Consider the following 230,686-nt stretch of genomic DNA (forward strand, 5'->3'; position numbering starts at 1 on the left):
TTTTTCTCCATATACCAATGGCTTACTGGCACCTTCGTACGTGTGTCCTTCATTTTGTATGTCGTCTCGGATTTATTGCAACTGAGAGGCGACCGCAAACGTATTTGGAAAATCATCGGACCAGCGTTCTTCTTCATGTCCTTGTCGTTATTTCTAATGGAAGATCATATTTTCCTGAAACTTAAAGGGGACTATTTCTTAATTGCTACGTTCATCTTCCTGCTCTTGCTGACGTTATTTCTAACAATCTCTGCATTACTCAAAAGAAGTGCGGCAAAAGAAATGTAAAACTTAAACAGAAGATGGTGAAGTGCAATGCAATCGTCTGATCACGAGATGGACATCACATCTTTACGGGCGTTATTTCAGAAGTCTGCAGACGTTCAGTTTCAAAGTTATACGTTCAATGGCCATGCCGTCACGTTTGTCACATGCGATGCGATGATTGACCAACAACTGTTGAATGAAGTCATCGTGCCCCGTGTCCGACATTTCATCGGCACTTTGGAGAACGAGCCACTGGAAACGGCGATTGAATCGCAATTGCACATCCCGGATTTGAAAGCGGGAAATGATTTGGAAACAGTCATTCACCTCGTCTATTCCGGGCATGTCTTATTGTTTTTTGAGGATTCCGGATTTATTTACACGAGCAATATCACTAAAAAACCGAATCGAAACCCCGAGGAAACACGGTTAGAGGTGCCTGTGAAAGGACCTCGTGACAACTTCATCGAAGACGTGTCCGTTAATATCGCATTGATTCGCAAAAGGCTGCCGACAAACTCATTATGCGTCGAGAAATTCGAATTAGGGAAACGCTCCAAAACGACTGTAGCTCTATTGTATTTCGATGACATTGCGAGCAAAAAGATACTGGACGGCATTAGAAGACAACTGAATGAAACAGATACCGACATCGTTTTCAACCCTACCCTTCTGATGGAAAGTGCGAATAAAAGCTCAAAGCTTTTTCCGAGGGTCGATTACACGGGACGACCTGATACCGCCATCCAGTCGCTTGTAAGAGGCCGATTCCTCATTTTTGTTGATGGGGCGGCGTATTGTGTCATCTTGCCTGTCAACTTGTTTCTGCTCGTAAAGACAGGGGAGGATAATGATACACCCGTCATTTACGGCTCAATCGAGCGTTTGCTGCGCGTCTTCGGATTGTCCATCGGCTTGACGCTGCCCGCATTTTGGCTTGCATTGACGACCTATCACCAAGATCAGCTGCCGGTCCATTTATTAGCGACCGTTGTCCAAGCGAATACTGGTCTTCCATTCCCTTCAGTCATTGAGATGCTGCTTATGCTGCTCATGTTTGAACTGTTTCGCGAAGCCGGCTTGCGACTGCCTACTGCTCTAGGCGGGACAATCGGCGTTGTCGGCGGATTGATCATCGGAGATGCAGCCATTCGGGCAGGGATTACAAGTCCCGCAATGATTGTCGTCATCGCTATTTCTACAATCGCGACATTCACATTGGTCAACCAATCGGTAGTGACCGCAATTAGTGTATTGCGTGTTTGTTTCATCCTCCTTACAGCAATTTTAGGGTTGTTCGGTCTTCTCATGTCCGTCTTCATTACACTTGTTTACTTATCCAGCATCCGGACGTTCGGCGTTCCTTACATGAACATTGCAACTGACTTAAGCTTTAAGACAGTCATGCAATCGCTCTTCCGGCTTCCTCATAAATCATACAAAGAGCGGCCGAATATGTTGAATCCGACAGACCCAACACGCACGAAGGAGAGAGATCAGGATGAATAAAAAGATGGTCGCCCTCCTGCTGCTATTGCTTGCGACGCTCCCCTTATCAGGCTGCTGGGATAATAATGAACCTGAGAGGATGTTATATCTCAATGGAATCGGCATCGACTACAAGGATGGCCGATATGAACTGTACGCCCAAATCATCAATTTCGCCAACACCGCAAAATCCGAACAGCCTACAAGCGATGAAACTTCACAAGCAGAAGTCGGTCATGCCTCGGGGATGTCGCTAGATGAAGCTGTCTTCGAGTTATACCATTCCGTCGATCAAAAAGTGAATTGGGGCCATTTATCATACTTGGTCTTCTCAGAAGAAGCACTGCAACAGGTGAAGTTAAGCCCGGTCCTCGATATTTTCATCCGTTACAGGGAAACGCGTTATCAAATTTGGTTATACGCCACAAAAGACCCAGTTGAGGAAGTGCTCTTAATAAGGCCCGTTGTTAATAAAGCCATTATCTTGTCAAAGCTAGGGGATCCACGCAACTCCTTCGAACAAGAATCATTCATTAAACCGGCAAGCATTCGTGAAGTTTTGATCAATATGAATGAACCAAATCATGAAACGCTGATCCCGTTCATAACAATTGCGGAAAACTGGAAATCAATAAAAGAAACGATCAAAGCCCCCGTCATTTCCGGTGCAGCCATCGTTTCCCCGGATGATTTCAAAGGGTTCATCACTGGAGAGAAAGCAGGGGGAATCCGATGGATGACGAACGACACGAAGAGGTCCAATCTAACAGTCCGAACGGAAAATGGCAATTTCATCTCCGTCGTCTTGGAAAATATCAAAGTGAAAATCAATCCTGTCATGATCAAAGGAGAAGCAAAGTTCGACATTGACATATACGCAGACGGGATAATTGACATCATCACCGAAACGATAAAACCGGCAGAAATTGAGAAGTTAGTGAAAGAAATTGTGAAAGAACAAATTGCCACTACCTATGAGGAAGCATTAAAAATGGATGCCGACATCTACCGGCTTTCCGAGCAACTGTATCGAAAGAACGTAAAAGAATGGAAACGACTGCAAAAAGACGGCAAAATCGAATTGGCCGAGGACTCCATTCGAAACATCAACATCACCATCGGCAAACTCTCCTCCAACAAAAAAACATTCGAACGAACAGTAGAATAACTGGATGTGTTCGTTCAGCCGGTGCCTCTAGCCGGTGCCTGTGCATGATACATTTATGACAATTCAATCAGATTTATATAAATACAACGGGAAGCTATTCAAATGTCTATTTGATCAGCTTCCCCTTTTACATTTATGCAATTGTAGTGAGTAAACTGAATTGTTCCGGTGCCTGTGCAAGGTGCATTTATGACAATTCAACTAAATTTATAAATATACAAAAATTAATTACTAAACACTAATTTTATTAGCTTTTCATTTTTCTTTTAATCAATTGTAGTGAATAAACTGAATTGAATGCTGCACAGGCACCAATTCTCCCCCAGGGAACATGAACTGGCAACGTGCTGAAGATAAGTGTAGAATAGAAAAAAATGCATAAAAAGAGGAACAACATATGCCTAAAACTCAACAAAAAACACCTGTATGGAAATTGTTTGCTCGCGGCGCCATGGTTATGCTCGGTGCCCTCATTGCCGCATACGGATTAGAATCTGTACTCATTCCGAACAAGGTATCTGATGGAGGCGTGACAGGTCTAAGTATCGTCGGGTCGGAATTATTCGGCTTTCCACTAGGACTTCTCATAGCGATTTTGAATATCCCTTTTGTCTTTTTAGGCTATAAACAAATCGGGAAAAGCTTTGCCATCTATTCTGTACTCGGAATTGCTACACTGGCGGTCAGCACGAGCCTAATGCATCATGTGCCAATAATCATTCACGGAGATACGTTATTAATAACAGTTGTGGGCGGAATTATCCTCGGTTTCGGAATGGGATTAGCGTTGCGGAACGGCGGCGCTCTTGACGGAATTGATATGTTAGCCGTCTTGCTTTCCCGGAGGATGCCGTTCGGAACAAGTGATTTGATCCTGTTTTTGAACGTCTTCGTTTTCGCCGTCGTTTCGATTGTTTTCGGACTTCAAGGAGCTTTCTTATCCGCAATTGCTTACTACATCGCCACTAAAGTGATCAGCATTGTTGAAGAAGGACTTAGCGGTTCTAAAATGTATAAGATTATTACGAGCGAACCTGAAGGTATGGTCGAAACGATTCGTGATCGTTTAGGCCGCAGTTCGACTTATAGTATCGTTCAAGGCGCGTATTCCAATGAAGAATTCAGGGAAATTACATGCATTATCAACCGGCTCGAAGATAGCAAGATGAAGGAAATTATCCTTGAAATTGATCCGTCAGCGTTTGTCACTGTTTACGAAGTCGCCGAAGTCCGAGGCGGAAGTTTCACAAAGCGGAATATCCATTAACAAATTGTGTGAGAATTGTGCGGGTGCCTGTGCATGGTGCATTTATGACAATTCAAAGAGATTCATATAAATTCAAAGGGAAGCTGATCAAAGATTGAACTGATCAGCTTCCCTTAATTTGTTTATGCAATTGTAGTTAATAAACTGAATAGTGTGCTGCACAGGCACCGAAAAAAGGCATTAACAAAGCACAATCACTTTTTGTGGAGTTGTTTGGGCGGGAATGCTGCGGGTTGTAGTGCTATAAATGACAATCAGCTCTCGATTTGCTGGACTGCCCGCAAATGACTGGCCATTTTCAAGTAAAATCGGCGTGTTTCGATTTAGGTTCAATTTCAAACTTCCGTCGCTGCTCACTAAATTCCGATCAAAGAAATCCACTTTCACAAACTGGCCGGATCTCTCCTTCGCCATGACAATCGTCCGATATTGCGGTGGATAAATAAAAGGGGTCGGTGCATTCGCATCATAAAAACCCGTTACAATATCTCCGACCTCCACTAAAACGTGATCGACAAAATAAGTGCCCGGCTCGATGACAAAATTGACGATGGAGCCTTCCCGATCAGCGACCATAAATAGTTTATAGCAACCAGATCCTTGATCATCTTGCTGTATCGAAAAATCACTAATCTCCATTACTCTGCCCGTAAAGAATCTGAAATTCATTCGCATACCTCCATTGGATCACGCTCGTCATATAGACTATGCAACGAGTGAATTGGGTGTTCAGCTTTTCACAAGCCAACCGTTTCCATAGGACTAGGCACAGCGGTTTGCTATACTTACACGTGTCAACGTATAAAGAAGGGAGATCTTACTATGCAAACCATAACTGGAAAGAACGCAATCATTACGGGAGCTGGACGCGGTATTGGCCGGGCGACGGCAATCGCCTTTGCGAAGGAAGGAATCAATGTAGGGCTCATCGGGAAAACTGAGGCGAATCTTGAAAAGGTTGCCGAGGAAATTCGCAACTATGGTGTCAACGTTTCAATCGCCGCTGCGGACGTGGCCGATAACGAATCTGTAACTGCCGCCGTCGAGCATGTCAAATCTGAACTAGGTCCGATCGACATCCTCATTAACAACGCCGGTATCGGCAAATTCGGCAAGTTCCTTGAGCTCTCTCCGGAGGAATTCAAGAACATTATCGATGTCAACCTCATGGGCATTTATTACGTCACACGCGCAGTGCTGCCGGAAATGATTGAACGTCAAACAGGTGATATCATCAATATCTCTTCAACTGCCGGCCAAAAGGGTGCCCCTGTCACGAGTGCATACAGTGCATCTAAATTCGGTGTGTTGGGTCTGACGGAATCACTTATGTTGGAAGTGAGAAAGCACAACATCCGCGTCACTGCATTAACGCCGAGCACAGTGGCAACCGACTTGGCGTTCGAAGAGAATCTCACTGACGGCAATCCGGATAAAGTGCTGCAGCCTGAAGACCTTGCAGAATTGATGGTCGCACAGCTTAAACTGCACCCGCGCGTCCTCTTAAAATCGGCTGGCCTATGGTCGACAAATCCTTAATTGTTTGAGAATTGTGTCGGTGCCTGTGCAAGGCACATTTATGACAATTTAATATAATGCATATAAATACAACGGGAAACCTATCAAACACCGACTTGATAGGTTTCCCGTTTTCAAATTATACAATTGTAGTGCATTGTCTGAATAGTGTGCTGCACAGGCACCGCTTTCCCCTTAAAGATTACCCAATTCATCCAAAAATGCGGGGCGGTTTTTGTATGTCTGTTTCAGTTCTTCCGCCAAACTCATTTCAGCTTCGTGTCCTGCAACTTTCCGGAAGCGTTTTAACGCTTGGCAAACTTCCTTATATTCCTCTCGATTAAACGCATTTCCAGCAGTCTCTTTCACATGATATTCGAACAGCCGGATTGCCTCTTCTGCGTGGGAGTCAATCAAGCAGTTCAAATACTGTTCAATTAATGAAGGATTTCTACGGACATATTCAAGGATGGCCTCGACGTCATTCTCAGCTTCAATGAGCCTAACAAACATCCGATTATTTTTCACAGCCAATTCCTGCTTCACTTCTTCATAAAAAGCTGGCGCATCCGCAGAAAGATCCTTTAATTCCCAATAAAACTCAAATTCGCCATCCAATAGCAGTTCACGGCCTATTTTCATCTGCTCATCAAATGCTATCAACTGTCTATACGCCTTGTAACGCCATTTCTTCCACCGCGCCACTAAACCACGATAACCCTTGTCCAAGCTTTCTCCCTCAATCGCCAACGCCAACACGTTTTCATAGTTTCCTTCCTTCATTTCATATTGCATCAACCGTTTCCGAAATGATGGGTAATTTATATTCTCCAGTAAAAACTGCGTAACTCTCTCTGTCGTTCCGTAGGTTTCTATAATGTCATACATCAAGTTGAGAATTCGTTCATTTGCATAACGGCCATAATCATTTGCAGACGAATTCTTTAGCACCAATTCCAATTCATTCAGCAACGTTAATCGCATCTGTTCATTACCTGCAAACTCCAAACAGATGCCTAGTACGTCAATCCGAAAATCATCCCATCCATCAAACATGTCGGACTTCGATAGATGAATCAGCTTATCCAACAACTCTACCTGCTCTTTCACCTCGAATGTTTCATGCGCAATCAAAGACATTTTTTTGATCGTTTCATCTAATAAACTGCCGATCGTACCATTCGAATCATCCGTATATTGAAAGGCCTTCATCACTTCATTCAACAGCAGTCCGGCAATTTCAACAGCAATCAACGGATCTTTTAAAGCTTCAATTTTATTCAACACGCTGGACAATTCATCCGCAAAACTGTCTACATGGTCATATGTAATAAACCCTTCCCTGCCGACATATTTCCCAACAATTGAATCAATCAACCGCCTACAACGATCAATCTCCTGCCGTTCATCATCATAGATTACATAGTTGAAAAGCAACTCATTATGTAAAGCCGGGTCATCGTCCGCCAAATCAATCAGAATATCAATCAATTTTTCTTTGGAAAGATTTTTCAGGGTCTCGTTCAAATCTGGCGGAGGCGCTATTGCAGCCTCAGGAAAATCATTATCCTTCAGTCTGTCAATCAATTCATAGTAAACGGCAACCTCATGCTTACATACCGGTCCCATAGTAAATGGACAGTCACAGTAAGATGACAGAATATCGCCATCTTCATCAAGCCAAACGGCAATCTCATATACGTCCGCCCCCTTAACGACCGCCGTATATCTGCCCCCACCCTCACGAACGAGGTCAGCAACGAATCCCGCTTTATAATATTCATAACCGTGTTCCACAATAGTGGAGCTTACTGCCTCCTCAAAAAGAAAAAGATTCATCGCACTTCCCCCTCTCCTAATTCCACGCGCCTACTCCTACCTACTATAACTAATACGACACACACCCAGAAAGTCCTTTTAAATGGTGTCTGTACCAATTGTGTCGGTGCCTGTGCATGGTGCATTTATGACAATTCAGTAGTAGGTATATATATACGAAGGGATGCTGTTCAAATGTTGTCACGATAATATTTCCTATTTAGTATTATACATTTGTAGTTAATAAACTGAATAGTGTGCTGCACAGGCACCTGTTTAACGGACACCGATTTTTGCTTCTGTTTGAATACTAGTAATTTGTGCTATAGTCTAATAGATAATGACATGGTGGTGAATGGACAGATGAAGAAGGTTTTATGCACAAGTATTTTATCCCTGGTTATGATGCTTTCGTTTGCGAACCCGAGTGCTTTTGCAAATGAAAGTGATCGGTTCTTAGTTGAATTGCTCAATGATGAAAATGAGCCGGTTATTGAAAGTATACATAGAGACGAAATGGAAGAATTGACGGACGCGAAGGTGCTGCAGCCTGACTATATCCGTAGGATTGCGCTGCAGACGGGGACGGGGCAAGCGAAATCGTGGGGTCCGACTCGGATTGGAGCGGATAGGTTAATTGAACGGACGCAGGACTTGGAAGGCATCGTCATTGTGGCGGTCATTGACACTGGCGTCGACACGAACCACCCCTTCCTTCGTAATCGTCTAGTTGCGGGATATGACGTATTGGACAAGGATTCGGATCCGATGGATGAGCAGTTCCACGGAACGCATATGGCGGGCATTATTGTTGATACGGCGCCGGCCAACGTGAAAATCATGCCGATTCGGGCAGTGGACAAGGAAGGGAGAGGCTACGACAATCATATCGCTGAAGGTATTCATTATGCAGTCGACCATGGTGCCGATGTCATCAACATGAGTTTCGTTGGCGAGGAGTATTCGGCTTATTTGGCCGAGGCAATCAATTATGCGCTTGACCATGACGTCGTTGTCGTCGTTGCTTCCGGGAATGAAAGCATGGATACGACCGAACTTTATCCGGCAGGTGAACAGAAGGTAATCGTTGTAGGGGCAGTTGACCGTAATGACCGGATTGCGGACTTCAGCAACACAGGTGCCTCCATCGATATTGCAGCGCCTGGAGTCGACATCTTATCAAGCGTCCCGGGAGGTTCTTTTAAAAGCTATAGCGGCACTTCAACCGCAACACCATTCGTGAGCGCGGCTGCTGCCATGCTCAAGCTGGAAGATCCGACGAGAACAGTACAAGACGTAGAGCGCTTGCTGAAGAAATACACCAACGATCAAGGGTCGGCGGGTTGGGACTCTCAATTCGGCGCAGGAATTCTCAACCTTTCAAACTACGTTGAAAGTGTAATCCAAGAGAATTCGGCACCACCGCGGGATGTTGCGTCGAACGTCAAATCATTTCCGCCACACCAAACCGTCCCGTTGAATAAAAGTTGGAAAATCACATTTGATCGAGCATTGACAGAAGGGGATAAAGTTGATATTCGTATCAACCGTTCAGGCAAAGATATCCCCATCGCGACAGAAACGGTAGCAAACGAAATCATCGTTACCCCGATTCGTAAACTGTTTCCACATACGAATTACCAATTACTCCTGTTTGTCGAAAACGGTGGGCAGTATGAAATGAAATTCCGGACAGGAAATTGACGTAACTTGTGTAAATTGTGTCGGTGCCTGTGCACGGTGCATTTATGACAATTCAGGCGCAGGTATATAAATACGAAGGGAAGCAGGTCAAATGTTGATATGACCTGCTTCCCTTTTTCAGTTTATACAATTGTATTTAATAAACTGAATTGTTTTGGTGCCTGTGCAAGAAACTTTTATGACAATTCAACCGAAAGTATATAAATACGAAAAGAAGCCCAGTAAGTGTATATTTAATGGGCTTCCCGTATGTTCATTATACAATTGTAGTTAATAAACTGAATGGTGTGCTGCACAGGCACCCGTTTCTCATTTTTCACACGCTATCCCGTCTTTATCACGGTCCATATGAGTGTGCATCTTATAAATTTCAGCTGAAACGAAAGGCTTGAACTTTGTTTTGCCGCCTACATTTTTGACTTTAGCATCTTTAGCGACGCCGCCTGGATACGTTTTATTCAATTCGGTACAGTTTTTGAACTTCGCAGGTGCTGCGTTAGCTGAGTGGATCGGCATTGCAACCATAAGGACTGCAAGGGACATTGCGCTAAGTCCAGTTAAAATCTTCTTCACTTTCATCTCTCCAATTACAATTATTTGTAAATAATTGTAACATGAAATCCCAATTATGCTATTAGAATTTTCTCCAATCAACTATACTATCAATAATTTTCTACCAATGTACCCGCATTTTAAAAAACAAGTGCTCACATAAGCCCATTGCCTCCACCCTCCAACATGAGGGATAATAAAAAGATTACACCATAAGAGAGGTTTACAAATGAAAGGAAGTTCACATGCACTTATCGGCGTTACTGCCGGAGCAATTGCAGGGTATCAAATGCAACCCGATCTCTATACAGTCGGAGTTGCCTCTGCGATAGGCGGCGTGTCGGCGCTCGTTCCCGACTTGGACACAAACGGATTAGCGAGCAACCGCATCACCATTTCAAAACAGATTACTCAATGGCTGATGCAGCTTGTCGGTGCAGGCATTCTCGTCGCAATTGTCTACCAGTATTTCACAAAAGGCTTCACCCCCTCCATTCTGCTATACGCTGGAATCGGTTTGCTCTTTTTCATCGTATCGCGTTTCATTACGCAAAGAAGAATGTTAACGCTCACGGGCGTCATGGTGATGTGGCTCGGAATTGTGATGCATCAATCGATCGGCATTTTATTAGTGGGAAGCTATATCGTCATCGCGTCCTTCCTATCACACCGCTCCTACACTCACTCACTCCTCGGGCTCGCTTATTATGCGTTCATTTTGAATCAACTACAAAAGGAATGGCAGATTGACGTTCTGCTCATTGCAGGGATAGCGGGGTACGCCAGCCACCTCATCGCCGACATGAAGATCTTTCCAATGAACCGCCGAGGCGTGAAATGGTTCGCACCGATTTGGAATAAAGAATGGTAGATGAATTACAAAGGGAAGTCGACCGAAAACCAATTCGGTGGACTTCCCTTTTATTTGAATAGCATGCTGCTCAGGTACCTATTTAATTAGAAACGATAAATTCCCACAATACCTCATAATGCAACCTTCTATTTCCTTCTTTTAGAATGAAATGGGAATGATTTGGGAAGAATAAATGTTAATAAAATATGTACTAGGAGAGTTTTCCATGGCAAAGAAGCCTTGGCCCAAAAAAATAATGTTACTTGCTCTTATCATATCAATAGTAATATCCGTATTCCTTGTACTCAGACTTGGAACCTCCCCAGTTGAAAAAGTACAGGCAGAAAAAAACATCGGCTTCACCTCAGACGTAATGCAATTCGAGGACATGGCGTTTCAGCTTACCGGTTCGTCACATGGTAAAACTGAGCAAATTTTTAATTTCACAATTGAAAACATTCATAACGCTGCCATTTCAACTCAAAGCTTGTCCTTTAAAATCAAAAACATAGGCAATGTCTACTCAAGTTGGAGCGTCAATATTGAAGAAAGCCAATTGAATCCAGGAATGAGTACAACTGCAATTGTCACTTTTAAAATGAAAGACACCTATTTGATGGAAGGGACACCAGTAATGGAAATTCAGAGGGGTATATTTTTCCCTACAATTATGCAGTTTGAGTTGGAGAAAGAGCGCTAATCCAGTAATCTAAAACCTTCACTTCCTAAATTCTTTTTCTATTAACAACATTAAACAGCACACAAACCATCCAAAACGATTTGCGTGCTGTTTTCTTTGTTCACCAACTTCACTCGACCCTCTCTCCCTGCACGACGAGCCTGTATTCATTGGAATACGCGGGGTAGCAGGTGATGAGGGATATGAGCGCAATTCCTTCCTTCGGCTCAAGCACCTCGACTTCGTGCGGCTTGACGATTTTGATGTCGAAAACCTCAAATACTATCTCTTCGTCATCCGTTTGAAACGTGAACTCCGTGCCGACTTCCATTTCATGCAGCCGGTTGAAATACTTGCCGAAGACTTGGGCCTGGTGCCCGGCGATGGCGTAGCTGCCGTTCATCTCGCCGGGCAGGTCCATGTTTTCGATGGCGCCGAGGGATTCATTGAGCGTTTCCGCATCTGCCCCGTATAGGACCGGCGCTTCCAAGTCGATTGCCGGAATTGACAGGATGCCTTCGATTCCGGCCACGCTGTCAGAATCGGCCGCTTTTTCAGCAGCAGCAGGAATGACAGTCGTCCCCTCCGTAGCTTGTACAGAACGGAATGCATCGATCATTTCTTGCTGATGGTCATCACTTTTCGCGTTCCCGTTCATTAGCCAAGCAAACAACACGATACCAGAAACAATGAGCAGCATCCCAAGCCTGTTCAATGTACGCTTCATCAGCCGTCCACCACTTTCACGCCGCCGATATCGTCGACTTTCCCAATCGTCTCATTGCAAACCCCATCAACATGAGGAGCAAAGCTAGAAATGCTAACCGTTTGCCATCCCAAAATCCGCCCGTTTTTGGCAGTGAAGAACGAGGATCCGCATTGTTCATAGCAAAGCCGTTCATTACACCGGATTTACCTTTCGCAAAAGCTGCTGATGCATTCGCATTTCCGCTAAGTTCCCCTGTTCTGGAGCCAGAATCGGCGTCAACATCACCGGACATACCATTCCCAGCTGCAGACTCTTGTTCAGGGTCTTCGACTACATCGTCCGCGCTCGTCCCGGTCTCCATCGTTCCGTCTTCCTCATTGCTGAAACCGTCTCCGGAATCTCCCTCATTTGCAGGTGGCGTACTTGTTCCTTGACCCTCTTCATTCCCTTCTGAAGTAGCATCATCGGTACTTTCCGGAGCATCCGGCATATCACTTTCTTCCTCAGGAGCAGTTACGCTTTCTTCCGCTCCATCACCTGTCGATGGAGGCACTACGACACTCGGTGGTTCATCGATTGCAATCGTGAACTGTCTTTGCCTCTTCAACACATCGGCGGAAACATCTTCCGTTCCCAGCAATCCAAGATCCAAGCTCACACCGCTGCTTTCCACCAATCCTCCGTCCTCAGTCGTTCTCATCTTCCGAATGAGCACACCGACAGACGTATCTTCAAGCAAACCGTCATTCAGATCTGTTTGAATCAAACCTGCGGAAATGGATTTTCCCTCCTCATCCGCTTTCACATGCCTATCCAACACACCTACGTGAACTTCACCTAACAACGGCGCATTTTCACCGTTCACTTCGACAAGTCCGCCGTCGAAAGAGTTTGCCGTTCTATCGCCTGAAGCCACGTCCACATTCAAATCATCCGTCACCGGGGTTTCCAATTCGACAGAAGCAAGTGATGTTCTCATCCCAGCTTCTGATCGCTCACGCTTCAACACAGACACGCCGAGATCATCCAAAATCCCTTCGTCATCGTCGACAGAAACATCAACGACAGCCGACATTTCACGTTTATCCGACCCGCCTTCCGAATTCCCCACTCCCAATAAGTCGACAGAAGCATCATCAAGAAGGCCATTATCGACATCCGTTTGAATCAAACCCGCGGAAACGGATTTTCCATCTTCGTCGGCAGTCACATGTTTATCCAACACACCGACATGCGTCCCGCCAAGCACCGGCAGATCTTCCGCATTCACTTCGACCACTCCGCCATCGAACGAACCTGTCGTCTTTTCACCTGAAACAACGTCAACCGACACATCATCCGTCAATGTCGACTCAAATTCGACCGTCGCCAACGACGCCTTTGATTCAGTTTTCTCCAGCACTGACACATCCAGATCATCCACAACGCCGTCACTTACCTTTACAGTAGCCAATGCTTCTGAAGCCTCTGTCTCCGGATTGGATGGAATATTCACATTGACATCGCCAACAATCGGCACGTCCAAAACTTCCACATCAAGCACCGATGATTTTCCTTCCTTTTCACTCAACACGTTCACATTAATAATCGAATCATCTTCGGCTGCAGAGACATTCGAATGCGACAAACCGAACGCAACACATAGACCAAACGTTAAAACCCCAATGCTTTTAACCTTGTTTTTCATTTTGCTTCCTCTCCTTTTTTACTTTATTTCTTGTAAAAAAGGATTGGTTTGGGGCGGTTGGCCGGGTGGCGCATGAACCCATTGGATTCTCATAAATTCGTCGGAATGAACCCACTGCCTACTCGACAAATAGCGGAGCATCGAAAATCCATCAACGATTCCTGTCACGAAATCGGCATTTCCGTTATGAGCAACAACAGGAGAAACGACTGACGTATTTCCCGTAGTAATCGCAATCGGAATTCCATCCCGCTGCGTACTTGATTGGATAGGAACCGCAGGCGTTTCCTGCTTAGCTGGTGTTTCTTTTTTGATCTTCGCAACGTTAACAACTTGTTTCACAGGACCCGCAACAGTTTGTAAAGGATCTTCATTTGAAATAAAAGTCGTCTCTTCAACTACTATCTGTACAGTGGATTCCGCGTTTTCCGGGAAATCAATCTCAGAAACCTGGTCGTCATTCTCCACTTCTTGACGGGTATCAATAACCGGTTGTTCACTCACTTTGTCTGTCTGCGAATCTCTTGAAGGCGTATCAACTACTTGCGGAAGTACTGGAGTTTCATTCTCAGTTACTTTTCCAAGTGAATCTGCCGTCTCTTCAACTTCCGCGACTTCAAAAGTATCATTCATCGTCTCTGTCGTCTTATTTACAACTTTTCCAACTTCATCAAACACCGGAGTAGCAACAGGGACTTCAGGCAACTCCTCCACAATCCCAGTAACTCCCGATGTCACAGTTTGAACCGTCTCTGTCGCATCTTCAACAACAGGCACAACATTGTCAACCGTTTCTTCAACAAATTCAATAGTATGATTCACAATCTCAGAAACCGGTTGTTTAGTAGAAGGATCGACTAGGGTTTCAACCGTACCTTTTGTGAACGTCACAGCATCCCGCACCGTCTGATCCGTCCCCTCCACCGCCGACCCGACAACATCACCCACCGACTCAGTCGTTTCAGTCACCGTCGATTCAACCTTCTCCAATACTCCAGACAAAATACCAGTTCTATAATCGCCTACCCCTTCAGCATATACAACAGATTCCGAAGAAATAAACATACAAATAAAGAGACTACTATAGAGAACCACCCATCTCACATAAGTCACCTCCTTCGTTCACATCCGTAAATTCCAAATTACTCCATCTCCTACTCACGTACCCGGCTGACAGAGAGATAAACAAATTGCGCCGGTGCCTGTGCAAGGTGCATTTATGACAATTCAATCCGGAGAATGAAAATACAGAAAAAAGTCAGCTGAAAAGCTAAACAACTGACTTCTCATTTCCACAATATACAATTGTAGCTAATAAACTGAATTGTTGCGGTGCCTGTGCATGATACATTTATGACAATTCATCTAACTGCATGTAAATGCAAAGAAAATCCGATCAAACGTCAATATGATCGGATTTTCTTTTCTAGTTTATGCAATTGTAGTTAATAAACTGAATAGTACGCCGCACAGGCACCGCTTTTATTCCGCCCGATATTCCGCCAAGAATTCTTTGACTTTCGCCGGGTCTGCCACGAGCTCGTTGCCTGTGTCGACTAATGGGCTAACTGTGGAGTAGGCTTTCTTCTTATTCCCTTGGTAGAAATTCAAGAATTCATCTTGGTTGATGGAATAGAGAACGGCTTTCCGCAGGTTTTCGCTTTTGGCAACTTCCCGGTCAGCTCCGTTAAATAGCAAGTATGTGACCGCATTGCTGTCGTTCTTTTGCAATACTAACTTATCATCGTTCTCAACAAGCTCATACTTCGTTTCCGGCACTCCGTTGAAGAGATGAATCTCGCCATTACGCAATGCAGACAACGAACTGTCCGCGTCTTCAATAAAACGCACTGTGACTTCAGAAATTTTCGGTTCAAATTCGCTGCCCGCACGGTATGCCGGGTTTTTCACGAAGTCCGCTTGGTAGTCGTTTTTCTTCACCAAAATATATGGACCGCTCGCATACAGATGGTTGTCATACGTTGCACCTTCCGTCACAGTCCGTTGGTCGCCGTACGGAATATCTTTATTCACATCAAACGCCGCCACGTCGTACGTATTAATGCTTTCAACTTGCTGCTTTGATACGATCCCAGCAGATTGGTGAGCCAAATAATTCAGCACTTGCGGGAAAGCCTCTTTTGTCGTCACTTTAACAACTTGATATTTCCCTGCACTGCTGTCAGCAGCTGTTTTATCATCCACAAGTTCCGAGATTTCAGATTCAAGCCCTGCCCCAAGCGCCTCAAGGACAGACCCTTCGCCGCCGGAAACTTTCGCCTCTTCCAACTCCGCGATATCCGTCACGATTTCGACTTCCTTCATGCTTTCATGCAAGCTGTACGTCCGGTGATCCGGCACAGAATCCTTGTCTTTCGCGCGGTTCAATGAAAATACGACATCATCCGCACCAACGCGATCCCCTGTATCGACCGCTTTTCCGTCCGCCACTTTTGCAAAATTGATGTCATCACGGAGAATGAAGTAGTAATCCGTATTTCCATCGCCAATCGCATAGTTATACGAAAGCGATCCGTCCGAAACAACTTGATCGTCATCCGTCAAATTGACGAGGCGCACATACATATTCGTATTCAACGTATTGATCGAGCCGTCGTTCCCTTTAATCGGGTCAAGAGATGTCAACGATCCAATTGCCTGCTGAGTGATCAACGCCGCCGCATCGCGCTTCGCTGCATCATTGAAATCGATCGTCTCCCATGCGATCGCTCTCGATTTTGCAAGACGGACCGTATCCGGGTTCAACACATCATTATTGATCCCTTGCGCTTTAAATGAAATATAAAGTGGCGCAATATACGCCTTCACGCCTACAATCCTCTGTTCAAGCTGCTTATACGTCTCCTTGAATTCATCAGGCGTTTCCGTGCTCGCCTTCTCAATCAAACCATCCACTTCCGAATCATTAATATTGCTGTTATCACCATCCGATTTGAATAAAGAACGGACCGCATAATCAGGATTCCCCGTCACAGTCGTCCAGCTGGACAACGCAATATCATAATTCCCCGCATCACGCTGCGCCTTGAAGCTGCCGTAATCAGGCTGGATATTCAATTTCACGTCAAAGCCATTTTTAATGAGCTGGTCACGGACGATATTCATGTCCTCCTCGCCAGCACTCGTTCCAAGCAACTCAATCGTCACTTTGCCGGAACCCCCGCCGCCTTTAGTCTCTCCGCTTTCCTTTTCACCGGACACATCCGATTTCGTTTTCACACAGCCCGCCAACACAACGATAAGCGCGAGCATCATGATCAATAATCTTTTTCCCATAATCAATTCTCCTGTTCTAAATGTATTTATTCAACCGCCACTAACAATCCGTTAAAACCGTCAATCAAGCCGCGGGTCAAGCGCATCTCTCAGTCCATCCCCCAAAAAGTTGAAGGACAGCACGAGCAGAATGATGGCGAGTCCCGGGAAAACCGCCAAATACGAATGGGATTCCAAATACGTACTTCCGACCCGCAGAATATTCCCCCACTCCGGAATATGCGGCTCAACGCCGAGCCCTAAATAACTCAAACTGCTCGTCGCAATGACCGCCCCGCCAATCGTCAACGTCGACTTCACAATCATCGGCGCCATTGAATTCGGCACAACCTGTTTGAAGATGATCGACATATCCGAAGTTCCCAAAGCACGGGCAGAATCGACAAAATCATAATTCGACACCATCAACACATTCGCCCGCATCGTCCGCGCATATGTCGGAATCGAGCCGACGCTGAGCGCGATGATCAAGTTCATCGTATTGGCGCCAAATGCTGCGATAATTGCAATTGCAAGGAGGATTCCGGGAATCGCGTACAAAATATCCAGTAAACGCATGATTACATTATCTGTCCGCGTACTGTAGTAGCCCGCAATCCCCCCCAGGAATCCGCCAATGACCGCCGGAATGACAGTCGAGGCAAAGCCGACGATCAAGGAAATCCTTGCACCAAACACAATCCTTGAAAACACATCGCGGCCGAAGTTATCCGTGCCAAACGGATAGGCCAGGCTTGGTTGCTGCAAAATATTGCCGTAATCATTTGCGACCGCGAGATCATAATCGAACGTGAACCGGCTTACAACCGAAATTGTCAGCATGAGGATAATGAAAAACATCCCCATAGCAGCCATGGAATTCCGCGTAATCTTTTCCCACATCACATTCCATTTCATGATGCGCGAACGGTCGTTGCTCATTGATTTCAACAACAGGCTCCATCCGAGCAGCAATGCGAAAATATTGCCCGTTACAGCAGTGAGAAGAACGATGACCGCCACAACTCCCAATGATCGCGGCGCCTCCACTTCCTTCACTGACTTCGCCACGATAATCAAAACCGCAACATGGAACAACGCGATGCCTAGCAAAACAGCCATTGCTACTGGAAATGTGTCCGTAACATACGGCTTGAAGATATTCATTGCCGAAATCGCAATGACGAACAGTTGCGTCAGGAACATATACACGGCGAAAGTGTATTCCGGCGTCTTTCGTTTATTGATGATATTGAACGCGAATGCAGCAGCAAACACATTCCCAGTCGCTAAACTGATGAGCTGCACATACCCGAGCCGCCTGGTCCCTTTCCGGATTTCTCCATGGCCAAGCAGATCGTGCTTCATTCGCCACGCAATGAAAAACTGAAATAGCGCCGTTGTTAAATAAGCGATAAAAAATGCGAACAGAACCATATTCATGTCCCCGGTCTTAAACGAGAAACTGTTCCCTAAGAAGATCAATGAGAGGATCAACGAAATGATCCATGTGAAATTCGCTTGCGGGTATTCCCTTGATACAGCCAATGCATGCCGATTTTTCAGCTTCTCTTCCATCTTTTCACCTGCTTTACGATTGTTTCATCTTCGAACGGATACGCGGGTCGAGGAATGCGTACAAAATATCAATCAGCAAATTCACGAGCGATATCGTAATCGCGATATAGACGACGCCGCCCATAATGGCTGGGATATCTGGAATAAATTGCTTATCCACGATATAACTGCCGATCCCTTTAATATTGAACACTTTCTCTGTCACCGCAGCACCTCCGAGCATGCCGCCAAACATCAGACCGATGACCGTAATAACCGGAATCATCGCATTCCCGACCGCATGCTTCCAAAGCATCTGACTTTTCGACAGCCCTTTAGCGCGCGCTGTAATGATGTAGTCCTCATGGATGATTTCCAGCAATGAAGAACGCATCATCCTTGCAATCGAAGCGGTGAGCCCTGTTCCAAGCACAATAACGGGCATGATCATCGACCAGACATTTCCCGGGCTATAAGTCGCAGGCAACCAATTCAGCTTAATCGAGAAATTAAGGATGAAAATAAGACCTTGCCAGAAATTCGGAATCGATAAACCGATCAAAGCGATGAACATGAATGTCGTATCCAGAAACGAGTTCGGCCGTGTCGCCGACAAGATGCCGACCGGGATGGCAATGACAATGGCCATGACGACGGAAAACATCGCAATCGTAAACGTGACCGGGAATTTATTCTTGATGCTCGACGCAACATCCTCACTTCCCGCAAATGATGAACCGAGATCGAACGTCACAATTCCCCTTAATGCATTCCATAACTGGTGCAAATATGGAAGATCCAGCCCATGGATGCGATTGAATGCGGCAATTTGCTCCTTCGTCGCCGACTCACCAAGGATGTTGGAAGCGGGATCGAAAGGTGAAATATAAAGAATGGAAAAAACGAGTATCCCTACCCCGATAATGACGAACACGCTTTGGACGAGCCGCTCCATAATGTACTTCAAAAACGGGTTGCTCATTAAAAACAGCCAACAATACATGACAATCCCTGGCAAAATCGATGCAACGAGGAATAACGGCCGGTCAAGGAGAGACAGGAAATATGCGGCATATGTCTCTTTCCGCACACCGTTTTGCGTCAGCCTTTCATCAGCCCGTCGCGCAGCCTCTTCCTTCAGCCGTGCTTCCGCCAGCTTTACCGCCTCTCTATGAATCTCTTCGCGGCTTCTCTTCTCCTCGAAAAATTCCGCTTTTCGAAGCAATTGCCCCTCGTATTCTTTTACATAATTGATCCTGTCATCTGCTAGCTCCCACTCGACTTCTGCCATCATTGCTGCATATGTACGGTCTTTTCTCTTCAATAAATAAAAGAGATAAACAAGTAAATGGAGAGGCAGCCCTGTTAAATAGAGCAGGAATCGATACATCGCCCTTCCATGCGCCTCTAGGAATGTTCTTTTGAGCAAGGCAGATACGCCAAGTTTCATCCGTAGTCTCCTCCTTCCCTATATTGTATAATCCCTATCGGTATACTATACTATATTCAAAGACTAAGTTGTTGTCAATTTAAGAATTTTCATTTTGATGACCGATAGGGGGATTTTTGATGTCGGATACAGTGTTGCGCGTGTCGGATCTGCATGTTTCATTCGCCGGAAGGGAAGAAGATTTCAATGCAGTCCGCGGAGTGAACTTTGAAGTGAAGAGAGGGGAAACATTAGGCATCGTCGGCGAATCGGGCAGCGGAAAGAGCGTCACTGCACGTTCCATCATGCGGCTGCTCCCTTCCCCTCCATCGTATATGAAGCAAGGGAAAATTGAGTTCCAAGGGGAAGACCTCTCTTTGAAGACGGAAAAAGAGATGGAAAGCATCCGAGGAAAAGAGATCGGCATGATTTTCCAAGATCCGATGACTTCTCTTAATCCGACTATACGAGTAGGAAAACAAATTGCTGAAAGCCTAGTGAAGCATAGGGGTTTATCGAAGGCCGAAGCGAAGATAGAAGCGATCGAACTGCTGAAGCTTGTCGGAATAAAAAACAGTGAGAAGCGCTTTAACCAGTACCCTCACGAATTTTCAGGAGGCATGCGACAAAGAGTGATGATCGCCATCGCGCTTGCTTGCAGACCCTCCCTCTTAATTGCAGATGAACCGACAACGGCACTCGACGTGACAATTCAAGCGCAAATATTGGATTTAATGAAGAGCATTCAGCAACGTTTCGACACGTCCATCATTTTGATTACGCATGACTTCGGCGTCGTTGCCGGGATGTGCGACCGTGTAGCAGTCATGAAAGACGGGGAAATTGTCGAAACAGGGACGACAATTGAGATTTTCGAAAATCCGCAGCACCCATATACGAAAAAACTATTGAACGCATTGCCCCGACTTGATGAAAAAAAGAAACCGAAACGTCCTCCTCATATTAAAGCGGGCGTGGACAAAACGATTCCGCTCGTTCAGGTCGATTCATTACGGCAACATTTCGACAGCGGAAAAGGCGAATTGACGAAAGCGGTCGATGATATAAGCTTTCACATCCGTCCCGGGGAAACGTTAGGACTCGTCGGCGAATCAGGCTCGGGAAAATCGACGACAGGCCGCGCCATTTTGCGGCTCGACGAACCGACGGCAGGCGACATCCTCTACCAAGGGATCGCCGTCAACCGGTTGTCGAAAAATGAAATGAAAACAATGCGCCGCCATATGCAGATGATCTTCCAAGATCCGTATTCGTCTTTGAACCCGCGATTTAAAGTACTTGATATTATCGGGCAGGCACTCGATATCCATAAACTGAGCAAATCGAAGGCGGAACGGAAAAAGAGAGTGGAAGAGCTGCTCGAAATGGTCGGCCTCGAACCGGCGCACGCCATGCGATACCCCCATGAATTCTCAGGGGGCCAGCGCCAACGAATCGGCATCGCCCGCGCCCTGGCCGTCGAACCGGACTTCATCGTCTGCGACGAACCATTATCCGCACTCGACGTCTCCATCCAAACCCAAATCGTCGAGCTCTTAGAGGATCTGCAACACCGGCTCGGACTCACCTATCTTTTCATCGCCCACGACCTGTCGATGGTGAAGCATATTAGCGACCGGGTCGCCGTCATGTACGCCGGCAAAATCGTAGAACTGGCCGAAAGCGAGGAACTGTACAGCAACCCATTGCACCCATACACAAAATCCTTGCTCTCCGCCATCCCGATCCCCGACCCACGGATCGAAGCAACCAAAAAGCGCCACATCCCTGAAGAAAGCCCGGCATCGGACCGCTACAACTTACGCAACGCTCAATTAGTGGAAGTATCAAAAGGCCACTGGGTCGCGCTTTAAACGGTGCCTGTGCATGGTGCAATTATGACAATTCACCATTTTGAATAAAAACCCAAGAGGAAGCCAATGATGTGTTGACCACATTGGCTTCCTCCTTTTTATATGCAATTGTAGTGAATAAACTGAATTGATCCGGTGCCTGTGTAAGATGCATTTATGACTATTCATTGTTTTGGATTAAAATGCAAAAGGAATCCAATGACATGCTGTGCTCATTGGATTCCTCTTTTTATATATGCAATTGTAGTGCATAGTCTGAATAGTGTGCTGCACAGGCACCTATATCTGGCGCATATATCTTAGTGCTGCACAGGCACCTACATCTAATACATGCCGTCTTTTCAAAAGCTCGATAGTTGGGGAGTCTGTTACCAATACCTTTATCTCTTCATTTGAAATCAACGACTTATTTGGTCCATTGTAAATCTCACGAACTTTTTCATGGGGAACCACACCATATAAGCTCGTACAAGCAACAATATAATCAAGAATCAGGTCTTAAAAAATGGAAATTCCACCTGCTCCACTTGCTTTGGACCACGATACTTATCTGATTTCACTTTATAGTTTTCATGATCAATTCGATCCCACTCGGTTTTCTGGTACTTCATGTATTTTAGCGATTCGTTGATGGCGTCTATATCAAAAGGCTTGTAATATTGTCTATCCGCCCATTCATGGGTTGCGAAATAATCGGGATGAGATGGATCGTGATATACATTCAAAAAATGGTCATATCCTGCTGGACCCCCAACATCTTCGGGAGGTGCTGTGCCCTCTCCCGCAAGAACGGTCGGGAAACCGAAATAATAATCCTCTACAATCTCCTCAAGATCCACAATGATCCGCCAATCATCCCCCGAATCATATTTATACAAGAATTGGACATTCGCTTCCAAGTACTTATCTATTTTCAAATGCGAAGGACGTTTTAGCGTCAAACCATTAAGTTTTTTCCCATACTCTTCATGAATCAAAGGATTATTTGTAATGAAAAGCCCACCCACCTCTATATCGAAGTAATGATAAGGCTCATCGATATACCTGCTTTGAAAGTTCGTGACATTTTGAATCATTTCATGCAGTCGGTTAAACGTTGCCCCAGTCGGCAGAATAACCCTTCTCCAAATCGGTGGACTGATATCTTCAAATGTCAGTTTCAAAATATACGCTTTCATGGAAACACCTCAACTCTCCCAAAATTCGATATACCAGTTAGTATTAAGTCTAAATCTCCTTCCTTAAAATAGCCAGTTTGTATTGTGCACGCACTTTAACCGGCGCTTTTTATACGGTGCCTGTGCATGGTACATTTATGACTATTCGCATCTTTAAATAAACATACAAAAAAGAAACCAATGACATGTTGCCATCATTGGTTTCCTCTTTCCTATTATACAATTGTAGTGAATAACCAGAATAGTGTGCTGCACAGGCACCGTTTCGGGCACCGTTTCGACCGCCCCTAAAACACCATCTGCAACAAATAAATCACCAACGGCCCCAACATCACGATAAACATCGCCGGAAAAATGAAAAACAACATTGGAAACACCATCTTAACCGGCGCTTTCATTGCTTGTTCCCGCGCCATTTGTGTACGTTGTTCGCGGATCCGGTGGGTCAATGAGCGCAACGCCTTCGCCATGCCTACGCCCAATATATCCGCTTGGATCAACGACGTAATGATGCTTTGGAATTGATGCACGGGGACGCGGCTCCTCAAGTCGGCGAACGCTTCCCTTCTTGATTTGCCAAGTTCCATATCCCGCATCGTTTGCAAAAATTCGTCGGACAAAGGTCCTTTCATCTGCCGGCATATTTTCATGATTGACGCATCGAGCCCCATTCCCGCCTCAATTGACAAGTTGACCATGTCGAAGAAATCCGGCATCATTTTCTGGATCGCTAGCCGCCGCCGCTTGATAAGCGCACTTACATAGAAAGACATATAATACATCGCGAGAATGGCCATGACAGAAGATAAAAGCACTATGGAAATAACCGGAATCCCCATCTTCAACAACAGCAGGACGAAGCAAAGGAAGACGGTCGCCCCGACAAGAAGTTGAAGGAGCCGGAAATCGGTCGGCGTCAAACCCATCGGATAGCCGGCCTCGCGCAGCCGCTCCTCCAACGCCTTCTTTTTCGCAGGCTTCGTGCGATGATCGATCCACATTTTCAGCCCGCGATTGGTTCTCTCTAAAATGCCCCAATTAAAAGCCTTCCTCCCGGGATCTTTTTCAAGCCGATCAACTCCATCGTCCGAACCGAAATAGTCAACCAATCTACCATAGATGACAATTTCCCGCCTGAACAGTTGACTGAGGGCCGCTCCAATGATTAACGTAAAAAACAGTGCTCCGAATACGATGAACAATACGGAAGCCACTTGCTACACCTCGATATGGACAATTTTTTTAATAAACAACCAGCCGACAATGATGCTGAAAGCTCCATAAATGACCATCGCCCAACCGACCGGGTGGGAAAACAGTGTCTGGAAATATTCGGGGTTCACCAATCGGATATAGACAGCGAGAGCAATCGGAAGAATCGTGATGATGACAGACGAAAATCGCCCTTGTGCGGTCAACGTCCGGATTTCTCCTTTAATCCGAGCCCGATCAAAAATGACGTTTTGCATCGTTTCCAATAAATACGCCATATTCCCGCCCGTTTTCCGTTGGACAATCAACGTATTCAAGACGATCTCCAGCTCTTTTTCCGGCAGCCTCTCCTGCAAATTTTGAAAAGCCTCTTCGTACGATAACCCATAGTTGATTTCCTGGATCGCTTTCAGGAATTCAGGGCCAAGCGGGTCATCCATCTCTTCCGCCACCATTTTGAGCGCCTGCATGAAGCTGAAGCCCGCACGCATGGCATTCGCGATGATGCCGAGCGCCTCCCCTAGTTGGTTGGACGCCAATAGGAGGCGAATTCGTCTTCTCCTCTTAACGTAAGCAATCGGCAAATAAAATCCAATGACACTTATGATGGCAACAAAGAGAAAATGCATTTCATAATAATTCCCCATCAACAGAATGAGAATGACAATGATCACGCGGCTAATAAACAACTCCCCTAACGAGAGCTTCACCCCCGATTGGACGAGGAGATATTCATTCTTCGACAAGTTCAAGGCGGCTTCAATCGCCTTCGCTAGCGACTTGATCGGGGAGTTACGCTTCTCCTCTTCCCGCCTTTCACGTTTTTTCACGACTTCCCATTCAATATAATGTTTCAGCCTTTTCTCGTACTTCCCTTTTTCCACGACCAGTACAATGAAAAGCCGAAAAAGCAAAGTCCCGATGATAAATGCCAGGGAAGTGATCAGAAGCATTTTCATTCCCACTCCCCCTTCCACAAGAACTGATTGCCGGACATCAATAATCGTTCATAACAGTAAGGACGAATGCCGGTCGATGCAAACTTTCCGATAACTCTCCCCAACGTGTCTTTACTCGTTTGATAGACAAAAATATCCTGCAGGATGATATTGTCGCCTTCCATCCCTAGAACTTCTGTGATCTTCGTTATTTTCCGAGACCCATCCCTCATCCGATCCTGTTGCACAATCAAGTCCAATGCCCCTGCTATCTGTTCACGGATCGCACGCACCGGCAAGTCGAACCCGGCCATGAGCACCATCGTCTCAAGCCTTGCCACTAAATCTCTCGGCGAGTTGGCGTGCCCCGTCCCCAAACTGCCCTCATGCCCCGTATTCATCGCCTGAAGCATATCCAACGTCTCCGCGCCGCGCACCTCACCGACGATGATGCGGTCCGGGCGCATCCGTAAGGAGTTTCGGACTAAATCGCGAATCGTGACCTCGCCTTGACCTTCAATGTTCCGCGGACGAGATTCAAGCGACACGACGTGCTCCTGGGAAAGCTGCAACTCGGCCGCATCCTCGATTGTCACTATCCGCTCCTTCGTGGAAATGAAAGAAGATAAGACGTTCAATGTACTCGTCTTCCCCGTTCCTGTTCCTCCGCTAATGAAAATATTGAGCTTCGATTCTACAGCCGCTTTCAAAAAGGCAGCCATATCTTCATTTAATGTATGTTTGCGCAATAAATCATGAATTGTAAACGGCACTTCGGAAAATTTCCGGATCGTGAGCGTCGGACCTTTCAAGGCGAGAGGCGGAATAATTGCATTCACACGCGAGCCGTCGGGCAACCTCGCATCGACCATCGGGACACTTTCATCGATCCGCCGTCCGAGCGGTGCAACTATCTTCTCGATGACACGCAATATGTGAAGGTCATCCCGGAATGAAATGTTCACCCTTTCAATAACGCCGCCGATTTCCACATAGATCAAATTCGGCCCATTCACCATCACCTCTGTGACGGAAGGATCTGCAAGCAACGGTGAAATCGGGCCATACCCAGTCAGTTCATGCGTCACATCCTGCTTCAACTGCTTCTTTTCCTCAAACGATAGATGGTTCGCTTCACTCAGAAAAAACGCATCCGCAAGCTGATGGATGAGAGGCTCCAGCTCCTTGTCCTGATGGGCAGGTTTTTTCAGCTCATCGACAAGATGATTATGGAGACGAACCCATAGATCGCTGGACGACTTGTTCAATTCAATCGGCTGCAGTCCCTTTGCCGAATGACGATTCGGTTCCTGCTGATTTCCGCCGAGCCGCGAAAGCAATGACATTACGCATGCCCCCCTGCATGGCCGAGCACTTCCGCCGGTTTATTGTTGGAGAGGTTCGGACGGACAATTACGACAGCCATTTTCGTTATATTCCGTGCAAATCCCGACCGCGGATGGGACATTTGTACAGGAACCCCTTCATTCGCAGCTGTCGTCATCAACTTCTCCTTCGCAGGCAACGTTGCAAACAGCCTCTTGCCGACGACTTGTTCCACCATGTCCATTGAAATCCCTTTCACTTTGAAATGACGATTCAACACAACTTTCACACGGTCTTCCAGTCCCAATAAAGCCAACGTCTCAATTAGCAGCTTGCTATTTTTCAATGTTGGCAAATCCATATACGTCATGACGAGAATTTCATCCGAGCTTTCAAGCGCCACGATAGTATTTTCATTCATATGGCCCGACACATCAATCAGGACGACATCGAACCGCTGCTTCAATGCATGGATCGCTTTCCGCACATCATTTCCAGTAATGACCTCGGCAAATTCCGGACGTTGAGGTGCCGCCAAAATGAAAATGCTCTGTTTGGAAAGTGTCAAGTAGTCCTCGATCCGTTTCGCATCCAAGTCTTCTTTCACCCAATCGTAAATTGTCCGCTTCGGCCGGGCGTCCAAATACATCGACACATCGCCGAACTGCAAATCCAAATCGAGGATGGCAACCCGTTTTGACTGCCTTGAAAGCTCAGCAGCCAAATTGACGGTGACCGTCGTTTTTCCGACCCCACCTTTCGTACTCGCAACCGTTATCACTTTCGCATTTTTCCGGAGCTCAGGCTGTTTACGCTCTAACGAAACCCTCTTCTCCATCGCATGGCGAAGAGTTTCTTGGATTTTTTCAAGAGGCTCATCAAGGAAAATGACATCATCCACACCTGCCCGCAACGCCCGCTTCATATTGAATTCATCTTCCGATTCGAACACGAACAAGATCGGTGTCGTCATGAAGGACTGGGAGATCTTTGAACAAAGACTATAAATATCGGAAAAATTGAGATTCGGCAACAGGACGACACAATATCCGACCATAGCCTTCAATTGCTCAAACAGCATTGATTCATTTTCGGCCCAAAACATCTCCATATCACTGCTCGCTGCAATTTCTTCCATCCGGGACACCCATTCCCCGTTTCCGGTCAAGGTGATCAATTTACTCATATCGGCCTGAACACCCCTTTATGCAAATCATCTTCATGGACATGCGTGCGCTCCGGCTCAATCTCATGATCCCCCTCTTCCCGCAACAGCAAGTGAAGATCATACTTTGTCGCAAAGCTCAACGTCAGCCCCTCGACCGGCGTCACTTCGATCGTCACCATCTGATAACGGTTCATCGTTTCCTCGTCATCGGCTGCATGGCCAATCGCCAACACCTTCACGTCCTGCAACAATAGCGTCGCCGCATCATGCTGCGTCTCCTTCTGCTCTTCAGGCACAACCAAAATCGCGACAATATCGACATGTGCCCCCGGCTCAATGAACCCAGCCACTCCTTGCACATCGGTCACGGCAATCGTTATCGCACGTTTGCCTTCAGGAATCGGCAGCATTTCATTCTTCTGCACTACCACTGGTTGCTGCTCGGTAGGTTCCTGCTTGGCAGGTTGTTTAGCTTCAGTCTCCTCGATAACGACAGGAGCTGCCGGTTTACTTGTTTCATAATTCTTAACGACGACATACAACATGCCGGCAGCCAGGAATCCAAACACGATTGCCACTAACCAGATTCTCTTCGGATTCACCTTTTCACCTGCTTAATTGTTTTTTGTTATTTCACAAGCTTCACTCTATAAAGATTGGTCTCCGTTCCATTGTCATCAAAGATGCCTCCGGTTACGAAGTCCATGAAGCGGCCGGTTATTACATGATTGTTTTGGGTACCGACTTTTTCTAACCAGACTGCAGCAAATCCGCTAATTTTTACAATGTCTTTCCCTTTTGCGTCTTTGTAGGTTTCAATTAACGGAATAATAACAACCCGATTACAATCAAAATCAGCTGTTTCAAAGACTTTACAGTGCTGTTTATTCGCGTCCTGATCAATTCGATATTGAAAAGCTGGACGAGCAATTCCCCAGCTTAATCCCGGCTCGGTGAGTACTTCATCTCCAATTTTATATGTGGATTTACTACCATTTTTTATCGTTTCACCCATAGCCGACCCATTTCCTTCTAGAGCTAAAAAACCGTAATTACCCTTATTGCCATTGCCAGAACTAAAGTTCAAGTTATACTGATCGCCTGCTTGATAATCGCCTAATAAAGGGCCAACAGGAACAATCCCATCCTTCTTCACCAATGCCGAATGTACCAACTCAGCACGTGCAACGGCATAGATATCTGTATCTTCTATCCCAAGAATTCGTGCAAACGTCATTTTCTTATTGACCGTTTTCTCAATTTCGATCGCTTTGGCCTCTGTCTCCAATTCCGTATCTGCTATTGTAAATCCGTTTTTAGATGCAATATGCTTTGCGGTTACTTTTGCTTCATCCTGAGACACTAACAAACGCTGTGCCCCACCAAGTACAGCTGCATCCAATGCTTTTTGAAGCCGGCTTTTTTCGAAATAGATGGCACCTGCATCGACGACGAAGGCGGCGAAGCCGAGCAATGCAACAATGCTGAAGGCGACAAGTATTTTCGCGATGCCGCGCTCTTCTTTCACTGGAAACAGCAACGACTGTATTATTTTCTTCATTTATTCCACCCTCATTACTGTTTTGTTTTCCAGCTTAATTGGTCCAATCATAGTACTGATAAGCGGCGTCAATAGATCAATAGAATATGTCAACGTAATGGTGACTTCAATTCCGCTCGTACGACTCTCTTTAGATTTCGGGTCAATGTCTTTTTTCAATTTGCCTTGATTCAAGCTGCTCGTTGCCAGTTCAATCTTTTCATTGATTTTGCCATCCTCCGCCCCGACCGCCGCAACTCTGGCGGCTTCCCTACCGGCATGGTCGAGTGTCAAATACGCATGAAATACGCGCCCCAAATCGGTTATGCCGAATAATAAGATCAGCAATATGGGGAGGATGAGTGCGGTTTCGACTAACGCCTGCCCCCGTTGTGATTTCACATGTACGCCTCCATTACGAACGCCAATATTGCACCGATTGCGAGCGGGACTGCATAAGGAATGTATAGCGACTTGTACGATTGACCGAGTTTCTGAATGTCTTTGTTATTGTTGAATACGAGAGAGGAAGAAAGTGTATGTTGAATTGTAGAGCGGAGCCTTCTATTTTTCAGTAAAATGAAGAAAGAGATGATTCCTCCGATGGCTGCCCCGAAAAGGGTCGTGTACAATACGAAAACCGCCCCCTTCCATACGCCGACTGCGGCCAGCAATTTGACATCCCCTGCCCCGATCCCCCCCTTGATGAACGGGATGATCAACAGCCCAAGCCCGACCAGAAATCCAAGCCCACTCATGAGTAACCCGTCGAAACCGGATGTCACACCATGAAAAAGGAAACCTAATAAAATAGCAGGCAAAGTAACAACATTCAATATCTTTCGTTGACGTACATCGGTGACTACTGAAATAAGAAGGACAATTGCAATCATAATATTGGCCAAACGGAATTCTCCTTTCATGTGGAAAATAGCCCAACTGCAGTCGGGCTATTCTCTGAATTATCTTCAACCACCAGGAGGCGGTGTAGCTCCTATGTTATTTATTTCATCTAAAATTTGTTGGAATAGATCAGCCAATGCTGGACCTAAAAATACTAGCACCGCAATGACCGCAATCGCAATCAACCCCACCAATAACCCATACTCCGTCATCGCCTGACCGTCTTCCTCTTTCCAGAGTCTTTTGAACCAGTTCACGATTTTCCTCCTTCAATTTTCCTATTTCTTTTTTCCGTTCCACGTATCATATTAGGATTGAACATGCCCATGAAGGGCGAATGACCTAGCAACATTTTATTTATTGCTGAATCTTTACAATCCCCAAGGAATAAGCTAATTAAAAAGGAGGCTTGATTGTTATTTCCAAGACCGTTTTACTGCCATTCCAAATCATACGTGCGGATACTGTTTGGAAGAGATCTTTAGGACTTTTAAGTCACAAAGGGCCGCTAATTGATAAAGGACTTCTCCTTACACCTTGCAATTCCATCCATATGTTCTTTGTACGGCATCCGATTGATGTCGTTTTTCTCAACAAATCAAACCGCGTCATAAAAACAATATCCTACCTTAGACCATGGCGAGTCGTACCTCCTGTGAAAAACGCCCACTCCACACTCGAACTACCCCTCGGCACAGTAAAAGCAGAAAAAATCCGCGTCGGCGACACAATTCAAATGAACTTTTTAAACTAATTGTGCGAATTGTGTCGGTGCCTGTGCAAGGAGCATTTATGACAATTCAATAATCAGCATATATATGCAAAAAGAAGTCGAACAAAGGTTGATATGTTCGACTTCTTCTCTTTCAGATATGCAATTGTAGCGAATTTACTGATTAGTTTGTTGCACAGGCACCTCAATTGGCACCTCAATTTATGCACCCAACTTCTCATTCACTCTCTTAAAGGTCGCGATAAATTCACGTCTGAATTCCTCAACGTCAATGCCCAAGCATACATGCACATGTCCATCTTCGTTATAATGCGTAATCGTACACCCCGATGCCTCACCTTCCGTTACGACATTAACGGTTGCCCGTTTAGTTGTAAATAGTTCCGGTCTCGTCAAATAAATAATGGTGCACAAATCATGAATCGTAATATCGTTCTCGGTCGATGATGGACTGTCGTAGTGAGCTAGCAATTGGCTGACCATCTCTCCCACTTTACCGTAGCCCTCTATTTCCTTTATATCGTCTGTTGAAATACGTGTTTGCAGCGTCGCATCCAAACCACACATGACAATTTTAATTTGCTCATCAAAAACAATCTTCGCCGCATGAGGATCCACGAACATATTAAATTCAGCAACTGGCGTCCTGTTGCCACCTTTAACCGCTCCGCCCATGAGGACAATCTCTTTAATATTGTTTTTTACTTCGGGATACATTTTAAATAACAATGCAATATTCGTTAGAGGCCCAATCGGCACAAGCGTGATCGGTTCGTTTGAATTAAGAATGGCATCCCTTAACTCCTCAACTGCATGTTTACTTGAAAGCAGCGCACAATTCTCTTTTACTTCGAATTGGTAGCCGCCGACTCCACTTTCACCATGAACTTTAGCGGCAGATACTAATTTATTCAGCAACGGTTGATCCGCGCCTTTCGCAACCGGTGTATCTATCCCTAAGAAATTTACCAAGTTCACAGCATTAGTTGTCGTATTTTCAATTCCAACATTGCCCCCGACCGTCGTAATTAATTTCACATCGAGTTCCTCTGCAAATAATGCTGCAGTAATCGCAATCACGTCATCTATTCCCGGATCAGTATCGATAATAATAGGTGTTTTCATAAGATCATTCCTCATTTCTGTAATTTGAACAAATAAATTGTACTTTCATTATAAGAGAAGGTTGAAAAAACATCACAATTCGCGAGCGGGTTTTTGTGTTGAAAACTGATTTTGTTTCATTGCGATGGGGTTTCGTTTTGATTCGAGTAGATTTGGTTGTGTTGCAAGTCTGCATTGTTGTGATGCGAATGTATTTGGTTTTGTTGTGAACTTGGTTCGTCGTCACACGAGCGGTATAATGGTTAGAAGATAAGATGAATTCTAGAAGGAAGTGCCAAACAATGAACTTAGAATCAGTCATGCAACAACTCGAATCGCTCGGCAAAGAACGAACAAAGAAAATATACATCTCGAACGGCGCGCATGAACCGCTTTTCGGCGTCGCAACGGGTGCGATGAAGCCGATCGCTAAAAAAATCGGCATAGACCAAGCTTTAGCGGAAGAGCTTTACGCGACTGGGAACTACGACGCCATGTACTTCGCAGGCATCATTGCAGATCCGAAAGCAATGACTGCGGCGGATTTTGACCGGTGGATGGATTCTGCGTATTTTTATATGCTTTCCGATTATGTCGTGGCCGTCACATTGGCCGAAGCGGATATTGCACAGGAAGTTGCCGATAAGTGGATCGCAAGCGGTGAGGAATTGAGGATGTCTGCGGGCTGGAGCTGTTATTGCTGGCTTTTAGGGAACCGCCCGGACGTTGAATTTTCCGAGGACAAGCTTGCCGGTATGCTGGAAACCGTGAAAAACACAATTCACACTGCACCGGAACGCACAAAGTCCGCTATGAACACCTTCATGTACACTATCGGCTACTCCTATTTGCCGCTCCATGAACTAGCGGTCGAAACAGCTAAAGCAGTTGGCCCAGTCGAAATGAAACGGGATAATAAAAAACCCGCCATCCTCAACGCTTATGAAAACATCCAAAAAGAAATAGAAAGAGGAAGAATCGGTTTCAAACGCAAATATGTAAGATGTTAATTGTAGGGATCAATGTGGGTGCAAGGTGTATCTAGGAACACTCAAACCAACGCGTGAAAAAGGGAAGCCGGTTAACTACTTGACCAACTTCCCCCACCCCAACATCTTCACCACTCAAACTCTTCAGGATAGCTCCCGGGATATTCAATAGTGCTTAAAGATACCCCTTCTTGCATGGCCAACATCTCTATCCGCCCCTTGATTTTCACGTACTTGGAGTCTCTATTGGCCACTCGTTTGGCAGCAATGCTAACATGAGCCAGCCGCTTATCTTTATCCATTTTCAAAAATTCAATGTTAAGGTAATCAATGTATTGAGTGACATAATTCTCGTAATATCCAATGTAATTAGGAGTCAAAGACCCCTTTAATAACCGAAATTTATGTTCGCCGACTGTATTCTCAAGGCATTCACCAATTACTGATTGAAATTGGCGGATTCGTGCAGGTGTGGAGTCCCAGAAATGCTGCCTGTGCTTCGCTGACAGCTCAATGAAATCATTCAACACAAACCCTAGAAACAGCAAATCCGGCCAGGTTACGCGGACTTGGAAGTACACATTATTCCTCGTAGAATCGACTGGGAGTACACTCATATTTCCCCGTTCCTGAAAAATCGGCACAAGAATCACTTCTCTATCTCCCATTGCCGCTTTATACAATTCATCACACAGACCCAGGATACGAAGTCGCACATGCTCATAACCTGGATATTCCCCCTCTTCCCCGACAACCAGATTGATCGCTTCATTCAAAGAAGCAAGATCGTTTTGATCACCTGAAAGATAGACCCCTGCGTAATTCGGTGTATTCTCCAACCATATCATCTACAATTCTCCCCTTAGCACTCTAAGTTGTAGATATATAGTACCATTCCCGGCAATGCAGGTCTATAAACTATCTCTCCGCGATGCCTGTGCAAGGCACCGTTTATTCTGTTGCAAGCCGTCTTGATTGTGTTGCAAAACGGTTGTTGTGTTGCATGCTGACTGATTGTGTTGCGAAACGACTTCGTTGCGTTGCATGCAGTTTGATGTGCTAGGCCATTGATCCAATATGGATGAATGCCTTTTTGTTGTAGTTGCCTATAGGTTGACCAACCAAGGGCTTTCCCTATTACGACATATAGTATAGGTGAAGCCGTAGGGAGGTTATCGTATGAGTTCACAGTATTGTGGTTGTTGTCGGAAGAGTGGCAGCCGCCACTTCAGTGTCAGATTGGCCGGTTTGCAAGACGGGCTTCTTTACAGGCTCCACCAATTGTTATGGGATGAAGCGCAATTCAAGCTGATGGACGGCACTGAAGTGAAAGGGACAATCGTCTCAGTCGGGGCAAATTTTGTTGAAGTTCTCCTAGTAGACACCATTTCTAAGGAATACGAGACAACCCTCGCCTTAGATCAGGGCATCTTAGTGGAGTCGGCAACCGAAGAGCGGGAGCATCCAATCGGACGATCTTGGATTTTTTCCATCGACAAAATCGCGCACGTGGAGGCTTCCGGTGAGAAGTCGCCCTGTCCTAGCCAATAACGACCCAATTAGAAAGAAGTCAGCTAACGTAGAACAAGCTGACTTCTGTTTTTATTAACTACACATGAATAAGACAGATTCGACTCATCGGGATTTCGATTTCCTTTTCATCCACGTTTAGACAGATCGTTTCCTTGTTTACCTGCAGTAACCCCCCAAAAAACGTTGAATCTAACGTCACGACTTGAAGTGAACGTGATTCCAGTGTCAATAAATAGACATCAAGCCGCATTCTAAAAAACAGATGGATCAATTCAGGTGACGAAGCTACCTTCTCGCCGAATCGATAGGTCAGTTCCTGCTGACAACCCGGGGAGGCGTCCTTTAGTTTGGGATCGGGAAGAGGTTCGGCATATCGACCGGCGGGCTTGATCTTTTCGATTTGTACATACGGTAAAATGAAAGTACCTTCCTTTGCTTGGAGTACGACAAAATCGAACCCGGCGAGTGTCACCCTTCCTACGACAGGCTTTCCAGCTCGAATCGGAATTTCAACGGATAGGCCAATTAATCCATCAAACATTTTTTGATACGTTTCATTCGCTGATCGATCATCCGATAGAGCCAAATCGAGTAATAAGTTATTGGCGTCATAGATTTTTTCAAGAAGCTCAGGAGGCAGGTTATCCGTCGGGGAAGGCAGTTGAGGGTTCAAGGGAGTTTCCGGACATCGCTTCCGATCATCTTCATTTTTCATGTTGCATACCTCCTTTCTATGTAGAAAAAGAGAAGAGAAAATCGTTCTCCTCTCCCTATTGCTCCAAAGGCCGCAGTTCAGCAATCGGTTTATCGTGGACCCGCAAAATGCCCCACATGCCTTGTTCGATATCCCATCGGATATTCCCGGATCGGTACAAATAGTCCCCCGGGAACTTCCCATAGGCCCCTGCTCCCCCAAGCAACTCCAAGTTCTTCACCGCTCCCGCGACATGAAATCCGACAAAGGCTTCCGTCCGCGACTCGATGTCTTTCGTATCAAATCGCCAACGATGTCCATGCAAATGGAAAGAATGCGCTCTTCTTCTTTCAGCCGGCGTCACGAGCCGGATGGTTACGGGATCGCCTGCATAACTTTCAAAAACGGGAGTCGCCGGATCCCCGAACACTTTGGAACTGAATAACTCATGCAGCTTCGGATGTTTCCGATAACGATTGATTAATCGTTCGCTTCGATAATTTATCCCCCGTGAACCTTGGTCGTACGTATCAAGTAAATCTTCGTCCATCTCTGGCGGCGGGACGAGAATTCCGTCAACCGGGTCAAAGATGACCTGCCCTTGCTTATCGTACAACCGCACCCCATCATGCATAATGACGACAAACTCCCGCATATCGGCCAAGAAAGGGTTCCGGAGCACAACATTCGCTCCCGATGCAACGGGTTGCAACGTATACGGATCAACATACTCCGTTCCTCTCGGCTCTGCGATGAATGCACCAAACGCTCCGTGTGATTTATGGTTCCGGATATCCGCCATATCCCATAGCCCACAAGCGCCCACTTGGGTATCCACCACCCAACGATACGTCCGTTTCTCCCCTAGTCCTACCGTTTGGTCGCCATTGAATCCGACGGTTTCCCCGGCAGACGTTTTGACATCGTATTGAATCAATTGAGGATGCAGGGAAATGCGTAAAGACGGCGGGTAATACGCTTGTTCTTTAACAACAGGATATGGATAGATCCCATCTAGAAACGGAAACTTCTCCGACTCCAACTCGCTCGTCAATGTCACTTCCACGGTATCCCCTACATTCGCCCGGATAATGAGAGGCTCCGGCTTTTTCGTACCATTTACAATGGCCTCTTGATCTTCTCGTAAGGCGAAAATGATGCCATGCGGATCATGGTCCCCAAAGTCGTTATATGTCAGCTTCGTATGGAAAGCGACGACGTCAAAATAGCGGACCGGCCCCTCCACAGGGAGGATAGTTGGATCTTCTGCTTGCGGCGGCTTGTCACCCGTGAATTCCGGCAACGGTTTGGAACGCTTTAATGGCTCGGGCCGGTCGGATAATGATATTAAATCCGGCACTTTCTCATCATATGCCCGGATCAGCCCCCAAAGCCCGTTCCATAAATCCTCCTCCGTTTCAAACGCCCATAAATAGTCGCCCGCTCTTTCGATATACGTCTCCATCGTAAACGATTCCGAGATTCCGATATGCTGCTGTTCTTTCAACGACGAGTTCAGACTGCCCCGCTCTTTATGCCATCTCAGTCCGTGCACGTTGAAGCTATGGGACTCTTCTTGCGAGCCTTGCAACAGCCGGATCCGGATTGGATCCCCTTCATACGCCCTCAAAATAGGGGTAACGGGGTCTTCATTTGTATAAGAGCTGAACGTATAAGCGGGATCGCAATCTTTCCCTAACCTGAATTGCAACGGTTCGTTCTTATAATTCACGCCGAATAAACCCGGATCGTCATCGGAACTCGGAAACTTTGGCGGTTGCAGCGGTTTTCCGTTTTTATCAAACAATAAAGTGAAATCCTGTACAAATAATGCAAAGTCCCGGTAATCCGGAATCAATGGATTCTTTGACGTAATTTGTGTTCCATGCACGACAGGCTCTCCTGTCCGCGAGTCGAGGAATTCCGTAAAGCGGGGGTGGACGACGCCAGAGCCGAATACACCATGCTGTTGATGGGCATTCGGATAGAGGTGATCATGGAAAAACCACGCTTTCAATTCGGACTCGGCATAATAGCAGTACTGGATCGTCTCACCCGGCAATACGGAGGAATCATAGTTCCAGCCTACGTTCGCCCCATCGTTCACTAACACATCGAATTTGACAAAATGGATATGAAAACCCGTTTCATATGCCCGGGTGACAAATTGAAAGGCATCCCCGTCCAAAATATGCGGCAAACGGTTTGTATAATTGATTGTAAAAGCCGTATGGGCAGGCGTATGAATGACGAGCGGCTCCGGCTCTTTCCTCCCTGCACAAATATCTTCCAAGTCTTCATCCAGCACATATATTCTTCCTTTAGGATCATGCCATCCTTGCTTATTGTACGTAATGGGCAGCTCGATCAACGAGATGTTAAATTCCCGGATGGGTGCGTCTTCGGGGCAAGGATCCGTAAAGACGGCTCCAGGTCTTGGTTTCACGATCGCAGCATGCCGCTCCAACTCTGTCAACCCCCGCCCCCCTACAATGCCAAGCGGTGGACGGGGTGCTTTATAGCCCACCTTGCCGGGAATGAAATTCGGAAACCCCGGTCTTTCGGCTGTCGGCTTAGGCGGCGCTTTCCGGTCTGGCAACGGGTGCAGCGGCTTGATCGGAACGCCATTCGGATAGCACTGGCTTCCATCTTGAAGCGTATTAAAAACCCGGTTCAGTCCCCACATGCCCGCCGCAAAATGCGGGTATAAGTGGCAATGGATAACCGAATCACCGAAAGAACCCTGCAAGCTGCCTAATCCATAAAGCGGTTCCACTGTATAATGGGTTTGCGGACTGATCGATTGAGCATCAATAATCTCTGATTCCAGATCATCGGGATCGCTCAGCCATTGATGCACATGGTAATGAAAAACATGCGTTTCCTTGAGCCCCCCGTGAACGACCCGGACTTTTGCGGGATCTCCGACATAGCCGCGTAAAATTGGGGTCGAAGGGTCTCCGTACACCCATGAATCATGGTGGACTTCCTCCCCTTCACAATTGGGGCAGACGACCCCTTCGGCAATCAACTGCTGCCGTCTGTTAATCGGTTCAAACCGATAATTGGCACCGTGGAACGAACTTTCTTCTTGGTTCGTCAAATGATGGATCGGCCGATTCCCGGTCAGATCATCCACTTCCATTTCATCATGGAAGACCCATGCATACTCGCGGAACGACGGCAAAATAGGATGATGGATATCCGCGAACACCCCGCTATTCATCGGCTTCCCCGTCTCTGGATCCGTCCACCACGAAAAACGCCGTTCAACAAACAGAGCCCCGAATAATCCATTTCCATTCGAGCCGTTCTCGCTGCTGGAAGGATGGCCCAGATCCGAAAAGAAATAGATTCCCTCTTTCACAACGTTTATCCGATACACATATGATCCGCCAGGCGGCACCGTACTATCTTCATTCAACCCGACGTTTGCGCCATCCGCAGTCCGGACATCATACTCTGCTTGCTGGAAATGAAGCCCTGCATGGAACGGCAATTTATTCTCAAGCAGGATTTCCACCGTATCCCCTTCATTCGCCCGAATGATGAGAGGCTGTACGAGATGTACCGGCATGAACGGATTTTCCTTCACCGACTGCTTCACTTTTTCTTCGTTCTCTTTCAACACATACATCATTCCGTTCGGATTATGGTCGCCGAACGTGTTCAAGACGATCCGAATCGGAATAGCGACTACGTGATACTTTCTAAGCATTGACAACCCCCTCTTTTCTAGCTGTCTTTCAGATGAGGAATCTTGGCACCAATCCCTGTTTCAATATAAAAGACTTCAATGGAATGGATATGCACCGACCATTCCTTTCCCTCCAATGCGGGGACGGATGTCGTCTCCACATCCAAAACGACCATGTCTTCAACAAGCGACTTGATTTTCCCAATGAACATAAAAGGAAACGCCTCGGTTAACATAAATGCTCGGCGCCCGATATTCTTCCGGAAATAATGGATAATCCCTTCCTCTTTTTTGTCATTGAATGATTGAACCAAATATCATCCCTCCTCGCTCATGTTAGTGGAAATGCCATATCACTCGGCACATCGGTTGAATACGAGACGATCTGCTCAAGGGGAATGCTTAACGGAAAAGGAAACCGATAAAACGGCGCATTCACCATTTTTATAATGACGGGTGTTAACGTTATATGGCCCAGTTGGACATCTGACACCGTCCCAGAAAAAATGGGCCGGAACACTTGACCTAATAAATTCAATTGTGTCGCTTTCGTAATGACGAGCAGCTCTTCCCCTTTTAACATTTCTAACTTCCCATGCAAGTCTTCTTCTTTCAGTCCCATCCACTACGCCCTCCATCCCTTTATTCTATGGCTACAGGCAGTGAAGACTTGTTTCCCGAACCGTTTCCATAGAGAAACGGACCCGATCGTTGTTATGAATCGAATTTCACTTAACGGGATTTGGTGTTCACTGCTCATTCGTTGTAAAACGCATTCCGTTTTGGAAGCGCCTTTCAATTTCCCGAAGAATGAACATTCTACTGTGTTGACCTCTATCCAGACACCATTCCAAGTCGAAAGATTCGTATGGAGCGTTTCCTCAAAAAATTGGCGAACCAATGCATCTTTTGCAGCTACAGTCTCCCCGAAACGCAATACAAGCTTTTGCTGAAGTTGATTGTCATAGATATGGTGTTGATGCGGGGTTGAATAGGTAGGAAATCCAAAGGGGATGGTAGCGGAGTCGATGGCTTCGTACGGAATCCAAGTCCTCTTTTTCAAATCGGTCACCATAACAAAATCTCTGCCGATTGTGGCAACATTCCCCACGGTAGTGATCGTTTCATTTTGATTGATCGATGAAATAATGCTAACTTGCTGATGCCGTTTCATTTTAAAAAACTGTTTTAACAGAAGGGTTTTCCGTCGGGATTCGTCTCGGCGAATGACATGGAATAGATTTTTCTGTTGGATATATTCTGTGAGAATCCGGGTTTCCTCCGCTGAAACAGCGCTCGTTGGTGATGAATACGGTGGAAAGCGTGGCTTGTTGGACTCCGGATGCTCGCCTGTCGCCAACTCACTGAACTCTTTGGACATGCTGGATACCCCCTTCCCTTATTTGATGAACTGCTCCAATTGGTCGGCAATTTCCTCGACATTCACCCGTTTCGTTCCAACGGCCATGTTATGAAGCGATCGGATACGGTCCTCTGGATCGACGATATACATCGAAGTGGAATGGGTGACAAACCCTTCGGCATTTTTCGTATATGTGAAATGAAAGCTTTGCGTAAATTGCTTCGTCTCTTCTTCCGTACCTCTTATAAACAACCAATTGGGGCCCGTTATCCCCATATTTTCTGCATACTGACGTATTCGTTCCTCCGTATCAAATTCCGGGTCCAGCGTAACGGCCACGATGATGTACTCATCGTCCGCAATTCCTTTTTTCTGCATCTCCCCCTGGAGTTCTTGTAATTCAATAAAAGTCATCGGGCAGACATCCGGACAATTGGTAAAGAAAAAGGTCACGAGCTTCGGCTTATCTTGCTGTGACACCTCTTTTCCATTCACCTCGGTAAATGGCCATTCTTCCACAGTTCCGATTTGCGGGAGTTCAAGCGCGCGGGGCCAAAACAAGTAGAACGCAGCCAATCCAAGAGTGAGGACAACGATACCCCATACGATTTTCAGCAACTTCATCCCTTCCTATTTTGTCAGCGATTTGCGTATGAAATGATGGACAAGCGTATGGAGCGCGGCGCAAAAAAGGACGAGGCTCACTAGATTAGAGGTAAAGGATGCTTCCGTAATCGGGATATTGCAAATCGCCGGGTTTTGAAGGACAGCGCCAAACATCATGCCCATTATGCCACCGAGAGCGCCGTTATACATTCCGTTCAAAGAGGCAGGGGCTTTCATGAATGAACCGAATTTCCACCCAATCCAAAGTCCTGCACAGGAAGGAAGAAAATACGTAACGGGGTGAAGCGGGAGAAGCAATTGCAGATAAAGGGCGATGACGAAGGAAGAAATCGAGGACAGCGCCATGCACATTGTCTTCGTGTACCGATCGTCAAAAAGGGTTTGCTTCTTCCGGAATACCCTGTAAATATAAACCATCTCGCCGACATTCCACAGAAGTAAAACGAGTATGAGCAACAAGTAGCCTCACGACCTTATAACAGAACTCAAAATCATAACCATGCTCATAGCGAATAAAATGTGGAGGCCCAAAACGAATCTCCCGGGCATCTCGACAACAGTCCCGATCATCGGTGCCATTAATCCGACAACGGCCCCATTTGTCAGGCCCGCCACAAACGTCTCATGATCAAAAAGTTTGCCGAATACGGCCCCTGATCCCATTCCAATCAAGGCGGAGAGCATTGTAATATACGTGAAATGGAAAGGAAATTGAAGAATGAACAGAACACCCGAAAGCATTGCAATCATTCCACCCATCACCATGCTTATATTCATCCCCAATTGAAAACCGATCCGCTTTTTGATTTTCCGTACATACAAATAAAAGATGAGAAACAAGCAACTATCCACATAGATGAACAGCCAAATGGGTATATCCAAGACCTCACCTCTGCTTACGTTATGACAATTTGTTTCCAAATGAAACTAGTCCTAGTGAAATGACCCTATAAAAGAAGGCGCACTGATTCAATTGTCCCACCTCTGCAAAAGTCTTGGGCATATAGTAGATTCAGGGGATGTGGTTTCCCTTAGTTATCATTTTATTAGGAGAGATGTTATGAGACTTGGCCCCATCAATCCGTTTGATGGTTTTCCAATTTGGTATAAGGATGAAAATGGCTTGCGCCTCCAATTGAACGTCGACCCGACTGATCCATTCTCCGGCATTGCATCTGCTGATCTACCAGCCCCTACACAACCTGTATCTTTTCCCGACAACTATCCGGATGAAGCTTTTTATCTACAGGCAGAAGCGGAAATGACAACCGGCACGGGAGAAAGGGCGAGACTCGTATTGGCGCTGGAGGCTGCATTTGTGAATGAAGTGCCAAGGATGAATGAACAAATCGTATTTGCGAGAGTCCGTGTGCGTGTTGACGGTTTACAAGCGAATGCACAATACACCGTCACGCACCCGTATGGAGTTGACACGTTTATAGCGGAGGCGGATCCACGTAATCCAACAGTCGGAGAGATCAATTTCACGGAAGACTTTGGGGGAATGAACGGCGGAGATTTTGACGTTGTATTGAATAGCCGTGTCCAACCTTTTATACAATGGGATCCGGCTGTCGCACCAGCCGCCCCTGCAGGATACATCGGTGATCCGAACGTACTTCACCCCATTATCGGAAGTCCTTTTGTCGATCCGACCGGCCATCCACAAAACTATTTCCGCATTGAAGGTCCCGGCATCGGCATCGGCTCGCCAGATCGTACCACCACACCAGGGTTTGATCCGGACCACTGCATTGAGACGAGAAATTTCAGTCTGTTAGGTAAAATCTCCACAATTTCCGGTGTCGATGTCCCAAGGGCAACGTACACCCAAAACGCTGATGATGTTGGAGTTGTTGATGTGTTTGCTACTTCCGACGATACGGATCAATCGATACAAGTGACGGGCACAGGGCTTGACCCTACCGTATTAGCAGGAAGCAATGGACAGTATTTTGCCCGAGTCCAATTTACAGGAAACCGTCCACCTAGTTTGATTACCGTTACAAATGTGAGCGATGAGCCGGACAGTCGTAAAGATGTGGCACCCGTCGACTTCATTACAGCTTCTGCAAACTTCGATATCGATTCGCAGAACCTGACGATCGAAGCAGTTTCCAGTGACGTAGTCGGAACGCCGACATTATCCGCAGCAGACTTTGGACACGGCGAGCTCGTCATTCCATCGACCGGGCTTTCAATGAACCTTCCATCTCCCCCCGCCACTGTGAAAATTCACTCTACCGCTGGTGGAAGTCGAACAATCCCGGTAACCGTGAATGGTACCCCGTCTCCTCCAGCCCCAATTGCAGCAAACGCCGGGGATGATGCGACTGTGCTATTCGGCGCAACGGTGACACTGAACGGTACCGGATCGACCGGAACAATCATTTCATTTCATTGGACCCAACTGGCAGGTACACCCGTTGCATTACGAGACGAAGATACGTTAACCCCCTCTTTCATAGCTCCTAACACAACAGAAACGCTGACCTTTCAATTAGCCGTCACTGGTGAAGAAGGTACCTCTACCGATGAAGTACACATCCATGTGATCGATTCCACCCCGACACCTACAGGTACTATAACGGTCACCCGGGCAGAATTCCGGACACGGGATGCAGAATGGCGCCTGACCGGGACATCGGATGTGCTGGGCAGTGGCGCTGCCATTTCAATCTTCATCGGAAATGAAGCAGCAGGTATCCTTCTTGCTCAAGTGCCAGTCGACGCACTTGGCGAATGGGAATATCGCGTCGAAGGGTCTACCATACCACCTGATGAAACAAGGGCAATCTCCATCTATTCCAGCTCGGGGAGCACACTTCTATCTGCACCAATTACCATCCGCAGATGAATGCCCTATAAGAAACATACCAGTGAAAAGGAGGAAAATTAATGGAGCGGTGTCCAAAATGTAATGAAGATTTCTTCTGTAAATGTGGTAGTGAAAACAGAGGACGAAGAGGTCCGCGGGGCTATCAAGGACCACAAGGGGAACCGGGGCGCCCCGGACCCAAAGGGGAACAAGGTCCACCTGGGCCAAAAGGAGATCGGGGACCCCGGGGTTATCAAGGACCGGATGGCCAGAAAGGAGAACGGGGTGAACGAGGCGAAACAGGACCTCAAGGACCACAAGGGGAACGCGGGCCTGCCGGGACGTTTGATACGACATACGGATATGCCTATACAACAACGAAAAGCTCGGCGTCAGGGACTGTCAATTTCCAAATTGCCGGACCGTTACAAGACATTAAAGTCGTTCGCAACGGATTACAAGCTTTAAAGGATGGAATTTACCAAATTAGCTACACCGTCGTTCTGGAATCGAAAGTCATCAGCTGCACCCCTTCAGCATTTCGGATGAAAATAAATGACAACATCCATGTCCATTCATCCGTAACGGAATCCTTGATTTCCACAACATTGACAAACACCCAACTAGTCTCCTTACAGGAAGGCGACATCGTCCAACTGATCGCCGAATTACAAGAACATTGCAGCTATAAAATGGCCAGTCTGCAACTTATGCGGATTGGATAGGTACACAAAGGAAGAGGTGCCTATGCAAGGCACATTTATGACAATTCAACTAAAAGTATAAATAAACAGATAAAAGCCGGTCATTTCCCTGAATGACCGGCTTCCCAAGTTAACAATATACAATTGTAGTGAATAAACTGAATAGTATGCTGCACAGGCACCCGTTTGAGCACCGGTTTGAAGCAACTTCACTTCGCAAAATTATGCATGACCAGTGCCATGAACTTTATGCCTTCGAAATAGTCATCGACATAAATGCTTTCATTGGGTGCATGATTTTTGGAGTTTGCATGGCCTACTCCGAAGCCTGCGGAAGGGATGCCGAACTTCTGGCAAAAATTATACATCGGTCCGGTGCCTGCCTGGGAGCGCAGCAATTGTGGTTCTTTTCCGTAAAACTCCTTCGCACTGTTCTTGATTGTTTCCACAAGAGGATCTTCAATGTCTGTCGTGGCGGCCCGGGTGCCTTTCAGTGGTACTACTCTAATGTCATCAAACCCATGTTTCAGCAAATGAATCTGCAATAACTCCAGAATTTCATCGGGATCCTGTTCCGAAACGAGACGGAAATCCAGCTTTACTTTGGCAACGGAAGGGAGTACCGTTTTCGAGCCGGGTCCAGTGTACCCTGATTCGATTCCGCAAATCGTGCACGTCGGCTGGAAGATCAATTTCTCTTTCAAGTCAAACCCTGACAATCCGTTGATATATTGAGACAAGCCCAGTTGCTCGAGCTCCTCCTCTTCGTTGTACTCCATCCCTTCCGTCAACTTGCGTTCCGCTTCTGTCAAAGGAAGGACCTTATCATAGAAGCCCTCGATCAGGATTTCATCTTTTTCATTCTTCAATGAAGCAAGCGCCCAAACTAATCGCCAAGCAGGATTTTCAACAATTGCGGCCCTTCCGGAATGCAAGTCGGTATTAGCGCCCATTGCATGCAGTTCAACGTAGAGCATGCCTTTACAGCCAAGACTTACTTGCAGATTCCCTTCCACGTCCTTGAAGCCATTTTCCCATATATTCGCATCCGCACGTATCATATCAATATACTTATCAGCAAATGCCTCCAAATTAGGACTGCCGATTTCCTCCTCGCCTTCCACGATGAACTTCAAGTTCACAGGCAAGTCCCCATACACTTGCTTATATGCGTGAACTGCACAAATTCTCGCCATAAGTGTTCCCTTGTTGTCCGCAACACCTCTTGCAAATAGTTTCCCATCTCTTATTTCAGGCGAAAAGGGTGGACTTTCCCATAATTCAATCGGATCTTCCGGTTGAACATCATAATGATTATACAGAGATAGCGTCCTCTTACTCTCGGACTTCAATTCTCCAAAAACAATCGGATTCCCATCCGTTACAATCACTTTCACGTCCGCATGCAAATCCTCTAAGTGCTTCTGCACGAGCAAGACCGTTTCAACGATTCCGCGATTTTGAGCAGCGACGCTGGGCATCTTGCAAATTTCCATTAACCATTCAAGGTACATTTCCTTATTGTCATCAATGAATTGATACACTTTTTCCATAAGTTAACCTTTTGCTATTTCCGCTTGACGTTTCGCAAGCAATGGTTCAATCGTTTCCCCGCAACCAAGAAGACCAACAACTGTCAGCAGGATTTTTTGCGCGCCGATATGAGCGTCTGTCGGGTTAAAGTATTCGTTCAGTGTATGGAATCCTCCCGCGTCCCCTCCGCCGCCTAGCGTAACGGCCGGAATGCCGAGATTGATTGGCACATTGGAATCTGTACTCGATGCATCTTCCAAAACCGGTTCAAATCCTAATTCACTTGCTGCCGCCATCGATGTTTGTACAATGTCCGCCTCATGGCTTTGGCTGCCCGCCGGTCGATTTCCAACCAATTCGATGTCCACTGTCACTTCGCCAGGCTTCCCTCTGAATGAATTCTCATCAGCCGTAGCCTGCTGTACTATTTCAAGCACCTTCGACTCAAGTTTCGCCAACTCTTCCTCTGAGTTGGAACGCAGATCAAGGATCATCTTACCCGACTCCGATATCGTGTTGACCGAAGTTCCGCCCCTAATGACACCGACATTATACGTTGTCTTAGGATTAGTAGGCGTCTCCAATACGGAAATTCCAGCAATCGCTCTTCCAAGCGCGTGAATTGGATTCGCTTTCCCAAAACTGCCGAAACTATGTCCCCCAGGCCCTTTGTATGTAACGGCATACCGTTTACTGCCCGTTCCCAAATAGGTGATCCTCTCAGGCGACCCAGGTTCGACGGAAATGAATCCATCAATATCATCACGTGTTGCAAATAGATGCTTCACCCCACGTAAATCTCCGAGCCCTTCCTCCCCGACTGTCGCCCCGACAATCAAATCGCCTTTCATCTCAACATCCGCATGATTCAGCGCACGAAGAATTGTTAGGACAACTGCCAACCCACGGCCATCATCCGCAATTCCCGGTGCATACACCTTTCCGTCAATCCACTTTGCCTGAACATCGGTACCTGCTGGAAAAACGGTATCGAGATGTGCACTAAGTACGAGCGAAGGTCCATCCCCGGTTCCTTTTCGGATGCCGAACACATTCCCCACTTCATCCACCTGGATATCCTGAACACCCAATTGCTGAAGTTTTTCCTTATATGCCTTCCCGCGGATCCATTCATTGAATGTCGGGGCTTCAATTCCTGTTAGCTCGATTTGCTCGTTCGTCGTCGCGTCATTATCCGACTTCAAAAACGCGAGTGCTTTTTTCACTCTTTCATCATTTGCAAGCGCTTTGACTGTCTTAACGACTTCCGGCTTCATTGCATTCATAGTGACAAGTCCCCCACTTTCGAAGTATTTAGATGACGATCAAAAAACTCAACTGTCTTCGTATGCAACGCAATATGATTCCCAATCTTCTCTGTCTGATGGCCCTCATCTTCGAAGACAACCAATTCGACTTCCCGCTCTAATGTCTTTAAATCGGCAACGAGCTGCTCCGCTTCGCTTACTGGCACACGCGTATCATTCCTGCCGTGGAAAACGAGCAACGGCGCTGTAATTTTATGCGTTAAATTCATAGGAGCAGTTTCATCGAAGTACTCGCTGTACTTCTCAAGGGAGCCGTATTCACACTCACGCAAATACCTCCGCCACTCCCCTGTATTCGTCAAGAAGGTCTTCAAATTGGACATCCCGACGATATCGATGCCGGCAGCCCATAGATCCGGGTAGTGCGTCAATGCGGACAACACCATGAACCCGCCATAGCTTCTGCCCATAATGCCGATCCTACCGTGATCAACAGTATGGGATGCAGCTAGATCTTTTGCCAAACTTGCCAAGTCCGCCACTGCGTCCATCCTTTTATCCGCGTCATCCAGCTTCAAATAGTTCCTGCCGTACCCGTTGCTCCCCCGGATATTCGGGACCGCTACCGCGAAACCTTTGTACACAAGATACTGCAGAACAGGATTGTACTCCGCCTTCGACTGTCCTTCAGGTCCTCCATGCACGTAGATGACAGCAGGCTTCTGTCCTTCCTCGTCTTTATTATAAAAGAAATACGGAATCTCCAAGCCGTCAAAAGATTGATAGGTGTGCAGTTCGGGTTCTATCCAACACTTGCCTACGGACTTCGATCGCCCTAAGAATGTCAGTCGCTCCACTTTCTTCGCAGTCAAATCATATTTCCAAATATCTCCCGGATCCGTAGGGGTTTTAAGTGTAAATAAAAATGATTGATTCGATAGCCATGACATTGACCCGATAACGCCTTCCGGAAGCGAATCAATTACTTCACAAGTCTGTTGACCTGGGTAATAAACACCTAATCTAGTAATGCCGCCTTCATTCAATGTAAATGAAAGCTTTTCTCCATCCGGCGAAAGTGCAATCTCTTCCATATCCCATTTCTCCCAATGGAGAAGCTTTTCAAGGCTGCCGGGATCTCGTAATGAAAACCTGCATAAATGCAACGTATCCTCATTTGCATCCGTAAGGACGAACCCTTCGTCTTTCCTGATTACCGGGGACAGTATACGGGCAAGTGCCCCGTCCGGACCAAGACGCACCTTTTCCTTCGTTCGGATATTAACGATATAAACGGAACTATCGATATTCGTTTCCTTGATGCTAATAAAAATCGATTCGTCATCCAGCCAACCGAGCGGAACACAATTCCTGTCGCACGTAAAAACCTGCTCCACTTCTTTCGTATCCACGTCGATAATGAACACATCGAAATAACCGGGATGACGACGGTTGCTGGAATAGGATAGATGCCGGCCGTCTTTTGACCAGCCACCGACATAATGGAAATGATCAGTTGATTCCATGAGAACTTCAGGATTGCTTCCGGTCACGTCAACGATATACAGTTGCTGCTTTTCATTCCCCTTGCTATCCACCCCGATGACTGTCCGGTCTCCTGCAGGTGAATGATGAACGCTCATTACGCGGTCATGCATGTCTATGAATTGGAACGGCTCGCCAGTTGCGTCGAGCTTCCATACTTGAGGGATTCCTGTCATCTTCGAAAGGAAAGTGAATGTTTCTGTCCCCTGTACAACCTTCGCTTCGTATGCAGAGTTCACTGTTAAAAAATCCAATAATAGTTTCTCTTCATCAGTCATCAATGGCCCTCCTTAGTCATATAAATGGCAAGCGACAAAATGATCCTGCCCAACTTCCTTATTGAGCGGTTGAACCGTTTTGCACTTATCCATTACGAACGGACAGCGAGTATGAAATACGCAGCCCGACGGCGGATTCAGCGGGGACGGGATTTCGCCTTTTAGCGTAATCCGTTCTCGCTTGATGCGTGGATTCGGCATCGGCACCGCGGATAAAAGAGCTTGCGTATATGGATGCAATGGCTTTCCGATAAGGTTATCCGTCGGCGCAGTCTCCACCATTTTTCCAAGATACATTACACCGATCCGATCGGAGATATGTCGCACGACACTAATGTCATGTGCAATGAACAAATACGTTAAGTTGAATTCCTTTTGCATTCTCTGTAATAGATTCACGATTTGGGATTGGATAGATACATCCAATGCGGAAACCGGTTCATCACAAATGATTAATTTCGGATTGGCGATCAATGCACGCGCCAGCCCGATCCGTTGCCGTTGCCCACCGGAAAACTCGTGCGGAAAACGATAAAAGTGGTCAAGCTGCAGGCCGACTTTCTGCATAATATCCATTACACGTTCCGTATGGTCTTTCCGCTGTCCAAGTTTATGGACGATCAACGGCTCTTGGAGTGTACTCCCGATCCTTTTACGCGGGTTTAATGAAGAATACGGATCCTGGAACACCATTTGGATTTCTTCACGCGTCTTCCTAAGCTGTTTACCGGATTGTCCGAAGATGTCCACATTCCGATACACTGCCTTTCCCTCGGTCGGCTCGGTCAACCGCATGATCGTCCTTCCAGTTGTGCTTTTCCCGCAGCCCGATTCACCGACAAGCCCAAACGTCTCCCCTTCATATAACGTAAAACTTACATCATCAACCGCTTTCACATACTGTTGGGTCCCGCCGAACATCCCCAGGCCTTTCACTGGAAAGTATTTTTTCAACCCCTGCACTTCAAGCAGTACCTTCTTTTCGGTTTCAGCTTGTAACATACACTGGCGCCTCCTCTTGCTCTGCTATTTTCTCCGCATGCCAGCATCGGACCTTCTGACCTTCTCCTACCACCCTGAGATCAGGCATTTTCGATTGGCAAAGTTCATCAGCAAATTGGCATCTCTCCGCGAATCGGCAACCGACCGGTACATTTTCGAGGGACGGCACTGTTCCTGAAATGACATGTAATTCCTCTTTCCTGTCGCCATCCATATGCGGGATCGATTTAATAAGGCCTTTCGTATACGGGTGCATCGGATTTTCAAATAAATTCAGGATATCCGCCTCTTCGACGATTTGGCCCAAGTACATAACGACGACCCGATCACAAAGGCCTGCGACAACCCCTAAATCATGCGTAATGAAGATGACCCCCATATCAAAGCGCTTATTAATGTCTTCAATCAGGTCCAATATCTGGGATTGAATCGTGACATCCAATGCAGTTGTCGGTTCGTCTGCAATGAGCAGTCTCGGTTTGCATGCAAGTGACATGGCAATCATGACACGCTGCCTCATTCCGCCGGATAATTGGTGCGGATAATCATGCACCCGTTTTTCAGGGGATGGAATGCCTGTCAGCTTCAGCATTTCAATTGCCTGCTCAAATGCAGCCTCTTTTGTGATTTTCTCATGCAGCATAAGAGCTTCAGCGATTTGAAAACCGATTGTCAATACTGGATTCAATGAACTAAGCGGGTCTTGAAAGATCATGGAAATTTCATTGCCGCGAGCATGTCTCATTTCGGATTTGGATAACTTCAATAAATCTATATCACCTTTGAATAAGACTTCGCCTTCATATTTCACTAAATATTTTTCGTCAAATAGCCGAAGAATGGACTGGGATGTCACACTTTTCCCGCATCCCGATTCCCCTACAATCCCCAATATTTCACCTTTATCAACATGAAAAGAGACATCATCGACTGCGGTCACTCGGCCGTTTTCCGTATTAAAGTGCGTCTTCAGATTTTTCACTTCAAGTAATTTTTCCCGACTCATTCTAGCACCCTCCTTTTTCACTTAAATCCAGTGTCATTTGCTTGTATGAGGATCGATATAATCCCGGATGCCATCACCTAATAAATTCAAACCGAAAACCGATAGCACAATTAGAATCCCTGGGAAAACAGTCATCCACCAAGCATTAAATATGAATACTTTTCCGTCATGCAAGATGTTGCCCCAGCTTGGATCCGGAGCCGGTATCCCTGCTCCAAGGAAACTCAAAGCCGCTTCGGTAATAATGGCATCTGCAAAAATGAAAGAAGCCTGGACGATCAATGGAGCAACTGTATTCGGCGCAATATGCAACACGATGATCCGCCACGTTTTTGCCCCTTGTGCACGAATGGCTTCTATATACGTTTCTTCACGTATTACAATTGCTGCTGAACGGACGACACGAGCGACGTTCGGTACGAATACAATCGTCAATGCGAGGATGACGTTTTCCATTTTAGGGCCAAGAGCCGCCACCAAAGCGATTGCAAGCAAAACTCCTGGAATCGCCATCAACCCGTCGCATATTCTCATCAATACGTTATCGAGCGCTTTGAAATAGCTCGCCAGCAAACCGATCAGCATTCCAAAGAAACAAGCGAGGAGGGAGACTGACAATCCGACGCTAAGGGACACGCGTGCACCATACGCCATGCGGGTGAGCAAATCCCGTCCAAAGTTGTCAGTACCAAGAAAATGTTGGGCACCAGGAGCCATTAATCGATCCGTCACAACCATTTCGTACGGGTCGTACGGAACAAATATCGGACCGAAAACCGCAAGCAATGTCAATAACACCATGATGATTCCGCCAAACAGAATGCCCCGATTGCGTATCAGTCTTCGAAACAGGAGTTTTTTCTGATGGCGTTTTAATCGTTTCTTCGCAAGAATGAATTCATCTTTCAACAGTTTGTCTTGTTCCTGAGCTACATGCACATGATTCCCTCCCCCATCATTTCTTGTTCAATCTGACCCGCGGATCAATGACACCATATAGTAAGTCGACGATTAGATTGATCAGCACATAGGTGCATGTGACGAATAGAACTACGCCTTGAATAACCGCATAATCTCTCCGTTCAACTGAATTGATGATCAATTGTCCGATTCCAGGGATGTTGAAAATCGTTTCCGTCACGACAGCCCCTGCAATCAGCGAGCCGAATGTCTGTCCGATGACTGTGAGGATGGGTAGAAACGCATTTCGCAACGTATGGCGCGTAATGATCAAATATTCGTGGACCCCTTTTGAACGGGCTGTCTTTATGTAATTCATGTTCAAAACTTCAAGCAAGCTTGAACGGGTCATTCTTGCAATAAGCGCCGCATGCATGGAACCAAGTGCAATGGATGGCAAGATCAGATATTTGATATGTCCAAAAAACCCATCGGTAATAGGCTGATAGCCGGCTACAGGGAGCCAGCGCAGCTTGACGCCAAAAAGCAGGATTAGAAACAAGCCAAGCAGAAAACTTGGAACGCTCATTCCAATCAATGAAATTCCCATAACAGTTCTGTCTGTATTCGTGCCTCTGCGTGTCGCCGCCAAAATACCGATAGGAATCGAAATGAGCAGCGAGATGGTTCCTGCAATGATCGCCACTGAAATGGTTGGAGCTAAATGGCTTACAATCGCTTCCGTCACAGGTTGCCGCATGAAATATGAAGTGCCTAGATCCCCTTGGAGGGCATTTCCAATCCAATGAAAGTACTGTGTCAAAATCGGGAGATCGAGTCCCATATCGGCGCGCATAGCTTGAATCTGTTCTTCCGTCGCTTCTTCACCAAGCACCAATGAAGCTGGATCGCCCGGTGTTAAATGGATGATCATGAAAATGACGATTGAAACGATGAACAGGACCGGGATGAGCGATAGCAACCGTTTGAGAAAATACATCTTCATAAGCAGTTCCTCCTTTTCATTTCAGATAAGAGATCGGCCCTTATTCATAAGGGCCGACTTTTTCCTTTATCAATTATTTAGTTTTCTTCACTTCCCAGAGGAGCGCTGTATTGAATATTGTCAAATCCTCCAACTTATCTGTTGCCGATATAACTGAAGCATAATGACCGAACTGCGTGTGGGGAACATATTCATTCCACATATAGGATTGCAGATCGCTCCATTTCTCCTTTGCTTCTTCCTTAGTTGCAGCTACACGGATTTCATCTAATGTAGTCGAAATCTTTTCATCATTTGTCCATCCCGGCCAATCGGGGTTGACAGCGAGTAATTGCGATGGCGTAGTTACATAACTGATTCCCGCAACCATCAAATCCCAGTTTTCAGGACCATTCCGCTTATCCAGCAATGTTGGCCAGTCATAGATTTCAAGTTTTGCGTTGACACCCATTTTTGAAAGTTGTTCTTTCAACACGACGGCTGAATTGTAATGGTGATCATAATCCCCAGTCGCATAAAGGATAACTTCTTCGTTGTTATAGCCGGCTTCTTTCAATAATTGCTTCGCCTTTTCAACATCGCCCAAGTTATAGACCTCTTTGCCCGCATCCGTTGCCCAGTCGGCATTTTCCGGACTCATGAAGTTCGGGCTCAACTTGAATAATTTCTCATTTCCAACTGCCGCAAGCATGACGGAATGTGAGTCAATACCGGCATTAATCGCTTTGCGAAGGTCCGGATTTGTCATGATTCCTGATTTTTTATTGTAAACGAGACTGATTGCCCCTTTGTCAAATGGCGAAAACGTTTGCAAATTGCTTGTAGTCACTAATTGCTCATAGCTGTCGAATGGCATATTCAGAGCAATATCGTATTCCCCCGTTTGGACTCCCGCCATTCTAGTCGATGAATCTGTGACAATATGGAATTCCACATCATCGACGTAAACTGTCTTGCTGCCAACCAATCCGTCCGGCTCACCTTCAGCAGGCGAGTAGTCATCGAATTTTGTCAAATGAATGAAACGGTCTTGCTTCCAATCGGTGAATTTGAATGGACCCGTACCGATATACTCGGAGACACCGTCAGTGCCTGCAGATGCAAGTACTTCAGCGGGCATGATAGCTGGAAACTGCCCTCTTCCTGCCATGACGTCAAGCACATCTGTAACAGCGTTCTGCAGCTTTAGCACAACCGTATAGTCATCCTCTTTTTCAAAAGTTGAACCGGCCAGTAACACCTTTGCCCTTGACGACTTTTCCACCCATCTGTTCATGGAAGCGACGACGTCATCTGCGGTCATTTCCTTGCCATTATGGAATTTTATGCCTTTCCGTAGTTTGAATGTATATGTTAGGCCGTCATCACTTTTTTCAACAGTTTCTGCAAGAACCGGCTCAGCCTGCTGCTTACTGTTTTGGGCTACAAGTGTTTCGTAAATGTTCAGCGAAACATCGATCGCATCAGAAGATGTTGTCAAATGGACATCTAATGTCGGCGGCTGTGCACTCATCGCAACTTTTAATGTACCCCCATATTCCGCTTCTGCAGAACCCTCGCCATCCTTTGGCTCATCCTTACTGCAACCAACAAGTGCAAAAACAAATAATGCCACAATCAAAAGGACAAACTTCTTCATCATTCCATTCCTCCCATTTTCACTTTTATAGGAAAGCGCTTTCTTTTCATTCATACATACACCCCTTTCTTCAACAGTACCTTTCCAACCCCCTCCTCTATGTGAATCTCAGTACCGTATGGTGCCGATAATTCTGACAGTCGCTCCAAAACAGCTGTATTATCACTAAGGACTGGCCATCCGCGCTCAAACCTTTTCTTTCCAAACCCAAGTTCCAGCGGATGCAGATTCAATTCTGTAAGCTCCCCATTCTCCATCTTCCAAATCGGCAAGACGGACTCCCATATTTTCGGATTAACGCCCAGGCCGATCGAGTTGTCTTTGCTTCTGACATCCAAAGCATCCGCAACAGTATTCGTATGTGATAGATCATAAGCCTGGTAAAAATCGGCTGGCAGGTGGGTTACTGTGTCATTTTGGAAAATGAAGTTTCCGAGACTATAAAAAATTGGCCTATTCTTATAAACTTCGATGCCACGTACTAGATGAGGGCCGTGACCGACGACTGCATGCGCCCCTTCGTCAATGCATGCCCTCGCAAAAGTCTCCAGGAACTGTGCAGGTTGTTCTTTATCATCCGCTAGCATTTCATGTGCATGGATGCTGACAAGTACATAGTTCGCTTGCCTTTTCGCTTCACGGATCGCCTGTAAAATCCGGTTCATATCGTTCGGAATAGGCGATGTCGTCTTCCCCTCTTGCTTCTCTTCCTTGAACAGATGCCCGCCAAATTCGAATAGACCATCTTTCCGTTCAACCTTGAATCCCTCTTTAATGCTCATATCACGGACTGCGTTGATCTTCGTTGAACTAGCAATCTTTTTTAAGTGTGCGAGCTGCTCTTGCGTAACATGATAAATAGTTTGATAGCGAAGAGGATTGATGCCTGGCCTTCCGATCATATCGGGCCGTTGGTCACCAGCCACCCAAGACTCGTGGAATGTCGACGTAGCTGCAATCATGGCTACACGACCAGCTTCCGTCTCCAAATACCTCGGTTCACTTGCACTTGCAAGGTTCAATCCAGCTCCGCCATGAACAAACTCATACGTATCCAAATTCCGTTCTGTAGCCTTCAAACCTTCAATGGAATAATCCAACGTATGGTTATTCACCCAACCGACCAAGTTAAAACCGTAATCTTTGATGTCTTGCAAAGCAGCCGGCTTGGTTTTCGCCCAAGTCCCTCCACTCACCGCCCCAGGGATTCCTTCACCATCATGCACAGTAATTTCCAAATTGGTGAAACGCACATCAGCCTTTTTCAGTAAACCGGATAACTCCAAAAAGCTTTTATCCTTGCCCGGCAACCTCCTTGTAATGAATGTGTCTCCAGTAGCTGTAAAGATCATCTCTCCCATTCTTCTTCCCTCCACACCAATTAAGGAATTGTCCCTTATTGTTCCGTTAATAATAATGAATATAGAATAGTTTGTCAATAGTATATTTTCTTGGTTTTCAATTAAGTAAAAAAATACTAACTTTGGCGTAGTGTCATAAATACTGACACTACGCCAAAGTTAGTATGCTAATTGAATAGAAGAATCTATTTATTTTTCTATGAATAGTAATTTAAATACTTTGCGGGGCCTGCCTTTTTGCCCCGATTGTTCTTCTCCGGAAATTTCAGCCATTCCGGCACTCTCCAATTCAGTCAGAATCCTTCTGGCATTCCGCTCCGTGCTGTTCATCCAGACTGCTAATTCTTTTGCAGTGATTTGCGTTTTCTTATAATGCAGAGCAAGCGACAGTAGCCGATTGACAGTAGCCGGACTAATCGTTGCTTGCGCCATTTTTTCACTCCATTTTGCATTGTAGTTGCGGTTATCATATGAAATGAAATTCTGTTGATCTTCGAACTCTGTTATCCGCTTGTTCTCATCTACAATAATAATGCTTTGACGTTGCTTCACCCGTGCATACTGTGTTGCCAGCCTTGCATTCTGCTCGGCTTCGAGTGATGTAATCCCATATCCGAGACCGATCCGGATCGTGAATTTACTCTGCACGCTCGCTTCCATGATTAAATCAAATAACGAATCCTTTTCCAACTGAAATTCCACTTCACCACGTGTTGTATAGATAAAATACCGGCCATCTCCTATTTCAACATATGAGCCGTTAATCTTCTCTGCAAAGTTGAGGAGCAGTTTTTTCAGTTCCAATTCTTTGTGCTTCATCTTATACGTAAAATGGCTTTCCAAATCAGATGGGGATATTTCAATCTCTAAAATGGCGATTTGCGCTTTCCGATACCATTGCGTCACCCCGCGCTGCTTCAAATATTGGATAATCAAACGGATGGCCATCATATCCGGAGTGACACGATAACAAGGTATACCGCTCTGGCGCAGCGAATTATACACACTGTTTATGCACGTTACAGCTATATCCACTTTGCCTTGTTCATAGAGTTTCGTATGGAACTCTATGAGCTCGGAATTCGGTACATACCCGGTATATGACAAGGAATGGATAGTGATCGAGCGCAAGGAAGTCTCCATCAATTCATCCGTCGACTGAATCGTATCCAAACTGATGTTTTTAAAAATCTTTTTTTCCTCCAACTGCGCTTCAAGCAACGTCCTATATACACTATTGCTATTTTTAGGGACAAAACTTCCCTCTTCACTAGTAATTAGCTTGTGATGCAATGCAAAATTATAAGGAGCCTGACCCGAAAAAAACCACTGATCTACAAACTCTTTATTTTGTGGAATGATCGTTTCGATGTCCTCCATTTTTTCATAGGGGAAAATCATTAATGTTACCTCATCAAACTCTTTAACAGCCTTCTTAACAATCTCAACCGAGTCATGAGGGCCAATAGCACCCAATCGAATCTTCAAATTCCTCCAACCCCCAAAATAATTCCCACTTTCATGCTAGTGTACCATTTACAGATATTGTGTGAAAAGAATTGTTCGGGAATTGTGTCGGTGCCTGTGCAAGGCATGTGTCGGTGCCCATGTGTCGGTGCCTGTGCAAGGCACATTTATGACAATTCAATAAAATACATTAATATACACGCAAGAAGCCAGTCAATTACGAATCGACTGGCTTTTCCTTTCAACAATATACAATTGTAGTTAATAAACTGAATAGTGTGGTGCACAGGCACTTCACTGCCAGCACCTTACCGGTTTTTTGAAATTAAAATTAAAGGAGGCAGTTATGGGGAGATTAGTTCATTTCGAACTACATGTGGATGACATGGAGAGGGCAAAGACGTTTAATGGGGAAGTTTTGTCACGCGCGCACAGATGGCATCATTCGTCGTACGTTCCGAAGATTTGGTGAAAGTCGCCAATTTCGCTGAAGAAACCAAAGCAAAAATCCGTGCCATCGTCCAAGAAAACAGCGTAATCGAAAAAGACGGAAAAAAAGTGTCACAAGCCTCTTATTATTCCAAGACGGACACACTAACGATGACTGCCTATAATCGCAACGATGGATTAAAAGCGATCCAGGGCCTCGGCTTCTTCTCTGACAAGATTTTGGCGCTCGGCGTTTCCCATATCCGCATCGCGGCCAGCCCCCTGATCAATGTCGTCGACAATCGCACCGCCGCCAAAGAGCAGCTCCATGACACCATGGTTGAACTGCTCAGAGCACCGAGCGAAACAACAAACGGAGACTTGATCGCTAACAATATTAAAGTCACGCTTTACGGCCAAAGCGAAGGCGTTCAGTTTTGGGAGTATTTTAAATGTGAATTTGCGGGTGTTTACCGGGGAGTGATGGATTTATCGGAAAAGACACCATACTCATCCAAGGAGCATGGTGTCCTCTTTTTATTTTTTAATACTTACTATATTAACTTCCCCCATTTCTTAGTATTTACTTACACTCAATTTTTTTTAGTGCAAAGCCAGCCAGTAAGAGTACAACGAGGGCTTTATAAGTGCGAATCCCACCGTATAGCCACCTTACCTTTGTTCACTAATAACAAAAAGTTTATCCTCTTTCAAGATGCTGTTTGACTTTTTATAACTACGTTGTCCCGCCTGAACTTCAGACACGACCTGGTCGATGCCTGAAGCGATCTCTTTTGCACTTAACTGGTAGCATACATCGAATTTTTGCAACAACTCCACTTTGACAAGCTCCGGCGGAGTGACGACTATCCATTGGAATTTCAATTCTTCTGCGACAGCCAGAATTGGATCGACAATGTGGTCACTAACAGCAACACTGAAAGGATTGTCCGTTATTAACAGTTTCCAGTTGCTGTTGTCTTCATTTGTACGCTTGAAGGACGTCAACATCATCATTATTAATGTCCTAGCGCTGAATAATTGGCCGCCGCTTCCGGATGGGTCAGTCTTGGAAGATTCGTTTATCGTTTCCCACTCTGTATAAAATTCCTCTTTGGATGGTTCATAAAGAAAGCTATTCTCTTCATGCAACCGGTATAGCCACAATGTCGGGTAATGGTAATTCAGCGCAGCAAATATGATATTTTTGGTGCTTATTTTCTCCTTGAATACCTTATGCGGGATATCCTTCATGTCTTGATAATCAGAAAATATTTCAGTGATTACTTTATCAAATAAATCACTGATTGCTCCTTCAATCTGCTCTGTATCCCGCGGGAGCATATTATCCCTTTTTAATTTGACTAGAGGGAAATCGAATCCATTTCTATTTCTGATCCGCATTGCCCGAATCATCTTCCGCAAATGTTCCACAATTTGAAGGGCATATTTACAAGCATGATCCACCCATTCCTGTTTTGCCTCTTCCGCCGTATTCCTTTCTTCTTCCGCTTCTGTAATTTCATTGTTTGCAAGTAAGTTCAAGCCAACAATAGATTCCATAGCTTCATCTGCGTCCTCAAAGTCCATGTCGCTATAAACTTTCAAGGCAACGTCTTTAATTTCGGCTGCCCAATTACTGCTTTCAAAAATCTTTCTCTTTTTTCGAAGAGTTGATTGGACCTCCTGCTTGCCTCGTTCCATATTAGTTTTCATGGACTTGAATGCCCGCACCCACTCCTCACTCACTCTGTCTGGTTCCTTTTTCACGCGTTTCTGCCAGTAAGAGTCCCGCATCCTTTCGTAGGCACTATTCAGCATATCTAATCTCGGTTCCACATCTTTATTGGCGCTAGCCAACTTTTCTAGTTTCTTCCCAAGTTCCACTATAATCAGATTTGAATCCTGAATATCCTTCCTAGTCTCTTCCAAGGCTTGCCTGAACTCAACTTTCATTTTTTCAAAATCACCTTCTTGCCATATTTCAGGCTTTCGCCTATACTCCCTATCATTTGTTGCTCTCAGCTCTTTTAATTCATGACCCAATCTGTCACTGTGCTTAACTTCATTTTCGATGGTTGTTTCTAAACGAAGAATGGTATCTTCAATCTCCTTCGTATGCCTCTTTGCCGTCATTAAACTTGCCTCCAATACCGAGATAAGCTCTCTAGGCACACGAAGCGTTCTCCACTCTTCAGCTAAGCTTGTAAGCTCCTCTTCCTTTTCATTGAGATATCGTTGTTTCTCTTGCAAGGTCGCGTCCAATCTAGCTAGTTCAATATCCAATTCCTGCATCTTTTGCTGTACGGTTTTCCATTTATAAATGTCGGCCATCAATTCTTCATCACCCATAGAGAAATCAGGCGGAGAATCCAGGAGATCTTCTGTATTTATTATGTCAATAGAACTTCTTGGAAGGACTTCTTTAACAGCATTCATCAATCCATTCTTCTTACTCTCCCAATCCTGCCGAGCTACATTAAAAGCGTCCCACTCTTGATCCAAAAGCTGCAACCCATCAATGTTATTGTTTATTTCAGTATCCAACCTGCTAATTACAAGCGCTAAATCCGATTGTCTCTGCTTTCTTTTCTCGTAGTCTTTGCTATTTTCCAACCAATGTTCCAATCTTGCTATCTCAACTTTCAAATTTTGAAGCAGTTGACCTAATTCTTCTATTTTATCCGACCCTGTTGCCAGTTCTTCTGACAGGGCTTTTTCACGTTGTTCAAATTCCTCTCTATTTTTTATTTTGAGGTTCCTTTCTGTCTCCAGATTCCTATATTGCTTTTCCAAAAGAACAGAGGACGCGCTTCGATCAAATGCTTCTAATTCAGCAATGATGGATCTTAGTTCCTCTACATAGCTATTCGCATAATCAATTCCCTCACGAATTTCCTCACTCTTTTCATGGAGTGCATGTTTGTGCGCTGTTAACTTTTCATCATGAACAGACAATTCTCTTGCTCGTCCGTCTAATAACAGGAACTGCATGTCACTTTCCATCTCCAAACGGTTGACCGAAAAAATCGGGACCGGGGAATGCAAGAATGTTTTATCGAGCTTTTTAATTTCATTCATGTACGGATGCTCTTGATGGAGCACAAGCAGACCATATTTAAGAAGAGGATGTTTCCTATTGAGTTCTTCTCGCTTTTCCGGCTCGTGTCGCTTTATATATTCATCTCCAAAGAGTACTGGAATGCCTCGCTCTTCAAGCAAGGACTTGACTTTGTATACTTCTTCATTCGGAATCAAAAAACGTTTTTCTTTTTGACTTGCCTGGAAGGCAATCTCATACCATTCGAGGCTTAACTGATTCAGATTCATTTCCCATTCTTTTTTCTTGCTGGTAAAAATCGGAATCTTCTCATCCATCCATCCCTGGAAATCCTTACATTCACTTGAAACAGTCCTTAGTGCCTTCCATCCTTTATGCAATAACAAATCTTCTTTTTCTTTTTGACCATTCCATTTCTTCTGCACCCGCTTCGCTTCTTTGTCGACCGACTGAATTTCCGCATTAAGAGTAGCTTGCTTATTCAGCAAGCGAACTCTATCTTCCGTCCTTTTCTTTTGAACTTCCATCAATTCAGTAATCTTTTTTGCTTCCTGCTCGTATAACTTAGTTCTCTCCGAATGAATTTCATCGATTCTAAAGTAGAAATACTCACCGTAAACTTTCTTCTCATTTTCTAAGTCCGACTCGAACTTCTTCACGAATTCTTCATGAACGCCATGCTCGATCTCATACTTATTTTGCTTCTTCTTTAAGGATTCCACTTTGTCATTTCCAGACTTCCGAGCTTCGCCAAGGTAGTTCCGATAAGCCGTGCTTTCCATAGCTATTCTGCAAATTTCTAGACATACAGCACTCCACTTGCGATCTATTTCATCCTCTAGTAAATCTTGGGCTTTTTTTGATTGACGGAATTCTTCAGCTTCCTTAATCGTCTCAATTTTCCTTCGAAAAACCTCGGCTTCCTGATGGAGCTCATCCCATTTCTTGATTCGCAAATGAAGTTCCGCCAGTTCCCTTTCCACAATATATTGTTCCTTCTTCTGTCCGCTTTCAGCTAATTGTTCTTTATAAGAATGGAGTGTTTCCATGCTATCCTGAAGTTCATAATGTTTAACGACATACTGAAGGTTCTGCTGCTTCCATTGCAGATTTTGCTTATGGTCAATCAATTTATCTAATTGATCTTGATGGTCGGTTCTGTCTTTTTCCAATTCGCTCATTTCATGCGAAATTGCCGTTAGGAGAGAATGCCCTCTCTCCACATGACGCTTGAATTTTTTCTTTTCTTTAATCAATTCCACCAAGCTTGAAGCCAGCTCATCATTGTGGCTCTTGATTTCCGCATAAGAAGCTGCATTCTTTTTCAGCTCAGGAAGATTCTTCGTAATAGAAGCGATGTTTTTGAATAAAGTGATAAGATCATTTTCTTCTCCACTTTCACTCAATCTGGCTTCAATTGCCGGGATGATCATTTTGGAGAAGAGCCCATGATTCGTCGTAGCATTTTTGTCGTTAAAATAGTACGTTACTCCGCCCTCGTATTGGTTAATATCAACCAATTGCTCCCAATCTTTTTTTATAATCCCGTAACTTTCAATAGTACTGTAGAACTTGGATTTCGTATTATCATTAAAGGTGAGGAATACTTTTTTGTTTTCCCTCAGATAGGCCAAAAACTCTTCATATGGCGTTGGAGCATCTTCCTCTTTGTCGTAAATGGGAAGATGTTCTATGGAAAACGGATCAAACAAACTACGGCCATATTCCCTGACAAACAGTGTATATAAAGGTTCTGAATCTCCTTTCCTATCCCACCGTGATGTCATTACGATTCCTGCCAATAAGCTCCTGTCCGCGTCAAGATGGAATTCAATGCAGCTATAGAACGTATACGGTTTAAATTTTCTATTCTTACCATAGAAAAAATGTTCTACTTTGTTTTTCCCTTGACTCCACGCTGTCTTTGGCAAAATAGGCTGGAATAATAGCTGAAGGAGAACCCCTTTCCCGAATGAGTTCCTCGCTGTGATGATGGTATTTTGTGGGCTTTCTTCATTGCTGAACTGAAAAGTCTTATCCTTATAAATTCTCGTTTGTTGCTTGTAACGCAAACCGACGATTCGAAACTTGTTTATGGCTGTCATTCATTTCCACCTCTTTCCTGCTTCTAGCTTCCAAAAGTGCATTCCGCAGCATCGTATACCGCTCATAGTTATGGAAAAGCCCTTCAATCCGTTCGAACAGCTCCTGGTACGCATAGACAGTCGGTTCCTCTCCCTCCACTATGACGGTGAGTAGACTTTCACTCTCAAGCAGACTGAGCGCCTTCTTCATAATGCTGAATTTATTTCTCATCGAGGCGGTCAGTTTATTGCCTTCATCCTTCAGATCCTTGCTCAACCAAAGCTCTATTTCCTCTCGAATGTTGACAGCCCATCTCTTCTCAAAGTCTTGATCAATCTCCAGCTGTTCTTTCCAAAAACTAAATACATTCGTTACGAGTTCTTCGAGCCGATATAAGGATAAGCCTTGTAATTCATAGCGGGAGCGAAGGGACAATTCACCGTCGATTTCACTGAGATAAATCATTAAAATATGACAAAGCAGATAAAATTCTTTTTTATTTTCAATGTCGCTATACTTCTCCTTCAGATGGGTGAACGATGTAGCAAAAACTGACTCTGTTCCATCGGCTATTAATTGAAGCTTATCCCGCCCTTCCAAAATGATTGTCCCGAAGCTATTTGCGATTTGATGCACAATGTCATACACATGCATGTCATCATAGTAAAACCGCAGGATACTTTCCTTCCGGCTGACCATTTTATGCCTCATCAGATAAGCGTAAATATCGGTTGCCATCTTGATCTTTTCACCAGCCATCATTCATCCTCCCCTTCTATAGCGCAGGACGTACGAAGACATCTGAATAGCATCCGTCTCGATCTTCTCCCCTGCTTCATATGCAGCGTAAAGCACCTTTCCCTCGAAGAAACGCAACTCTTTATCCATTTGCAGCAGCTTCTGCAGCAAGGTGAACCGCTCGTCGTTATACTGCCTGTCTGCTTGTATGTCCCCTATCTTCAACTCCGTTTGAGCAAATAGCGGCCAGAAGTCAATGGCATCACGGCTCCAATCGTCGAAAGAATGAATACTTGCCGCCCGGCATTCTCCCGTCTCTAATAACTCTTTAAATAGCGGATACCAACAAGTTAATACGACGTCCCAATCAATTTCATGGACATATTTATTCAATGGGTCCATCCCCTTGCCATCCAATTTGGTTTCTTCGAGTTTTTGCGCATCAATCAGTTCTTGTTCCTGCCACATCCATTCCATCGGGAATATAACGCCTTGTCTAGGTGCAAACAAGGGACCTATCAACAAATCATATAGTTCCTCATCTGGAATCCCATGCTTGTAAATATGCTTTTCCCATAGTTCTTCATGGAAGTTGGCAGTTTTCCGATAGACTAGAGAAAGCGGGTTGTTTTTTCGAATATCCAGTTCAAGGGCAATATTTTTATAGACCTCATCGGACAGACTCAAATGCAGCTTCGACGTCGAGAAAATCTTGCTCTCCAGCTCGATATGTTCCAAACGTGATAATTCATCGCCCTTCTCTATGATCTTTAAAGTCGATAACATTTTCCTGTATAATTCCTGAGCTTCCTCCGACTGATTCCGGACATCTTCTTTCGATTTTCGCCTTGCTTCCCTATTCGTTAGCAAAACTTTCGGGTTCCTTTCCAGCTCATGCGTATAATCCTTTTCTTTTGCCAATAAACGCTTTATCCGTAGCGTCAATGCATCCAATACGCCAACAGCCTGATGCACCCTACCGGCTCTAATCAGTTGCAGTGTGTATAACTGTTCAACACTCATATCCATCTCTTCTTCGAATTCCCGGGACATCAAGATCATCCGGATGCTCTCATCGGTCAGTTTATAAACGACTGTCCCTCTTTTTAATTTCGTATATTCCCTATCCTGAACCAAGTAAGTAAAACGCTGTTCCTCAAACTTCTGTTTTTCATTATTAAAATAAAGTCCTTTAAAGGAGTCCATCCGTTTACTGTCACCATAATAAAAAAGACCATTACCAATCCGCAACACATCGTCATCTATATAATTTAGTTCAAAGGTTTCAATTACTTTACGTATCACTTCATAGATATCATCCTTGGTTCGGGCTTCATCATCCCGCAACTCACGGTAGTATACTTCCAATAAAACACATAGCAAAATATCGCGGACATAACGGTTTAACGTCTCTCCAAGCTGCATGCCTGTCCCAAACAGGAAAATCGGGTTTAAAGACCGTTTCCTTTTCTCTATCCCGATCCAGATATCATCATTCAGCATATTGACCTTCCCCTTTTAGCAGAAAATCGATCGGCAATACTTCTTGCGGGATTCTTCTATTTTCATCCCACATTTGCTTAGCGATCGCAATAAAATCAGGCTGGTCATTCCCCATTTCTTCAAGGAAGTAGTTAAAATGATGAGTGTCTTTCCGCTGTTCTTTCTTTATTGCAATCGGATGCGGACATTGTTCAACCATCTTGCAGTAAATAGGTTTAGCTAAAGTGATGTCGAAATCCGGATTTTTCATTTTCAAGCGGGCATAGATTGAATAGCCTGCTGGATCCATATCCCCAACGTAAAAAATCTTGAATCCTTCATGGTCGACGATGTCTGTAATATACTTAATACTGAGTTCAATATGTGTACCCTCCGCATATATAATCATTTCAAAGTCCATGCCGATAATTGGCATATTTCTTTTAAACATCCTTCTGCTGGCGTGGAAAAAGGATAAGTTCTCAATGATTAAAACATGTTTAATCTCAGCAAAACCTCTTACTTTCGGGTGTACAAAATAGGAAAACGGCTCCCCATAGTTTCTTATCTTTAGTTCGGTTTCAGCTAGATTTAGCCTTTTCAAAAGATAGCGGCCCTCATTCTCCAGGAACTTCTCATCTTTGAATAATTGAAAACACCTACTAGCCTTTGATTCCCATTCCCATTCGTCTTTTGCCTTCAAAAACTGATAGATGCTTAAAACATGTTGCCATGTGGCCTCGCTCTGTTGCTCGGGATGTCTAATAAAATAACTTACATCCAACCGATCTGACACCAAAAAGATTTGTTGAGGTGTCCATGTAGGGATTGCCGGTGTCCTCAAGATTCTCCATTTGATAGGCAAAGGTGTCTTTCGCCCGTTTGTAGTTTTGCTAACTGACTTTACTGGTTCAATCTGAAAAGAGGAGTGTAGATCTTGGATAATAGAATAAAATGCCTTATAACCTCCCGCATCTATATAATCATTCAGACTATCATGTCTATCGATAACATAATCCTCCAAGTCAGAAATGCTGAAACCTACTCTTTTTCGTTGTTGTAGATAATTTATTACCAATGCTTTCATTCTTTCATTCTTATACAACCTTCATTCACCTTCTTTCTATACTTCTGTTTGACATTACAGCTGTGATAAAGGACATTTAATTATTTGTACTGATGACCGTCTTTTACCACTAATAGCTTGATCTCGCTCGAAGTGCATCGATGCACTCACTCCACCATTCCGTCTATTTGCGTTTTTATGAATTATCAATTAATTATATCAACTTATTAACTAGTTATCTAGCGGTTGGTATGCCACATCCCATAAGGAACATGATTTAAATGCAAAAAGGACCTATCCATTGAGGTCCTTTTCGTTCTACAATTATCGTCCACTAAACCCTACCAGCTACAACCTCTCCATTAATCAAAGCCCCCGGCCGCTCACCCGTCAACGCCGCAATCAGGTCTCGGCAAGCCATCTTCTCCATATTCGCACGAGTCTCCGCGGTCGCAGATCCGATATGTGGGAGGGTGACGAGATTCGTTATGTCTAGGAACGGATGATTCTTGGCGATAGGCTCCTGTACGTACACATCCAATCCAGCAGCAAGGATTTCACCGTCCTTCAATGCAGCCTCCAAATCGTCCTCGTTCACTAAGCCGCCTCTTGATCCGTTTATGAAAATAGCGCTTTTCTTCATTAATTCAAACTCGCGGCGGCTCATCATTCCGATGGTTTCCGGAGTTTGCGGTGCCATCAAGCAGACAAAATCAGCTTGGCGTAATAGGTCGTCCATTTCCAAGTAGGTTGCATCAAACTCTTTTTCCGCCTCTACATTCCTAGAGCGATTATGATAGAGTATGTCCATCTGGAACCCGAAGCTCGCACGCCTCGCAATCGCCTGCCCGATTTTCCCCATCCCGATGATACCGAGCTTTTTCCCGTGAACATCCACTCCGAACAGAGAAGGATGTAGTCGTGAATTCCAATGTCCTTCTTTCACAAACTTATCGAGTTCGGGAATTCTTCTAGCTGTCGCAATCAACAGGCCGAAAATGGCATCAGCGGTTGTTTCGGTCAGGACGTCTGGTGTGTTGGTTGCCATAATTCCCCGCTTTGTCAGTTCCTCAACATCTAGATTGTCATACCCTACCGAGATGTTTGAGACGACTTTTAGTAAAGGTGCTCGTTCGAGAAGTCGGGCATCTACTTCCAGCCCTCTACCGATCAACCCTGTCGCTGTTAATAGCTTACTCGTGAATTCCGGACTATCCGGCCTGGCTGTCACAACAGTGAAGTGCCCGGCCAGTTCCCCTATTCGTTCTTCCGGAAGCGGACTGTAAATCAACACTTTTTCATTCAATTAAAATCACTCCTCACTCATAAACGCATTAGTTTCCGATCGTCACTTTACCTGATTTCAATCTGCCGATGATCTGCCCGGTTACCTCAGCTGTACTATGCTTTCCGCCAATGTCCGGGGTCAGGAACCCATCGTTCGTGACGGCCTCAATCGTATTCAACAGTTGCTGGCCAAGTTCCTCTTCTCCGAAATGATCCAACATCATTTTAGCGGTCCAGATTTGCCCGATCGGATTCGAAATCCCTTTCCCTACGATGTCAGGAGCAGAACCATGGACCGGTTCGAACATTGAAGGATATTTTCCGTTCACATTGATATTTGCTGCAGGCGCTATACCGATGCTACCCATGATGGCAGCACCCACGTCTGTCAAGATATCCCCAAAAAGGTTGCTGGCAACGACGACATCAAATTTGTCCGGATGCGTAATGAAGAATGCAGAGAGTGCGTCGATATGCTGTGAATCCGTTCGGATCTCTGGATATTCCTTTGATACTTCCTTGAATATTTCATCCCAGAATGGCATGGAATGAAAAATCCCATTCGATTTTGTCGCACTCGTTACATGGTTCCTTCTCTTGGCCGCGAGTTCAAACGCAAATCGCATCGCCCTCTCTGTCCCCCTCTTGGAGAAGATGGCATTTTGGATCGCAATTTCGTCATCGCCTTGAAAGATCCTTCCACCGACCGAGCTATATTCCCCTTCGCTATTTTCGCGCACGACCATGATGTCGAAATCTTTTGGATTGACTAACGGAGAACGGACGCCTTTGACGAGTTTTGCCGGGCGAAGATTAATGACTTGCTCAAATTCGCGTCTGATTTTGATTAATAGTCCCCAAAGCGAGATATGATCAGAAACAAGCGATGCATCTCCAACGGCTCCTAGGAAAATCGCGTCAAAGTTTTTCAATTTATCAAGACCGTCCGCATCCATCATGACCTCATGCTCTAAATAATAATTGCAGCTGTATGGAAACTCTTCAAACTCAAATTTCAATCCCCCATGGACATCCGCAATTGTGTGAAGCACATCAATTGCCGCCGGTACGACTTCCTGACCAATTCCATCTCCCGGAATTGAAGCGATTTTATAACTTTTCATTTCCATTACTCCCTTTCTGAATGTAGAAAAATATAATTCAATCATATTTACCGACTATTCCGGTAACTAACTAGCCAATGATAGGACATTAGTGGATTTTCCTCAGATTTTGGACGCGCAGCAGCTCGCTTCGGACGCGTAACGGCTCACTTTGGACGCGCGGCAACCCGCTTTGGACGCGCGACGGCTCACTTTGGACGCGCGACGGCTCACTTTGGACGCGCGGCACCCCGCTTTGGACGCGCGGCAACTCGCTTTGGACGCGCGGCAACTCGCTTTGGACGCGCGGCAACTCGCTTTGGACGCGCGGCAACTCGCTTTGGACGCGCGGCAACCCGCTTTGGACGCGCGGCAGCTCACTTTGGACGCGCGGCACCCCGCTTTGGACGCGCGGCACCCCGCTTTGGACGCGCAGCGGCTCGCTTTGGACGCGCGGCAGCTCACTTTGGACGCGCGGCACCCCGCTTTGGACGCGTAACTGCTCGCTTTGGACGCGCGGCACCCCGCTTTGGACGCGCAGCAGCTCACTTTGGACGCGCGGCAACCCGCTTTGGACGCGCGACGGCTCACTTTGGACGCGCAGCGGCTCGCTTTGGACGCGCAGCGGCTCACTTTGGACGCGCAGCAGCCCGCTTTGGACGCGCAACGGCTTGCTTTGGACGCGCGGCACCCCACTTTAGACGCGTGACGGCTCACTTTGGACGCGCAACGGCTCACTTTGGACGCGCGGCAACTTGCTTTGGACGCGATTAAAACAACCCAATCCATCTCCACCACGTGGAGGCGACAACTACAGTTGCAAGTATTGTTATGAGGGTCGCATAAAAACCAGGTTTCAAGAAGTCATTCTGTGACACCATTCCAGTACTATGCGCCAATACATTCGGCATGGATTCTACAACTAACATGAAGCCATAAAGACATGTCAGCCCAGTCGTGAATCCGATAAGTAAGGGATCCACCCCTGCATTTGCCGCCACGCTAATCATGACGGGCACCAATGTGACAACTGCAGTAGAAACATTCGATATCATTTTATGAAACAGCTGAGCCATCAGAATAACGATAATGATCGCTAGTAATGGGTTTTGTAAAAGATTCACAAACCAGGTCACACGTAAATAATTACTGATTATATGCGTAGCGCCCGACTCGACAAATGTATAGCCCATCGATAACGTTAAACTTATAATCAGCACCGTATTATAATCGATTTTCACGATTTTCTCCCAAGTGGCAACACCGACTATAGGCAATGTCATCAGAACTACCCCTATTAGAGCGGGGGTGCTCGGGTGCATACCATGCATGGGTTCGGTTAGCCAGAGTCCTACAATGAAAGACAAAATGAGCAAACAGCGGATCTCTCGTTTATTCACAGGGCCAATTTCCTGTAATCTCGCTTCCATCTCTTCTTTAATTAATGGAAAGAATCGTTGGTCCTTTTTCAATGGAAATACTTTCAGCAGCATATACCAGATTGACGGGATTAAGATAAGCCACAATGGAAATGTATAGGTAAACCATTGAAAGTACGTTATCTTTATGCCGGCAAAACGATTTAACAGCTCTACCGTTAAAATGTTTCCAATTGCCGCGGTCATAACGGCGGTACCGCTAATGTTTCCGCCAAAAGCAACCCCTAGCATAATCATCTTCCGTAGATTGCTTCCGGGTTTGGCATCTATCGTTTCGATGATCATTGTAGAAACAGGGAGCATCAATGCTGAACGGACTGCCGTTGCCGGGATGAAAAAGGCTTGGATCTGCTGGACAATAATAATGCTTCCTAGCAATCCTCTTGAACTGCTCCCCCATCTTCTCAACACCATATAGGTCATTCTCTTAATAAGAGTGGTCTCATTTACAGCAGCCGCCAGCATCATACCCGCTACGATTAAGAAAGTGGCGGGGGATGCGAAGCCGCTTAAGATGACTGATGAGTCTGCCACATTAAAAATTAACATGAATAACAGCAAAATTAAGGCAGTGAGTCCTAACGGTATCGGTTCCAATGACCATAAAACAATCCCAAAGGTGATAATGCTCGTCATAAGTTTTGCAGAAGTGGAAAATGTATCGGGCAATAAGAAATACATCCCCAAGAAACATAAAATCGCTACTGCAATATACAACATCGGAGTTGCGTCCCCAGCCTTAGGCATTTTCAAAGCCCTCAACCTTTCCTGTACCATCTAACTTTATGCGGCGTAACAGATCCAACCCGCAAAATGGTTCGTTCTAAAAAAGTTTGCGATTTTTACGAAACCAGCCTCCTCAAGCAATCTACGAATTTCCGACTCTGGAATAGACGATTCCGTCAACGTCCCCTTCATGAGCTCGTCCACTTTCTCTTCCGGTAAGTTGGTCGTATCCAGCCAATAATCTCTCCACAAGGAAACGAGCATCTTAAACTCCGGATCATTCAAATCGCCACATTTGCTAACAAGCACAAACGGGGAGCCAGGCTTCAAATGTGACCTCACTTTTTCCAATAACGCCAGTTTTTCCTCTACGTCCGCAATGAAATGAAGAACTAATAGACATGTTGCACCATCAAAAGAAGAATCCCCCGGTACATCGGCTACCGTCCCATTGATAAATTCCACACGTTCAGCGATTCCCAGTTCCTCACATTTGAACTTTGCAACTTCCAGCATGGATTCAGAAGGATCCACAGCTGTAAATGTCCACCCTGGATTTGTTGGCCCAAAAGCTTTCAGTTCATTTCCCCCGCCGCCCCCGACAATAAGGAGAGAAGCTTCTTCTTTAAGATTCGTGCGTAAAAATGTCTGTGACAGTCGCATCATCGGATCATACGTAGGTAGTGTCCGTCGAACCCCTTTGTCATACTCTGCCGCAATCTTCGAATCGAACTCCATCTTTTCAGGCACCTTACAACCCCCGTCTTTGTGTCGTATGAAACTCTAATCTCGGTTGTTTTTCATCATATTGATTAAATTATCTCGAGTTCTCAATATATGTTTTTCAGTCACTTTTCTAAGTTCCTCGCCATTACCATGCCTTGCATATTCCAACATCAGATAATGTTCTTTCCGGCCTTCATCTATCGTATTTGCAAGCAAGCTCGGCGTATAGGAAGGTATGCCTTTCCAAAGCGTCTCAATGAATCCTTTGATCCTTCTCCATGAACAGCCTCCCATTAATACTCTATGGAATTTTTCATTGAGATCCATATATTCCTCAATGTCATTGTCATCCCCGTGTAATCTTGACATTTTCGTATATAATTCTTCCAAGTCCTCAAAGTCTTCTTCCGTTAAAAATCGAAAAGACTGTTCTACAGCTTCACCTTCCAATAATGCCCGCAACCGGTAAATTTCCTCGATGTCCTCTATTGAAATAGGTGTTACGATTGCTCCCCTTCTCGGCTCAATATGAACCAGCCCCTCCATTTCCAACTGGCGCAGCGCTTCCCTGAGTGGCATCCTACTCACACCTAATTTTTTGGCCCATTCCTCTTGCATCAATCGTTCCCCCATCTTAAATTCACCTTTTAAAATGAGTTCACGTAGTCTCGTTGTCACTTTGAATTGCAGCGTCATTCGATCATAATCAGGCAGTTTGTAAGTATTCATCCTCTTCCTCGTTTCTGTTAGCTGTTATCCAATCGTCAAAAGCAATTCATACAGATCAGATTTCGCTTCAAATCCGATGCCAGGAATTTCAGGCATTTTTACATACCCATCTTCAACGGCGTAATTATCTGCGAACCCTCCAAATGGTTCAAATACTCCAGGGTATGATTCGTTTCCATGAAGCGCAAGTCCAGCTGCTATATTCAGCGACATTTGGTGTCCTCCATGAGGTATGCATCGTCTGGATGACCAACCAAACTCTTTCAGCATCTCAAGAATCCGTAAATACTCGACCAGTCCATAGCTCAATGCACAGTCAAACTGAAGGAAGTCCTTTTCAGGATTCAATCCCCCATAACGAATCAAGTTCGTAGCATCTTGCAGCGAGAAGATATTTTCGCCTGTTGCAATTGCATGCGGATAACGCTTGGATAGTTCAGCCTGCAAATAGTAATCTAGCGGATCTCCTGCTTCCTCATACCAAATGAGTTCATAGTCTTTGATGTTCTCGCCAAATTCGATCGCATACTTCAAGTCGAATCGCCCGTTCGCATCGACCATTAGCCCGCTTCCTTTAGGCAGGATATCGAGAACCGCCTCAATACGCTGCATATCCTCTTTCAAGGAAGCACCGCCGACCTTCATTTTGACATCGCGATACCCTAAAGCTAAATAGCGTTTCATCTCGTCTTGAAGTTCAGTTAACCCTTTTTCAGGATAGTAGTAGCCGCCTGCTGCATAGACGTACACTTTTTCATCCACTTCACCATTTCCGTATTCTTCGGCAAGCAGTCGATACAATGGTTTCCCTTCTATTTTTGCAACTGCGTCCCAAATAGCCATATCAAGGACACCAACTGCGACCGTCCGTTCACCATGACCGCCCGGTTTTTCATTCGCCATGACGATTGCATGGATTTTATGGGGATCAAAATTAGTTCCAGCTTCATTCACAATATCTTTAGGATCCGCTTCCATTAATCTTGGGATGAAGCGCTCTTTCAATAAGGAAGTTGGTGCATAACGTCCATTGGAATTAAACCCGTAGCCGACTACCGGCTTCCCGTCCTTGATCACGTCTGTTGTAATGGCGATTGCGGAAGCGGTCATTTTACTAAAATCAATATACGCATTACGAATCGGACTGCTGATTGGAACTGTCTTTACATCAATATTTGTGATTTTCATATCCTCTACCCCTTTTTAGTAGTGATCCACCTCATGAAGAAATAACGTTCACGGTATCCTGAACGCCTTTAATCTCAACTTCATACTTCTCTTCAATATGCTTGACGATCAATGTATGATCGGAGCCCACTTTCTTCTGTTCCAATGCTTTTTTCCATACTTGAAGATTCGCATTCGCGATATCCAATGACACGTTTTCGGTCTCCGCTATGTGATTTGCAATCGTTAAATCCTTCACCATCAAGTCAAGGGTGAATCCAGAATCAAACTTCCGGTTCAAAATTTGACCGGGAAACTTCACTTCACTGGAAGCACTCCTACCCGTGCTCGTATTAATGACAGAAAGCATTTTGGTTGGATCTAAGCCGAGCTTGACTCCGAGTGCGATGGCCTCTCCTGTAACAGCAAGGGTTGTTGCTGAGATCATGTTATTCAACGCTTTTATCGTATGCCCCGCTCCGATCGCTCCCACGTGTATGACATTTTCGCCGATCTTACTTAATAGCGGTTGGACTTCCTCATAATCCTCTTCTTCGCCGCCTGCCATGATCGTCAATGAGCCATTCCTCGCTTTGCTGACACCCCCACTAACAGGTGCATCGATCATTCGGAAGCCTTTGCTCGTTAAGATGGCATTCAGTTCTTTCGTTGAAGAGGGCTCGGACGTTGACATCTCGATAAATAGACTCGTTGATGACATTCCATGCACAAGCCCATCATCCCCCAAGACAATCTCCTTCACGATACTCGCATTTGGCAATAGGGTAGTAACATATGGATAGTTGCTTGCTAATTGCGCAGGCGTCCGTTCAATGTCAGCTCCTACCGCAGCCATTTCGTTCATTGCTTGTTCATTACTATCGTATACGCCAACTTCAACTCCGGCTTCCAGAAATCGTTGGGTAATCCTGCTCCCCATATTGCCTAAACCTATAATTCCTATTTTCAATAGATTCACCCCTTGCGTGGAATCGCTACTTGTCTTGTCTAAATTTGGCTACGCTGTCAATGTAGACATCTCCGCCATATATATCGTTAATTACGACGACAGGAAAATTCTCAATCTCCAATTTACGGATCGCTTCCGTACCTAAATCTTCATAGGCAATGACTCGTGAAGCCTTGATGGAACGCGAAATCAAAGCCGCAGCCCCTCCAACAGCACCGAAATAAACAGCCTCATTGTCAATCATTGATTGCTTGACCACTTCGCTTCGGTGCCCTTTTCCGATCATTCCTTTTAGACCTTTTTCCAATAAAGCCGGGGTATATAAGTCCATCCGTTCACTTGTAGTCGGACCTGCAGAACCGATCACTTCCCCGGGTCTGGCAGGAGTGGGGCCAACGTAATAGATGACTTGGCCGGTCAACTCCACAGGCAGCGGCTTACCTTCCCTGATCGACTCCGCCATCCTCTTATGCGCCGCGTCTCTCGCGGTATATACAGTGCCGGATAATAAAACCCGGTCGCCGGCCCGTAATGTTCTCACATGCTCTTCCGTCAATGGTAGTTGTATATTTATCGGCATACCTACGCCCCCTAACCCATTTGAACCGTCTGATGCCGGCTAGCATGGCAATTCAAGTTTACCGCTACCGGAAGCGCAGCAATATGGCATGCCTCCGATTCGATCTTCACATCCAACGCCGTCGTACTGCCGCCCATTCCTTGAGGACCGATTCCCAAGCGATTAATCTGTTGAATGAGTTCTTCCTCCAGATCAGCAATCTCTTTACTCGAATGGCGGACACCAATTGGTCTGAATAAAGACTTCTTCGCTAAATAGGCGCACCTCTCAAAATTCCCGCCGATGCCAACGCCGACAACTAGAGGCGGGCATGCATTCGGCCCTGCTACCTTCACGACATCGAGCACATAATCTTTGATCCCTTGTACGCCATCTGAAGGTTTCAGCATCTTCAAGCTGCTCATATTTTCCGCACCGCCGCCTTTCGCAGTCATATGAAGCGTCAACTGACTCCCTTCCACTAACTCAATGTGGATGACGGCCGGGGTGTTGTTTCCTGTATTTTTACGATTGAGAGGATCATAGATCATCGAGCTTCTCAAATAACCGGCGCTATATCCTTTTGCAACCCCTTCATTAATCGCATCGATCAGACTTCCGCCGGTAATTCTGCAATCTTGGCCCAGCTCGACAATGAAGACTGCCGTTCCGGTATCTTGGCACATCGGGACTTGGTCGCGTTTGGCGATATCGGCGTTTTCAACTAATTGGGAGAGTATTTCTTTTCCTGTATCGGATTTCTCCGTCTGTAAAGCCTTTTTGAAAGCGGAATAAACATCTTCTCCTAAATCAAAATTCGCCTTCTGACACATAAATTCGACTTGATGGACAATCTCTGCAAAACTGATTTCTTTCATTTGTATCCCCCTATCCGCCGCCATCCTCAACCGGCGACGTAAAACGTACCTAGCGCTTTCGCAACAAGTTCACCTTCGGAATCCTCAATGGTGCATTCGGCTACAATAGTCGTCCTGCCCCATCTTAAAATCGTTGGGATAGCTATCAAATGAGCCCCTGCCCCTTTTTTGATGAAATTCATTTTCATTTCCAAAGTGAATACTTTTTGGTCGTCCTCAAGTCTCTTCAAAATCATGAACCCGATCGCGACATCGGCTAATGTGTAGAGAGAGCCTCCTTGAGCCACGCCATACGTATTGACATTATGCGGCCCGAGGTTCATTTCAACTTTGTCTTCTTCCAATTGCCTGAGACCTGTCAATCTTCCATAGAGATGCATAGATGCCCTATCATGCTGTGGCTCTTCAATCAAATCCTTAAATGTCGATAGTAAGTAATCCACTTCCTCCAATTGCTTGATGGATAGTCCATCCAGTTTGGATGCAATGGAATCCTTCATTTTGAATCGTTCTTTGTTGTTAGGTTTCTCAGTTTCCATTCTTAACTCTCTTTCTATATATATTGGACATTCAGCTCGTTCATCAGATCAGCGACATTATCGATTGTTTCAATCCCTAAAACGCGATCAGCAAAAACTTGACGATTCTCCTCCGTCAAATTAGTTGCAAGTTTGATGAACTTGGCGCGTAGATCCTCTGCCGTGACTGGATTTTCCGGGTCCCCTTTAGGGAAATCAGTCTGTTTACGAATCGTTTTCCCGCTCTTTAGAACGACAGTTACTTTAGCTCCCCACTCTTTCGGATAGGCAGCATTAATAGCTGGATCCAATTCTAAATGCACTTTATCCATCACGTCCCGAATGGCATTGCCCCACAGATTCTCCCCGCCAAAATCGTCCAATCCCGCGCTCCTCTTGACCAATGCAAGAGCAGTGCAATATTGAACGCTGAATTTCGAGGCGTACTCCGTTTTCGGATCGTTGTTATCTGTTATATCGAGTGTTGCTTGATACGCCCCGATTTCGACATAGTCAATCTCATCAAGCTCAAAATCGTTTCCGTTTGCAATGTCGATCGCCAAGTCAATGACCGCATGGGTATGCCGGCAGGAAGCGTGCACTTTGAATGAATTCTCAAGAATTTTGAATTCATTTCCTAGATTCCTAGTGATTTTTTCTGCATCATGGACGTCGCTCATCGCATTGAAATAGCCTCTGTTTCCTTCTAATATCTTTTTGGCGCCTGTAAATCCCTTCTCTGCCAGCAGACTCGCCAGCAATCCATTCATGGCAGCTTTCCCAGTGTGAAGCTGCTTCGTCATGGCTCCATCTTCAATGAATTCCCATAGGCCGGCCGCCTGGGATCCCGCATTTCCGAGGGCATTTATAAATGCTTCTTCATCTAAATTAAGTAATTTCGCTGCAGCAACAGCAGAACCGAATGTTCCACAAGTCGCTGTATTATGCCAATAATGATAATGGGAAGGAGACACCGCTTCGCCAATTCTAAAGCTGAATTCGTAGCCGAGGACGATCGCCAAAATAAGATCCTTGCCGCTCAGCTCCTTCCATTCCGCCACTGCTAACGCCGCCGGTATGACGACGGTCGCAGCATGGATAATGGAGGACTTGTGGATATCATCCAATTCCACAACATGGCTCGAAGCCCCGTTCACGAGGGCTGCATTCAAGACAGATGACTTGCCCCCTGTCACAAGCGTCGCCTGGGGATTTCCACCAAACTCCGCAACTGCTTCGCTGATCATTTGAATCGGAGCTTTGGATATTCCTGCAAGAGCTGAACCGAAGTAGTCTAATATACAAAGCTTTGTAAAAGAAATAACGTCTTCCGGTAAATCTTCGTAGGTCAGTTGTGAATAAACCTTCGCCATCTGTTCACTCAAATTCACTAGTTATCCCTCCCCCTGTAAGTTCTCGTTCCTGCGCTAAGAGTTCTCGTTTTTCCACGATAAGTTCTCGTTCCTACGCAAAGAGTTCTCGTTTACCCCGAAAAGTTCTCATTCCTGCGCAAAAATTGCTCATTAAGCCCCGAAAAGTTCTCAAACCGTTAAAACGACCTCGGCATCCCCAACACATGCTGCCCTACAAAACTGACAACCAGATTGTTAGAGATCGGCGCAATCATGAACAAGCGGGCTTCCCTGAATTTCCTCTCAATATGGTACTCTGTCGCAAAACCGTATCCGCCGTAGGCATCCATTGCAGCATTGGCGGCTTTCCAAGCAGCCTCGGATGCCAAATATTTCGACATATTCGCTTCGGCTCCGCCTTTTTCACCCGCGTCAAACATTTCAGCAGCCTTATCCCTCATCAACTTCGCGGCTTCGATGTCCATGTATGCTTTGGCAATCGGGAATTGTACCCCTTGGTTCTGGCCGATCGGGCGATCAAACACGACACGTTCATTGGAATATTGAACGGCCTTATCCACAAAGTAATAGCCATCTCCAATGCTTTCCGACGCAATCAATATACGCTCCGCATTCATCCCGCTTAATACATATCGGAAGCCCTTGCCTTCTTCACCGATCAAGTTCTCAACCGGAATTTCAACGTTTTCCAGGAACACTTCGGTCGTCGCATGGTTGATCATCGTATCGATTTCACGAATCGTAATATTGTCCTTCTGATCGTTCATATCCAACAGGAACAAGCTCAGTCCATCTGTCTTTTTCGCCACTTCCTCTTTCGGCGTCGTCCTGGCCAAAAGCAACATCAAATCCGAATACATCGTCCGGGAGATCCAGATTTTCTGTCCGTTCACAATATACTTATCACCTTTACGGACCGCCGTCGTCTCAATACTTGTTGTATCACTGCCTGCCGTAGGTTCCGTGACACCGAATGCTTGAAGACGCAATTCACCGGTTGCAATTTTGGGCAGGAACCGTGATTTCTGTTCCTCGCTTCCATGGTTAAGCAGCGCGCCCATCGTATACATTTGAGCATGGCCCGCTCCCGCATTTCCGCCCGATCGGTTGATCTCCTCCAGAATGACACTCGCTTCCATCATACCGAGGCCGGCACCGCCATATTCTTCGGGAATCAATACCGAAAGCCATCCTTCATCCGTCAACGCTTTAATGAATTCCTCAGGATACTCCTTGTTTTTATCAAGTTTTGCCCAGTAATCTTCCGGGAACTTGCTGCATAATGCGCGTATGCTTTTTCGTATTAATTCAATTTCATCAGCAGAGCTTTTCGTAGTACTGACCATATAAAACACACTCTCCTCATTTAGGTCTTATTAGATTCCTCTCCAGTTCGGGGAACGTTTTTCATTGAAGGCTAACACGCCCTCTTTTCGATCTTCTGAGTTGGCGCACTTATAATATTGGTCCAATTCAATGGATAGCGCTGAATGGAGATCGGTTTGAAGACCCCTGTCAATCGACTTTTTGATTGCCTGAAGGGATAAAGGAGCATTTTTAGCGATTTCACGAGCAGCCGAGATTGTCTCTTCCATTAATCTGTCGCTTGAAAACACATCATTCACGAGGCCCACTTCCGCTGCTCTTTTGGCAGGTATGTGACTCCCTTTGAATAAAAACTCTTTTGCTAACGCTACAGGTATGGCTCTAGGCAGAAGCTGAGTGCCTCCGACTCCTGGAATAATTCCTAACGTCACTTCCGGCAACCCCATTTTCGCTTGTTCAGCCATATACCTGAGATCGCAGCTCAACGCCATCTCCATGCCACCGCCAAGGGCAAAACCGTTAATGGCTGCAATGACCGGGAACGGAAAATTCCGCAAGCCGTCATAGGCGTCCTCAAAAATATCGTGTTGCTTTTTCCACTGCTCATTGTCCATTGTTTTTCGTTCTCTCAAATCTGCTCCGGCGCAAAAACTCTTCTCTCCAGCTCCGGTTAGAACGAGTACTCTCAAATCCTTTTTATCTTTCAACATTGATAGGCATTCAATCATCTCGATTGCCATGAGTGTATTCAAGGCGTTCATCGCTTCAGGCCTATTCAGTTCAAGAATATATACATGGTCTTCCGCATGTTTTTCATCCAGACGGATTGTTTCCCATTTACTAGCTGTTACCTGCATGTTGATCCTCCTGACTATTGTTCTGGGCTAATTTGAAACTGGCACCGGGTATTTCCGATTATATGGCCCTGCTTTAAGGAGATAGCTGCTATTCTGATGTCCGATCATGTTCTCGAGTAGTGCAGATGCTTTCAGCAGTCCCTCTAACCGGATATCCGTCTGGATTCCCATACTATGCAACATATGGACAACGTCCTCCGTACAAACATTTCCGGTTGCACCTGGAGCAAAAGGACAGCCCCCCAGGCCACCTAGAGCCGTATCGAAACCTGTCACGCCCGCCTGTAGTCCAGCCAATATGTTGGCCAAGCCCATCCCTCTCGTATTATGAAAATGCAAATTGAACGTTTGCTCCGGAAATGAATTCTTCACTTCTTTCAGCAACTCGTACACTTGCTTCGGATTCGCCATCCCGGTCGTATCTGCTAACGTAATGTCGCCAATCGTCAAGCCAACCAATTGCTCAATAGTAGCGAGTATACGTTTCTTTGAGATATCTCCCTCGAACGGGCAACCGAATGAAGTTGCAATCGTTACAGTGAGCACCATTTCATTACGCTCACAAAACTCATTTATCTTTTTCAGTTCTTCAATCGATTCAGCAGTCGTTTTTTGGACGTTTTGCATATTGTGCGTATCACTCGCAGAAAAAACGAAGTTAATCCGATCCACTCCGAATTCCTTCGCTCGTTCAGCCCCCTTCAAATTAGGGACAAGTCCAATCAGATCCATATCTTCGCGAGCAATCTTTTCGAACAATTCCCCACTGTTCGCCATTTGCGGAACGAGCTTTGGATGGACGAAAGAGCCTAACTCGAATGACTTCACTCCTGCTTCCTGTAAGGAGGAGAATAAAATCTTTTTCTCTTCGACACTCAGTAACTTTTTTTCTAGCTGCAGTCCATCACGTAAAACCATCTCATTAATTGTTACTTTTTCAGGGAATTCCATTGTTAGCCCCCTCTACATGTAATGCTTAGTTGTTTGACTCTTCCTCTTCAAACACTGCAGTTGCAACACGGAAACTGTCGATTGCAGCCGGTACGCCACAGTAAATTGCAGTCTGCAAGAGAACTTCTTTAATCTCGTCCTTCGTCACGCCATTATTCAGCGCACCTCTCACATGCAGTTTCAGCTCATGCGGTCGGTTTAACGCCGTGATCATCGCAAGATTCAGCATACTTCTAGTCTTTTTCGGAAGCCCGGGCCTCGCCCATACTTCCCCCCAGCAATATTCGGTGACCAATTGCTGCATATCCATATTGAACTCGGTTGCATTTGCAATCGATTTGTCCACATACTCCGCTCCAAGGACGCTTCGTCTGATCTCTAACCCTCTTTCAAATTTTTCACTTGTCATGTTTTCGCCACCCTATCTTTTGTAGTTTGTATGACTCCTTTGGATAAAAGTTCATCAATCGTCTCCTGCGAAATACCACTATCTTGTAGTATCGAAATTGTATCTTCCCCTAATAGAGGCGGTGCTTTCCGAATGCCTACAGGTGAACCCGATAATCGGATCGGCAAGCGGGCAAGTTTCATTTCATCGATGAGAGGATGCTCCACACGCTCTAACATTTGAGTGCTCTCCACCTGTGGATGATCCATCATCGATGGGATGTTTCGGATAATCGAACTTGGAACGCCGGCTGCAGCAATCCGCTCGATCCAAGAGGAAGCATCTCGGCTGCTAAGGACCTGTTCAATCTCACGAGATAGTTGATTTCGATGTTGAACTCTATCTACATTTCTCTTAAATCTCGGATCTTCAATCCATTCTTCTTTTTCCAGCGCTTTGCATAGTTTTGCAAACAGCGAGTCATTGGAGATGCCGATCATAATTTCATCGGTGTTTGTTTTAAACGCACCATATGGAGCAAATGAGGCATGGCCCGTACCCATCTTCACCGGGGCAACGCCTGTAGCCATATACGAAAGTAAATGATAACCCGTCCAGAAGACCCCAGTTTCAAACAATGAAGTCTCCACTTTTTGGCCGATGCCTGTCCGCTCTCTATGTAATAATGCAGAGAGAATTCCGATTGCCCCCCACATGCCACTTCCTTGGTCAAGAATGGAGACTGCAGCCCTGGCCGACTCCCCGCCAGTGGGTCCGTTGATGCTCATGATGCCCGTCTCGGCTTGCACGATTGCATCATATCCAGGTTTCTTGCTATCCGGTCCTTCTTGTCCGTAGGCTGTCAGTGAACAATAGATCAAACCCGGGTTAAGCGCTTTCAATTTTTCATAGCCAAAACCGATTTCCTCGGCCTTTCCGAGCCGGAAGTTCTCAACGAAGACATCACCTTCTTTGACGAACTTATACAGCAGTTCTTTCCCTTCCTCGGTCTTCAGATCGATTACAATGGAACGTTTATTTCGATTGATTTGGAGATGATAGACTCCTTCGCCTTCCCATAGCGGCCCCATGCCCCGTGAATCATCCCCTATGAAAGGACGTTCTATCTTAATGATTTCAGCGCCTAAATCCCCCAAAATCATCGTTAAACTAGGTCCCGAAATATTTGTTGTAATATCAATTACTTTTATCCCTTTTAATGGACCTTCCATGGCCAACCCCTCCTTGTCATCAAACACTTTTTGGATTTTGTATCCAAAATAAAGGAAGCTAGTTCCCGCCCCTAGCCAATTCCTTGACTGACGTCACACTTTCCAAATTCAAAAAGCTATCTATATATCCATCCCGCACTGACTCATATGACCAACCGCTTGCCAAACCTTTGAACTTACTAATGATGTCTTCAAGTGTCATCGGGTTGCCCAGACTTCCTTTTGCATGCTGCACCTTATATACGATGCTTGTCCCATCATGCAAGACAGCTTTCGCCAGCACCTCTTCTTCCTTCATCTCGTCATCGACAACAACACGGATCTTCTTCATCATATTGTTAATGGTATGATCTTTTACATTTTCATCGGTATACTGTTTTTCGCTTGCCTCTCCCTTCAAGAAAGAGACAGCCGCCGTGAAATAGATACTGAACTTCCCTTCCAGTCCTGTTTGAGGATTTTGTTTTCCGGTCAATTCAAGTACATAGGGGTTCACTTTTAATTCGATGTATTCGAGGTCTTCTTCATTCACTTCCTGTTTCAAGTGGATGCATGCATCAATCGAAGGATGTAGGACAATGCCACACGCATACGGTTTGAAACTATTTTTCGCCAGCTCCCACTCAACACCCCAATCACTGTTAACTTTTGATAAGTCATGTTCCGGAGCAAGCACATTGGCAAAGCCCCTTTTGGCTTCCAGGATTTCGTTGGAACTTGTGAATCCTCTCTTCGCAAGCAATGCGGCCAACAACCCATTTTGCGCAGCTTTTCCAGGATGAAACGGCTTCGTCATTGTTCCAAACACTTCCCGGAGTCCAGATGATTGAGTTCCTGCAATTCCTAACGCCCAAGACAACCTCTCTTCATCCAACTTAAGTAAAATGCCGGCAGCTATTGCTGCACCAAATACACCTGTTGTACTTGTAATATGCCATCCCAGTTGATAGTGGCTCGGATAGACAGCATTGGCAATCCGGAGTTCAGCCTCACAACCTAAAATGAATGCATGAAGTATTTCCTCACCGCTCAGATCCAGATGCTCCCCTAAAGCCAAGACAACCGGGGCAACAGGACCACTAGGATGATGGATCGTGTCTAAATGAGTATCATCATAATCAAAAATATGGGAGGCCGTCCCGTTAATCAAAACACCCATCAGCAAGTCCACTTTTTCCTCCCTTCCGTACAATGAAACTTGTTCGGCGGATTGCAACTCCTTCGATAAATCTACTAACATATCAATTGAGCTATCACGGGCTGCTCCTATCGTCACCCCAAGCCAATTCAATAGACTTAATTTACCGTGGATCTTAACTTCATCAGGTATTTGATCAAATGAAGTTGTCAAACAATTCGAAACCAACTCTTTTGTAACCATTTCTCCATCCCCTATATAGAAGTGATTGAAAAGTTGCCCATACTATGTTCAACTTTTCAATCCTTTACGTCCATCCTATTACTTTTTAGAGATTTCTAAAGCTGCATCCAGCACGTCTGCACCGATTACATCTCGGTACTCTTCATAGATTGGTGCTAGAACCTTACGGAATTCTTCCACTTGTTCAGGAGTAAGTTCCAGAATTTCGATACTGCCGCTTTCTTTAATCTTGTCAAACGCCTGGTCATTTAGAGATTTGGCTTCTTCCCTTGCAACCTTGGTTCCTTCCGCAATTCCCGCTTCAACAATCTTCCGGGTAGCATCATTCATGCTTTCCCAGAACTTTGTATTTGTGAAGATTGCATAATCGACTCTCGTATGATTCATGACAGTCATATACTTTTGAACTTCATGGAACTTCTTTGATTCAATGTTGCTGAAAGTATTTTCCTGGCCATCAACGACGCCTTGATCCAACGCTGTGTATAATTCTCCGAATGGAATGGATTCTGACCCTGCCCCTAACGTCTTATAGATTGTCTCCAATAATTGACCGCCTTGCGTCCGGAATTTCAATCCTTTCAAGTCAGCAGGTTCCTTAATCGGTTTAACATCATTTGTCAAATGCTTCCCGCCGTTAGGCCACATGGAAAGACCTAACACCCCATCGCCAGTTAAACTGCTTAGAATTTCCTGTCCTTTTTCCCCATCCCAGAATTCAATCGCTTGTTCATCGTTTTTAAAAAGGAATGGCACGGATGGCATGTTGAATTGCGGATTATTTCCAACGAATTTTGATAGATCCGGTGCGATAAATTGGATATTATTCGCTACTAGGTTTTGATATTCATCCTGATCTCCGAATAACGAGCTATTTGGATAGATCTCCACCTTAATCTTTCCGTCGGACTCCTTTTCAATATATTCCTTCATCGCAAGAGCACCTCTATGTTTTGGAGTGTTCTCAGCAACTACGTGTGAAAACTTCACAGTCATTTTCGTGACGCCATCATCACTTCCCGCTTCCCCGCTCGCCTTTTCGCTATCGTTACACGCGGACAAAACCAATACCAACATCAATAGAAACACGAAAAAAGAATACTTCTTCCCCATTTAAATCCCCCTCCCATAATGTTTGAACTGCAATGCTGAATTTTCCCGTTACATTCCCGTAAGGTTCCCCTCCTTTATTTCACGGGCTTTTGGATACAATTCACGAATAATTTAACATATTGAAAATAGAATGTAAAGAACAATCGGACAAATTACACTAGAATAAATATTTAGTATTGATATTCTACTTTCCGTATACTATTATGTAGTTTAAGAATCTGTATCCAAAATACATTTCAGATTAGGAGGCGTTGTACCGGTAACTTTTCCAGCATTACATATCCAATAAAAGATTAGGGGGTAAATAAAGTATGCAAATTCTAGCTAAAATTGAAAACGCTTTCACTTGGATATTCTTCTCAGCCGGCGTCGGAATCAGTTTATACTCTGTTTTTATGCGCTATGTAATGGGCCATTCCCAGAGCTGGGCGACTGAGATCTATACGATGCTATTGGTTTGGGCAATCTTTATCGGCTTTTCAACTGCCTTGAGGGATGACAAGCATATTGCAATTGATATGGTATATGATCGCGCAGGCCCTCTATACAAAAAGATCGCCAATGCGGTTACTCTACTAATTGGACTCTCTTTCAGCATCTTCATCATATGGGCTGGCACTGAAATGGTTTTAGCTGCTTATTCACAAGGGATTAAAACGATTGATGTTGGTTTCCCAATTTGGATCAACTATTTAATCATGCCAATCGCAGGCACGCTCCTTGCTATCCGTTTCATTGAAAAGGCTCATCGATTTTTCATAAGAAAAGAAGACGCAATAAGTGAGGTGGATCATAAATGGCAGCAATAGTAGTAATCCTCTTACTTTTCGTCTTAGCCTTTTTAAGGGTCCCCGTAGCTATCAGTTTGGCTGTTTCAAGCATTGTCGGTCTTCTTATGGTCGATTTTTCAGTGAGTACCGTTATTCAAAAAATGTTCACGGGGGTTAACAGTACAACATTGATGGCCATCCCCGGATTCGTCTTTGCCGGTTTAATCATGGCTCAAGGCGGAATTTCAAAATACCTCATAGAATGCATTCAGTCATGGATCGGGCATACAAGAGGCGGACTATCAGTTGTTACCGTTGTTACCTGTATGGTTTTCGCGGCAATTTCAGGTTCCAGCCCTGCGACAGCCGCCGCGATCGGAAGCATTATGATCCCAATGATGGTTAGAGCCGGTTATGAAAAGAGATATACAATGGGGCTGGTCGCAGCTGCCGGTACTCTAGGCATCCTGATTCCACCTTCCATTCCTTTGATCCTCTATGGATCCGTCTCTGAACAGTCCACAGGGAAGTTGTTCTCAGCCGGAATTCTACCGGGAATATTACTCGGAGTGGCGCTAATTATTTATGCTGTAATTGTTGCTTATCGAAAGGGCTACGGTGGTCTGGAGAAAGTTCCTCTTAGCAAGCGCTGGATGCCGACTTTAAAAGCAACCTGGGGATTGATCATGCCAATACTCATCTTAGGAGCCATCTACACCGGTATCATCACCCCTACCGAGGCATCCTTTCTAGCTTGTCTATATGCGCTAATTGTATCGATTTTCATATACAGGGAATTGACATGGTCAAAAATGAAGGGAATCCTTATGGAGTCCGTGAACACTACTTCGATGATTTTCTTGATCATCGCATCTGCCCTTGTACTTGGAATGTTCCTCACAACTGAGCAGATCCCACAAGAATTCGCTGCCTGGGTGAGCAATAGCGGCTTTAATAAATGGACATTCCTTATTGTAGTCAGCTTGCTTTTCTTTGTTCTTGGCATGTTCCTAGAGCCGACAGCTATCATACTAATCACTTTACCTATATTCCTGCCAATTATCGTTGCACTCGACATTGACGTCATCCACTTTGCAATCATTATGGTTGTGAATATGGAATTAGGAATGATAACCCCACCTGTAGGACTGAACTTATTCGTCGTCAGCGGGATAACCGGGGAGAAGGTGGAGAAAGTCATCAAGGGAGTAGTGCCTTTTTACGCTATCTTCGTTGTTGTTTTAATTATCATCATCCTTTTCCCGCAGATTTCACTGGCACTAATTAAATAACTTGAAAGAGATGAGTACATTGATTACATCTTATCTTTTTGTTCCGGGGAATCGTCCAGATCGTATAGAAAAGGCAATGCTCGCCGGACAAGCCCATGCCATCATCATCGATCTGGAAGATGCCATCCCTTTCAACGAGAAAGTGAAAGTACGTGAACTGGTGAATGGGTTCCTATCAGATATAGAAGTACCATCGACAGTAGAACTGTATGTACGAATCAATGATTCCTCTACTTCCTTCTATAAAGAAGATGTAGATATGGTTTCAACTTTCCCCGACATCGGGATCATGTTGCCGAAAACCGAATCGCCTCTTGATATCCGTTATTTAATAGAAGGGATTGCAACAGACCAATCAATCATTCCATTAATTGAAACAGCTAAGGGAGTTCTATGTGCGTATGACATCGCCTCTTGCAGCAATCAAATTTCGAGAATGGCATTTGGCGCTGTCGATTATTGCCTGGACATAAATACGTCAATCTCAGACCATGGCCAAGAACTCATTTATCCAAGATCAGCTCTCGTACTTGCTTCACGGGCTGCCCGATTGCAAGCGCCCATCGACACAGTATTTCTGGATCTATCTGACGAAGAAGGCCTCATCGAGGAAATCCACCGGGCAAAAAACCTCGGAATGTATGCGAAACTATGCATCCATCCGAAACAACTCGACCACGTCAATACATTATTTGCACCTTCTGAAGCAGATATCGCCTGGGCAAATAAAGTTGTAAAATCATTTGAACAAGCGCTATCCAACGGCCTTTCAGCCATTCAACTGGATAACAAAATGATTGACCTGCCAGTCTACAAACAAGCACTAGTCACTCTAAGTAGAGTAGGCGAATAAAATTTAATGCGGTGCCTGTGCATGGTGCATTTATGACAATTCACCTTAGGACATAAATATTCAACAAAAAGTCAGCCGTTTGTTCAACGGCTGACTTTTTGTTTCCCGATTATACAATTGTAGTGAATAGACTGAATTGTGTTGGTGCCTGTGCAAGAAACATTTATGATAATTCTATATAAAGTATAAAAATGCATAGGAATGCGAGTCGTTTACCTTCATTGCTAACTTTCCCTCTCAACAATATACAATTGTAGTGAATAAACTAAATAGTGTGCTGCACAGGCACCTCTTCGGCATGCCTTTTAATTGCACAGAAGGGCATTTACACTTTGATCTATTAGGTGGTATTATTAATTTGATGAGTCGGAATCTTCAAAAATAGAATCAAAGGAGGCAGTTATGGGGAGATTAGTTCATTTCGAAATACATGTGGACGACATGGACCGGGCAAAGAAGTTTTATGGGGAAGTATTTGATTGGTCGTTCCAAGATTGGACCGATTTTGCAGGAATGCCTTACTTCGGAGCGGTGACGGGCGATGATAGTGAACCTGGCATCAACGGCGCTTTGATGCAGCGGCAAAGTGCACCACCTGAAATGGGACAGGCTATGAATGGATTCTCTTGTACAATGGGCGTCGAGAATTATGATGCAACCGAAGAGAAAATCTTGGCGAATGGTGGTACGGTAGCCATGCCTAAATACGCCCTGCCCGGTATGGCGTGGCAAGGATATTATATCGATACAGAAGGCAATGTTTTTGGAATCCATCAACCTGATGAAAATGCCAAATAAAATTTAATAAAGAAACTACCTTAAATTTAGGGCTGTCATGGAAAGTCGGTATTCAACGATTTTCTGGACAGCCCTTCTCTACAGTCAATGCCCTCAAATGCTTCCTCCAATCGAAATTACCGCCCTCTTCCCCAATCTACGAATCTCATATGATATAGTTAATTCAAATATTCCTTTTAATCAAAATAAAATATACGGAAATTCGGGGGAAATATAATGAAGAAACTAGCGAGAAAGACTTTTCTATATAGATTACTCATATTGTTCGCAGTTGGAGCAGCCGTCGTTGCCGCTCCTGTTTCGGCCGCTGCATCAGCCACTTCTTTCAAAGATGTACCGAAAAGCTTAGATCACCATGATGCGATAGTGAACTTGGCAGAGAGAGGCGTAATCCAAGGATATGAGGATGGCACTTTCCGACCGGACGGTACATTGACACGCGCGCACGCTTCGAAAATCCTTGCGCTGTCCCTCAAATTGGAGACAAAAAGCGTAAAAGACCCTGGCTTTAAAGATGTGAATAAAAACCAATGGTACTATGGCTATGTCGCAGCACTTGCGAATTCCGGGTATATCTCCGGCTTCGAAGACGGCACTTTCCGGCCGAATGCGCCGATGACACGCGCACAAGCATCGAAAATTATCGACTTGAGCTATAAACTTCCAGCGGAAGCGAAAACGGACAATCCGTTCAAGGATGTCAGCAATTCCGCGTGGTATACAAGTCACATTCGAACGCTCGTTGAAAACAAAATAACAAAAGGCAAAACGGCGACTACATTCGAGCCGAACGCAAACGTCACTCGCGCCCAAATGGCTTCATTCGTCGTACGAGCTGAAAACTTGGTGACAGCCGCCATGATCGCCGAAGAGACAAAAGCGAAAATCCGCGCGATCGTCCTGGAAAACAGCGCCATCGAAAAAGACGGCAAAAAATTATCACAAGCCTCCTATGATTCAAGTACCGACACATTGACAATAACCGCCTATAATCCCAGAGATGGCATAAAAGCTGTCAATGGCCTAAGCTTCTTCTCCGACAAGCTTTTAGCGCTAGGCGTTTCTCATATCCGCATCGCGGACGGCCCCCTCATCAACGTCGTCGAAAACCGGGATGCAGCCAAACAGCAACTCCAAAACTCTATGGTCGATATGCTTAAAACATCGACCGATAAAACAAATGGAGACTTGGTGGTGAATAATATTAAAGTTACTTTATACGGCCAAAGTGAAGGAATCCAGCTATGGGAATATTTTAATGTGAATTTGCGTGTGTTTACAGGTGAGTAATGGATTATAGAAAACTCCTCTGCAGTTATAGCTGGCAAGGAGTTTTTTCAGTGATTCATGTTTTTACAAGCTGTTTTCTTTGCGGCACCCGCCCACTAAACACAAAAAAGGACTAGGCAATTACACCCAGTCCTCCAGAATCCACTACTCCTGTATAAACACAGTTTTCACGGAAGTATAAAATTCAATCGCAGCTTGCCCCTGCTCCCGTGAATGGGAACTTGATTCCTTCATGCCACCGAATGGAACTTGATATTCGACACCTGCGGTTTCTGAATTCACACGGACAAGTCCTACTTCAATATCACGTACGAATTGCAAGATGTTTCCGATGTTTTTTGTAAAGACGGAAGCACTTAATCCGAATGAGGTATCATTTGCATATTCAATCGCTTCTTCATAATTCGATACTTTCATTAGTGCAATGACAGGACCGAAAATTTCTTCCCGAGCAATTGTCATCTTCGAATCCACATTTTCGAAAACTGCTGGCTCAACGTAAAAACCTGATGCAAACTCACCATGATCGATTCGATTTCCACCGAAAATCAGGTCAGCCCCTTCGCTTTTACCTTTTTCGATATATGATAAGACGGTTTTCATTTGCCTTTCACTCGCACATGGCCCAAGCCAGCTATCAGAATCCAACCCATTGCCCACTTGTAATGTCTTCACTTTTTCGAGAAGCTTTATTTTAAACTCATTATAGATTCCCTCATGAACAATCACTTTGCTCGTTGCTGTACATTTCTGCCCTGTGGATTTCATTCCGCCACTTAATGTTGCATCTACAGCAAGGTCCAAATCTGCATCTTCTAAAATGATGATAGGGTTTTTACCACCCATCTCCAACTGAAACTTGATGCCATTTTCAAATGCGGATTTGCCAATCGATTTACCAACTGCATTGGAACCTGTAAATGAAATTCCGTTTATCCCTTTGCTTTCAGTTAAAATGGGACCAACTACACTGCCTTTTCCGTGAACTAAATTAATGACACCTTTTGGCAGGCCAGCAGCCTCCATGCATTCAACTAATTTGGTTGCCGTAAGGGGGGCTTCCTGCGCGGGCTTGAATACTACCGTATTTCCGTAGATCAAAGCCGGTGCGATTTTCCATGCTGGTATAGCTATCGGAAAGTTCCATGGAGTAATGACTGCAACCGTGCCGATCGGTGTCCTTGTTGTATATAGCAAAGCGTTTTTTGCTGTTGAAGGCACTACATCCCCGACACTGCGTACTCCCTCTCCCGCGTAATATTTAAAAATATCAATAGCACGTTGAACTTCCCCTACTGTTTCCGGGTACGTTTTCCCCATTTCCAATGTTGCAGATTCTGCAATTTCTTCTTTTCTTTCCTCAAGCTTTGAAGCAATGGCGTATAGGAACTTACCACGTTCTGCACCTGTGAGCCCGTTCCATTCTTTCCTAGCCTCTTCCGCGGAAAGAACTGCAGCTTTAACGTCCTCTGATGTGGAACTTTGTATCTTACAAACCAACTCACCCGTTGCTGGGTTAATATTTTCAATTAAATCACCTTCCGGCGAGCTCACCCATTCTCCCCCGATATAATTCGTACATACACTGCTTTCGCTTTTTAAAATAGTCATTATTTCCCCTCCTCATTTTATTGCTCACAGACCTAATTGATTTAACAATGAAATGAACACGATTCCGGATATGAACATTGTAATTGCATATGCACCATTCCATACTATGCCAGTCACAACGCTCCTTTTTTGAACAGAATTTGAAATAATTATGGATATTGCATTTAATGGACTTGTAATTTGGGAAACAACCCATGCCAATATCAAAACAAAAGCCAAAACAACTGGACTTACTCCGATTGCAGTCGGATCCAATTGCATCGCTATAAGCGGCACAGTGACTATCTGATGGATACCAATGAAAGACAACACCATAACAATCAAAATTATACAGACGACAAAGAGATGAAATGAAGCTGAAACTAAGTATTCAGAAGCACCTTTGATCAATTCGGAAGCGCTTGACGAAGCTAACGCTTTTCCAAATAGGCCGGCGCTCAAAAAAAGCACAATCTCAGTATTCACAGCCCCTCCGAGTTGACTTGAATAGGCTGCTAGGCTTTTCTTCACATAGCTCCATCTGTTACTGAACATCCCCCATAAAAAAGGAGTCACAATCGAGACGATGCTCACAATCATCATCATTGGCAATAAAGTGATTTTCTCCAGCAGAATGATGATTACTATGAAGAAAGCAATTGTAGATAAAATTTTCAGTATCATAGTTTTGTTTGTAGCCATTGGTTTACTTACAGAAGTAGAAGTCCCCTCTAGCTCTTGATGCCTCCCCACCTGAAAATAAAACAGCGCACTCCCTATGGCGATTTGAAATATTGCAAAAGTTATTCCTATTAAGATATATTTACTGAAATCAACGTTTAAATAAAACAACACAAGTGCTACTGAACCGAAGTAGGGCGACCATAAAGCGGCAGATGAGAAGCCTATGAAATAGGATTTCGCCATGAGCGGTTTGTGTAAATTATTGTCCTTAATTATCTCGTGGACCACTTTAATTGCACCTAAATTTAGTATAGGCGTTATAATTGCCACAAAAAAAGTGAGTGATGTGAATGATCGTATTGGCGTTGACTGTTTGGCAACTATACCATTCAGCTGGTTGATGAGTTGCCCTGATTTAAGAGGGATGGCCAATAAAGGCACTGTTAAAATCAATAGCAATAAAGGCAAGTTGTTCTGTAGTCCAAGTAGACTTCGGATAAAACTCTTACCGTTGATAATGACTTCAATATAAAAACCTATCATCAGTAAAATTGAGCCGACTACCATCGGTATGAAACTAACTTGCCTTAATGAACTAGCAAACAGAATTAGAAGAGCAATGGATATTAGCGTAGCAATCACATAATTGTCTAAAGCAAAATTAACAAAATATAAAACGCACACAAGAAGTATGAGTGAATTTTTCAAGTTGTTCACGCTCCAAAACCCACCCCCTTACTTCCTTACAAATAACTTTTAGACAGCCGGCTGCTTTTTTGCTCCGCTGATCTCTTTGTACAATGTGTAGATGAATAAAACCAACGCGATTAAGAGAAAAATCGCTGATACTGGTCTAGTGAAAAATTCCATTACACTTCCGGAAGACATTAATGCCCGTCTTAAATATTGCTCACATAAAGGACCTAATACGAACCCTAAAATCAGTGGGGCAATTGGATAGTCGTTTTTCATCATAATGTATCCGATGACTCCAAAGAGCAGCATTACCCAAATATCAAAAATTGAATAGTTGGTTGAGTATGCACCTACGACTGTCATTACCAACAAGAAACTATACAAAAACTTTGGCGGAATTCGTAAAATATGCGGAAACAGCTTCATCCCAAACATCATGACGAAAAATGTGATTAGCATCGCCAAGGCAAATCCAATATAGACAATATAAATAATGTCTGGATTTGTTTTGAATAATAGTGGGCCAGGTTGTATTCCATGAATCATAAAGCCACCTAAAAGGATTGCTGTGACAGTGTCTCCGGGAATCCCAAGAGTAATGAGCGGGATTAGCGCCCCACCAACACTCGCATTATTTGCTGTTTCTGCTGCCCAGATTCCTTCAGGTGTCCCTTTTCCGAATTTCTCCGGAGTTTTGGATGCCTGCTTAGCCTGTGCATATGCAACAATATTTGAAGCTCCGCTACCCATTCCAGGCAAAATTCCAAAGCCTATTCCAATTAATGAGGAACGAATGATATTCCATCCATTTGCAATGATTTCTTTTATACTTACTCCAAGGCCTCTAACTTTAAAGAGAATCGATTCCTTCTTTGTTTCAGACTGTACTTCAATCAAGATTTGGGAGATTGCAAAAAGCCCCATGATTAATGGCAATAAATCTATACCAGATTTAAGGTTAATATTACCGAAAGTGAATCTTGCTGTTCCGTCTATCGGAGCAAATCCTATTAGCGAAAGTGCTATTCCGATTACACCTGCACTAATGCCCTTGATCATATTCCCTTTTGACAATATCGAAATTAGCATTAATGCAAAGAAGGTTAGTGAGAAGTATTCTGCTGGACCCATCTTTACCGCCATTTTCGAAATTACGGGTGCAATTGTGACGAGCACAACAAAACTCAGTACTCCACCTATTAAAGATGCAATGATTCCGATTCCCAATGCTCTCGCTGGCTCACCGTTCTTCGACATAGGAAAAGCATCGAATGTTGTAGCGATAGAGGATGGTGTCCCGGGAATGCCTAACAGCGTAGCAGCGACAAGTCCTCCTGAAATGCCTCCGACGTAAACACCAAGCAATAAAAACAATCCAGAAGCGGGATCTAAACTGAATGTGACAGGTATAAATAGTGCTACACCCATCGTTGCCGTTAAGCCAGGAATAGACCCAAAAATCAGTCCGACGATAACGCCAAAAAACAACAGGATAAAGGTCATAGCGGAAAAACTATTCATCACTGTTGATAGTACGTCTCCCATAAACTCATCCTTTCTCAGCCAAGAAACCTTGGTAGTAGTATTCCAAGCGCTTCTACGAATATTAAGTAGATGGACATCGTAACGACAATTGAAACAAGCCCGCTTTTTACAATAGTCATCTTATTTCTAACTTCACTTAGAATCCAAATAACAAATGCAAGGAAAACAAAGGTGCTGATAATGAAACCGAGCCAATTCAGCAAAATAACGTAACAAATTAGCGAAGCGCCGATAATTGCCATGAGAATCGTGCCCTTTTTATTCTTTTCAGTTGTCACTTCCTCAGAATCCACTCGTTTTTTCGGCCAGGCAAGCAAGCCTATTCCACATAGAACTAAAAGGATTGCGATAACCTGCGGCATTAATTTTGGTCCCGGATCATCTAGAAAAACCGGGTAATCTAATATGTACGTTTGAAACAGCATCAACGCACCTATCGCTACAATGACAAGTCCAATAATTCGATCATTTTTCGTCATAGCTACAGCTACCTCCATAATGGAATAGGGGGCATTACACCCCCTCTAGATTAATAACCTAGGTCTTTCGCTAGCTTCTGAATATAGTCAAATTCCGATTGTACAAACTCCGTAGCTTCTGCTGAGTTCTTTTTAACAGGTGATTGTTGGATTCCTTTCAATGCCTCTAGGAATTTCTCATCCTTATGCAACTTCTCCATTGCCTCGTCCCAAGCTTTAATGACATCTTCAGGAAGATCTGCCGGACCGAACGCTGTATTGATAACAGAGAAAACTAAATCGTAACCTTGTTCTTTAGCTGTAGGAAAATCTGGTGCCAACGGGTCTCTATCTTCCGTCAACACGGCTAATGCTTTGTAATCTCCTGATTCCACATACTTTGATGCACTTCCTACACTCGTTACGACCATGTCCACATGTCCGCCAAGGAGAGCTGATAACCGTTCCGCCTCTGCTCCGACATCGACCATTTTAATATCAATGCCAGCCACATCAGCCAACATTCCACCCATGAAATGTGTTGTTCCTCCGATATCCGCTCCAAATTTCAGAGCTCCCGGATTGGCCTTTGCTTCATTCACAAAATCCTCTAGCGAATCCCAAGGAGCGTCAGCACTGACAACATACGCTTGTGTAATGTCAGTAAGTGTACCTAAAGCGGTCATCTCAGTCGCTTTAGTTTCCAATTGTCCAATGGCATGTCCCGTATGCATAGCTTGATGCCCAATGAAAATTGTATAGCCATCTTTTTTAGCCCGATTCACTGTATCCAATGCAACAGCACCGCCACCTGATGCTTGGTTGATAACAACTAACTCTTCCCCAAAGTACGTTTTCAAGTTATCGGCAACAACCCTTGCTGCTAAATCCGTCAATCCGCCTGGATTATAAGGCACATAAACTTCAATTGTTCGTTGAGGATATGTTGAATCTCCCCCGTCATTTGCTTTCCCCGAGCTACATGCTGCCAATACGACTACAGTTAAAGCGATTAGAACCAAATTCACCCACTTTTTAGCCATTCCTATCCCTCTCCCATTCCTATGTGTTTTCCTAGCTCAATACTTCTTCCGACCGTTGCAGTCCCCACTGTTTTATAAGCTGACCGATTGCCTCTTTATCCTCGGCATTTAACGCTGCGACAGGTTCCCTTGTAACTCCTGCTCTCAGACCAACCAATTCCATAGCCTCTTTAATGACGACTACATTGTTACCGTTGTTATATTTTGCCCGCAAATCTTCGAACGGCAGAACTTCATGCCAAACTTTCCAGACCGTCTCAAGATCATTAACTTGCAAGGCATTCAGCAATTCGAGTGATTTTTCCGGGTAAATATTCACAAGACCTGAAGTGAAGCCTTTCGCCCCTGCATGAAAGAAATAAGGTGCCCATTTTTCTGCTGTTCCGCATATCCATGCAATGTTATGCTCTTTCGGAATGTCAGAAACCGTTTTCTTGAATCTAGGTAAATCATTAACCGAGTATTTCACTCCAACTAATTTCTCTAATGGTGCCAACTCTGCGAGTACGCTGTCACTGACATGTGGGTCTTTAAAATAAATTAATGAAGGGATTGGTAACGCCTCAATAATATTTTTAAAATAGTCAATTGCACCTTCCTTTGTTATATACGGATGGATAGGCATATGGATCATAACTGCATCCGCTCCACAATCTGCAGCATGCTTCCCCAAATCGATGGCTGTCTCAACCGAATAGCCAATGCCGACTACTACAATCGCTCTCCCATTTACATACTCGACAATTCTCTTTGTCGTTTCTTTCGCTTCTTCCAAGGTCATTGCATAAAATTCACTTGTATTCCCGCTTGGAACGACTACTTTTAAACCATTATTGATTAGAAATTCGATATTTTCTTTTACGCCTTCCCAATCGATTTCCTTCGTATCCTCCTTAAATGCTGTAATCGGAATACCATTTATCGTTTCAAGTTGTCTAGCAAAATCCGCGTAGTTCATCATTTTTTTCCTCCCATAGATGTTTTATTGATATTCAAATAACTTCAAGCCGTACTTCTTTCCAACCTCCTCCAGCTCCTGAATTATTTCGATAGGCAATTCAATACCGTTTTCCAGCTGATGTTGCTTCTTCTCCTCTTCGATTTGTCCAGGCATATAAACTCGTTCAAAACCGGCCATCGGTTCACTTTCTATCGTTTGCCTTACTCTTTCTTGCATACTTTCATAAAAACTCTCCAGTGGCATAAAAGCCTCTATATTGATAGCACCAAAGAAGTGTCCTATCTGTTGAGGCACCGGATCTTCATACATCCGGGGCACTTGGGAGCCAAACAAAGATCCCGTTAACACACCTGATAAGATGTCCACTACCATGGCAAGTCCTGAGCCCTTTGGTCCCATCGGAAGCAAGTATCCGTCCAACGCTTCCTTCGGATCAGTTGTTTCACGGCCATCTTTTGTAATCGCCCAGTCTTTAGGAATAGCAGTGCCTGTTTTATAGGCATGGGTAATCTTTCCTCTCGCTGTATTGCCTGTGGACATATCAACAACAACAGGGGCATGCCCTGGACCAACCGGTATTGCAAATGATATAGGATTAGTTCCAAGCGAAGGAGTTTTAGAACCAAATGGAACCATCAAGCTCGAAGCATTTGTCGTTGCAAATCCGATACAGCCTTTTTCAGCGGCAAGCTTCGTGTAATATGATGTAATCCCGAAATGATTTGAATTCCTCACTCCCACAAAGCCAGTCCCATAGGTAACTGCTTTTTCAACAGCCATATTCATCGCTTCAATGGAAGCTACTTGCCCCCACCCATTTTTCGCATCCAATACAGCAGTTGTAGCCGTTTCGGTAATCACTTCGGTATTTGTCTTTCCTTCGATAAGACCGTCTTCGAATCTTTTTAGATAGTCGGCGACTTTACATACACCATGTGAATAAAAACCTAACAAGTCTGCTTCAACAAGATTATCCGAGACAATCCTCGCTTCTTCTTCCGGAATGGATTCTGCAAAAATAGCACTGCAATAGTCTCTCAGGACTTCGGCTCTTACGGTAATCATTTCTGCCATTTTTACACCCTCTCCCTTAAAGCCTTTTCATTCACCAATACTTTTGGCAGATAACCGTTCTTGACTCGGACAATCTCTTCCGCCGGATCAACAGCCATCCGGACCATTGACTCCTCGGTATGCGCTGCCATGTGAGGAGTGACAACAACATTGTCCAACTTCCATAATGGATTCACATTGACAGGTGGCTCCTCCTCGAAACAATCTAAGCCTGCGCCCGCAATCTCTCCAGTGGTTAGAGCAACATTTAAAGCGCTTTCATTCACGAGCCCACCTCTTGCAGCATTTATTAAAAAGGCACCGGGCTTCATTTTCGCAAGCTCTTTTTGATCAATGAGATGGTGAAGGCTTGGTATATATGGGACGTGTAATGATAGGAAGTCGGCATTTTCAAGAACTTCATCTAACGAGTCGACTTGTTTAATATAGTCTAGCGATAAATCGCTGACATAAGGATCATAGGCATGCACTTCCATTCCAAATCCTAAAGCACATTTTTCCGCAACAAGTTTAGCGATATTTCCTAGACCTACTAACCCAAGCACCTTACCTTTTAGCTCCATGCCTATCAACTGGTTTCTACTAGAGAAGTCTCCAGTACGCAGCCTCTTGTCAGCTATGGAAATCCGGTGCGCTACATTCAACATAAGTCCAACTACATGCTCTGCCACTGCGTTAATGTTTGATGTCGGTGAATTGGATACATAGACCCCACGTTCCGATGCCTTTTGGATATCGACATTGTCCAACCCAATCCCGTGACGTGCGATGATTTTCAATTTCTCCGCATGTCCCAGTAACTCTTTATTGATTGTCGTTGTTCTAACTAAAATGGCATCGCAATCTTTCACTTCTTGCACCAATGCTTCTTGATCATCATTTTCAAGTTGGATTACTTCACAACCATTTGTAAGAAGATAATCAATTCCCTCCTGTGCAATAGGCTGCGGAATCAATACTTTAAATTTGTTCATATGTCGCTCCCCCACTTATTGAAATTTCCGAGGACATTTGAAACGGTTCTCAAAATATGTTTTCTCATCAGCTCATCTGCCAGGTCAGCATTTCTAGCTTTGATAGCTTCAAAGATTTCCCGATGTTCTTTATAGCCTTCATTCTTTTCTTCTGTTTGCTGTAATGCTCTTTTCCTGAACGCTTTACTGAACCCCTCAGCATTTCTCAACACTTGGGAAATCATTGGACTTTCTGAGCATTCTCTAATTAAGTTATGGAACTTGGAATTCTCCTCCACTAACAAATCTGTTTCATTACCTTCAAGAAGAGTTTCCATTTTAATAATTTGCTCTTCCAATCTTTTCAATTGTTCAGGAGTTGCTTTTAAGGCCATGAGTCTTGCAGCAAGGCCTTCAACCGAAGCACGTAGCATTTGCACTTCATGGATATTGGTATCCACTAAATCAGATACGAAAGTGCCGCTTCGTGGAATGGATTTGATCAATCCCTCATGTTCAAGAATCCTAAACGCTTCCTTGATCGGCGTTGTGCTAATGCCCATCATTTCGGAAATATCTCTTTCCCTTAAGCTAGACCCCGGTTCAAAATAACCCGTAATAATTGCTTCTCTTAGCTTTTCAACAACAATTTCTCTAAGCGATTTAAAACCTTCATTACCAATTTGTAAAATTCCACTTTCAGTTTTCATAAGTCTATCGACCTCCTCCTTCCATCGTACCAAAAATCTAATCTGATGTTTGATATTTGATGTCTGGTATCTGATATATCAAGAATAACAGACTATTTTGTAATTGTAAATAGATTATTAGATTTTTCATGAATATTGTTTTATGTCAGTAAAGATAGAATACGTTATATAACTATATTGCAGCAATTGCCTTGCGATTGGTAATATAAAAAAACAGGCTGTCATAGGAATTCGTCTTCCATGACAGCCTTCTTTACTACTCAAAGATACGTCGCTCACTTCTTCACAACGTCAACCAATCCTAAAACCGGTCGACTTGCTATGCGCCTTATGCAATTCAACTTTCCCCAGCTTCCCAAATCCTTGTCTCTAGCTCTCCCCAATGCAATTCTTTTTCCTCATTTGACCATCCCATAAAAATAGCCATATACTCAATAACTTCATGTTTCCATTTATTCACCCAATCAATGTCGAACAACACAGCCCCCGTCCGTCGAATGAAGTAATCGGACGGGGTGATGGCCATTTCTTCTTCAATTGCATAATGAAGGGTCAGTTTGATGGATAGCGGCAAATCGGTCTCCTCCAACACTTGGTCCGTATACCTAATCACTGATTCCGTATTGGTACCGTATGTCGCAAGGATGCTAGTAGCATCGATCACTGAGATTCCTACCTTTGCGACGTCACCCGCTCTTTCGTGTATAAAACTTGAATAATCCTCAGGTTTCTCAAACTCCCCACCCGATAACTTCAAACGCTTCGTCACTGATTTAGGGCAATCCATTTCATCATCTAGGAGCTGCTCACAAACCATATTCGTCACCGTTTCCGCCATTTTCCGATACCCAGTCAACTTCCCGCCGGCGATTGTAATCAATCCGGTGTCCGATGTCCAAATTTCGTCTTTTCTCGAAATTTCGGATGGACCTTTCCCTTCTTGTCGGATGAGCGGGCGCACTCCTGCCCAGGTAGATTCGATGTCTCTCATCCTAAGCTGCACTTCTGGAAACATGAATGCAACGCTCCCCAATAAGTATTGTTTATCCTCTTTCTTTATTTCGGGATGAATTAAATCGCTATGATACTCGGTATCTGTTGTGCCCACATATGTTTTGCCGTTCCGCGGGATGGCAAATACCATCCGGCCGTCCGGCGTGTCGAAGTAGACAGCTTGTTTCAATGGGAATTTGCCACCATCGATGACGATATGAACACCTTTTGAATGAAATAGACTCTTTCCTTCGATATCTCTATCCATCCCAATGACATCTTCAACCCATGGCCCTGTAGCATTTATGATCTTCTTGCCCAAAGCAAAATATCGGCGGTCTTCAAGCATATCTATGAAATACAAACCCGACACCTTACCATTCGCATCATATGTGAACGACTCCGCCTTCACATAAGTAAGCAAGTCCGCTCCATTCGCAAAAGCGCTTTTCGCCACTTCGATTGTCAACCTGGCATCATCCGTCCGATACTCCACATAATATCCTGCTCCGAGTAATCCTTTCCTATTTAATAGAGGCTCCTTTCTCAATGCTTCTTTCTCCGTCAACATTTTCCGGCGCTCTTTCTTCTTCACACCCGCCAAGAAATCATAAACCTTCAATCCTAACGATGTGGAATACTTTCCAAATGTACCTTTATGGTAAATCGGCAAGAGCATCCATTCGGGGTGAGTGACATGGGGGGCATTCCGATAGACTACCTCCCTCTCCTTCCCCACTTCCGCAACCATGCCGACTTCAAACTGTTTTAAATAACGCAGACCACCATGGACGAGTTTTGTGGAACGGCTTGAAGTCCCGGCTGCAATATCCTGCATTTCGATGACAAGCGTTTTCAAACCTCTCGTCACACAGTCCAAGGCTATGCCCGTTCCCGTTATTCCGCCCCCGATAATAATGACATCGTATTGCTTGTTTTCAATGCTGCCCAATAGTTCCCGTCTGCCTGTAAATGAAAATGATTTCATCTGTAAAACGCTCCTATCATTGAAAAAGGCCATTACAATAGCCCTGCTCAATGCAGGGGGATTGTAATGGCCTTCTCTCATAATCTCTGACCTTATAAAATTTTCCTTTTCCTAACATCATGCTATGGTATTATAATAGTACACCACTTCACATTTTTCGAAAGGATGAATTAACTTGAGTCTAGTTGACATGGTCGAATCCCAAATGATTGCCTCCGTAAAGAATGAGGAGGATTTACAGCACGCTCTCACATCCAATTGCAACATCGTCTTTCTTCTCACCGGGAATCTGATGACCATTGCAGACTATATCCGACAGCTGCGCGAGGCGGACAAATATGTCTTTCTTCATCTCGACTTTATCGACGGACTCTCCAATTCCAAAAATGCGCTCAACTACGTCTCTGAGTACTGGAATCCTACAGGGATCATAACAACGAAAAGTCATATTGTTAAAATGGCGAATGAAGTTGGGTTGAAAACCATTCAACGCATCTTCCTCATCGATCGCGCAGCCATTAAGAAAGGAATTGAGATGGTAAAATCCTGTCAACCGGATGCCGTCGAAATTCTCCCTGGCATCATTCCGAAAGTCATCGACCAGCTCTCAAGGGAACTTGATTATCCGATAATTGCTGGCGGATTGATCACTAATCTGTCCGAGGTCCATGAAGCCTTGGAAGCAGGTGCTTTGGCGGTTTCATCCGGAGACCCTGCAATGTGGAAATTCGATTTATAATGTTATAAGATCTTTAACGCTATCCAGTACGAGTTCAGGAAGATGCTCGGTACTTGCAAGCATTTCCTTAGTCGTAATGCCAGACAGGACAAGCACAGAATGGATACCGGCATCATTCGCCATCTTAATGTCCGTTTCCAGACGATCACCTACCATAAAGCATTCATCCGCTTTCATACCGAGTACATTTTCCAGTACATATTCAGCCATTAACGAAGACGGTTTTCCAGTGATCATCTTCACCGGCTCACCAGTCGCGCCTTCAAGCGCACCAATCATCGCGCCGCAATCCGGGATTTCACCATCTTTGACCGGACAAGTCCGATCCGGATTGGTCGCCAGTACTTCGGCCCCATTCCGCCATGCTTGAAAGGCATTGTTCAATTTATCATACGTGAATTGCCGGTCCCATCCTAACACAACATGAGATGCGCTGGCGGGAATATCCGCCAGCTTTATATTTTCATTCGCCAGTTCCTCGAATAAAGGCTCTTCGCCGATGACGTAGGCAGAATCACCCTCACCCATGACCGTTTTCAAGTAATGTGCAGTAATATAATTGGAATTAATGACCTCGCCAAGCTCAACTTCAATTCCTAAACGATTCAACTTCTCAACGTACTCTTTGCGATTCGCAATTGATTTATTCGTCAGGAACACCACTTTATCCCCGCGCTCTTTCAACGCTTTTATCACTTCCGGCGCCCCATCGATAATATGGTCGTCCAGATAAATCGTTCCATCCAAATCAAAGATAAACCCTTTCAACACTCTCACTCCAAGTCAGTTATGCCTAAAACAGTATTTGTATACAATCGCACTTCACTCTTCCAATTAAAGACGTTGTTTTTTCCCAATAAAACTGGCAATGCCCTGCAAAACTAACACCAAGACGATGAGGACGATAGACATCGCCGCTGCCGAATAATACTCTGCCCGAAGGATATTCTGGAAAATCGCTAAACTCATTGGTGCCCATTCAGGCGGTGCCAATAGGATCGAAACACTTGCCTCTTTAATGACCGTAATGAAAACAAGTACGGATCCGGCTGCAATTCCAGGCAGCATTAACGGTCCTACGATTGTTATTGCTGCGGTCAGAGGGGTGGCCCCAAGATTCACTGCCGCTTCTTCAATATCCTGTTTGATGGCCCGCATGGAACCCATCGTCGAACGGACCATATAAGGAAGTCGTCTGATCGTATAAGCGATTATCAAAAGCACAGCAGTTCCCGTTAATTGCAGAGGCATCGTATTGAATGTCTGGATTAATGCAATCCCGAAAGCAATCCCTGGCACAACTAGCGGAATGGAAGCGATGAAATCCAATTTCGCCGAATTCTGTCGGACGACGAAGTACGATACAAACGTTGCGATGATAACACTTAACACCAAAGCGCCAGTCGCGAGCATGATACTGTTTTGGATATTGCCCATCGACGTTGAAAAGATAGTTTTATAGTGGTTCAATGTATAGCCGCTCGGCAATAAATCCTTACCCCATGTCGTTGCAACCGATTGAAGCGCCACGGAAAGCATCGCCAATAGCGGAATCAATACGACAAAAAGAGAATAGCCAGATAGTACGCGTGTCAATAATTTATTCTCAATCAGCTTCTGCTGCTTCGGCTTTCCAGAAACGGAGCCATAGTTTTTCCCCTTCGTGTATAGATGCTGAAGATAGAAGAAGAATGCCGCCACGATCACCATGACAACTGTCAGTATGGCTGCCCCGCCCCAGTTGAAGAACCCTGAGATCTCTCGATACGCTTCAACAACAAGCAAATTCAATTCTTTTGGTGCAAGTACAATCGGACTTCCGAAATCCGAGAAGCTCACCGTAAAGATGAGCAATGCGCTAGAAATAACGCCTGGCAAAGCAAGCGGGAATGTCACGAAGATGAAAGTGAACCAGTTTTTTGCCCCAAGATTCTGAGACGCCTCTTCCAAGCTGATATCACTCACTTTGAATGCCGCCACTAACGGCCATAATGCGTAAGGGAAAAAGAAGAATACTTGCACGGCAACGACCCCCGCCATCGAATAGGGGTTCAACAACATGCCTTCCCCGCCAAGCGCGTTATAGATTTGTGTCACCCATCCAGCCCGTCCGAACATAATGATAAAAGCATATGCAGAAATGAACGTCGGTACGATCAATGGAATCATGCATAATGCGGAAATCGTTTTTTTAAAAGGCATTTTTGTCCTTGCAATCCCATATGCAAGGGGAATACAAACGAGGATAATGATGATGGTAACAGTAAACGCCAACGCAAGGCTGTTTTTCAATGCAGAGAAATAACCTTTGCCCGAGAAGATCCTCTTATAATTATCCAATGAAATATTCTTGAATTTTTCAAGTGTTGAATTGAAAATGGCCGGATCTGTCAAAGAGCCTAATAAATTCGTCGGTTCACCTGTGAAACTGACAATGAAAACAGAGAGAAGCGGCAGCAACATGAACAGGCCAAAGAATGCATAAATGAGGACTTTTACAACCGTTAAACCATTGATGCTGTTTTTTATACGGTTCATATTAACAGCACCCTCTCGTGGTCCACAGTCAACTTCACTTTCTTCCCTTCCTCGAAAATATTAGCACCTGAGGAATACGTTGTATCGACAATCAATTGATAGGAGCCGACTTGGACGTCATACCTGACGATCGACCCTAAATACGTGGACATGATGACAGTTCCTTCAATTACATTCGTCATCGCATGATCAATCACACTGTCCGCAGCTTCCACTTTTACATGTTCCGGACGGATGATGACATCCACTTCTTTTTTCTTCGCCTTATTGGACGAACGGAGTAAAAACCCTTCCCCTTTGACGACAGTAAATCCATTCTCTTCGCCTTCGACAGTGCCTTTCAGAATGTTCGAGGTTCCGACGAAATTTGCGATGAATGGCGTAGATGGATTACTGTATAGCTCTGTCGGAGTTCCGATTTGAACAATTTGGCCTTTATCCATGACCGCAACACGGTCTGCCATGCTCATCGCCTCTTCTTGGTCGTGCGTGACGAAGATTGTCGTAATGCCCAAATCCTGTTGAATTGTCCGGATCGTGTTTCGCATCGAATGCCGTAATTTCTGATCCAAGTTGGACAATGGCTCATCCATGAGAAGAACCGCAGGCTCCATGACTAACGCTCTCGCCAAGGCCACCCTTTGCTGCTGACCGCCCGACAATTCGCTCGTCAACCGTTCCGCATGATTTTCCAATTCAACGTACTCTAATATTTCCATTACTTTATTCTTCAGATCTTCCGGATATTTTCCGAACCGCTTCGTCAATAGACGTGCGTAGATCCCCATTTGTTTAATCGGATTGCTTGCATTGAGTTGCTTGATGTTCAAGCTGTATGCAACGTTTTCAAAAACATTCATATGTGGAAATAATGCATAGCTTTGAAAGACCATACCGCAATTCCGCCTATTTGCCGGAATTCTTTCCACTTCACGATCTCCTATGTAAATGGATCCCGACGAAGGATTTTCAAATCCGGCAATACACCGCATCGTTGTCGTTTTCCCACATCCCGAAGGACCGAGAAGAGCGAAAAACTCGCCCTCCTCGATATCAAGGTTAATGTCGTGAAGAGCAGTAAAGTCCCCAAACGTTTTTGTCATGTTCTTAATTTTTACTGACCCCATACATATTCACCCTTATTTATTGAAATTTGTCTTTCCATTCGTTACGAACACGATCGTAGTTTGCGTTCACCCAATCAATATCAAGATCCACAGCGTGTTCTTTCACCTTTTCAAGCGTCAACGGAGTTTTCGACTCGACGTCCGGGTTGATTGGAATATGGTACCAATCTGCCATGATCTGTTGTGCATCCTTGGACAGAAGGAAGTCGATGAACTTCTTGCCGCCTTCAGCATTCGGACCGCCTTCAATCAATGTTGCAGGGTTGACGAGCACCGGTGTTTTATCAGGAACGACGAAGCCCACCGTTTCACCTTTCGCCTTTTGCTCATATGCCATGAAGTCAAATCCGATTCCGATATGCGCTTCACCCATCGCTACGGCTTTAGTTGGAGCTGAGCCGGAGTCAGGGATTGAGTTCGCTTGCTTTACTAGTTTTTCGAAATACGCCCAAGCTTCATCTTCACCTTGCTGCATCATTTGGTCCATAACCATTAGAGTTGCAGTACCGGATGCTGCAGGGTTCGGGAACTGGATTTTCCCTTCCCATTTCGGGTCAAGCAAGTCTGCCCACGTCTTCGGAGCCTCTGCTTCAGTCACCAAATCCGTGTTATAAGAAAATCCTAATACGAAAAGTTCTACGCCGACATATTTACCATCTTCGTGCTTTAATTTAATGCCATTCTCTACAACATCCCAATCCGCTGCGAAATCCGGAATGTAAGAAGCAAGTATGCCACGGTCAACTGCAGCTTCAAACGGAAGGATGCCTCCACCGCCGTACCAGACGTCCGCTTTTGGATTGTCCTTCTCAGCCATCATCTGATTGACAAGGATATTCGTTCCCGCGTAGTGCACATCAACTTTATCGCCGTGTACCTCTTCATACTTCTGCGCCAATTCCTTCGTAAAGTCAGGTGTTTCAGGTGAATAAAGAGTGATCCTGCCCCCTCCTTTTCCACCTCCGCCTTCTGATGCTCCCCCTGCACAACCGGCCAGCAACCCTGTTGCCAACAGGACACTAGCAGCCAATCCACCAAATCTTTTCATGTAAATCCCCCTAAAATTTTATTAGGCAAGAAAAAAGAGAGGAATGCCAAATGAACCCCTTTTCAAGAAAGGGCTTACATTGTAGGCTTTCATCTCATCATCTCTGCCTATATTCAACTACCCATAGTATACAGTAGATTCATATAATTGCAATAGTATTCTGTGTTTCAATAAACATTATTTAGATCTTTCACTCACTTTCATAATCTCCTTGTTTATGAGTCTGTCCCCCTACGAGGTAAACTAGTTCATTCGAAACGGAATTAGTGGCACTTCAGGTAATAAAGAATTGTTTTTTATCTCTTTGTAATAATTTAACTTTCAAGCAATTAGGAATCATGTATACTTCTAACCGATTGCTACCTAGGTTGCTAGATTGGCGATCTAATTCGAAAGGAGGAATTGGGATGAAGAAAGGAATTATGAAGTGGGTAACCCTTGGCATTGTCGCACTGGTGGCAAGTTTCGGCTATTTGTTCGGCACAGGCAATATGGCGAGTGCCGATCAGACCGTACTCGTCGAAGAGGACTTTGACCAATTGGATGGCGTAATGCCAGAGGGATGGAGCGTCATTCAAGGACAAGCATCCGTTGAAGATGGAGCATTGAAATTAACTTCGCCTTCGTCAGCTTCACCGGCAAGAGTGCTTGTACCGCTCCCCGATAAGAACGGAAACATCGTGTTTGAGGCGGATATGACTTTCGTTTCCGCAGTCGAAGATACTCGATGGGCATCAATGATGTTCCGTGTGCAATCGGCCAATTATCCATACTATCAATTCGCAATCCGGAGAGGTACGTCAGCGTTGAATGGCGCGGAATTTGCAGAGCGGAATGCGCAGAATAAATGGGTCGTACCCGAAGCGACATTCTTCACGGAAAAGTTCGAGTACAACAAGCCTTATCGAATTAAAATCATTGCAAGCAATAATCGGTCCAGCAGTTCATCAATAACAAACTTGTCATCAATACCGATCAAGCGTCCGGTTTGCTGAATGGCGACATCGGCTTCCAAGCAAACGGGTCCACCGTCCTATTCGACAATGTGAAAGTTTCATCTTTCGAGCAAGGGTTGACGCCAGTTGAAAACGCGGGCGCATTCCTTCCGCAAGAGCCGGAGACGAAAATCATAAACGCACCTACGCTAATCGGACAATCCTTGGCTGCCGCAGAATCTTCAAACACGGCATCCGTGCTCCTGAAAGTTGAACGGAATGGCGCGGGTGAATTGGTGACGGATGGCGTGCCATTGCATGAAGCGCTCGCCAATGTACAAAACATGCGCATTCCAATCTTGCACATCGAAACGAAAGGAATAGAAAGAGCAATCATAGAAAGCTTGGATGCCGCACAAACGACAGACGTTCATATCGTCTCGCCACATCCGGAAATCGTGAAGGCAATCACTAACCTGATGCCTACAGCAAGAGGGGGAATCATCTATACGAAGAATTCCTTCAACAAGCATGACATTAACGAACTAATCCGGACCGTCCATGCTAGCAATGCAAAAGTTGCGCTGATTCCGGAAAAACTGCTAGATGCGGAGAATGTCCACTACTTGCATACAAGAATGGTCGCTGTATGGGGAATCGGTGCCGAAGATGAAGATCGTGCGCATACGCTCATCCATACAGGAGCGGACGGCATCATCACCGATAATCCTGCCGCTTCCATCGAAGCGCTCGGAAAATATCCTGAAAACACAATCGTCAAACGACCGATTGTCGCCGCCCACCGTGGAGTCCCATCACTAGCCCCTGAAAACACGATGGCTGGGTACCGACTTGCTTACGAGCTTGGCGCGGATCAGATCGAAACGGATTTACAATTGACGAAAGACGGCCATCTTATCATCATGCATGACCTGACGGTAAACCGGACGACAAATGGAACTGGTGCAGTCAGTGATTTGACGTTCGATGAAATCCGTCAGCTCGATGCAGGTATCAAATACAGTGAAGAATTCGCGGGAGAGCAAGTGCCTACATTCAGAGAGTTCCTTCAAGAATTCAAAGGGAAAGATGTCATCCTTCTCATTGAATTGAAAGGCGTCGGCATCGAGGAGCAAGTGATCAGGGAAATCGAAGAAGAAGGAATGGTCGACCAAGTTGTGTTGCAAAGCTTCGACCTCGGCAGCATGATTGATTCCTATAGATTAAAACCTGAAATTCCTGTTGGCTATCTGTATTCCGCAGCAGTGCCAGCAACGACAGAGGCAAAGATTAAGAACGCCCAAAAGATGATGGATTACGGAACATCGAATAAAGTGACATTGAATGCAAGCTACGGCAGCACGTACGAGGAATTCATAACGTATATGCGCCAACGCGGCATGCTCACGATGCACTGGACATTCCGCGGAGAAGAGCCATTCCGCGATAAACTCGCCGAAGGACTCATCGGCCCTATAACCGACTATATGCAATGGCTGACAGATTCACCGATCAGGCTCGAAACACCCATCAAGAAAATCAATTTGAAGCCAGGAAAAACATCAACAGTTCAAGCAAAAGCCTTTGTCAATTACCGTACAGCTAAAAAGGAGAATATCGCATCTGAACTTTTCGTCGCTGATGACAATGGTATCGTCAGGCTGAATGGCAACACAATTGAAGCTGTCTCTCCTGGAACAGCCCAAGTGTTTGTAAAGCACACATTCACAATGCTTGGAACGGAATGGAATATTGTCGGAGAACCTATTGAAGTGATTGTGAAATAATTGATTTTACAGTTTCGTAACGGTACCTGTGTACGACACATTTATGACAATTCATTTGAATGGATAATTACACAACAAATATCAGCCGTTTTCATATAACGGCTGATTTTCCATCTTGACAATATACAATTGTAGTGAATAACCAGAATTGTCTCAGTGCCTGTGCAAGGTGCATTTATGACAATTCACATGAAGGTATGAATATCCAAAGAAAAGTCAGCCACTTACTTCCGTGGCTGACTTTCCATTTTGATAATATACAATTGTAGTGAATAAACGGAATAGTGTGCTGCACAGGCACCTTACCGTGACAACTGGTCAGAATGCTCAAATAGTGGTTGACTTATACATTTGATAGCACCATAATAATGTTCATATCTAACATTTCGAAATGTTAGATATGAACATTATTAAGTAGGTGGCTTTGTGATGTCTCCAAAAGAACGAAGACTGAAAATAATAGCTACTCTAGAATCGGATGGAAAGGCTGAAATCACTCAGTTGGCCGATATGCTTGAAGTGACTCCGATGACGATTCGACGTGATTTTGATGTGTTGGAGAAGCAGAATAAGCTAATTCGTACACACGGCGGAGCTATCCTAGCACAAGCTCTTATTCGCGAAAGGACATTCGCCTCAAAATCGGGTTTGGCTGTTGAGGAAAAGAAAGCGATTGCAGAAAAAGCAATTTCGTTTGTGAGCGAGGGTATGACTGTAATGCTGGACTCCGGAACAACGACACTTGAAATTGCAAGGCTATTGAAGTCCCGCGAGCATATCACCGTTATTACAAACGATATTAAAATTGCCGTGGAACTAATGGAGAGTCGCCTGGAAGTCATTGTAGTCGGTGGACGGCTTCAATCGGAGACCGGAACTCTTTACGGCTCGTTGACAAAAGATATATTGAGTTCCCTCCATGTCGATTTATTCTTCTTGGGAGCCAATGCGATTCATTCCTCGTTTGGCGTTACAACGCCTTCGATTGAAAAGTCTTCTTTAAAACGGGCAATGATCAGAACGGCTGGCCAAATCATTCTTGTGGCAGATTCTACGAAATTCAACCAAAAATCCTTTTCGAAAATCTGTGATCTTGAGGAAGTGTCAACAATCATAACAGACAATAACATCACGGATGATATTTTGGAAAAATACAATGAATCGGTTGATATGATCATATCAGGGCAGGTGGAAATATGAAAATCGGAATTATAGCGGATGACTTAACAGGGGCGAACGCAACAGGGGTGAGGCTTGCGGAAGCTGGGTTCCAAAGCGCTACCATTGTGTTCGGGGGAAAAGTGCCTACTTCCAATAAGTTCACTTCGATTTGCGTTGATACAGATAGTCGCTATGTCTCCCCTTCTACCGCCGAGGATCGAGTTCGTCATACATATGACCAGCTTTCGTCATGGGGCGCAGATGTGATCACTAAACGAATAGATAGTACAATTCGCGGGAATATCGGCTCGGAAATCGATGCGATGTTGGAAAAGACCGGAGAGGATAGTGTCGCGATCGTCGTGGCATCATATCCGGATTCTGGGAGGGTGACGTCAGGCGGGTATTTATTAGTCGAAGGAGTACCTGTCCAAGAAACGGATGTGGCAAAAGATCCACTGAATCCCATTAGGAAATCGTATGTACCGGCAGTCATTGAAGAGCAAAGTGAATTTGAAGTCGGACATATTGGATTGGGGGATGTTTTGCAAGGTAAAACTCGTATTACTTCTTCCTTGCAGGCCTTAATTGAAAACGGAAAGAGAATCATTGTAGTGGACGCCGTCACGAATGAAGAAATCAGCGAGATCGCTGAGTCAATGGCGTCTATGGATGGACAAACCCTTTTCCCTGTTGACCCAGGCCCACTTTCGGCCTCTTTTGCGCGCGTATTGACAAGAAGAAGCCTGCATGAAAGCAAATATATTGCAACAATCGGAAGTGTTACTGGGATGACTGGACGACAATTGCGCTATCTGATAGACAAGACGAATTCTTCCCCTGTTTATGTGGACGCGGAACAATTAGCGTCGATGACCGATAAATGGGATCGGGAAATCTCACGGGCCATTGAAGAAGGTCTGACAAAGCTACAAAAAGAAAAAGTATTGATCATTACAACCCTATCTCCAACTTCTACACGTTTACCATTAGCCGAGATTGCCAAGAAAGAGAACACCACTGAAGAAGCAATGGCAAAGCGAATTACGACCGGGCTAGCTAAAGTAACACATACAATCATCCAAAACAGTACTATCAAAATCGATGGAACATTTTCAAGTGGCGGTGATGTCACTGCAGCATTATTTGCTGTCAGCGATGCCGAAGCCATTCAGCTGCACGAGGAAGTCATCCCGTTAGCCGCTTACGGAAAATTCATTGGCGGCAGCTTCGATGGCATCCCCGTAGTGACAAAAGGCGGCATGGTCGGCGAAAAACAATCGATTTACAAATGTATTTCATTTTTACAAACAAAAAATCATGAAGGAAGTGTGTAATGATGACTGACAAACTGAACATCATCGCTATCCCAATGGGCGACGCTGCAGGAATCGGGCCAGAAATCACAGTGAAATCACTGGCTAAAAAGGAAATTTACAATATGTGCAACCCACTCGTCGTGGGCGATGCAGAGGTAATTAAAAAAGCAATTGGCGTCACTGAAGTAAACTTGGATGTAAACATTATCAGCGAACCTGGAGAAGGAAAGTACGAATTCGGTACGATTGATGTATTGGACATGGAGAATATCAATATTGACGAATTACAACCAGGTCAAGTTCAAGCCCAATGTGGACGCGCCGCTTTCGAATTCATTAAAAAATCCGTTGAGCTCGCAATGAATGGCGAAGTGTCTGCACTTGCTACGACGCCAATTAATAAAGAATCATTGAAAGCCGCTGAAGTTCCTTACATCGGTCACACTGAAATGCTGGAAGACCTTGGTGGAGCAGCTGATCCACTCACAATGTTCCAAGTGAGCGGCATGAGAATTTTCTTCCTGACTCGCCATGTTTCATTGAAAGAAGCGATTTCGCAAATGACGAAAGAACGGGTGCAAGACTATCTGAACCGCTGTGACGTCGCATTGCAACGTCTTGGTGTTGAAAACAGAAAAATCGCAGTTGCAGGGTTGAATCCACATAGTGGTGAAGGCGGTCTGTTCGGCATGGAGGAAGTGAATGAAATCGCACCGGGAATTGAAGCTGCAAAGAAAGACGGAATCGATGCTTATGGTCCGGTCCCGGCTGACTCAGTATTTTTCCAAGCGTTGAACGGCAAATACGACGCGGTCCTTTCCCTCTACCACGATCAAGGACATATCGCGGCGAAGATGACCGACTTCCATCGTACGATCTCAATTACGAACAACCTTCCATTTCTACGCACATCCGTGGATCACGGGACTGCATTTGACATCGCATGGAAGAATATCGCATCCAGCGTCAGCATGGAAGAGTGCATTAAGCTAGCTGCAGAATATGCTCCAAAATTCACAGAAGAATCATTGTGAAATACTTTTCGATAAAGGGAGAGCCATTCTCCCCTTTATCGTCCATAACAACTAAATTGGAGGAATCCGTATGTCACCAGAAATGCAAATGATCTTAGGTCTCGTGATTGGTGTAGCTGCTTTAATCTTTCTCGTTTTAAAAACAAAGATTCATGCTTTTCTAGCTTTAATTATCGGCGCATCATTGACCGGATTAATCGGTGGCATGAATCCGATAGAAGTTTCTGGAGCAATTTCTTCAGGATTCGGAAGCACACTTGGCTCTATCGGAATTGTTATCGGATTCGGAGTCATGATCGGTCGTATTTTAGAAGTTTCTGGAGCGGCTGAGCGTCTTGCCTATAGCTTAATCCGTTTCATCGGGAAACGAAAAGAAGAATGGGCAATGGCCATTGCCGGCTATATCGTCTCAATTCCTATTTTTGTAGACTCTGCATTTGTCATTCTTAACCCCTTAGTGAAAGCGTTGTCACGAAAAACAGGTAAATCCGTTATCACACTAGGTGTCGCTCTCGGTATCGGATTGGTCGCTACGCATCACGCCGTTCCACCGACTCCTGGACCATTAGGCGTTGCTGGTATCTTCGGCGTCGATATCGGCACAATGATCGCTTGGGGATTGCTGTTCGCGATTCCGATTATCATTTCAGGTGTATTATACGCTCAATGGATCGGCAAACGAATCTATCAAATCCCTACCGAAGATGGACTAGATTTCGAACGGCCGGAAGAACAAATGTCCTACCAAGAACTCGTCCAGATTACAGACGAAAGAAACAAAGAACTTCCGTCATTATTCCGTTCCATGTTCCCTATATTGCTTCCAATCGTGCTCATTTTCATGAACACAACATTACAAGCGAGGGGCATTAAAGGAGGATGGATCGACTATGTTCTATTCTTAGGGCAACCAATTATCGCAGTCGGCCTCTCTTTAGTTGCAGCTATCTACTTGTTAGCGGGACAATTAAAACGCGAACAAGCGCTTGAGAGAATGGAAGAAGGCATGGTAACAGCAGGTATTATCCTACTCGTAACCGGCGCGGGCGGTGCGCTAGGCCAAGTACTGCGCAGCAGCGGAGCGGGAGACTATATCGCCCAACAAGTTGCCACACTTCCTTTACCTGCAGTATTGATTCCATTTATCATTGCAACATTAGTCCGTTTAATCCAAGGAAGCGGCACAGTCGCCATGATTACGGCCGCATCCATATCAGCACCAATAGTCGTCAATCTTGACATTAACATGGCATTGGCAGCTCAAGCAGCCGCACTCGGTGCAATGGTATTCTCATACTTTAATGATAGCTTGTTCTGGGTCGTAAACCGCATGCTCGGCGTCAAAAAAGTAAAAGAGCAAATACTAGTTTGGTCCGTTCCTACCACAATCGCTTGGCTCGTCTCACTGGTTAGTATTCTAGTAGCTAATCTGTTTGTGGGATAAGTAGTACGGTATTCATAGTGAATTTGGGGCGGTGCGAATTGCCGCTTTCAAGAAAAAAAAAAGGAAAGGAGATCACCATTTAAACATGGTATCTCCTTTCCTAATGGTAAAAATATTTTTCCAATGCTTCATGATCATTTTGATCAGTTAATATGCTGATTGCCCAGTTATAGGGGGATTCATGAATACCCAGATCCCAGATCTTTAACTAAAGCAACCTCCACCTCGGAGTCTTTAATCATTTTCATCGCTTCCTCTTTGCTTTTACCAAACTCATTTATTAATTCCTTTGAGATATGCTGAACCATTAAATCAATTTCATAACGAAGTCTGATTGTATTATTTGTATTTAACATTTTATCACCTTCAACAGTTCTAAACACTGAGCCGCTTCATTTGTTAATACTGCTAAACTATCAGAGTACAAATCGATTGTTCCATGATATGAGGGTAGATTAGGATCATAATTTATATACAATCGGATTGACTCCAATCTAATTCTCTATTTTCTGAATTATATTATGAATGCCTCAATATTTCATTGTCTTTTCCATTGGATTCCACGGTTATTCCCCCGAAAGGTCTGCAAAGCCTTTTCATAGTCTTGCCCTTGCCGCTGATAGCGGTATAAAAATCAGTTCCCATTCGCTGAATTGAATGGGATTTGTTTTTTTGGCCAGAGCCGCACTTAGCCAGTTTCATTATGATCCAGCCCCCTATGGTAAACTAATAAAAAACATACAGGGAGACGATACAATTGAAAATCAACTTCACAGAAAAGCAATTCAAAGCACTGCTCGATCTCGCCTTCTTAGGAGAATGGATGGCGAACTCAACCCGATCCCATGACGATCGATTCGCCGATTATGATGAGCTGTTCCAATACATCTGCTCTCATGCAAAAGACATGGGATGCGCTGACATCGTCACCTATGACAGTGAATTGAATGGCTATTATCCAACACAAGAGTATGAAGATCAGATGCATGCAATCATTGATGACAATGATGACCATGTGTTCTGGGAAAAGCTGTCCGCGAACCTGGCCAAAAGGGATCTTGACCGAGAAGGAGGAACGTTTGAATCACTGGACGACCGTTTCCTCAGATTGTTGGAGATTGAAGAGAAATACGAAACGGAATTTGAAGATAACGGCTTGGCAAATGTAGTGATTAAAGAAGACAATTGAAAATAGTATTAGGCACCCGCCAAAAATTATCGGGTGCCTGATACCTATATATCCTTACTTACCCCACTCTTATGATCCTCGTTCTAATTTCCAAACAAAACAGAGGACAACCAATAGGCAATCTGCTTGTCCTCTCAATTTCAATTCCATAAAAATTTACATCAAAGAATTACTCCAGTAATAATAGCAACAATTGTCATGACAATCGTTGTTCCGAAAGCCCATTTGAAGACGAATTTCTGATGGTCTGCCAATTCAACGCCGGCGAGGCCAATCAATAGAAATGTTGAGGCTGTTAACGGACTTAGTGGAAAACCTGTTGTCATTTGCCCTAAGATAGCGGCGCTGCCAATGTGGGTCGGATCTATTCCATATGCTGCTGCCGTCTCGCTAATAATTGGCAGGACACCAAAATAATAGGCATCCGGTGTAAATAGTAAGCTGAGTGGCATGCCTGTTACGGCTACGAGAATACCCATTATGCTTCCCGTTCCATCCGGAATGAAGCTGACAAGAGCGTTCGCCATTTCTGTGATCATGCCTGTACCTGATAAAATCCCTGTAAAAATCCCGGCTGCGAATATAATGGACACGACGGTAATCATGCCAACCGACTGGCTTTTTATCTGTTCCATCTGATCATCCGGTTTTGGATAATTGACGATAACCGCAATCGCAAATGCAATCATGAAGATAATCGGGAGCGGCAGCCACACTTTGACTAGGGCCACGATAGTTACAATTGTCAATAGTAGATTGAACCAGAATAACTTTGGACGTCTCATCGCTCTATCTTCATCGGACAGTTCAGCATGAAAGTCAAACTCTACATCTGCAATGCCTAATCGTTTTCGCTCCTTCCTGCCAATCCAAAACGCAACAAACAGTACCCACATAATCCCGGCCACCATGGCGGGAATGACAGGATTAAAAATTGCGCCAGGATCGACTTCAAGTGCGGTCGCCGCTCGTGCGGTCGGGCCTCCCCACGGCAACAGGTTCATAACACCCGCTCCAAGCGCTACGACGCCAGCTAAAATAATCCGACTCATCCCTAATTTATCGTATAGCGGCAATAATGCAGGGATGGTAATAAGGAATGTCGATGCACCCGATCCATCCAAATGTGCAAGCATCGCAATAATCGCGGTACCGACAACGATTTTTAAAGGGTCGCCTTTGACTGCCCGCAACACACGTGATATGACGGGATCGAACAATCCCGCGTTATTCATTACACCGAAATAGAGAATAGCGAAGCCAAGCATGATACCGGTCGGAACGACACCCTTCACACCTTCCAGCATAAATTCTCCCATCTGCGCCCCAAATCCTCCAATTAGTGCGAACACGACCGGAACGAGAATTAACGAAACGATGACGGACATCCGCTTCGTCAAAATGAGTGCCAAAAATACGAAAATCGTTAAAAACCCTAATAATGCCAACATACAAGATCCCCCTTTTATTTGATCTACAGATCTACTTCCATTTCCAGCAATGCATAGCTTAACGTTTTTCCATGCGTATCCATTCCGGGAGAAGTTGTCACTCCACCTAGCAAAGCCCCTTGGCAGACGAACTGAAGGGCCGCTATGTTCGGCATCTCGTAACGCGTCACCTCCCCTTTGACAATATGTTTCAGATGAAGTTCTACTCTGTCCGCCGTCACTCGTTCACGCAACGCCTCGTACATTCCTTCCTCGTAAGGAATAAGCGACAACATGAGGACATCCCCCTTATCCCCTGCTCTGCTATGCGCCAATTCGTACAGTTTACGCACCATTTGGTTTCACCTCCATGACCTGCAATTCCGCTTCCACAATATCCATAGGAACCATTGCGGAGACGATGCCGATTACTTCATTCAAATATTTACGGGCGCCGCCTCCCCCAGCAGGTCCATTTGTATAAAGGGCCTCCACCTCTTCGCCAATCCGCTTCGCTTTTTCCCGCTCATATGTCTTGCCTGCAACACGAAGGCGGACCTCATACGGAATACCTTCGTAGCTAAATGACCCCCGATGCGCCGAAGTAATCCCTATGTAATCAACTGTCAACTCCTCATAACAATCTTGCAAGCGCTCCTGAATGACAGCTCCCGCCAGTTCAGCACGCCCGACCGCATTTTCACCGGCGTATGTAATCTCTCCCTCGCCAAGAAAGCCAGCATCGTAGCCGATGCTTACTTTCAGCTCGGATGGTCGCTCCTTCCCACTCCCGCCTGTCACTACTATGCGGTCATTTCCATCTTCCCTCAAAGAGACCGTTGTAAAATCTGCAATAACATCCGGCGTTATATAAGAAGACGGATCCATCACTTCATACAAAAGTTGCTCTTTCACGGTACGAAGCGTCAAAGCTCCCCCCGTTCCAGGCAATTTCGTCAACAGCGCAGATCCATCCGGTTGTACTTCGGCCAGCGGAAAACCGAGATGTGCGAGACCGCCGACGTCTTTTTTCCCGGGATCTGCAAAGAAACCGCCTGTCAATTGTCCTCCACATTCGAGCAAATGGCCGATCACGGTCCCTTTCCCCATCAATTCATAGTCACTAGTTGACCAGCCGAAATGATGGATCATCGGTGCCAAGAACAAAGATGGATCGGCAACCCTTCCCGTAATGATTACATCCGCCCCCGTTTCAATTGCCGGCACGATTGTGGACGCTCCCATATAAGCGTTCGCCGACAAGATGGAAACGTTTTCAGAAAGTCGCGGTTTGAACTCAAGTGAATCGCATTTTTTTAAGATGTACGGCAGAACATCATCCCCAGTAACGGCGGCCACTTTCACATGCAATCCTAGCTCGTCCGCGATTTCAATAATTTTCTTTGCACCGCCTAACGGGTTCGCTGCTCCCATATTCGTTATGAGCCGTACATTGTTTTGCTTCAATACTGGCAATAAGGAGCGAATTCTCTTTTCAAGCAAAGGATCGTATCCCATCGCAGCATCCGATTTTTTGCGTTTTTGAGCTAGTGCAATCGTGCGCTCTGCCAAGCATTCCAAAACTAAGTAGTCAAGTTTTCCTTTTTCAGCAAGCTCTACTGCCGGTTCAAGCCTGTCGCCTGAAAAACCAGCCCCAGATCCAATTCGTAGCATACAATCACCTCGTTGTGTAATAAGTCTGTCTCTTCTACTATTTTAACAAAAAAAATAGAAGAAATGCCGGTACTACAGGCATTTCTCCTTCTAATTACATGGAATAAACAACAGAGATATTCGGACTCTTTGTTAAAAGTGGCCTTACCGTCATCGTCATTCCAACTTTCTAGAATAGAGTTTTCATGTATTACAAATAACTATAATTATTATCTAATCTTATATTTCTTCATTTTATTGTACAAGGTGGCAAGAGAGATTCCGAGTTTATTTGCTACTTCCTGCCGATCCTCGACAGTTGTTCCGCTAGATTGCAAGGTTGATTCAAGTATAGTCCTTTCTGCTGCTTCTACCGCCTTATACAGCGGAAAGACCTCTGTTTCCTCATCATATAAACGATATTGCTTTTGCATAATTTCGGGAAGATGACGGATGATAATCCGCTCATCCTCGTCCGCCATGCACATCGCAAAATCCAAGACATTTCGTAGTTCCCTTACATTCCCTGGCCAATCATACTTTGTTAAAAATGTCATGACTTCTTGATCTACATCTTCCCTAGCACTCAAGACCGACTTCGCGATAAATGGAATATCCGCTTTTCGATCGCGCAAAGGCGGGATTTGCAGAACCACCGTATTTAGTCGATACATAAAGTCATTGCGAAATAGACCTTTCGCAATACGTTGATGCAAATCTCTATTCGTCGAAGCCACAATCCGTACGTCCACTCTCCTCTCTGCTGCCTCACCAATACGCCGGATTGCACCTTCCTGTAAAACTCGTAAAAGTTTTGCCTGGACATCGAGCGATAAATCACTTACTTCATCTAGAAATAGCGTTCCCCCATCGGCCATTTCAAACAAGCCTGCCTTCCCCTCTTCGAAAGCGCCTGGAAAAGCTCCTTCAGAATGACCGAACAGTTCATTTTCAATCATTTCAGATGGAATCGCCGAGCAATTCACGGGAATGAAGGGCTTTGCCGAGCGTAAACTTGTATGATGGATAGCCTGTGCAAACAATTCTTTTCCCGTCCCACTCTCACCTTTGATCAAGATTGGCAAATCGGTCGTAGCTGTTTTCTTTGCAATCGAAATGCGTTCTTTCATTTTAGGATCATTCGTAATGATATCTTCAAATGTATATCTCACCTTATGAAACGCACTAATCTGTTCTTGCAGTTCTTTCACTCTTTGACGTTGCTTCTCAAGCTCCCGAGTGAGAAGCTGTACCTCATTCAAACTCTTGCAGACAGAAACTGCACCAACAATCTCATCCTCTACAATGACTGGCGCCATATCAACAACATATTCCCGATTGTGCGTTTTCCTATACACGCCTACCTGACTTTCTCCACTTACGAGCGTCTCTGGCAATTTCGCACCCGGACGATATGAAATCAAAGACTTGCCGATAATATCGGGAGTGACCCCGGTAATCCGGGAATATTCCGGATTAATCGTCTTTACAACGCCAGCACGATCGATAACAAGCACCCCATCATTCATCGATTCCACAATGGCCTTCCACCATTTTACCGTTTCTTCGATTGGTACCACCCCCTTACGTTCTACTATCTCTTCTTTTAACTATAGTAAAGAACGGAATAAATATCCAGGAGAGGTTGACGAGGAGTTAGCAAATAACCAGATCCCTTTGATGCTAGGAATCTGGTTTTATTATCGATGAATAAAAATAGCCATTATCCCACCTTAAGATCTAAATCCTTATAATTACTAGCTGTCTTATGCCTAATAAGTTGCCTTACAAACCAAGCAAGTACAGCCAACCAAATTACCGATCCTAAAGCCAGAGAAATACCATAGTCCAAGTTGAAGCCTTCTGGTGCATAAAAGAAATACGTACTGACCACCGCTGTCATGAATAACGCCGGAATGCTGCATACCCAATGGAACTTGTTGTTTTCTACGAGGTACATAGTTGCCGTCCATAACATTACGGCAGCAACGATTTGATTCGTTCCACCGACATAACGCCAGAGGAAGCTATAATCAATCGTTGTCAGATAGAGCGTTATTCCTGCTACCGGAATGATAAGTAGAGCTAGTTTCCCTTTCCCGTTAAAGTCTTTTTTCGTCAGTTGCGTTAATAATTCGGCAAGCATCATTCTGGAGGAACGCAATGCCGTATCACCGGTCGTAATTGGTAGAATAACTATACCTAAGATGGCAATGAACCCGCCAAATGCGCCTAGCGTTGTTAGACTGATCTCATTCACGACTCCAGCTGGACCTCCTGCCGCCAGTGCTGTTTGCAATGAACCCGTACTGCCAAAAAAGGTCATCCCTGCGGCTGCCCAAATCATCGCAATAATACCTTCGCCAATCATTGCTCCATAGAAAACTTTTCTGCCTTCACTTTCCTTTTTTAATGTGCGAGCTAAAATTGGACTTTGTGTACTGTGAAATCCAGAAATCGCCCCGCAAGATATTGTTACCATTAACAATGGCCATATAGGCATTTCTCCCGGGTGTAAATTACTGAATGTTAAATTGGGAATTGATTTATCAAAAAAGAACAAGCCAATACCGATTGATACAGCCATGAAAATTAAGATAGCTCCAAAAACAGGGTACACTCTTCCAATAATCTTATTGATCGGCAGAACCGCCGCAAGTATAAAATAAATGAAAATAATAACTAACCAAGTTGTAAAGTTAATTGGTGTTATTTCAGTAAGCAGCTGGGCAGGCGCCGAAGTAAATGCTGCTGCCACCAAAACCATTAAGACTATTGAGACGATCGTTATAAGGAATTTCATTTTACCGCCTAAGTATTTTCCGACAAGTGTTGGAAATTGAGCTCCATTATGTCTAAGCGACAACATGCCCGAAAAGTAATCATGCACCGCCCCGGCAAAGATACTACCGATAACTATCCATATAAATGCTACCGGTCCATAAAGCGCGCCCATGATCGCACCAAATATCGGGCCGGTTCCAGCGATATTCAGAAGCTGTATCAAACTCGCTTTCCACCAACTCATTGGAATGTAATCAAGACCATCGTTGTTCGTATAGGCGGGCGTTAGATTCTGGTCATTGATGCCGAAAATTCGTTCAATCACCTTCCCATAAACGATATATCCAACAATCAACAACAAAATGGATGTTATAAAAGTGATCATCGCTGAACCCTCCCTTTTTTCTGAATTTTAAATACAATGATATAACGAACAGAAACAATAATCAATAACATTTATCATTGTTTTTCGACGAATTAAAACATTTTCTATAATGTGGAAATCTTAATATTAAAAGCATCTTTCCCTCTTCCCGGATTGATGCTTTTTATTTCAGGCATGGATCATTAATGAATCCGGTTGAGATGTATAGATATTGTATTATTCTGCCATAAACTTTATAATTATAATTTAAGCTAAACCTGCCTCTTTTCGTCTTGGTTAATAAGGAATAGAACCATTGAATAATAGATTCGGAGGTACATATGAGTAATCGAGACGCTGTTTACATAGTAGAATCCAATCGTTTTTGTGAAGAGGCCGGTATGGATCCAGATATCGTTGCCAAGCCGAAACAGTCTTTATCGGTGCAGGAGCTTGTCGAAAAGAGGGGTTCCTATAGTGAAATTTTATCCGTTGTTAGTTATTTTTCCAATAAATTGCTGGACTCATTGAAAGGTACGCCCATCCTTGTAGTTGTGTCGGATTCCAATGGATACCTTTTGGAAATCGAAGGTGATGAAAACATTAAGGCGACAATCCAACAATTCGGGATTCGGCTCGGCAGTCTGTTCGTCCGTGAAGATACGGGAACGAATGTAGTCAGTCTTGCTTTGCAACAAAAGCACCCGATCAGCATTATTGGCAAGCAGCATTTTCATACATTTCTGCATGAGATTGCTTGCTATGGAACTGCATTTCGCTATACTGACGACAATAATTTGCTTGGCAGTGTGTCCATCATGATGCCGATTCAGTTTGAAAACCCCCTATTCCTCACGATGCTGACGCAAGCGGTGGATTCGATTGAACGGGAGCTTTTATTGCGGAAACAAAATAGGAAGCTTAACATTCTGAATCAAATCATATTGAGCAGGACAAACAATGCAATTGTCCTTACGGATGAAAATGGAATTACTATTGAATTCAACGATTTCGCCCAACAACTGTCGAAGATAAGCAGGGAGGCGGTAATTGGAAGAAATATTCTCGAATCCCCAATAACCGGTACCTATTTCAAAGAAGTTCTGGAGCAAGGGAAAATTATTATAGATGAAGAGATCCAATTCACCAACCAGGATGGGAAACTTGTCGTCTGCCTGTTCGATGCACAGCCGATCCATGAAGACGGCAAGATGATTGGTGCCTTCGGACAGTTCCGTGACATTTCCGACCGCTATTTCCTGCAGGAAAAATACAATTATCTGGCTTATCACGACGATTTAACTAGCCTTCCGAACCGCAGATACGTCAATGAGGAAATCGAAAAGGTCATAGAGGATATCAATTCCGGCCATCAGCGGACAATGGCTCTCCTTTTCATCGATTTGGACAGGTTCAAAGCGATAAACGATAATTTCAGCCACGCATGGGGTGATATGCTGCTGAAAAAGGTGAGCGAACGACTCTCTGCTTGTCTCGGGAAGAATGATATGCTCGGACGGACAGGTGGAGATGAATTCATTTTCCTGCTAAAGGATTTTGAGGGCTCCGACTACGTCACGATGAAAGCTGAAGAAATTCTACACGTGTTTGATGACCCTTTCCACATTGAAGGCCACGAATTGCATACGACGGCAAGCGTAGGCATCGCCATATACCCGGACTATCCGATTACAATGGAGAAGCTGATGATTTTTGCAGATAATGCAATGTACGAGGCGAAAAACCAGGGGAAAAATCGTTACAGTGTCTACACTTCAGATTTGCTGGAAGGAGCAAAGGATGAATACAGGCTTGAGACCGATTTGCGGAAGGCAATGGAGCAAGAGGAATTCGTCCTTCATTACCAACCGCAGATCAATCCTCAAACGAGTGAAATTATCGGAGTGGAAGCGTTAATCCGTTGGCAGCATCCGTCGCTCGGCCTTCTTTCTCCCGACAAATTCATCAAGTTGGCAGAAGACAACGGGTTTATCAACCAAATTGGCAAGTGGGTCATCAAAGAGGCTTGCTCCCAAAACAAAAGATGGCAGGATGCCGGGTACCAACCGCTCAAAGTATCCGTCAACCTATCCACTCAACAATTCCTGACGAGTGATCTCGTCACGTACATGGAAAACACTCTTCTAGAAACAGGGCTAGATCCACAATATCTCGTAGTCGAGATTACTGAGTACATGGCAATGGAATATGAGTACTCCTTGAAAGTGTTGAAGCAGCTGAAGGAAATCGGGATTGGGATTAGTATAGATGACTTCGGGACCGGGTACAGCTCGCTCGCTTATTTAAATAATTTTCCAATCGATTACATTAAAATCGATAAATCGTTCGTCTTTGAAATTATCAATGACCAACCAAGCGCCTTTATCGTGAAAGCGATCATTACGCTCTCACATAACCTGCAAATGCAAGTTATCGCTGAGGGAGTTGAAACGGAGGAGCAACTCGATTTTTTAATTAAGCATCAGTGCGACTTAGTTCAAGGCTTCCATTTCAGCAAGCCCCTTCCGGCTGTCGAAATCGAGAAGTCATATTTGGACGGCACAATGAAAACGTAATTCGGTGCCTGATTCGGTGCCTAATTCGGTGCCTGTGCAAGACACATTTATGACAATTCACCGTCACGCATGAATATCCAAAGAAAAGTCAGCCATTCACTGTAATGGCTGACTTCTCTTTTCAACAGTATACAATTGTAGTTAATAAACTGAATAGTGTGCTGCACAGGCACCAATTATCCTTTAGTCCTCAGAAATCCCCAATGTCACATTAGGTCGAAATACGCTGTCGGTTTCTCCCGATAATTAATTTCTAGATTCTATAGGCAAAAAAGCATGTTAGTTATATAATAGATGTGTCTTTATTCACAAAAAACACTTTTTATTATATGCAGTCGCGATTGGGGAAAGGGGTATCTAATGGCCAAGTTATGGGGGAAATGGATGTGCAAACTATCCGGATACCATCGGATAGACTACTATTCGAACAAATGCATGCGTTGTGGACATGTTAGAACTAAGGGATTGTAAAGGGAATAGTAGATTAGGGGAAAAGCATGCCTGGGGGCGTGCTTTTTAATTATCCAACAAACGATGCACCTCCCTGTCAAACTATGTTATATTCTAATAGATTTCTAAAAATAACAACTAACAGCTATGGAGGTCAAAAAGTTGAAAATAACAACTAAAAAACTAGTCGTAAGCGCGCTTTTAACAGGAATAGTTCTGTCCACTAGTGCAGGAACAGGAATGGTTCAAGCAGAAAGTATCCATACATACAGTGAACAACAGCAAACAACGAAATATCCTAAAAAAGTGATGGAAGCCGTTCGTCAAAGTTTAGGCGTTGATAAGCATTCTACTGAAGTAGATACTAGAATTGAAGCAATGCCACAAGTCGAAGTTATGGATAAGTACCTTGATTCCTTTGGTAAAAAAATAAAAGGTAATGAGGTGCGTGAGGCTGTTCGGGGTGTATTTAACATTGATTTAGATGAGGTTTCCAAAAACAATTACGGAAATAAGCTAATTAGTTATAACCCTGCTATTATGCAAACCCTCCGTGACTCTGAAAAACTTACGGATGCAGAAATCATGAAATTAGCCAAAGTGAAAGTGATGGATGCCTATATAAAGGCTCATGGTTATGACTTAACTGGCGCTGAAAACCGTGTAGTCATCAACCAAATATTCGGCGTGAATCTTGATGGCATCTCTGGAATAGCAGGACTGCAACTCGGCATTAACTCTAAAGGTATATGGATAATTAATACACCAACTGACATGTTAGTGATTTCCTCCAGCCTTGATGACGTAGAGTTGTATGTCTACACAACAGATTATTGGGAACAGATAACAGGGACAAAGGAAGTGCCCGATTCGTTAAAGCAATACTTTGCTGATAACGGATTTACGTATGACGACGTAACAGGCAAATACATATGGGTTAATCCTACTGGCGAATCTGCACCTGAAGCGATTAAATCACAAACGATCGGTACGTTAATCCAAACAATTATGCAGGTAAACGCCAGCCTATAAGAAATAAAGTAGCCAAGAGAGCGGTCTCTTGGCTTTTTGTGTCTATTCAAGTCTTTTGTAAATATAGAAGAATACATTGCCACCGCCATATTATGCCCTGTTTGCTAAACAGTTTGTTCCAACTGTTAACAAGAACTTACGATCCGGTATCGAGAACTCTTTGATGATAAACGAGAACTCGTGGTCCGGTATCGAGAACTCTTCGATGATAAACTATACTTGCCAACTGTGGAGCAGATAAATTCCTTCCGCCATACTCTACTATTTGAATAGTCCCCACCAAAGACACATTTCACTAAACACAAAGACAATAGTATAATCCACTAAAAGGCACATCGGGGTGAAGCACATGAAAATACTCATCGCAGAAAGAGACGAACTCGAGCGGAAAGGCATCCGGTGGGTTTTGTCATCCAATCAGATTGTAATCACACAATTACGAGAAGTGGATAACGAGAAAGACTGTCTGGATGTCCTTTTCGATTGGAAGCCGGACGTTATCATTTTAGAACTCGAGATGTTGAATGAGACTAGAAAACAAGTAACGAATTTACTGATAGAACATAAGACCAAAACAGTCGTACATACAAATCATAAAACATTTGAAGCTGCTGCACAGGCTTTAGAAATGAAGGCCGAAGCCTTATTCATCAAACCGTACGACACGAATGAATGGCTGCACAACGTAAAACGAGTAGTCAATTCACAGAAGCAGCCGGGCGCGGACAACGACACTTTTATCCACCACGGCTGGGCATACGACCTTCTATTTGGACGAGTATTCGATGAATCACTTATCCAAGTCCAAGTTAGGACATGGGGATATGAACAGATTCCTACATTGGCTGTTGCGCTAAGTCCCGACAAGTCGAATAAAGAGCAAGTGAATCTTACAAAGCTCATTCCGTTCATCAATAAAGAGCTTCAAGCATACCGCCCGTTCATACTGATTGTCCAAGATCATTTCGTCCTTTTATTTAGTACGGAGTTTTTGCCCTCCACTGAAGATCCAATCCAATCGTTACGTCGGATACTCGTCTACTTTTGTCAGAGGATTAAAAATGAGAAACGACTCTCTGTTTCCGCAAGCATCGGGAATTGGTATGACGATCCTGAAAAAGTGCATCAATCGTATTGGGAGGCTAAACGTGCCCTGCTGCGCCGCTTTTACTTTGGCGGGAATCAAGTGTTTTCCCCCATTAAAAATATGGTGTTAACGGATATCGATCCATTCCTCTCACCCGTGGAAATCGATGAATTCCTGACGCACTTGCGAAATACGGATCGGGAAATGTTGAAACAATGGCTTTATCTACAGGCGAATAACTATCCGATAACAGAAGAAAGTTTCCCTGATTCGGACAATGTGCGCATTCGGCTGACAAATATTTTGTCGCATATTAGACGCTTCATGTTGGAGAAGCCGTATTTGCTGAAAGAGGAACTTACCTATAGGGGGTTGTTCAAGGATATTTTAACGGGAGAAGTGTTAGCGGACACCGTCAATAATATACTGTTTTTTTGTTATCGACTTTGCGACCTTGTCGAACATGAGGAAACTTCATACAACTCCATTTTGATCAATAAAGCCATTCGCTATATAGATGAACAGTATGCTGCCCCACTGACTTTGGAGGAAGTTGCAAACTTTGTACATCGAAATAGCCAATATTTCAGCTCCATCTTTAAAAAGCAGACAGGCTATTCATTTACGGAATATCTGCAAGGAAAACGAATTCAAGAGGCACAGGTTTTGCTTAAAGAGACGACATTGACGATTACTGAAATAGCCTACCAAGTAGGTTTTACGGATCCAGGCTACTTCAGCAGAGTATTTAAAAGTCAGCACGGGAGTTCACCGAGCGTTTGGAGAACAAATAATAATCCTGTAATCTAAAGATTATCCTCACCAAGCGCTAAATCTACCTTTATGTCACTAAATCATTTTATATCTTCCTATAATTATAAATATTCTTCATAGCTTCGATGCCTCCAAAGCGAGTAGGATGATAGTAAGCAATGAAGAAAACGCTTTCACAGACATGTATAGGAGGAATAGACATGCATTATTCACCGAAGAAAGGCGAACATCACGGTTTGCCGTACGATCCTTTTAAAAGCAGTGCAATCCCACGTCCGATTGGATGGATTTCGACTACATCAAAAGAAGGTGTAGATAATCTCGCACCGTACAGCCAATATCAAAACCTTACATGGGATCCCCCAATGGTCATGTTTGCCGCCAATCAATCTGTATTAGGCGGAAGAAAGGACACTGTTCGAAACGCCGAAGAAACGGGATGGTTTGTTTGGAACATGGCGACTTGGGATTTACGGGAAGCAGTCAATATTTCTTCCAAGGCAGCTCCAGCGGACGTTGATGAATTCGAGATGGCCGGTGTCACGAAGAAAAGCTGTACAGAAGCTCCTGGTCCTCGCGTGGCAGAATCGCCCGTCCAATTCGAGTGCGAATATGTACAGACCGTAAGAATTCCGACAGGCAACGACGTCTCCACTGTTGACCTTGTCATCGGACGCGTAGCTCATGTCCATATTGCCGATGAATTCATCCTACCTAGCGGGAAACTTGATATATTGAACATTAAACCAATCGCCCGGCTTGGATACTATGATTATACGGTCGTGAATGAAATATTTGAAATGAAGGCACCAGCTGCTTCCGAGGCAGAATTGGCGGGTCTTGAAGGAAAAAATGTATAACAAATGAACCTCTACTGTTTCAAGATAAAAAGACATCAGGTAATGACTTAAACTCGAGCGTACCTATGTCTTTTCTTCTTTGAAACATATTTTTTCACTAGCATTGTTTGAATATTACAACTCAAAACTGGAGGTAAAACGCAATGACAAATCCTCACTTGACGAATGCCGAAGAAACGCCTAAAGCTTCAAAAGAAACTGTGACGAATCTTTCAAATATCTTGAAGTTTGTTTGCTTTAGTGCGATTGGAATTTTCATCTTCTTCGCACCCATAAAAGTCGATGGGGTTTCATCCATTCCCCTAGATCACATCGTTACTTGGATCAATACGACTTTCCCATCCGTTACGCCGATTTACGCGTTACTTATGATTTTAGGTGGAGCCATTTATCCTTTTATAACAAAAACATGGAATAAGAGTACATTTAATTTGGTTTTCACTTTCTTAAAGATTACGGGGTTAATCGTGGGAATCATCATCTATTCAAATCTAGGACCTACCTGGTTAATGAATGAACATGTCGGGCCATTTTTATTTGAGTTGCTAGTGATTCCTGTCGGTATAATGGTTCCGTTAGGCGGGGTATTTTTAGCTCTGCTATTAGGCTACGGTCTATTTGAATTCGCTGGTGTACTCTGTCAGCGGATTATGAAACCAATATGGAAGACGCCGGGTCGTTCGGCAGTAAGCGCGATGGCTTCGTTCGTTGCCAGTTTTGCGGTCGGCCTATTGATCACGAATCGGGAATTCAAAGAAGGCAAGTATACAATCAAGCAGGCAGTCATTATCGCCACAGGCTTTTCGACAGTCACCGTCTCCTTCATGATCATCGTCGCCAAAACGTTAGATTTGATGAGCGTCTGGAACTTGTACTTCTTCACAACGGCCTTTGTAACGTTTGCCGTCACAGCGATCACCGTACGGATCTGGCCGATCAGTAAACTGCCTGACGAATACTATAATGGTATGGAGGGAGAACCTGAAACAGTCATCCGAAGCAACTATATTCAAAATGCGTGGAATCAAGCAATGGAAGCCTCTCATAACGCGCCGAATTTCGGTAAAAATATATGGGTCAACTTACGGGACGGCATGATCATGACGATGAATATGCTGCCGACTATTTTATCCATTGGCTTAATCGGCATCCTGTTAGCAGAATACACACCTATCTTCGATTTTATCGGATACATTTTCTATCCAATCACTACTCTACTGCAAGTGCCTGACGCATTTTTAGTAGCCAAAGCTGCGGCAATCGGGATTACTGAAATGTTCTTGCCGGCCTTATTAGTAGTGGAAGCAGCACTCATCTCAAAATTCATCGTCGCGGTCGTCTGCGTCTCCTCCATCATTTTCTTTTCGGCAAGCATTCCGAGTATCTTGTCAACCGAGATTCCGATCAGCATTCCAAAACTGATTGTCATTTGGCTGGAGCGGACGATTTTGAGCTTGATCATTGTGACACCGATTGCTTTTTTACTGTTGTAAATGAAAAACAACCATCCGCTCACACGATTTTAGTGTGAGTTGGATGGTTGTTTTTTTAATAGACTACTCACCTTGCATTGGTTGGTTTCGTTGCGAATAGTTTTGATTGCATTGCGACTGGCTTTGCCCTCGCAGCGATCTTTTTCCCCACATGCACCCTATCACTTATCAAACCGCCGATAATTCCGATCCTTCCCTTTCTTACTAATGAAATAGCGCGTCTTCGATTCAATTACTGCTCCAGGCGTAGTCTGCCTCTCAATCTTATATTTCAACTTGAAAGCACGAGTATATTTCTCGTCAAATGAATAAAAACTTGTATTTAGTATGATTTCGGTACCATTATTCAATACAATTTCCGTATGTTTTTTATCAATCGCCTTGTAATCCTTGACGTGGTCGATGGCAATCCAGACGCAATCCTCATTTACCGGCGACATATGCGGAAACCAATAGAGGCTCTGCGTCAAATTCAGCACAATAGGAGGCATGGATATTTCCCCTAGCAGCGTCCGTGATCCATCGTTCGCGCCTCTCAAACTGGAACCGTAGCAGCGAAGGCTATAATCGATCAGTTTCGTCGGCTCGATATTCACTTTAAACAACTCCGTCTTTTCCATAACAACCGAAAGCAATCGGCCATTCTCATCAAACTCCGGCAAAATGATGCTCGTTCCGTTGTTCACTACGTACTCTTCTTTCAATTCCATGTTGAACTCCCCCTTTTTGAATTAACTCTTATCAAGTTTCGAAAAAAGGAGTATACTGACCTATAGGTCGGTACACTCCGGCCAGCAAGTCCTCGAGTGGGTCTCCGCAGACTCAGACACTCGGGGACTTTTCGTTCAACCTCGATCACCTCACTAAAGCCGCAGTCAGTCCTGCACTGTCCAGCCCGTGGGATTCGCAATCATTGTTTCGACTCCAGTAAGCGCTTACAATCATTTCTTATCGTCTATTCTAATCTGTTATTAGTCTTGAAGACTCCTCGTTACCACGGCGACGAATTGGGGATGCATATATGTAGTTGCTTACACGTTACAATATGGTTTCGCGAATCAAAACTCGTTTCATAACTTATCGGCGGTCGTTTTATGGAGCAAAACTGCAGCTTATATAGTTCTTTACTACCTGAATGATAAATAGGAAAATTCACCCTTATCTATCATCGTATACATTATAGTTCAAACAGAATTATTAGTCTACTAGATAAAGGAATATTATAATTATTTAGTGTTTTTTATGCAACTCTACAGATATACTATTGTAAAAGGCCCTCTGCATCTGCAGAAGGCCTCGTCAGTATCACGTCTATCCCCCCATCAACCCCCTCAGCCTCTTCAACAGCCTTTCCCTCCTTTTCTTCACGCCGGAAACCGAAATACCGAAACGATCGGCACATTCCGCCAAGCTGCACCCTTCTAAGAAAGTCCATTGGATGAACGCTTTTTCGGAAGGATTTAATTGGTCAATCGCGTCATGGAGACAGCCAAACCCATCATCCTCTTCCGCACCACCAATGAAAAATACTAGCACCTCATCTGTCGTCGACATGACATTCTCCTCAAAACGGCTTTCTCGTTTCAACTCATCCAACATCGCCCCGCGAATGCTGCGGTACGCAAATGGCGTAAAATCACCCTTTTCATCATCAAACCTCGTCCACGCCTGCCATAATGCCACCCTTCCCGCCTGCCTGTATTGCTCATGGTCACGGTAAATATTCAACTTCCTGATCGAATGCGAAATCATCGGTTCATATTGCATCAACACATCTTCAAATTCCAACACGAAGAAGCCTTTCCGATCGTGCACGACACACTGTATTCCCGGGTGATTTCATCGTATAGGGCATTTGAATTGTTTACAGTTCGAGAAAATTCATTTGAGCTATGTAAACTTCAATTATTGGGGATCAAACTTGAACTTTCATACCTTTTTTCAAGCTTTGCCGCTTTCAAACTTCAATTATTGATTAAATTTACGGTACCAGGTTCTCATTAAAATCAGAATCATCGCTAGCTAAATCTCTATTATAAAAGAAAAAACTGTAGGCAATCACCAAAATCCATGGTGTTTGTCTACAGTCTAAAACCACTATTCCGTCTTATCATACCTCTTCGGATCATACGCCACTTTCAACAACGAAACCGCAATGAGTAAACATAAAACCATCGCAGGCAATCCACCTAAATTAGACAGCATCTTAATACCATCTATTTCGGCGAAACTAATCATCATCCATGCAATCACAGCAATCGATATACCCCATATCACCTTTATGGCGATACTTGGCTCGGGGCTATCTGGTGTAATGCCAGTAGAACTGATTCCACCCATTGCAGATATGTTCGAGTCCGCTGCCGTTACGAATGAGATAAAGACGATGAACAAATAAAACGGGATAACGATCGCCGATAATGGAACTTCAGATAGTATCGCATATAATGCCGTTTCCGGGCCGCTTGTTGTAAAGACATCCGCAATTTTCGTATCGGTAATCAAGCGGTGTATGGTCGTCCCACCGAAGATCGTCATCCACAACCCACCAAAAAGAGATGGGAACGCAAAGTTAACAATGATGAATGTCCTAACCGTGTACCCATAGCCAATTCTTCCCAAAAACAATGCCGTGATGGCTGCCCAGGCAAACCAGTTCGCCCAGTAGAAGACAGTCCACCATTGCGGCCATTGATCGCCGGATGCCGCGCCTGTGAACAAGCTCTTCTCAAAGAAGTGCGTCACATAGTGGCCAAACGATTCAACGCCAAGATTAATAATGAAACCAGCTGGTCCCGCAACAAAAATGAACAGGACAATGACGATGTACACTTTCATATTGATATCCGACAAAATTCGAATACCATTCATCAACCCGCTTGCTGCTGAAATAACAAAAGTAATCATCACGATTGCGGTGATGAACGCCCACGATACCGGTGAACTCGCTATGCCAGTAAGATAATTCAAACCGCCGCCAAGGTTGATGACAGCTGTTCCCAAGGCTGCAGCCATTCCTAATGCGAGTGTATATAAACAGACCGCGTCAATGACCTTCCCCCAACCGCCTTCTATTCTCGAGCCGAATAAAGGGGCCATCGTTGAACTCAAGCTAAACGACTTTTTCATATTATAATAGGCAAACGCAAACATTAACGCAGGAACACAATAGATGGCATACGGAGTAATCGTCCAATGCAAATACATTGTCGACATCGAATAGATCACTGCCTCAGGGGATTCCGGAGGGATGTTCATCGATTCCGGGGGCGCTAAGTAATGATAGATCGGTTCGACGATCCCCCAAAACGTTACACCTGCCGCAACAGTCGTCGTCAGTGTGATTGCAATCCAATTCGGAAGCTTCAGCATCGGCTTTGCCTCTTTCCCGCCGATTTTCACTTTGCCCAACGGCGAAAAGTAAACAATGATGACTGTCGCCAATAAAAGCAAACCGCTAAGACTGAAAAGCCCTCCTAAATTGACTAATAACCAATCATTCGCTTTTGTCGTTATGTCGATAAAAGCATCTCTATTTGTAAAACTTATAATACCGGCTACCAACACTAATAAAAACGGTGGCCAAAAAACAGCATGTCTAAGATTCATCTAATCTCTCCTTACTATTCTGCCATGAAGGCCCGGCGACGCCGTTTGGGAGCTAGTTGGACAGCAATTTCCTTGCGAAACTACGTAAATCTTCTTCAGAGATGAAGCGGCAATTGTTTTCCCTCATCGGTTGATTCTCTTCCGCTTTCATCGTTTCTACTAAACGACCAACATCATCTATACATAAACCATCCTCTAGTAACGATGTGTCTACTCCGCTTGTATTGACTAGTTCCATAAAACGATCCGCCCCTGCATAGGCGATCTCCGATTTGCTCAATCCTTCCGTATGTACCCCCATCGCGTTTGCAACTTTCGCAAACATGTCTACATTCCCTTCCACCTTCCATCGATACGTTGCATTCATTGCAATCGCAACTGCCCGCGCATGCGGCACTCTTCCGACTGTTGAAATGGCATGGCCAATACAATGCGCGATGCCCGTGCCTCCATGTTCAATCGCCGCTCCTGCAAGTGCCGCCCCTACTGCTAATGCCGTCCTGCCTTCGAGATCCTTCGGGTCATGCAGCACTCGCTCCAAGTTTCCGCAAATCAATTCGATGGATTTGAGTCCGAACGCTTCGATGATCGGATTCGACCTAGTACCCGTACACGCTTCAATCGCATGCACGAATGCATCCAATGCAGTTGCAGCCGTTAAATGAGGGGGGAGCCCCTTAGTAAATAAAGGATCTAAAATAGCCACGTCCGGTGCCATTTGTTCGTCCCATCCCCATACTTTGCGTTTTTCACTATTCGTAAATACAACCGTGCTTGTCACTTCGGCACCCGAACCTGAAGTGGTAGGGATCATGATCGACGTAATCGTTTTCTTCGGAAAAGGGTTTGCCATCAGCTCATAATGGGATGCAGACGCTTCCCCGACCGCAACAAGGGAAGCCATTTTAGCTACATCCATTGCCGAGCCGCCACCGATTCCAATGACACAACCTGCATCGAAGTCCCGTATGACCCGCGCGGCTGCATCAATCGAACGTACAGATGGATCACTCTCCAGATCACTGAACACGCTATAGTCAATGTCGCTTTCCTTGAGCACTTTTTCGACTAAATCGACAACACCAGCCTCAATGACGCCTTGATCTGTAACAATGACTGTTTTACTTGAAGCTGTTAACTCTTTAATCAGTTGTCCAAGCTGAAGGTGCTTCCCTTCTCCACAAAGTATTTTTGTCGACAAGCCAAACTCAAATTGCATGTTCCGTCACTCCATTCAACCCGACATGAAAGATTGATGCCACTTAGTATTTCATGTAAACCGTCTTCACTTGTGTAAATTCATAAAAGCCATGTTTCCCATCGTCTCCACCGATTCCGGATTTCTTCCATCCCGAATGATATCCTTGATACGCTTCACCTTGTTGTCGATTGACATAGACTTCGCCACACTCAATGTTGGAAATCAACTCCATAATGTATCGATAATTGTTCGAATACACATTCGACGTGAGTCCGTAATCCGAGTCATTCACGTATTTAATGACTTCTTCCAACGTTTCAAATTCAACAATCGGCAAGACAGGCCCGAATATTTCCTCCCTGACAATTTTCATATCTTGCGTACAGTTATCAAGTATAGTCGGTGGATAAAAACTACTACCCTCTGCTATTAATTCTCCGCCACATAAAACGGCAGCCCCTTCGGAAACAGCTTCTTTGACCATGTCATGGACTCTTTTCGCATCGTTCGGGGTCACTAAACATGTCATTCCGATTTCAGGGTTTTCAAGGCCATCTCCAAACTCCGTTTTCGAGAACTCCTCCACGAGTCGATTGATGAATGCTTCCTTTATGGACTTCTGCACGTAGAGTCTCTCCGTGTTGTTGCACACTTGCCCCGAGTTAGCCAAACGCCCGCCTGCAATGGCTTGAACGGCAAGATCGATATCCGCATCCTCCATCACAACCGCTGGCGCTTTCCCTCCCAGTTCCAAAGAGACTTTAATCATATTTTGCGCACACTTTTCCATTATCCGTTTCCCGACAGCTGTGCTGCCAGTGAACGTAATCATGCTGATCTTTTCCGAAGAAGTGAGAGCTTCCCCAACAATGTTGTCCTCGCCTGTCACAATGTTAATGACACCTTTCGGAATGTCCGTCTCGGCAATCAACTTCGCGAGTTCCAACGCGGATAATGGTGATTTTATGCTAGGTTTAATGACTACCGTATTTCCCGCAATTAATGCAGGCACCATTTTTCGTATGAGGACATAAATTGGGAAATTCCAAGGCACAATGATGCCAATTGCTCCTAACGGTTCTCGTATGGAGAGGATTTTTTCATTGGGATTGTCACTTTCCACGACATCGCCTTCTATTCGCCTTGCCCACTCTGTTTGGTACTCTCCGAGATCAGCTGCATAAAACACTTCCGATTTCGCCGAGGAATAACTTTTCCCCATCTCCAAAGTGATCATTTTCCCAATCGCATTTAGACTACTATCATCTTGCATTAAACGTAAAAGCTGCTTAACTAATTTAGCTCTTTCAATTGCCGGTGTCTTCTTCCATTTTGAAAAAGCTGTCACTGCCGATGAAACGGCATGATCCACATCCGCTTTATCTAATGAAGGTACCACCCCTATCACTTCATTTGTAGCGGGGTTCATAACTTGAATGGTCTTATTTTGTTTATGGCTAACGTATTCACCGTCAATGAATGCTTGCAATGAAATCATGTAGACTCATCCTTTCACAAATACTTAGCGAATAAATACTGTTTTTCTTCCTGTAATGGGAAATAGGCCCTTTCTCCATATTACCAATTTTATAAAATAATTCAAGTAGACTGCTATTTATTATGATTACAATAATTAAACGAAGTGGAGCGTAATTGCAATAGGATCGGCATCCTACTTGTAGAACACACACCTATTCTCCATCCGCTTACATGTTTTATGTGAGTTGGAGTTGTTTGTCTACAAACTACCTAAAGGACTACTAGCCTTACATTTGGTTGGTTTCGTGGCGAATTATTGGTTGATTTATCGATAAAAAAATATTTTTCTTGCACGAGTATCCTTTTTGACCCCTCCCCTCTATATAAAAAGAAAAGGGGAAAATGAAATGACACACTACCTAAAGGAGTACGCAAAATTCAACACAATCGCAGAAATGGACGCAGCAGCCGAACAGCACGCCAAACGCCACTGGGATGAAATGACGAATTCCGACCGCCAAGTGCTCGACGTCATCCGCCGCTATTCGGTGAAATACGGTGCTGCTCATTTGAAACACGGAACAATAGAAGACGCCATAGGGAAATCAAACGTTACTGTACGACGCGCAATCCGCAAACTCGTCAAGCTGCACATCATTGAAAAAGTCCACACGATCCGCCCCGTAATGAGCGGACTTGGCGCAAACATCTACATCATTCTACCGTTCGATGACCAGGGGAAAATGAACGATCGGGATGAGGACAACAAACCGCATGATAACAAGGAAATCAAGCAAATTTCCGAAGACGAAGCTCTTCCTTCTAAATCATTATTAAAATCTATAGATCTTAACTACACGTCTCCTGAGGAACCGTCTAAGTTATCCACAAGTCTTTTCAGTCGAATGAAAGATCTGCTTGCCGGAACAATCGGTGACACAAAAACAGCCCGTGAATTCTTCGGAATTCACCGGGCCATTTCGGGACGCATGCTGAAATATGAAATCTATAAAGACGACCAGTCTGTCTTCGAAGACCTTGCCTATCGTGCGTTGATAATCACTGTGATGGCTACGAAAAAGAAGGTGATCCGCAACTTGCCGGGGTATTTCAAAGGTGTGTTGGACAAGTTGGTGGAGGAGACGTACTTCAAGGATATGTTTATGATGTTTGATGTGCCGGTTGAGGAGTTCTATTGTCCGGAATGAATTTCGTGGAAGGCTAATTTGCAAGGTTGATTGTCTTGCGAGCTACTTACATTGCGTTGTGATCAGTTTACGTTGTGTTGCAAACTGTTTTGATTGCAGCCAAATTATATCGGTGAGATAACGTTGCAGTCGGGGACATTGCAAGCGAAGTCGTGGTCCCGGTTGGATGCGGGCGGACAAGTTAAGTAAACACCAACTACCAGGCACCCATACAATTCAAAATTGTCAGGGTGCCTGGTACCTATTATTGAAATTCAAATAATCCCTTGGAACCGTAAAATGATCTCCGCGATGACTGCAGATCCTAGAAATGTCCCAAGCATAACGAGAGTTGCAACAACGATTGTTTTCCAACCGAGTTTTACAAAGTCAGTCCAAGAACGTCCAATTGCGATTCCTGCATAAGCGAGTATCGGTGTTGCGAGCGCAAGCAGTTGAACTTCGGACGTCCACTGTACAACTTTTTCAGATCCAGGAATCCAAGGCATAGAAACGATGACTCCGATAATAGAAATATACGCGATACTCGGGAAGTTTATAGGAATCAGCTCTTTTAGAATAAACCCTGCCAAACAGATGAGAATGAGTGTAATCATTCCAGGTACAGCTTTTAGCGGCAAAATATCATAACCTGCCCAGTTGCCAATAAGGGCGGTGATGCCAAAAATCCCAAGCAATAATACCCACTCTTGTATATTTTTTAGCATCAGTATCCCTCCCTATTACGAGTCATTCGAGCATAGATTTTCTCAGTTAGTGGAAGCCCAATAAAGATACTTACCCACAAACCTGTAGAGAGTGAAAGTAAGTTACTCGCTCCTGAAAATGCGATAATTTGAGATTCGAGTTCCGGAAATGCAGCAACCAGTGAACCACTCGCTGCGGCCATCATACTTCCACTTCCGACTCCTGATGCCATTGCAAACGATAGCGGGCTTAGTGGAGTTACTGTAGCTAGTAATCCAGATATAAGACCGAGGAATACCGCCCCAAACACTGTCCCAAAAATATACATCGCCATCACTCCCCGCCCTTCAGGAGAGTTGATGCCGAATTTGTCCATGATTAGTCCCACGTTCGGTTCACGGCCAATTGAGTGGGTCATCCCTATGGCTTCACGCTTAAGCCCAAGCCAAATTGCAACCGGTAATGCAAGTAGGATTGTCCCTAAGTTACCGAGTTCCTGCAATAATAATGCAGGCCCGGCAGCAATCACTTCAGGTAAGGACGGCCCAATAATGACCCCGATTTTCGCTAGCAACAACGATACACCCAAAACAATTATCGGTTCGGCATTTTTAGATTGCTTTTCTTTAACAACTGGTGTGAAATAGAGCACCAGACCAATTACTAGTGCATATAACATCGGTAATAATAGAATCACACCAGGACCCACCGGAATCTTAAATGTGCCAATCAGTTCAGTGATAATTACAATACCAAGTACAATTGCATGTAACCGCCAATCTTTCCAAATCCCGGCAAGTGAATTCTCACTCCCAACCATTCAAATCCCCCCTATTTTTACTTCCACTCCTTATAATAGATCAAGTTTGCGTCTCATGCTCAAGAAATTCCGCTACTGCTGTTGAATCCCGTCTGCCCGCACCTGTTGCATTCACACGTGTAAACAACTCATGAGGTGCACCACTAATTGTAGGGGGTACTCCTACTTCAGTTGCCAAGTTCCGATATAGAGAAAGATCCTTCAACATGTTGGCAAGAGAAAACGTAACATCGTCATATGTTCCATGGATAATTGAGGGCCCGAACACATCCATAACTTTTGTTTGTGCAGAACCCTTTTGGAAAAGTTCCCCTAACTTCTCTTTCGATATACCCGCCCTTTCTCCAGTTAGTAGGGCTTCCCCTAACAACGATATGATTCCTCCAACAACCATGTTATTGCACAATTTAACGATTTGTCCCGCTCCACTTGGCCCTAAATATTCAACGTGCTCCCCCATTGCGTGAAGCACAGAAGACACTCGCTGAAATTCTTTTTCTGACCCACCGACCATAATGGTGAGAGTACCTGAACTTGCGCCATCAGGTCCACCACTCACCGGACAATCAAAATACGATATGCCTACAGAACTCGCTGACTTTTCAATCTCTCTTGTCTTCACAACATCATTAGTACTCATATCCAGCACAGCACTTCCAGGCTTCATAGCGTGCAAAGCCCCTTCACGCTCATCCAACAACACGCTTTCCACTAAATCCGTCGTTGGCAATGACAATATGACTACGTCACTCGACTTCGCAAGCTCTGTAACTGTAAAAGCTCGAATTCCACCGTTTTCTACGACTCGGGCAACAGCTTCCGGATTCGTATCGTATACTGTGACTTCATATCCTTTGCGAAGTAAATTCGTTGCAATCCCATATCCCATCAGACCGCATCCAATCACACCTATCTTCTTCATGAGGTTTCCTCCAGTCGTCCCTATCTGATGAACCACTCCCATATCAGGGTCTGATATAAACCGTTTTGTAATCCGTCCAAAAATCCAGAGTTGTCGACCCCTGCTCGCGTGGCCCAATACTAGATGCCTTCTTACCCCCAAACGGATACTGATTCTCAAAATAGTTGGATGGGATATTTACATGGGTTACACCCGATTCGATATGACGAATGAAGTGAAAAGCTTTCTTTAAATCATTTGTATAGATTGTCGAAGACAAACCAAATTCACTATCATTCGCAAGTTCCAGTGCTTCTTCATACGTATCTACAACACTCATTGCCATGACCGGCCCAAAAATCTCTTCTTTGAAAATCGTCATCTCTTTCGTCACACCACTAAACAACGTTGGAGCAACGAAATAACCTGCGTCCAATCCATCTTCCATCAATTGCTCTCCACCACATTCAAGTATTGCACCTTCATCAATCGCCGTTTTCACATAATGTAAATATGTCTTAAGCTGTCCTTCATCGACGACGGGACCGTTGTCGACGTGTTCCGTAAATCCATCGCCAATTTTCAACTCCTGAGTCCTTGCAACGAGTTTTTTCGTCAAATCTTCCGCAATAGAACGGAGCACGATCAGACGACTTGTGCCTGTACAGCGCTGTCCGTTGTCTAAAAATCCACTGATGATCAAGTTCTCCACTGTTTCATCTAAATCTGCATCTTCCAAAACAATCGACGCATTCTTACCGCCCATTTCCGCTTGCATTTTAGCACCACGTTCACTTACGGCCTTTCCAAGCGCAAGTCCAACTTGTGTAGAACCCGTAAACGATACGGCTTTGATTTTTTCATGACTGCCAATTGCATTTCCAATGACTCCGCCTGGGCCAGTCACCATATTAATCACGCCCGCAGGAACACCAGCTTGTTTGAACAGTTCCATAATCTTGACACTGATTAACGATGTATTGCTCGCAGGTTTAAAAATCACCGTATTTCCCGCAACAATTGCCGGCGCAATCTTCCAAATGCCGATGCCAAGGGGGAAATTGTACGGAGCTATCACGCCAACTACGCCAAGTGGTTCACGGATTGTATACGCAAAAATTCCCGAATCATGCGACGGAACCGTTTCGCCAGTCATCCGAGTTGCTTCTCCACTGAATTGTTTCATCGCTTCAATCGTTTTCCGTACTTCTCCATTTGCTTCCCTGAACGACTTCCCGACTTCTTTCGTAATAATTGAAGCCAGTTCTTCTCGCTGAGCTTCCAGCAACTGAATAAGGTTGAACAATACATCTCCGCGAGTCGGTGCGGCAGTATTCGCCCAACTCGGGAATGCATCTTCTGCAGCTTGAATTGCTCGCTCTACATCAACCTCATTCGACTTTTGGAAATATCCTAGCACATCTTGATTCGCAGGATTCAAGCTTGCATACGTTTCGTTCGTATTCGATGACACCCATTCTCCATTAATATAATTATGATAAGTAAGGCCCATATAGAATCTCCTCCTCAAAGTATCTATCTATTATGATAAATCAAATTAAGGATTCGTTATATATGAGCCTCCACAAAGATTTCTATTATATTTCGTTGAGCTCCATATAAATCTTGAACGCAACAACAAAGTCGATCCAATCTTTCACATTCGTAAAATCGATTCCTAGTAATTCTTCTGCTTTTTTCAACCGATAGTAAAGTGTATTGGGATGCACATGTAAGACTTCAGCAGTCCGTTTCTGACTACTGTTCGATTGGATGAATACGTTTAGTGTGTGTATTAACGTTGAATCTGCCGTTTTTAGCAGGCGTAACTTATCATTCATGAAACGCTCCAATAACTCCTGATCAACTTCATATAACAACCGTTCGATTCCGAGCATTGAATATTCTACAATGGACATATCATATTTCTTTGCGTATCCGACAGATTGCATCGCTTCCTTATACGAAACCGACAATTCCTGTAATGACGTTTCCCTACCGATCCCTAAAATGATATCAGAGTCATCTGACCACATCTGCCGAATGCTGGAGTACAACCCTTGTATCATTTGCTCAGAAATTCCAGGCACGATAATAATAAGTTGAAAGGCACGTGCAAAGATTAAAGGATTCACTCGCTGGAATCGAAGCTTTCGCTCTACAAACTTTACGAACCTTTCTTTCCCATTCAGTTCCTCCACTTTCCAAAGGGGTTTTTGGTTTCCTTCAATAATAATGCATTGAACATGCGTATCCGTTCGCCAGTTAACATACTGTAGGGCTGCATCCAATTCTCTTCCAGATAACCCCTCCATTAAACGATTGAAAACTTGCTCCCTGAAATAGACTTCCTTTTCGTACAATGCATTTTCTTTAATAAGTTCGAGCGCAATCGACAAACTTGCTTGCTCGATTGTAATTTTGTCCATTTCACTGAACTGTTCGAAAGGTTGTGGCAAAGAAAGAAAACCGAATGTATCCACTCCCCTTCGAATCGGAAATAAATGTGTATCAGCCGTTACATCAAGGTAGCTATAGTAACTAACCGAAATGCCAATCATCCTAGTAAGCAATGAAAGAATAGCATCAATCCCACGACCTTCAATCATAAGTTGATAAAACGTATTATGAATCGAAATCGATTTTTCCAGTAACGCGTTTTTCTGTTGCAAATGCTCATGTACTCTGGCGTTTTCAATCGCAATCGCACTTTGCCCTGCTACTACTTCAATGACCATCATGTCTTCAGGTGTGAAAATACTGTCTTGTCTATAATTATTGACTGTCACGACTCCTAAACATCGATTCTCGTAAAGTATAGGAACACAGAACAAACTTCTTACACTTCTTTTTTGAACGCCTTCGTAATAGTACCGAACATTCTTACCGGACATATTCATCATATATTCTTCAATCTCATCGCGGGATGTAAACAGCTTCGACTGTTGCTGTCTAAAGACTTTTCCTGTAATGGACTCTCCTTCAGCAAATGCGACATGTGTAAACGCTGCATCGTCAACGCCTTCACCTTTCGCGTAACGAAGGGTCTTCGTCTCATTGTCATACAAATATATGATAATTACATCCGCCACATCCACTAAATCAGAAGCCGCCTGTATGACACTATGCAAGATTTCCTCTAGTCGCAAAGACTGTGTCAATATCTTATTAATTTCCAACAGCGTATTCGCTTTATATAAATCCATTTCACTATTGGCGAACATCGTCTCACCACTTTTTTATTTATTTATTAATATAATTATCAGTCATCGGGAGGGTTATCTCAAGTGCTGAAAACAAAAAAAATCTTTAACCTGAAATCATTCGGATAATGGACTAGCGACCTAATCTGAACATAGTGGCTTAGAGCTCAATCCCTTCAACCAAATGGCTTTCGGCTCGTCATCTAACCTTCTACGCATAAAGATGCCTGCTACCCAACATCCTCCAAGACCCGCTACGAGTGATGGATAGATCCATAACGAGAGCCCATTCGTTATACAACTCCAAATGAGACTATGCCTTCCGTAGCAGGTCAGTTTTAGGGCTATTCATATGTGAAAGTTCCTTCCTATTTAAAAAACAAAAAAGATACCTTCAATAAAGAAGGTACCCACAAATCTAATGAAAAAATTATTCAGTTTTCTCTCCAAGTATTTTATGCTTCTTTGCTAACTCCTGTAGTTCCTTCCTTTTAGCAACATCAGAATCGGAACGGAAAACTGCAGGTAACAAGTGAAATACATTTCTAGACTCAATATATTTGTCTAGGGATGAATTCAATGCCAACTGCCTCTCCGTAATATCCATTATTAATGCACTAAATTCCTTTTCTGCCTCAGTAGTTCCGACCGGGTTGAAATTAATTAGAAAATCATTATAACTGCTTATAGATTTTCGGATTTCATCAACCTTCTCAGTGCTATATATTAATTTTGGATTTTCATCTAGAATATCCATCATACCCTCAAGCATCAGTTGATGCTGCGCTTCTAATTCTAAAAAAGATATTAACTCATCATAGTATTCGATGGACACAGTGCCATTCTGCACACCTTCTGGATAATTTGATATGTCTTTAGACTCCGCATTGGTTTTTTCTACACCACATGCACTGATAAGCGACGTAACGGCTAAAAGCGTGATTAATGTGATGGATTTTAACTTGCGATGCTTAATGCTCATCTTTAATGATTCTCCTTTAAGCGATAGCTGTTTTTAGTAGCATAGACATAAAGAAGAAGCTTATTCATAAAATTGAGTAAAGTACCATGTCAGTGTTACTCGTACATGCGTTGGCGTTGTCTGATAAAATCCCTTGGCGTTTAATGGTGATAAAGTCGTCGCAAGTGGTAAAATCAGGTGGTTGTAATTACAGGTTTCGTTACAATTCCGAATTCAATGAGTACCTGATATCCGAAATTAAGTAACTGAAACAAATGAAGTAACAGATTTATTATTAAAACAATACTTACTGGATAACGTATTTACTTCTGATGAAGCTACTGACAAATACACATGGGTGAATCCAACTAGTGAATCCCCTGAAGCGATTAAATCACAAACGATCGGCACGTTACTTCAAACTATTATGAGTGAATGTTAGCTATCCTTTAAGAAATAGATCGGACAAGAGAAAATTCTCTTTGCTTTTTATCTCTCTCATCCTTATTTAGTGATGTTTCTCGAATCCCCTTTGGAAACCTTTTCTTTTTTCACATTCACATTTCCGTATTAATTTTTCTTCTAAATATAATTTTATTAACTATGACGCCTATAATAAAAACAGATATCCCTTCACCAACACTACCTTCGAATAATAAAGATGCTGACCAAATCATGACAATCCATCCAAATACTTTAGACATTATATTTTTATTCAATGACTATCGCCACCAATTCATTGTTTTTTTACGAAGTTTTACATTTACAATCAATTTTACTGAGTCATACTCTAGAAACTTCTCTGGTAACAGTTCCCAAGTGTTTATTTCTGGTAAGTAACTTCTCGGAATGTATGATATCCTCATTGAAGATATCAATAAGGCTTAAACCCATTACACTAATAGTTGCTCCTCAAAAACTATTTTTATTCCATCAATCAAAAGACCATTGTCCAAAAAAACAGATCCTTTGCCATTCTTTTACCACAAAACCCCATAAGATCCCCAGCCAATTCCCTTTGACATATTTTTAAAGGTGTTAAATATTTTACCGAGAAACTGTTAACTCACCGAAACTCCGAACCCCCACCCCATATAGCCCTCCCTCCAGTATGACCAGTGATTCCATGCTCCTCTTCCTTCACAAGTTGCAGTCTGCCAGGCTCTTCATGGTGATGCCAGTCATTGCCTTCTGGAGTTACGGAGGATTGAAGGCTTTGAATATCCTGTTGGTCAAATCCGAGCTCAACAGCTAGCAAGGGATTTTGTTGAATCGCTTCGTGTAGTTGCATGTTTGCAATTCCGATATGAACTTCATCTGACATTAGGTAGGTATCTTGTGGCAGGGCTGCATCGAATTTAGATTCGAAGACTGGAAAGACGCCTTCTACTACTGTCCCATCATTCTGTACTGAGATATTCTTTTCGAATTGCACATTTGTAACCTCGTGCATTGTCCCATCTAAGTGTCCGTTTCGGCTAAGTAACTCTTCCGCTTGTACTGTGTTTTGGTCTGTTACCATATCGAAGACACTAATACCAAGTACACCGACAGTCGCCACCTTGCCAACCTTTTTTATTCCTTCTACTAATTGATCTTTATCCTGAAAGGCAGCTCCTTTTAAAGTTTGACCTAGTGCCGTTCCAGTGTAGACTAGCCCCCCGCCAATTCCCTTCACCGTATTTACAGATGAAGTTTTTATATCTTCCCAACCCTCACTCATTTTTCCTGGATCCTTTGTAACCGCCCCGTATAATCCATTTACTGCACCATCAGCAAATTGAGCCGTATTTTTGATGACATGGCGCGAAGAATCCACTACGCTGTTTCCTACTTCTTTTAGATAATCACCTGTCCTCGGAAATTTGGTCGCCACAATGGCACTTGCGACATTAACTCCTCCTTTGGCAATCCCACCGCCAATATTGTTAATTCCCTGTCCTACAGTATGGAATATCTTCATACACGCACCTCCCTAGTCCGTTTTAATCACTATCTTTATATACAACTATTATACCATTCATACCTCTGTCGATTACAACACATATTAGTAAATTCTGAAGATTTTTTATCTCAAATTACTACAATTTATTCTTGGGGCTCATTCCATTAATCCATCTTATTAGCTCCAAATTTCTTCCACAAATCAAATAACAACTTTTAGCGCCAACCCTATTCTTGATAAAATAAAAATCACTCGTATGAGTGATTGAACAAACAATATGTTAAGCATTTTTATGCTAATTAAGTATCAATAAGTACCCCTCTATCATCCCAAGCTATACACTTCAGTTTCCAGAGGATACAGCTTACTAGTCCATCGCAATCCGGATACTTCGGGTAGTAGATCACGATGGGATCCCCAATTTAGTATATGCACATTCTGTAAAGCTTCGTCCGGAATATTGAATAGGTTCTTGGAATTATAAGCAGGCTTATGGACGCAAATCAGCAATTTTTCAGCCAGATCAATTTCAATCGACCAATCAATTTCTTCCGGTGTTTGTACTCCGGCTAAGCGGCCTGCATAAATCAAAAGCCTACCGGAATCGTTCGTATTCCACCAACCCTCTTGTGAAATCCTCTTACCAATCGTTTGCAGATCAGCTTTACCGATATACAGCAATACATCACTGCCATAAACGGGATGCCTTCCATAGACTTGGTAGATACCATAATCCATTTCCTCATTCATTAAGTCAGTTAAACTTTGCAACGAATAAGGGCCTTCCCACTCAATATGGATTAGCCTAACATTTGTATACTCCATTACTTTTCCCCCTAGTAGATTCAGCAATATATCTATTTACCTAATACGACATGCAGGTCAAAAATCCTCTAATATTCCAGCTCACAAAAATAGATAAATCGATAATTTTAATAGAAAACCTCAAATGTAAACTTTTGCAAGACTCTGCACTATATAGAGAGTTAAGGGACTGTTCACACCAGAATGGGGAAAAACATTATGGTTTGGGAGATTAAAATCAATGAAACTATAAATAGTCCAAAAGATTGATTTAAAATGGACTGTTATGTACAAAAAGGGCAAAGTGGCTATTATTACTAGTCCAAAAGTCCGATGATTGAGCTATACTAGTATCTTGTTTACATGTGTCATTTTTCATGACGCATACATTTTAGGAGGCAATTATATGGATACATGGTTCTTATTTGGTATTATATTATTCACTTTGGTGCTCAGCTTTCAGTTGATGTACGTCATCGTCAGTCTTTGGACAATGAAAGGGACGCTACCACCGAATTCGGACATTGAAGAGCTCAAGATGTCCATCCTGATTCCATCTTATAACGAAGAGGAAGTGCTAAGGAGCTGTCTCGCAGGGATACAAAATTTACGTTATACCAATTATGAAGTTATCATCATCAACGATGGGTCAAGTGATAGGACGTTTTCCATTCTGTATGAATTGCTAGAACTTGTCCCGGTGATACTGAAGCCTCATAATCGCCTTACATATAACAGCGTGAAAATGACGTATCATTCAAGGTTACATACAAACATCGTAGTCATTGACAAGTATAATGGAGGCAAAGCTGATTCCCTCAATGCAGGGAGTGATTACGCAACAGGCGATGTGCTTATCACGCTTGATGCAGATAGTATCTTAGAAGCGAATTCCTTGAATTATATGAACGAAGAATTTCAAGATGAACTGATTCTTGCAGCAGGCGGCACCGTACAAGTTGGCCAGATGATGAAGGAAGGAAAGCCCGTATTCCAAGGGAAATACTTACTAAAATATCAGCTGTCCGAGTATATTTCATCTTTTTTCGTACGGAAATATGTTCAGTCCAGATTTAATATGTTGGCAATTGTGTCAGGAGCTTTCGGGGCATTCCGTCGTGAGATGCTGTATGAAATCAATGGCTACAAGAAGACAATCGGAGAGGATATGGAGATTACTCTCCATATTCAGAAGTACATGGCTGCACGAGCAAAGCAATACCGCATGGTCTTTATCCCGCAAGCCGTCTGTTACACAGAAGCCCCTGAAAGTATACGGGATATATTCAAGCAAAGAATCCGTTGGCAAAAGGGGTTCATCGACTGTATTGTGAAATACAGAAAAGACTTCGTTCAGACTTTGCGTCCAACTTTTAGCTTGTTCCTTTTCTGGGACTCCCTCGGAATGGCGTTGCTTGGTATTATGACAGTGATCGCTGTTCCAGTTATGATCCTCATGAACGGTGTAACTCCTTTTTATCTATTTTGTCTGGCCTTATCCATCGCGATGCAGTTCATATTCCGCGCAACAGGCTACTGGGCGGCAGCGAAGTATGGACACCGTTATAGTGTGATTTCCTATATACGAATCTATATGTTCTTTTTTTTGGAATGCTTAATTCGTCCTATTGTAGACTCTATTATATTTCTTTATGCGACGAGCAGTTATTTCCTGCAAAAGGACAAGCACCAATGGAATAAAGTGAAACGAATAGGCAGTGTCACTTATCATTCATAATGACTAAGTTATTGGCGGCCTTCTGTCCCGCAAACAGCAGCTCTTTCCTCCGCAATAATTAACTGACGAATCCCTAGTGGGCACCAAAAACTATTGTAGAACGATATCAAAAAAAGCCATCAGCTCAATTGACCACAGTAATATGGTCAATTGAGCGATGGCTTTTAATCTACATAGGTCAAGAGTTATTTTTTCCAGCAATACATTCAATGTATCAAGCCAGCCGCCACCCTGTTAACCTTCCAGGCGGCGCCATCAATTCTTTTGGATGGCGGGATATAATAATAGTGGAATTCTATCACCTGACTATTTCGTGCATCTTCCACATAATCCCGTGATGCATATGTAATATCACCTTTCTTCTTTAAAAAACTATTCTTCGCTTCAGGATCGATGACCGTTATGATATCCAAATCATCATTCTGCTGTAGTTCTTTAATTAACACTTCCGTTTCCGGATATTCCCCCCAAATAATATGTGTAGTAAACACAGGTAAACACCCCTTTGATTTAAGATGGCAAAGCTCTGATGACTATTGTAAGGTTTGAAGGTCGGGGATAGGAGACGTTTTGAAGTAGAAGTCGACTTTGTTTCCTCTACTGCTAATTGAAGGGTTCTGTGTAATAATTATTTGGAGTAATCTTCGGATTGCACTTAAAAAACCGTCCTTTCTAAAATGGGTTGTGGTGACTTCATTTTATCAGATTGGACGATTTTTTGTATGCATTTTCACTGATTTTTCATATTAAATGGATTTCCGTTGATTGGAGCGGAAGGCGGCGACTCCTGCCGGAATAGCATGAGCCTTGAGACCCCGCAGGGCGCATGCCTTTCGCGACCGAGGAGGCTCAAGCCATGCCGGCGGAAAGCGTCCGCCTGAAGCGGAAATCAACAGTTCCACTTATCGACATATTAAAAGGCTGTCACAGAATACACACTTTCTCAACTCTCCAACAAAACCAAATCATCCGTCGTAATTTCTTTTTCCAACGCAGGTTTCTCCTGCTCATTGCTTGCCACAGCCATTCGATAATCGACTTTACGCGTCATTTCTTTCGCGATCTTTTTCGCGAGACCCGCATTCCCGAAACTACTATCCCGACGTGCATAAACCTCTTCATAATGATGCACTAACGCACGCTTCGCTTCATCTGTCATCCCGTACCCTTCGATATAAAGCTCGGTAATCTCCATTAATTCCTCTGGTGTATAATCTTCAAAATGGAGTGTTAGTCCGAAACGTCGACGGAGACCAGCGTTGCTATCCAGGAAACGATTCATTTCTTCTTCGTACCCTGCGGCAATCAATAAGAACTCGCCTTGTCGATCGGACATTTTTTTCAGCAACACTTCCACTGCTTTTTTCCCGAAGTCATTCTCTCCACCACTCGCAAGTGTGTAGGCTTCATCAATAAACAACGCACTACCCATCGATCGTTCAATCTGCGCGGCTGTCAGTTTCTCTGTTTCACCAATATGACTGCCGACTAAATCGCTACGATCCACTTCAATCAGATCGCCTCGTGTCAACAATCCTAGCGCTTGATAAATACCTGCAAGCACACGGCCGACTTCCGTTTTACCCGTTCCCGGTTTACCGATCAATAACGTGTGATTCATCAATTTGTCCACAGAATGATTTTCGCGCCTGTAATATCTCATTAACTCAATCATTTCATCAATCTCAGCCTTCACCGTATCCAGGCCGATAAACTGATGCAGTTCCGCACGTTTCTCAGCAAGTAAAACCTCATCAATCGGCACTTCAAACGTCTTCTCTTCACGCTCTGACACCGCTTGGACAACATCTTCCTCTTCAAACGTCGTCAATACGTCTTCCGTCCATTGCTCACGCGGCATTTTCGCAATTCTCATCGACTGCGCAAGCCCGATCTTTTCGTAAAGCATTCGCACCATTCGAGCGTTACTGAACGTCTCATCACGCATCCGATAGCGTTCAACGAACTCCTCATACACCGCTTGCTTCGCAGCCGCTGTAAGCGCATAGCTCCCAACACACAGGACTAAGAAGATTTCCAACAACTCATCCGGCGTATAGTCTTGAAACGTAATCTTCTCCGTAAAACGATCTTTCAATCCAGGATTAGATGCAAGGAACCGATCCATATCTTCCGTATAACCCGCCGCGATGACAATAAATTCACCACGGGCATTTTCCATTGCAGGAAGCAACGTTTCAATGACTTTCTTCCCGAAATCCCGACTCGAGTTACCCCCACCCACAAGCGTATACGCTTCGTCTATAAAGAGCACGCCGCCCATTGCTTCCTTAATAATCATTTTCGTACGTTCTTCTGATTCACCGACATGTGTGCCAACGAGATCCTCTCGCTTCACTTCAATTACGTGTCCTGACTTCAAGAGACCTAGTTCCTTAAAAATCTGGCCGATTAGGCGAGCGACCGTCGTTTTGCCCGTACCCGGATTCCCTTGAAAGACCATATGGGGCGCTACCATCGCGTTCACTTTCATGCCACGCTCTAATTTGAATTGATTAATCTCCGCCAAGTTTTTAAACTCCTGAATTTTGTCTTTCACATCTTCCAGTCCAATAAAACCGATCAATGCATTCATCGAAACGTTCATTGAATCCGTAGTATTTGTGTCTACAGTCGAGGCACTTCCAGTACTACCGCCCAACTTACTCGTGATCGGCGGAATCTGTAAATCCGTATTCGTCAGCACAGGAACGCTGTCATCCCAACGAACTAAATTTCCTGCCCGGTTTTCCTTAAATGAACAACCGTCAAGAACCGGAACCGAACGCTCGAGCCGCAGCCCAGCCTTCTTTCCATTCATCACTTGCACCGAATTGAATACAGCATTCGAACAATCTTGCAAGATGATTTGATCATCAAGATGGCCGTGTACGCGCGTTTCAGTCACTTCCGTACGCTCCACCTGACTGAATTCGATTCCTGACGATTGACCATCATAGATTTCACACTCCGTTATAAACACTTCTGCACATTCCGTAGCGCGTACTTGCGCTCGCTTATGATTGAACACAATCGTCCGTTCCAATGAAACTACTACTTCAGGACCTGCAAGTATGCCGTTCTTATCGCCACTCGAGATTTTACAATCGGTTATTTCCGCTTTCGCCGCACCATTTACTAACACATTCGATCCTTTATGACCGAAGATAATGCAATTGGCTGCGGTCAACTCGGATTCTTTCGCGGAGACCCCTGCACTATCTCCACTCTTCACTTCCGTCGCCGACAAATTGACGTCAGATTGGTCAGAAGCAAAAATCTGTACACCACGATGATGGCTAATCAAAGAATCCGATATGTTCACTTGACTACTCGTCGCGTAAACCCCTTTATTGTTTCCACTCTCAATTTCACAATCCCGAATCGTCAAAACGCTTTGATGAAACGCAGACAGTTGCGTCAGCTGATTGTACTTCACTTCACAATCGATAAGTGTACAAGTCGAATTTCCAGACACAATCCCTCTAGACTTGCCCGAAAGAATCTCTGTTTTCGTCATCAAAACGGTGCTCTGTTCATTACACGTAATGTGGTCACCTGTTTGATTTTTAAAGAGGGAGTCTGCTAATCCAACTGCTGAACGACTGACGTTCATTCCTTCAGCTTCACCATTTTCAAACGTACTCGACTCGACTTCAATTTGGGATCCATTCATAACTGCCACATGCTCGAGACGTTGGTTTTTAAAAGCACAATTTTTCAGAACACCCGTCGATTGATCACAATAAATCCCTTGGGCATGTCCAACGTAAAAATTCGTAGTTTCTACATCCATCGTACTGTCTTGTACCAAACGGAGCTGAACCCCACGATTTCCGATGAATGAACTTTTGGTAATCGTTGCGCGACTCGTTTCAGACAAACAAAGGCCTTCTTCTTGCCCACTTAAAATTCCGGAACTCGCGATCGCGACTTCTCCCCCCGCGCGCACGCGAATTTGCGCAGTCTTGATTGTATCTTCCACGATGCATTCGAACAAAGACAGTCGCCCTAAAACGTCAATTCCCTGTATGTTTTTTTGAAATGTCGAATGCTCTACAGATACTTTTGCAGCTGCATCCACTCGCATAGCGACTCCTTGAATCTCACAGAAAAGACAATGATGAAGCGTTACATCTCCTGATTCGATATGTACTCCACAGTCAACTGGATCACTGCCTCCCCCAATACCGATCGATTCGATACGCACTTCTTCAGTTGTCGCGATACGAACACTTCCAGTTACACGAACTGAACTAGCAACACTATCTGAACTTCGAAGAACGAGCAGCTTATCGATCGTTACATGTTCATCATAAATGCCCGCACCCACTTCCACGGTATCACCTGGCAGCGCGGCCTTTACTGCACCCTGAATGGTTTTATAGCTGGATGCATCGCCCCGAGACACTCGTATAATCGCCACGTATCTTCCCACCTTCTATTTGAACTTTAGCGTTTTGTTACTTTGTGTTTTTACAACCACTAGTAGTAGTCGAACGAATGCTTCTATTCATTAAGTATACTAGCAAGCAGAGGGGCAGAGCAAAGAACTGCTCGTTTATAAAAGGACATAGCAAAAAAGACAGACCCAGATGGCTGTCTTTATAATTTCTCTTTTGTTAATCGCGTCACAAAGACACCGAATCCATGCAATCATCCCGCAACTTTAAAAATGGTACCAGGTTCTGGAACAATTCCGAATCCAACAAGAACCTGGAACCTAAATGTGATCGCTAATCTAACCCAATCTCCCCTTCCTCCCCCCTTTCCCGACAATACCTCGCATATTCCCTCCCCGTCTTCTCCCACCCATCCGGCAATAAGGACGGCAATAACTTCAGATTGTGAAATGCATGGGGGCTTTTCTGGTCATAAAAGTAGTATTGATAGGATGAATATCGATAGATAGTTTTCCATCGAATCAACCATCGGCTCTTTCGTTTCAATCGGGTTCCTATGTATATACGATCCAACATTCAATAATCCGATTGGATCGACAACCTCTATTGAGTAATATCTGTTTTGATAGATTTGACCTACATAATTATACTTCATTCGGTAGTAGTCGCTGTACCGCCGGTTGAGTGGCGCCATGATTTTTCCAGAGTGGAACGAGGCGTGAACGAATAAGTAGGTGGACATGGTTGGACATAATGCAATACGCATATAGTTCGAACGGGTACTTTCCATATACAAAGTTCAGGATTCGAAAATACTCATTCATGTCCTGTTCGTTATTGAAGATGTTCTGTCGATTATTCCCACGGACAATGACGTGAAAAAACCTTCGTGGATGCCATCTCTCTTTCTTCTAACCATCTGCAACCACCTCGGAACCAGTTCCCTGAATGGAAGTGGCCATCCGTAGCATGAATGGAAGCCTCGCTTATGGATTGTTCACCTGTGAGGTCCGCTATCGTTCTTGCAATCCTTATCAACTTCACCATAGTTCGATTGCTCCACTTTTCCTTGAAACAAAGGCAGCAGCTCCCCCGACAATGACAACGCTCCGAGAAAACAAATCTAAGAATCAATTGGGATCGGTTCGAGCTCAAGCTCTTGTAATACAGCAAGGAGCATTGCACAATCATGACCTGTCCCAGTTTTTCGCTTGTCCGGTGGAGAAAGATGTACAGTGATTCTTTTCAAACTTATATTAATTTAGGGTTCTCATTGAATTCAAAATTGTTCCGGAACCTGGCACCGGTCTTTAAATACCTTCTTCATAACCGCAATTATAAAGTCCAAGTCCTCATCGGTACAAGATAGTGGAGGGCTGAGTGCCAAGATGTTGTTATAGCCTGCAACCGTATCCCCGTTTCTTCCGATGATGAGGCCGTTCGCCTTGCACTCTTCGATAATTTTAGTGACCCGCGCATTCGTCGCAGGTTCTTTTGTTTCTTTGTTTTCGACGAGTTCAATCCCTAGGAGGAACCCTAGTCCACGAACATCTCCAACAAACGGATGGTCTTTCAAACATTGCAACTCTTTTTGAAGTCGGTCCCCAAGCTCAGCCGATCGGTCGAAAAGATGTTCATTTTCCATAATTTCAATGTTCTTTAACGCGACAGCACAAGCCGCAGGGTTTCCACCAAATGTATTCACATGGCGGAAGTGACTGTTTTCTTCACCAGTATCGAACTTTTCATAAATATCTTTTCGAACAGCGGTAACTGAAAGTGGTAAATAAGCGCTTGTTAACCCTTTTGCCATTGTAATAATATCCGGCTTGAGATTAAAGTGCTGATACCCAAATGCTTTTCCAGTTCGGCCGAATCCGCAAATAACCTCGTCGATAATAAGTAACACACCGTGTCGGTTACAAATCTCTTGAACTTTCTCAAGATAAACTGGATGCGGAATAAGGATGCCGCCGCCTGTAATAAGCGGTTCCATAATGATTCCAGCAATCGTCTCTTTTTGTTCCCAAATAATTTTTTCTTCAAATTCATGAGCTCTTTGTATGTTGTAATCTTCTATAGACTGTCCTTCAGGCTTTCGGTAGTTGTCTGGAGGAGCGACGTGCAAGAAACCAGGTGCAAGTGGCTCATATTTGTATTTGCGTAGCGCTTGACCTGTAGCGGCCAATGCGCCCATTGAACCTCCGTGATACGCTCGGTAGCGTGAAATGAACTTATAACGAGAAGGTTCCCCGTTTTGCTGATGGTATTGGCGTGCAATTTTAAACGCAACTTCATTCGCATCAGATCCGCTGTTTGAATAAATGATTTGGTAGTCGTCTCCAAGCATTTCATTTAACTTTGCGGCTAGTTCAATTGCTGGCACATGACCTTGCGTCATCGGCGTATATGCCATTTTTTTCATTTGATCATAGGCAGCTTTTGCAAGTTCCTCGCGGCCATAACCAACATTCACAGCCCAAAGCCCGGACATTCCGTCCAAATATCGATTGCCGTTATGGTCTGTAATCCATGCTCCTTCTCCACTTTCAACAATCATCGGTGGATTTTTTTCATTGTAGGCAGAAATATGATGCCAAACGTTCTCTTTATCTTTTTTGACTAATGATTGCGTCCCCTGTTTTACTTTTGTCATAATCCCCACTCCCATCTTTTATTAGTAAGAATGACGTGCCGTTAACATTTTCTTACGTGTGTAAAATTCAATTCCATCACGGCCATTCGTATGAAGATCACCGTAAAATGACTTTTTATAACCAGAGAATGGGAAGAATGCCATCGGGGCTGGAACACCAAGGTTCACACCGAGCATCCCCGCATCAACCTCTTCTCTGAACTGACGAATAGCTTTCGAGCTATCCGTAAATAGACAAGCGCCATTCGCAAACTCGGATTTATTTGCAAGCTCAATCGCCTCATCCAACGTTTCCACTCGGACAATCGATAACACAGGCGCAAAAATCTCATCTTTCCAAATCTTCATTTCAACAGTTACGTTATCGAAAATTGTTGGGCCGACAAAATAACCGCCTTCTGAAGTGGAGGTATCATTTCGTCCGTCTCGTAGTAGCTTGGCACCTTCTTCAATGCCCGTTTCAATATATTTCAATGTTTTGTCTTTATGCGAATCCCGAATGACGGGCCCAAGGAAAATTCCTTCTTCTAAACCGCTCCCAATTGTCATTTTGTTTGATTCATCTACTAATCTTTCTACCAGCCCATCTGCAACATCCCCAACCGCAACGACTACTGCACAAGCCATACATCTTTCTCCAGCTGAACCGAATGCTGCGTTAATAATATTCGTAACCGCCAAATCCATATCCGCATCCGGCATAACGATTGTGTGATTTTTCGCACCTGCTAGCGCTTGGACTCTTTTTCCATTTGACGTCCCTGTTTTATACACATATTCCGCCACTGGTTGAGAACCAACGAATGAAATCGCTGGAATGTCTGGATGATTTAGAATTCCATTTACCACATCGTGTGCACCGTGTACAATATTAAAGACGCCTTTCGGTAGGCCCGCTTCGTGTAGCAATTCAGCTAAACGGTTCGCTAGAAGTGGCGTCCTTTCTGACGGCTTTAGAATGAACGTATTTCCGCTAGCAATCGCAAGAGGAAACATCCAACAAGGTACCATCATTGGGAAATTGAACGGCGTAATGCCTCCAATGACACCAATTGGATAGCGGTACATGCCGGATTCGATACCTGTTGCAATGTCAGGAAGTTGCGTTCCCATCATTAACGTCGGAGTACCTGCCGCAAACTCAACGCATTCAATTCCGCGCAATACTTCACCATACGCTTCATTGTAATTTTTACCGTTTTCGACTGTAATCAGTTTCGCAAGCTCATCCCAATGTTCAACTAACAACTGCTGATATTTGAAAAGAATTCGGGAGCGTTGTGGAACAGCAACTTTTTTCCAAGTAGCAAATGCAGTTTTCGCAGCTTCCACGGCTTTATTCAAATCTTCCGTTGTTGAAATTGGAACTTCTGCTAAGAGTTCTCCCGTTGCTGGGTTTGGCACATCTTCATACTTATCTGTTGTTGATTTTACCCATTGTCCATTAATAAAATTCGAAAGCGCCTTCTTTTCTATTGCTGTAAAACTCATATTTATTCCTCCCTGTTTAGTATTTCTTACTAGTTGACCTTAAGTTATTTAGACTTCATACTATACTTTACAGACTATTTGGATATTCAACACTATACATAGTGTAAAATCATTAGTTTAACATTTTAACATTTTGGAGGGCATACTAAATATGAATGATTTAAAATTAACAGTTAAAGACATTCTTGCCCGTGATTCATTCAAATCCGCAAAACTCATCGCAGGAGTTGAAGGGCTGGATCGACAAGTAAAATGGTCACATATTTTAGAAACGAAGGAATTCGATTCACTCATCAATGGCGGTGAACTTATTCTTACGACGGGTATTGGTTTACAACTCAATCTTCCTGACCAACTAAAGTATGTGAAAAGACTCATCGAAAAAGGTGCCGCATGCATCTGTATAGAAATCGGACCTTATTTCAAAGAAATTCCCTTTGAATTAATTGAATTATCCAACAAAGTAAATTTTCCACTCATTATATTTAAAGAAGTCGTGAAGTTTGTTGACATAACCCAAGACCTTCATTCCTTCATCATTAACCAACATCATTTGATGCTTTCCCAGCTCGATCAGCTGTCGAGAAAATTCATTGCCTTATCACTTACGCATAATGGCATTTTAAAAATTCTTCAAGAATTACATGAACATTTCGGGGAAAACACCTTCTTTATTAATGACGACGCGAAACCGTATTATTATCCATCAGAAATTAAGAACGTAGAAATATCCCTTCGGACATATATTGAAAAGGCTTCGTTTGATACGACGGAGCAAAGAACTTTCTCAATCGGTGAGGATACCTTTGCACTGATGCCCGTTAAAGTCCTTGGTCAAGTTTGGGGAAACTTATATGTACAAATTAAACACCCACCATTGTCCAAGGAATTCTTCTTTCTTATTTTAGACCGCGCCGCCCTTGCCATTGCACAAATATTATTGCGCAATCGAACAATTGAAGAACGAAAACAAAATTTAGAAGATGAACTTGTTCGAAACTTATTGAACGGTCGAGAGTACGAACACGATGATCTTCAAACGTATTTGCCATCCTCGAGCCGTAATATGCATTTCAGGATTTTCATGATTCAAATCGACTCACCCATCATCAGCATTAGTGAAGAAGAATGGGATGAAATAAAACTTCAAAGATCTATGATGGTTCGGTCTCTTTTCAAAAGACATGGCTTTTTCCCAGCAGTTTCAGCTAGAAGGAATGAGATTACAGTAATTGCTTCCTTCATCGCGGCCGATCACATTAAAAAAGAAACCAATCGTTTCTTACAAATCACAAATGGCATCCTAAAAATGAAAGATAATAACTTTATTGATGGCAACAGATGCGCTTTTGGTGTGAGCACGGTGTACACGAATATTTCAAATATGAAAAAGGCTTATGAAGAAGCACGTGAAGTTCTAAAGCACCATGAATTGGAAATAACCACAAGTAACTTCTATGAAGACTTAGGAATTTACAGACTCCTTCTTCTCTTAAAAAAGAGTGGACATCTTGAAATTTATATTGACGAATACTTAGGCTACGTCATCGAATACGACCGCAAAATGAACAGCAACCTTTTGGAAACATTGAGTGTTTACCTCGAATGCAGTGGGTCAAAAAAAGAAACGTCAGATCGACTTTTCATCGTCAGGCAAACGTTGTACCACCGATTGGATCGATTGGAAACACTTCTTGGAAAAGACTTTATGGAACCTGCAAACCGTCTTGCAATTGAAGTTGCTATTAAAGCGCATGAACTAATAAGTGATGACTTTTATAAAAAGGATAAAACCGGTTTTTCTCATTAATAGCAAACCGGTTTTACCCTTTTTTTCAAATACGGAAAGTCCATTGGTTATTCATCTACATGAATTTGATAATCCTTTTCAGCTTCATTACCAGAGTCAATCAATTTACTTTTTTCTAAGAGTTGTCCCAAATAGGCAATTAATGTTGTAACTATAAAGGATACAATTACAATCGCATAAAAACCTGCTCCAATCCCAATACCTAATCCCCCGGCAAACAGAATCATTGCAGCTGAAGTCAATCCTTTAACTTTAAAGCCCTCTTTCAATATCATACCGGCCCCTAAAAATCCAAGTCCCGATACAATTTGTGCTGCTAGACGCATCGGATCCATCACTTTCCCACTATCATGCATGCTGAATGTATTTGCACTTTCTATAGAGACGATTGTGATCAAAGTACACGCGACACAGACATATGAATAGGTCTTCACACCAGCCGGCTTACTTTTAAAGGATCTATCCAGACCAATTAGGAAACCAATAACTGCGCTCATACATATCCGGAAGTACATTTCCCCGTAACCAGCCACATGATTAACATAGGCATTAATAATTACATCCATTTTGAACACTGCACCTTTTCACATTTCAAGTATACTGACATATTCAAATGACAATTGTTTGTATACAAACTATATTAGTTCGATCGAGGGTCAGTAATATCTCTTATTGCATTACTTAACATATAAAATCCTAATACCATAAAGGTTATCGCGATCCCCGGAGCAAATGTATACCACGGAGCAGTCGCTAGGTAAGACTGAGAATCTCTTAACATACGTCCCCAACTTGGATCTGGTGGCTGAACTCCTAAACCTAGATAACTAAGGCCAGCTTCTGCCAACATTGCCGCTGCAAAGTTAATGGAAGCAGCCACAATCAAAGGAGACGAGACGTTGGGGAGTATATGCTGAAACATAATCTTAAATGGTTTAACCCCTATCAGTTTTGAAGAAAGAACATATTCAAATTCTTTATGTTGGATAAAACCACTTCGCGCAATCCTTGCTATCCCGGGAATCGACATTAAACCGAGTGCGATTGAAGTATTTACCATTCCTGGTCCAAATACAGCGATTAACATCAAAGCGAGAATAATCCCTGGAAACGCCATTAACGCGTCCATGATTCTCATTATGATTTCGTCTAACCAACCGCCGACATATCCTGCCACGCCACCGATTAGCGTTCCTAAGGTAATCCCTATCGTAACTGCTACTGTCCCTATAAAGAAGGCAGTTCGCGTTCCCTGCATAATTCGGCTGAAAATATCTCTTCCAAATTCATCTGTTCCAAACCAGTGAACTGAATTCGGTGCTTTTATTTTATTCGCGATATTCATCGCATTCACATCGTGTGGGGTATAGAAGAAACTCATAAGCATCATTATTAAAAACGTTGACAATATTAAGAGGCCTATGATTAAGTTTATGTTTTTCCCACGTTTTAGTAATGATTTCATGTAGGCCTCCTTACGTCATTCTTATTCGTGGATCGAGAATCGAATACAAAATATCGACAAAGAAATTAACTAATACGACAACAACTGTAATGTACATAATTATTCCTTGCACAAGCGGAAAGTCACGGCTTCCAATCGAACTAATAAGTAATCTACCAATACCAGGAAGACCGAAAACTTGTTCAACAATAATTGTTCCAGCAACAACCTCCGCAAAGATAAGACCAAATACGGTCAAAACAGGGATCATCGAATTTCTTAATACATGCTTAAATAAAACATATTTCTCTGTTATTCCCTTACTTCGGATTGTGCGTACATAATCTAACTGTAATTGTTCAATTACGGTGTTTCGCACATAACGAAACATAACAGCTATTTGGGGAATCGCTATTGTAATTGCAGGTAATAAAAGTGAACCTAATGCACCCTTGACGCTAATCGACCAGGGTACATATCCACTTATCGAGAAAAACTTTATGGTCATACCTAAATATAATATTAATAACATTCCAAGCCAAAAGGATGGAATCGCCATCCCAACCTGTGTAAGCGAAGAGAAGACGACATCACTTGGCTTGTTCTGTCTCTTAGCCATAAAAACACCTAAAGGTATGGCTATAATTGCCACGATTATTACAGACATTAATGCCAATGAAATTGTGACGGGTAATCGATCGACAATTAATTCCGAAACGGGCTTAGAAAAACGAATAGATTGTCCGAAATCTCCCTTTGCGACACCCCCTATCCATTGGGCGTATTGCATGTAGAGGGGTTTATCTAATCCTAATTGCTTTTCCAATGTAGCTACTTGCTCTTCATCGGCATCTGGACCTAACATAATTCGGATAGGGTCACCCGGAATAACTTGGAATACAGAAAATGTAATTAACGATACAAGCGTTAATGTAACTACTAATAAAACTATCCTTCGAATAGTATAGGTCATTTTTTAACCCCTCTTATTCTTTAAATCTAACTTCTGACATGTCATGGTAGAAAAATGGATATAGTTTATAACCTTCAAGATTTGGATTCATTGTCCAAATAAATTGGTAATCAGCAATATATACAGCTGCAGCTTCTTCTGCTAATATTTCTTGCGCACGTTTGTATATAACATTTTGCTGATCTATATCGGATTCCTTAATAACATCTTTCATCAACGCATCGTATTCTGCGTTTTTAAAGTTCAAGAAATTGTTACCCGCATCTGAAATATAACGATTAAGAATGTCGTATGGGGAAAGTTTTCCCGTGAAATCAATCGATGTCATATCATAATCTCTGCCTTTATAAATGCGTTCTAACCAAACACCCCATTCAACGACTTCAATCTTAACATCTATTCCAATACTTTTTAAATCTTCAACTAGAACCTGTGCAACATTCGTGTAAAGAGCATTGTGGGAGGAAATTGATATTGTCGTACTAAAACCGTCTGGATACCCAGCTTCTGTAAGTAACTCTTTAGCCTTTTCAATATTCACATCATAATAGTCTTGTAGGCCGTCTTTATAAGCAGCCTCCATAGCGGGACTCATATTCGATCCTAACTTTACAGCATAGCCTGAAAATGTTGCTTCGATAATATTGTCTTTATTTACAGCGTGATTTATCGCTTGACGAACTTTTATATCGTTAAATGGTTTTCTATCCATATTATATCCAACGAGTACTGTTGAGTTCGCCTCTTCGTAAATAAGAGTAAAGTCATTTTCAACTTCTGGAATCCGATGCGCAGGAACATCCATTAAGTCAACTTCACCAGCTTGCAAAGATAATAAAGCCGTTTGATTATCTGGTTGGAAAGTAAACGTCACTTTGTCTAAATAAGGGATACCCGGTTTCCAATAATGTTCGTTCTTTTCAACAATTAGATTAGATCCGGGATTATATTTTCCAAATTTGAAAGGACCCGTCCCAATTGGGGATTCGTTATGGTTTCCGTCATTACTTTTAGGAATAATAGCCGAGTCTAAAGCTGTTAGAGAGAATAAAAACGTTGAATTTGGCTCTGTTAGCGTTATTTTAAATGTGCTTTCATCAACAGCATCTAAAGATGCTACGATTTTAAATTTTGAAGATAATGTCTCATCATTACCGACACCCATCAAGCGTTCAAATGTATACTTGACGTCTTCAATTTTAACCGGATCACCGTTATGAAATTTAATGTTCTCTCTGAGTTTGAATGTGTACGTAAGACCGTCATCTGACACTTCATATTCCTCTGCAACGCCGGGTTTTAACGTACCATCCGTCTCAGGAGCAAGCAGTCCCTCGAATATATTTAACATCATCATTTCTGTGATTGAAGCAGTCATTAAATGTGGATCGAGAAAATCGGGATCATCTGCAATCCTAACAGTTATTTCCTGAGCTCGTGCGGGAGTTTCTTCGTTTGCCCCATCCTTGTCTTTTTCACCCGAACAAGCGCTTATTACCAAAACAGATATCAGCAGCATGAAAGCAAATATATACTTAGTCGACTTAGTCCTCATGTTAATACCCCCCTATTTCTAATTGTTGGAATCTACTTAGTTTGTAATCTTTGTATCTGAATTAACATCTTCAAGTATAGCTAATAATTCCTTTGTAGATTCAACAACCTGGCAATCATTAATTTCCTCAATGCCTATTCTTCCAAATCTATTAATTAAAATCGTATCTATGCCTGCTTTTCTTGACCCTACCACGTCGTCATAATAATTATCGCCTACATATAAAATTTCTTCTGGTTCTAGTCCAGATTCCTCGATTAACATATGGAAAATCCGTTCATCTGGTTTTTGTATTCCTACTTCTGAAGATACTAATATATAGTCAAATTCATCATAAATACCAAGACCTTCTAATAAGCTCCGACAACTATGATCCCAATTCGATAATAGAGCAACCATGTAACCGTTTTCTTTTAACTCTACTAACACGTCTTTAGTCCAAGGGAAACATTTCCAGTAACTCGTCATGTCTGTTCGATTTATAAAGAATGCCGTTTGTTCAATTAGGTCAAAGTCTTGCTTCAATTTATGGTTGATAATCCCTAAATACCATGGTAGAAAGTATTGCGGTGGACGTCCTAATACGCCCAAGTAATATCTCATGAAGATTTTATCCGAATAATGGAAAGCTTGATGAATTTCATCTAATGGTATATCTAATTTTTTTTCTTCTAAATAAGCTATATAATTTTCTTCCCTAGTATTGTAAACCAGAGTGTATCCAAGATCGAAAGCAACTAATTTTATTTTTTTCTTAGCCATGTCACCATTCCTTATTTATCATTATTTTCTCTACTTTTATAGGATGGAACACCATCAATCGCATCTGCGGATTTTACAGCCTGTAATATCGCTTCTTCCATAACCTGCGCAGCCACATTTCCTATCAAATCTACTGAATAAGAGTCCCCTCCAGTCCCAATAGCAAAAATTGTATCACCATCTAACATTGTATGTGCCGGATAAATCGTTCTAGCTAGCGCATTTTGAGTAATCTGCGCAATCTTTTTAGCTTCGGCTTTAGTTAGTGTTGTGTTAGCTGCAACTAAACCAATAGTCGTATTAGATCCCGGTAAAAGATTAGCCTCTGCATTTTCCTGCATATAGACAAGACTATCTATAAGCTCCCCTGTTTCAGGATCAATAGGACCCGCCAATATTTCCCTGTTCGAAGGATCTCGAATGTCACCTACGGCATTTACAGCGACGATGGCGCCGACAATAAGTCCATTCTTTAATTTGATAGATGCGCTACCTAATCCTCCCTTCATGCAATTTTCAAATCCTGCAATTTTTCCAACTGTTGCCCCACATCCAGCACCTACATTTCCGAATGGAAAATAGCCGCTTTTGGCTTGTTGCGCTGCTTCATATCCCATTTTTTTATCAGGTCGTATTTTCGGGTCTCCAAATGGAAGATCAAATAGTACTGCACCTGGTACAATCGGGACTTTCGCTACACCAACATCAAGACCTATATCTTTCTCCTCAAGAAATTGCATAATTCCCGAGGCTGAATCTAAACCAAATGCACTACCGCCCGACAAACAGACAGCATGGATTCTATCGACGAGGTTAATAGGATCAAGCAATTCAGTTTCGCGTGTCCCTGGTGCAGATCCACGAACATCAACACCACAAACCGCGCCCTCCTCTATTAGTATGGCCGTGCAGCCTGTTAATGCCTCAAAGTTTTCTATGTTGCCAACCTTTACGCCAGGAACATCTGTAATATTTCCATAACTCAACTATATCCCACCTTTATATTTCTTTTTTTTATTACTTCCATTCACAGTTTCCTATAGGCCTGTAATAAAATTATATTAAACCTTAAAATAGTTAATAGAAGACAGAATATCCGCGGCTTCGTCTAATCATTTTTACATCGCGTAAAGTACCGGTACAATCATACGTTTGTAAAAGGAGCTGAATACAGATGGCAAGCGACAGATTGTCCATCATCATGAAGTATTAGTTCAGGTCTTTCAATTCGGCAGCGATTAAATGCATTTGGGCAACGAGTATGAAATGCGCAACCTTTCGGTGGATCAGAGGGGCTTGGCGGCTCGCCTTTCAAATAAATCTTCTCTCTTTTACCATCAAAATTTGTTACAGGGATTGATGATAAAAGCGCTTGTGTGTACGGATGCATTGGATTATCATAAATATTCTTTTTGGGTCCTATTTCCACTATTCTTCCTAGATACATAACCCCAACACGATCACTAATATGTTTAACAACACTTAAATCATGTGAAATAAATAAATAGGTCAAATTTAATTCATCCTGAAGATCCTGCATTAAGTTTAAAACTTGCGATTGAACGGAAACATCAAGCGCTGAAACGGGTTCATCCGCAGCAATAAATTTAGGGTTCATCGTCAGAGCTCTCGCAATTCCAATTCGTTGTCGTTGTCCACCAGAAAACTCGTGTGGAAACTTTGTAATTGCCTCTGCCGTCAAGCCAACTTTCCCTAATATATCAATGATCTTTTCAGCACGTTCTTTTTTGTTAAAGGTTTTCTGAATAGCTATCGGCTCACCAATGAGTTGTCCAACCCGCATTCTTGGATTTAATGAAGCAAACGGATCTTGAAAAACCATTTGGATTTCCTTGCGAAATGCACCCATTTGACGCGTCCCTAAATGTTCAATGTTCGTTCCTTCAAAAACAATTTCACCTTCAGTAGCATCCATCAATCGTACAATCATTCTTCCTAACGTTGATTTCCCGGAACCAGATTCCCCTACAATACCTAATGTTTCTCCCTTATAAATATTGAAACTAACATCATCGACAGCTTTAACTTGATTTCCTCTACCCTTTATAAGACCTTTTTTTATTGGGAAATACTTTTTGAGATTTCTTATTTCTAATAACTTCTCTTTATCCCCCACTTAAAAATCCTCCTTCCTCCTTATAAAGAAAACATCTAACTTTACGATTAGAATTATGCTCAATAAGTTTTGGGTTCTCTTCACGACATATGTCCATCACATATTTACACCGATCAGCAAATCGACATCCTTGTGGAAAATTATGAGCTGGTGGAACAGTTCCCGGAATCGATTCCAAACGTTCTACATCTTCATCTATATTCGGTATACTTTCCAATAAAGCCTCTGTATAAGGATGTTTAGCGTCCATGAAAAGGTCTTTAACAGGGGCCTCTTCAACGATTTGTCCTCCATACATTACTAGCACACGATTTGCCACTTCAGCTACAACACCTAAATCATGCGTTATTAATAAAACAGAAGAACCAAACCTTTCTTTCATATCCACCATTAAATTTAATATTTGGGCCTGAATTGTAACATCAAGCGCTGTTGTCGGTTCGTCTGCAATTAAAAGTTTCGGATTGCAGGACAATGCAATCGCAATCATTACCCTTTGTCGCATACCACCCGATAACTGATGCGGGAATTCTTTTACTATCTTTTCGGCTCTAGCAAAACCAACGATTTTCAATAACTCAATCGCCTGTTTATACGCTTCTTTTTTCTTCATCATTTTATGTTTCATTAATGACTCTACGATTTGACTCCCAATAGTGAATACCGGATCCAGTGAAGTCATCGGTTCTTGAAATATCATTCCAATCTCATTTCCACGAACTTTGGACATCTCATTCTCCGATAGGGCTAATAATTCTTTACCCTCGAGTTTAATCGAGCCCTCTACGATTTTTCCTGGAGGGCTTTGAATTAATCTCATAATTGACAATGAAGTTATGCTCTTTCCACTTCCAGATTCCCCTACTAAAGCAACTGTTTCCCCTTTATTAATCGAAAAACTTACATCATCAACCGCTTTCGCTGTTTTCCCATGTCTCATATAGAAATAAGTTTTTAACCCCTTAACATCTAATAAAGAGTCGTTAACATCTATTGTAGAAGGTTCTTTATTAATTTGTTGACTTTGCATAAGTTCACCTCTTTTCATTTTCAGATTCCGAATTTAATGGCTATGTTCTTAATTTGCGTATAGTTTCTTAATGCAACGAAGCCTTTTTCTCTACCAATTCCGCTTTTTTTATAACCGCCGAAAGGCATTTGAATTCCACCAGCTGCACCATAATTGTTTATAAACACTTGACCTGACTTCACTTTAGAAGCTACATAGTGGGCAACATCAATATTTTGCGTCCAGATTCCAGCGACGAGACCAAAGTCAGTGCCATTAGCTAAACGGATGGCTTCTTCTGGATCTTTAAAAGTAAAGACACTTAAAATTGGTCCAAAAATTTCCTCTTGGGCTAATGAACACGAATGGGATATGCCATCTATAACGGTAGGTTCAATGTAGAATCCACCTTCAGAACCCTCTATAGATAGGGACTTTCCACCCGTAATGATTCTGCCTAGATTCTTAGCTTCTACAATTCGTTTCATGATTTGGTCGTATTGTCTTTTATTTAAAATGGGGCCGATGTCTTTATCTTCAATACCTGGACCAATTGTTAACTCACTAAATTTCTTCACTAACTTGCTTAGAAACTTTTCTTTGTAGGACTCTTCTATTAAAAGCCTTGAGCCTGCTGAACATGTTTGACCCGCATTTTGGATAATCGCTTTAACGACACCTACCAATGCTTTCTCTTCGTCTGCATCGGCAAATACAATATTAGGAGACTTCCCACCTAGTTCAAGTGTTACGGACACAACATTTTCTGCAGCTGCTTTCATGACAGCTATTCCTGTATTCACTGATCCTGTAAATGTCACGTGTTCAATATCCGGATGTGCCGATAAGGGGCCCCCGACATCCACACCTAACCCTGTTACATGTTGGAAAATTCCTTTTGGTAAATCCGTGGCGGCAAACCATTCTGCAATGGCATGGGCAGTCATTGGTGTGTCTTCTGCACTTTTAACAATCACTGCATTTCCAGTCGCAATGGCAGCAGCTACACTTCTAGAAATAATTTGAAGCGGATAATTCCACGGGATGATATGAGCTGTTACGCCAAGTGGTTCAAGAACGGTCGCGTTTAAAATTCCTTCTTCAATTGGAATTGTTTCACCCATCACTTTATCGGCGGCACCGCCGTAAAATTCAAAGTATCTAGCAGCTGCTTCAACGTCTGAACGTGCTTGGGATATCGGTTTTCCAACATCTTCACATTCCCACAGGCTCCATTGTTCTGCATTATCTCGAATATAACTTGCAAAGCTTACAAGAAGTTGTCCACGTTCATAAGCTTTTACTTTTCTCCATTCATCGCTTTCAAACGCGATTTGCGCTGCAGCAACAGCTTTATCTACATGACTTTTATTCCCTTTAACAATTTCTGCTATTTGCTTTCCATTTGAAGGATTGTAAACCGGCATCCACTCATGGCTGTCGTCACCAATCCATTCCCCGTTAATTAACATCGGAATTCGTTTCATTGTCAACCCACTGCCTCTCATTTTTCACAGTCCTCGCCCACCATCAACATGTAGTGTAGCACCGGTTACCATTCTCGCATTATCGGATAATAAGTAAACGACAGCACTCGCTATGTCTTCAGGTTGAATCAATTCTCCTAAAGGAACACTTTGTTTGAACACATCATTTTTCATTGCAGAATTATCTCCTTTTTCTCCAGTAAATTGCCCTAACATATTTGTATCTGCAGGGCCTGGATGAATGGTATTCACTCGAATCGAATGCGGTGCTAATTCGATGGCCATAGCTCTGGAGAAACTTTCTGCCGCCCCTTTTGATGCAATGTATGATTGAAGACCGGGTCGTGGTCGAACAGCTGAAATCGATGCAATTGTGATGATGGATCCTTTGTTTTTTGGTTTCATATATTTAACAGCCTGTTTACATGTGATAAATAAGCTCGTTGCGTTAATATTCATAAGGCGATGCCACTGGTCCAACGACACTTCTTCGATTGGCGTCTGAGCTTGCGCAATACCTAGCGCATTGACTAGACCGTCTATTTTCCCCTGTTCTTGATGAACTTCTGCAAATATTTCCGATACTCTTTCTTCATTTAAAACGTCAGCCGCTTTAGCGACAAAGTTAGGTTGCTGAATACCGTTCATTGAATCCACTGACAAATCGATTCCAACTACGAAAGCGCCCCGTTCCAACAATTGTGAAACGATTGCTTTCCCCATTCCTCCACCTGCACCGGTTACTACGATTACTTTATCTGTTAGTTTCATGAATTCAACTCCCCATTTTCTCAGTAGCGTACAGATTTTTTATTTTCTCAACGATTGCTGTGCCCATTTGTTTGGTCGTTGCATTTCCACCAATATCGGCTGTTTTAACATTCCCTTCGGACAGCACTTCTTCAATCGCTCCGATCACTTTTACAGAAAGGTCAGCTCTTCCTAAATGATCTAACATTAAAGCTGTAGACCATATTTGAGCAATTGGATTGGCAATCCCTTTTCCGGCAATATCCGGTGCGGACCCGTGAACAGCCTCAAACATTGAAGGGTACTCTTTTTCCGGGTTAATATTAGCTGAAGGTGAAAGACCGAGTCCACCAACAATTCCAGAGCCAAGATCTGACAAAATGTCTCCAAATAAGTTGGATGCGACAACAACTTCGAAAGATTGTGGTCGTTGGACAAAATATGCAACGAGAGCGTCAATATAGTAAGATTCAAGTTCCAACTCAGGATATTCTTCTTTCACAACTCGTTTAACATGCTCATCCCACAGCTTCATCGAATGGATGACAGCGTTTGACTTTGTAGCACTCGTTATTTTCTTCTTGCCGTTCTTCACCGCATAATCACTGGCAGCTTTTGTAATTCTTTCAATCCCACCGCGAGTCATAACTGTATTTTGAATAGCCATTTCGGATTCCTGCAGGTCAAACATACGTCCTCCACTATCAGAGTACTCTCCTTCTGCGTTTTCACGGAAGATGACAAAGTCGATATCCTCACCGTTTGCAAGTGGAGATTTAATTCCCGGCAATGATTTTACCGGTCTAAAGTTAACGTATTGTTGAAATTTCTTTCGGATTGGCATAATTAATTCCCAAACTGTAACGTCATCTGGAACCCGCGGATCCCCAATGGCCCCAAACAAAATCGCATCGAATTTTTGTAACGTTTCCAGTCCGTTTTCAGGCATCATTCGGCCATGTTCAACGTAATAATCGGAACTCCAAGGGAATTTCTCTACTGTAAGCGCAAAATCCTTTTCTTGTTCTTCCAATACGTTCAAAACGTTCAAAGCTTCTTCCATAACTTCAATCCCGATGCCGTCTCCTGCAATTACTGCAATTGTAAATTCTGTCATCTTCTCTTACTCCTTCACATTTAAAAAACGTAGAGCCGCTTCTCTATAAATAGCTGTTGTCACAGCCAGTTCTTCGATGTCGATATATTCGTCGATTTGGTGTGGAATATCTCTATCTCCTGCACCAATTGTTACGATGGGTATGCCGTGCATATGTAAAAATGTTCCATCTGTTGCTCCGGGAACGCCGTTGTAAATTGGGGTCTTGCCTGTAACTGATTCAACTGCATCATAAATTGCTTGTACAACGGGATCATCAGCATCGGTATTTGTAGAAGGACGGTTATCCAAAATCGTCAATTCTGATTTAAAATCTGGATCCTCTTCTTTAAGTTTTTCAATAATCGCATTAATTTTCCCTAATAGTTCATCGTGGTCTTGAGCTGGTACTGTTCGGATATCAAGCGTCATCATACATTGGTCCGGAATGACATTAATTTGTGCATCCCCTTTTACGGGAGACTGTATAATAGTTGGAGTAATTGAAGGCCATTTTAAATATGGATCCTCGCCTAATCTTGTTTGTTCTTCTTTCTCCAGCTTTTCCAGTTCCACTATGAGTCTAGCTAGACGCCAATTCGGGTTAATGCCGCTCCAGGAGATTGCACCATGCGCCATTTTCCCAAAGATGTCTACTCTTATACGCATCGCTCCGCGCTGTGCAATACAGACGTTATTTTCTTCGGGTTCGCAAATAATTGCGCCGTCCACTCCATCTGCCCAACCTTTTTTAATGAAATGCTTGATTCCAAGCATCATACCTTCTTCGTCTACGGGAATACACAAAATAATTTTCCCAGTGAATTCTTCTTTGTCCTGAAGAAGTGAATGAACAGCCGTAATCATGCATGCTAAATTCCCTTTTGTATCATTCGTCCCCCTACCGTACATCCGACCGTCTACAGTGTGTGCACTGAACGGATCGTACGTCCAGGCATCTATATTGCCTTCTGTCACGACGTCTGTATGTCCCTCGAACAGAAGCGTTTTACCAGGTTTTCCAGAATCAACTACACCAATCACATTCGGTCTTCCTGGAACAACTTCTTCTATATGTGTTTCAATCCCTATTTCTTTTAAGTAATTGGCAACATACATCGCCACTTTCGTTTCATTTGCATCCGGAACATTTTCCCTGTAAACACTTGGAATCCGAACAAGATTTTCTGTTAAACGAATGACTGCTTCTCGGTCACGCATATATGTTTCGGTTTCTACTTTTGTTTTCATATAATCTCCCTTTCTATTGCTCATTCAAAATGAATAATTTAACCTAAATATTTAGAATAGTATATACTAATTCTATTAAAAAGCGTCTTTCATTTAATTAGACAAAGTGTGTCTAATTGACAGGGCTCATTTGACACTTTGTCTACCTCCTTAAAATCAAACGTAGAAAAAGTAAGGTAAAGTAAGGTAAAGTAAGGTTTCATGAAGGGAAAAAACAAGAATACTGCATAATTCAGGGCATTTCTTTTGTCTATGCCATGCTCGTGAATTTCACTATGCAATGCATTAATTATTTAAAACAAAATAAACAACAGCCAACAGCAGAATAATTGAAGAACCCCCACCCATCTAACGATTATTTCGTGAAGTGGGTGGGGGTGTTATCTATTGATTCTTACTGAACTGTATATCTCTTCGTTTCTATCCGTTTGTTATCTTCGTCATATCCGTAGATTATTGTAGTCAATTTTCCTACTATTAGTTACAATTAAAGTATATCAAACCAACAAGGAGAAATTCATGCTATTATTCCTAAACTTTTTTAATAAGAAAAAGAAAGAGAGCAAACCACAAATAGATACTGTAATCTCATCAAAACCAAAAAAGGCGAATCAACGAGTTACTGCGGAGAGAATAGGTGAATTAGGGGAATACAAGATTAATATCCAACTCGATCAGCTGCCAAAGGACTGTCGCTACTTAAGCGATCTGCTCGTTAAAAATCCTAAAGCCAAGTCGGGGTATTCCCAAATTGACCATGTGGTTTTAACTCCATACGGCATCTTTGTCATTGAAACTAAAAACTATCAGGGGACCATCTATGGCGGGAAGGAGCGAAAAACGTGGTCGGTTAATGGAAAGTTCAAGATGATGAACCCTTTTATACAAAACTATGGGCATATAAAAGCATTAACATCATTTATCGATGAGAAATACCATGACTTATTTATCTCCATGGTGTCTTTTACAAAACGCTGCACATTTAAAGTTGATGTGGATTATCGTAAAATAGCTTCCAAAGAACTTATTGTGTATGACGTCGAGTTATCAGAGTTCATTCATCGGAAAGTCTCGGTATTGAAAATTCATCATAAAGAACCCCGGCTAACTGAAAGTGACATCTTAACAATTTCCAACGCCTTTTCAAATGCAAATATTACTGACCCAAAAGTAAGAGAGGATCATAACCGTCTATTAAATACACATGTTTCCGAAAAAAAGACTGTCACAAGTTCTACGTGTTCAGTTTGTAATAAACCTGTTTCAGATAAAGTTGAAGCGTATTGTTTAGGAAACAATACATTCAAAGGTAAAATCTATTGCTATGAACATCAGAAGACAGTTCAAAAGCAGAATCAACTCATAATAATTTCAAAGTGCCAATGTCCGGAAAGGTCCTAAATTTAATAAGAACCTGGCACCGGTCAATCTACGCTCTTTCCCGATCAGATTCTGAAACAATTATGAATTCAACGAGAACCGTGCGCTCTAAATCAAGGACTTCTTGATAAGATGAAGATAAAAACGGAGTGATTTGGATGGATTGTACAATTTGTGGAATCGCCCAGGTGCGCGTACAGTTCGACCGTCAGCCGCTTTGTATGGATTGCTATAATGCTGCGATAGCGGGGGAGTTCGGGGCGGACTTCCCAAGCTGCCCAAAACATTTTCCGCGGACGATGTAAATGGCGTACAACGTATTTTTGAAGTCGAACGCCAGATCATAGGTACAGCAATTTTGCTGACAACCCGCGAACGATGGGAACACGGCTATGAATTTGCAGTGGATGGAGAATTAGTTGCCGATCTACATACACTGTTCGACCAACTCAAAGAAAAGACCAAACGGCTGTCGAAGACTTATCTCGAAACAGGAGAGTGTCCAAGTGGCGAGCCCTATATCTCTGTCAAAGGCGAGCACTTGAAAGGCGTGCTATCCTATATTGAAACCAACAGCGAAGCACCTATCGTCATCTTAGATGGCAAACCATATACATGGAAAGAAGTCGGTCGTCTTTTGCAGGCATTTGGAGGCTATCAGGTAAAGATCGAAATGAAGGATTTGGCGGATGAGTGGGACGAATGAAATTGTATGTATAATTCTGCGTCAAATCCAAAATAGTCAAAGGTACCAGGTTCCGGAACAATTCTGAATTAAATGAGAACCTGGTACTCGAAATCTCTAAACAGTTGTTTCGAATACCCACTAAAAATTATTTCTTTTTACATATTTTCTTCCATCCCATTCCAGTGTTTCTTGAACTTTAGTTGACCGCTTAAAAAAGTACCATTTTGTTGTATCGGTCTCCCCTAACGCCTCGTTGTACTCCTGTCTAAACACAAAATCCTTTTCATCTAAAAATAAGTCGGGATCATCCTCAGGAATTTCAACAACATATTTATATGTTGCTACTGACTCTACTCCCTTCCCCCGAAATATTTCGTCTTCTGCAGTCGTTAAATAAACTACTAGCTGATTTACCGCACGATCATCTTCGCCATTGTGGCGATCATTTCCTTTCATAGGATTTATAACTGATAATTTTAAGTACGAACTATGGTATAACCTCATGAAGCTCCCCCCTAAAAGAATACTTTACCATATAAATAAGCTAGTTCATGCTTCGTTAAATGTCTTCAGTGTTTTTGATTAAGGCCACTGAAATGTACCACCTCTGCCCTCATTTTCACCTCAGAAGGACAACAAATGTACCAGCGAATGACAAGTAGCTTACCACTTGCCTCTTGTAAAGAGACAGGGATAAAGAATATCGTGCATAAGAGACTTGGTGGAACAAGCCAACTACTGTATAACTAATGCAATTTCGTTCCCAGCTCCGATAGGAGACCTTGTCTACCAATAAAGTGCAAAAACAGCCCCGCAGAGAATCCTCTCTACGGAGCTTACAGCACATAATTATTCTGAATTGTGTCGGTGCCTGGCACCAGACTTCAGACAAAGCACTTTTCCATCTTCATGGAGAGAGATAGATTATGTATGTATTTTGTAGTTCTAGTTCTTAGTCAATGACGTTTATAACGCCGCCGCTTTTTATCAGTCTGAAACTCATGTATTAAACCAATTACGTTCTTAACCTTCCAAGCGGGACCACCTTTCCTTCTGGATGGAGGGGTGTAATAATAGTGGAATTCTGTTACCTCGCTCATTCGCGTATTTTCTACAAATTCTTTGCCAGCATATGTAATAGCACCTTGAGCCTTCACGATATTTTGTGGCACTTCATCATCGATAAGAGTTATGAGGTCAAATTCATACTGCAGCTGGAGTTGTTTAATCAAATACGCTGTTTCTGGATAGTTCCCCCAAATAATATGGTTTCTGAACATAGATTATACTTCTTCCGTTTTTTACAGCTATTATATCATAATATAATAGTTTTTGGATAATTTAAAAATCAATTAATACAAATACTTCCAAAAAAATAAAAGATAGCGACCGTACTCTTTGTAACGAGCACGGTCGCTATTTTCCGCGTTTCCTATATGTTCCATATACTCGTGTGCTTTAGTGTTTTTCATTAAACTTCGTAAACGGCTTCATCACTTTTCAATCTATTACCCGCTAGCAAATGCTTCCTTAAAACTGCAATAACTCTCTCCTGCTCCTTCACCGTCATATTCGACCCTGACTGACGGCAAAAAAAGCGCTTCAGCAAACAACGGCTCACTCACTACACACCTTTGCCATGAGAATAAAATTAATTGATTAGGTGCCTGGCACCATACACTTAATGCCGTGTTTATTAATGTTTTCTCCCCATCAATAGGACAATCAGTAAGCCTTTCTCTTTTTCATCACCGGTTTAATAGAGTTGAAAACTGTATAATTGAAGAGCACAAGGTTATAGTATAATTCAGAATTAATTGAAAACCTAGTACCTGAAATCAGTATGGAACAATTATTTTCACAGGAATACCTTCAAGAAGTTAAATCGTTTGAGTATGGTAACTATGGCGAGGATGTTTAAATGCTAACTTTTCATCATAATAATAGCCAAGCTATTATATATTCAAGTAATACAAGCCAGGCTATCTACCAAACGATTGCTAGGCTTGTTCATTTCGACCCGGCACTATCCTGTTTTCTATAGGTCAAATAAAAGGGTACCAGGTTCTGGAACGATTCTGAATTCAATGGTAACCTGGTACCCGACATTAACTTTTTTATGTGATTGGGATGATACTCCCTTAATTCTGATCTACCTGCTAAAGATATTCCTTTCCAACTATTTTGGAATCTAGCCATTCCGATGTCTTTCCAACTACTTTCGCGGGATTACCAACTACTATTGAATTATCAGGAATCTTACCTTTTACAACACTACATGCTCCTATCAATACGTTCTTACCAACCGTCGTTCCGGGTAGTAAAGAAACTCTTGCACCTATAAAAGTATTTTCACCTATAGTAATCCCCTTCTTTATCACAAGTACCTTTTCAATATCTTTAATTATCTCAGTATTTTTATGGTCCAATGACTCTTTGATAGTATGCATAGAACCATCATGTGTCAAAAACATTACCTCTCTAGAAATTGTCACATTATTATTTAGTGTTATTAAGGAATAATCACTACCATCGAAATACACATCACTGCTAATAAAATTTGGTATTCCATTGATTTTCATCCCTACTTTTTTAAGATATTTCACATATGCATTTCTAAATAAAACTCCATTAAAATAGCTAATTTTTTTTATTATTTCTCTTTCAATGACTTGTATTACTTTATTAGTTTTCAATAAAAATCCCCCTTTTGTTTATTCCTTTTTTATTTCTCTGAGCTCTAAGATTTACAATATCATAGCTTTTTTATATTGTGATATTTTTTCCACTCAACTTAAATAATATCAATAAAAGCACAGAGTTGAACATCACATATAAACCCGAAATCATATTAAGGAAAGTATATATTGGTATATTAAAAGAAACCACTATAAAAAATATAAATACTTGGGTAGATAAAAGAATGGATTGAATTATTAATTCATACTTCTGTTTATTAGAGATTATAAATCCAGTTGTTAACGACTCGGAAATTAGCTTTATTCCAAACATGGGAGTAAGATATTGTATATAAATACCCGCTTCTCTCCACTCTTCTCCAAATATTCTAGAGAAAATAACTGGGCTTAAAAAGAAAATTAGGACCATTATTGGAATGACAATAGATACTAAAAAAAGAAATGTTTGCTTAAACGTCTTTCTGTAATTTCCTAATTCTATAAACTCCTCATTAGCAGTAGTAAAATAGATCCTTGATATATTAGCACTTATTATTGCGAAAGGTAAGCCCAAGATTCTATATGATAAAGAATATAATCCGAGTTGAAACGGTGAATATACTTTACCAATAAATAAATTTATTGTTGAATAAATTGATGTTATTATCAGAGTAGAAGTTGCGTTATAGATAGGTTGATTTTTTTCCTTTTTTGCTAAATTATAAATAAATCCCCATTTTATTCTTTTGATTTTATTGCGATGTCCCCTAACATCTGCTGATTGTCTAATAATACCAGATAATGATCCAAATAAATGAGATCCAATCATTCCAAGTACTCCGGTTTTTAGAACTCCTGCTAGCAGAAGAATACTGTTAGTAGTAAGTGATTTTGTGATTGTTACTATAGACATTAACTTATAAAGAGCCTTCTTATTATTATGTGCTAAAAGTACATTATTGGATCCATATGTCATTAATAAAAAAATCGTTCCAACAATAAAAATAGCTCTTTCATTAAAAGTATAATCATGATTAAAAAAAACAAAAAATCCATACAGCAGGCCAAATATTATACTCAAAAAAACAGATAGAAAAAAACATAACTTTATTAACGCATAAGTATCTTTCCGATTTCTCGCCGTAATAATTGACATATCATATTTCAAGCAAAGTATTGGTCCAAACAACGACACTGCTGTCGTTATTAATGTATAAATACCAAATTCATATGGAGTGAATAGTCTTGTCGTTAACGGAGCAACTAGTATACTGATTAGCTGAGCACCAATTGATCCCATTACTAATACGGAAAATGCCGATAAAAATCTATTACCTTTTATGATCCCCTTCAATTTATTCATTTTAAACCATATCCTTGAATGAGTTTTTAATCTTACGAGCAGTATTTTCATTATATTTTTCAACTGATATGTTTTTCATATATATTTCTACATTTTCCTTATATTCACTCAAGTTCGTTGCTACTTTCATTATCCCTTTATAATAGAAATCATCGGCTTCTCCTATTTTCGCATTATCACAAAGTTGCTTTAAAGGAGGATTTTCAGTAGTAACAATAGGGACTCCTTCACCTAAATACTCATAAATTTTTCCCGATGCACAATACTTATTATTTAAATCCAATTGATGATAGTTCACAATGCCAATATCAGCATTACGAACAATATATCTGAGTTCGTTTAATGGGACTTTACTGATTAATTTAACATTTTTCAAGGAGTGTTTTTCGATAATGTCTTGTATTATTTTTTTATCAGATTCCTCTCCACCCCCAATAATATATAATCCATAGTTTGAAGGTAGTTTACTCATTGCATTAACTAACTTATCAGTAGTTCTTAAAACTGAGATTCCACCTGTACTAACAATATTTATTTTATAATTAAAGTCATTGATATATTTTTCATCAAGAACTTTTGAATTAAATGATCCTTTCAAGGTTCTAATATTTTCAAAAACTAACGGTTTTTTTCTTAAATTAAATTTACTGAACATAATTTCAGATCTCTCATTATTAGCGCATAGAACAATGTTCGCTTTTTTCATCAATTTTGTTTCAAATTTACTGAATAACTTTCCAGAAATCGACTTAGCTTCTTCGTAGAAATATAGCTCTCTTACATCCTGAATTATACGTTTTGGTTTCAAAAGTTTATTGATAAGTAAAACAGGTATTGAAGCAAAAAAATTATCACATATTATAATATCAATACTTTTCATCTTTTTAGCTGTGATTAAAGAAGTGTATAAAAATTTTAAATACAGAGATACTCCCATATACTTATGCTTTTTCTTAAGTATTATTTTTTCATTTTCCACATCACTTGGAGAAATACCGCATGAAACAAAAGTAACTTCCCCTAAATGCTTCGAAAGTTCATAGAGTTCCGATAAGCGACCATCATATTCCCTTATTCCATAAGAAATCAATAAAACATTCAAGGACTTCCCTTCTTTCACATAACTTTTGAAGTCAAAACATTTCTATGTTTATTACTTCTTAATATAAGAGCAATTAAATACACCAACCCTACTGTGAAAAACATGTTCGTAGCAACACTTATCAAGGGGGGGGATGCAACAAATATATTAGTTGCAAATCTAACTAACATATAACTCAAAATATATTTTAATTCTAATGACCTTGTTCTATCTATCCACTTTTCAAGCATGATGGAAATAAAAATATTAATACAAACAATAATCGGTGAAAATAGGATCCCGAAATATATATATCCATACCCCACAGCTGATAATACATGACCACTTTCCATGTTATATCCATAAATATGAGTATTGAAAAACTCACTTGTCATAGTCATTTTTTCTTTAAGTAAAAAGTTAAAGCCAAAAGTAGATCTCCCAAAATCATAGAACAAATTAATAAGATTAAAACTATTGAATCGTCCTAAATCAACAGCAAAAGCAACATTTTGTGTACCAAAAAAATACGCCTGCAACATACTTGTATAATAGCCTATATCATTATCAGTTGAAGAAATTGCCTCTGTGTATGATCCGTAATAAAAAGCAGCAAAATGCTTATAAATAGTCATCATCATTAACACAAAAACTCCAACACCTATAATATATAAGACTACTTCCTTTTTGAACCTTTCAAATAGTTTCACTAAAATGAAAATAGAAACCAACGCAGTATAAACTATTGCAGATCTTCTTTCCCCTACTATTATACCTACACTTAAAAGAGTGAATACAATAGTATAATAAAAATATAGTTTGTTCTTAGTTATATTGTATTTCTTGCTACAATAACTACTCACCATTAAAAAAGAAAAAATTATACCCGTTATAATAATTTGTCTTAACAAGATCAAAAATGTTCCTTGTATATCCCCCGCCCTGTCCAAAGAATCAACAGATATAATAAAAAATTGAATTAAATCTCTTCCTACCGTTAAAAAGATGATAAAAGAGAGAACTATAAAGAGTAAATAAACATAACGATTACCAAATAACTTTAATTGATTATTTATTGTTGGTTTATTTAAATCTCTTTCCATAAGAAATCTAATTAGTATATACAGAAAAGAACTTGATATAAACAGTTCAAAAATAACTAATAAAATTGCAATCTCAATTGATTCTTGAGTTACAATAGAATAGGAAACACCGTTATATGTCCCCGAAACAAAACTTAGTAGAGGGACTAATACATACCTCAACCAAGAAAGGGCTATAAAAAAATACAACGTGACCTTATATTTCTTAAATCTAATCATGGGTTTTAATATAAAGAGATAAATGAACAAATAAACAAACGGATGGAGCCATAATAATTCATAACCTTGCTGAATTTCTAATAAAGGTAATATGCCTATCACAATAGACAGCAAAGAAGAAATAATTATAACCAAATTGACTATACTCTTTATCATAAAAAACCAACTCACTTATTCAAATTATTTGGATTGTCAAAACCAAACCGAACAAAGTTTAAAAGGTTTTAAATTTATAACTCAGCATTCGATGATTTTATTGTACTAATTAACGTAATTACTTAGTTCAAGCTGGCCTAGGCTGATAAAATTGCGACTGTTTCGCGAACTCTGTCTTAACGACATCAGACACTTACGCGATAATTTAATGCTCAAAACAAATTTGCTGTTATAATACGAGTAAGCGAAAAAAGGAATTATGTATCTGTATTTTTGTCAATCTTTAGAATCGTGAATTAATCGGTTATAGTGCTAGACAGACTTAGACTGCTGATCTTGTTTACAAAACCCAATTAAGGGTTAACCGCGAAACGATTATGATGTTTTATACCAATCGCATCAGCGATTATATAAATTAGCTCATTGACGAAGTGTTAGAGACATTTGAAAATACAAAGACCCATGAGGTATATATTAGTACGTGTGATAATGCCGTCAATGAGTCTTCATTTTTTACAGGATTTTCATTCACCTTTGACTAGAATGGTTTGAATTGAGCCACTGTGTGATTTAGTTCCTGTATCATTCGACCGATACGACGTCTAGAAATACAAAAGTCCATTATTAAAAATCGTGTTTCATAATTATTTCGGCGTAAGTTAAAATATCAATATCATTAATAGACGTTGCCTCTCTTTGCAAATCTTGAGTAATTCAGCCTCTGGAGGCGTTCGGTTGCCACTTTCTTCAAATGAACCAGGTGCCAAGCTTGGTTTAAACCCATCTTCAAAATCACAGAAGCCGTTAGTTCATATTCTAAGATAATATTTATCTCTCGGTCCTGTTCTCATACCACTTTACAATTTGACCGTTAATTTTTCGAGGAAGAGTTATCCCTGTTCTTTTTGGGTCTTCGTAAATTCCTCTATATTCTTTGGTTTTATTCTACTAGACCACAACTTTTTTTACTTTCTAATAATAAATCTAATCCAGTCTCTTTCTAACTCTCAAACTTTATAAGATTTACTTTTCAGTAATAATTTTTTCAAAGTACTGATTAAAAATCTCATTATCTCGTTTAATCTTATTCTTGAATTTTTCCAGGTTTTCATTAAACAATTCAGGATTTATTCTTTCATACCAATTGAATATAGTGTCAGGCAGATTTTTATCAATTTTATCAATTGCTATTCCGATTCCTAATTCTTCAACTAGTTTCCCGCTATAAGTGTTTTTATTGGCCAAGATTGGACTTCCCGTTAATACCCCATGATATAACTTAATTGAAATTGCATAATCTAAACTTTTATCATTACTCCCATATAAATTATTAACAAGATCCATCTTTCGCAAAAACCGTTCAGTTTCCGCGACTGGAAATTCATCATAAAACTCCACATTATTAATACATTTTTCCTCAGAGTATTTCCTCAATTCATTTGCATTTATGCCAAAATACGCCAATATAAATCTATCGTCATTCTTAAATATATCTAGTAAATTTCTGTTAACATCCAAAAACCTTATATTCCCAATGAACGTAATTTTTAATGGCGTTCTTTTTAGAGTAAATTTATTTCGATCTGTAACTGGAATAAATTCAGGATTCAGACTATGAACATGTACATAATTATAAGAGGGTAAAAATTCTTTAAATCCTTCTGACGATATAGTAGCGAAGGCTGAATTTTCAATAACTTTTTTATACCTGTTTGTTAGAAGAAAATTATCTTGTTTTGCATAATCCCTTATGTTTAGGCAGTATTTATTTCGCCACTTTCTCGAGAGGTACTTAGCAAACATAAATATAGCAACATCATTCCATACTATAATAAAGTCATAGTTGTTTTCCTCGAGAATGGGAGTTGCAAATTTTTTGAATCTAAAATACTGAATTGTTTTTTTAAAAACATTATCCTTCTTTCGTATAATGTTTTTAAAAACATATTTATTTTCAGCCGAAATACTTTCTTCAATACCGTACTTGTCCATGTAAATTATATCAAAAGGAATATTTTTCTTATTTAATTTTTCGGTGTACAACGAAATTAGCGACATATGTTTGATATTAACTGCACTTAGAATACAAATTTTTTTCATGCCTTTTTTCTCCATACTACTTTATTAACATAATCAGAATAAGAAAGTATTATTCTAAGTACTTTCTCTGATACATTCGGAATATTGTAATCCCCTACTATTCTCAAGGTATCTTTCTCTTGACTGTTTAATACTTCGATTCCTTGTAATATTCTTTCTCTTTTTAGTCCAACCATCATAACAGATGCTTCTTCCATCGCCTCAGGTCTCTCATGAGCCTGTCTTATATTTAGCGCCTTAAAACCAAGTATAGAAGATTCCTCACTAATCGTTCCACTATCACTAAGAACCGCTTTAGATTTAATTTGAAGCTTAACGTAATCATTAAATCCTAAAGGCTTCAGTGTTTTCACCAATGGATTAAACTCAATCCCCTTAGCATTAATCATATTCTGAGTTCTAGGATGCGTACTTACAATCACAGGCATTTTGTACTGCTCAGCCACAGCATTTAGGCTATCCACTAGATCCAAGAAATTAGTTTCTGAACTAATATTTTCTTCTCTATGTGCAGATACAACAAAATACTCTCCTTCGCTAAGGTCTAACCTATCTAAAACATCTGATTTCTCGATATCATCTTTTCTGGAGTTTAGAACTTCGAACATCGGGCTACCTGTTTTAATTATTCGATCAGCTGGTAGCCCTTCTCTTAATAAATATTCTCTCGCAATATCACTATAAGTTAAATTAATATCCGCTGTATGATCAACAATTTTCCTATTCGTTTCTTCTGGTACACGTTGATCAAAGCATCGGTTACCTGCTTCCATATGGAATATTGGAATTTGTCTTCTTTTGGCTGCAATTGCACATAAACAACTGTTAGTATCGCCAAGCACTAGAAAGGCATCTGGTTTCACCTCTTCCAAAATAGGATCTATTTTCACCAAAATATGACCAATCGTTTCCACCGCCGTTCCAGTAGCTGCGTTAAGAAAGTAATCTGGTTTTTTCAAATTGAAGTCTTTGAAGAATACTTCATTTAGTTCATAATCATAGTTCTGTCCAGTATGGACAAGAATATGTTCGACCGCATTTGAGTCTTCTAATTTATTAATTACAGCTGAAAGTCGAATGATTTCTGGTCTAGTCCCTACGACTGTCATGACTTTTAATTTCTTCACTATGTTATACCTCCAAAAAGTTTGTATCTGGAATTTCAGGATTGAAACTCTCATTGACCCACATAACGGTAACTAAATCATTATCTCCTATATTCACGATAGAATGTGTATAGCCTACTGGTATATCAACCACTTGAAGCTTTTCCCCACTTACTTTATATTCAATGATTTCGTCTGTATGAATATTTCTAAATCTTATCAATCCTTGACCACTAACTACAAGGAATTTTTCGTTTTTCGTGTGATGCCAGTGATTACCTTTTGTAATACCTGGTTTGGAAACATTCACAGACACTTGGCCCCTATCAGGAGTTCTAATAAACTCTGTGAATGACCCTCTATTGTCTATATTCATTTTCAGATCATATGCGAACTCATCTGTAGGTAAAAAACTTAAATATGTACTATACAATTTTTTAGTTAGTGCATCATCCATATTAGGAACGCTTAACTTTGTTCTGGACTCTTTAAAACCTTTAATAAGATTTGCTAAGTTCTCTAATGTAATTGTATGAGTCGTTTCTACAATACAATAATTATCATTTTTAGTTGGATTTCCTTCAAGTGCTTTCACAAATTCCTTTAATACATCGTCTATATAACATAGTGTAAGTTCTACATCTGGATTATTAACCTGAATATCTAAACCTCTAGCTATATTGTAACAATACGTTGCAACAACTGTATTATAATTTGGTTTACTCCACTTCCCGAATAGATTAGGAAGCCTATATACAAATACTTGTGCGCCAGTCTTTAGCGAGTGATCGAACAATAAATCTTCTCCAACTTTTTTGCTTATGCCATAAAGATTATCTTTTTCAGCTTGGATAGACGAAGTAATTAAAACAGGTGATTTGTTATTATGTTTTTTTAGTAGTTCCAGCAATTCGAATGTAAAACCATAGTTTCCATCCATGAACTCTTCTTCATTTTCTGGTCTGTTTACTCCGGCTAAGTGATAGACAAAGTCGCACTTCTTTGTAAACTCTTCCAAGTCATTCAAATTATGATTTCTCGTATACAATAGTAAATCTTCATAGCCTTGGTTTTCCAACTCAGCTACTAAATTTTTACCAATGAAGCCTCCTGCACCTGTTACAAGAATTTTCACTTACTTATTCCACCCTTTCAATTCATCCTGTATGTAAGGAAGTTCTAAGAGCTTATCTTTAATCTGCTCTATTGAAAGCCGATATGTATTGTGTGAGTTGTATTCTTCATCCGTTGAAAGTCTTTCATTTCCTTCTTCAAAATATTTATCATAGTTAAGATCACGATTATCTGCTGGCACCCTATAGAAACCTTCTAAGTCATCCGCCACGACATGTTCTTCTCTAGTTAGAAGTGTCTCGTAAAGTTTTTCACCGTGTCGAGTACCTATAATCTTCACTTCGTTATTAACATTAAAAATTTCTTTTACTGCTTGTGCCAAATCTGCAATTGTAGAGGCAGGTGATTTTTGGACCATAATATCTCCTGCATCAGCATTCTTAAATGCAAAAACTACAAGTTCAACTGCTTCTTCAAGGCTCATTAGGAATCTAGTCATATCAGGATCTGTCACTGTAAGAGGCTTACCTGCTTTAATCTGTTCAACAAAAAGCGGAATAACTGATCCACGGGAAGCCATAACATTTCCGTATCTCGTGCCACATATGAGTGTTTTTTCAGGAGAGACCGTTTTAGCTTTGGCAACAAATACCTTTTCCATCATTGCTTTTGAAATACCCATTGCATTGATTGGATAGGCGGCTTTATCTGTTGATAGGCAAATGACTCTTTGCACTCCATATTCAATAGACGCATTCAATACGTTTTCTGTACCAATAACATTAGTTTTAACGGCTTCCATTGGAAAGAATTCGCATGAAGGAACTTGTTTAAGTGCTGCAGCATGAAATACATAATCTACATCGTTCATTGCATATTTCACACTTGCAAGATCACGGACATCTCCAATATAAAATTTCAATTTATCATTATTATATTGCTTACGCATATCGTCTTGTTTCTTTTCATCACGTGAAAAGATACGTACTTCTTTAATATCTGTATGTAAAAAACTTTCCATGACTGCATTCCCAAAGGAACCAGTACCACCTGTGATTAATAAGGTTTTATCTCTAAACATTTTACACTACCTCCGAGTTTTATAGGACAGAAGAAGAATGTTTTTCTAATAACTTTACCGATAACTTAACATCATAATTATCCAATAAATATTCATAACCAGATTGACCCATTTTCACTCTTAGATCCGGATTTTCGACAAATAAAGATAACTTTTCATTAAAATCATTTATGTCACCGGACAAGGAAAAATCTCCACTTCGAGACTCCCGTAACATTTGACCAAAGTCTGTATTCTTATCAATTGCAGCTAATATAGGAATACTTTTTTCGAAGTATGATAGTACTCTGGATGGAAAATTAGGTATCGTAAATCTTTTATCTAAAAACACTAAACCGATGTCTGCTTCTTCTAACATTTCTTCATACTCGTCTCGATGTAAAGAATCTAATATTAGTGCGTTCGTAATATTATTATCTTTCACAAATTCAATTACCCTCCACTTTTCATTCCCACGGCCAACTAATAAGAAAAAAACAGCATTATTATACTTATTAGATTCTAGTACTTCACATAAAAAACCCAATCCCTGAGGTTTCCCCATGTTCCCCCCATAGATCGCTAAAACAGAATTAGTTGGTATATCATACATTTTGCGAAAATCATTTTTTCGCTTTTCTATTTCGAGATTGATCTTTTTAGTATTTGGAAATATTTTAACTTTATTTGAATCGATTTTCGGATTATGTTTAATTATATAATCCTGATTAGCTTTAGACATCGTTCCAATTAAAGATGCTGTATCATAAAGCTTCTTCTCTTTTCTTTTAAAGTACCAATAAGCAGGATGTGATTTCTTCAATATTCCAAGATCTAGCGCATTTTGAGGGAAAACATCTTTTAACATTAAATAGGAAGGACTTTTGAAATGCTTCATAGCCCAGTTTACAACACTAGACATTGTCACTGGAGGAGATTCAAATAAAATTAAATCAAACTCCTGGTCTGATAAATGAGTTTTAATAGCTCTTTTCAATATATGTGGCATTAATAAAAAAGTTATTCCTTTCTCAATAAATCCAACGTCAAATACATTTCCTGTTTTCACTCTTAGTATATTCAAATTTCTTTCTCTATCAATAAATGTCTTAGAAGATTTTCTTTTTTCTTCTGCAACAACTATAGTTATTAGATGTCCTTCTTTAACTATTTCTTCAGCTAAGTCTGTATATATAGTTGAGCCTTCCTTGACTCTCGGGAACGTTGCAGAAATATATAATATTTTCATTTATTTTACCTCTTCTTTATTTAAGTTAAAACAAATTAATTAATTAATTAAAAAACCGATTAATCGATAATGATTTCAACTTTAGACAATAACTCTTCTGCTTCTAAGATAATGCTTTCTCTATTTTCTCCATTAAGTATGAAGTACCCAACCCTATCTGAACTTGATTTAAGAATATCATGAAAATCGCCTTTTTTTTTATTGATTTTTAATTCAACAAATTTATTTGATTTTTCGATATTCTTTAAGCCGGTAACTTTTTTTATTTGGCCACATTTAGCTATATTTATGTATTTGATTATTGCAGTTTTTCTATATTTAACCTGTTCCACGTCTTCTTTATCAATTGCGTAATTTATAGTTGCTTTTACAATATTATAACCCGTTGCTAATGGTACTAAATGTGTTGTAATATTGTCTCCACCTAGCCTAGCACCTATTTCAACTATCTTTGGACCAGATTCTGTTAGCATAACTTCACAATGTGATGGTCCGTCAGTAATTTCCAGGGCTTTTATTGTAGATTCTACAATTTCCTTTATTTGTTGCTCTTCAACTTTAGATATATTTGCAGGTATGATATGTCCCATTTCTACAAAGTGAGGTGCTCCAGTTGTTTCTTTCTCAGTAATTGCAATTATCTTTGGGGTTCCATCAAAAGACATTGATTCCACACTAAATTCCCTACCTTGCATAAATTCCTCAATTATTATCTCACCATTTCTAGAATAATTACTTGAATAAAAATATGCTTCATCTAAACTATTCAAATCACACTTCAACTGAACTCCTCGACTACCTGAACTATCTGTTGGTTTGATTATACAAGGAAGATTGAACTTTTTTATTTCTTTCAAGAAACCCTCAAAATCTTTAATAATTTTATAATCCGGTATTGCGATTTTATTTTTTTTAAGAGTATCTCGCATAACACCTTTATTCGTAGTACAAATTGCTACCCTTTCAGAGATAACTTTTAAGTTTAATCTATTCCCTACATATGCCACTGTATTCATTGGTTGATCACTTGCTAAAGTCATAATTCCACTAACATTTAAAGCAGATGCAAATTCAAGAATTTTTTCTTTTTCTAACGTACTAATCTCCAAACCAATGTCAGCAAATTTAAAGCCAACAGCATTTTTATCCATATCCACAGCTATTACCTGGAGCCCCATTTTTTTAGCCATCTTTATGGCTGGTAACTGTAATTCGCTGGCTCCTAGAATCATAATGGATTTATTAGGCATCATTATTTTTCATCCTACCCATTACCAGTACATTATGATATTTTCCATCTTTAAACCAATGTTCTTGAAGTGTCCCCTCTAATTTATACCCACATTTCTCCAACATTTTTCTGGATGCAGAATTATATTCAAATAGATAACCATATATCCTATTTACATTTAATACCTCGAAGCAAAAGTCAATTATTAATGAAAACGCTTCTTGACCAATACCTTTTCCTTGATTCACTTTTTCTCCGATATAAATAAAAGGATACGTTGTTCTATTTATTGGATCATATTCATTATTTCCAACCAAACCAATAATTTCGTTTGTTTCAATAATCTGTATCGCAAATGTCTTGTTATACTTATCTAGACATTTAGATTTAAACCAACTTTCGTGCTCACTCTTAGTTACTGGGAATTTTGCTCCCGTAAACAATCTAATACTCGGGTCGTTAATCCATTTCAGTGTTAAGTCAAAAGCTTCATCATTTAGGGCAATAAGTCGTACTCTATTTCCAACTATCATTTTTTTCATTCCTTCGTTTTTTTATTCTTATTCTTAATATAAACGTTCTCTCTTTTCAAAGTACTTTCAATCGTTTTATAGACAATTTTCACATCCAAATAGAAAGTCAAATTATTAACATAATAAACATCATTTTTAAATTTATCTTTAGTATTTACTGAATTCCTATAATAAGCTTGATTATATCCAGTAATTCCGGGTCTTACCTTCATCTTTTTTTCTTCAAATTTATTATATATATCTTTTGCTTCAGGCATGTCCGGTCTTGGTCCAACTATGCTCATATCCCCTTTGATAACATTTAGAAGCTGTGGTGTTTCGTCAAGGCTCGTTTTACGTATAAACTTTCCGATCTTGGTTAATCTTGGATCATCTTCTGCATTAAAAGTTGATCCATCATCATTTCTTAGATCAGGAGCATTTACTTTCATGGAACGGAATTTATACATTTTAAACACTTTTCCATCCTTACCGAGCCGGGGCGCATTATAAAAAACTGGCCCCTTATCTTGAAAGTATATAATCGGCCCTATAATCAGTAGAATTAATAACCAAAATGGCAAGGCTACTAAAGCTAAGATAAAATCAAATACTCTTTTAAAGAAATTCTTATACATCTAGTAACCCACCTCAACCATCACTTAGTACTTTTTTAAAATTCTCTACTACATATTTTACATCCTCATCACTCAATAAAGTATGAAGCGGAAGTGTAACTTCATTTTCATATTGTTTATAAGCATTAGGATAATTCTTTATATCAAATCCTAAATTTTTATATGCTGTAAACATAGGTAATGGTTTATAGTGGACATTACATGCAACACCCACTTCTGCCATTTTTATTATAATTTCATTTCTCTTTTCTTCACTAATATCAGGTATTCTCACTAAATAAAGGTGACCTGATGAACTATAATCCGGACCGAAATGCTGCAAGCTATGAATACCCAATGGTAATAGAGCTCTATCATACATCTCAATAATCTCTCTGCGTCTCTCCAACAATCCTTCATATCTATCTAACTGTACTAAACCAATACTAGCCATAATATCTGTCATATTACATTTATAAGCAGGATAAACAATATCATATTCCCAAGCACCTATTTGTGTCTTTGCTAACGCGTCTTTAGATTGTCCGTGTAGACTATATAACATGTACTGCTTATATAGCCATTCATCATCAAGGGCACGTTCAAAATCATTTTGCCAGACAGCAGCTCCGCCTTCTGCAGTAGTCAAGTTCTTTACTGCGTGAAACGAAAAACATGTAAAGTCTGCCACTTGACCGCTTTTCATACCTTTCCTCTCCGCTCCAAATGCGTGTGCGGAATCACTCATTACAACTATTCTATTAAACAGCCACTGAAGTTCACTTTTAGGTTTAAATAGACCCTTCTTCCTCTCGGCAATATTAAAGATTTTATCGTAGTCACACATTTTACCGGCAATATCAACTGCAATAATTGCTTTTGTATTCTCCGTGATTGCATCTGCGAGTTTAGAATAATCCATTTCAAATGAATCTGGTGCAGTATCAATTAAAACAATTTTCGCGCCAACGTGTTCTATAACAGATGCAGATGCTGTATAAGTATATGCAGAAGTAATTACTTCATCTCCAGGACCTATTCCTAAAATCCGAAGAGTCAGCTCCATTGCAGCTGTAGCAGAATTTAAGCACACTGCTTTTTCAACTCCTACATATTCGGCAATTCTACTCTCAAATTCTTTGGTTTTAGGGCCTGTTGTAATCCAACCTGATTTCATAGCTTTTATAACTTCATCAATTTCTTTTTCGGTAATATGTGGAGGTGAAAAAGGAATATTTCTTTTTTTAATATCAATCACATCAATAACCTCGCTTTATACTTATTTAGTCAACTAGAACTTAATTGGAATCTACACAATCTCTCCAATTAACTGCTGAGAAACCAAATAAAAATAATGTACATGATCCAGAAAGTTTATTAGTGTGGTGCCAAGTATAGCCGCAATTCAAATGACGTAATTTGTGTCCATACCAAGCACCGCTGCTATTTAAACCGGCATCTTCACCCCCAGCTCAACGACCTTCCGATTCGCTATACCAATTAGTGTAGTCTTCAACTCACTAATTCCCATATCACGCAGCTTGTCCATCACATACTCCATCTCCAACTCACTAATCGGCGTAGCCTTCCCGACATAAATCTTCGGATACACATACTCGCTCTGTCTTTCACTTTCATTCAACAATTCTTCATATAGTTTCTCACCAGGTCTGATGCCTGAGTATTTGATTTCGATTTCGTTTTCAGCATAACCTGATAACCTGATCAAGTTCTTCGCCAAGTCTACAATCTTCACCGGCTCGCCCATATCAAGAACGAACACTTCTCCTCCGCTTGCAAGTGTCCCTGCTTGTATGACGAGTCTGGATGCTTCAGGGATGGTCATGAAGTAGCGGGTCATTCTAGGATCGGTGACTGTAACTGGTCCTCCTGCCGCAATCTGCGTTTTGAATAGAGGAACGACACTGCCACGTGAACCGAGGACGTTGCCGAACCGGACTGCAGCGAACTTTGTTTTGCTGTTCTTCGCAAGGTTCTGAACAACCATTTCAGCAAAACGCTTCGTCGCACCCATGACGTTCGGAGGGTTGACGGCCTTGTCTGTCGAGACGAGGACGAAATGTGGGATGCCGAATGTGTCAGCAGCTTCCGCTACGTTCTTCGTTCCGAATATATTGTTTTTCACCGCTTCCATCGGGTTCGCTTCCATAAGCGGGACATGCTTGTGTGCCGCGGCATGGTAGATGACATCCGGATGGTGTTCGGAGACGATGTCGAAGATGCGTTGGCGATCTTTCACGTCAGCGATGACCGGGACAATCTCCGTTTCGGGTGAAACTTTTTCCCGTAGTTCACGTTCTATTAAGTAAATCGAGTTTTCACCATGTCCTAGTAGAATGATCTTTTTCGGTGTGAAACGGTTCACTTGACGGCAGATTTCCGATCCGATTGACCCCCCTGCTCCGGTGATGAGGATCGATTTATTCGTCAGCTTCTTTTCAATCGCCTTCATGTCGAGCTGCACTTCGTCGCGGCCGAGCAAGTCTTCGATTTTTACGTCACGGATATCGTTGACGGACACTTTCCCCGTCATCAAGTCTTCGATGCGCGGGATCATTTGCGTCCGGACGCCTGTTGCGACGCATTGCTTCATGAGCTCTGTCAATTCATGCCGTGCCATTGATGGAATGGCGATGATGATTTTGTCGATATTGTTGTCCTGTGCGTTTTCTTCTATATGCCTCGTATTGCCTACAATTTTTATCCCGTACAATTCCAGTCCCTTTTTTGAACGATCGTCATCGAGGAAGAGGATCGGCTTCATTCCCGATTCCGGGTTGTTCAACAGTTGCCGCGCAACCATCATACCGGCTTGTCCGGCCCCGATGATCATGACCCGCTTCATCCCTTGCTCGTCCGTTTTGCGGAACGTGTCGCGTGTAATGCGCCAGCTGAGCCGCGATCCCCCAATCAAAAGAATGTGAAGCATCCACGTCAGGAAAAGCGCCCGGGCATGGATGTCTTTCGTGAAGACGAGCTGCGCGATGGCGACGACCGCGATCGTGAATGTGACCGATTTGAATATTGCTCTCAGTTCGCCAATGGAGGCGTATGCCCATACTTTACGGTATAGTCCGTAATGCCAGGCGATAACGTGGTGTGCGATTTGGATTGTCAATGCGCTCATCAGGATGATTCCGTCTTGAAGGATGATGATATCCGGCCGCAATATATAGTAGCCTAGAAAGATTGATAGGAACACGATGAGTGAATCCAATAGGAAAAGCATTGTCATGCGCTTTTTCATTGTCATGCGTGAGGCTCCCTCCGTTCTTCTCTGTTTTCGAAGAACTATAATTCCACAATTACTCTTCCAAAATATTGGAATGGTTAGTAGTCTTATAGTATCATGCTCCCCCTAGTTGTACCAGTCTGATTTTCATTGTATGCCCTTTCATACTATACTTTTCTCTATAATTGGAACTTGGCAAATGTCCTAATCCTTTATCTCATTGAAGCGGACTGACTATCGATATATTTTTTCTTTCGCGGAAATATTTGAATTTGTTTGCCGGTAAACCTAAAGACCTATTAACCTATGAACCCGAACAGTTTCTTTTTGGGGGCCAATTCTGGTTCCAGAAGGAAGAATGGTTCATTCCTCAAGATTCGTTCATTATTCTCGAGCAATACTTCAGCGCTTGTGTACAGCCTTTTCTTTTCCAACATATCGAGTCCTTTCCCGAAATGGAACGGCCGCGTTTTCAAGTTATGGACGTCTGAGCCGTATGTATGAACGAGATTCGCTTCTATTAGTTGCAGTGACAGCTTTTGGATGTTTTTGCCGAAATGGCCCGATAGGCTGCTTGATGTGATTTGGGCAGTGGCCCCGTGGCGGATGAGCCGTTCCAGCCGCTCCGGTTTTTCTGCTATCGCCCGGTTCCGTTCTGGATGAGCGATAATCGGGATGATTTCCCGCTCGAGCATCGATTGGATGATATTCACTGTGTAGGCGGGGATTGATTGCGACGGCAGTTCCAATAGTAGGTATCTGGAATTGGACAATGTGAGCAATTCACCTCTGTCCAATTTTCCAATGAGGTCTTCCGTCAATCGGATTTCCTGACCGGAATGAAGCTTCACATCGAGCCCCGCTTCTGAAAGGACATCTTTCAGCAAAGCCGTTTGGCTCAATACTTCACTGCGCTGTACATCGTATTGCGGATGGCAGGCATGCGACGTACAAATCATGTCCGTGATCCCTTCCTCTTGCGCCTTTTTAATTAAGGCAAGCGTTTCTTCAATAGTTGAAGGTCCGTCATCTACGCCGAACAGTAGATGGGTATGCATATCAATCATGTAAGTAAAGCTCCTTTAATAGAGAAAAGAGTAAAAAGGCATAAAAGCCCCTTCACTCTCCCGTTCCATAGTATTGATAGTAATAATGGTCCTTCTCAAGCATGAAATTGTTCAAGAGAGTCCCAAGAATATTCGCTTTTGCGGATGTAAGCGCTTCTTTCGCTTTAATTACGCTATCTTTTTCTGTCGTGCCGGAATTGACGACAAGGATCGTCCCGTCGCATTTATTCGAAAGGATTTGTGCGTCCGCTACCGAAAGAATCGGCGGCGTATCGAAAATGACAAGGTCGTATTGCGCCGTCAGCTCCTGGATGAGTACATCCATCGATTTCGAGCCGATCAGCTCGGCAGGATTCGGCGGAATCGGACCGCATGTCATCAAGAATAGGCCTTCGATATCCGTAACTTTAGTCACCTCTTCAAGGCTCCATTGCTTTGTCAGCAAGTTGGACAGCCCCGTCGTGTTCGTCGTTCGGAATGTGTATTGCATCGTCGGCTTGCGCATGTCCGCGTCGACGAGCAGCACTTTTTTCCCTTCCTGCGCAAAGACGATCGCCACGTTCGCAGCGCTCGTCGATTTGCCCTCTCCCGGCGAGGAAGAGGTGAACAGCAATGTCTTCAATTCTTTGTCAGGCATCGAGAAGTTGATGTTCGTCCGGACCGTACGGAATTGCTCCGAAACGATCGACTTCGGATTGTATTTCGTTACTAATTTACGCGCAACCGTTTGCATCGGCCGCTTCTTTTTCGTGAACATGGCTGTCACCTCTTCCTTCTTCTACGTTGTAATGCCTCTTTCGCATCCGGCATTTCATTATCTGTAATCGGACTGACGAGGCCTAAAATCGGCAACCCGAGCAATTCCTCGACATCTTGCTCCGTCTTCACCGTCGTATCCAAATATTCGAGCAGGAATGCGATCCCCACCCCGAGCATAAGTCCGATGACCGCCGCAATCGCCATATTGAGGAACGGATCGGGCTTGATTGGCGACGGATTGTCCGACAGCACAGCCGGCGATAGGATGTTGACGTTATCGACATTCATCAGTTTCTGGATTTCTTCCTGGAACACTTCCGCCGTCGTGTTGGCGATATCGACCGCCATGAACGGCTCCGGGTCCTGTACGCTCACATTGACAACTTGTGAGTTTTGCGCACTGTTCACGGTGATTTTCCCTTTTAGCGCTGCCGGCGTCGTATTTAGATCCAAGTTTTCGATCACTTTTGAAAGGATGGCCGGGCTTGTAATGATGACATTGTATGTATTGATCAGCTGAAGATTCGCTTGGATATCCTGTGTGTTGAACTGGTTCTGCTCCACCTTCTGCTGATTGACGAGGATTTGCGTCGAAGCTTGGTAGATCGGCGTCATTAACAGGAAACTGACAACCCCCGCCACTGTCACCGCCAATAGCATCGTCAACAAAATGAGGATAGCCCTCTTCTTCAGCGTCTTGAACAGATCCTGAAGACTAATCGTTTCTTCCATATGGTTTATCCCCTTTATAGCAATCTATCGAAACTTGTCTCATTATATCATAATATGTTGAAAAAATTCTCGTAATTTGAATGCATTGTGATATATTTGAACCATAGGACTTATAACGGGAGGAATGGCTCATGATTGCAAGAAGAATTGCTGTCGCTCTATTCATCCTCGTCTGCGTCACCGCGCTTCTATTCAGCTACAACAGCTGGAAACAAAAGCTCGCGGGCGATTCAGGTGATGTAACAGCAGTGACGGAGCCCCTAGCGGGAATCGCGGCGACGGGTGTTGAGCAAGGGGATTCAGCAAATGAGGAAAGACCTACAACTGGGGAATTTGACAGATTGAAAGATTCAGAACTAGCCGCTCTGTCCGCGAACACGGACGCGAGGATGGCTAGTTTACTAGAGTCTCGTTTTGAAGCGGACGAGCACGTAAAACTGCTCATCGTAGGATCTCAGGCGATCGAGCAAGGCGGAAACGGCGGTGCCGCGGGCATGCTCGCGGATAGCTTGGCACTTGCATACAAAGGGTTCATTGAAACAGACATCCTCCCATTCGCGGGCACGTCCCGCGAATTTGTTGAGCAGATGGACGATCTCGTCGATGTAAGCGCCTACGACGTAGTGTTGCTTGAACCATTCACACTGAATAACAACGGCCGTGTCGTCATCGAGGACGAACACCGGCATATTTTACGTCTACGGGACACGTTGCAGGAAGATGCAGTATTGCTACTCATGCCATCACAGCCGATCCATCGGCCGAACTTCTATCTAACGCAAATTCGTTCGTTGGGGAACTTTGCGGCAGTGCGGGAGATTCCATACATAGATCATTGGACGGCTTGGCCGGATGTGGCTGATGAAGCGATACTCGGTTACCTGGATGAGGACAGCGGACCGAATGACGTGGGGGCAACTGCGTGGGGTGAGGCACTAGTCGACTATTTCACCGGTGGCCGGGAGTGATAATGAGCGCACCAACAAACTTTATGAGCACGCCAGCAACTTTATGAGCGCACCAACGACTTTATGAGCACACCAACAAACTTATGAGCGCGACAACAAACTTATGAGCACACCAACAACTTTATGAGCGCATCAACAAGCTTACGAGCACGCCAACAAACTTATGAGCACGCCAACAACTTTGTGAGCACGCCACCAAACTTATGAGCACGCCAGCAACTTTATGAGCACGCCAGCAACTTTATGAGCGCGCCAACAAACTTATGAGCACGCCAGCAACTTTATGAGCGCACCAACAAACTTATGAGCACGCCAACAAACTTATGAGCACGCCAGCAACTTTATGAGCGCACCAACAAACTTATGAGCACGCCAGCAAGCGCGGCAACCCCCTAATACCAAGAAATCTCCTCTCGCGCCAAATGCTTTTTACAATTTAATGGTTATACATAAAAGAAAACCCTTTAGAACGCACGCAAGCATTCTAAGGGGTTTCTCTAAAATAGATTGTTCCTTTCCGGCTCCCTTCCATTAGAAGGCCGGATTTACGCAATAGCCGCTTTGATACGTGGCGATCTTCAATACCAGCAAACCTCCGGAAGTTACCATTAGTAATCTTCTCGTCAATCAGATAAAACCAATCATTGATCAGCTGCAAATGGCAATCCAAGGCTTGGAAGCTGCAAGTGGGGCATCTCCAATATTTCTGTATCCACTTCATCCCCCGACGATTGCAATTCGGACAGAACACCCCCGGCAAAATATCATTTTCCGTAATTCCCATGATACGCGCGAGAGGAAATGGATCGTACTCCCGATGTCCTTTTACTATTTCATTCGCAACCTTACTGATCTCCTTCCGCCCCCACTTTTCACCTTCGACAGCCGAATTGTAAAGCAGGATGGGGATTTCATGAGTAAATGCAATCGTCGTATCCGGCACCCCATCGATGAACAACTCATTCGTAAACGCCAATCCAAGTACCCCTTCAACCGGTACATCAACCCCTCGCTCCGCAAGCCACCTCGTGAGGAATATCTTCTTCCGGTCAAGCTCAGTTATCGGACTTTGAAGGACCTTTCGTTCGCCATTATTTTCTTGAATGAACTGTGTCGGATTCTCTTTAACCACAATTTTTCCTGCAAGGTTTTTAACTTCAAAAATGATGATTCTCGCTGGTGTGATCAAAACTGAATCCATTTGAAAAAACACGCCATCATGATTTAAACAGACGTCATGCAATAAACCGTGCGGATAAGAGGGTCGAAACTCCCTAATATGCCTATCGAAATTTTCCTCCCCAGCAAAACCAGCCTTCCTTTTTCTCAAATCCTCCACAACTCGAGGAAATTGCGGATGTCCTTCTGGCAGCCGTTTTACCAAGGCTTGCAAACCGAGCATTGCCAATGGCTCATTCCGTTTTTTATATAGCATACTATCACCTCGCATAGATTGTAGCACTTGCGAATAATTTCCAAAACGACAATAACTTGGATTCAAGCCGAAAAGCGGGGTGAAAGTTTGAATTTGGAATCATATAGGGGGTTAAAATTTTATTTTAGCTTTTATTGAAGAAAATAAATGCGGCCGCAGAAAGTAGTATTTTTGTAGGTATAATCACACACTTGCACTAAATGCATTTGACACTTTGATGGTTTATCTCCAGAGGCTATCGTGTGATAAACTCAAAAATTCCATTAGCGGTTATGAGCATACAACTACTTTTTGATCTCACAGACCAATTTATGAGCGTTCCACCGACTTTATGAGCGCGCCACGAGGTTTATGAGCACATCCAACGACTTTATGAGCGCGCCGGCCACTTTATGAGCGCCCAACCAAACTTATGAGCACGCCAATAACTTTATGAGCGCACCAACAAACTTATGAGCACATCAACGACTTTATGAGCGCGCAACATGCTACTATGAGCGCGGGCACTCTCCAGCTCTCGCTAAATGCTTTTGACAAATCAAGTTTTACATACATAAAGAAACCCCTTAGAACGCTTTGAACATTCTAAGGGGTTTCCCGCATTTAAGCTAACACAAGTCCCCCTGGCGTGAAGCACGCAGGGGGACGATTCGCACTATTTATTCACTAAAGCTGAATGTATACGTGTCAGTGAATGCAACACCGTTTACTTTTCCAGTTACATTGACTGTAATACTTTTACCTTTAAATAAGCTTAAATCTTCATCACCCTTGAGACCGACTTTCCCAAGAGCACTCGAAATCAATGTGTCGAACTTTTGTTCTGTAGCACCATCTCCTACTACAACTTCTCCTCCACCAGGGAGAGTTACAGTTCCTTTAGTAACGACGACCGCGGTTCCTACTTTATCGAAAGCAGCTTCCGCAGCTGCAATGAAGTTGGTAACTGTTGCACCGTCAGTGGCCGTTGCAGTAAATTCTTTACCATCCAATAAGATGGAAACCGGTCCCTCAACTGTAGTCCCTGCACCGATATGCTGAAGAAGTAATGCATTCAACTCTTGTTCTGCAGTAGGTGTCGCTGGTGGTGTTACGTCACCGCCACCGCCGTTCGTTGGTGGTGTTACTACTGGTGGCGTTACTGGCGGTGTCACTGGTGGAGTCACTGGTGGTGTGACTTCACCGCCACCCTCTTCTATTTTCTTCAACTCGCTTCGATAGATGAAGGAAGCAACTTGTCCACGCGTTACGAATGCGTTAGGTGAGAAAGTCGTTGCAGTCGTGCCTGTTGTAATCTCGTTCGAGTACAATGTTTGAATGTAATTCGCAAACCATTGCTTGCCGTTCACATCTTTGAATGGCAGATTAGAGAGGGTTTCTTCTTCAAAATCAAAACCTTCTACGAGCATTTGAGCAATATGAGCACGCGTCACATTCCCATTGGGTCTGAACGTATCATCTTCATATCCTCTAATGATTCCCGCTTCGACAAGCGCGGCAATATGTCCGTAATACGGATGGCCCTTTTTCACATCTTTGAATCCTGGATCTTTGACGTTTACCGTATCAAGTCCTAATGCAAGCGCCATGATCTTTGCAGCGTGAGCCCTGCTAATGTTTTGACCCGGACGGTATGTACCATCTTCGTAGCCATTAATGACGCCTCTAGCCGTTAAATTCATAACCGCTTCATAGAAATGATGAGTTTCCTTCACGTCTGAGAATGACTTGGCTTGCGCCGCCGTATAGACTGGTGCTACCGTGACGAGTGCTCCGGTCGCTACCGCCGCCGCTAAAGTTGCGCTGAACAATTTACGATAAGAACTTTTATACTTTGTCATTTACAAACCTCCTAATTCTGTATTTAAATCTATATTCAGAATCTATTCTACCATATTACTAGATGGAAGTATCGTTTGAATACCACTTTTTTCAATATAACCCGAACTGATGTTAACCGGAAGCTGCTCTAGCTCCCCGCCATTCTGGACAAAATTCCCCCAAATATGATACGGTCACTGCATGAGAAAATCCCTATTTTTACTAATCATAGTCGGCGCATTATTCTTTTCATCAGGTCAAACGTACGAGCAGCAGTCCATCATCCCCACTTTAGAGGATAAACTACCGAGCAAGCCGCTCGAAAGCCAACTCGCAAAACTGCAAATCCCTTATTGGGGGAAGACCATCTCAATCGAGGAGCGAGGTTATTATCCATTCGTCGAGTTCCTCCTTCGAAAGGCAGCCCACTTCTTCATCTTCGGACTGTTGGCAATCGCCTTATACAGCATTCTACCGAGATTCAGCTACCGAACGGTTGTAGCGCTATTCATCACGCTAGCCCTTGCGATCGGGGATGAATACCACCAGTCGCTCACCGGCGGACGAACCCCATCCTCTAAAGACGTTCTATTGGACATGGCAGGGGCATTCACTTTTCTAATCGTGTACCGGCTCATCCAGCTCAGATTCACCAACCGCAGACAAAAACGAAAACCGCGCAAGTCCACAAGATAGGACTCACGCGGTTTTCATATGTTTAGTTCCGCCCGACAGCTTTCTTCAAAATGCCATCGCGGCGTGCTTTTTTCGTCGCTTCATATTCATCAATAAAACTTTGAGCGTATGATTTATTATACCCATTTGCCGCCAACTCAGCTTCAACCGCCTTCACGACGCCATAAAACGCCGCATCAGTATTCGCTTCCAAATTGTTCGCAGCACCCATATATTTATTATAGAAATAGCCATAGCTAATGCTCTCGCCATTCGCCTTCTTATCGGAGTACTCCTTCTTCGCCCGGCCGATCAATGAATTGATCTTCACATCAGCCTGTCCTTCAAGCTGCTTGAACACAGGCTCATACTTCCCCTTAACATCCGCGACAGTCACTTTCTTCGGATTAGACGAACTTGCCGGCTGCTTGTTAGGAGTGGTAGTAGTTAAAGTCCCCTTCGAATCACTATTCGGAGGAGTCACACCAGCCGTATTACTGCCAGTGGATGTCTTTTCACCTGAATCTCCTGCTGCCGATTTCCCATCCGCACCATCTCCGCCTTGATCACCTTCAGCTACCGTATTCCCCTCCACTTGGTTAACCGTTCCATCTTCTCCTATGACAAGCTTCGACCCATCCGGAAGCTCAATCTCATACGGATTCGAGACAATCTCCTCAACCTCATCATCCGCCACATCATATTCCTTGAATTTCATTATGTACGCAAGGTAAGCACCCGCACCCAAAACAAGTGCCATCACAACCGCTATCGAAATCTTCCATTTTTTCTTCATGCAAACACACCCGCCTTTGTTGTTACTAGCAGTTTATCACGAAATGGTAGAGTAGTGTAGTGGAAAGGTGATGGACTATGGAGAATTTAAGGGTAATTTGTCTAAAGAAGAGTCGCTAACGCATAAATCAAGGCTGAGCGTGTTCCCGTATAGCGTTTTCTTTCGCAACGAAATAGAATCCGCCCTTCTCTTCACGACCGTTGATGTTGCCTAGTGATGTTGCGAGACCTACGTACTCTTTCGCATATTCGCTAATGTTGACAATCCGGCCTTAAGTGCCAGCTTATTGCTAACGCCGTCGAGTATAGTAGAATCTTTGCATTCCAACAATACGCGAATGATCATTTATGTCACTTGCCGGCGTGTGATTTTTTCATTCGGGCGGAACTTGCCGTTTTCCCCACCGTCAATACCGGCTCTCTGCAAACATTTCTCTCCACAGAGCCTTACACCCAAAGTTATTCTGAATTGGGCGTGCCAGTTACCAAAACTTATAAAAACAGAAACCCCCCTCAGGTTCAATAACCTTAAGGGGATATCTGCAATTCTATTAGTATTTAAGTGAAATTGAGGCTGAATTGTGTTAGAACCTGGTACCCGAAATTGACAACTACTTTGCTGTTTAATAGACATTTGAAGATTCTTACTTAGCAGGAGAAAGTGCAGCTTTAAGAGCATCGTATACTCCTAAGATTACAGCCTTGTCTTCTCCAGAAACCTGATTGCCAATAGAATTTACTACTGTCTCTCTATTGCTTGCAAGTCCAGTTGTAAAAAAATCAACAATGTCATCCCCTGCATCGGCAAGCATCTGCTTGATCCATGTTTCTGGAATTGTGTTGTCTTTAACTTCATTTAAAGCAGTTTGTAGTTGTTGAATTTTTCCGAGGTCAGCGTTCTTAACAGCTTCAGTAAGTGCAGTGGCAGAATCTTCATTCACAATAGATTTGATTTTACTCTGGATGGCATCCAAAGCTTTAATTAGGCTATTTGCAGCATCCAATTTAGCTACTCTTGCCGCACCAATTTGCTTATCAGTAGCATTTAAAGCTCTTGCTACTTTTAATTTTTCATTTGCATTGGTAACTGCATTTTTAAATTCTGATGAGTACACATCTAACCCTTCAATTTCATCGATTGCATCTTGAGCTGCTTTTATAGCTGTTTCGACTACAGACTCTACTCTTGTTATAGTGATTTCTTCCTTTACTACATTACCAGCAGCGTCAAAAAGGTTGTAATAGAAGGTGTTCGTACCCATTTCTAAGTAAACAGTATCAGTTGTAGTTTTAGTAGAAGGTGTACTTATATGACCCTCGTAAAGAAAAACATGATTATCTCTAATAGCGGATTCAGACACCGATCTATACAAATACAATTGCCCAAAGTTATCCTTCATGCGTATCTCTACATCAATCTCATCTTCGCTAATCTCAATATTCTCACTTAATCCACCTACGGTTAATTCTAATTCCGGTGCAGTAGTGTCTACATAAAACCGGCGTGCAATACTCCCACTTTTGCCTGACTGAGATTCTACTGCTATTGAAATTGCATGAGCTTTGTCTTCTAATTCCAATGACATATTAAATTTAAATGCCGGTCCAGTATAGACGCCCGAAGAAGTGTTGACGTTAGCATTTTCAATAAATTCTACTTCAGCTTCCTTATTGTTGATTAAAATCTTTTCTAGATATTTCACATTTGTTACATAACCTTCAAATAACACCTTGGTGTCATTAAAAATCACCTGCGATTCAGGGCTTTGGGTATATATTGTCGGAAAAAATTTCTTATCTGCTGCTTCATTTTCAAGATACTCTATTTTTTCCAGCAACTTAGCTATTGATTCTTCACCTTGCACTTTTACAGTAGGATTTAATCTTTTAGCGTTCTCCAATAATGCTTTAGCATTTAAGACTGCTCCCTTATGGGTAATTCTAATGTCTTTTAATGACGGAAGTTTATTTATAGCTTCCACCGCTGCTTTCACTGCTGCTTCCATCACTAAATCAACTGGGTGTTCTGAATATTTCCCCGTTATTATAGTTCCTGCATCATCTTCATTGGCTTTTACAGTTACTTTTATGCTATTTCCAATGACAGCTGGGACAGACACTTTAGAAATAATAATTGAGTCTTTATTAATTTCAATTGGATTAGTAAATGTTACGCCTTCACCAACAGTCAATTTTGTGGCTTCATGTAAAGTCAATGATTTTACGTTTATACCTGAAGCAATATTCAACGTGATACCTGTAGAGTCGTTAACAACAATTTTATTATTGCCAGTTTTTTCATTCCAAGTACCTGTCGCAACATCTTGGATGTTAATTATACCTTCTACAGTAGCTTCATTATTGACCGTTGCTTGTGGCGTGTTGACAATTAAATCACCTTTAATCGTCAAGTTGCGAAGATTAATTTTATCACTAGCATTTCCTGTGATAGTTACATCTCCGTCAATTGTCCTAGCACCATTTGCGGGGCCATAATTAATTATCGATGAGCCCCTTGCATTCAATACGATATTTCCTTTGTAAGTCCCAGTTGAATTAATTAAAGTTACAACGCTATTCCCGTCTTATACTGCATTATACGCAGCTTTCGTTTCGGGCCTACACCGTACAGGCGACTTTCATCGCATACGGCGTGCCGTCAGCAGTTTCTTTTTACTTATTTCCCCAAACCAATTATATACCATATTTCATATTAAATAAACAATATTATCGTATAATTTATTTTAGTAACCCTAGTCACTCAATTCATTAATTCTTAGCTAGAACAAAAGATCTGATAATTAAAGCACAATATAATTAATAATTGCTAAAGTATATTATCTTACATTAAATCACCCTTAAATATGCGCTGACATCGTTTGTGTTTCAAATTGGGATTATTCTGGATGTGTCAATAATTGAGTTACGGCTACCCTTACGTATATTCACTTGAGTAAACTCAAAATAGAAATAGCCCTGCAAAGATTTCTCTCTGCAAGGCTCTCGATGTTGTATTCCTTATTTCAAATATTCTAAATTGACATCATACCATTTACAGCATTCTGACAAGTTAAATTTATAACCAGTTATATTTTGATCGCTTAATTTTGGGGAAATAAGCAATTCAATATAAGAACGACCACTGACTGGGTTCCTTCGCTCCGGCTGGTTTTCTCCTTCTCGCATGTTACCATACAAGTCCAAACGGTCAGCCATCAACACTACTATGAACCCGCTGCCATCTTACCATTCTCATAGGTGCTGATACACCTCCTCCAGTAAGACTTCAAACGTTCCGCTATTTCCATCCCTCTATTTGATTCCCTTAGGTTTCCACTATCCAGGTGTAAGAACGACCGGTTTAACAGTCAATCCCTCGATCGCCACTATAGCATTTCAACTATAGGGACATACAGTGAACTCCTAGCTTATTTCGCACCATACGCTAGCTTACCCTGCTTACATGGATTCGTCTACCTAACCATAGGAACCTTTTAAAGAGCCCCGCCCCGGGATCACCGGGTACGACTTCACCTGACTTCATCCCTTCTGTGTATTCAGCACATCACTGGATGCAGGAGGATTAGGCACTTGCATTTGACTGTTTACAAGGACAGGAATTTCACCCGTCAATTGGAAGATAGCAGTTAGAATGAAACCCCATGTATTACCTAGAGGCAATTCATGGGGTGTTCATTCCACTCAATTCACTGATTTGATCAGTTTATAGAGTAACGTTTCGTTTATTTTTATTAAGGAGTTACAGGCGCTGCTTTCACTTCAATATTAAGACCAGTCAATGTAGCTGGATTTGGAGTAGCTGCTAAGTCTACAACTTTTCCACCGGTAGTTGTAACTGAAGTAATTACTGAACCCACTTTAAATGCAGCAAGTGCTTCTGGATCCAAGGAAATAACTACCTTATTGCCTGTTGCTTCTGCAAATGGATCTACAGCTGATACTGTTCCAGTTGCTACACCATTTTTGAAAGCAATTGAAACTGCAGTTACATCGGCATCTAAAGCAACATTTTCGCTAAATGTCAATGTAAGATCACCTGATTCTACATTGAACGTAGCTGACTCAACCTTTGGAGCTGTTACATCAGCAACAGATTTTACTTTTTTATCAAGATCTTCTTGAAGTACCGCTGGTGAAGCATAACCAGTTGAACTTAATAAATCAAGAACAGCTTTCTGTTTAGTCTCTGTCAATTTGTTAAATGCTGCTAAGTCAAGACCTAGTAGGGTTTTGCCATCTTCCAAAGCTTTAATGACTTGCGCATAAGTGTGCGTAGCTGGATTAGCATTAAGACCGACTAATGCATCATTCACATCTTCTAATGCTGCTTCAATAGCATCATCATTAACTGCAGCTTTTGCAGCGTTAATTAAATTAGTAACCGCAGTATTGAAAGCTGTAGCTGTTGTTGGTGTTGCTAATCCCGCAATTCCCTCAAGAATTTCATTTTGAACATCCTTATCTGTAATAGCTTCAAGAGCAGTTACGCTTGCTGAAGCACCTGGGATGTCTTTTACTGCAGATACAAATTGTGCATAAGTTGGTGTTGTTAAACCAGCTGCATCGTCAATAAGTGATGCAACCGCATTTTCCAACGCTGTATCATAAGCATCTGTTAATGAATCCGCGTTAAATACTTCATCTAAATCATAGATTTCTTTAGCAATTTTTTGTTGTGCTGCAAATGATAGAGCTGAGAAACCTGGGTAATATGATTTAAGAGCAGTTAGTACTTGGCCAGCAGTTGCGGCATTATTTACAGCATCTACTGAAGCTGCCGTTCCAGTACCAGTTAGGTTAAACACCAAGTTACCATCAGCATCTTTAGTAACAGAAACTGTTTTTCCAATTGCTAAGTGATCATAGAAAGCAGATAGTGTTGGTACTGCTGTTCCTTGATTCAAGTATGTTGCACCAACTAAATTATACGGTACATTGTTGATTGTTACCACGTGAGTTGATTTGTTTAGATTTGTAACAGTTCCATTAACAACTGCATTTGATGTTGCTGCAAATGTTGCAGTTTTTGTTTCAGTTGGTTGGAATGTTAGTCCCGATTGTGATGAAGTTGCATATACACTTACTGAAGTAGGTCCAAATGCAGTCACGTCAAGATAGACATTGTCTTGACCTTTGTGCAATGTAGCAGTAAATGTTTGAGTTTGATGTGCATGTACAGTTCCACGGCCAACTACTGTTACAGCATTTTCGCCTGTTGTTACTCTGAATGTAACGTCAGTAGATGCATTAGCTGCACGTGTTTTACCATTTTGGTCTACCAATTGATAAGAGAATCTTGCACCTTCATGACCTGCAGCAAATGATGTTTGACCTCTATTGCTTGTGTTTAACAAATCTAAATCCGCAGCATAAGTTACTTCATTTACAAAGTAAGTTACATCTTGTGTAACTTGTGTGTCTTTAGTATCAAAGAACGTTGTTGATGCTGGATTGTTGTCATTTAAGAATGCAATTGGTTGTACATAAGACTCAGCTTTGTTAGACGTTACATGGAATGTAACTTTTCCATCTTTATTAGTATTAAATTGATAAATCTTATAAGCTGCTGTTGATAAAGCAGTTTGCTCTGGTACAACATCTTCATTTGCATTATACATAACGAAGTTCGCACCTGTTAGGCCTGCAGTTGGAATTGCAACATAAACTGGAGTATTAGCTGCGACAGGTTTTCCATCTTCCTTAGTATAAGTGATTACATAATCACGACCACCTAGGCCATCAGTAGTTCTTAGTGCTGATCCAGCTACACCTTGAGCTTCTAATGTTAAGCCATAGTTTACTACTTTTTCAAATTTAACAGTTGAAGCAGTAGCTTGGATAACTAATGGGCTATAAGGTGCTTTATAGTTTGTTGGAAGTGCTTTATTATCATTAACTCCACCAACAAATTCACCTTCGTAAACGATTGGTGTAACAGAAGCGTCTTTACCACTTAAGACCAGATTTGCTTTACCATTATTGTCAACTGGAACAGCAATTACTCTTTCACTGCCATAGCTAGTTTTATATGGGTGGCTTTCTGCAAGGGCAAGACCTGATACTTTACCATCTGCATTTAGCGCATAAACACGGTTACCATCAACATGTACTCCATCTTCAATCTTGTCTGGAGTTACATCGAGGTTTTCCTTAAATGCTACGAATACTACGCCGCCTTTATTGTTAGCAGAGATAATTTCATAAACTTTCTTATCTCCGTTAGCTAATGTAGTTTTTTCTGTAACATCTTTGATTGTCAATTGAGCAGCAGTAGCCCAATAAACTTTTCCGCTTGAATGTACTGAAGATCTGTGTGTAGCGTATGCAGTTACATTATCTTGAGAAGCATAATAACGAGTATAAGTGTAAGATGCTACACCCTTGTCATCTGTGTATGCTACAGCTTCAAGCTTCTCGTTATTAGAAGAACTATTAACTACGTTGAAAGTTACTGGCACACCAGCTTTAGATTGTCCTTCTGGGACTGTAACCGCAGCTGTTACTGTTACGTCTTTACCAAGTACACCTTGTAGGGATTTAGTAGTAACGTTGATGCCAGTTGGAACTACTGCAGATACACCAGAGAATGTACCAATTTTGTTATCGTTAGCAGTTACTGTGTAAGTTTTTCCGCCTTCTTGAACAGCAGTAGTCAAAACTACAGTTTTAGCGTCAGTTTGTTTAAGGACTTTGTTAGTGATTTCAAGTCCGTCGATTTTGAAGTTCAATGCTGCAAGATCTTCAACCTTTTCAACAAACTTAACTTCTACAGTTGTGTTGTTAACAGCCGTAATTGACTCAACACCCGCTACAACGCCAGTTACTTTTGAAAGATCAGCGTTTAGGAAGTTGTAAAGGAATGTTGCGAAATGGCCACGAGTTGTAGTGCCTTTTGGATTGAATTGTGCAACAGTCGTGATGTCGAAGAAGTCTAGGACATCGATTGCTGGACGAGCTTCAGATTTAGCAGAGTTACGGTCAGCAACTTCTTGTTTGAAGTCTTGGCCATCAACATATTCTACTAGGTTGATATCTTTAACTGTGTCAAACGCGCGAACAAGTACTACTGCCATGTTCTCACGAGTGATGTTGTCGCCTGCTAGAAGACGACCGTTGCTTCCGTTGAATACGCCGTTGTCTTTAACAACTGCAGCATATTTTAGAAGCTCATCGTTTGTAGCAGATGTCAAATCTGTAAAGCGTGGGTTCGTTTTGTAGTCTGTTGGTACTTCGTAGCCTACAGATACAAGCCATTTACCCATCAATTTAACAACGTCAGAACGAGTCAACGTTTGGTTCGGTTTGAAAGAACCGTCTTGGTAACCCGAGATGATGCCAGCATCAGATAGTGCGTCGATTGCTTTTTCGTGTGTGTTCCCTTTTGTGTCTGTGAAATCTTTTGCGCTTGCTACCGGTGCAACTGCAGATGCTACTAAAGCAGCTGATGCAGCGCCGACGATAAACTTGCGGTACTTCGTTGGTTGGTTAGCCATTGAATAATTTCCTCCTCTGATTTAAGAAATAAAATTTGTCATCTACCCCACGGCAAAATGGAAGTAGAAGCCATTACACAATAAAGTATAGATTCTAACAGCAGGGATGTCAATTACTTATTGGTATTTTGCTAGATTGCAAGTCCCAAACCCTATGTAATTTTCCGCTGCTTCTACTATTCTACCTCATATCAAAAATATATCAAGTATTTCTATCACATTTCAACAAAAGTCTTAAATCATTCAAATTATCTTACTGTTTTAAGATGCTTGGTATACCGAGGGTCTGGGAGATTTGAATTCCAGTATTTTCATGACGGTTGTTCTTGGCAATGGGTAATCCCACTTTATTAATCTAGCATTGCAATAAATGTAATAGAGCTGTATCAGGAAGAAAATGTTTTTAGGAAAGCAATTAGCTGTCCTCTTTTACATCTCCTATAGAAGTTATTAGTAATAAAGTAATTGGTTTTTGGAAATGAAATTGGTTGTCCATTTGTCCGAGTCCTATAGAATCTATTATATCTTCCAGTGTAATAGAACTTTACTAGAATATTTATTTTAGACTGACTGGATTCTGCTAGAGGAAAAAACGAGGATAGTAGTTTTAAATCTGCTTACAACGATACACTTATCATTGTCCAGCTCCGGGCGCCAGGGGCTCGAGGTCATAAGTCAAAGCTGCTCTGCGGCAAAAAACGCCGCGCCGCAGCTTCGTCTTATGCTTGTCGCCCCTTAGCAGGCGCCCTCCGCTTTTCGTGAGAATGCAAAAGGACTTGAACAGATGGGAGCTGTTCAAGTCCTTTTGTGCGGTCAACCAACCGTTTTCGTCCTGCGTGGCGTTTAATAATATATGCTACAGAGGAAATTATCCTTACATTCCGTATTCTATCACCAGTTTTAGTAGATTACAAGTGTCATTAATTATTTTCGGCGAATTATTTCAAAAAGGAATTTCGGGAGGTTCATTTGCCTTTGAATGCGGCTTGGTTCTAGTAATAGCCGGTAAAGCCATTCCGCTCCGACCTTTTGGAATGCTGCTGGCGCGCGTTTAATATTGCCTGCGAGAACGTCGAATGATCCCCCGACTCCTTGGTAAAGAATTGGGTGCAAGTTCTCGCGATGCTCTTCAATCCATAGTTCCTGCTTCGGCGATCCCATTGCGACGAAGAGGATATCGGGTTGTGCAGCGTTGATTTTCTCGATCACTGTTGACGTATCCTTCTCATAGCCGTCCTGTGTGCCGGCGACTTTGAGCTCGGGATACGTGTCGATCAGTTTAGCGGCTGCCGCATCCGCAACTCCCGGCTTCGCGCCGTAGAGGAAGATGGACTTGCCTGTGCGGGCGGCTTCCCTCACAATTCGGTCCATCATGTCGACTCCGGTTACGCGGGATTGTATGTTGCCTTTTTGAATCTTGGACGCGATTATCACCCCAATACCGTCCGGAATCTGGAATTCCGCACGGTTGAGCAGGGCTTTCAGCGCTGGGTCGTCTTTTGCCTTCATTAACTTTTCAGGGTTGATGGCTACTATTAATGATTTCTTTTTGGCGTCGATGTTTTGAAAGAGCTTTGGGATGAGTTCATCGTAGTTCTCTGTGTTGACGTCGACGCCTAGTATCGTTTCTTTCATTTAGCTCATGACTCCTACTGGTGAGCCGTCACCGAGTTTGAAGTAATGGAATCCGGCTTGTTCCCATTTTTCTCGAGAGAGTGCATTTTTCGTGTCGAGGATGAATGGTTTCGGCTGTTTTGTTGTGAGTGTGTTCGGGCTGAGCTGTTTGAAGTCGGTGTGATCCGTCGTCAAGATGATCAGGTCAGCGTCTTGTGTTGCTTCCTCTAATGTTGCTTGTTGTGTCGTGTGTTGCAAGGTTTTAATATGCGGGTCGAATGATTTCACTTCGATGCCGCGTTCTTGCAACGCATCGATCACACTGACGGATGGGCTTTCGCGCATGTCGTCGACGTCGCCTTTGAATGCGAGGCCGAGTACTGCTACTTTGCCGTCCGTAATGCCTTTTGCGTCAAGCAGGAATTGCGCTTTTTGGGCGACGAATTGCGGCATGGCATCGTTTGTGAGCCGTGCTTTGTGAATGATCTTCGCGTTTTCCGGGTTGAGCTCTACGAGGAACCATGGGTCTACTGCGATGCAGTGGCCGCCTACTCCTGGACCTGGCGTATGAATATTGACGCGTGGGTGGAAGTTGGCGAAGCGGATCGCTTCCCATATATCTACGCCGATTGTTTCAGCGATTTTCGCGAGTTCGTTTGCGAATGCGATGTTGACGTCGCGGTATGTGTTCTCCATGACTTTGACGAGTTCGGCAGTTGTTGCGTCTGTCAGATGGATTTCGCCTTGAACGAAAGTTTTGTAGAGTGCTTTCGTTTTTTCAGCGGATTCTGGTGTGATTCCGCCTACGATGCGATCGTTGTTGACGAGTTCTTCGAAGATTTTGCCTGGAATGACGCGTTCAGGCGAGTGTGAGACGAATAGATTTTCTCCGAGTTTCAAGTCCGATTTGCGCAGTTCCGGCAGCATGATGTTTTCGACTGTTTTTGGTGGGACGGTCGATTCCAAGATGACGAGTGCGCCTGGTTTCAAGTATGGCACGATGGATGCTGTCGCTTGGCGGATGTATTCCAAGTTTGCCGTGTTGTCGGGATTGATCGGTGACGGGACGGCGACGATGTAGACGTCAGCTTCGACTGGAGTTGTGGAGACGGTTAGGTTTCCTGCGTCGATTGCTTGGTCGAGTCGTTCTTGGAGTCCGTTCTCTTCTATATGTAGTTGCTTGTTGGCAATCATGTTGACTGCTTTTTCGTTGATGTCGACGCCGTGGACTTTTACGCCGCTGTTGGCGAACATGACGGCTGTCGGGAGGCCGATGTAGCCGAGGCCGATGACGCACATAGTGTTGTTCATGAGTGATGTTCCTTTCTGAATGGGGGTGCTTTATTTAACAGGCTGTTGCTTTCCGTTCCGGCACTCGCTTTCCGCGGGCATGGCTTCCTGCTCGCAACGCTACGCTTTTGCTCGCAAAAGCCGTTCTTCGTTACGGCTTTCGCAGGAGTCTCGCGCCTGCACTACAAGCAACAGGTAATACTAAAAAGCAATTCCTATATATGTGTATTAATAAAATTTAACTTATTGACATTTGTAGATTATAGCATATCCACTTCGACTGTACATGTATTGTTATTTTTGGGGACCAATGGTCCCTTTGTTTTAAGGGCCAGCGGCCCTTAGGGATTGGAGCCAAAGGCTCTAAAGGTTTTATTTCACCGTAATCGGTGTGTAGATGCCTTGCTTGGTTGTCCGCCCGGCATCGTTTGCGAAGCCTGGGTGGATGACTAGGAAATAGGAGCCGCCCTTTTGCATTTGTTTGTTTGGCGTGATGTCGAGTGTATCCGTTCCGTTCGGTTTTATTGAAATCGGGACTGCGACACCTCCCACTTTAATGAGTTCCACTTTATTGGACGCATTGTCGCTTGTAAGGTTCATTTTTTGTGTGAAATGGATGTGGAATGTTTTGGTCGCCGGAACTTCTTGCAGATTGTCGACCGGTTTATAGTTTTTCTGTGCCAATGAATCTTTCAAGAGGCGACCATGTATAGTAGAGAGTTCTTGGTCATGTTCGCTGGCGATCGTCGGTGTGATTCCTGTGCGATGGATTTTGGATTTCTTCGGTCCTGTGAATTCGCCGATTGTGAGTTTGAGTGCTGATCCGTCTTCGAATTCGAAGAATGATTGGATGGTGCCCTTCCCTTTTGTCTTTTCGCCGACGATGATCGCGGCGTTCTGGTCTTGGAGGGATGCCGCCACGATTTCGGATGCGGATGCTGAGTATTTATTAACAAGTACATAGGTTTGTTTCGGGAATTTCACGTTCGATTGTATGGGTTTTACGGTTGTGGTGCCTTCTCTCGTTTTCATTTCGTAGGCTGTTTTGACGCCTTCGAAGTGGCCGAGGAGTTGCTCGGCGCTTTCGACATAGCCGCCGCCGTTGTAACGAAGGTCAAGGATGAGTTTGTCGGCGCCTCGTTTTTTCAGGTCATTGTAGTGTTTGGTGACGACTTTGTCCATGTTGGTGGAGAAGGTGCTGATGCGTATGTAGCCGATGTTGCCGTAGAGCATGTGGGACGAGACGGCGGGCTCGGACAGGTTATGGAGAGCCACATCGTCGGCGCCGACTGCTGCTACGTAGTTCATGTATTCATCGGATGTCATATAGCGCGAGTATTCGTCAAGCGCGCCGATGACTTCGTCGATGGTCGTCATGGCATGAAGGTTTTCCGGGATGTCTCCATAGTAAAAGTTCTCGACGAAGAATTTGATGTCGTCGACGCGTGCGGCTTCGGCTTCAGCAGATAGTGCTGTTTGAGCCGAGGCGTGAGGCGCGAGCAGGATGATTGTTATGAATGCGAGTAGGATGGAATGGATTTTTTTCATGCCGATGACTCCCTTCAGGTGGTTGTTACGGTTATTATACCCATTTTGGGAGATTAAAGACATGGTACGGGAGAATAGTTTTATAGAGTTGAATGCTTGCTACTTTTGGGATAGGTGGAGAGTTCCGGGTTAATTGTGTTGCGGTGGAGGTTGATTGCGTTACCAGTCGAGTTGATTGCGTTGCGGGCATAGATGATTGTGTTGCAGTTGATTTTGGACGCGGGGCTTGCATTGAAAGGCTCCTCCCCTGTTCGCGCTGAATGCTTTTGACAAGTTAGGGGGTTTGTTCGTGGCGTTATGCGTGAGTTTGGAGATTTATGCGTTTCTGGGCGGATTTATGCGTATATTTTAGTGTTTATGAGCTTTTGGGGACAGTTATGCGTGCTTAAAGGGATTTATGCGCAAGTTTTTTATTTTATGGTAATTCACAAGAAAAAGCTACCTTGTTTGGTAGCTCACTCTTACTCTATTATTTGAAATTCAACGATGTGATGGCCAGGAACCTTGCATCTTTCTGATTTGAATGATTTGACCCGTATGGTAGGCATCGTGAAGCATTATGTTTACTAGTTTCAATTCAAGTGAATTCTGGTCAAGGTATTCGACGGATGTTTTACTCAGCGCCTGTCTTAAATTGTCATGAACATTTTTGACTCGTTCAATAACTTCCTTCCATTCCCGATCATCATTTGATTGGTCGGTAAAATTGAAGGTTTCATTTCCATCGAGATGATGTGTCCATTCACGACCTTCCATTTCTGCTACAAGTCTCTCTTTATAATATAGGAGATGATTCACATTCCCCCAGATTGACTTGGTCGCTTCTCCTGTTGGTGCCCAGTTAGCCTGTTCTTCAGTGATTCCTTCGATTGCATCCTTGAGGGGCGCATACCAACTCTCCTTGTCAAACGTTGTTTCTAGCATGTATAAATGCAAGTCAATTCTATTCAATATGATCTTCCTCCTTACATGTATTACAGTAGGTAATTCAACAAAAATGTGGTAACTCCTTTCTTTGCTTACCATTTACTAAGGAAAAAGTATCCTGATATTTTTTTGCATATATATACGGATAAATTATGACAAACCACATATCCTATTCGTGTTTAGGAGGTGAATCGTAATGGTAAACCAAAATGATAAAAATCAAAATAATAAAAGCGTTGCAGAGGGCATTAAAAACACAGCCGGATCTGCATTCGAGACAGCTCATAATGCTTTAGAAACAACAGAAGATATGGCAATGAAGACTGTAGATGCTGCTAAAAACTCCACAAAGAACTTAACAGACAACATGAAAAAACAATCAAGGTAAGCAATCATGATTATGTTAAACGCCACTTTCTGGCGTTTTTCTTTTTACCCCAGTTTAGTTAAAGATCATAGATGAATCCCTCCGGTGTATTGGATAAAATATAGCAGTACAGTATGACTTTTCTATTAAATTGGATTGTAAATAACCATAGTGATAACGATCGATATTCGTTAACACAATCTTTACATAGTTATGCATCTATCTACATAGTAGCTTAACATCCCTAATCTAAACTAAAGCTGAATCTAATTTAGATAGGAGATGGAGAAAATGAGCAAACAATTACTACTAGAAACAGGAGTAGCGTTATCGTTATTATTCAACCCGTTTAGTCAGATTGCGGATGAACCAACACTTGGTAATAGAAAACAGGTAGATAATGTAGCACACCGCGGTGCATCCGGTTATGCACCTGAAAACACAATTTCCGCTTTCGATCTCGCAGTGGATATGAGAGCTGATTATATAGAAATCGATGTTCAACGAAGTGAAGATGGTGAATTAGTATTGATCCATGATACAACAGTGGATCGCACTACAGATGGAACGGGTCACGTTGGGGATTTGTCATTTGAACAGCTTAGAAGTCTTGATGCAGGCAGTTGGTTTGGGGAACAATTTGCAGAAGAACCAATCCCGACATTTGAAGAGATTCTAGATCGTTACCATGGAAAGATCGGCATTTTAATAGAGTTGAAGGCTCCGGAGCTTTACCCTGGGATTGAAGAACAAGTAGCGGAGGCTTTAATAGTACGTAATCTCGATATACCGCAAAATGAAAAGATTATTATTCAATCGTTTAACTTTGAGTCAATGAAGAAAATGAATCAGCTTCTTCCTCGGGTTCCAATCGGTGTATTGACTTCTAACCGGGCAGACACAACATTGAAAGCTTTACTGGAGTTTTCAACATACGCGGATTGGTTTAACCCGAGCTATGAAATTGTGACAGAGGATTTAGTGGAACAAGTGCACTCTTTAGGAATGCAGATTGGTTCTTGGACGGTACGTGATCAAGAAACGGCAGACTTCCTGTTCGACATGGGGGTTGACGCAATCATTACAGATTATCCGGATTATGTGGATCCTAGAAACTAACAATAATACGAGTTTACGAAAAGGAGGATTCGCTACTCCTTTTTTTTGTTGCGCGGGTGGAATATGTGGAGTAGGAACGACTTGTTGCGATGAATGGTTTTGACAAATTAGGGGTTTGTTTCGCAGCGTTATGCGTGAGTTTTGTGATTTATGCGTTTCTGGGCGGTTTTATGCGTGAGTTGTAGGCGTTATGGACTTTTGGGGGCGTTTATGCGTGTTTGGTGGGATTTATGCGTTTTTGGGGATGGATGCGGAACTTGCTATCGGGGTGGGGGTTGTTTAGGCGCGATTGAACGAAAAAGACGGCTGGGGGCCCTCCCCTTCGCCGTCCTTTCTTCATTATTTTGTTGAGAAGAGGTGGACCCAATTCGGGGTGCCGCTTGAGTCGGTGGCATAGCCGGTGCCGATGTTCGTGAAGCGGGACTGGAGGATGTTGGCGCGGTGGCCGGGCGATTCCATCCAGCCTTGGACGACGGTTTCGGCTGAGGTATAGCCTTTGGCGATGTTTTCGCCGTAGGCTGTCCAATCGTATTTGAAGTGGTCGAGCATGTTGCCGACGGAGCCGTATGTCGGCGAGGTGTGGGCGAAGTAATTGTTCTTCGCCATATCTTCGGCTTTCGCTTGGGCGATGGCCGAGAGTGCTTTGTCTTGTTTGAGTGCTGCTAGATTTTGTTGTTGGCGTTCGTTGTTTACTAGATTGATGGTTTGTGCTGCTTGTGAGTCGTCCATTTGGCTTGGCGGCGGCTCAGGGATTGAGTAGATTTTTTCGACGTATTTTCGTTGGACTTGGTCATAGTAGATTTCGCCTGATTTGCGCTTGGCATCGAATTCGATGGCGCGTTGGATGAAGGCAGCCATGTGGGCGCGGGATACTGGATCGTTCGGCTTGAAATCCCCGCCTTGTTCGGTTGTTGTGATGCCGAGTTCGGCGATCGTTGTGATGTAGCTATGGTAGCCGTTGATTTTTTTGACGTCTCTGAAGGAGATCAGGTCGTTGTCGTCTACGGTGATGTCGTAGGCGAGTGTGATGATCTTGGCCATTTGCCCGCGTGTGAGTGATGCGTTCGGGTTGAATGCCTCGCCGTTGTTGAAGATGCCGCGTTCAGTGAGGGCGCGGATATGGTCGTAGGCGCCGTGTGCCGGTGTGACGTCTTTGAAGTCCGGCGTAAAGTTATGTGTCGGCTTCGTTTTTGTGGCGAGCGCGACAATTTTAGCAGCTTGGGCGCGCGTTACTGGTTGGTTGAGTTTGTATGTGCCGTCCGGGTAGCCGTTGATGATGCCTTCGTTTGAGATGGCGTCGATTGGATTGTGGGCCCAGTGGGATGCCGGAACGTCTGTGAATGATTTTGCTTGTGCTGGTTGGGTTGCGGTTGTGAGAAGCAGCGCTGTTGTGAGGAGTGCTGCTAAGATTTTGAGTTTCATAGATTGTTGCCTCCTTTTCTATGATTATACGGATTTTTCGAGTGAGGGGAAGGGACTTTATGCGGGATTGCAGGCGTTTATGCGTATTTGGGAGCGTTTATGCGCTTTTGAGGGAATTTATGAGTGTTTGCGGACGGTTATGCGTGAATTCTGGGATTTATGCGTGTTTGGATGAGTTTATGCGTGATTGTTAAGTGAACGCGGGAAGTCATGAGGGACTGCCCTTCCCCTGATCGCGCCAAATGGTTTTGGCAAATTAGGGGTTGATACGGAGCAGGATTTATAGGTAACAAAAAAAGCTTACTATGGAAGGTAAGCTTTTTATCGCCAAAAAGTTGTGCATTCTGCTTTGTCCGAGATGTTGTACTCGATCATCTTCTCGAGTAGTCCGTAATCGAACGGACGGCTCCATGGGAATTGGACTAGCATTTTGGTGTGCTTGTAGCCGGCCTCCACGATTTGGTCGGAGAAGTGGATGATGCCTGCCTGTTCAGGGGATGCGGCTAAATGCTGTTTCGATACGCTGAAGCCGATGATGTAGGTGCCGTGATCGATGAACATCGGTTGGTTCCATTTGATTACTGGCGTCAGTTCGGGATATTTCGTTTTAACCCATGACAATACTTCTTCGGTTCTCGCCCGATGTTCCGGGTTATCGATTTTCGTTAGGAATTCTGCGAATACTTCCATCTGGAAACCTCCTATTTTCAGTTAGGTTATCTACATTGCATTATATAGGCTTGTCTTGTTGGTTGGCAATGATGTGTTGGTCGCGGGAGTTTTGTGAGATCACCCTCCCCTTCTCGCGCTGAATGGTTTTAACAACTAAAGGGGTTGTTTTGGAGGCGTTATGCGTGAGTTTGAGAGTTTATGCGTTTCTGGGTGGATTTATGCGCGGATGCCGGCGGTTATGCGTGGAGTTTGGAATTTACGCGTATTTGGAGGAGTTTATGGACTTTTGGAAGTGTTTATGCGGAATTGAGTTGGTTGAGCCGTCGTTAGGACGGCTCGGGTTTGGTTTTGCGTTTCTTCCATAAGTCTTCTGCCGCGCCGGAGCCTAGGATGACGCCGATGATAATCAGGACGAAGCCGATCAGGTGGCGGCCGGTGATGATTTCTCCGAGGAAGAGCGCTGAGCCGACCAGGGAGAAGAGTGTGTTCAAGTTCATGAAGATGGCGGCTTTGGCGGGGCCTATTTGACCGACTGAATAGTTGTATAGCATATGCCCTACGGCCGTTGCGAAAATGGCGCTTGCGGCGAATACTACCCAGAAGCTTGGCGGGACGGTTGTGAATTTGACGAGTTCGCCGGGCTCTTGGATGAGGCTGATGACGAACAGGAATAGGCTTCCGACGGTTAGCATGTACGCGGTGAGAAGCCTTGGGTCCAGCGTCCTTGCTGCCTTAGCGATTACCAAAAAAGAAAGGACTTGTGCAAGGATGGCGAAGAAGATGAATGCGTCGCCGAGCTTGAGGCCGGTGAAGCTATCGCCGCCTGCGAGGACGACGGATCCGATGCCGATGAAGCCGACTGCTGCGCCGATCCATTGGATTCTGGTCGGGTAGTTGCGCAGGATGAGTGCTGTGCATATTGCTGTTAGCACTGGGCCGGTTCCAAGGATTAGGCTGGCGTTGGTGCCGGTTGTCCGGAAGAGGCCCATGTTGAGGAAGTAGTGGTGGAGGACGACGTTGAGTGCGGCTCCGCCGATTATGTATGTCCATTCTTTTTTTGTTGGGAGGCGGAGGATTTTGAGGGCTCCGAGGATGATGAATACGGTGATGCCTGCTGTTAGGACGCGGAGTGCGGTCATGGTGACGGGATGCATGAAGGTGAGCATGTATTTGAGCATGGGGAGGTTAGCGCCCCATAGGAGCATGGTGATGGTGAGGAATGTGTAGAGTTTCCACATGTTGGTTGCCCTTCTTTCTTGGTTTCGATAGATCCTAGTTTAGCATATGGGGTGTGGTTTATGCGTGAGTTTTTGGGACTAAGCGCGATTTGGGATCGCGGGGAATAATTTGAGCTTCCCTTCCCTGTTCGCGCCTAATGGTTTTGACAAATTAAAGGGTTAGATTCAAGGCGTTATGCGTGATTGTAGGAGTTTATGCGCGTTTGCCGGCGTTTATGCGCGTATAAGGAGATTTATGCGTGGGAATTCGATTTTATGCGTATGTGGGAGGATTTATGCGTGAGTTTTTCAGTTTATGCGTTTTTGGGATGGGAAAGCGGACTCTCGGTTATGGGAGTCCGCTTTTCATTCAGAATCTGAAGGCTTTTCGCTGGATGGCGAGGGAGCCGATGATGTAGGCGATCAGGGACAGGACGACGGGGATCGTGACTGTGTGGACGCCGAGCAGGTTGCCGTATGTCGTGTTGTAGAAGTGGATCGCGATGTAGCTGGCGATACCGGTGATCATGCTGAGTATTGCGCCGTATTTGTTGCCGTATTTCCAGTAGAGTCCGAGGACGATTGGCCAGATGAAGGCGGCTTCGAGTCCTCCGAAGGCGAATAGGTTCAGGAAGATGAGCAGGTCGGGCGGCTGGAGGGCGAGCAGGAAGACGATGATTCCCAGGATGCCGGTGACGCCGATGCTTATCTGTTTGACCCGCTTTTCAGTTGCTTCCGGTTTGATGAAGTTCAGGTAGACGTCTTTGACGATCGCTGAGCTGACGAGCAGCAACAGCGAGTCGACGGTCGACATGATGGCCGCCATTGGTGCCGCGAGGACGATGCCTGCGAGCCATGGGGGCAATACTTCAAGCGCGATTAACGGAATGACCTTATCCCCTACGTCGATGCCCGGCATGACGGGTCTTGCAAAGACGCCGATCAGGTGCATGTTGAGCATGATGAAGCCTGTTACGATTGTGCCGATGACGAGTGCCCGGTGCATGGCGCGGGAGCTTTTGTAGCTCATGGCGCGGACGGCCATTTGCGGTAGTCCGACGACGCCGACGCCGACGAGTATCCAAAAGGAGGATACGTATGCGGCTGTGAGGGTTCCGTCCGCCCCGAATGGCGTGACGAGTCTCGGGTTTTCATTCAATAGATCCTGCATGATTGCCGGGACTCCCCCGCCCGCGATGATGACGCCGATGAGCAGGATGAGTGTGCCGACGACCATGATTGCTCCTTGGACGGCGTCTGTCAGTGCGACGGCGCGGAATCCGCCGATCGTCACGTAGACGAGGACGGAAATCGCGAAGATGAAAAGTGCCGATGTGTACTGGAGCCCGGTCAGCGATTCGATGAGCCGTCCCCCGCCGACCCATTGCGCGGTCATGGCGGAGAATAGGAAGATGATGATGGCGATCGCTGAAAGGATCGCGACGGCTGGGCTGTTGTAGCGCGCCTTCAGGAAGTCGATCATCGTGACAGCGTTGTATTTTCGGGCTAGAATGGCGAATTTCTTCCCGAGGACGAGTAGGACGAAATAGCCGGTGACGACTTGGGTCATGGCGAGCAGAATCCATCCGAAGCCGACTGTGTAGGCGGTTCCGGGTCCCCCGAGGAAGCTCGATGCGCTGCCGTATGTGGCGACCATCGTCATGGCGAGGACGAAGCCGCCGAGTTCGCGTCCTCCTAGGAAGTATTCTTGGAGGAATCCGCCGGTTGAGCTCATCTGCTTGGATGCGATGAAGCCGATGGCGAAGATCGCAATCAGGAAGATGGCGAGCGGGATGATGACTTGGATGTTCATTTTGTCGGTGATTCCTCCTTTGGTGTTACATTAGGGTCCGCGTTCCGGTCCAGATTCGGATCAGCGTCGAGCGGGACTTCTTTCAGAACGTATTTCGTGATGATGATGACGATTACGGACATCAGGATGAAGCCGACGACGCAGCTGTAGAAGAACCAGTCGGGCAGGCCGAGGATGTATGTATATTCTTCGGGCGGGCGGGAGCCGAGTCCGTAGGCGAAGCCGTACCACCAGATGAAGTTGAAGATTGCGAGTGCGACGCCGATGAGTGCTTCTTTGTGCGCGATTTTGAATCGCGGGTCGGGCTTGTATGGTTCGGGCGGCGTTTGATTGACGGGCATTTTTGGGTGCTCCTTTCTATTTGGAGTTCGATTTAAGGCTTTGAGGTTGATTATACAGGAATTCCTTGTTTTAGGGAGGGGGTAATTGGAGATTGATAGATATTGGGAGTGCGGAAGCGAGCGGTTATGCGTGAGTTTCGGGATTTATGCGTGGATGGCGGCGTTTATGAGCGTATCGGCTTTGTTATGCGTGATTGCGGAAGGTTATGGGCTTTTGGAGACGTTTATGAGTTTGTGGGCGAATTTATGCGTGTTTGAGGGTGGCGCGGAGTTTCTTCTATTGAATAGAAAGTGTGAATCGCGCGGAATGGTTTTGGCAAATTAAGGAGTTTGATTGAAAAAGCGCTCCATGGTGGGAGCGCTTTTTTATGGAGTTGGTGATTTATCTTTCATTAGTACATAGTGTGCCGCTTTCCGTTCGCCGATGAGTTGGAGGCCGGATTTGCCGAGAAGGCCGCGGGCGACGTTGCGGTTGTTGAGCTGGGTGAAGTAGCGGAATTCACGGTTCGTCATTTGCGGTTTGATTAGCATGAACCAGTCTTGGACGGTTTGGTGGTGCTCCGTTTTTCCGGTGTGGCCGCATGATTGGCAGTTCCACTTTTCCCTCCCCCACTGCATGCCTGGCTGGTCGCAAGTTGGGCAGATGACGCCTGGTGCGATGTCAGCGGGGTTGATGTCGTATAGGTTGGCGAGCGGGAAGGGATTGTATTCTTTATGGTGTTCGAGTAAGGCGAGCGCCAGGTTATGGACTGCGTGTCCATCGAGAATATGTTCATTCACGGGCAGCGACCGGAAATGGGCGGGTGCTTCGTAGGTGAACATCGTTTTCATTTCAGGCGATGGGTGCTCGATGGCGAGTTCGTTGGTGTGTGCGAATGTGAGGATGCCGTCGATGGGGATTTGGATGCTGCGTTTGTCGAGCCAGTTTTTGAGCAGGTGGATTTTCCGGTCGATTTCGGTGTATGGATTGCGCATCGGTTTGCGGTCGCCGTTCTGGAATACGCGGATGAATTGGGTCGGGTTCGCTTTGATGACCGTTTTGTCTTTATGGTTTTTCACTTCGACGATGGTGATCGATGATGGCGTGATGAGCAGCGAGTCGATTTGGAAATAGGCGCCGTCGTGCTGCAGGTAGAGGTCGTGGAGGATGGCGTGCGGATAGTCCGGCGTGAATTCGATAATGTGGGCGTCGTATTCGAGTTCACCGTTGTAGCCCGCTTGACAGATGAGCAGGTTTTTTAAGACAGCGTGCTTTTTAGCGTGATTGTTCGGCAGGCGTTTGTCCAGGGATATGAGTGCTTTCAGTTCGTTTGGCATTGTCCGTTTTTTGTAGATCAATTTTTCATCACCTCATGTTTAGTTTAGCTTGCTTGTTGTGCGAATGGAATAGTTTGGATGAAGATTGCGTTTTGGGCCGTTTTTGGCGTTTAAAGATGGATTTCGGACTGATTTCAGCGTTTGAAAATGGGTTTTGCTAGTTTGGTTGATAGAGTTTATGCGTGGATGTGGGAGATTATGCGGGGATTTTTTGGGATATGCGTGTTGTGGGGAGTTTATGCGTGATTTTTGGGGGTTATGTGTTTTTGAAGAAGGATATGAGCTTTTCGGAGGGGTTCTGAGTGGTTGGCAGCATTTATGAGTTTCTGGGGGGATTTATGCGTGATTGAGTGATGAACGTGGGGATTTGCTTGTTGGGAAAGGCGGTTTTTTATCGCGCTGAATGCTTTTGACAAATAAGGGGGTTTATTTCATTAAGAAAACCGCCAGGCTCGGCGGTTATTGGGTGCAGTATTGGTAGATGGCGGCGGTGGCCAGGCAGTCGCCGATTGCGTCGTGGGCATCGTGTTCGAGTTGGAGGTGCTTGGCCAGGGTGCCGAGTTTGTGGTTCGGCGTTTCTGTTATGGCTTTGCGTGCCAGTTTGACGGTGTCGATGACGGTGTATTCGGGAATCTTGATGCCTTCGATGTTGTCGAGGGCGTAGAGGAAGCCCATGTCGAAGCTGGCGTTGTGGGCGATGATGGGCAGGTCGCCGATGAATTCGATGAGTTCGTCGATTTTGTGTTCGATTGTCGGGGCCCACTGGACCATTTCGTTCGTGATCCCGGTGAGCCGAGTGATCGTGATTGGAATGTGTCGCTCCGGATTGATGAATGTGTTGATGAATTCGATCTGCTCGTGATTGATGTATTTGAGGGCGCCGATCTGGATGATGCGGTCTGCGCCAGCTCGGAAGCCTGTCGTTTCGAAGTCGAGGACGATGTAATCTTTGACGTGTCTGGATGTTGTTTTATATTTTTTGACCCTTGAAGCGCGGCGGGCGCCCCAGTTTTGGATGTCCGTCTTGGTCTGCAGCAGCTGTGCGGCTTTACGATTCGGGCTCATCTTGGATGCACATCCTTTATTTTTCTCGTTTGTTTCATTTATATTACTATATTACACCTTATTCCGACTATTAAACTACTATTGCGTTTTTAATTCAATAATCCCCGAAAGGCATTGCAAGTTGCCTATTGGCATGTTATTATTGTCCTCTTATTTTGAAGCTTCTTTTCGACTACTTTCAAGGAAGAATGCTAATAATATTTAGGTAGACGAGAGGAGTTTTTTTATGCAGGACACTGTGCAACCGAAGAAATATGAGTATTTGGCGGATAATCCGAATGTAAAAGTCATTCCGATCATGCTTTCACTCATCATCGGTGCTTTTTTTGCGATTTTAAATGAAACATTATTGAATATCGCCCTTATTACGTTAATGGATGAATTTTCAATATCGTTGCCGACTGTGCAATGGATGGCGACGGGCTTCATGCTTGTGATGGCGATTGTCATTCCGGTTTCCGCGCTGCTATTGCAGTGGTTCACGACGCGGCAATTGTTTCTTGGCACGATGACGGTCTTTACGATCGGGACCATTGTCAGCGCCTCCGCCCCGACATTTTCTATTCTACTTGTCGGACGGTTGATCCAGGCGGTTGGAACCGGTTTGCTGATGCCGATCATTTTCAACGTTTTCTTATTGATTTACCCGCCGGAACGCCGCGGGAAGGTGATGGGATTGATTGGCCTAGTGATCATGTTTGCACCGGCGATCGGGCCGACACTTTCCGGAGTGATTGTTGAGTATTTCGGTTGGCGTTATTTATTTATCCTCGTAATTCCGTTTGCTTTGTTTTCGATTGCGTTTGGTTACAAGCATTTAATTAATGTAGGAGAAGTGACGAAGCCGAAGATTGACGTCATTTCATTGGTCTATTCGACGCTTGGCTTCGGAGGGATCGTTTACGGTTTTAGTTCCGTCGGAGAAAGTGTGGATGGATTTGCAAGTGCGAATGTGCTGTCCTCAATGATCGTCGGTGTTATTGGCGTTGTCCTTTTTGTGCTGCGTCAATTGAAGTTGGATGAGCCGGTCATGGATTTGCGGGTGTTCCGCTATCCGATGTATACGCATGCTGTCCTCATGTTTTTGATTATCATCATGGCGATGTTTGCGTCGGAGATCATTTTGCCGATCTATATGCAAGGACCTTTAGCTTTGACCGCCGCCACTGCAGGGCTGGTCCTGTTGCCGGGAAGCATCTTGAACGGGGCGATGTCGCCGTTCATGGGAGCTCTTTTTGATAAATTCGGGCCGCGTGTCTTGATGATTCCGGCAACGATTGTGTTGAGCGGAACGATGTTCATGATGAGCAGATTGACAGTCGACACGCCTGTTTGGGTCGTTGTCGTCGGGTATATATTGATCATGCTGACTGTTTCGGCGATCATGATGCCTGCGGAAACGAATGGATTGAACCAGCTGCCGAAGCGGTTGTATCCGCACGGAACTGCAGTCATGTCGACGTTGCAGCCGGTAGGTGGAGCGATTGGCGTTTCTGTTTTCATCAGCATTTTGAATGCTAGGCAGATGAAGGTTTTGGAAGGCTCCGCCACGCCTGAAGATCCAATGACAATCGATTTCGCGATGGTGGCAGGCGTTGAACTTGTTTATTTCATCGCTTTTTTGATGTCGATCGTCGCAGTTGTGTTGGCTTTCTTGGTTTATCGTGCGAAGCCTGAGGTGGAGGAAGAAATGCCGAGCGAGCAGGCAGAATAAGTAGATTTTATTTGGGACTGTCCGGAATGTTGATGTATCGACATTCTGCGGCAGTTTTTTCGTATTACTAGCGTTGTCTTTGGACGCGGGAGACGGGGTTTTGGACGCGCGGAGATTTTAGTTGAAGAATCTTTTCGTCGCGCTGAATGCTTTTGGCAAATTGAGGGGTTTTAAAATGTGAAACGAGCCTTTCCGAGATACGGAAAGGCTCGTTTGGGATTATTTGCTGGTGGCTACGAAGCTGCCGCCGCTGTTTGTTGAGAAGTTGACTTTGCCGTTTTTAACTTTTGCGTTTTTGTTAACTTCTGCAGATGTGTTTGCGTCGATCACACGGACTTGATTGCTGTTCGTGTTGACCGGCATGGCAACATCAATTGAATGACTGATGCTCGTCACTTGTTGTTTCGCTTCCCCAATTCCGTTCCATAACGTGATTGAGTAGATATCGGAAACTGCGTTTTCGACTGCTGAAGCGTCATTTCTTGCTACAGAAATTGTGACGTCGCCGCTCAAAGCCTTCAAAATATTTTTATGAAGCGTAAATACCGCACCGTCTTTCTGGATAGCGACTTCTCTCTTTTCCATTGCCTTCAAAACGGAAGCGTTGATTTCGATGTCTACTTCCCCTTGTATTGAAGACACATCCAGAACGATCGTACCGCTCGATTGTGCTAGCATTTCTTCCGTGACGACGAAGCTGTTGTCCGGCTCTGGTTGCGGCTCTTCGATGGCTGTGACTGTGACTGCCACAGTTGCCGTGAAGTCATCGTATGTCACTGTGATTTCAGTTATGCCTGCTGCAACTGCTGTGATGTTGCCGTTTTCGACTGTCGCTACGTTAGGGTCCGCAGAAGTGAATGTTGCGTCAGCCGTGACGTCTTTCTCTTCTGTCGTTCCGTCCGTTTTTGTCGTTGTTTCGGTTACTGTCAATTTCTCCGATGTGCCGACTTCAAGTGTTAGTGATTCGTGGTTGACGGAGTATGCAACTTCATCGTCCACTTGGTCGCCTGCGTTGTAGATGATCGCTTCGGCTTTATTGCCAGCTGCGTCTTCGTATTTCACTTTGACCGAGTTGTCTTTTTTGTTGAGTTTAGGAAGGTCGAAAGTGAATGTGCCGTCCTGCTCAAGGTTGACTGGGCCGGATGCGACGACTTCTTCACCTTTCAATACTTCGTAAGATGCTTTCAGTTTCGTATTAATGTCGTAGCCCATGCCGTACCAAACGAGTTCTTCTTGGTACTGGATGTATGCATCATCGATTTGGCCGGTAGCTGTTGCGCCTTCGACCGCTCCTTCGATTGTACCTGCTGTGGATTTGACGACGACCGGTCCTACGAAGTCACCGATGATGCCTGCTGTTGACAATGCCGTGAAATCAATCGTGTAAAGTCCGTCCGGAATCGTTGTTTGAGGAGCGGTGCCCCATGGTTTGTATTGTCCTTTGATTCCTAACGTGTATGAGCCTGCCCCTAGTGAAGTGCCAGCGTGCAGGTAGCCGATATATCCGTCTCCGTATGCGCCGCCTTCAGGATCCATGATGTCCCATAGCTCAATGTAGTTCGTTGTGACGTCGCCTGTAAGTGTGAAGGAGAGTGTCGCTTCGTCCTTGACGCCGTCACCGTTGAAACTTAGGTCTGTTTCAGAAATTCTCATGTCTTTTATTGCAGTTGCCGGTGCCCCGCCGAAGTCGGCTGCGAATGGCAATGATGCAGTTGTGCTTCCGCCTTCGATGTTGATGTAGCCGAGGATTTCATCGCCGGCTTTCGTGCTCGCTGCGGATGCTGTCAACGTTACGTTGAGCAATTGCTCCCCGGATAACGTGAATGTCGGCTTATCGATTGTGACAGTTGCGTCACCGAAGCCTTTCGTCACTTGCACGGAAGCGTTGTATGTGCCGCCGTTGCCGTTTACGTTTTTCACTAAAACTTGTTTCGTAACGGAGATATTTTTATCCAATTTTTGAGGACCGAATGTCACTGTCCCTTTTTTGTTTTCGACAACTTGTCCGTCATTGTTTGCGGTGTCGATTGCGTATGCAAGGATTTCAGGGTGCGCTGCAGCGTAAGCTTGTACGCGGCCTGCTCCTTGTGCGAATACGTCGTACTTGCCAGTGTCCAGGACCTTGGCTGTGTTGGACAGTGCGATTTTTACGTCGAAGGCGTCCCAATTTGGATTCGCTTGTTTCACTAGCGCCGCGATTCCAGCAATATGTGGTGTGGCCATGGAAGTACCCGTTTTACGCGTGAAAGCTTGCTCGTAATTGGCTTCCGGGAAGTCGGATTTGTACATTGGTATTGTGGACATGATGTTCGTGCCCGGTGCTGTGACGTCAGGTTTGATGTCGAAGTTCGGTGTGGACGGTCCGCGTGAGCTGGAGCTGTTCACTTCGTCGCCTGCTGTCATTGTTTTATTGAAGTTGCTGAATGAAATTGTGCCTGCTGCTTTTGCAAGTACTGCACGGATTGCTTCGCCGTCCGTCTGGGACATGTCGAATGTCGGGATGAATTCGAATGCGTCGCCAAGGAATGTGCCGGATGGGCCAGGTGCGCCTGTTCCGCCTGCGAAGTTGTGTACGATGATGGCGATTGCGCCGTTTGCTTTGGCGGCTGCGATTTTATCGACGAATGCGATTTCTCCGCGAGATACGAGTGCGACTTTGCCGTTGACGTCAAGTCCTTCGTAATCGGTTGGTTTTCCGACTCCAGGGACTGCGACGATACTGTATTCGCCGTCAAGTTGCGTGGCGAGGTTCGCACCGTATGTTGTGCCCATTAGATTGAGCTTTTTCGATAGGTTATAGCTGCCTGCGTTAATGTTGATGTCGCCAAAATGATTTGCTTCAGGGTTTGTCGTGTTTCCGACTGCGATGCCGAGGCGGGCTGTTGCTGGTGTGCCCATCGTTCCGCGGTTCGGACCGGAGTTGCCTGTTGCGACGACTGAGATTGTGCCTGCGAGCATTGCGTTGTTGATGGCGAATGATCCAGCGTCTGTTTCAGTGTTGGAGCCGCCGCCTAGTGATAGGTTGATGACGTCCATTCCTTCGATGACCGCTGTGTCGATCGCTTTGACAATGCCTGATGTGGCGCCGCTGCCGTAAGCGCCGAGTACGCGGTATGCATAAAGGTCGACTTTCGGTGCGATCCCTTTAATGCCGTATTCGTTGCTGCCAATTGCGGCGATTGTGCCCGCGACGTGTGTGCCGTGGGAAGTGTAGAATGCGCTGCCGTTCGAGTTGAATTCAGGTGTGCCTGCCGGACGTTCTACTGGCGACGTTTCGGATGCATCGTCGTCAGCACGCGGGCGTGTGTAGGTGCTGCTGTTCGGAATGAAGTTTTTGCCGCCTTTGTAGATGCCTTGGAAGTCCGGGTGGTCGGCGTCGATTCCTGTGTCGAGGACGGCGACTTTGATGCCTTGTCCTTCATAGCCTTCTGCCCAGAGTGCTTCGATTCCGAGGAAGCCGATGCTTGTGTCCATGGCAGGTCCGACTTGTCCATCTTTTGCTTTCTCTTCAAGCTTTGATTCGGATGGAGCTGGTTTTTTCAGGTCTTTTCCATTGTCCAAAGCGTGGACGATTGTGTCAGGTTCGACGAGTGTGACGCCGTTCACTTCAAGAAGTTTCGGAAGGTCGTCGGCTTTGACGGTTCCGGACATTCCGTTGAGGACGGTGTCATATGTGAAGCCTTCGTTGAATTGGATGCCTTTGATGACCATTTCTTTTTTCGCAGCGGCTTGCTGGTTGCGAACTTTTTGTTTCGTTTGTTTCGCTTCTGCGCTGGAGAATGATTTTCCTTTCAGTTTATGGAGTCCTTTTTGGAGTCCTACTGATTTTTCGGATAGGTGGATGATGACAGGTACTTGTTGGTTCCCTGTTACATTTTGAAGCTCTTCATGCAGTTTCGCTTCGCCCCCGATTAGGTTGAGCTGTTCGGCGATGGCGGCTTTTTGCTGCATGATGCTTTCATCTTGGAGGTTCTCTTTGAAAGCTTTGAGTGTTTGGGCTGTTTCAGCAGTTCCATTCTGATCGGCTGGATCCGTATTGGCGGATGCCGTGAATGGCGTGAACATGGAGAGCACGAGAATGAATGCCAAGAATGTGCTGAACAGCTTGGTGTAGTTAGGATTCTTCTTCAAAATACCTATTCCCCCTTAGTAGTTTGGTAGATTACTGCCATCACAGATTACCATAGTGAGATTTATTTGAAAATAGCAGTAACCATGGAGAATGGTGAAACTTCAGAAAAATCGTTCGAATGATATGGATGTTTCTGGATGCGGGTAGTACGGAAGATTTATGGGTTATGTTGGAAGCATGAGTATTTGGCTAAGTTGCTTGATTGGGTGTTTTCGTTCAGTTTTTTCCCATTTTACTGGCGACGGATTGGATCGTGCGATTCATTTATGCGGGTATGCAGCGGGTTATGCGTGAGTTTCTGGATTTATGCGTGTCTGGCGACGGTTATGCGTGATTACGACGGTTTATGCGTCGATATCGCGATTTATGCGTATTTGGAGCGATTTATGCGTGGTTCGCGGCGTTTATGCGTGATTGCTAGAGTGTTGCTTGTCGCGCTGAATGCTTTTGACTAATTACGGGTTTGATTCATGCGGGTATGCAGCGGGTTATGCGTGAGTTTCTGGATTTATGCGTATCTGGCAGCGTTTATGCGTGATTACGACGGGTTATGCGTCGATTTCGCGACTTATGCGTATCTGTAGCGATTTATGCGTAGTTCGCGGCGTTTATGCGTGATTGCTAGAGTGTTGCTTGTCGCGCTGAATGCTTTTGACCAATTAAAGGTTTGAGTTATGCTTGAGTTTCTGGATTTATGCGTGTCTGGCAGCGTTTATGCGTAATTACGACGGGTTATGCGTCGATTTTGCGACTTATGAGTATTTGTAGCGATTTATGCGTGGTTCGCGGTGTTTATGCGTGATTGCTAGAGTGTTGCTTGTCGCGCTGAATGCTTTTGACCAATTATGGGTTTGATTTAGAGCAGTGGGTCGCGTAGGAAGTTCTGGATGATGTGGTTGTCGGGTTCGTACGCCTTGAATTTGTAGCCTTCTTGTTGGAGCCATTCGATGATTCTTGGAAGGGCGATCGTTGTTTGGCTGCGGTCGTGCAGGAGGATGATGATGTCCTTGTCGCCGGATTTCACAGCTTTTGTGACGCCTTCCTGGACGTTTTTCACGATTTGGCCTGCTTGTTTATCCGTGTAGCGCCAGTCGTTGGAATCGACGTCCCAGTCCCATAGTTTAAATCCGCGGGCGATGAGGCTTTTTTGCATGCTTGGCGTGACGAGCGGTTTGCTGCCATACGGGACGCGCACGAGATTGGCTGACTTTCCTGTAAGCTGTTCGACGAGTTCGGCGCCGCCGGCCATTTCGGCAATGAATGACTCGGTCGAATTGTAGACGAGTGCCTTGTCGTGAGTCATGCTGTGCGAGCCGATGTAATGGCCGCTTTTCGATACGGTTTTGACGATGGATTCGTTCTGTTTCATTTGATTGCCGAGGAAGAAGAATGTGGCGGGCACTTTGTATTTTTCAAGCGTCGCGTTATTGATCAGAGTGGATTGATTCGGACCGTCATCGAACGTCAGGTAGACTGTCGCTTTTTTCGAAGCGTTCGATGTAGATACCGGCGGCTGTTTCGTGCCATGCGCCTTAATCACTTCTTTGAAAGCTTCATGGCTTATATGGTTGAATTCGTTGCGATAGATGCGGATTGTATGGTGTTCTTGAAAGTATTCGAATTGGAAA

Annotated in this window: 198 protein-coding genes and 1 pseudogene (1 of these 199 only partly in view); 47 read left to right on the forward strand and 152 right to left on the reverse strand. The window is 43.4% G+C overall.

What is annotated here, in order from left to right:
• Positions 1-54: 54 nt before the first annotated feature.
• The 4 genes from M3191_RS00725 to M3191_RS00740 all read left to right on the forward strand — a co-directional run bounded on the left by M3191_RS00725 (position 55) and on the right by M3191_RS00740 (position 4,190).
• On the forward strand, positions 55-288 hold the full coding sequence (locus tag M3191_RS00725; protein ID WP_251697538.1) for a hypothetical protein: 234 nt from the start codon (positions 55-57) through the stop codon (positions 286-288).
• Between the two features lie 27 nt (positions 289-315).
• On the forward strand, positions 316-1,776 hold the full coding sequence (locus tag M3191_RS00730; RefSeq protein ID WP_251697539.1) for a spore germination protein: 1,461 nt from the start codon (positions 316-318) through the stop codon (positions 1,774-1,776).
• Positions 1,769-2,923 carry a Ger(x)C family spore germination protein gene (locus M3191_RS00735; protein WP_251697540.1) on the forward strand — a complete coding sequence of 385 codons (1,155 nt, stop codon included), beginning with the start codon at positions 1,769-1,771 and terminating at the stop codon, positions 2,921-2,923. Before M3191_RS00730 ends, M3191_RS00735 begins: the two co-directional genes overlap by 8 nt.
• A gap of 397 nt (positions 2,924-3,320) precedes the next feature.
• Positions 3,321-4,190 (forward strand): YitT family protein, encoded by an 870-nt coding sequence (locus M3191_RS00740; protein ID WP_251697541.1) that lies wholly within the window; start codon positions 3,321-3,323, stop codon positions 4,188-4,190.
• Positions 4,191-4,370: 180 nt separating this feature from the next.
• Here the strand turns inward: M3191_RS00740 and M3191_RS00745 are convergent, their stop codons facing one another.
• A complete protein-coding gene (locus M3191_RS00745) occupies positions 4,371-4,859 on the reverse strand; it encodes a hypothetical protein (RefSeq protein WP_251697542.1) in 489 nt (162 codons plus the stop codon).
• Between the two features lie 153 nt (positions 4,860-5,012).
• On the opposite strand from M3191_RS00745, the gene M3191_RS00750 reads away from it, so the two are divergent.
• Positions 5,013-5,729, forward strand: a complete 717-nt coding sequence (locus M3191_RS00750) for a 3-ketoacyl-ACP reductase (protein ID WP_251697543.1) — start codon at positions 5,013-5,015, stop codon at positions 5,727-5,729.
• 174 nt (positions 5,730-5,903) lie between these two features.
• Here the strand turns inward: M3191_RS00750 and M3191_RS00755 are convergent, their stop codons facing one another.
• On the reverse strand, positions 5,904-7,547 hold the full coding sequence (locus M3191_RS00755) for an SWIM zinc finger family protein (RefSeq protein WP_251697544.1): 1,644 nt from the start codon (positions 7,545-7,547) through the stop codon (positions 5,904-5,906).
• Positions 7,548-7,889: 342 nt separating this feature from the next.
• On the opposite strand from M3191_RS00755, the gene M3191_RS00760 reads away from it, so the two are divergent.
• Positions 7,890-9,230, forward strand: coding sequence for a S8 family peptidase (locus tag M3191_RS00760; RefSeq protein WP_251697545.1), 1,341 nt, complete (start codon positions 7,890-7,892; stop codon positions 9,228-9,230).
• A gap of 309 nt (positions 9,231-9,539) precedes the next feature.
• Here M3191_RS00760 and M3191_RS00765 read toward each other — a convergent pair whose 3' ends face one another.
• Complete coding sequence (locus tag M3191_RS00765; RefSeq protein WP_435368125.1) at positions 9,540-9,803, reverse strand: excalibur calcium-binding domain-containing protein; 264 nt, start codon at positions 9,801-9,803, stop codon at positions 9,540-9,542.
• A 208-nt stretch (positions 9,804-10,011) separates the two neighbouring features.
• On the opposite strand from M3191_RS00765, the gene M3191_RS00770 reads away from it, so the two are divergent.
• Entirely contained in the window at positions 10,012-10,653 is a 642-nt protein-coding gene (locus tag M3191_RS00770; protein WP_251697546.1) for a metal-dependent hydrolase, read from the forward strand.
• A 208-nt stretch (positions 10,654-10,861) separates the two neighbouring features.
• Positions 10,862-11,335 carry a DUF4352 domain-containing protein gene (locus M3191_RS00775; RefSeq protein ID WP_251697547.1) on the forward strand — a complete coding sequence of 158 codons (474 nt, stop codon included), beginning with the start codon at positions 10,862-10,864 and terminating at the stop codon, positions 11,333-11,335.
• A 109-nt stretch (positions 11,336-11,444) separates the two neighbouring features.
• On the opposite strand, the gene M3191_RS00780 is transcribed toward M3191_RS00775, so the two are convergent.
• The 6 genes from M3191_RS00780 to M3191_RS00805 form a co-directional block, all read right to left on the reverse strand.
• Entirely contained in the window at positions 11,445-12,041 is a 597-nt protein-coding gene (locus M3191_RS00780; RefSeq protein WP_251697548.1) for a class D sortase, read from the reverse strand.
• A 16-nt stretch (positions 12,042-12,057) separates the two neighbouring features.
• On the reverse strand, positions 12,058-13,710 hold the full coding sequence (locus tag M3191_RS00785; protein ID WP_251697549.1) for a hypothetical protein: 1,653 nt from the start codon (positions 13,708-13,710) through the stop codon (positions 12,058-12,060).
• An 18-nt stretch (positions 13,711-13,728) separates the two neighbouring features.
• The gene (locus tag M3191_RS00790) at positions 13,729-14,814 is read right to left on the reverse strand and encodes a hypothetical protein (RefSeq protein ID WP_251697550.1); all 1,086 of its coding nucleotides are present in this window, start codon (positions 14,812-14,814) and stop codon (positions 13,729-13,731) included.
• Positions 14,815-15,192: 378 nt separating this feature from the next.
• Entirely contained in the window at positions 15,193-17,007 is a 1,815-nt protein-coding gene (locus tag M3191_RS00795) for an ABC transporter substrate-binding protein (RefSeq protein WP_251697551.1), read from the reverse strand.
• A 60-nt stretch (positions 17,008-17,067) separates the two neighbouring features.
• On the reverse strand, positions 17,068-18,564 hold the full coding sequence (locus M3191_RS00800) for an ABC transporter permease (RefSeq protein ID WP_251697552.1): 1,497 nt from the start codon (positions 18,562-18,564) through the stop codon (positions 17,068-17,070).
• A gap of 13 nt (positions 18,565-18,577) precedes the next feature.
• Entirely contained in the window at positions 18,578-19,933 is a 1,356-nt protein-coding gene (locus M3191_RS00805) for an ABC transporter permease (RefSeq protein ID WP_251698052.1), read from the reverse strand.
• A 179-nt stretch (positions 19,934-20,112) separates the two neighbouring features.
• Here M3191_RS00805 and M3191_RS00810 point away from each other — a divergent pair, with 179 nt between their 5' ends.
• Entirely contained in the window at positions 20,113-21,846 is a 1,734-nt protein-coding gene (locus tag M3191_RS00810; RefSeq protein WP_251697553.1) for an ABC transporter ATP-binding protein, read from the forward strand.
• Positions 21,847-22,337: 491 nt separating this feature from the next.
• On the opposite strand, the gene M3191_RS00815 is transcribed toward M3191_RS00810, so the two are convergent.
• From M3191_RS00815 to M3191_RS00860, 10 genes are all read right to left on the reverse strand, one after another.
• A complete protein-coding gene (locus M3191_RS00815) occupies positions 22,338-23,024 on the reverse strand; it encodes a plasmid pRiA4b ORF-3 family protein (RefSeq protein WP_251697554.1) in 687 nt (228 codons plus the stop codon).
• Positions 23,025-23,311: 287 nt separating this feature from the next.
• Complete coding sequence (locus M3191_RS18625) at positions 23,312-24,238, reverse strand: type II secretion system F family protein (RefSeq protein WP_251697555.1); 927 nt, start codon at positions 24,236-24,238, stop codon at positions 23,312-23,314.
• Between the two features lie 3 nt (positions 24,239-24,241).
• A complete protein-coding gene (locus M3191_RS00825; protein WP_251697556.1) occupies positions 24,242-25,195 on the reverse strand; it encodes a type II secretion system F family protein in 954 nt (317 codons plus the stop codon).
• On the reverse strand, positions 25,192-26,520 hold the full coding sequence (locus tag M3191_RS00830) for a CpaF family protein (protein WP_251697557.1): 1,329 nt from the start codon (positions 26,518-26,520) through the stop codon (positions 25,192-25,194). Before M3191_RS00830 ends, M3191_RS00825 begins: the two co-directional genes overlap by 4 nt.
• On the reverse strand, positions 26,520-27,686 hold the full coding sequence (locus tag M3191_RS00835; protein WP_251697558.1) for an AAA family ATPase: 1,167 nt from the start codon (positions 27,684-27,686) through the stop codon (positions 26,520-26,522). Before M3191_RS00835 ends, M3191_RS00830 begins: the two co-directional genes overlap by 1 nt.
• A complete protein-coding gene (gene cpaB, locus M3191_RS00840; protein ID WP_251697559.1) occupies positions 27,683-28,270 on the reverse strand; it encodes a Flp pilus assembly protein CpaB in 588 nt (195 codons plus the stop codon). Before cpaB ends, M3191_RS00835 begins: the two co-directional genes overlap by 4 nt.
• Positions 28,271-28,296: 26 nt before the next feature.
• Positions 28,297-29,229: a pilus assembly protein TadG-related protein gene (locus M3191_RS00845; protein WP_251697560.1), complete on the reverse strand. Its 933-nt coding sequence runs from the start codon at positions 29,227-29,229 to the stop codon at positions 28,297-28,299.
• Positions 29,230-29,610 (reverse strand): TadE/TadG family type IV pilus assembly protein, encoded by a 381-nt coding sequence (locus M3191_RS00850; protein ID WP_251697561.1) that lies wholly within the window; start codon positions 29,608-29,610, stop codon positions 29,230-29,232. It abuts the gene before it with no gap.
• Entirely contained in the window at positions 29,607-30,113 is a 507-nt protein-coding gene (locus tag M3191_RS00855; protein WP_251697562.1) for an A24 family peptidase, read from the reverse strand. Before M3191_RS00855 ends, M3191_RS00850 begins: the two co-directional genes overlap by 4 nt.
• Positions 30,114-30,176: 63 nt before the next feature.
• Positions 30,177-30,323 carry a Flp family type IVb pilin gene (locus tag M3191_RS00860; RefSeq protein WP_435368129.1) on the reverse strand — a complete coding sequence of 49 codons (147 nt, stop codon included), beginning with the start codon at positions 30,321-30,323 and terminating at the stop codon, positions 30,177-30,179.
• 197 nt (positions 30,324-30,520) lie between these two features.
• On the opposite strand from M3191_RS00860, the gene M3191_RS18630 reads away from it, so the two are divergent.
• Complete coding sequence (locus M3191_RS18630) at positions 30,521-30,865, forward strand: DUF192 domain-containing protein (RefSeq protein ID WP_353056488.1); 345 nt, start codon at positions 30,521-30,523, stop codon at positions 30,863-30,865.
• Positions 30,866-31,045: 180 nt separating this feature from the next.
• On the opposite strand, the gene M3191_RS00865 is transcribed toward M3191_RS18630, so the two are convergent.
• Positions 31,046-31,969 carry a nucleoside hydrolase gene (locus M3191_RS00865; protein WP_251697563.1) on the reverse strand — a complete coding sequence of 308 codons (924 nt, stop codon included), beginning with the start codon at positions 31,967-31,969 and terminating at the stop codon, positions 31,046-31,048.
• A 281-nt stretch (positions 31,970-32,250) separates the two neighbouring features.
• Between M3191_RS00865 and M3191_RS00870 the strand changes: the two genes are divergently transcribed.
• Positions 32,251-32,958, forward strand: a complete 708-nt coding sequence (locus tag M3191_RS00870; protein WP_251697564.1) for a DNA alkylation repair protein — start codon at positions 32,251-32,253, stop codon at positions 32,956-32,958.
• A 107-nt stretch (positions 32,959-33,065) separates the two neighbouring features.
• Here the strand turns inward: M3191_RS00870 and M3191_RS00875 are convergent, their stop codons facing one another.
• Positions 33,066-33,785, reverse strand: a complete 720-nt coding sequence (locus M3191_RS00875; protein ID WP_251697565.1) for a DUF6904 family protein — start codon at positions 33,783-33,785, stop codon at positions 33,066-33,068.
• 331 nt (positions 33,786-34,116) lie between these two features.
• Between M3191_RS00875 and M3191_RS00880 the strand changes: the two genes are divergently transcribed.
• The gene (locus tag M3191_RS00880; RefSeq protein WP_251697566.1) at positions 34,117-34,488 is read left to right on the forward strand and encodes a hypothetical protein; all 372 of its coding nucleotides are present in this window, start codon (positions 34,117-34,119) and stop codon (positions 34,486-34,488) included.
• 58 nt (positions 34,489-34,546) lie between these two features.
• On the opposite strand, the gene M3191_RS00885 is transcribed toward M3191_RS00880, so the two are convergent.
• Genes M3191_RS00885 through M3191_RS00920 form a run of 8 tightly spaced genes read right to left on the reverse strand, consistent with a single transcriptional unit; the run spans position 34,547 to position 41,733 of the window.
• The gene (locus M3191_RS00885; RefSeq protein ID WP_251697567.1) at positions 34,547-35,185 is read right to left on the reverse strand and encodes a hypothetical protein; all 639 of its coding nucleotides are present in this window, start codon (positions 35,183-35,185) and stop codon (positions 34,547-34,549) included.
• A 55-nt stretch (positions 35,186-35,240) separates the two neighbouring features.
• The gene (locus tag M3191_RS00890) at positions 35,241-38,882 is read right to left on the reverse strand and encodes a multicopper oxidase domain-containing protein (RefSeq protein ID WP_251697568.1); all 3,642 of its coding nucleotides are present in this window, start codon (positions 38,880-38,882) and stop codon (positions 35,241-35,243) included.
• A gap of 17 nt (positions 38,883-38,899) precedes the next feature.
• Positions 38,900-39,175, reverse strand: a complete 276-nt coding sequence (locus M3191_RS00895) for a hypothetical protein (RefSeq protein WP_251697569.1) — start codon at positions 39,173-39,175, stop codon at positions 38,900-38,902.
• 17 nt (positions 39,176-39,192) lie between these two features.
• On the reverse strand, positions 39,193-39,483 hold the full coding sequence (locus M3191_RS00900; RefSeq protein ID WP_251697570.1) for a hypothetical protein: 291 nt from the start codon (positions 39,481-39,483) through the stop codon (positions 39,193-39,195).
• A gap of 3 nt (positions 39,484-39,486) precedes the next feature.
• Positions 39,487-40,242 carry a hypothetical protein gene (locus M3191_RS00905; RefSeq protein WP_251697571.1) on the reverse strand — a complete coding sequence of 252 codons (756 nt, stop codon included), beginning with the start codon at positions 40,240-40,242 and terminating at the stop codon, positions 39,487-39,489.
• Between the two features lie 18 nt (positions 40,243-40,260).
• Positions 40,261-40,842, reverse strand: coding sequence for an SCO family protein (locus tag M3191_RS00910; protein ID WP_251697572.1), 582 nt, complete (start codon positions 40,840-40,842; stop codon positions 40,261-40,263).
• A gap of 12 nt (positions 40,843-40,854) precedes the next feature.
• A complete protein-coding gene (locus M3191_RS00915) occupies positions 40,855-41,307 on the reverse strand; it encodes a hypothetical protein (protein WP_251697573.1) in 453 nt (150 codons plus the stop codon).
• 9 nt (positions 41,308-41,316) lie between these two features.
• Positions 41,317-41,733 carry a hypothetical protein gene (locus M3191_RS00920; RefSeq protein ID WP_251697574.1) on the reverse strand — a complete coding sequence of 139 codons (417 nt, stop codon included), beginning with the start codon at positions 41,731-41,733 and terminating at the stop codon, positions 41,317-41,319.
• Between the two features lie 178 nt (positions 41,734-41,911).
• Here M3191_RS00920 and M3191_RS00925 point away from each other — a divergent pair, with 178 nt between their 5' ends.
• The gene (locus M3191_RS00925; RefSeq protein WP_251697575.1) at positions 41,912-43,708 is read left to right on the forward strand and encodes a PKD domain-containing protein; all 1,797 of its coding nucleotides are present in this window, start codon (positions 41,912-41,914) and stop codon (positions 43,706-43,708) included.
• 41 nt (positions 43,709-43,749) lie between these two features.
• The gene (locus M3191_RS00930) at positions 43,750-44,394 is read left to right on the forward strand and encodes a collagen-like protein (protein WP_251697576.1); all 645 of its coding nucleotides are present in this window, start codon (positions 43,750-43,752) and stop codon (positions 44,392-44,394) included.
• 188 nt (positions 44,395-44,582) lie between these two features.
• Here M3191_RS00930 and M3191_RS00935 read toward each other — a convergent pair whose 3' ends face one another.
• The 10 genes from M3191_RS00935 to M3191_RS00980 all read right to left on the reverse strand — a co-directional run bounded on the left by M3191_RS00935 (position 44,583) and on the right by M3191_RS00980 (position 57,399).
• Positions 44,583-45,926 carry a M20/M25/M40 family metallo-hydrolase gene (locus M3191_RS00935; protein WP_251697577.1) on the reverse strand — a complete coding sequence of 448 codons (1,344 nt, stop codon included), beginning with the start codon at positions 45,924-45,926 and terminating at the stop codon, positions 44,583-44,585.
• 3 nt (positions 45,927-45,929) lie between these two features.
• Positions 45,930-47,192, reverse strand: coding sequence for a M20/M25/M40 family metallo-hydrolase (locus M3191_RS00940; RefSeq protein WP_251697578.1), 1,263 nt, complete (start codon positions 47,190-47,192; stop codon positions 45,930-45,932).
• The gene (locus tag M3191_RS00945; RefSeq protein ID WP_251697579.1) at positions 47,189-48,997 is read right to left on the reverse strand and encodes a S9 family peptidase; all 1,809 of its coding nucleotides are present in this window, start codon (positions 48,995-48,997) and stop codon (positions 47,189-47,191) included. The genes M3191_RS00940 and M3191_RS00945 overlap by 4 nt, the downstream gene beginning before the upstream one ends.
• 12 nt (positions 48,998-49,009) lie before the next feature.
• Positions 49,010-49,999 carry an ABC transporter ATP-binding protein gene (locus M3191_RS00950; RefSeq protein ID WP_251697580.1) on the reverse strand — a complete coding sequence of 330 codons (990 nt, stop codon included), beginning with the start codon at positions 49,997-49,999 and terminating at the stop codon, positions 49,010-49,012.
• Positions 49,986-51,005 (reverse strand): ABC transporter ATP-binding protein, encoded by a 1,020-nt coding sequence (locus M3191_RS00955; RefSeq protein WP_251697581.1) that lies wholly within the window; start codon positions 51,003-51,005, stop codon positions 49,986-49,988. The genes M3191_RS00950 and M3191_RS00955 overlap by 14 nt, the downstream gene beginning before the upstream one ends.
• 33 nt (positions 51,006-51,038) lie before the next feature.
• Complete coding sequence (locus tag M3191_RS00960; RefSeq protein ID WP_251697582.1) at positions 51,039-51,944, reverse strand: ABC transporter permease; 906 nt, start codon at positions 51,942-51,944, stop codon at positions 51,039-51,041.
• A gap of 16 nt (positions 51,945-51,960) precedes the next feature.
• Positions 51,961-52,911 carry an ABC transporter permease gene (locus M3191_RS00965; RefSeq protein ID WP_251697583.1) on the reverse strand — a complete coding sequence of 317 codons (951 nt, stop codon included), beginning with the start codon at positions 52,909-52,911 and terminating at the stop codon, positions 51,961-51,963.
• Between the two features lie 73 nt (positions 52,912-52,984).
• Positions 52,985-54,604, reverse strand: coding sequence for an ABC transporter substrate-binding protein (locus tag M3191_RS00970; protein WP_251697584.1), 1,620 nt, complete (start codon positions 54,602-54,604; stop codon positions 52,985-52,987).
• Positions 54,601-55,911: a CapA family protein gene (locus M3191_RS00975; RefSeq protein WP_251697585.1), complete on the reverse strand. Its 1,311-nt coding sequence runs from the start codon at positions 55,909-55,911 to the stop codon at positions 54,601-54,603. Before M3191_RS00975 ends, M3191_RS00970 begins: the two co-directional genes overlap by 4 nt.
• Positions 55,912-56,100: 189 nt before the next feature.
• Complete coding sequence (locus M3191_RS00980) at positions 56,101-57,399, reverse strand: hypothetical protein (RefSeq protein ID WP_251697586.1); 1,299 nt, start codon at positions 57,397-57,399, stop codon at positions 56,101-56,103.
• Positions 57,400-57,724: 325 nt separating this feature from the next.
• On the opposite strand from M3191_RS00980, the pseudogene M3191_RS00985 reads away from it, so the two are divergent.
• Positions 57,725-57,796 (forward strand): annotated as a pseudogene (locus tag M3191_RS00985) (VOC family protein); the annotation flags it as partial.
• Between the two features lie 17 nt (positions 57,797-57,813).
• The gene (locus M3191_RS00990; protein WP_251697587.1) at positions 57,814-58,533 is read left to right on the forward strand and encodes a hypothetical protein; all 720 of its coding nucleotides are present in this window, start codon (positions 57,814-57,816) and stop codon (positions 58,531-58,533) included.
• On the opposite strand, the gene M3191_RS00995 is transcribed toward M3191_RS00990, so the two are convergent.
• From M3191_RS00995 to M3191_RS01020, 6 genes are all read right to left on the reverse strand, one after another.
• Complete coding sequence (locus M3191_RS00995; RefSeq protein WP_251697588.1) at positions 58,480-62,973, reverse strand: hypothetical protein; 4,494 nt, start codon at positions 62,971-62,973, stop codon at positions 58,480-58,482. The genes M3191_RS00990 and M3191_RS00995 overlap by 54 nt on opposite strands.
• Positions 62,909-63,712: a DUF6063 family protein gene (locus M3191_RS01000; RefSeq protein WP_251697589.1), complete on the reverse strand. Its 804-nt coding sequence runs from the start codon at positions 63,710-63,712 to the stop codon at positions 62,909-62,911. Before M3191_RS01000 ends, M3191_RS00995 begins: the two co-directional genes overlap by 65 nt.
• A gap of 3 nt (positions 63,713-63,715) precedes the next feature.
• Positions 63,716-65,194 carry a hypothetical protein gene (locus M3191_RS01005; RefSeq protein WP_251697590.1) on the reverse strand — a complete coding sequence of 493 codons (1,479 nt, stop codon included), beginning with the start codon at positions 65,192-65,194 and terminating at the stop codon, positions 63,716-63,718.
• Positions 65,184-66,278, reverse strand: a complete 1,095-nt coding sequence (locus tag M3191_RS01010) for a Wadjet anti-phage system protein JetD domain-containing protein (RefSeq protein ID WP_251697591.1) — start codon at positions 66,276-66,278, stop codon at positions 65,184-65,186. The genes M3191_RS01005 and M3191_RS01010 overlap by 11 nt, the downstream gene beginning before the upstream one ends.
• Before the next feature lie 295 nt (positions 66,279-66,573).
• The gene (locus M3191_RS01015) at positions 66,574-67,545 is read right to left on the reverse strand and encodes a 2-hydroxyacid dehydrogenase (protein ID WP_251697592.1); all 972 of its coding nucleotides are present in this window, start codon (positions 67,543-67,545) and stop codon (positions 66,574-66,576) included.
• Between the two features lie 28 nt (positions 67,546-67,573).
• A complete protein-coding gene (locus tag M3191_RS01020) occupies positions 67,574-68,650 on the reverse strand; it encodes a tartrate dehydrogenase (RefSeq protein ID WP_251697593.1) in 1,077 nt (358 codons plus the stop codon).
• A gap of 172 nt (positions 68,651-68,822) precedes the next feature.
• On the opposite strand from M3191_RS01020, the gene M3191_RS01025 reads away from it, so the two are divergent.
• Together M3191_RS01025 and M3191_RS01030 are read left to right on the forward strand one after the other, a co-directional pair.
• Positions 68,823-69,128 carry a hypothetical protein gene (locus tag M3191_RS01025; protein WP_251697594.1) on the forward strand — a complete coding sequence of 102 codons (306 nt, stop codon included), beginning with the start codon at positions 68,823-68,825 and terminating at the stop codon, positions 69,126-69,128.
• A gap of 30 nt (positions 69,129-69,158) precedes the next feature.
• Positions 69,159-69,338 carry a hypothetical protein gene (locus M3191_RS01030; protein ID WP_251697595.1) on the forward strand — a complete coding sequence of 60 codons (180 nt, stop codon included), beginning with the start codon at positions 69,159-69,161 and terminating at the stop codon, positions 69,336-69,338.
• Between the two features lie 61 nt (positions 69,339-69,399).
• On the opposite strand, the gene M3191_RS01035 is transcribed toward M3191_RS01030, so the two are convergent.
• The 16 genes from M3191_RS01035 to M3191_RS01110 form a co-directional block, all read right to left on the reverse strand.
• Complete coding sequence (locus M3191_RS01035; protein ID WP_251697596.1) at positions 69,400-70,815, reverse strand: SLC13 family permease; 1,416 nt, start codon at positions 70,813-70,815, stop codon at positions 69,400-69,402.
• Between the two features lie 36 nt (positions 70,816-70,851).
• The gene (locus M3191_RS01040; RefSeq protein WP_251697597.1) at positions 70,852-71,544 is read right to left on the reverse strand and encodes a class I SAM-dependent methyltransferase; all 693 of its coding nucleotides are present in this window, start codon (positions 71,542-71,544) and stop codon (positions 70,852-70,854) included.
• A gap of 33 nt (positions 71,545-71,577) precedes the next feature.
• On the reverse strand, positions 71,578-72,249 hold the full coding sequence (locus M3191_RS01045) for a GntR family transcriptional regulator (protein ID WP_251697598.1): 672 nt from the start codon (positions 72,247-72,249) through the stop codon (positions 71,578-71,580).
• A gap of 24 nt (positions 72,250-72,273) precedes the next feature.
• On the reverse strand, positions 72,274-73,437 hold the full coding sequence (locus M3191_RS01050; protein WP_251697599.1) for a mandelate racemase/muconate lactonizing enzyme family protein: 1,164 nt from the start codon (positions 73,435-73,437) through the stop codon (positions 72,274-72,276).
• Between the two features lie 31 nt (positions 73,438-73,468).
• Entirely contained in the window at positions 73,469-74,395 is a 927-nt protein-coding gene (locus M3191_RS01055) for an NAD(P)-dependent oxidoreductase (protein WP_353056489.1), read from the reverse strand.
• A 16-nt stretch (positions 74,396-74,411) separates the two neighbouring features.
• Complete coding sequence (locus M3191_RS01060; RefSeq protein ID WP_251697601.1) at positions 74,412-74,966, reverse strand: Fe-S-containing hydro-lyase; 555 nt, start codon at positions 74,964-74,966, stop codon at positions 74,412-74,414.
• A gap of 11 nt (positions 74,967-74,977) precedes the next feature.
• Positions 74,978-75,823: a fumarate hydratase gene (locus tag M3191_RS01065; RefSeq protein ID WP_251697602.1), complete on the reverse strand. Its 846-nt coding sequence runs from the start codon at positions 75,821-75,823 to the stop codon at positions 74,978-74,980.
• A gap of 26 nt (positions 75,824-75,849) precedes the next feature.
• The gene (locus M3191_RS01070; protein ID WP_251697603.1) at positions 75,850-76,362 is read right to left on the reverse strand and encodes a PaaI family thioesterase; all 513 of its coding nucleotides are present in this window, start codon (positions 76,360-76,362) and stop codon (positions 75,850-75,852) included.
• Between the two features lie 14 nt (positions 76,363-76,376).
• Complete coding sequence (locus M3191_RS01075; RefSeq protein WP_251697604.1) at positions 76,377-77,732, reverse strand: MmgE/PrpD family protein; 1,356 nt, start codon at positions 77,730-77,732, stop codon at positions 76,377-76,379.
• 158 nt (positions 77,733-77,890) lie between these two features.
• Positions 77,891-79,060, reverse strand: coding sequence for an acyl-CoA dehydrogenase family protein (locus M3191_RS01080; RefSeq protein ID WP_251697605.1), 1,170 nt, complete (start codon positions 79,058-79,060; stop codon positions 77,891-77,893).
• Positions 79,061-79,090: 30 nt separating this feature from the next.
• Complete coding sequence (locus tag M3191_RS01085; RefSeq protein ID WP_251697606.1) at positions 79,091-79,897, reverse strand: enoyl-CoA hydratase/isomerase family protein; 807 nt, start codon at positions 79,895-79,897, stop codon at positions 79,091-79,093.
• A 27-nt stretch (positions 79,898-79,924) separates the two neighbouring features.
• On the reverse strand, positions 79,925-80,848 hold the full coding sequence (locus M3191_RS01090; RefSeq protein ID WP_251697607.1) for a hydroxymethylglutaryl-CoA lyase: 924 nt from the start codon (positions 80,846-80,848) through the stop codon (positions 79,925-79,927).
• Between the two features lie 25 nt (positions 80,849-80,873).
• On the reverse strand, positions 80,874-81,257 hold the full coding sequence (pcaC, locus tag M3191_RS01095) for a 4-carboxymuconolactone decarboxylase (RefSeq protein ID WP_251697608.1): 384 nt from the start codon (positions 81,255-81,257) through the stop codon (positions 80,874-80,876).
• Positions 81,254-82,468 (reverse strand): CaiB/BaiF CoA transferase family protein, encoded by a 1,215-nt coding sequence (locus tag M3191_RS01100; RefSeq protein ID WP_251697609.1) that lies wholly within the window; start codon positions 82,466-82,468, stop codon positions 81,254-81,256. The genes pcaC and M3191_RS01100 overlap by 4 nt, the downstream gene beginning before the upstream one ends.
• Positions 82,469-82,526: 58 nt before the next feature.
• Positions 82,527-83,849, reverse strand: a complete 1,323-nt coding sequence (locus M3191_RS01105; RefSeq protein ID WP_251697610.1) for an MmgE/PrpD family protein — start codon at positions 83,847-83,849, stop codon at positions 82,527-82,529.
• A gap of 78 nt (positions 83,850-83,927) precedes the next feature.
• The gene (locus M3191_RS01110; RefSeq protein ID WP_251697611.1) at positions 83,928-84,962 is read right to left on the reverse strand and encodes a DctP family TRAP transporter solute-binding subunit; all 1,035 of its coding nucleotides are present in this window, start codon (positions 84,960-84,962) and stop codon (positions 83,928-83,930) included.
• A gap of 311 nt (positions 84,963-85,273) precedes the next feature.
• Between M3191_RS01110 and M3191_RS01115 the strand changes: the two genes are divergently transcribed.
• From M3191_RS01115 to M3191_RS01135, 5 genes are all read left to right on the forward strand, one after another.
• Positions 85,274-85,771 carry a TRAP transporter small permease gene (locus M3191_RS01115; protein WP_251697612.1) on the forward strand — a complete coding sequence of 166 codons (498 nt, stop codon included), beginning with the start codon at positions 85,274-85,276 and terminating at the stop codon, positions 85,769-85,771.
• Complete coding sequence (locus M3191_RS01120; RefSeq protein WP_251697613.1) at positions 85,759-87,024, forward strand: TRAP transporter large permease; 1,266 nt, start codon at positions 85,759-85,761, stop codon at positions 87,022-87,024. The genes M3191_RS01115 and M3191_RS01120 overlap by 13 nt, the downstream gene beginning before the upstream one ends.
• A gap of 19 nt (positions 87,025-87,043) precedes the next feature.
• A complete protein-coding gene (locus tag M3191_RS01125) occupies positions 87,044-87,877 on the forward strand; it encodes an HpcH/HpaI aldolase/citrate lyase family protein (RefSeq protein WP_251697614.1) in 834 nt (277 codons plus the stop codon).
• 402 nt (positions 87,878-88,279) lie between these two features.
• On the forward strand, positions 88,280-88,675 hold the full coding sequence (locus M3191_RS01130) for a VOC family protein (RefSeq protein WP_251697615.1): 396 nt from the start codon (positions 88,280-88,282) through the stop codon (positions 88,673-88,675).
• 216 nt (positions 88,676-88,891) lie between these two features.
• Complete coding sequence (locus tag M3191_RS01135; RefSeq protein WP_251697616.1) at positions 88,892-89,965, forward strand: S-layer homology domain-containing protein; 1,074 nt, start codon at positions 88,892-88,894, stop codon at positions 89,963-89,965.
• Positions 89,966-90,109: 144 nt separating this feature from the next.
• Here the strand turns inward: M3191_RS01135 and gucD are convergent, their stop codons facing one another.
• The 10 genes from gucD to M3191_RS01185 all read right to left on the reverse strand — a co-directional run bounded on the left by gucD (position 90,110) and on the right by M3191_RS01185 (position 101,660).
• Complete coding sequence (gucD, locus tag M3191_RS01140; protein ID WP_251697617.1) at positions 90,110-91,576, reverse strand: alpha-ketoglutaric semialdehyde dehydrogenase GucD; 1,467 nt, start codon at positions 91,574-91,576, stop codon at positions 90,110-90,112.
• Positions 91,577-91,600: 24 nt separating this feature from the next.
• On the reverse strand, positions 91,601-92,956 hold the full coding sequence (locus tag M3191_RS01145) for a hypothetical protein (protein WP_251697618.1): 1,356 nt from the start codon (positions 92,954-92,956) through the stop codon (positions 91,601-91,603).
• 39 nt (positions 92,957-92,995) lie between these two features.
• Positions 92,996-94,480 carry a tripartite tricarboxylate transporter permease gene (locus M3191_RS01150; RefSeq protein WP_251697619.1) on the reverse strand — a complete coding sequence of 495 codons (1,485 nt, stop codon included), beginning with the start codon at positions 94,478-94,480 and terminating at the stop codon, positions 92,996-92,998.
• Positions 94,481-94,494: 14 nt separating this feature from the next.
• Positions 94,495-94,959 (reverse strand): tripartite tricarboxylate transporter TctB family protein, encoded by a 465-nt coding sequence (locus M3191_RS01155; RefSeq protein WP_251697620.1) that lies wholly within the window; start codon positions 94,957-94,959, stop codon positions 94,495-94,497.
• A gap of 50 nt (positions 94,960-95,009) precedes the next feature.
• Positions 95,010-95,981: a tripartite tricarboxylate transporter substrate binding protein gene (locus M3191_RS01160; protein WP_251697621.1), complete on the reverse strand. Its 972-nt coding sequence runs from the start codon at positions 95,979-95,981 to the stop codon at positions 95,010-95,012.
• A 31-nt stretch (positions 95,982-96,012) separates the two neighbouring features.
• The gene (locus M3191_RS01165) at positions 96,013-96,939 is read right to left on the reverse strand and encodes a dihydrodipicolinate synthase family protein (RefSeq protein WP_251698054.1); all 927 of its coding nucleotides are present in this window, start codon (positions 96,937-96,939) and stop codon (positions 96,013-96,015) included.
• 24 nt (positions 96,940-96,963) lie between these two features.
• Positions 96,964-98,016: an Ldh family oxidoreductase gene (locus M3191_RS01170; protein WP_251697622.1), complete on the reverse strand. Its 1,053-nt coding sequence runs from the start codon at positions 98,014-98,016 to the stop codon at positions 96,964-96,966.
• Positions 98,017-98,018: 2 nt separating this feature from the next.
• Complete coding sequence (locus tag M3191_RS01175) at positions 98,019-98,990, reverse strand: hydroxyacid dehydrogenase (RefSeq protein WP_251697623.1); 972 nt, start codon at positions 98,988-98,990, stop codon at positions 98,019-98,021.
• Complete coding sequence (locus M3191_RS01180; protein WP_251697624.1) at positions 98,987-99,679, reverse strand: GntR family transcriptional regulator; 693 nt, start codon at positions 99,677-99,679, stop codon at positions 98,987-98,989. Before M3191_RS01180 ends, M3191_RS01175 begins: the two co-directional genes overlap by 4 nt.
• A gap of 337 nt (positions 99,680-100,016) precedes the next feature.
• Positions 100,017-101,660 carry a glycerol-3-phosphate dehydrogenase/oxidase gene (locus M3191_RS01185; RefSeq protein WP_251697625.1) on the reverse strand — a complete coding sequence of 548 codons (1,644 nt, stop codon included), beginning with the start codon at positions 101,658-101,660 and terminating at the stop codon, positions 100,017-100,019.
• A 175-nt stretch (positions 101,661-101,835) separates the two neighbouring features.
• Between M3191_RS01185 and M3191_RS01190 the strand changes: the two genes are divergently transcribed.
• Positions 101,836-102,399, forward strand: a complete 564-nt coding sequence (locus M3191_RS01190; protein ID WP_251697626.1) for a glycerol-3-phosphate responsive antiterminator — start codon at positions 101,836-101,838, stop codon at positions 102,397-102,399.
• On the opposite strand, the gene M3191_RS01195 is transcribed toward M3191_RS01190, so the two are convergent.
• From M3191_RS01195 to M3191_RS01210, 4 genes are all read right to left on the reverse strand, one after another.
• Positions 102,394-103,170: an HAD-IIA family hydrolase gene (locus M3191_RS01195; protein WP_251697627.1), complete on the reverse strand. Its 777-nt coding sequence runs from the start codon at positions 103,168-103,170 to the stop codon at positions 102,394-102,396. The two genes, M3191_RS01190 and M3191_RS01195, sit on opposite strands and share 6 nt — an antisense overlap.
• 63 nt (positions 103,171-103,233) lie before the next feature.
• Positions 103,234-104,937 carry an ABC transporter permease gene (locus M3191_RS01200; RefSeq protein ID WP_251697628.1) on the reverse strand — a complete coding sequence of 568 codons (1,704 nt, stop codon included), beginning with the start codon at positions 104,935-104,937 and terminating at the stop codon, positions 103,234-103,236.
• Entirely contained in the window at positions 104,934-106,064 is a 1,131-nt protein-coding gene (locus M3191_RS01205) for an ABC transporter ATP-binding protein (RefSeq protein WP_251697629.1), read from the reverse strand. Before M3191_RS01205 ends, M3191_RS01200 begins: the two co-directional genes overlap by 4 nt.
• Positions 106,065-106,080: 16 nt before the next feature.
• Complete coding sequence (locus tag M3191_RS01210) at positions 106,081-107,112, reverse strand: ABC transporter substrate-binding protein (protein WP_251697630.1); 1,032 nt, start codon at positions 107,110-107,112, stop codon at positions 106,081-106,083.
• Positions 107,113-107,519: 407 nt separating this feature from the next.
• Here M3191_RS01210 and M3191_RS01215 point away from each other — a divergent pair, with 407 nt between their 5' ends.
• The 6 genes from M3191_RS01215 to M3191_RS01240 all read left to right on the forward strand — a co-directional run bounded on the left by M3191_RS01215 (position 107,520) and on the right by M3191_RS01240 (position 114,792).
• Positions 107,520-108,107: a hypothetical protein gene (locus M3191_RS01215; protein ID WP_251697631.1), complete on the forward strand. Its 588-nt coding sequence runs from the start codon at positions 107,520-107,522 to the stop codon at positions 108,105-108,107.
• Positions 108,101-109,834 (forward strand): glycerophosphodiester phosphodiesterase, encoded by a 1,734-nt coding sequence (locus M3191_RS01220; RefSeq protein ID WP_251697632.1) that lies wholly within the window; start codon positions 108,101-108,103, stop codon positions 109,832-109,834. The genes M3191_RS01215 and M3191_RS01220 overlap by 7 nt, the downstream gene beginning before the upstream one ends.
• A 429-nt stretch (positions 109,835-110,263) precedes the next feature.
• Positions 110,264-111,034 (forward strand): DeoR/GlpR family DNA-binding transcription regulator, encoded by a 771-nt coding sequence (locus M3191_RS01225; RefSeq protein WP_251697633.1) that lies wholly within the window; start codon positions 110,264-110,266, stop codon positions 111,032-111,034.
• Positions 111,031-112,332 carry a four-carbon acid sugar kinase family protein gene (locus M3191_RS01230; protein ID WP_251697634.1) on the forward strand — a complete coding sequence of 434 codons (1,302 nt, stop codon included), beginning with the start codon at positions 111,031-111,033 and terminating at the stop codon, positions 112,330-112,332. The genes M3191_RS01225 and M3191_RS01230 overlap by 4 nt, the downstream gene beginning before the upstream one ends.
• Before the next feature lie 2 nt (positions 112,333-112,334).
• Positions 112,335-113,348 (forward strand): 4-hydroxythreonine-4-phosphate dehydrogenase PdxA, encoded by a 1,014-nt coding sequence (pdxA, locus tag M3191_RS01235; RefSeq protein WP_251698055.1) that lies wholly within the window; start codon positions 112,335-112,337, stop codon positions 113,346-113,348.
• A 70-nt stretch (positions 113,349-113,418) separates the two neighbouring features.
• A complete protein-coding gene (locus M3191_RS01240) occupies positions 113,419-114,792 on the forward strand; it encodes a GntP family permease (RefSeq protein WP_251697635.1) in 1,374 nt (457 codons plus the stop codon).
• A 179-nt stretch (positions 114,793-114,971) separates the two neighbouring features.
• On the opposite strand, the gene M3191_RS01245 is transcribed toward M3191_RS01240, so the two are convergent.
• Positions 114,972-115,148 (reverse strand): hypothetical protein, encoded by a 177-nt coding sequence (locus M3191_RS01245; RefSeq protein ID WP_251697636.1) that lies wholly within the window; start codon positions 115,146-115,148, stop codon positions 114,972-114,974.
• Positions 115,149-115,549: 401 nt separating this feature from the next.
• Here M3191_RS01245 and M3191_RS01250 point away from each other — a divergent pair, with 401 nt between their 5' ends.
• The gene (locus tag M3191_RS01250; RefSeq protein WP_251697637.1) at positions 115,550-115,981 is read left to right on the forward strand and encodes a hypothetical protein; all 432 of its coding nucleotides are present in this window, start codon (positions 115,550-115,552) and stop codon (positions 115,979-115,981) included.
• 161 nt (positions 115,982-116,142) lie between these two features.
• On the opposite strand, the gene M3191_RS01255 is transcribed toward M3191_RS01250, so the two are convergent.
• From M3191_RS01255 to M3191_RS01275, 5 genes are all read right to left on the reverse strand, one after another.
• Entirely contained in the window at positions 116,143-117,432 is a 1,290-nt protein-coding gene (locus tag M3191_RS01255; RefSeq protein ID WP_251697638.1) for a CitMHS family transporter, read from the reverse strand.
• Between the two features lie 23 nt (positions 117,433-117,455).
• On the reverse strand, positions 117,456-117,767 hold the full coding sequence (locus tag M3191_RS01260; protein WP_251697639.1) for an AtuA-related protein: 312 nt from the start codon (positions 117,765-117,767) through the stop codon (positions 117,456-117,458).
• The gene (locus M3191_RS01265) at positions 117,757-119,085 is read right to left on the reverse strand and encodes an acyclic terpene utilization AtuA family protein (RefSeq protein WP_251697640.1); all 1,329 of its coding nucleotides are present in this window, start codon (positions 119,083-119,085) and stop codon (positions 117,757-117,759) included. Before M3191_RS01265 ends, M3191_RS01260 begins: the two co-directional genes overlap by 11 nt.
• A 209-nt stretch (positions 119,086-119,294) precedes the next feature.
• The gene (locus M3191_RS01270; RefSeq protein WP_251697641.1) at positions 119,295-120,644 is read right to left on the reverse strand and encodes a sigma-54 interaction domain-containing protein; all 1,350 of its coding nucleotides are present in this window, start codon (positions 120,642-120,644) and stop codon (positions 119,295-119,297) included.
• A gap of 143 nt (positions 120,645-120,787) precedes the next feature.
• Entirely contained in the window at positions 120,788-122,233 is a 1,446-nt protein-coding gene (locus M3191_RS01275; protein WP_251697642.1) for a carbon starvation CstA family protein, read from the reverse strand.
• Positions 122,234-122,553: 320 nt separating this feature from the next.
• Here M3191_RS01275 and M3191_RS01280 point away from each other — a divergent pair, with 320 nt between their 5' ends.
• From M3191_RS01280 to M3191_RS01300, 5 genes are all read left to right on the forward strand, one after another.
• Positions 122,554-124,788 (forward strand): EAL domain-containing protein, encoded by a 2,235-nt coding sequence (locus M3191_RS01280; protein WP_251697643.1) that lies wholly within the window; start codon positions 122,554-122,556, stop codon positions 124,786-124,788.
• Positions 124,789-125,400: 612 nt separating this feature from the next.
• The gene (locus tag M3191_RS01285; protein ID WP_251697644.1) at positions 125,401-126,270 is read left to right on the forward strand and encodes a hypothetical protein; all 870 of its coding nucleotides are present in this window, start codon (positions 125,401-125,403) and stop codon (positions 126,268-126,270) included.
• Positions 126,271-126,619: 349 nt separating this feature from the next.
• A complete protein-coding gene (locus M3191_RS01290) occupies positions 126,620-128,167 on the forward strand; it encodes a helix-turn-helix domain-containing protein (protein WP_251697645.1) in 1,548 nt (515 codons plus the stop codon).
• 164 nt (positions 128,168-128,331) lie between these two features.
• Entirely contained in the window at positions 128,332-128,991 is a 660-nt protein-coding gene (locus M3191_RS01295; protein ID WP_251697646.1) for a flavin reductase family protein, read from the forward strand.
• A gap of 143 nt (positions 128,992-129,134) precedes the next feature.
• The gene (locus tag M3191_RS01300) at positions 129,135-130,484 is read left to right on the forward strand and encodes a YjiH family protein (protein WP_251697647.1); all 1,350 of its coding nucleotides are present in this window, start codon (positions 129,135-129,137) and stop codon (positions 130,482-130,484) included.
• Positions 130,485-130,645: 161 nt separating this feature from the next.
• Here M3191_RS01300 and M3191_RS01305 read toward each other — a convergent pair whose 3' ends face one another.
• The 5 genes from M3191_RS01305 to aldA all read right to left on the reverse strand — a co-directional run bounded on the left by M3191_RS01305 (position 130,646) and on the right by aldA (position 136,792).
• Positions 130,646-131,194, reverse strand: a complete 549-nt coding sequence (locus M3191_RS01305) for a competence protein ComK (protein ID WP_251697648.1) — start codon at positions 131,192-131,194, stop codon at positions 130,646-130,648.
• 601 nt (positions 131,195-131,795) lie between these two features.
• Positions 131,796-132,299 (reverse strand): sigma-70 family RNA polymerase sigma factor, encoded by a 504-nt coding sequence (locus M3191_RS01310; RefSeq protein ID WP_251697649.1) that lies wholly within the window; start codon positions 132,297-132,299, stop codon positions 131,796-131,798.
• Positions 132,300-132,581: 282 nt separating this feature from the next.
• A complete protein-coding gene (locus M3191_RS01315) occupies positions 132,582-134,093 on the reverse strand; it encodes a BCCT family transporter (protein ID WP_251697650.1) in 1,512 nt (503 codons plus the stop codon).
• A gap of 52 nt (positions 134,094-134,145) precedes the next feature.
• Positions 134,146-135,312 (reverse strand): iron-containing alcohol dehydrogenase, encoded by a 1,167-nt coding sequence (locus tag M3191_RS01320; protein WP_251697651.1) that lies wholly within the window; start codon positions 135,310-135,312, stop codon positions 134,146-134,148.
• A 43-nt stretch (positions 135,313-135,355) separates the two neighbouring features.
• The gene (gene aldA, locus M3191_RS01325; protein ID WP_251697652.1) at positions 135,356-136,792 is read right to left on the reverse strand and encodes an aldehyde dehydrogenase; all 1,437 of its coding nucleotides are present in this window, start codon (positions 136,790-136,792) and stop codon (positions 135,356-135,358) included.
• Between the two features lie 388 nt (positions 136,793-137,180).
• Between aldA and M3191_RS01330 the strand changes: the two genes are divergently transcribed.
• Positions 137,181-137,981: a hypothetical protein gene (locus M3191_RS01330; protein ID WP_251697653.1), complete on the forward strand. Its 801-nt coding sequence runs from the start codon at positions 137,181-137,183 to the stop codon at positions 137,979-137,981.
• Positions 137,982-138,235: 254 nt separating this feature from the next.
• Here M3191_RS01330 and M3191_RS01335 read toward each other — a convergent pair whose 3' ends face one another.
• The 9 genes from M3191_RS01335 to M3191_RS01375 all read right to left on the reverse strand — a co-directional run bounded on the left by M3191_RS01335 (position 138,236) and on the right by M3191_RS01375 (position 147,323).
• On the reverse strand, positions 138,236-138,688 hold the full coding sequence (locus M3191_RS01335) for a hypothetical protein (RefSeq protein WP_251697654.1): 453 nt from the start codon (positions 138,686-138,688) through the stop codon (positions 138,236-138,238).
• Entirely contained in the window at positions 138,688-139,488 is an 801-nt protein-coding gene (locus tag M3191_RS01340) for a DUF3100 domain-containing protein (protein ID WP_251697655.1), read from the reverse strand. The genes M3191_RS01335 and M3191_RS01340 overlap by 1 nt, the downstream gene beginning before the upstream one ends.
• 40 nt (positions 139,489-139,528) lie before the next feature.
• Positions 139,529-140,410 carry an NAD(P)-dependent oxidoreductase gene (locus M3191_RS01345; RefSeq protein ID WP_251697656.1) on the reverse strand — a complete coding sequence of 294 codons (882 nt, stop codon included), beginning with the start codon at positions 140,408-140,410 and terminating at the stop codon, positions 139,529-139,531.
• A 43-nt stretch (positions 140,411-140,453) separates the two neighbouring features.
• Positions 140,454-141,902, reverse strand: a complete 1,449-nt coding sequence (locus M3191_RS01350; protein ID WP_251697657.1) for an aldehyde dehydrogenase family protein — start codon at positions 141,900-141,902, stop codon at positions 140,454-140,456.
• An 85-nt stretch (positions 141,903-141,987) separates the two neighbouring features.
• A complete protein-coding gene (locus M3191_RS01355; RefSeq protein WP_251697658.1) occupies positions 141,988-143,613 on the reverse strand; it encodes a helix-turn-helix domain-containing protein in 1,626 nt (541 codons plus the stop codon).
• Positions 143,614-144,022: 409 nt separating this feature from the next.
• Positions 144,023-144,574, reverse strand: coding sequence for a hypothetical protein (locus M3191_RS01360; RefSeq protein ID WP_251697659.1), 552 nt, complete (start codon positions 144,572-144,574; stop codon positions 144,023-144,025).
• Positions 144,575-145,110: 536 nt separating this feature from the next.
• Entirely contained in the window at positions 145,111-145,272 is a 162-nt protein-coding gene (locus tag M3191_RS01365; protein WP_251697660.1) for a hypothetical protein, read from the reverse strand.
• A 347-nt stretch (positions 145,273-145,619) separates the two neighbouring features.
• Entirely contained in the window at positions 145,620-146,516 is an 897-nt protein-coding gene (locus M3191_RS01370; protein WP_251697661.1) for an HNH endonuclease, read from the reverse strand.
• A 306-nt stretch (positions 146,517-146,822) separates the two neighbouring features.
• Entirely contained in the window at positions 146,823-147,323 is a 501-nt protein-coding gene (locus M3191_RS01375) for a hypothetical protein (protein ID WP_251697662.1), read from the reverse strand.
• A 385-nt stretch (positions 147,324-147,708) separates the two neighbouring features.
• Here M3191_RS01375 and M3191_RS01380 point away from each other — a divergent pair, with 385 nt between their 5' ends.
• Positions 147,709-149,040, forward strand: coding sequence for a glycosyltransferase (locus M3191_RS01380; RefSeq protein WP_251697663.1), 1,332 nt, complete (start codon positions 147,709-147,711; stop codon positions 149,038-149,040).
• Between the two features lie 206 nt (positions 149,041-149,246).
• Here the strand turns inward: M3191_RS01380 and M3191_RS01385 are convergent, their stop codons facing one another.
• The 7 genes from M3191_RS01385 to M3191_RS01405 all read right to left on the reverse strand — a co-directional run bounded on the left by M3191_RS01385 (position 149,247) and on the right by M3191_RS01405 (position 157,590).
• A complete protein-coding gene (locus M3191_RS01385; protein ID WP_251697664.1) occupies positions 149,247-149,531 on the reverse strand; it encodes a hypothetical protein in 285 nt (94 codons plus the stop codon).
• A 452-nt stretch (positions 149,532-149,983) separates the two neighbouring features.
• A complete protein-coding gene (locus tag M3191_RS01390; RefSeq protein ID WP_251697665.1) occupies positions 149,984-153,466 on the reverse strand; it encodes a right-handed parallel beta-helix repeat-containing protein in 3,483 nt (1,160 codons plus the stop codon).
• A 446-nt stretch (positions 153,467-153,912) separates the two neighbouring features.
• Positions 153,913-154,098 (reverse strand): hypothetical protein, encoded by a 186-nt coding sequence (locus tag M3191_RS01395; RefSeq protein WP_251697666.1) that lies wholly within the window; start codon positions 154,096-154,098, stop codon positions 153,913-153,915.
• Entirely contained in the window at positions 154,088-154,315 is a 228-nt protein-coding gene (locus tag M3191_RS18635; RefSeq protein ID WP_353056501.1) for a transposase, read from the reverse strand. The genes M3191_RS01395 and M3191_RS18635 overlap by 11 nt, the downstream gene beginning before the upstream one ends.
• Positions 154,299-154,634 carry a hypothetical protein gene (locus M3191_RS18485; RefSeq protein WP_285853107.1) on the reverse strand — a complete coding sequence of 112 codons (336 nt, stop codon included), beginning with the start codon at positions 154,632-154,634 and terminating at the stop codon, positions 154,299-154,301. Before M3191_RS18485 ends, M3191_RS18635 begins: the two co-directional genes overlap by 17 nt.
• Positions 154,635-154,722: 88 nt before the next feature.
• Entirely contained in the window at positions 154,723-156,099 is a 1,377-nt protein-coding gene (locus M3191_RS01400) for an aspartate aminotransferase family protein (protein ID WP_251697667.1), read from the reverse strand.
• 21 nt (positions 156,100-156,120) lie between these two features.
• Positions 156,121-157,590, reverse strand: a complete 1,470-nt coding sequence (locus tag M3191_RS01405; protein WP_251697668.1) for a CoA-acylating methylmalonate-semialdehyde dehydrogenase — start codon at positions 157,588-157,590, stop codon at positions 156,121-156,123.
• A 151-nt stretch (positions 157,591-157,741) separates the two neighbouring features.
• Between M3191_RS01405 and M3191_RS01410 the strand changes: the two genes are divergently transcribed.
• Positions 157,742-159,400 (forward strand): PucR family transcriptional regulator, encoded by a 1,659-nt coding sequence (locus M3191_RS01410; protein WP_251697669.1) that lies wholly within the window; start codon positions 157,742-157,744, stop codon positions 159,398-159,400.
• 47 nt (positions 159,401-159,447) lie between these two features.
• Here the strand turns inward: M3191_RS01410 and M3191_RS01415 are convergent, their stop codons facing one another.
• From M3191_RS01415 to M3191_RS01470, 12 genes are all read right to left on the reverse strand, one after another.
• On the reverse strand, positions 159,448-159,966 hold the full coding sequence (locus M3191_RS01415) for an MgtC/SapB family protein (protein WP_251697670.1): 519 nt from the start codon (positions 159,964-159,966) through the stop codon (positions 159,448-159,450).
• A gap of 74 nt (positions 159,967-160,040) precedes the next feature.
• Positions 160,041-160,865, reverse strand: a complete 825-nt coding sequence (locus M3191_RS01420) for an ABC transporter permease (protein ID WP_251697671.1) — start codon at positions 160,863-160,865, stop codon at positions 160,041-160,043.
• 10 nt (positions 160,866-160,875) lie between these two features.
• Positions 160,876-161,817, reverse strand: a complete 942-nt coding sequence (locus tag M3191_RS01425) for an ABC transporter permease (protein ID WP_251697672.1) — start codon at positions 161,815-161,817, stop codon at positions 160,876-160,878.
• A gap of 13 nt (positions 161,818-161,830) precedes the next feature.
• Positions 161,831-163,372 (reverse strand): ABC transporter substrate-binding protein, encoded by a 1,542-nt coding sequence (locus M3191_RS01430; protein WP_251697673.1) that lies wholly within the window; start codon positions 163,370-163,372, stop codon positions 161,831-161,833.
• A gap of 36 nt (positions 163,373-163,408) precedes the next feature.
• Complete coding sequence (locus M3191_RS01435) at positions 163,409-164,134, reverse strand: HAD family hydrolase (RefSeq protein ID WP_251697674.1); 726 nt, start codon at positions 164,132-164,134, stop codon at positions 163,409-163,411.
• 11 nt (positions 164,135-164,145) lie between these two features.
• A complete protein-coding gene (locus tag M3191_RS01440) occupies positions 164,146-165,120 on the reverse strand; it encodes a P1 family peptidase (protein ID WP_251697675.1) in 975 nt (324 codons plus the stop codon).
• A gap of 158 nt (positions 165,121-165,278) precedes the next feature.
• Positions 165,279-166,271, reverse strand: a complete 993-nt coding sequence (locus M3191_RS01445; RefSeq protein WP_251697676.1) for an ABC transporter ATP-binding protein — start codon at positions 166,269-166,271, stop codon at positions 165,279-165,281.
• Positions 166,261-167,301 (reverse strand): ABC transporter ATP-binding protein, encoded by a 1,041-nt coding sequence (locus M3191_RS01450; RefSeq protein ID WP_251697677.1) that lies wholly within the window; start codon positions 167,299-167,301, stop codon positions 166,261-166,263. The genes M3191_RS01445 and M3191_RS01450 overlap by 11 nt, the downstream gene beginning before the upstream one ends.
• A 20-nt stretch (positions 167,302-167,321) precedes the next feature.
• Positions 167,322-168,767 (reverse strand): aldehyde dehydrogenase family protein, encoded by a 1,446-nt coding sequence (locus tag M3191_RS01455; protein ID WP_251698056.1) that lies wholly within the window; start codon positions 168,765-168,767, stop codon positions 167,322-167,324.
• Positions 168,768-168,791: 24 nt separating this feature from the next.
• A complete protein-coding gene (locus tag M3191_RS01460; protein WP_251697678.1) occupies positions 168,792-169,538 on the reverse strand; it encodes an SDR family NAD(P)-dependent oxidoreductase in 747 nt (248 codons plus the stop codon).
• Between the two features lie 4 nt (positions 169,539-169,542).
• Complete coding sequence (locus M3191_RS01465) at positions 169,543-170,634, reverse strand: tartrate dehydrogenase (protein WP_251697679.1); 1,092 nt, start codon at positions 170,632-170,634, stop codon at positions 169,543-169,545.
• A 6-nt stretch (positions 170,635-170,640) separates the two neighbouring features.
• Positions 170,641-171,864: a M20 family metallopeptidase gene (locus tag M3191_RS01470; protein ID WP_251697680.1), complete on the reverse strand. Its 1,224-nt coding sequence runs from the start codon at positions 171,862-171,864 to the stop codon at positions 170,641-170,643.
• 519 nt (positions 171,865-172,383) lie between these two features.
• On the opposite strand from M3191_RS01470, the gene M3191_RS01475 reads away from it, so the two are divergent.
• On the forward strand, positions 172,384-173,265 hold the full coding sequence (locus M3191_RS01475) for a nuclease-related domain-containing protein (RefSeq protein ID WP_251697681.1): 882 nt from the start codon (positions 172,384-172,386) through the stop codon (positions 173,263-173,265).
• Positions 173,266-173,518: 253 nt separating this feature from the next.
• On the forward strand, positions 173,519-173,950 hold the full coding sequence (locus M3191_RS01480) for a DUF7686 domain-containing protein (RefSeq protein ID WP_435368130.1): 432 nt from the start codon (positions 173,519-173,521) through the stop codon (positions 173,948-173,950).
• 120 nt (positions 173,951-174,070) lie between these two features.
• Here M3191_RS01480 and M3191_RS01485 read toward each other — a convergent pair whose 3' ends face one another.
• The 19 genes from M3191_RS01485 to M3191_RS01575 form a co-directional block, all read right to left on the reverse strand.
• Entirely contained in the window at positions 174,071-174,436 is a 366-nt protein-coding gene (locus M3191_RS01485) for a hypothetical protein (protein WP_251697683.1), read from the reverse strand.
• Between the two features lie 452 nt (positions 174,437-174,888).
• The gene (locus M3191_RS01490; RefSeq protein WP_251697684.1) at positions 174,889-175,212 is read right to left on the reverse strand and encodes a hypothetical protein; all 324 of its coding nucleotides are present in this window, start codon (positions 175,210-175,212) and stop codon (positions 174,889-174,891) included.
• An 879-nt stretch (positions 175,213-176,091) separates the two neighbouring features.
• A complete protein-coding gene (locus M3191_RS01495; protein ID WP_251697685.1) occupies positions 176,092-176,628 on the reverse strand; it encodes an acyltransferase in 537 nt (178 codons plus the stop codon).
• Positions 176,629-176,698: 70 nt separating this feature from the next.
• Positions 176,699-177,973: an oligosaccharide flippase family protein gene (locus M3191_RS01500; RefSeq protein ID WP_251697686.1), complete on the reverse strand. Its 1,275-nt coding sequence runs from the start codon at positions 177,971-177,973 to the stop codon at positions 176,699-176,701.
• Between the two features lies 1 nt (position 177,974).
• Positions 177,975-179,075 (reverse strand): hypothetical protein, encoded by a 1,101-nt coding sequence (locus tag M3191_RS01505; RefSeq protein ID WP_251697687.1) that lies wholly within the window; start codon positions 179,073-179,075, stop codon positions 177,975-177,977.
• Positions 179,076-179,089: 14 nt separating this feature from the next.
• Positions 179,090-180,511: an O-antigen polymerase gene (locus M3191_RS01510; RefSeq protein ID WP_251697688.1), complete on the reverse strand. Its 1,422-nt coding sequence runs from the start codon at positions 180,509-180,511 to the stop codon at positions 179,090-179,092.
• Between the two features lie 1,044 nt (positions 180,512-181,555).
• Entirely contained in the window at positions 181,556-182,632 is a 1,077-nt protein-coding gene (locus M3191_RS01515) for a hypothetical protein (RefSeq protein WP_251697689.1), read from the reverse strand.
• Positions 182,629-183,759 carry a non-hydrolyzing UDP-N-acetylglucosamine 2-epimerase gene (gene wecB, locus M3191_RS01520; protein WP_251697690.1) on the reverse strand — a complete coding sequence of 377 codons (1,131 nt, stop codon included), beginning with the start codon at positions 183,757-183,759 and terminating at the stop codon, positions 182,629-182,631. Before wecB ends, M3191_RS01515 begins: the two co-directional genes overlap by 4 nt.
• Before the next feature lie 4 nt (positions 183,760-183,763).
• Positions 183,764-184,873: a polysaccharide biosynthesis C-terminal domain-containing protein gene (locus tag M3191_RS01525; protein ID WP_251697691.1), complete on the reverse strand. Its 1,110-nt coding sequence runs from the start codon at positions 184,871-184,873 to the stop codon at positions 183,764-183,766.
• Positions 184,874-185,893, reverse strand: a complete 1,020-nt coding sequence (locus M3191_RS01530; protein ID WP_251697692.1) for a nucleoside-diphosphate sugar epimerase/dehydratase — start codon at positions 185,891-185,893, stop codon at positions 184,874-184,876.
• Positions 185,894-185,912: 19 nt separating this feature from the next.
• Positions 185,913-187,121, reverse strand: a complete 1,209-nt coding sequence (locus M3191_RS01535) for a glycosyltransferase family 4 protein (protein WP_251697693.1) — start codon at positions 187,119-187,121, stop codon at positions 185,913-185,915.
• A gap of 59 nt (positions 187,122-187,180) precedes the next feature.
• Positions 187,181-188,374, reverse strand: coding sequence for an ATP-grasp domain-containing protein (locus M3191_RS01540; protein WP_251697694.1), 1,194 nt, complete (start codon positions 188,372-188,374; stop codon positions 187,181-187,183).
• The gene (locus tag M3191_RS01545; protein WP_251697695.1) at positions 188,364-188,885 is read right to left on the reverse strand and encodes a GNAT family N-acetyltransferase; all 522 of its coding nucleotides are present in this window, start codon (positions 188,883-188,885) and stop codon (positions 188,364-188,366) included. The genes M3191_RS01540 and M3191_RS01545 overlap by 11 nt, the downstream gene beginning before the upstream one ends.
• 5 nt (positions 188,886-188,890) lie before the next feature.
• Positions 188,891-189,502, reverse strand: a complete 612-nt coding sequence (locus M3191_RS01550) for a sugar transferase (RefSeq protein WP_251697696.1) — start codon at positions 189,500-189,502, stop codon at positions 188,891-188,893.
• A 13-nt stretch (positions 189,503-189,515) separates the two neighbouring features.
• Positions 189,516-190,739, reverse strand: a complete 1,224-nt coding sequence (locus M3191_RS01555) for a DegT/DnrJ/EryC1/StrS family aminotransferase (protein WP_251697697.1) — start codon at positions 190,737-190,739, stop codon at positions 189,516-189,518.
• A 189-nt stretch (positions 190,740-190,928) separates the two neighbouring features.
• Positions 190,929-192,755, reverse strand: a complete 1,827-nt coding sequence (locus tag M3191_RS01560; protein ID WP_251697698.1) for a polysaccharide biosynthesis protein — start codon at positions 192,753-192,755, stop codon at positions 190,929-190,931.
• A gap of 278 nt (positions 192,756-193,033) precedes the next feature.
• Positions 193,034-193,801, reverse strand: coding sequence for a tyrosine-protein phosphatase (locus M3191_RS01565; protein WP_251697699.1), 768 nt, complete (start codon positions 193,799-193,801; stop codon positions 193,034-193,036).
• A 52-nt stretch (positions 193,802-193,853) separates the two neighbouring features.
• A complete protein-coding gene (locus M3191_RS01570; protein ID WP_251697700.1) occupies positions 193,854-194,558 on the reverse strand; it encodes a CpsD/CapB family tyrosine-protein kinase in 705 nt (234 codons plus the stop codon).
• 5 nt (positions 194,559-194,563) lie between these two features.
• Complete coding sequence (locus M3191_RS01575) at positions 194,564-195,292, reverse strand: YveK family protein (RefSeq protein WP_251697701.1); 729 nt, start codon at positions 195,290-195,292, stop codon at positions 194,564-194,566.
• 131 nt (positions 195,293-195,423) lie between these two features.
• Here M3191_RS01575 and M3191_RS01580 point away from each other — a divergent pair, with 131 nt between their 5' ends.
• A complete protein-coding gene (locus M3191_RS01580; RefSeq protein WP_251697702.1) occupies positions 195,424-196,260 on the forward strand; it encodes an SGNH/GDSL hydrolase family protein in 837 nt (278 codons plus the stop codon).
• Positions 196,261-196,744: 484 nt separating this feature from the next.
• Here the strand turns inward: M3191_RS01580 and M3191_RS01585 are convergent, their stop codons facing one another.
• Together M3191_RS01585 and M3191_RS01590 are read right to left on the reverse strand one after the other, a co-directional pair.
• Positions 196,745-197,695 (reverse strand): nuclease-related domain-containing protein, encoded by a 951-nt coding sequence (locus M3191_RS01585; protein WP_251697703.1) that lies wholly within the window; start codon positions 197,693-197,695, stop codon positions 196,745-196,747.
• 659 nt (positions 197,696-198,354) lie between these two features.
• Positions 198,355-199,536, reverse strand: a complete 1,182-nt coding sequence (locus M3191_RS01590) for an S-layer homology domain-containing protein (RefSeq protein WP_251697704.1) — start codon at positions 199,534-199,536, stop codon at positions 198,355-198,357.
• A gap of 181 nt (positions 199,537-199,717) precedes the next feature.
• Here M3191_RS01590 and M3191_RS01595 point away from each other — a divergent pair, with 181 nt between their 5' ends.
• Positions 199,718-200,212, forward strand: coding sequence for a VanZ family protein (locus M3191_RS01595; RefSeq protein WP_251697705.1), 495 nt, complete (start codon positions 199,718-199,720; stop codon positions 200,210-200,212).
• 22 nt (positions 200,213-200,234) lie between these two features.
• Here M3191_RS01595 and M3191_RS01600 read toward each other — a convergent pair whose 3' ends face one another.
• The 8 genes from M3191_RS01600 to M3191_RS01630 form a co-directional block, all read right to left on the reverse strand.
• Positions 200,235-200,987 carry a hypothetical protein gene (locus M3191_RS01600; RefSeq protein ID WP_251697706.1) on the reverse strand — a complete coding sequence of 251 codons (753 nt, stop codon included), beginning with the start codon at positions 200,985-200,987 and terminating at the stop codon, positions 200,235-200,237.
• A 345-nt stretch (positions 200,988-201,332) separates the two neighbouring features.
• Entirely contained in the window at positions 201,333-201,665 is a 333-nt protein-coding gene (locus tag M3191_RS18640) for an S-layer homology domain-containing protein (RefSeq protein ID WP_353056490.1), read from the reverse strand.
• Positions 201,631-203,511: a hypothetical protein gene (locus tag M3191_RS01605; RefSeq protein WP_251697707.1), complete on the reverse strand. Its 1,881-nt coding sequence runs from the start codon at positions 203,509-203,511 to the stop codon at positions 201,631-201,633. The genes M3191_RS18640 and M3191_RS01605 overlap by 35 nt, the downstream gene beginning before the upstream one ends.
• Before the next feature lie 1,227 nt (positions 203,512-204,738).
• Positions 204,739-208,500: an S-layer homology domain-containing protein gene (locus M3191_RS01610; RefSeq protein ID WP_251697708.1), complete on the reverse strand. Its 3,762-nt coding sequence runs from the start codon at positions 208,498-208,500 to the stop codon at positions 204,739-204,741.
• Positions 208,501-209,424: 924 nt separating this feature from the next.
• Positions 209,425-210,135 (reverse strand): WecB/TagA/CpsF family glycosyltransferase, encoded by a 711-nt coding sequence (locus M3191_RS01615; RefSeq protein WP_251697709.1) that lies wholly within the window; start codon positions 210,133-210,135, stop codon positions 209,425-209,427.
• Entirely contained in the window at positions 210,136-211,425 is a 1,290-nt protein-coding gene (locus M3191_RS01620; RefSeq protein ID WP_251697710.1) for a nucleotide sugar dehydrogenase, read from the reverse strand.
• A 351-nt stretch (positions 211,426-211,776) separates the two neighbouring features.
• A complete protein-coding gene (locus M3191_RS01625) occupies positions 211,777-212,952 on the reverse strand; it encodes a S41 family peptidase (protein WP_251697711.1) in 1,176 nt (391 codons plus the stop codon).
• Between the two features lie 480 nt (positions 212,953-213,432).
• A complete protein-coding gene (locus M3191_RS01630) occupies positions 213,433-213,903 on the reverse strand; it encodes a DinB family protein (protein ID WP_251697712.1) in 471 nt (156 codons plus the stop codon).
• A gap of 172 nt (positions 213,904-214,075) precedes the next feature.
• On the opposite strand from M3191_RS01630, the gene M3191_RS01635 reads away from it, so the two are divergent.
• Together M3191_RS01635 and M3191_RS01640 are read left to right on the forward strand one after the other, a co-directional pair.
• Entirely contained in the window at positions 214,076-214,267 is a 192-nt protein-coding gene (locus tag M3191_RS01635; protein WP_251697713.1) for a hypothetical protein, read from the forward strand.
• A 270-nt stretch (positions 214,268-214,537) separates the two neighbouring features.
• Positions 214,538-215,365 (forward strand): glycerophosphodiester phosphodiesterase, encoded by an 828-nt coding sequence (locus M3191_RS01640; RefSeq protein ID WP_251697714.1) that lies wholly within the window; start codon positions 214,538-214,540, stop codon positions 215,363-215,365.
• A 339-nt stretch (positions 215,366-215,704) separates the two neighbouring features.
• On the opposite strand, the gene M3191_RS01645 is transcribed toward M3191_RS01640, so the two are convergent.
• The 5 genes from M3191_RS01645 to M3191_RS01665 form a co-directional block, all read right to left on the reverse strand.
• Positions 215,705-216,787: an S-layer homology domain-containing protein gene (locus M3191_RS01645; RefSeq protein WP_251697715.1), complete on the reverse strand. Its 1,083-nt coding sequence runs from the start codon at positions 216,785-216,787 to the stop codon at positions 215,705-215,707.
• Between the two features lie 321 nt (positions 216,788-217,108).
• Entirely contained in the window at positions 217,109-217,477 is a 369-nt protein-coding gene (locus M3191_RS01650) for an iron chaperone (RefSeq protein WP_251697716.1), read from the reverse strand.
• Positions 217,478-217,785: 308 nt separating this feature from the next.
• On the reverse strand, positions 217,786-218,697 hold the full coding sequence (locus M3191_RS01655; protein ID WP_251697717.1) for a DMT family transporter: 912 nt from the start codon (positions 218,695-218,697) through the stop codon (positions 217,786-217,788).
• Positions 218,698-219,046: 349 nt separating this feature from the next.
• On the reverse strand, positions 219,047-220,489 hold the full coding sequence (panF, locus tag M3191_RS01660) for a sodium/pantothenate symporter (protein ID WP_251697718.1): 1,443 nt from the start codon (positions 220,487-220,489) through the stop codon (positions 219,047-219,049).
• Positions 220,486-220,830: a YhdT family protein gene (locus M3191_RS01665; RefSeq protein WP_251697719.1), complete on the reverse strand. Its 345-nt coding sequence runs from the start codon at positions 220,828-220,830 to the stop codon at positions 220,486-220,488. Before M3191_RS01665 ends, panF begins: the two co-directional genes overlap by 4 nt.
• A gap of 85 nt (positions 220,831-220,915) precedes the next feature.
• Here M3191_RS01665 and M3191_RS01670 point away from each other — a divergent pair, with 85 nt between their 5' ends.
• Positions 220,916-221,155: a hypothetical protein gene (locus M3191_RS01670; RefSeq protein ID WP_251697720.1), complete on the forward strand. Its 240-nt coding sequence runs from the start codon at positions 220,916-220,918 to the stop codon at positions 221,153-221,155.
• 41 nt (positions 221,156-221,196) lie between these two features.
• Here M3191_RS01670 and M3191_RS01675 read toward each other — a convergent pair whose 3' ends face one another.
• Both M3191_RS01675 and M3191_RS01680 read right to left on the reverse strand, forming a co-directional pair.
• Positions 221,197-222,168, reverse strand: a complete 972-nt coding sequence (locus tag M3191_RS01675) for a nuclease-related domain-containing protein (RefSeq protein ID WP_251697721.1) — start codon at positions 222,166-222,168, stop codon at positions 221,197-221,199.
• Positions 222,169-222,606: 438 nt separating this feature from the next.
• A complete protein-coding gene (locus tag M3191_RS01680) occupies positions 222,607-223,212 on the reverse strand; it encodes a 3'-5' exonuclease (protein ID WP_251697722.1) in 606 nt (201 codons plus the stop codon).
• Between the two features lie 226 nt (positions 223,213-223,438).
• Here M3191_RS01680 and M3191_RS01685 point away from each other — a divergent pair, with 226 nt between their 5' ends.
• A complete protein-coding gene (locus M3191_RS01685) occupies positions 223,439-224,926 on the forward strand; it encodes an MDR family MFS transporter (RefSeq protein ID WP_251697723.1) in 1,488 nt (495 codons plus the stop codon).
• Between the two features lie 219 nt (positions 224,927-225,145).
• Here M3191_RS01685 and M3191_RS01690 read toward each other — a convergent pair whose 3' ends face one another.
• Both M3191_RS01690 and M3191_RS01695 read right to left on the reverse strand, forming a co-directional pair.
• A complete protein-coding gene (locus tag M3191_RS01690; RefSeq protein WP_353056491.1) occupies positions 225,146-229,057 on the reverse strand; it encodes a S8 family serine peptidase in 3,912 nt (1,303 codons plus the stop codon).
• Positions 229,058-229,914: 857 nt separating this feature from the next.
• Positions 229,915-230,686: the 3' portion of a polysaccharide deacetylase family protein gene (locus M3191_RS01695; protein ID WP_251697724.1), read on the reverse strand. Its footprint extends 368 nt past the window's final position; the window shows 772 of its 1,140 coding nt (coding positions 369-1,140); the start codon falls outside the window, past its right edge; the stop codon is at positions 229,915-229,917.

Origin of the sequence: Sporosarcina luteola, from assembly GCF_023715535.1 — a bacterium.
In the GTDB taxonomy this organism is placed as follows: domain Bacteria; phylum Bacillota; class Bacilli; order Bacillales_A; family Planococcaceae; genus Sporosarcina; species Sporosarcina luteola_B.

Excerpts from the sequence above, each read along its gene's own strand:
- M3191_RS00730 (WP_251697539.1), top strand. The coding sequence starts at position 316 with ATGCAATCGTCTGATCACGAGATGGACATCACATCTTTACGGGCGTTA.
- M3191_RS00735 (WP_251697540.1), top strand. The coding sequence starts at position 1,769 with ATGAATAAAAAGATGGTCGCCCTCCTGCTGCTATTGCTTGCGACGCTC.
- M3191_RS00740 (WP_251697541.1), top strand. The coding sequence starts at position 3,321 with ATGCCTAAAACTCAACAAAAAACACCTGTATGGAAATTGTTTGCTCGC.
- M3191_RS00745 (WP_251697542.1), bottom strand. The coding sequence starts at position 4,859 with ATGAATTTCAGATTCTTTACGGGCAGAGTAATGGAGATTAGTGATTTT.
- M3191_RS00750 (WP_251697543.1), top strand. The coding sequence starts at position 5,013 with ATGCAAACCATAACTGGAAAGAACGCAATCATTACGGGAGCTGGACGC.
- M3191_RS00755 (WP_251697544.1), bottom strand. The coding sequence starts at position 7,547 with ATGAATCTTTTTCTTTTTGAGGAGGCAGTAAGCTCCACTATTGTGGAA.
- M3191_RS00760 (WP_251697545.1), top strand. The coding sequence starts at position 7,890 with ATGAAGAAGGTTTTATGCACAAGTATTTTATCCCTGGTTATGATGCTT.
- M3191_RS00770 (WP_251697546.1), top strand. The coding sequence starts at position 10,012 with ATGAAAGGAAGTTCACATGCACTTATCGGCGTTACTGCCGGAGCAATT.
- M3191_RS00775 (WP_251697547.1), top strand. The coding sequence starts at position 10,862 with ATGGCAAAGAAGCCTTGGCCCAAAAAAATAATGTTACTTGCTCTTATC.
- M3191_RS00780 (WP_251697548.1), bottom strand. The coding sequence starts at position 12,041 with ATGAAGCGTACATTGAACAGGCTTGGGATGCTGCTCATTGTTTCTGGT.
- M3191_RS00785 (WP_251697549.1), bottom strand. The coding sequence starts at position 13,710 with ATGAAAAACAAGGTTAAAAGCATTGGGGTTTTAACGTTTGGTCTATGT.
- M3191_RS00795 (WP_251697551.1), bottom strand. The coding sequence starts at position 17,007 with ATGGGAAAAAGATTATTGATCATGATGCTCGCGCTTATCGTTGTGTTG.
- M3191_RS00800 (WP_251697552.1), bottom strand. The coding sequence starts at position 18,564 with ATGGAAGAGAAGCTGAAAAATCGGCATGCATTGGCTGTATCAAGGGAA.
- M3191_RS00805 (WP_251698052.1), bottom strand. The coding sequence starts at position 19,933 with ATGTATCGATTCCTGCTCTATTTAACAGGGCTGCCTCTCCATTTACTT.
- M3191_RS00810 (WP_251697553.1), top strand. The coding sequence starts at position 20,113 with ATGTCGGATACAGTGTTGCGCGTGTCGGATCTGCATGTTTCATTCGCC.
- M3191_RS00815 (WP_251697554.1), bottom strand. The coding sequence starts at position 23,024 with ATGAAAGCGTATATTTTGAAACTGACATTTGAAGATATCAGTCCACCG.
- M3191_RS00825 (WP_251697556.1), bottom strand. The coding sequence starts at position 25,195 with ATGAAAATGCTTCTGATCACTTCCCTGGCATTTATCATCGGGACTTTG.
- M3191_RS00830 (WP_251697557.1), bottom strand. The coding sequence starts at position 26,520 with ATGTCATTGCTTTCGCGGCTCGGCGGAAATCAGCAGGAACCGAATCGT.
- M3191_RS00835 (WP_251697558.1), bottom strand. The coding sequence starts at position 27,686 with ATGAGTAAATTGATCACCTTGACCGGAAACGGGGAATGGGTGTCCCGG.
- M3191_RS00845 (WP_251697560.1), bottom strand. The coding sequence starts at position 29,229 with ATGAAGAAAATAATACAGTCGTTGCTGTTTCCAGTGAAAGAAGAGCGC.
- M3191_RS00860 (WP_435368129.1), bottom strand. The coding sequence starts at position 30,323 with ATGACGGAGTATGGGTTATTGGTGGGGTTGATTGCGATTGCGGTCATT.
- M3191_RS00865 (WP_251697563.1), bottom strand. The coding sequence starts at position 31,969 with ATGAAAACACCTATTATTATCGATACTGATCCGGGAATAGATGACGTG.
- M3191_RS00870 (WP_251697564.1), top strand. The coding sequence starts at position 32,251 with ATGAACTTAGAATCAGTCATGCAACAACTCGAATCGCTCGGCAAAGAA.
- M3191_RS00875 (WP_251697565.1), bottom strand. The coding sequence starts at position 33,785 with ATGATATGGTTGGAGAATACACCGAATTACGCAGGGGTCTATCTTTCA.
- M3191_RS00880 (WP_251697566.1), top strand. The coding sequence starts at position 34,117 with ATGAGTTCACAGTATTGTGGTTGTTGTCGGAAGAGTGGCAGCCGCCAC.
- M3191_RS00885 (WP_251697567.1), bottom strand. The coding sequence starts at position 35,185 with ATGAAAAATGAAGATGATCGGAAGCGATGTCCGGAAACTCCCTTGAAC.
- M3191_RS00890 (WP_251697568.1), bottom strand. The coding sequence starts at position 38,882 with ATGCTTAGAAAGTATCACGTAGTCGCTATTCCGATTCGGATCGTCTTG.
- M3191_RS00900 (WP_251697570.1), bottom strand. The coding sequence starts at position 39,483 with ATGGGACTGAAAGAAGAAGACTTGCATGGGAAGTTAGAAATGTTAAAA.
- M3191_RS00905 (WP_251697571.1), bottom strand. The coding sequence starts at position 40,242 with ATGTCCAAAGAGTTCAGTGAGTTGGCGACAGGCGAGCATCCGGAGTCC.
- M3191_RS00925 (WP_251697575.1), top strand. The coding sequence starts at position 41,912 with ATGAGACTTGGCCCCATCAATCCGTTTGATGGTTTTCCAATTTGGTAT.
- M3191_RS00930 (WP_251697576.1), top strand. The coding sequence starts at position 43,750 with ATGGAGCGGTGTCCAAAATGTAATGAAGATTTCTTCTGTAAATGTGGT.
- M3191_RS00935 (WP_251697577.1), bottom strand. The coding sequence starts at position 45,926 with ATGGAAAAAGTGTATCAATTCATTGATGACAATAAGGAAATGTACCTT.
- M3191_RS00940 (WP_251697578.1), bottom strand. The coding sequence starts at position 47,192 with ATGAATGCAATGAAGCCGGAAGTCGTTAAGACAGTCAAAGCGCTTGCA.
- M3191_RS00945 (WP_251697579.1), bottom strand. The coding sequence starts at position 48,997 with ATGACTGATGAAGAGAAACTATTATTGGATTTTTTAACAGTGAACTCT.
- M3191_RS00950 (WP_251697580.1), bottom strand. The coding sequence starts at position 49,999 with ATGTTACAAGCTGAAACCGAAAAGAAGGTACTGCTTGAAGTGCAGGGG.
- M3191_RS00955 (WP_251697581.1), bottom strand. The coding sequence starts at position 51,005 with ATGAGTCGGGAAAAATTACTTGAAGTGAAAAATCTGAAGACGCACTTT.
- M3191_RS00965 (WP_251697583.1), bottom strand. The coding sequence starts at position 52,911 with ATGAAGATGTATTTTCTCAAACGGTTGCTATCGCTCATCCCGGTCCTG.
- M3191_RS00970 (WP_251697584.1), bottom strand. The coding sequence starts at position 54,604 with ATGAATGAAAAGAAAGCGCTTTCCTATAAAAGTGAAAATGGGAGGAAT.
- M3191_RS00975 (WP_251697585.1), bottom strand. The coding sequence starts at position 55,911 with ATGGGAGAGATGATCTTTACAGCTACTGGAGACACATTCATTACAAGG.
- M3191_RS00990 (WP_251697587.1), top strand. The coding sequence starts at position 57,814 with ATGGCATCATTCGTCGTACGTTCCGAAGATTTGGTGAAAGTCGCCAAT.
- M3191_RS00995 (WP_251697588.1), bottom strand. The coding sequence starts at position 62,973 with ATGACAGCCATAAACAAGTTTCGAATCGTCGGTTTGCGTTACAAGCAA.
- M3191_RS01000 (WP_251697589.1), bottom strand. The coding sequence starts at position 63,712 with ATGGCTGGTGAAAAGATCAAGATGGCAACCGATATTTACGCTTATCTG.
- M3191_RS01005 (WP_251697590.1), bottom strand. The coding sequence starts at position 65,194 with ATGCTGAATGATGATATCTGGATCGGGATAGAGAAAAGGAAACGGTCT.
- M3191_RS01020 (WP_251697593.1), bottom strand. The coding sequence starts at position 68,650 with ATGAAAAGTTATAAAATCGCTTCAATTCCGGGAGATGGAATTGGTCAG.
- M3191_RS01035 (WP_251697596.1), bottom strand. The coding sequence starts at position 70,815 with ATGCCTAAGGCTGGGGACGCAACTCCGATGTTGTATATTGCAGTAGCG.
- M3191_RS01045 (WP_251697598.1), bottom strand. The coding sequence starts at position 72,249 with ATGAATACTTACAAACTGCCTGATTATGATCGAATGACGCTGCAATTC.
- M3191_RS01050 (WP_251697599.1), bottom strand. The coding sequence starts at position 73,437 with ATGAAAATCACAAATATTGATGTAAAGACAGTTCCAATCAGCAGTCCG.
- M3191_RS01060 (WP_251697601.1), bottom strand. The coding sequence starts at position 74,966 with ATGCCGATAAATATACAACTACCATTGACGGAAGAGCATGTGAGAACA.
- M3191_RS01065 (WP_251697602.1), bottom strand. The coding sequence starts at position 75,823 with ATGAAAGAAATCAGTTTTGCAGAGATTGTCCATCAAGTCGAATTTATG.
- M3191_RS01070 (WP_251697603.1), bottom strand. The coding sequence starts at position 76,362 with ATGGAAACTGAGAAACCTAACAACAAAGAACGATTCAAAATGAAGGAT.
- M3191_RS01080 (WP_251697605.1), bottom strand. The coding sequence starts at position 79,060 with ATGGTCAGTACTACGAAAAGCTCTGCTGATGAAATTGAATTAATACGA.
- M3191_RS01085 (WP_251697606.1), bottom strand. The coding sequence starts at position 79,897 with ATGCAGGTAACAGCTAGTAAATGGGAAACAATCCGTCTGGATGAAAAA.
- M3191_RS01090 (WP_251697607.1), bottom strand. The coding sequence starts at position 80,848 with ATGGAATTCCCTGAAAAAGTAACAATTAATGAGATGGTTTTACGTGAT.
- pcaC (WP_251697608.1), bottom strand. The coding sequence starts at position 81,257 with ATGACAAGTGAAAAATTTGAAAGAGGGTTAGAGATCAGACGAAGCGTC.
- M3191_RS01100 (WP_251697609.1), bottom strand. The coding sequence starts at position 82,468 with ATGGAAGGTCCATTAAAAGGGATAAAAGTAATTGATATTACAACAAAT.
- M3191_RS01105 (WP_251697610.1), bottom strand. The coding sequence starts at position 83,849 with ATGGTTACAAAAGAGTTGGTTTCGAATTGTTTGACAACTTCATTTGAT.
- M3191_RS01110 (WP_251697611.1), bottom strand. The coding sequence starts at position 84,962 with ATGGGGAAGAAGTATTCTTTTTTCGTGTTTCTATTGATGTTGGTATTG.
- M3191_RS01115 (WP_251697612.1), top strand. The coding sequence starts at position 85,274 with ATGCAAATTCTAGCTAAAATTGAAAACGCTTTCACTTGGATATTCTTC.
- M3191_RS01120 (WP_251697613.1), top strand. The coding sequence starts at position 85,759 with ATGGCAGCAATAGTAGTAATCCTCTTACTTTTCGTCTTAGCCTTTTTA.
- M3191_RS01130 (WP_251697615.1), top strand. The coding sequence starts at position 88,280 with ATGGGGAGATTAGTTCATTTCGAAATACATGTGGACGACATGGACCGG.
- M3191_RS01135 (WP_251697616.1), top strand. The coding sequence starts at position 88,892 with ATGAAGAAACTAGCGAGAAAGACTTTTCTATATAGATTACTCATATTG.
- gucD (WP_251697617.1), bottom strand. The coding sequence starts at position 91,576 with ATGACTATTTTAAAAAGCGAAAGCAGTGTATGTACGAATTATATCGGG.
- M3191_RS01150 (WP_251697619.1), bottom strand. The coding sequence starts at position 94,480 with ATGGGAGACGTACTATCAACAGTGATGAATAGTTTTTCCGCTATGACC.
- M3191_RS01155 (WP_251697620.1), bottom strand. The coding sequence starts at position 94,959 with ATGACGAAAAATGATCGAATTATTGGACTTGTCATTGTAGCGATAGGT.
- M3191_RS01160 (WP_251697621.1), bottom strand. The coding sequence starts at position 95,981 with ATGGCTAAAAAGTGGGTGAATTTGGTTCTAATCGCTTTAACTGTAGTC.
- M3191_RS01165 (WP_251698054.1), bottom strand. The coding sequence starts at position 96,939 with ATGAACTACGCGGATTTTGCTAGACAACTTGAAACGATAAATGGTATT.
- M3191_RS01170 (WP_251697622.1), bottom strand. The coding sequence starts at position 98,016 with ATGGCAGAAATGATTACCGTAAGAGCCGAAGTCCTGAGAGACTATTGC.
- M3191_RS01175 (WP_251697623.1), bottom strand. The coding sequence starts at position 98,990 with ATGAACAAATTTAAAGTATTGATTCCGCAGCCTATTGCACAGGAGGGA.
- M3191_RS01180 (WP_251697624.1), bottom strand. The coding sequence starts at position 99,679 with ATGAAAACTGAAAGTGGAATTTTACAAATTGGTAATGAAGGTTTTAAA.
- M3191_RS01185 (WP_251697625.1), bottom strand. The coding sequence starts at position 101,660 with ATGAAATCATTTTCATTTACAGGCAGACGGGAACTATTGGGCAGCATT.
- M3191_RS01200 (WP_251697628.1), bottom strand. The coding sequence starts at position 104,937 with ATGAACCGTATAAAAAACAGCATCAATGGTTTAACGGTTGTAAAAGTC.
- M3191_RS01205 (WP_251697629.1), bottom strand. The coding sequence starts at position 106,064 with ATGGGGTCAGTAAAAATTAAGAACATGACAAAAACGTTTGGGGACTTT.
- M3191_RS01210 (WP_251697630.1), bottom strand. The coding sequence starts at position 107,112 with ATGAAAAGATTTGGTGGATTGGCTGCTAGTGTCCTGTTGGCAACAGGG.
- M3191_RS01215 (WP_251697631.1), top strand. The coding sequence starts at position 107,520 with ATGAAGAAAGGAATTATGAAGTGGGTAACCCTTGGCATTGTCGCACTG.
- M3191_RS01225 (WP_251697633.1), top strand. The coding sequence starts at position 110,264 with ATGTCTCCAAAAGAACGAAGACTGAAAATAATAGCTACTCTAGAATCG.
- M3191_RS01230 (WP_251697634.1), top strand. The coding sequence starts at position 111,031 with ATGAAAATCGGAATTATAGCGGATGACTTAACAGGGGCGAACGCAACA.
- pdxA (WP_251698055.1), top strand. The coding sequence starts at position 112,335 with ATGACTGACAAACTGAACATCATCGCTATCCCAATGGGCGACGCTGCA.
- M3191_RS01240 (WP_251697635.1), top strand. The coding sequence starts at position 113,419 with ATGTCACCAGAAATGCAAATGATCTTAGGTCTCGTGATTGGTGTAGCT.
- M3191_RS01245 (WP_251697636.1), bottom strand. The coding sequence starts at position 115,148 with ATGTTAAATACAAATAATACAATCAGACTTCGTTATGAAATTGATTTA.
- M3191_RS01255 (WP_251697638.1), bottom strand. The coding sequence starts at position 117,432 with ATGTTGGCATTATTAGGGTTTTTAACGATTTTCGTATTTTTGGCACTC.
- M3191_RS01260 (WP_251697639.1), bottom strand. The coding sequence starts at position 117,767 with ATGGTGCGTAAACTGTACGAATTGGCGCATAGCAGAGCAGGGGATAAG.
- M3191_RS01265 (WP_251697640.1), bottom strand. The coding sequence starts at position 119,085 with ATGCTACGAATTGGATCTGGGGCTGGTTTTTCAGGCGACAGGCTTGAA.
- M3191_RS01275 (WP_251697642.1), bottom strand. The coding sequence starts at position 122,233 with ATGATCACTTTTATAACATCCATTTTGTTGTTGATTGTTGGATATATC.
- M3191_RS01280 (WP_251697643.1), top strand. The coding sequence starts at position 122,554 with ATGAGTAATCGAGACGCTGTTTACATAGTAGAATCCAATCGTTTTTGT.
- M3191_RS01290 (WP_251697645.1), top strand. The coding sequence starts at position 126,620 with ATGAAAATACTCATCGCAGAAAGAGACGAACTCGAGCGGAAAGGCATC.
- M3191_RS01295 (WP_251697646.1), top strand. The coding sequence starts at position 128,332 with ATGCATTATTCACCGAAGAAAGGCGAACATCACGGTTTGCCGTACGAT.
- M3191_RS01300 (WP_251697647.1), top strand. The coding sequence starts at position 129,135 with ATGACAAATCCTCACTTGACGAATGCCGAAGAAACGCCTAAAGCTTCA.
- M3191_RS01305 (WP_251697648.1), bottom strand. The coding sequence starts at position 131,194 with ATGGAATTGAAAGAAGAGTACGTAGTGAACAACGGAACGAGCATCATT.
- M3191_RS01315 (WP_251697650.1), bottom strand. The coding sequence starts at position 134,093 with ATGAATCTTAGACATGCTGTTTTTTGGCCACCGTTTTTATTAGTGTTG.
- M3191_RS01320 (WP_251697651.1), bottom strand. The coding sequence starts at position 135,312 with ATGCAATTTGAGTTTGGCTTGTCGACAAAAATACTTTGTGGAGAAGGG.
- aldA (WP_251697652.1), bottom strand. The coding sequence starts at position 136,792 with ATGATTTCATTGCAAGCATTCATTGACGGTGAATACGTTAGCCATAAA.
- M3191_RS01330 (WP_251697653.1), top strand. The coding sequence starts at position 137,181 with ATGACACACTACCTAAAGGAGTACGCAAAATTCAACACAATCGCAGAA.
- M3191_RS01335 (WP_251697654.1), bottom strand. The coding sequence starts at position 138,688 with ATGCTAAAAAATATACAAGAGTGGGTATTATTGCTTGGGATTTTTGGC.
- M3191_RS01340 (WP_251697655.1), bottom strand. The coding sequence starts at position 139,488 with ATGGTTGGGAGTGAGAATTCACTTGCCGGGATTTGGAAAGATTGGCGG.
- M3191_RS01345 (WP_251697656.1), bottom strand. The coding sequence starts at position 140,410 with ATGAAGAAGATAGGTGTGATTGGATGCGGTCTGATGGGATATGGGATT.
- M3191_RS01350 (WP_251697657.1), bottom strand. The coding sequence starts at position 141,902 with ATGGGCCTTACTTATCATAATTATATTAATGGAGAATGGGTGTCATCG.
- M3191_RS01355 (WP_251697658.1), bottom strand. The coding sequence starts at position 143,613 with ATGTTCGCCAATAGTGAAATGGATTTATATAAAGCGAATACGCTGTTG.
- M3191_RS01360 (WP_251697659.1), bottom strand. The coding sequence starts at position 144,574 with ATGAGCATTAAGCATCGCAAGTTAAAATCCATCACATTAATCACGCTT.
- M3191_RS01370 (WP_251697661.1), bottom strand. The coding sequence starts at position 146,516 with ATGAAGATATTCCATACTGTAGGACAGGGAATTAACAATATTGGCGGT.
- M3191_RS01375 (WP_251697662.1), bottom strand. The coding sequence starts at position 147,323 with ATGGAGTATACAAATGTTAGGCTAATCCATATTGAGTGGGAAGGCCCT.
- M3191_RS01380 (WP_251697663.1), top strand. The coding sequence starts at position 147,709 with ATGGATACATGGTTCTTATTTGGTATTATATTATTCACTTTGGTGCTC.
- M3191_RS01395 (WP_251697666.1), bottom strand. The coding sequence starts at position 154,098 with ATGAAGTATAATTATGTAGGTCAAATCTATCAAAACAGATATTACTCA.
- M3191_RS18485 (WP_285853107.1), bottom strand. The coding sequence starts at position 154,634 with ATGATTGTGCAATGCTCCTTGCTGTATTACAAGAGCTTGAGCTCGAAC.
- M3191_RS01400 (WP_251697667.1), bottom strand. The coding sequence starts at position 156,099 with ATGACAAAAGTAAAACAGGGGACGCAATCATTAGTCAAAAAAGATAAA.
- M3191_RS01405 (WP_251697668.1), bottom strand. The coding sequence starts at position 157,590 with ATGAGTTTTACAGCAATAGAAAAGAAGGCGCTTTCGAATTTTATTAAT.
- M3191_RS01410 (WP_251697669.1), top strand. The coding sequence starts at position 157,742 with ATGAATGATTTAAAATTAACAGTTAAAGACATTCTTGCCCGTGATTCA.
- M3191_RS01415 (WP_251697670.1), bottom strand. The coding sequence starts at position 159,966 with ATGGATGTAATTATTAATGCCTATGTTAATCATGTGGCTGGTTACGGG.
- M3191_RS01420 (WP_251697671.1), bottom strand. The coding sequence starts at position 160,865 with ATGAAATCATTACTAAAACGTGGGAAAAACATAAACTTAATCATAGGC.
- M3191_RS01425 (WP_251697672.1), bottom strand. The coding sequence starts at position 161,817 with ATGACCTATACTATTCGAAGGATAGTTTTATTAGTAGTTACATTAACG.
- M3191_RS01430 (WP_251697673.1), bottom strand. The coding sequence starts at position 163,372 with ATGAGGACTAAGTCGACTAAGTATATATTTGCTTTCATGCTGCTGATA.
- M3191_RS01435 (WP_251697674.1), bottom strand. The coding sequence starts at position 164,134 with ATGGCTAAGAAAAAAATAAAATTAGTTGCTTTCGATCTTGGATACACT.
- M3191_RS01450 (WP_251697677.1), bottom strand. The coding sequence starts at position 167,301 with ATGCAAAGTCAACAAATTAATAAAGAACCTTCTACAATAGATGTTAAC.
- M3191_RS01455 (WP_251698056.1), bottom strand. The coding sequence starts at position 168,767 with ATGAAACGAATTCCGATGTTAATTAACGGGGAATGGATTGGTGACGAC.
- M3191_RS01460 (WP_251697678.1), bottom strand. The coding sequence starts at position 169,538 with ATGAAACTAACAGATAAAGTAATCGTAGTAACCGGTGCAGGTGGAGGA.
- M3191_RS01465 (WP_251697679.1), bottom strand. The coding sequence starts at position 170,634 with ATGACAGAATTTACAATTGCAGTAATTGCAGGAGACGGCATCGGGATT.
- M3191_RS01470 (WP_251697680.1), bottom strand. The coding sequence starts at position 171,864 with ATGAAAACAAAAGTAGAAACCGAAACATATATGCGTGACCGAGAAGCA.
- M3191_RS01475 (WP_251697681.1), top strand. The coding sequence starts at position 172,384 with ATGCTATTATTCCTAAACTTTTTTAATAAGAAAAAGAAAGAGAGCAAA.
- M3191_RS01485 (WP_251697683.1), bottom strand. The coding sequence starts at position 174,436 with ATGAGGTTATACCATAGTTCGTACTTAAAATTATCAGTTATAAATCCT.
- M3191_RS01490 (WP_251697684.1), bottom strand. The coding sequence starts at position 175,212 with ATGTTCAGAAACCATATTATTTGGGGGAACTATCCAGAAACAGCGTAT.
- M3191_RS01500 (WP_251697686.1), bottom strand. The coding sequence starts at position 177,973 with ATGAATAAATTGAAGGGGATCATAAAAGGTAATAGATTTTTATCGGCA.
- M3191_RS01515 (WP_251697689.1), bottom strand. The coding sequence starts at position 182,632 with ATGAAAAAAATTTGTATTCTAAGTGCAGTTAATATCAAACATATGTCG.
- M3191_RS01530 (WP_251697692.1), bottom strand. The coding sequence starts at position 185,893 with ATGTTTAGAGATAAAACCTTATTAATCACAGGTGGTACTGGTTCCTTT.
- M3191_RS01535 (WP_251697693.1), bottom strand. The coding sequence starts at position 187,121 with ATGAAAATATTATATATTTCTGCAACGTTCCCGAGAGTCAAGGAAGGC.
- M3191_RS01540 (WP_251697694.1), bottom strand. The coding sequence starts at position 188,374 with ATGATGCCTAATAAATCCATTATGATTCTAGGAGCCAGCGAATTACAG.
- M3191_RS01545 (WP_251697695.1), bottom strand. The coding sequence starts at position 188,885 with ATGATAGTTGGAAATAGAGTACGACTTATTGCCCTAAATGATGAAGCT.
- M3191_RS01550 (WP_251697696.1), bottom strand. The coding sequence starts at position 189,502 with ATGTATAAGAATTTCTTTAAAAGAGTATTTGATTTTATCTTAGCTTTA.
- M3191_RS01560 (WP_251697698.1), bottom strand. The coding sequence starts at position 192,755 with ATGACAATGAAAAAGCGCATGACAATGCTTTTCCTATTGGATTCACTC.
- M3191_RS01565 (WP_251697699.1), bottom strand. The coding sequence starts at position 193,801 with ATGATTGATATGCATACCCATCTACTGTTCGGCGTAGATGACGGACCT.
- M3191_RS01570 (WP_251697700.1), bottom strand. The coding sequence starts at position 194,558 with ATGTTCACGAAAAAGAAGCGGCCGATGCAAACGGTTGCGCGTAAATTA.
- M3191_RS01575 (WP_251697701.1), bottom strand. The coding sequence starts at position 195,292 with ATGGAAGAAACGATTAGTCTTCAGGATCTGTTCAAGACGCTGAAGAAG.
- M3191_RS01580 (WP_251697702.1), top strand. The coding sequence starts at position 195,424 with ATGATTGCAAGAAGAATTGCTGTCGCTCTATTCATCCTCGTCTGCGTC.
- M3191_RS01585 (WP_251697703.1), bottom strand. The coding sequence starts at position 197,695 with ATGCTATATAAAAAACGGAATGAGCCATTGGCAATGCTCGGTTTGCAA.
- M3191_RS01590 (WP_251697704.1), bottom strand. The coding sequence starts at position 199,536 with ATGACAAAGTATAAAAGTTCTTATCGTAAATTGTTCAGCGCAACTTTA.
- M3191_RS01595 (WP_251697705.1), top strand. The coding sequence starts at position 199,718 with ATGAGAAAATCCCTATTTTTACTAATCATAGTCGGCGCATTATTCTTT.
- M3191_RS01600 (WP_251697706.1), bottom strand. The coding sequence starts at position 200,987 with ATGAAGAAAAAATGGAAGATTTCGATAGCGGTTGTGATGGCACTTGTT.
- M3191_RS18640 (WP_353056490.1), bottom strand. The coding sequence starts at position 201,665 with ATGCTCTTAAAGCTGCACTTTCTCCTGCTAAGTAAGAATCTTCAAATG.
- M3191_RS01610 (WP_251697708.1), bottom strand. The coding sequence starts at position 208,500 with ATGGCTAACCAACCAACGAAGTACCGCAAGTTTATCGTCGGCGCTGCA.
- M3191_RS01615 (WP_251697709.1), bottom strand. The coding sequence starts at position 210,135 with ATGAAAGAAACGATACTAGGCGTCGACGTCAACACAGAGAACTACGAT.
- M3191_RS01620 (WP_251697710.1), bottom strand. The coding sequence starts at position 211,425 with ATGAACAACACTATGTGCGTCATCGGCCTCGGCTACATCGGCCTCCCG.
- M3191_RS01625 (WP_251697711.1), bottom strand. The coding sequence starts at position 212,952 with ATGAAAAAAATCCATTCCATCCTACTCGCATTCATAACAATCATCCTG.
- M3191_RS01635 (WP_251697713.1), top strand. The coding sequence starts at position 214,076 with ATGGTAAACCAAAATGATAAAAATCAAAATAATAAAAGCGTTGCAGAG.
- M3191_RS01640 (WP_251697714.1), top strand. The coding sequence starts at position 214,538 with ATGAGCAAACAATTACTACTAGAAACAGGAGTAGCGTTATCGTTATTA.
- M3191_RS01645 (WP_251697715.1), bottom strand. The coding sequence starts at position 216,787 with ATGAAACTCAAAATCTTAGCAGCACTCCTCACAACAGCGCTGCTTCTC.
- M3191_RS01650 (WP_251697716.1), bottom strand. The coding sequence starts at position 217,477 with ATGGAAGTATTCGCAGAATTCCTAACGAAAATCGATAACCCGGAACAT.
- M3191_RS01655 (WP_251697717.1), bottom strand. The coding sequence starts at position 218,697 with ATGTGGAAACTCTACACATTCCTCACCATCACCATGCTCCTATGGGGC.
- panF (WP_251697718.1), bottom strand. The coding sequence starts at position 220,489 with ATGAACATCCAAGTCATCATCCCGCTCGCCATCTTCCTGATTGCGATC.
- M3191_RS01665 (WP_251697719.1), bottom strand. The coding sequence starts at position 220,830 with ATGCCCGTCAATCAAACGCCGCCCGAACCATACAAGCCCGACCCGCGA.
- M3191_RS01680 (WP_251697722.1), bottom strand. The coding sequence starts at position 223,212 with ATGAGCCCGAATCGTAAAGCCGCACAGCTGCTGCAGACCAAGACGGAC.
- M3191_RS01685 (WP_251697723.1), top strand. The coding sequence starts at position 223,439 with ATGCAGGACACTGTGCAACCGAAGAAATATGAGTATTTGGCGGATAAT.